Source organism: Streptomyces sp. NBC_00483, assembly GCF_036013745.1.
GTDB lineage: Bacteria > Actinomycetota > Actinomycetes > Streptomycetales > Streptomycetaceae > Streptomyces.
Window position 1 is genome coordinate 5,856,020 of sequence record NZ_CP107880.1, and the last position, 227,193, is coordinate 6,083,212.

208 protein-coding genes, 2 pseudogenes and 1 riboswitch (2 of these 211 only partly in view) are annotated in these 227,193 nt (G+C 70.6%); of the genes and pseudogenes, 120 read left to right on the forward strand and 90 right to left on the reverse strand.

All coding sequences use genetic code 11. From position 1 onward, the window contains the following. From OHA73_RS26380 to sucD, 6 genes are all read left to right on the forward strand, one after another. Positions 1-1,587 carry the 3' portion of a DUF5682 family protein gene (locus OHA73_RS26380; RefSeq protein WP_327656287.1) on the forward strand. Its footprint begins 744 nt before the window's first position, so 1,587 of the gene's 2,331 nt are visible here — the last part of the coding sequence; its start codon lies beyond the left edge, outside the window; it ends in the stop codon at positions 1,585-1,587. Next, positions 1,584-2,804, forward strand: a complete 1,221-nt coding sequence (locus OHA73_RS26385) for a VWA domain-containing protein (protein ID WP_327656288.1) — start codon at positions 1,584-1,586, stop codon at positions 2,802-2,804. Before OHA73_RS26380 ends, OHA73_RS26385 begins: the two co-directional genes overlap by 4 nt. A gap of 74 nt (positions 2,805-2,878) precedes the next feature. Next, the gene (locus OHA73_RS26390) at positions 2,879-4,138 is read left to right on the forward strand and encodes a hypothetical protein (RefSeq protein ID WP_266713244.1); all 1,260 of its coding nucleotides are present in this window, start codon (positions 2,879-2,881) and stop codon (positions 4,136-4,138) included. A gap of 88 nt (positions 4,139-4,226) precedes the next feature. Beyond that, entirely contained in the window at positions 4,227-5,426 is a 1,200-nt protein-coding gene (locus OHA73_RS26395; RefSeq protein ID WP_327656289.1) for a hypothetical protein, read from the forward strand. 420 nt (positions 5,427-5,846) lie between these two features. Beyond that, positions 5,847-7,025, forward strand: coding sequence for an ADP-forming succinate--CoA ligase subunit beta (sucC, locus tag OHA73_RS26400; protein ID WP_266713248.1), 1,179 nt, complete (start codon positions 5,847-5,849; stop codon positions 7,023-7,025). 20 nt (positions 7,026-7,045) lie between these two features. Beyond that, on the forward strand, positions 7,046-7,927 hold the full coding sequence (gene sucD / locus OHA73_RS26405; RefSeq protein WP_266713250.1) for a succinate--CoA ligase subunit alpha: 882 nt from the start codon (positions 7,046-7,048) through the stop codon (positions 7,925-7,927). Positions 7,928-8,014: 87 nt separating this feature from the next. On the opposite strand, the gene OHA73_RS26410 is transcribed toward sucD, so the two are convergent. Continuing rightward, positions 8,015-9,199, reverse strand: coding sequence for a helix-turn-helix domain-containing protein (locus OHA73_RS26410; RefSeq protein ID WP_327656290.1), 1,185 nt, complete (start codon positions 9,197-9,199; stop codon positions 8,015-8,017). Positions 9,200-9,321: 122 nt separating this feature from the next. Here OHA73_RS26410 and OHA73_RS26415 point away from each other — a divergent pair, with 122 nt between their 5' ends. Continuing rightward, positions 9,322-10,716 (forward strand): cell division protein PerM, encoded by a 1,395-nt coding sequence (locus tag OHA73_RS26415; protein WP_327658527.1) that lies wholly within the window; start codon positions 9,322-9,324, stop codon positions 10,714-10,716. Positions 10,717-10,786: 70 nt separating this feature from the next. Here the strand turns inward: OHA73_RS26415 and OHA73_RS26420 are convergent, their stop codons facing one another. Then, positions 10,787-11,593 carry a hypothetical protein gene (locus OHA73_RS26420; RefSeq protein WP_327656291.1) on the reverse strand — a complete coding sequence of 269 codons (807 nt, stop codon included), beginning with the start codon at positions 11,591-11,593 and terminating at the stop codon, positions 10,787-10,789. Between the two features lie 307 nt (positions 11,594-11,900). Between OHA73_RS26420 and purN the strand changes: the two genes are divergently transcribed. Both purN and purH read left to right on the forward strand, forming a co-directional pair. Further along, on the forward strand, positions 11,901-12,521 hold the full coding sequence (gene purN, locus OHA73_RS26425; RefSeq protein WP_266713258.1) for a phosphoribosylglycinamide formyltransferase: 621 nt from the start codon (positions 11,901-11,903) through the stop codon (positions 12,519-12,521). Then, positions 12,518-14,101 carry a bifunctional phosphoribosylaminoimidazolecarboxamide formyltransferase/IMP cyclohydrolase gene (gene purH, locus OHA73_RS26430; RefSeq protein WP_327656292.1) on the forward strand — a complete coding sequence of 528 codons (1,584 nt, stop codon included), beginning with the start codon at positions 12,518-12,520 and terminating at the stop codon, positions 14,099-14,101. Before purN ends, purH begins: the two co-directional genes overlap by 4 nt. A 242-nt stretch (positions 14,102-14,343) precedes the next feature. Here purH and OHA73_RS26435 read toward each other — a convergent pair whose 3' ends face one another. Beyond that, complete coding sequence (locus OHA73_RS26435; protein ID WP_327656293.1) at positions 14,344-15,051, reverse strand: RDD family protein; 708 nt, start codon at positions 15,049-15,051, stop codon at positions 14,344-14,346. Positions 15,052-15,282: 231 nt separating this feature from the next. On the opposite strand from OHA73_RS26435, the gene OHA73_RS26440 reads away from it, so the two are divergent. The 12 genes from OHA73_RS26440 (at position 15,283) to OHA73_RS26495 (ending at position 29,904) form a co-directional block, all read left to right on the forward strand. After that, entirely contained in the window at positions 15,283-16,146 is an 864-nt protein-coding gene (locus OHA73_RS26440; RefSeq protein ID WP_327656294.1) for a bifunctional methylenetetrahydrofolate dehydrogenase/methenyltetrahydrofolate cyclohydrolase, read from the forward strand. A 19-nt stretch (positions 16,147-16,165) separates the two neighbouring features. Then, on the forward strand, positions 16,166-16,606 hold the full coding sequence (locus OHA73_RS26445) for a DUF3017 domain-containing protein (RefSeq protein WP_267072812.1): 441 nt from the start codon (positions 16,166-16,168) through the stop codon (positions 16,604-16,606). 287 nt (positions 16,607-16,893) lie between these two features. Further along, a complete protein-coding gene (locus OHA73_RS26450; RefSeq protein WP_327656295.1) occupies positions 16,894-17,913 on the forward strand; it encodes a helix-turn-helix domain-containing protein in 1,020 nt (339 codons plus the stop codon). 300 nt (positions 17,914-18,213) lie between these two features. After that, positions 18,214-19,206: a malate dehydrogenase gene (locus OHA73_RS26455; protein WP_267069475.1), complete on the forward strand. Its 993-nt coding sequence runs from the start codon at positions 18,214-18,216 to the stop codon at positions 19,204-19,206. 246 nt (positions 19,207-19,452) lie between these two features. Then, positions 19,453-21,210, forward strand: a complete 1,758-nt coding sequence (locus OHA73_RS26460; protein WP_266713270.1) for a hypothetical protein — start codon at positions 19,453-19,455, stop codon at positions 21,208-21,210. Further along, complete coding sequence (locus OHA73_RS26465; protein ID WP_266713272.1) at positions 21,197-21,559, forward strand: hypothetical protein; 363 nt, start codon at positions 21,197-21,199, stop codon at positions 21,557-21,559. Before OHA73_RS26460 ends, OHA73_RS26465 begins: the two co-directional genes overlap by 14 nt. Continuing rightward, positions 21,556-22,383 (forward strand): hypothetical protein, encoded by an 828-nt coding sequence (locus OHA73_RS26470; RefSeq protein ID WP_327656296.1) that lies wholly within the window; start codon positions 21,556-21,558, stop codon positions 22,381-22,383. The genes OHA73_RS26465 and OHA73_RS26470 overlap by 4 nt, the downstream gene beginning before the upstream one ends. Before the next feature lie 201 nt (positions 22,384-22,584). After that, the gene (locus OHA73_RS26475; protein WP_327656297.1) at positions 22,585-24,087 is read left to right on the forward strand and encodes an aldehyde dehydrogenase family protein; all 1,503 of its coding nucleotides are present in this window, start codon (positions 22,585-22,587) and stop codon (positions 24,085-24,087) included. 76 nt (positions 24,088-24,163) lie between these two features. Further along, positions 24,164-25,705: a GMC family oxidoreductase gene (locus OHA73_RS26480; RefSeq protein ID WP_327656298.1), complete on the forward strand. Its 1,542-nt coding sequence runs from the start codon at positions 24,164-24,166 to the stop codon at positions 25,703-25,705. A gap of 11 nt (positions 25,706-25,716) precedes the next feature. Further along, positions 25,717-26,967, forward strand: a complete 1,251-nt coding sequence (locus OHA73_RS26485; RefSeq protein ID WP_327656299.1) for a quaternary amine ABC transporter ATP-binding protein — start codon at positions 25,717-25,719, stop codon at positions 26,965-26,967. After that, on the forward strand, positions 26,964-28,934 hold the full coding sequence (locus OHA73_RS26490) for an ABC transporter permease (protein WP_443063226.1): 1,971 nt from the start codon (positions 26,964-26,966) through the stop codon (positions 28,932-28,934). The genes OHA73_RS26485 and OHA73_RS26490 overlap by 4 nt, the downstream gene beginning before the upstream one ends. A 1-nt stretch (position 28,935) precedes the next feature. Beyond that, positions 28,936-29,904, forward strand: a complete 969-nt coding sequence (locus tag OHA73_RS26495; protein ID WP_327656301.1) for an ABC transporter substrate-binding protein — start codon at positions 28,936-28,938, stop codon at positions 29,902-29,904. A 139-nt stretch (positions 29,905-30,043) separates the two neighbouring features. On the opposite strand, the gene OHA73_RS26500 is transcribed toward OHA73_RS26495, so the two are convergent. The 3 genes from OHA73_RS26500 to OHA73_RS26510 are packed head-to-tail and all read right to left on the reverse strand — an operon-like array spanning position 30,044 to position 31,721. Beyond that, the gene (locus OHA73_RS26500; protein WP_327656302.1) at positions 30,044-30,772 is read right to left on the reverse strand and encodes an isocitrate lyase/PEP mutase family protein; all 729 of its coding nucleotides are present in this window, start codon (positions 30,770-30,772) and stop codon (positions 30,044-30,046) included. Beyond that, positions 30,766-31,215: a carboxymuconolactone decarboxylase family protein gene (locus tag OHA73_RS26505; protein ID WP_266713288.1), complete on the reverse strand. Its 450-nt coding sequence runs from the start codon at positions 31,213-31,215 to the stop codon at positions 30,766-30,768. The genes OHA73_RS26500 and OHA73_RS26505 overlap by 7 nt, the downstream gene beginning before the upstream one ends. Then, positions 31,212-31,721, reverse strand: a complete 510-nt coding sequence (locus OHA73_RS26510) for a carboxymuconolactone decarboxylase family protein (protein WP_327656303.1) — start codon at positions 31,719-31,721, stop codon at positions 31,212-31,214. The genes OHA73_RS26505 and OHA73_RS26510 overlap by 4 nt, the downstream gene beginning before the upstream one ends. A 46-nt stretch (positions 31,722-31,767) precedes the next feature. Between OHA73_RS26510 and pdxR the strand changes: the two genes are divergently transcribed. From pdxR to OHA73_RS26525, 3 genes are read left to right on the forward strand one after another with little or no spacing between them, the layout of a single operon-like run. Further along, the gene (gene pdxR / locus OHA73_RS26515; RefSeq protein ID WP_327656304.1) at positions 31,768-33,186 is read left to right on the forward strand and encodes a MocR-like pyridoxine biosynthesis transcription factor PdxR; all 1,419 of its coding nucleotides are present in this window, start codon (positions 31,768-31,770) and stop codon (positions 33,184-33,186) included. A 48-nt stretch (positions 33,187-33,234) separates the two neighbouring features. Then, a complete protein-coding gene (locus tag OHA73_RS26520; protein ID WP_327656305.1) occupies positions 33,235-33,606 on the forward strand; it encodes a hypothetical protein in 372 nt (123 codons plus the stop codon). 22 nt (positions 33,607-33,628) lie between these two features. Next, the gene (locus OHA73_RS26525; protein ID WP_327656306.1) at positions 33,629-34,822 is read left to right on the forward strand and encodes a glutathionylspermidine synthase family protein; all 1,194 of its coding nucleotides are present in this window, start codon (positions 33,629-33,631) and stop codon (positions 34,820-34,822) included. A 16-nt stretch (positions 34,823-34,838) separates the two neighbouring features. Here the strand turns inward: OHA73_RS26525 and rocD are convergent, their stop codons facing one another. Then, complete coding sequence (rocD, locus tag OHA73_RS26530) at positions 34,839-36,065, reverse strand: ornithine--oxo-acid transaminase (RefSeq protein WP_443063227.1); 1,227 nt, start codon at positions 36,063-36,065, stop codon at positions 34,839-34,841. A 128-nt stretch (positions 36,066-36,193) separates the two neighbouring features. Continuing rightward, positions 36,194-36,280: riboswitch (ZMP/ZTP riboswitch) on the forward strand. Positions 36,281-36,324: 44 nt separating this feature from the next. Between rocD and OHA73_RS26535 the strand changes: the two genes are divergently transcribed. Continuing rightward, complete coding sequence (locus OHA73_RS26535; RefSeq protein ID WP_266713298.1) at positions 36,325-37,773, forward strand: glycine hydroxymethyltransferase; 1,449 nt, start codon at positions 36,325-36,327, stop codon at positions 37,771-37,773. Between the two features lie 1,129 nt (positions 37,774-38,902). Here the strand turns inward: OHA73_RS26535 and OHA73_RS26540 are convergent. After that, entirely contained in the window at positions 38,903-39,607 is a 705-nt protein-coding gene (locus OHA73_RS26540) for a hypothetical protein (RefSeq protein ID WP_327656308.1), read from the reverse strand. A gap of 147 nt (positions 39,608-39,754) precedes the next feature. Between OHA73_RS26540 and trpS the strand changes: the two genes are divergently transcribed. Further along, on the forward strand, positions 39,755-40,771 hold the full coding sequence (gene trpS, locus OHA73_RS26545) for a tryptophan--tRNA ligase (RefSeq protein WP_266713302.1): 1,017 nt from the start codon (positions 39,755-39,757) through the stop codon (positions 40,769-40,771). Between the two features lie 69 nt (positions 40,772-40,840). After that, positions 40,841-41,425 (forward strand): 2'-5' RNA ligase family protein, encoded by a 585-nt coding sequence (locus OHA73_RS26550; protein ID WP_267069464.1) that lies wholly within the window; start codon positions 40,841-40,843, stop codon positions 41,423-41,425. Here OHA73_RS26550 and OHA73_RS26555 read toward each other — a convergent pair. Next, positions 41,422-42,177 (reverse strand): decaprenylphospho-beta-D-erythro-pentofuranosid-2-ulose 2-reductase, encoded by a 756-nt coding sequence (locus OHA73_RS26555; RefSeq protein WP_327656309.1) that lies wholly within the window; start codon positions 42,175-42,177, stop codon positions 41,422-41,424. The genes OHA73_RS26550 and OHA73_RS26555 overlap by 4 nt on opposite strands. Positions 42,178-42,214: 37 nt before the next feature. Further along, positions 42,215-43,615, reverse strand: a complete 1,401-nt coding sequence (locus OHA73_RS26560) for an FAD-binding oxidoreductase (protein WP_327656310.1) — start codon at positions 43,613-43,615, stop codon at positions 42,215-42,217. Between the two features lie 101 nt (positions 43,616-43,716). Between OHA73_RS26560 and OHA73_RS26565 the strand changes: the two genes are divergently transcribed. Next, positions 43,717-44,649, forward strand: a complete 933-nt coding sequence (locus OHA73_RS26565; protein WP_266713310.1) for a YihY/virulence factor BrkB family protein — start codon at positions 43,717-43,719, stop codon at positions 44,647-44,649. Here the strand turns inward: OHA73_RS26565 and OHA73_RS26570 are convergent. Beyond that, the gene (locus tag OHA73_RS26570) at positions 44,636-45,871 is read right to left on the reverse strand and encodes a D-alanyl-D-alanine carboxypeptidase family protein (RefSeq protein WP_327656311.1); all 1,236 of its coding nucleotides are present in this window, start codon (positions 45,869-45,871) and stop codon (positions 44,636-44,638) included. The genes OHA73_RS26565 and OHA73_RS26570 overlap by 14 nt on opposite strands. Before the next feature lie 109 nt (positions 45,872-45,980). On the opposite strand from OHA73_RS26570, the gene OHA73_RS26575 reads away from it, so the two are divergent. Together OHA73_RS26575 and OHA73_RS26580 are read left to right on the forward strand one after the other, a co-directional pair. Then, on the forward strand, positions 45,981-46,223 hold the full coding sequence (locus tag OHA73_RS26575) for an SCO4848 family membrane protein (protein WP_266713314.1): 243 nt from the start codon (positions 45,981-45,983) through the stop codon (positions 46,221-46,223). Between the two features lie 12 nt (positions 46,224-46,235). Further along, positions 46,236-47,486, forward strand: a complete 1,251-nt coding sequence (locus OHA73_RS26580) for a metallophosphoesterase (RefSeq protein WP_327656312.1) — start codon at positions 46,236-46,238, stop codon at positions 47,484-47,486. Positions 47,487-47,505: 19 nt separating this feature from the next. Here OHA73_RS26580 and OHA73_RS26585 read toward each other — a convergent pair whose 3' ends face one another. The 10 genes from OHA73_RS26585 to OHA73_RS26630 all read right to left on the reverse strand — a co-directional run bounded on the left by OHA73_RS26585 (position 47,506) and on the right by OHA73_RS26630 (position 55,260). After that, positions 47,506-48,681 (reverse strand): D-alanyl-D-alanine carboxypeptidase family protein, encoded by a 1,176-nt coding sequence (locus OHA73_RS26585; protein ID WP_327656313.1) that lies wholly within the window; start codon positions 48,679-48,681, stop codon positions 47,506-47,508. Positions 48,682-48,737: 56 nt separating this feature from the next. Next, positions 48,738-49,388, reverse strand: a complete 651-nt coding sequence (locus OHA73_RS26590; protein WP_266718803.1) for a TetR family transcriptional regulator — start codon at positions 49,386-49,388, stop codon at positions 48,738-48,740. Positions 49,389-49,471: 83 nt separating this feature from the next. After that, complete coding sequence (locus tag OHA73_RS26595) at positions 49,472-50,011, reverse strand: thiol-disulfide oxidoreductase DCC family protein (protein WP_266713320.1); 540 nt, start codon at positions 50,009-50,011, stop codon at positions 49,472-49,474. Then, on the reverse strand, positions 50,008-50,415 hold the full coding sequence (locus tag OHA73_RS26600; RefSeq protein ID WP_266713322.1) for a hypothetical protein: 408 nt from the start codon (positions 50,413-50,415) through the stop codon (positions 50,008-50,010). The genes OHA73_RS26595 and OHA73_RS26600 overlap by 4 nt, the downstream gene beginning before the upstream one ends. 133 nt (positions 50,416-50,548) lie before the next feature. Then, positions 50,549-50,950: a VOC family protein gene (locus tag OHA73_RS26605; protein WP_267069459.1), complete on the reverse strand. Its 402-nt coding sequence runs from the start codon at positions 50,948-50,950 to the stop codon at positions 50,549-50,551. A gap of 103 nt (positions 50,951-51,053) precedes the next feature. Continuing rightward, the gene (locus tag OHA73_RS26610) at positions 51,054-51,830 is read right to left on the reverse strand and encodes a succinate dehydrogenase iron-sulfur subunit (protein WP_266713326.1); all 777 of its coding nucleotides are present in this window, start codon (positions 51,828-51,830) and stop codon (positions 51,054-51,056) included. After that, a complete protein-coding gene (sdhA, locus tag OHA73_RS26615; RefSeq protein WP_266713328.1) occupies positions 51,830-53,584 on the reverse strand; it encodes a succinate dehydrogenase flavoprotein subunit in 1,755 nt (584 codons plus the stop codon). Before sdhA ends, OHA73_RS26610 begins: the two co-directional genes overlap by 1 nt. A 19-nt stretch (positions 53,585-53,603) precedes the next feature. Then, positions 53,604-54,089, reverse strand: coding sequence for a succinate dehydrogenase hydrophobic membrane anchor subunit (locus tag OHA73_RS26620; protein WP_266713330.1), 486 nt, complete (start codon positions 54,087-54,089; stop codon positions 53,604-53,606). An 8-nt stretch (positions 54,090-54,097) separates the two neighbouring features. Next, positions 54,098-54,478 (reverse strand): succinate dehydrogenase, cytochrome b556 subunit, encoded by a 381-nt coding sequence (gene sdhC / locus OHA73_RS26625; protein WP_266713332.1) that lies wholly within the window; start codon positions 54,476-54,478, stop codon positions 54,098-54,100. A gap of 149 nt (positions 54,479-54,627) precedes the next feature. Further along, entirely contained in the window at positions 54,628-55,260 is a 633-nt protein-coding gene (locus OHA73_RS26630; protein ID WP_327658528.1) for a 2-oxo-4-hydroxy-4-carboxy-5-ureidoimidazoline decarboxylase, read from the reverse strand. 185 nt (positions 55,261-55,445) lie between these two features. On the opposite strand from OHA73_RS26630, the gene OHA73_RS26635 reads away from it, so the two are divergent. The 4 genes from OHA73_RS26635 to OHA73_RS26650 all read left to right on the forward strand — a co-directional run bounded on the left by OHA73_RS26635 (position 55,446) and on the right by OHA73_RS26650 (position 59,890). Beyond that, positions 55,446-56,960 (forward strand): beta-N-acetylhexosaminidase, encoded by a 1,515-nt coding sequence (locus OHA73_RS26635; RefSeq protein WP_443063228.1) that lies wholly within the window; start codon positions 55,446-55,448, stop codon positions 56,958-56,960. A gap of 102 nt (positions 56,961-57,062) precedes the next feature. Then, positions 57,063-57,572 (forward strand): hypothetical protein, encoded by a 510-nt coding sequence (locus OHA73_RS26640; RefSeq protein WP_266713334.1) that lies wholly within the window; start codon positions 57,063-57,065, stop codon positions 57,570-57,572. Between the two features lie 82 nt (positions 57,573-57,654). Next, positions 57,655-58,221, forward strand: coding sequence for a hypothetical protein (locus OHA73_RS26645; RefSeq protein WP_266713336.1), 567 nt, complete (start codon positions 57,655-57,657; stop codon positions 58,219-58,221). A gap of 148 nt (positions 58,222-58,369) precedes the next feature. Further along, positions 58,370-59,890, forward strand: coding sequence for an MFS transporter (locus OHA73_RS26650; RefSeq protein WP_266713338.1), 1,521 nt, complete (start codon positions 58,370-58,372; stop codon positions 59,888-59,890). Positions 59,891-59,926: 36 nt separating this feature from the next. Here the strand turns inward: OHA73_RS26650 and OHA73_RS26655 are convergent, their stop codons facing one another. Further along, entirely contained in the window at positions 59,927-62,389 is a 2,463-nt protein-coding gene (locus tag OHA73_RS26655) for an N-acetylmuramoyl-L-alanine amidase (RefSeq protein ID WP_327656314.1), read from the reverse strand. Between the two features lie 380 nt (positions 62,390-62,769). On the opposite strand from OHA73_RS26655, the pseudogene OHA73_RS26660 reads away from it, so the two are divergent. The 4 genes and pseudogenes from OHA73_RS26660 (at position 62,770) to OHA73_RS26675 (ending at position 65,707) form a co-directional block, all read left to right on the forward strand. Beyond that, positions 62,770-63,404, forward strand: a pseudogene (locus OHA73_RS26660) (RNA polymerase sigma factor). Further along, on the forward strand, positions 63,401-63,685 hold the full coding sequence (locus OHA73_RS26665) for a hypothetical protein (protein WP_266713344.1): 285 nt from the start codon (positions 63,401-63,403) through the stop codon (positions 63,683-63,685). The pseudogene OHA73_RS26660 and the gene OHA73_RS26665 overlap by 4 nt, the downstream one beginning before the upstream one ends. A 283-nt stretch (positions 63,686-63,968) precedes the next feature. Continuing rightward, a complete protein-coding gene (locus tag OHA73_RS26670; protein ID WP_266718809.1) occupies positions 63,969-64,646 on the forward strand; it encodes an RNA polymerase sigma factor in 678 nt (225 codons plus the stop codon). Then, entirely contained in the window at positions 64,646-65,707 is a 1,062-nt protein-coding gene (locus OHA73_RS26675; protein WP_327656315.1) for a hypothetical protein, read from the forward strand. The genes OHA73_RS26670 and OHA73_RS26675 overlap by 1 nt, the downstream gene beginning before the upstream one ends. Positions 65,708-65,937: 230 nt before the next feature. On the opposite strand, the gene OHA73_RS26680 is transcribed toward OHA73_RS26675, so the two are convergent. Beyond that, positions 65,938-66,840 carry a L,D-transpeptidase family protein gene (locus OHA73_RS26680; protein ID WP_327656316.1) on the reverse strand — a complete coding sequence of 301 codons (903 nt, stop codon included), beginning with the start codon at positions 66,838-66,840 and terminating at the stop codon, positions 65,938-65,940. Between the two features lie 269 nt (positions 66,841-67,109). Here OHA73_RS26680 and OHA73_RS26685 point away from each other — a divergent pair, with 269 nt between their 5' ends. Together OHA73_RS26685 and leuE are read left to right on the forward strand one after the other, a co-directional pair. Continuing rightward, positions 67,110-68,690, forward strand: coding sequence for an acyl-CoA mutase large subunit family protein (locus OHA73_RS26685; protein ID WP_327656317.1), 1,581 nt, complete (start codon positions 67,110-67,112; stop codon positions 68,688-68,690). Positions 68,691-68,900: 210 nt separating this feature from the next. After that, the gene (leuE, locus tag OHA73_RS26690; protein WP_266713352.1) at positions 68,901-69,557 is read left to right on the forward strand and encodes a leucine efflux protein LeuE; all 657 of its coding nucleotides are present in this window, start codon (positions 68,901-68,903) and stop codon (positions 69,555-69,557) included. 31 nt (positions 69,558-69,588) lie between these two features. On the opposite strand, the gene OHA73_RS26695 is transcribed toward leuE, so the two are convergent. Beyond that, the gene (locus OHA73_RS26695) at positions 69,589-71,091 is read right to left on the reverse strand and encodes an FAD-dependent monooxygenase (protein ID WP_327656318.1); all 1,503 of its coding nucleotides are present in this window, start codon (positions 71,089-71,091) and stop codon (positions 69,589-69,591) included. A gap of 103 nt (positions 71,092-71,194) precedes the next feature. Between OHA73_RS26695 and OHA73_RS26700 the strand changes: the two genes are divergently transcribed. After that, positions 71,195-71,911 (forward strand): TetR/AcrR family transcriptional regulator C-terminal domain-containing protein, encoded by a 717-nt coding sequence (locus tag OHA73_RS26700; RefSeq protein ID WP_327658530.1) that lies wholly within the window; start codon positions 71,195-71,197, stop codon positions 71,909-71,911. A gap of 18 nt (positions 71,912-71,929) precedes the next feature. Here OHA73_RS26700 and OHA73_RS26705 read toward each other — a convergent pair whose 3' ends face one another. The 3 genes from OHA73_RS26705 to OHA73_RS26715 are packed head-to-tail and all read right to left on the reverse strand — an operon-like array spanning position 71,930 to position 75,440. Beyond that, a complete protein-coding gene (locus OHA73_RS26705; RefSeq protein WP_327656319.1) occupies positions 71,930-73,132 on the reverse strand; it encodes an acyltransferase family protein in 1,203 nt (400 codons plus the stop codon). Then, on the reverse strand, positions 73,129-74,466 hold the full coding sequence (locus OHA73_RS26710; protein ID WP_327656320.1) for a polysialyltransferase family glycosyltransferase: 1,338 nt from the start codon (positions 74,464-74,466) through the stop codon (positions 73,129-73,131). Before OHA73_RS26710 ends, OHA73_RS26705 begins: the two co-directional genes overlap by 4 nt. Then, positions 74,463-75,440: a glycosyltransferase family 2 protein gene (locus tag OHA73_RS26715; protein ID WP_327656321.1), complete on the reverse strand. Its 978-nt coding sequence runs from the start codon at positions 75,438-75,440 to the stop codon at positions 74,463-74,465. Before OHA73_RS26715 ends, OHA73_RS26710 begins: the two co-directional genes overlap by 4 nt. A 198-nt stretch (positions 75,441-75,638) precedes the next feature. On the opposite strand from OHA73_RS26715, the gene OHA73_RS26720 reads away from it, so the two are divergent. The 14 genes from OHA73_RS26720 (at position 75,639) to OHA73_RS26785 (ending at position 92,269) form a co-directional block, all read left to right on the forward strand. Further along, positions 75,639-76,964, forward strand: coding sequence for a DUF6716 putative glycosyltransferase (locus tag OHA73_RS26720; protein WP_327656322.1), 1,326 nt, complete (start codon positions 75,639-75,641; stop codon positions 76,962-76,964). A 56-nt stretch (positions 76,965-77,020) separates the two neighbouring features. After that, positions 77,021-78,337 (forward strand): N-acylneuraminate cytidylyltransferase, encoded by a 1,317-nt coding sequence (locus tag OHA73_RS26725; RefSeq protein WP_327656323.1) that lies wholly within the window; start codon positions 77,021-77,023, stop codon positions 78,335-78,337. A 14-nt stretch (positions 78,338-78,351) separates the two neighbouring features. Then, positions 78,352-79,311, forward strand: coding sequence for an N-acetylneuraminate synthase family protein (locus OHA73_RS26730; protein WP_266713366.1), 960 nt, complete (start codon positions 78,352-78,354; stop codon positions 79,309-79,311). 80 nt (positions 79,312-79,391) lie between these two features. Continuing rightward, positions 79,392-80,417, forward strand: a complete 1,026-nt coding sequence (locus OHA73_RS26735; RefSeq protein WP_327656324.1) for a hypothetical protein — start codon at positions 79,392-79,394, stop codon at positions 80,415-80,417. A 252-nt stretch (positions 80,418-80,669) separates the two neighbouring features. After that, on the forward strand, positions 80,670-81,854 hold the full coding sequence (locus OHA73_RS26740) for a Cmx/CmrA family chloramphenicol efflux MFS transporter (RefSeq protein WP_327656325.1): 1,185 nt from the start codon (positions 80,670-80,672) through the stop codon (positions 81,852-81,854). A gap of 162 nt (positions 81,855-82,016) precedes the next feature. Beyond that, positions 82,017-83,279, forward strand: a complete 1,263-nt coding sequence (locus OHA73_RS26745) for an amidohydrolase (RefSeq protein WP_327656326.1) — start codon at positions 82,017-82,019, stop codon at positions 83,277-83,279. Positions 83,280-83,837: 558 nt separating this feature from the next. Further along, positions 83,838-84,899 (forward strand): BMP family lipoprotein, encoded by a 1,062-nt coding sequence (locus OHA73_RS26750; protein ID WP_266713374.1) that lies wholly within the window; start codon positions 83,838-83,840, stop codon positions 84,897-84,899. A 241-nt stretch (positions 84,900-85,140) separates the two neighbouring features. Continuing rightward, positions 85,141-86,196: a BMP family lipoprotein gene (locus tag OHA73_RS26755; protein ID WP_327656327.1), complete on the forward strand. Its 1,056-nt coding sequence runs from the start codon at positions 85,141-85,143 to the stop codon at positions 86,194-86,196. Between the two features lie 151 nt (positions 86,197-86,347). After that, positions 86,348-87,931: an ABC transporter ATP-binding protein gene (locus tag OHA73_RS26760; protein WP_266718813.1), complete on the forward strand. Its 1,584-nt coding sequence runs from the start codon at positions 86,348-86,350 to the stop codon at positions 87,929-87,931. Positions 87,932-87,936: 5 nt separating this feature from the next. Continuing rightward, positions 87,937-89,064: an ABC transporter permease gene (locus OHA73_RS26765; RefSeq protein WP_267072807.1), complete on the forward strand. Its 1,128-nt coding sequence runs from the start codon at positions 87,937-87,939 to the stop codon at positions 89,062-89,064. Then, a complete protein-coding gene (locus tag OHA73_RS26770) occupies positions 89,061-90,326 on the forward strand; it encodes an ABC transporter permease (RefSeq protein WP_266713378.1) in 1,266 nt (421 codons plus the stop codon). The genes OHA73_RS26765 and OHA73_RS26770 overlap by 4 nt, the downstream gene beginning before the upstream one ends. Then, on the forward strand, positions 90,323-90,709 hold the full coding sequence (locus OHA73_RS26775) for a cytidine deaminase (RefSeq protein WP_266713380.1): 387 nt from the start codon (positions 90,323-90,325) through the stop codon (positions 90,707-90,709). The genes OHA73_RS26770 and OHA73_RS26775 overlap by 4 nt, the downstream gene beginning before the upstream one ends. Before the next feature lie 133 nt (positions 90,710-90,842). Further along, a complete protein-coding gene (locus OHA73_RS26780; RefSeq protein WP_327656328.1) occupies positions 90,843-91,394 on the forward strand; it encodes a carboxymuconolactone decarboxylase family protein in 552 nt (183 codons plus the stop codon). Then, complete coding sequence (locus tag OHA73_RS26785; RefSeq protein WP_327656329.1) at positions 91,394-92,269, forward strand: RNA polymerase sigma-70 factor; 876 nt, start codon at positions 91,394-91,396, stop codon at positions 92,267-92,269. Before OHA73_RS26780 ends, OHA73_RS26785 begins: the two co-directional genes overlap by 1 nt. Before the next feature lie 200 nt (positions 92,270-92,469). Here the strand turns inward: OHA73_RS26785 and OHA73_RS26790 are convergent, their stop codons facing one another. Beyond that, positions 92,470-93,165, reverse strand: a complete 696-nt coding sequence (locus tag OHA73_RS26790; protein ID WP_327656330.1) for a DNA alkylation repair protein — start codon at positions 93,163-93,165, stop codon at positions 92,470-92,472. A gap of 155 nt (positions 93,166-93,320) precedes the next feature. Here OHA73_RS26790 and OHA73_RS26795 point away from each other — a divergent pair, with 155 nt between their 5' ends. Further along, positions 93,321-94,598, forward strand: a complete 1,278-nt coding sequence (locus OHA73_RS26795; RefSeq protein WP_327656331.1) for a thymidine phosphorylase — start codon at positions 93,321-93,323, stop codon at positions 94,596-94,598. Between the two features lie 73 nt (positions 94,599-94,671). Here OHA73_RS26795 and OHA73_RS26800 read toward each other — a convergent pair whose 3' ends face one another. Beyond that, a complete protein-coding gene (locus OHA73_RS26800) occupies positions 94,672-95,604 on the reverse strand; it encodes an AEC family transporter (protein ID WP_266713390.1) in 933 nt (310 codons plus the stop codon). Positions 95,605-95,701: 97 nt separating this feature from the next. On the opposite strand from OHA73_RS26800, the gene OHA73_RS26805 reads away from it, so the two are divergent. Continuing rightward, complete coding sequence (locus OHA73_RS26805; protein ID WP_327656332.1) at positions 95,702-96,145, forward strand: STAS domain-containing protein; 444 nt, start codon at positions 95,702-95,704, stop codon at positions 96,143-96,145. Here the strand turns inward: OHA73_RS26805 and OHA73_RS26810 are convergent. Continuing rightward, positions 96,056-97,033 (reverse strand): sigma-70 family RNA polymerase sigma factor, encoded by a 978-nt coding sequence (locus OHA73_RS26810; protein ID WP_266713394.1) that lies wholly within the window; start codon positions 97,031-97,033, stop codon positions 96,056-96,058. The two genes, OHA73_RS26805 and OHA73_RS26810, sit on opposite strands and share 90 nt — an antisense overlap. A 186-nt stretch (positions 97,034-97,219) precedes the next feature. Continuing rightward, the gene (locus OHA73_RS26815; RefSeq protein WP_327656333.1) at positions 97,220-98,536 is read right to left on the reverse strand and encodes an MFS transporter; all 1,317 of its coding nucleotides are present in this window, start codon (positions 98,534-98,536) and stop codon (positions 97,220-97,222) included. A 63-nt stretch (positions 98,537-98,599) separates the two neighbouring features. Between OHA73_RS26815 and OHA73_RS26820 the strand changes: the two genes are divergently transcribed. Continuing rightward, complete coding sequence (locus OHA73_RS26820) at positions 98,600-99,577, forward strand: LysR family transcriptional regulator (RefSeq protein WP_266713398.1); 978 nt, start codon at positions 98,600-98,602, stop codon at positions 99,575-99,577. A gap of 74 nt (positions 99,578-99,651) precedes the next feature. Here OHA73_RS26820 and OHA73_RS26825 read toward each other — a convergent pair whose 3' ends face one another. Further along, positions 99,652-100,404, reverse strand: coding sequence for an alpha/beta hydrolase (locus tag OHA73_RS26825; RefSeq protein WP_266713400.1), 753 nt, complete (start codon positions 100,402-100,404; stop codon positions 99,652-99,654). 150 nt (positions 100,405-100,554) lie between these two features. Between OHA73_RS26825 and OHA73_RS26830 the strand changes: the two genes are divergently transcribed. Together OHA73_RS26830 and OHA73_RS26835 are read left to right on the forward strand one after the other, a co-directional pair. Continuing rightward, the gene (locus OHA73_RS26830; protein WP_266713402.1) at positions 100,555-101,721 is read left to right on the forward strand and encodes an adenosine deaminase; all 1,167 of its coding nucleotides are present in this window, start codon (positions 100,555-100,557) and stop codon (positions 101,719-101,721) included. A 147-nt stretch (positions 101,722-101,868) separates the two neighbouring features. Then, entirely contained in the window at positions 101,869-102,195 is a 327-nt protein-coding gene (locus OHA73_RS26835) for an ATP-binding protein (protein ID WP_266713404.1), read from the forward strand. Positions 102,196-102,273: 78 nt separating this feature from the next. Here the strand turns inward: OHA73_RS26835 and OHA73_RS26840 are convergent, their stop codons facing one another. The 5 genes from OHA73_RS26840 to afsQ1 all read right to left on the reverse strand — a co-directional run bounded on the left by OHA73_RS26840 (position 102,274) and on the right by afsQ1 (position 106,021). After that, on the reverse strand, positions 102,274-102,474 hold the full coding sequence (locus OHA73_RS26840) for a PspC domain-containing protein (RefSeq protein WP_266713406.1): 201 nt from the start codon (positions 102,472-102,474) through the stop codon (positions 102,274-102,276). 87 nt (positions 102,475-102,561) lie between these two features. Then, a complete protein-coding gene (locus OHA73_RS26845; RefSeq protein ID WP_267069434.1) occupies positions 102,562-103,104 on the reverse strand; it encodes a VanZ family protein in 543 nt (180 codons plus the stop codon). 54 nt (positions 103,105-103,158) lie between these two features. After that, positions 103,159-103,761 carry a hypothetical protein gene (locus OHA73_RS26850; RefSeq protein ID WP_266713410.1) on the reverse strand — a complete coding sequence of 201 codons (603 nt, stop codon included), beginning with the start codon at positions 103,759-103,761 and terminating at the stop codon, positions 103,159-103,161. Further along, on the reverse strand, positions 103,758-105,347 hold the full coding sequence (locus OHA73_RS26855) for a sensor histidine kinase (RefSeq protein WP_266713412.1): 1,590 nt from the start codon (positions 105,345-105,347) through the stop codon (positions 103,758-103,760). Before OHA73_RS26855 ends, OHA73_RS26850 begins: the two co-directional genes overlap by 4 nt. Further along, entirely contained in the window at positions 105,344-106,021 is a 678-nt protein-coding gene (afsQ1, locus tag OHA73_RS26860; RefSeq protein ID WP_013001223.1) for a two-component system response regulator AfsQ1, read from the reverse strand. The genes OHA73_RS26855 and afsQ1 overlap by 4 nt, the downstream gene beginning before the upstream one ends. A 264-nt stretch (positions 106,022-106,285) precedes the next feature. On the opposite strand from afsQ1, the gene OHA73_RS26865 reads away from it, so the two are divergent. Further along, positions 106,286-107,050, forward strand: coding sequence for a SigE family RNA polymerase sigma factor (locus OHA73_RS26865; protein ID WP_266713416.1), 765 nt, complete (start codon positions 106,286-106,288; stop codon positions 107,048-107,050). 189 nt (positions 107,051-107,239) lie between these two features. On the opposite strand, the gene OHA73_RS26870 is transcribed toward OHA73_RS26865, so the two are convergent. After that, entirely contained in the window at positions 107,240-107,872 is a 633-nt protein-coding gene (locus OHA73_RS26870) for an ATP-binding protein (RefSeq protein ID WP_266713418.1), read from the reverse strand. 125 nt (positions 107,873-107,997) lie between these two features. Here OHA73_RS26870 and OHA73_RS26875 point away from each other — a divergent pair, with 125 nt between their 5' ends. Further along, a complete protein-coding gene (locus OHA73_RS26875; protein ID WP_266713420.1) occupies positions 107,998-108,414 on the forward strand; it encodes a hypothetical protein in 417 nt (138 codons plus the stop codon). A gap of 129 nt (positions 108,415-108,543) precedes the next feature. Here the strand turns inward: OHA73_RS26875 and OHA73_RS26880 are convergent, their stop codons facing one another. Genes OHA73_RS26880 through deoC form a run of 3 tightly spaced genes read right to left on the reverse strand, consistent with a single transcriptional unit; the run spans position 108,544 to position 111,829 of the window. Next, a complete protein-coding gene (locus OHA73_RS26880) occupies positions 108,544-109,440 on the reverse strand; it encodes an aldehyde dehydrogenase family protein (protein ID WP_327656334.1) in 897 nt (298 codons plus the stop codon). Further along, positions 109,433-110,869: an aldehyde dehydrogenase family protein gene (locus OHA73_RS26885; protein ID WP_266713424.1), complete on the reverse strand. Its 1,437-nt coding sequence runs from the start codon at positions 110,867-110,869 to the stop codon at positions 109,433-109,435. Before OHA73_RS26885 ends, OHA73_RS26880 begins: the two co-directional genes overlap by 8 nt. Before the next feature lie 6 nt (positions 110,870-110,875). Further along, positions 110,876-111,829 (reverse strand): deoxyribose-phosphate aldolase, encoded by a 954-nt coding sequence (gene deoC / locus OHA73_RS26890; protein WP_267069430.1) that lies wholly within the window; start codon positions 111,827-111,829, stop codon positions 110,876-110,878. Positions 111,830-112,039: 210 nt separating this feature from the next. Here deoC and OHA73_RS26895 point away from each other — a divergent pair, with 210 nt between their 5' ends. Next, on the forward strand, positions 112,040-112,660 hold the full coding sequence (locus OHA73_RS26895; protein ID WP_327656335.1) for a PH domain-containing protein: 621 nt from the start codon (positions 112,040-112,042) through the stop codon (positions 112,658-112,660). Positions 112,661-112,784: 124 nt separating this feature from the next. Here OHA73_RS26895 and OHA73_RS26900 read toward each other — a convergent pair whose 3' ends face one another. The 3 genes from OHA73_RS26900 to OHA73_RS26910 all read right to left on the reverse strand — a co-directional run bounded on the left by OHA73_RS26900 (position 112,785) and on the right by OHA73_RS26910 (position 115,891). After that, entirely contained in the window at positions 112,785-114,431 is a 1,647-nt protein-coding gene (locus OHA73_RS26900) for a phospho-sugar mutase (RefSeq protein ID WP_327656336.1), read from the reverse strand. Between the two features lie 59 nt (positions 114,432-114,490). Next, a complete protein-coding gene (locus OHA73_RS26905; protein ID WP_266713432.1) occupies positions 114,491-115,315 on the reverse strand; it encodes a purine-nucleoside phosphorylase in 825 nt (274 codons plus the stop codon). 138 nt (positions 115,316-115,453) lie between these two features. Further along, positions 115,454-115,891 carry a gamma-glutamylcyclotransferase gene (locus OHA73_RS26910; protein WP_266713434.1) on the reverse strand — a complete coding sequence of 146 codons (438 nt, stop codon included), beginning with the start codon at positions 115,889-115,891 and terminating at the stop codon, positions 115,454-115,456. A 185-nt stretch (positions 115,892-116,076) separates the two neighbouring features. On the opposite strand from OHA73_RS26910, the gene OHA73_RS26915 reads away from it, so the two are divergent. Both OHA73_RS26915 and OHA73_RS26920 read left to right on the forward strand, forming a co-directional pair. Beyond that, complete coding sequence (locus tag OHA73_RS26915) at positions 116,077-117,525, forward strand: NAD(P)H-quinone dehydrogenase (RefSeq protein WP_327656337.1); 1,449 nt, start codon at positions 116,077-116,079, stop codon at positions 117,523-117,525. Positions 117,526-117,699: 174 nt separating this feature from the next. Then, positions 117,700-118,659 carry a DeoR/GlpR family DNA-binding transcription regulator gene (locus OHA73_RS26920; RefSeq protein ID WP_266713438.1) on the forward strand — a complete coding sequence of 320 codons (960 nt, stop codon included), beginning with the start codon at positions 117,700-117,702 and terminating at the stop codon, positions 118,657-118,659. Positions 118,660-118,838: 179 nt separating this feature from the next. On the opposite strand, the gene OHA73_RS26925 is transcribed toward OHA73_RS26920, so the two are convergent. Then, on the reverse strand, positions 118,839-119,417 hold the full coding sequence (locus tag OHA73_RS26925) for a TetR/AcrR family transcriptional regulator (RefSeq protein WP_327671427.1): 579 nt from the start codon (positions 119,415-119,417) through the stop codon (positions 118,839-118,841). A gap of 140 nt (positions 119,418-119,557) precedes the next feature. On the opposite strand from OHA73_RS26925, the gene OHA73_RS26930 reads away from it, so the two are divergent. Together OHA73_RS26930 and OHA73_RS26935 are read left to right on the forward strand one after the other, a co-directional pair. Next, on the forward strand, positions 119,558-120,562 hold the full coding sequence (locus OHA73_RS26930; RefSeq protein WP_327656338.1) for a helix-turn-helix transcriptional regulator: 1,005 nt from the start codon (positions 119,558-119,560) through the stop codon (positions 120,560-120,562). A 100-nt stretch (positions 120,563-120,662) separates the two neighbouring features. Further along, positions 120,663-121,376, forward strand: a complete 714-nt coding sequence (locus OHA73_RS26935) for a hypothetical protein (RefSeq protein WP_266713442.1) — start codon at positions 120,663-120,665, stop codon at positions 121,374-121,376. 126 nt (positions 121,377-121,502) lie between these two features. Here the strand turns inward: OHA73_RS26935 and OHA73_RS26940 are convergent, their stop codons facing one another. After that, entirely contained in the window at positions 121,503-123,275 is a 1,773-nt protein-coding gene (locus OHA73_RS26940; protein ID WP_267069425.1) for an acetyl/propionyl/methylcrotonyl-CoA carboxylase subunit alpha, read from the reverse strand. Positions 123,276-123,709: 434 nt separating this feature from the next. Here OHA73_RS26940 and OHA73_RS26945 point away from each other — a divergent pair, with 434 nt between their 5' ends. Next, positions 123,710-124,189 carry a hypothetical protein gene (locus tag OHA73_RS26945; protein WP_327656339.1) on the forward strand — a complete coding sequence of 160 codons (480 nt, stop codon included), beginning with the start codon at positions 123,710-123,712 and terminating at the stop codon, positions 124,187-124,189. Here the strand turns inward: OHA73_RS26945 and OHA73_RS26950 are convergent. The 4 genes from OHA73_RS26950 to OHA73_RS26965 form a co-directional block, all read right to left on the reverse strand. After that, complete coding sequence (locus OHA73_RS26950) at positions 124,161-124,772, reverse strand: nucleoside triphosphate pyrophosphatase (protein WP_266713448.1); 612 nt, start codon at positions 124,770-124,772, stop codon at positions 124,161-124,163. The genes OHA73_RS26945 and OHA73_RS26950 overlap by 29 nt on opposite strands. A 48-nt stretch (positions 124,773-124,820) precedes the next feature. Continuing rightward, positions 124,821-124,949: a morphogenic membrane protein MmpB gene (gene mmpB, locus OHA73_RS26955; RefSeq protein WP_266713450.1), complete on the reverse strand. Its 129-nt coding sequence runs from the start codon at positions 124,947-124,949 to the stop codon at positions 124,821-124,823. Positions 124,950-125,025: 76 nt separating this feature from the next. After that, positions 125,026-125,232 carry an acyl-CoA carboxylase subunit epsilon gene (locus OHA73_RS26960; RefSeq protein ID WP_327656340.1) on the reverse strand — a complete coding sequence of 69 codons (207 nt, stop codon included), beginning with the start codon at positions 125,230-125,232 and terminating at the stop codon, positions 125,026-125,028. Between the two features lie 10 nt (positions 125,233-125,242). Further along, positions 125,243-126,847, reverse strand: coding sequence for an acyl-CoA carboxylase subunit beta (locus tag OHA73_RS26965; protein ID WP_266713454.1), 1,605 nt, complete (start codon positions 126,845-126,847; stop codon positions 125,243-125,245). A 158-nt stretch (positions 126,848-127,005) separates the two neighbouring features. Between OHA73_RS26965 and OHA73_RS26970 the strand changes: the two genes are divergently transcribed. From OHA73_RS26970 to OHA73_RS26985, 4 genes are all read left to right on the forward strand, one after another. Continuing rightward, the gene (locus OHA73_RS26970; RefSeq protein WP_267069423.1) at positions 127,006-127,878 is read left to right on the forward strand and encodes a biotin--[acetyl-CoA-carboxylase] ligase; all 873 of its coding nucleotides are present in this window, start codon (positions 127,006-127,008) and stop codon (positions 127,876-127,878) included. A 128-nt stretch (positions 127,879-128,006) separates the two neighbouring features. Continuing rightward, a complete protein-coding gene (locus OHA73_RS26975; protein WP_266713459.1) occupies positions 128,007-129,143 on the forward strand; it encodes an adenylate/guanylate cyclase domain-containing protein in 1,137 nt (378 codons plus the stop codon). A 41-nt stretch (positions 129,144-129,184) separates the two neighbouring features. Beyond that, on the forward strand, positions 129,185-129,988 hold the full coding sequence (locus OHA73_RS26980; protein WP_327656341.1) for an enoyl-CoA hydratase/isomerase family protein: 804 nt from the start codon (positions 129,185-129,187) through the stop codon (positions 129,986-129,988). A 119-nt stretch (positions 129,989-130,107) separates the two neighbouring features. Beyond that, positions 130,108-131,280 carry a GGDEF domain-containing protein gene (locus tag OHA73_RS26985; protein ID WP_267069421.1) on the forward strand — a complete coding sequence of 391 codons (1,173 nt, stop codon included), beginning with the start codon at positions 130,108-130,110 and terminating at the stop codon, positions 131,278-131,280. A 42-nt stretch (positions 131,281-131,322) separates the two neighbouring features. Here OHA73_RS26985 and OHA73_RS26990 read toward each other — a convergent pair whose 3' ends face one another. Beyond that, a complete protein-coding gene (locus OHA73_RS26990; RefSeq protein ID WP_266713465.1) occupies positions 131,323-131,655 on the reverse strand; it encodes a hypothetical protein in 333 nt (110 codons plus the stop codon). Positions 131,656-131,715: 60 nt separating this feature from the next. On the opposite strand from OHA73_RS26990, the gene OHA73_RS26995 reads away from it, so the two are divergent. The 7 genes from OHA73_RS26995 to OHA73_RS27025 all read left to right on the forward strand — a co-directional run bounded on the left by OHA73_RS26995 (position 131,716) and on the right by OHA73_RS27025 (position 140,506). Beyond that, positions 131,716-132,054, forward strand: a complete 339-nt coding sequence (locus OHA73_RS26995; RefSeq protein WP_327656342.1) for a hypothetical protein — start codon at positions 131,716-131,718, stop codon at positions 132,052-132,054. Between the two features lie 232 nt (positions 132,055-132,286). Next, positions 132,287-133,546, forward strand: coding sequence for a L,D-transpeptidase (locus tag OHA73_RS27000; RefSeq protein WP_327656343.1), 1,260 nt, complete (start codon positions 132,287-132,289; stop codon positions 133,544-133,546). 176 nt (positions 133,547-133,722) lie between these two features. Continuing rightward, positions 133,723-135,225: an ABC transporter permease gene (locus OHA73_RS27005; protein WP_327656344.1), complete on the forward strand. Its 1,503-nt coding sequence runs from the start codon at positions 133,723-133,725 to the stop codon at positions 135,223-135,225. 46 nt (positions 135,226-135,271) lie between these two features. Next, positions 135,272-135,958 (forward strand): ABC transporter ATP-binding protein, encoded by a 687-nt coding sequence (locus OHA73_RS27010; RefSeq protein WP_266713473.1) that lies wholly within the window; start codon positions 135,272-135,274, stop codon positions 135,956-135,958. Between the two features lie 303 nt (positions 135,959-136,261). Beyond that, on the forward strand, positions 136,262-138,367 hold the full coding sequence (locus OHA73_RS27015) for a bifunctional polysaccharide deacetylase/glycosyltransferase family 2 protein (RefSeq protein WP_327656345.1): 2,106 nt from the start codon (positions 136,262-136,264) through the stop codon (positions 138,365-138,367). Beyond that, a complete protein-coding gene (locus OHA73_RS27020; RefSeq protein WP_327656346.1) occupies positions 138,364-139,647 on the forward strand; it encodes an LCP family protein in 1,284 nt (427 codons plus the stop codon). The genes OHA73_RS27015 and OHA73_RS27020 overlap by 4 nt, the downstream gene beginning before the upstream one ends. Positions 139,648-139,726: 79 nt before the next feature. After that, the gene (locus tag OHA73_RS27025; RefSeq protein WP_327656347.1) at positions 139,727-140,506 is read left to right on the forward strand and encodes a group II truncated hemoglobin; all 780 of its coding nucleotides are present in this window, start codon (positions 139,727-139,729) and stop codon (positions 140,504-140,506) included. Between the two features lie 113 nt (positions 140,507-140,619). Here OHA73_RS27025 and OHA73_RS27030 read toward each other — a convergent pair whose 3' ends face one another. Together OHA73_RS27030 and OHA73_RS27035 are read right to left on the reverse strand one after the other, a co-directional pair. After that, a complete protein-coding gene (locus OHA73_RS27030; RefSeq protein ID WP_266713481.1) occupies positions 140,620-141,237 on the reverse strand; it encodes a TetR/AcrR family transcriptional regulator in 618 nt (205 codons plus the stop codon). Positions 141,238-141,335: 98 nt separating this feature from the next. Next, complete coding sequence (locus OHA73_RS27035) at positions 141,336-142,250, reverse strand: MmyB family transcriptional regulator (RefSeq protein WP_266713483.1); 915 nt, start codon at positions 142,248-142,250, stop codon at positions 141,336-141,338. A 128-nt stretch (positions 142,251-142,378) separates the two neighbouring features. Here OHA73_RS27035 and OHA73_RS27040 point away from each other — a divergent pair, with 128 nt between their 5' ends. Further along, positions 142,379-143,422 (forward strand): NAD(P)-dependent alcohol dehydrogenase, encoded by a 1,044-nt coding sequence (locus tag OHA73_RS27040; protein WP_267069416.1) that lies wholly within the window; start codon positions 142,379-142,381, stop codon positions 143,420-143,422. A gap of 135 nt (positions 143,423-143,557) precedes the next feature. Further along, complete coding sequence (locus tag OHA73_RS27045; RefSeq protein WP_267069415.1) at positions 143,558-143,899, forward strand: DUF1330 domain-containing protein; 342 nt, start codon at positions 143,558-143,560, stop codon at positions 143,897-143,899. Between the two features lie 45 nt (positions 143,900-143,944). Here OHA73_RS27045 and OHA73_RS27050 read toward each other — a convergent pair whose 3' ends face one another. After that, positions 143,945-146,818: a family 43 glycosylhydrolase gene (locus tag OHA73_RS27050; protein WP_327656348.1), complete on the reverse strand. Its 2,874-nt coding sequence runs from the start codon at positions 146,816-146,818 to the stop codon at positions 143,945-143,947. Positions 146,819-147,077: 259 nt separating this feature from the next. Beyond that, positions 147,078-148,175, reverse strand: coding sequence for a hypothetical protein (locus tag OHA73_RS27055; protein ID WP_267069413.1), 1,098 nt, complete (start codon positions 148,173-148,175; stop codon positions 147,078-147,080). Positions 148,176-148,282: 107 nt separating this feature from the next. Here OHA73_RS27055 and OHA73_RS27060 point away from each other — a divergent pair, with 107 nt between their 5' ends. After that, on the forward strand, positions 148,283-149,455 hold the full coding sequence (locus tag OHA73_RS27060) for a cystathionine gamma-synthase (RefSeq protein ID WP_327656349.1): 1,173 nt from the start codon (positions 148,283-148,285) through the stop codon (positions 149,453-149,455). Between the two features lie 18 nt (positions 149,456-149,473). Here OHA73_RS27060 and OHA73_RS27065 read toward each other — a convergent pair whose 3' ends face one another. The 3 genes from OHA73_RS27065 to OHA73_RS27075 form a co-directional block, all read right to left on the reverse strand. Continuing rightward, a complete protein-coding gene (locus OHA73_RS27065) occupies positions 149,474-149,728 on the reverse strand; it encodes a hypothetical protein (protein WP_266713495.1) in 255 nt (84 codons plus the stop codon). Further along, positions 149,725-150,204 (reverse strand): sigma factor-like helix-turn-helix DNA-binding protein, encoded by a 480-nt coding sequence (locus OHA73_RS27070; protein ID WP_266713497.1) that lies wholly within the window; start codon positions 150,202-150,204, stop codon positions 149,725-149,727. Before OHA73_RS27070 ends, OHA73_RS27065 begins: the two co-directional genes overlap by 4 nt. Before the next feature lie 79 nt (positions 150,205-150,283). Continuing rightward, positions 150,284-150,769, reverse strand: coding sequence for a MarR family winged helix-turn-helix transcriptional regulator (locus OHA73_RS27075; protein WP_266718819.1), 486 nt, complete (start codon positions 150,767-150,769; stop codon positions 150,284-150,286). Between the two features lie 175 nt (positions 150,770-150,944). Here OHA73_RS27075 and ilvA point away from each other — a divergent pair, with 175 nt between their 5' ends. The 3 genes from ilvA to OHA73_RS27090 all read left to right on the forward strand — a co-directional run bounded on the left by ilvA (position 150,945) and on the right by OHA73_RS27090 (position 154,161). Continuing rightward, positions 150,945-152,186: a threonine ammonia-lyase gene (gene ilvA, locus OHA73_RS27080; protein WP_327656350.1), complete on the forward strand. Its 1,242-nt coding sequence runs from the start codon at positions 150,945-150,947 to the stop codon at positions 152,184-152,186. Positions 152,187-152,359: 173 nt separating this feature from the next. Next, positions 152,360-153,358, forward strand: a complete 999-nt coding sequence (locus OHA73_RS27085) for an ATP-binding cassette domain-containing protein (protein WP_327656351.1) — start codon at positions 152,360-152,362, stop codon at positions 153,356-153,358. Further along, entirely contained in the window at positions 153,355-154,161 is an 807-nt protein-coding gene (locus tag OHA73_RS27090; protein WP_267069410.1) for an ABC transporter permease, read from the forward strand. The genes OHA73_RS27085 and OHA73_RS27090 overlap by 4 nt, the downstream gene beginning before the upstream one ends. 79 nt (positions 154,162-154,240) lie before the next feature. On the opposite strand, the gene greA is transcribed toward OHA73_RS27090, so the two are convergent. Together greA and OHA73_RS27100 are read right to left on the reverse strand one after the other, a co-directional pair. Beyond that, positions 154,241-154,738, reverse strand: a complete 498-nt coding sequence (gene greA, locus OHA73_RS27095) for a transcription elongation factor GreA (protein ID WP_266713505.1) — start codon at positions 154,736-154,738, stop codon at positions 154,241-154,243. A gap of 179 nt (positions 154,739-154,917) precedes the next feature. After that, positions 154,918-155,322 carry a DUF4307 domain-containing protein gene (locus OHA73_RS27100; protein ID WP_327656352.1) on the reverse strand — a complete coding sequence of 135 codons (405 nt, stop codon included), beginning with the start codon at positions 155,320-155,322 and terminating at the stop codon, positions 154,918-154,920. A 133-nt stretch (positions 155,323-155,455) separates the two neighbouring features. Between OHA73_RS27100 and mca the strand changes: the two genes are divergently transcribed. Both mca and OHA73_RS27110 read left to right on the forward strand, forming a co-directional pair. Beyond that, on the forward strand, positions 155,456-156,337 hold the full coding sequence (mca, locus tag OHA73_RS27105) for a mycothiol conjugate amidase Mca (RefSeq protein WP_327656353.1): 882 nt from the start codon (positions 155,456-155,458) through the stop codon (positions 156,335-156,337). Beyond that, positions 156,330-156,572 (forward strand): hypothetical protein, encoded by a 243-nt coding sequence (locus tag OHA73_RS27110; RefSeq protein ID WP_266713511.1) that lies wholly within the window; start codon positions 156,330-156,332, stop codon positions 156,570-156,572. The genes mca and OHA73_RS27110 overlap by 8 nt, the downstream gene beginning before the upstream one ends. 123 nt (positions 156,573-156,695) lie before the next feature. On the opposite strand, the gene OHA73_RS27115 is transcribed toward OHA73_RS27110, so the two are convergent. After that, complete coding sequence (locus tag OHA73_RS27115; RefSeq protein ID WP_327656354.1) at positions 156,696-159,908, reverse strand: tetratricopeptide repeat protein; 3,213 nt, start codon at positions 159,906-159,908, stop codon at positions 156,696-156,698. A 118-nt stretch (positions 159,909-160,026) separates the two neighbouring features. Between OHA73_RS27115 and OHA73_RS27120 the strand changes: the two genes are divergently transcribed. Then, on the forward strand, positions 160,027-162,057 hold the full coding sequence (locus OHA73_RS27120) for a thioredoxin domain-containing protein (RefSeq protein ID WP_327656355.1): 2,031 nt from the start codon (positions 160,027-160,029) through the stop codon (positions 162,055-162,057). Positions 162,058-162,067: 10 nt separating this feature from the next. On the opposite strand, the gene OHA73_RS27125 is transcribed toward OHA73_RS27120, so the two are convergent. The 3 genes from OHA73_RS27125 to trhA all read right to left on the reverse strand — a co-directional run bounded on the left by OHA73_RS27125 (position 162,068) and on the right by trhA (position 165,040). Further along, positions 162,068-162,679, reverse strand: coding sequence for a TetR/AcrR family transcriptional regulator (locus OHA73_RS27125; RefSeq protein WP_266713517.1), 612 nt, complete (start codon positions 162,677-162,679; stop codon positions 162,068-162,070). An 11-nt stretch (positions 162,680-162,690) separates the two neighbouring features. Further along, positions 162,691-164,244 (reverse strand): DHA2 family efflux MFS transporter permease subunit, encoded by a 1,554-nt coding sequence (locus OHA73_RS27130; RefSeq protein WP_327656356.1) that lies wholly within the window; start codon positions 164,242-164,244, stop codon positions 162,691-162,693. A gap of 112 nt (positions 164,245-164,356) precedes the next feature. Continuing rightward, positions 164,357-165,040 (reverse strand): PAQR family membrane homeostasis protein TrhA, encoded by a 684-nt coding sequence (trhA, locus tag OHA73_RS27135; RefSeq protein WP_266713521.1) that lies wholly within the window; start codon positions 165,038-165,040, stop codon positions 164,357-164,359. 230 nt (positions 165,041-165,270) lie between these two features. On the opposite strand from trhA, the gene OHA73_RS27140 reads away from it, so the two are divergent. Next, positions 165,271-167,109, forward strand: a complete 1,839-nt coding sequence (locus tag OHA73_RS27140) for a phosphoenolpyruvate carboxykinase (GTP) (RefSeq protein WP_327656357.1) — start codon at positions 165,271-165,273, stop codon at positions 167,107-167,109. Positions 167,110-167,181: 72 nt separating this feature from the next. Here OHA73_RS27140 and OHA73_RS27145 read toward each other — a convergent pair whose 3' ends face one another. Together OHA73_RS27145 and OHA73_RS27150 are read right to left on the reverse strand one after the other, a co-directional pair. Beyond that, positions 167,182-167,592, reverse strand: a complete 411-nt coding sequence (locus OHA73_RS27145; RefSeq protein ID WP_266713525.1) for an SCO4983 family protein — start codon at positions 167,590-167,592, stop codon at positions 167,182-167,184. 86 nt (positions 167,593-167,678) lie between these two features. Continuing rightward, positions 167,679-168,890, reverse strand: coding sequence for a pyridoxal phosphate-dependent aminotransferase (locus OHA73_RS27150; protein WP_266713527.1), 1,212 nt, complete (start codon positions 168,888-168,890; stop codon positions 167,679-167,681). A 246-nt stretch (positions 168,891-169,136) separates the two neighbouring features. Here OHA73_RS27150 and OHA73_RS27155 point away from each other — a divergent pair, with 246 nt between their 5' ends. Continuing rightward, positions 169,137-169,763 carry an alpha-ketoglutarate-dependent dioxygenase AlkB gene (locus tag OHA73_RS27155; RefSeq protein ID WP_443063131.1) on the forward strand — a complete coding sequence of 209 codons (627 nt, stop codon included), beginning with the start codon at positions 169,137-169,139 and terminating at the stop codon, positions 169,761-169,763. Here the strand turns inward: OHA73_RS27155 and OHA73_RS27160 are convergent, their stop codons facing one another. Beyond that, entirely contained in the window at positions 169,764-171,362 is a 1,599-nt protein-coding gene (locus tag OHA73_RS27160) for an N-acyl-D-amino-acid deacylase family protein (RefSeq protein ID WP_327656359.1), read from the reverse strand. Positions 171,363-171,571: 209 nt separating this feature from the next. Then, positions 171,572-172,843: an amino acid deaminase gene (locus OHA73_RS27165; protein ID WP_327658531.1), complete on the reverse strand. Its 1,272-nt coding sequence runs from the start codon at positions 172,841-172,843 to the stop codon at positions 171,572-171,574. 172 nt (positions 172,844-173,015) lie between these two features. Between OHA73_RS27165 and OHA73_RS27170 the strand changes: the two genes are divergently transcribed. The 6 genes and pseudogenes from OHA73_RS27170 (at position 173,016) to OHA73_RS27195 (ending at position 179,137) form a co-directional block, all read left to right on the forward strand. Further along, positions 173,016-174,074 (forward strand): sugar kinase, encoded by a 1,059-nt coding sequence (locus OHA73_RS27170; RefSeq protein ID WP_327656360.1) that lies wholly within the window; start codon positions 173,016-173,018, stop codon positions 174,072-174,074. Further along, positions 174,071-174,820 carry an IclR family transcriptional regulator gene (locus tag OHA73_RS27175; protein ID WP_266713535.1) on the forward strand — a complete coding sequence of 250 codons (750 nt, stop codon included), beginning with the start codon at positions 174,071-174,073 and terminating at the stop codon, positions 174,818-174,820. Before OHA73_RS27170 ends, OHA73_RS27175 begins: the two co-directional genes overlap by 4 nt. A 54-nt stretch (positions 174,821-174,874) precedes the next feature. Beyond that, the gene (locus OHA73_RS27180) at positions 174,875-175,285 is read left to right on the forward strand and encodes a RidA family protein (protein WP_266713537.1); all 411 of its coding nucleotides are present in this window, start codon (positions 174,875-174,877) and stop codon (positions 175,283-175,285) included. Positions 175,286-175,436: 151 nt separating this feature from the next. Continuing rightward, positions 175,437-176,918, forward strand: a complete 1,482-nt coding sequence (locus OHA73_RS27185; RefSeq protein ID WP_266713539.1) for a GntP family permease — start codon at positions 175,437-175,439, stop codon at positions 176,916-176,918. Positions 176,919-176,994: 76 nt separating this feature from the next. Continuing rightward, the gene (locus OHA73_RS27190; protein WP_327656361.1) at positions 176,995-177,552 is read left to right on the forward strand and encodes a hypothetical protein; all 558 of its coding nucleotides are present in this window, start codon (positions 176,995-176,997) and stop codon (positions 177,550-177,552) included. A gap of 62 nt (positions 177,553-177,614) precedes the next feature. After that, positions 177,615-179,137, forward strand: a pseudogene (locus OHA73_RS27195) (Nramp family divalent metal transporter). Here OHA73_RS27195 and OHA73_RS27200 read toward each other — a convergent pair. Then, positions 179,019-180,038, reverse strand: a complete 1,020-nt coding sequence (locus OHA73_RS27200) for a chitinase (protein ID WP_327656362.1) — start codon at positions 180,036-180,038, stop codon at positions 179,019-179,021. The pseudogene OHA73_RS27195 and the gene OHA73_RS27200 sit on opposite strands and share 119 nt — an antisense overlap. A 281-nt stretch (positions 180,039-180,319) precedes the next feature. Between OHA73_RS27200 and OHA73_RS27205 the strand changes: the two genes are divergently transcribed. From OHA73_RS27205 to OHA73_RS27255, 11 genes are all read left to right on the forward strand, one after another. Continuing rightward, on the forward strand, positions 180,320-181,261 hold the full coding sequence (locus OHA73_RS27205; protein WP_266713547.1) for a hypothetical protein: 942 nt from the start codon (positions 180,320-180,322) through the stop codon (positions 181,259-181,261). Positions 181,262-181,287: 26 nt separating this feature from the next. Further along, positions 181,288-182,007 (forward strand): Flp pilus assembly protein CpaB, encoded by a 720-nt coding sequence (cpaB, locus tag OHA73_RS27210; protein WP_327656363.1) that lies wholly within the window; start codon positions 181,288-181,290, stop codon positions 182,005-182,007. A 109-nt stretch (positions 182,008-182,116) separates the two neighbouring features. Then, entirely contained in the window at positions 182,117-183,703 is a 1,587-nt protein-coding gene (locus OHA73_RS27215; protein WP_327656364.1) for an AAA family ATPase, read from the forward strand. Positions 183,704-183,828: 125 nt separating this feature from the next. Then, positions 183,829-184,158, forward strand: coding sequence for a TadE/TadG family type IV pilus assembly protein (locus OHA73_RS27220; protein WP_327656365.1), 330 nt, complete (start codon positions 183,829-183,831; stop codon positions 184,156-184,158). A gap of 12 nt (positions 184,159-184,170) precedes the next feature. Beyond that, a complete protein-coding gene (locus OHA73_RS27225; RefSeq protein ID WP_327656366.1) occupies positions 184,171-185,550 on the forward strand; it encodes a CpaF family protein in 1,380 nt (459 codons plus the stop codon). Continuing rightward, the gene (locus tag OHA73_RS27230) at positions 185,547-186,503 is read left to right on the forward strand and encodes a type II secretion system F family protein (protein ID WP_266713557.1); all 957 of its coding nucleotides are present in this window, start codon (positions 185,547-185,549) and stop codon (positions 186,501-186,503) included. Before OHA73_RS27225 ends, OHA73_RS27230 begins: the two co-directional genes overlap by 4 nt. A gap of 7 nt (positions 186,504-186,510) precedes the next feature. Beyond that, on the forward strand, positions 186,511-187,413 hold the full coding sequence (locus tag OHA73_RS27235; RefSeq protein ID WP_327656367.1) for a DUF5936 domain-containing protein: 903 nt from the start codon (positions 186,511-186,513) through the stop codon (positions 187,411-187,413). A gap of 177 nt (positions 187,414-187,590) precedes the next feature. After that, complete coding sequence (locus tag OHA73_RS27240) at positions 187,591-187,800, forward strand: hypothetical protein (RefSeq protein ID WP_404073168.1); 210 nt, start codon at positions 187,591-187,593, stop codon at positions 187,798-187,800. Positions 187,801-187,835: 35 nt separating this feature from the next. Beyond that, complete coding sequence (locus OHA73_RS27245) at positions 187,836-188,408, forward strand: pilus assembly protein TadG-related protein (protein WP_327656368.1); 573 nt, start codon at positions 187,836-187,838, stop codon at positions 188,406-188,408. 21 nt (positions 188,409-188,429) lie between these two features. Beyond that, positions 188,430-189,017: a hypothetical protein gene (locus OHA73_RS27250; RefSeq protein WP_327656369.1), complete on the forward strand. Its 588-nt coding sequence runs from the start codon at positions 188,430-188,432 to the stop codon at positions 189,015-189,017. 2 nt (positions 189,018-189,019) lie between these two features. Beyond that, on the forward strand, positions 189,020-189,646 hold the full coding sequence (locus OHA73_RS27255) for an OmpA family protein (protein WP_327656370.1): 627 nt from the start codon (positions 189,020-189,022) through the stop codon (positions 189,644-189,646). Positions 189,647-189,811: 165 nt separating this feature from the next. On the opposite strand, the gene OHA73_RS27260 is transcribed toward OHA73_RS27255, so the two are convergent. Further along, complete coding sequence (locus tag OHA73_RS27260; protein WP_267069392.1) at positions 189,812-191,122, reverse strand: cytochrome P450; 1,311 nt, start codon at positions 191,120-191,122, stop codon at positions 189,812-189,814. Between the two features lie 206 nt (positions 191,123-191,328). On the opposite strand from OHA73_RS27260, the gene OHA73_RS27265 reads away from it, so the two are divergent. Beyond that, positions 191,329-192,120 carry a methyltransferase domain-containing protein gene (locus OHA73_RS27265; RefSeq protein WP_327656371.1) on the forward strand — a complete coding sequence of 264 codons (792 nt, stop codon included), beginning with the start codon at positions 191,329-191,331 and terminating at the stop codon, positions 192,118-192,120. A gap of 64 nt (positions 192,121-192,184) precedes the next feature. Next, positions 192,185-192,877 (forward strand): DUF6882 domain-containing protein, encoded by a 693-nt coding sequence (locus OHA73_RS27270; RefSeq protein ID WP_267069390.1) that lies wholly within the window; start codon positions 192,185-192,187, stop codon positions 192,875-192,877. 53 nt (positions 192,878-192,930) lie between these two features. On the opposite strand, the gene OHA73_RS27275 is transcribed toward OHA73_RS27270, so the two are convergent. After that, complete coding sequence (locus OHA73_RS27275) at positions 192,931-193,281, reverse strand: ArsR/SmtB family transcription factor (RefSeq protein ID WP_327656372.1); 351 nt, start codon at positions 193,279-193,281, stop codon at positions 192,931-192,933. An 80-nt stretch (positions 193,282-193,361) separates the two neighbouring features. On the opposite strand from OHA73_RS27275, the gene OHA73_RS27280 reads away from it, so the two are divergent. Further along, entirely contained in the window at positions 193,362-195,350 is a 1,989-nt protein-coding gene (locus tag OHA73_RS27280; RefSeq protein ID WP_327656373.1) for a heavy metal translocating P-type ATPase, read from the forward strand. Between the two features lie 472 nt (positions 195,351-195,822). On the opposite strand, the gene mgrA is transcribed toward OHA73_RS27280, so the two are convergent. Then, positions 195,823-196,860: an L-glyceraldehyde 3-phosphate reductase gene (mgrA, locus tag OHA73_RS27285; protein WP_266713577.1), complete on the reverse strand. Its 1,038-nt coding sequence runs from the start codon at positions 196,858-196,860 to the stop codon at positions 195,823-195,825. Between the two features lie 108 nt (positions 196,861-196,968). On the opposite strand from mgrA, the gene OHA73_RS27290 reads away from it, so the two are divergent. The 4 genes from OHA73_RS27290 to OHA73_RS27305 all read left to right on the forward strand — a co-directional run bounded on the left by OHA73_RS27290 (position 196,969) and on the right by OHA73_RS27305 (position 201,995). After that, positions 196,969-197,742, forward strand: a complete 774-nt coding sequence (locus tag OHA73_RS27290; protein WP_266713579.1) for an isoprenyl transferase — start codon at positions 196,969-196,971, stop codon at positions 197,740-197,742. A 302-nt stretch (positions 197,743-198,044) separates the two neighbouring features. After that, positions 198,045-199,370 carry a PhoH family protein gene (locus OHA73_RS27295; protein ID WP_266713581.1) on the forward strand — a complete coding sequence of 442 codons (1,326 nt, stop codon included), beginning with the start codon at positions 198,045-198,047 and terminating at the stop codon, positions 199,368-199,370. Positions 199,371-199,769: 399 nt separating this feature from the next. Further along, positions 199,770-200,510 (forward strand): lytic transglycosylase domain-containing protein, encoded by a 741-nt coding sequence (locus OHA73_RS27300; RefSeq protein WP_266713583.1) that lies wholly within the window; start codon positions 199,770-199,772, stop codon positions 200,508-200,510. A 108-nt stretch (positions 200,511-200,618) separates the two neighbouring features. Beyond that, complete coding sequence (locus tag OHA73_RS27305) at positions 200,619-201,995, forward strand: AI-2E family transporter (RefSeq protein ID WP_266713585.1); 1,377 nt, start codon at positions 200,619-200,621, stop codon at positions 201,993-201,995. Positions 201,996-202,103: 108 nt separating this feature from the next. Here OHA73_RS27305 and OHA73_RS27310 read toward each other — a convergent pair whose 3' ends face one another. Both OHA73_RS27310 and OHA73_RS27315 read right to left on the reverse strand, forming a co-directional pair. Continuing rightward, positions 202,104-202,634, reverse strand: a complete 531-nt coding sequence (locus OHA73_RS27310; RefSeq protein WP_266713587.1) for an alkyl hydroperoxide reductase — start codon at positions 202,632-202,634, stop codon at positions 202,104-202,106. A gap of 2 nt (positions 202,635-202,636) precedes the next feature. Beyond that, positions 202,637-203,191, reverse strand: a complete 555-nt coding sequence (locus OHA73_RS27315) for a peroxiredoxin (RefSeq protein WP_327656374.1) — start codon at positions 203,189-203,191, stop codon at positions 202,637-202,639. A 132-nt stretch (positions 203,192-203,323) separates the two neighbouring features. On the opposite strand from OHA73_RS27315, the gene OHA73_RS27320 reads away from it, so the two are divergent. Then, positions 203,324-204,289 carry a LysR substrate-binding domain-containing protein gene (locus tag OHA73_RS27320; protein ID WP_443063132.1) on the forward strand — a complete coding sequence of 322 codons (966 nt, stop codon included), beginning with the start codon at positions 203,324-203,326 and terminating at the stop codon, positions 204,287-204,289. 3 nt (positions 204,290-204,292) lie between these two features. On the opposite strand, the gene OHA73_RS27325 is transcribed toward OHA73_RS27320, so the two are convergent. The 5 genes from OHA73_RS27325 to OHA73_RS27345 all read right to left on the reverse strand — a co-directional run bounded on the left by OHA73_RS27325 (position 204,293) and on the right by OHA73_RS27345 (position 209,226). Then, positions 204,293-206,689 carry an FtsX-like permease family protein gene (locus tag OHA73_RS27325; RefSeq protein WP_327656375.1) on the reverse strand — a complete coding sequence of 799 codons (2,397 nt, stop codon included), beginning with the start codon at positions 206,687-206,689 and terminating at the stop codon, positions 204,293-204,295. Then, positions 206,686-207,384, reverse strand: a complete 699-nt coding sequence (locus tag OHA73_RS27330) for an ABC transporter ATP-binding protein (protein WP_266713593.1) — start codon at positions 207,382-207,384, stop codon at positions 206,686-206,688. Before OHA73_RS27330 ends, OHA73_RS27325 begins: the two co-directional genes overlap by 4 nt. Continuing rightward, positions 207,381-207,908 (reverse strand): PadR family transcriptional regulator, encoded by a 528-nt coding sequence (locus OHA73_RS27335; RefSeq protein ID WP_266713595.1) that lies wholly within the window; start codon positions 207,906-207,908, stop codon positions 207,381-207,383. The genes OHA73_RS27330 and OHA73_RS27335 overlap by 4 nt, the downstream gene beginning before the upstream one ends. 152 nt (positions 207,909-208,060) lie before the next feature. Then, entirely contained in the window at positions 208,061-208,294 is a 234-nt protein-coding gene (locus OHA73_RS27340; protein ID WP_266713596.1) for a hypothetical protein, read from the reverse strand. Further along, positions 208,291-209,226, reverse strand: coding sequence for an SPFH domain-containing protein (locus OHA73_RS27345; RefSeq protein WP_327656376.1), 936 nt, complete (start codon positions 209,224-209,226; stop codon positions 208,291-208,293). Before OHA73_RS27345 ends, OHA73_RS27340 begins: the two co-directional genes overlap by 4 nt. A 287-nt stretch (positions 209,227-209,513) precedes the next feature. Here OHA73_RS27345 and OHA73_RS27350 point away from each other — a divergent pair, with 287 nt between their 5' ends. Beyond that, positions 209,514-211,754: a transglycosylase domain-containing protein gene (locus OHA73_RS27350; protein WP_327656377.1), complete on the forward strand. Its 2,241-nt coding sequence runs from the start codon at positions 209,514-209,516 to the stop codon at positions 211,752-211,754. 4 nt (positions 211,755-211,758) lie between these two features. Here OHA73_RS27350 and OHA73_RS27355 read toward each other — a convergent pair whose 3' ends face one another. After that, positions 211,759-213,039, reverse strand: coding sequence for an amidohydrolase (locus OHA73_RS27355; protein WP_327656378.1), 1,281 nt, complete (start codon positions 213,037-213,039; stop codon positions 211,759-211,761). Beyond that, the gene (locus OHA73_RS27360) at positions 213,036-214,307 is read right to left on the reverse strand and encodes an MFS transporter (RefSeq protein ID WP_267069382.1); all 1,272 of its coding nucleotides are present in this window, start codon (positions 214,305-214,307) and stop codon (positions 213,036-213,038) included. The genes OHA73_RS27355 and OHA73_RS27360 overlap by 4 nt, the downstream gene beginning before the upstream one ends. A gap of 89 nt (positions 214,308-214,396) precedes the next feature. On the opposite strand from OHA73_RS27360, the gene OHA73_RS27365 reads away from it, so the two are divergent. Further along, positions 214,397-215,434, forward strand: a complete 1,038-nt coding sequence (locus OHA73_RS27365) for an Lrp/AsnC family transcriptional regulator (protein ID WP_266713601.1) — start codon at positions 214,397-214,399, stop codon at positions 215,432-215,434. Positions 215,435-215,438: 4 nt separating this feature from the next. On the opposite strand, the gene OHA73_RS27370 is transcribed toward OHA73_RS27365, so the two are convergent. The 5 genes from OHA73_RS27370 to OHA73_RS27390 all read right to left on the reverse strand — a co-directional run bounded on the left by OHA73_RS27370 (position 215,439) and on the right by OHA73_RS27390 (position 222,249). After that, positions 215,439-215,900: a hemerythrin domain-containing protein gene (locus OHA73_RS27370; protein WP_327656379.1), complete on the reverse strand. Its 462-nt coding sequence runs from the start codon at positions 215,898-215,900 to the stop codon at positions 215,439-215,441. Between the two features lie 10 nt (positions 215,901-215,910). Next, on the reverse strand, positions 215,911-217,911 hold the full coding sequence (locus OHA73_RS27375; protein ID WP_266713603.1) for an ATP-binding SpoIIE family protein phosphatase: 2,001 nt from the start codon (positions 217,909-217,911) through the stop codon (positions 215,911-215,913). Between the two features lie 418 nt (positions 217,912-218,329). Then, complete coding sequence (gene fomD, locus OHA73_RS27380; protein WP_266713604.1) at positions 218,330-219,007, reverse strand: cytidylyl-2-hydroxypropylphosphonate hydrolase; 678 nt, start codon at positions 219,005-219,007, stop codon at positions 218,330-218,332. A 73-nt stretch (positions 219,008-219,080) separates the two neighbouring features. After that, entirely contained in the window at positions 219,081-220,478 is a 1,398-nt protein-coding gene (locus OHA73_RS27385; RefSeq protein ID WP_327658534.1) for a class II fumarate hydratase, read from the reverse strand. A 94-nt stretch (positions 220,479-220,572) separates the two neighbouring features. Then, positions 220,573-222,249 (reverse strand): fumarate hydratase, encoded by a 1,677-nt coding sequence (locus OHA73_RS27390; protein WP_266713605.1) that lies wholly within the window; start codon positions 222,247-222,249, stop codon positions 220,573-220,575. Between the two features lie 166 nt (positions 222,250-222,415). On the opposite strand from OHA73_RS27390, the gene OHA73_RS27395 reads away from it, so the two are divergent. Beyond that, a complete protein-coding gene (locus tag OHA73_RS27395) occupies positions 222,416-223,102 on the forward strand; it encodes a DUF1707 SHOCT-like domain-containing protein (RefSeq protein ID WP_327656380.1) in 687 nt (228 codons plus the stop codon). Between the two features lie 159 nt (positions 223,103-223,261). Continuing rightward, the gene (locus OHA73_RS27400) at positions 223,262-223,627 is read left to right on the forward strand and encodes a WhiB family transcriptional regulator (RefSeq protein WP_266713609.1); all 366 of its coding nucleotides are present in this window, start codon (positions 223,262-223,264) and stop codon (positions 223,625-223,627) included. 150 nt (positions 223,628-223,777) lie between these two features. On the opposite strand, the gene glpX is transcribed toward OHA73_RS27400, so the two are convergent. Next, a complete protein-coding gene (glpX, locus tag OHA73_RS27405; RefSeq protein WP_266713611.1) occupies positions 223,778-224,812 on the reverse strand; it encodes a class II fructose-bisphosphatase in 1,035 nt (344 codons plus the stop codon). Positions 224,813-225,016: 204 nt separating this feature from the next. On the opposite strand from glpX, the gene OHA73_RS27410 reads away from it, so the two are divergent. Beyond that, positions 225,017-225,559, forward strand: coding sequence for a DUF4245 domain-containing protein (locus OHA73_RS27410; protein WP_267072801.1), 543 nt, complete (start codon positions 225,017-225,019; stop codon positions 225,557-225,559). An 85-nt stretch (positions 225,560-225,644) separates the two neighbouring features. Here OHA73_RS27410 and OHA73_RS27415 read toward each other — a convergent pair whose 3' ends face one another. The 3 genes from OHA73_RS27415 to xseA form a co-directional block, all read right to left on the reverse strand. Then, complete coding sequence (locus OHA73_RS27415; protein WP_267069379.1) at positions 225,645-226,235, reverse strand: malonic semialdehyde reductase; 591 nt, start codon at positions 226,233-226,235, stop codon at positions 225,645-225,647. A 166-nt stretch (positions 226,236-226,401) separates the two neighbouring features. Then, complete coding sequence (locus tag OHA73_RS27420) at positions 226,402-226,659, reverse strand: exodeoxyribonuclease VII small subunit (protein WP_327656381.1); 258 nt, start codon at positions 226,657-226,659, stop codon at positions 226,402-226,404. A 14-nt stretch (positions 226,660-226,673) separates the two neighbouring features. After that, a protein-coding gene (gene xseA, locus OHA73_RS27425; protein WP_327656382.1) for an exodeoxyribonuclease VII large subunit crosses the window boundary here: on the reverse strand, positions 226,674-227,193 show its 3' end. 692 nt of this gene lie beyond the right edge of the window; 520 of the gene's 1,212 nt are visible here — the last part of the coding sequence; its start codon lies off the right edge, out of view; the stop codon is at positions 226,674-226,676.

The following is a 227,193-nucleotide window of genomic DNA, read 5'->3' on the forward strand; positions in this document are numbered from 1 at the left end:
CGGCGCCTGGCCCGCGTCAGCGGATACGGGGCGGGGATCGACTCGCCCGGCTGGTACGGGCACCTGTTCAGCGCGCCCGACCGGCCCGTGGAGCGCTGGCTGACGAAGGTCGCCGGGCTGCTGCGCGATGAGGACCGCATCGTGTCCTCCGCCCATGTCATCGAGGCCGTACGACTCGCGGAGACCCTCGCCGTGATGCGCGGGCGGCCGCTCGCGGGGCTCACGGAGACCACCGACGCGGTGCGGGCCGTGCTGTGTGAGGGCTCGGACGTACCGCTGGCGCTCATCCACGACAAGCTGGTGGTCGGCGACGTGCTGGGGGAGGTGCCCGAGGCGGCGCCCGCGGTGCCGTTGCAGCGCGATCTCACGCGGCAGCAGCGTTCCCTGCGGCTCAAACCGGCCGCCGCGGAGAAGGAGTTGGACCTCGATCTACGGGGTGACACCGACGCCGCGCGCAGCCGCCTGCTGCACCGGCTGCGGCTCCTGGGCGTGGCCTGGGGAGAGCCGGCGAGATCGGCTCGCGGCTCCACCGGCACCTTCCGCGAGTCGTGGCGGCTGCGCTGGGAGCCGGAGCTGTCCGTGCGGGTCGCGGAGGCCGGGGTGTGGGGGACGACCGTGCTCGCCGCCGCGACCGTCAAGGCGGAGACGGACGCGATCGCCGCGCGGGCGCTCTCCGACGTCACGGCGCTCGCCGAGGTCTGCCTGCTCGCGGGGCTCGCGGACGCGCTGCCGACGGTGATGCGGATCCTCGCCGACCGCGCCGCCCTCGACGCGGACGTCGGTCACCTCGCCGGCGCCCTGCCCGCCCTGGTCCGCGCCCTGCGCTACGGCGACGTGCGCGGCACCGACACCGAAGCCCTCGCCGACGTGGCGGCGGGCCTCGCCGAGCGGGTCTTCGTCGGCCTGCCCCCGGCGTGCGCGGGGCTCGACACGGAGGCGGCCGAGGAGATGCGCGGTCATGTCGACGCGGTGCACTCGGCCGTCGCGCTCCTGGAGGACAGCGGCGTGCGCGAGCGCTGGCGGACCGTGCTGCGCGTGCTCGCGGAGCGGGACGGCGTGGCCGGGGTGATCCAGGGGCGGTGCGCGCGGGTTCTGCTCGACGAGGGCGTGCTCGACGAGGAGGACGCGGCCCGGCTGATGAGCCTCGCCCTCTCGCCCGGCACCGCGCCGGCCGACGCGGCGGCGTGGATCGAGGGCTTCGTCGGCGGCGGTTCGGGCGGCGGGCTGCTCCTGGTGCACGACGAGCGGCTCCTGGCCCTGGTCGACGCGTGGCTGACGCGGGTGTCGGACGACGCGTTCACCGACGTACTGCCGTTGCTGCGGCGGACGTTCTCTGCGTACGAGCCGGGTGTGCGGCGGACTTTGGGCGAGCTGGTCCGGCGCGGGCCCTCCGAGGGCGGTCAGTCCCCGGTCACCGGTGGACCGCGCGGCTTCGGAGAGGAACTGGACGCGGAGCGGGCGGACGCGGTGCTGCCGGTGCTGCGCCTCCTACTCGGTGCGGGTGCGGGTGCGGGTGCGGGTACCGGTGGCGGCGGCAGTGGCGGAAACGACGAGGGCGACAACGGCCCTGAGGGGGCGGTGGCATGACCGGCACCGGGAGCAGTACCGAGTCCAGCACCGAGCGGAACACGGACGAGCGCTTGCGCCGGTGGCGCCTCGTGCTCGGCGGGGCGGACGCGGACGGCACAGGTTGCGGGCTCGAGGGGCAGGACGCCGCGATGGACGGCGCCCTCGCCGCGCTGTACGGCTCGGGCGGCGGCAAGCAACAGGGCGGGGGCAGCCGGAGCGCGGGGCTCGGGGCGTCCGCTCCTGCCGTGGCCCGCTGGCTCGGCGACATCCGGACCTACTTCCCGTCCTCCGTCGTCCAGGTCATGCAGCGGGACGCCATCGACCGGCTCGGGCTTTCCACGATGCTGCTCGAACCGGAGATGCTGGAGGCCGTCGACGCGGACGTGCACCTCGTCGGCACGCTGCTCTCGCTCAACAAGGCGATGCCGGAGACGACGAAGGAGACGGCCCGCGCCGTCGTGCGCAAGGTCGTCGAGGACCTCGAGAAGAAGCTCGCGACGCGCACCCGCGCCACCCTCACCGGCGCCCTCGACCGCAGCGCCCGCATCCAGCGGCCGCGCCACCACGACATCGACTGGAACCGCACGATCGCGGCCAACCTCAAGCACTACCTGCCCGAGTACCGCACGATCGTGCCCGAGCGGCTGATCGGATACGGGCGTGCGGCGCAGTCCGTGAAGAAGGAGGTCGTCCTCTGCATCGACCAGTCGGGCTCGATGGCGGCATCCGTCGTCTACGCCTCCGTGTTCGGCGCGGTGCTCGCCTCCATGCGCTCGATAACGACCCGGCTCGTCGTCTTCGACACGGCCGTCGTGGACCTGACGGACCAGCTCGACGACCCGGTCGACGTCCTGTTCGGCACCCAGCTCGGCGGCGGCACGGACATCAACCGGGCGCTCGCGTACTGCCAGTCGCAGATCACCCGCCCCGCCGAGACCGTCGTCGTCCTCATCTCCGACCTCTACGAAGGAGGCATCCGCAACGAGATGTTGAAGCGGGTCGCCGCGATGAAGGCGTCCGGCGTGCAGTTCGTGACGCTGCTCGCGCTCTCCGACGAGGGTGCGCCCGCCTACGACCGGGAACACGCGGCGGCGCTCGCGGGATTGGGCGCGCCGGCCTTCGCCTGCACCCCGGACCTGTTCCCCGACGTCATGGCAGCGGCCATCGAGAAGCGGCCCTTGCCGATACCGGACGCGGCATCGGAAAAGGGTGCACCCGCCGCGAACCGGATATGAGTACCCATCGGTAACAGGGGGCTTGCGCCGCATCCCTCGCCCCGTGCGAGGATTCGGCCACCGTGACTTCCCCTATGGCACTTCCCGCCCCCGTCGCTCGCCTGGTGCGTGCGACGGCAGGACGGCGTGCGCTGCAACTGGCGCTGCTGTTCGGTGGGTTGTTCGCCCTCGGGATCGTGTGCGGTGGCCGGGCGCAGGCGGACGGGGTGTCCGACGCCGGTTCGCTCGGTTCGGGTCACGTGGCGGTGCGGGAGCATGTCGCCGATTCCGTGGGGAAGTTGCGCGACGCGGGTTCCCGCGAGGCCCCGGCTCCCTCCGAGGCATCCAAGGTCGCCGAGTCCGCCAAGGCCACCGAGTCCGCCAAGGACACCGGGGCGTCCACGCACGCCAAGCCGACCGCGCCCACGCAGGGTCGGGAGGCGGCGCCCGCTACCGACCCCGCACCTGCACCTGCACCCGCGCCGGTTCGGCCCGCCGAGTCGACCCCGAACCCGGTCGACGCGCAGCACGCACCCGGCACCGACGCACCCAACGTCGAGGCACCCGGCGCCAAGCACGCGTCCGGCGTGCAGCACGTGTCAGACGTAAAGCGCCTGGCCCGCCCGCTGCACGACAAGCCCGCCGCTCCCGGCGACCCCGCCACCCGCACCACCACACCCACTCGCACCCTCACCCGAACCCCCACCGCACCCGTGCAGGCGTACCTCACCGAGCCGCTGCGTCAGCACATCGAGGCGCTCGGGGGTGACCGGGCGCGGCTGCGTTCGGCCGTCGACGCGCTGCGGTATCTGACGGCGCCGGTCGGTGCCACCGTGCGCCAGGTGACGGGGCCCGTCGAGGAGCTGGCGACGCGCGCCGTCGCGGAGCTCGTCGGCGCGGTGCCGGAGCAGCTGACGCACGGCCGGCTCGGCGGGATCATCCGCATCGTGGATCCCGCAGACGCCCGGCCCGCGCCGCCCGTCGCGACCGCGCCGCAGCAGTCGGACGCCCCGGCGGTGCACGGCGACCGGCCCGCCACGGCCGAGAGCCGGTCCCACGCAGCGGTGAGCGGCCCGCAGGCGCCCGACGTCGCGCAGTTCGGCGACGTACAGAAGGCGGATGCGGGCACGCAGGCCGCGGCGCGTCCCGCGGCGCCCGTCGTGCCGCAGCGTCCCGACGGTGCGCCGTCGGCCGGCGCGAGCGCGGGCGACGGTGGTTCGACGCGCCACGGTGATCTGCACGCGGCGACGTTCGGCGGCCGTGCGCCCGTTCTGCTCGCGTCCGGCGCCACGGCGTCCGCGGGCACCGCGCCGGTGGTCGACCGGCTGCGCGACATTCCCGAATTCCCCGGCTAGGGCAGTCCCTCCCCGCCCGTGACCTGCCGCGCGGGGGCGGAACAGGTCTGCCCAGTCGTGAAGTGAATTCGAAGGAACTGACGTACCCATGAACAAGAACATCCGCCGCTCCATCGTGATAGCCGCCGGCGTCTCCGGCGCCTGGGCCCTCGGCTCCGCCGTGGCCAGCGCCGACGAGCTGCCCGCGCACTCGCTGTCCGTGCCGGACGTCGCCGGCGACACCGTCTCCGACGTGCAGAACACGACGTCGCAGGTGACGGACAAGGTCGCGGACACGGTCGACCACACCCAGGCGACCAACAAGGCCAAGACCGCCACCCAGCACGCCAAGGCCCAGGTCCAGTCGACCGCCCAGAAGGCGAAGTCCCAGGTCCAGGCCCCGCAGGTCAAGGCCCCCACCACCGACGTCGCCGGCGTCAAGGACAAGGTCGCCGGTCACGTCACCGCCGCCCAGGGCCACGTCGCCGACACCCAGAAGCACGTGGCCGACGCCCAGGAGGGTGTCGACTACCTGTTCGGCCCGCTCGACGCCTTCGCCCCGCAGCTCCAGCAGGAGCTGACGCAGGCGGCGTCCCAGGCCCCCGCCTACGTCCAGGACAACGCCCGGAGCACCGTCCAGGGCACCGCCCAGAACGTCCGCACGAACACCGGCCCGGCCGTCGGCGAGACCGCCGACGCCGTGCTTCCGCCGGTCGCCGCCACCGCCGTGCACGGCGTGCTGCCGGTCGTCGGCCAGGCCCTCGGCGACGTGACCACCCTGGCGGGCGGCGCGGTCGGCGACGTGACGCCGTTCGCGCAGACCGTCGTCGGCGACAACGTCGCGCCCTTCGCGACCGGTGTCACCGGCCAGGTCCAGCCGCTGGCGCAGGGCGTGGCCGGCGACAACGTGGCGCCCTTCGCGCAGAGCGTCGTCGGCAACGACGTCACCCCGTTCGCGGGCGGCGTCGTGGACTCCGTGCAGCCGCTCGTGCAGACGGTCGTCGACCACGTGCAGCCGGTCGTCGGCGGCGTCGGCACCAGCGCGCACGGCCTGGCGCAGGGCGTCACCGGCGACGTCCAGCCGCTCGCGCAGGGCCTGGTGGGCGACAACGTGGCCCCGTTCGTCCAGACCGTGGTCGGCGACAACGTCGCTCCGCTGGCCGGTGGCGTGACCCACGAGGTCGCCCCGTTCGCGCAGGACCTGACCGGCACCGTCACCGCCGACGCCCAGCCGCTCGCCGGCAACGCCGTCAGCGGCGTGCAGGGCGTCACCGGTTCCGTCGCGCCCAGCTACCTGCCCGGCGTCTGACCGACGCGACGGTGCCCGGTCGGCCGAAATCCATCGGCCGGACCGGGTCGCTTTCCGGGCATGAAGGCGGGTGGTCCGCGTGGGGACGTGACCACCCGCTGACCTGCGGCCTCACCGAGCGCACCCCCGCTCGGTGAGGCCGCTTTCATTCCCCGGGCGCCTCGGCAGTAGCGTAGATAGCACCACAAAAGGGGCGCTCTGTGATGGGTATCACCGCTCAGGTGTGATCTGCGATTTAGAAGCCGTCCCTGAGCGGCGATAACCTGCGAGACGGACATGCCGCGTACTCGGTCACCGTGTACGCCTCCCTAGTGACAGCAGCGACAGCACTCGTCACGTGTGACAGCGGAGTCACGTTGCCCCTCGCGGCACGCCCACGCAGATAACGAACCGCGAGATCACTGATAGGGACGGACGCGCGTGGACCTGTTCGAGTACCAGGCGAGGGACCTCTTCGCCAAGCACGGTGTACCGGTGCTGGCCGGTGAAGTCATCGACACGCCTGAGGCGGCCCGCGAGGCGACCGAGCGTCTTGGCGGCAAGTCCGTCGTCAAGGCGCAGGTGAAGGTCGGCGGCCGCGGCAAGGCCGGCGGCGTGAAGCTGGCTGCCACCCCCGACGAGGCCGTGCAGCACGCGACCAACATCCTCGGCATGGACATCAAGGGCCACACGGTCCACAAGGTGATGATGGCCGAGACGGCTCCGGAGATCGTGGAGGAGTACTACGTCTCCTTCCTCCTGGACCGCACCAACCGCACCTTCCTCTCCATCGCCTCCGTCGAGGGCGGCATGGAGATCGAGGAGGTGGCGGCCAACCGCCCGGAGGCCGTCGCCAAGACGCCGATCGACGCCAATGAGGGTGTGACCCCCGAGGTCGCCCGCAAGATCGTCACGGACGCCAAGTTCCCGGCCGAGGTCGCCGACCAGGTCGCCGAGATCCTCCAGACGCTGTGGAAGACCTTCATCGACGAGGACGCGCTCCTCGTCGAGGTCAACCCGCTCGCGAAGGTCGCCTCCGGCAAGGTCATCGCCCTCGACGGCAAGGTGTCCCTGGACGAGAACGCCGGCTTCCGGCACCCCGACCACGAGGCCCTTCAGGACAAGGACGCGGCCGACCCGCTCGAGGCCGCTGCCAAGGAGAAGGACCTCAACTACGTCAAGCTTGACGGCGAGGTCGGCATCATCGGTAACGGTGCCGGTCTGGTCATGTCGACGCTGGACGTCGTCGCGTACGCCGGTGAGAACCACGGCGGCGTGAAGCCGGCCAACTTCCTCGACATCGGTGGCGGCGCCTCCGCCCAGGTGATGGCGAACGGCCTGGAGATCATCCTCGGCGACTCCGACGTCAAGTCGGTCTTCGTCAACGTCTTCGGCGGCATCACCGCCTGCGACGAGGTCGCCAACGGCATCGTCCAGGCGCTCGCGCTCCTCGAGGAGAAGGGCGAGAAGGTCGAGAAGCCCCTCGTCGTCCGCCTCGACGGCAACAACGCCGAGCTGGGTCGCAAGATCCTCTCCGACGCCAACCACCCGCTGGTGCAGCGCGTGGACACCATGGACGGCGCGGCCGACAAGGCCGCCGAGCTCGCGGCCGCGAAGTAAGGACGAGGGACTAAACAGCCATGGCTATCTTCCTCAACAAGGACAGCAAGGTCATCGTCCAGGGCATGACCGGTGCCACGGGCATGAAGCACACCAAGCTCATGCTGGCCGACGGCACGAACATCGTCGGTGGCGTCAACCCGCGCAAGGCGGGCACGTCCGTCGACATCGACGGCAATGACATCCCGGTCTTCGGCTCCGTCGCCGAGGCGATCGAGAAGACGGGCGCCAACGTGTCCGTGCTCTTCGTCCCGCCGGCCTTCTCCAAGGCCGCCGTGGTCGAGGCGATCGACGCCGAGATCCCGCTCGCCGTGGTCATCACCGAGGGCATCGCCGTCCACGACTCCGCCGCGTTCTACGCGTACGCGAAGTCGAAGGGCGACAAGACCCGCATCATCGGCCCGAACTGCCCCGGCCTCATCACGCCGGGCCAGTCGAACGCCGGCATCATCCCGGGCGACATCACGAAGCCGGGCCGCATCGGCCTGGTCTCGAAGTCCGGCACGCTGACGTACCAGATGATGTACGAGCTCCGTGACATCGGCTTCTCGTCCGCCGTCGGCATCGGTGGCGACCCGGTCATCGGCACGACGCACATCGACGCGCTCGCCGCGTTCGAGGCCGACCCCGAGACCGACCTGATCGTCATGATCGGTGAGATCGGCGGCGACGCCGAGGAGCGCGCGGCCGACTACATCAAGGCCAACGTGACGAAGCCGGTCGTCGGCTACGTCGCGGGCTTCACGGCGCCCGAGGGCAAGACCATGGGCCACGCCGGCGCCATCGTCTCCGGCTCCTCCGGCACCGCGCAGGCGAAGAAGGAGGCCCTCGAGGCCGCCGGCGTCAAGGTCGGCAAGACGCCGACCGAGACGGCGAAGCTGGCGCGCGAGATCCTCAGCTAAGAGGTTCTCTGCCAGGAGCTTCTCCTACGCAGCTCAGTGGGCCCGCACCGGTGACGGTGCGGGCCCACTGGCGTTGCGCCGTGCGCGCTATTCGGTGCTCGGCTCGAGCCGCTCGGGCCCTCCGCCCAGCTTCTCCCGCAGCTCCTTGCGCAGCTCCAGGTCCGCCTGCGTCAGCGGTTCGGGACCGGTCAGCGGCGGTACGCCGGCGATCGGCGAGCCCGGCGCCGGTACCGGCTCGTAGTGCGTGGGCGCCATCCGCACGGTCAGCGCCGTCGCGCCGATGATGAAGACCGTGAACGCGACGGCCGCCCGCGTCAGGAGCCGGGTGCGCCGCTCGCCGCCGCTGCGCACCACCGTGGACACGGGCGCGTCCAGCTTCTCCGAGCCCGCCAGCTCCGAGAGCCGCAGGTGCAGCTGCTCGGGGACCGCGAGGTCGGGCAGCCGCTGGGCGACCGCCTCACGGGCGTGCAGGATGCGGTTCGCGGCGGCCGGCGTGCTGGCCTCCGTCTCCGCCGCGGTCTCCGGCAGATCCAGGCCCACCCCGTCGTACAGCAGCAGCGTGCGCCGGTAGACGGGCGGCAGGTCGAGGAGCGCGCCGAGCAGCTCGCGGTCCTCCGGGGTGGCGGGCGGCGCCTCCGGCTGGCGCTTTCCGGGGCGCAGGCCGTGCCACGGCGACATCGCGTACTCGTACGCCGCCGCGCGCACCCAGCCCGCCGGGTCCGGGTCGACCGCCACCTCGGGCCAGTTCTGCCAGGCCTGCTGGAAGGCGCGCTCGACGGCCTCGCGGGCGAGGATCCTGCGGCCGGTGAGCAGATAGGTCTGCCGGACGAGGAACGGTGCGGCGTGCGTGTAGAGGGCGTCGAAGGCCTCGGCGGCGGTACGCGCGCGGGATGCCGCGGCGCCGGGCTCCGGCGCGGGCTCGTGCTCCGCCACGGCCGTGGCGGTGGCGGTGGCCCCGGCCGTCGGCGGCGCGGGTTCTTGTTCTTGTATCGCGGCGGCCTTCGAGCCCGGCCTCGCTGTCGTCGGTGCCGCAGCCGTCGGTGCCGCTGTCGTCGGGGACGGCTCCTCCGCGGCGGTCAGCTCCGCCAGGAGGCGTGCGTACGCCTCCCGCTTCTGACCCTTTGGAGTGGTGCGGCCGGCCTCCCAGCGACGGACGGTTTCGCGCGTCACGCCGACCCGCTCGGCGACCTGGTCCCGGGACAGCGAGCCGGCCTCGCGGAGCAAACGGCGCTCCTTGGGCGGCGGCAGTGGGGTGGCAGCGCCCTGCGTCATCGTGAACTCCACACACCCTTTCGTGCGAAAAAGAACATAAACGTATCTTGTGCGACACATCCGGGCTTCGCCTGTTGCGCGAGGTAAAGGCGTGTCGTTGGGAGCATGGCCCCGTGACCCAAATGACCGGCCTTGGACTGTCGTTGCCCCTGCTCCTGACCCGGCTGCGGGAACGGGCCCCGGGCCCCGTCGGGGGTGCGCTGCGCGGGGCCCTCGCCGCGGGGCTCGGGCTCGGGTCGTGCGCCGTGCTCGTGATGGTGCTGTGGATCAGCTCGCCGTTCCCCGACAGCGGGCCCAGCGGCGCGCTGCACACCGCCGCCGCCCTGTGGCTCCTCGCGCACGGCGCCGAAGTGATCAGAACGGACACCCTCTCCGGGGTGCCCGCCCCGCTGGGAGTCAGCCCACTGCTGCTGCTCGCGGTGCCGGCGTGGCTGCTGCACCGGGCGGCACGGGACGCGGCGGAGGAGTCCGAGTCCGTGGCGGGCGTCTGGGCCGGTGTGGCGATCGGCTATCTGTCGGTGGCGGCCGCGGCGACGTACTACTGCGCGGGCGGTGAGCTGCGCCCCTCGTGGGTGAGCTGCGTGGCGCATCTGGTCGTGCTCGCGGTGGCCGCGTCGGGATTCGGGGTGTGGACGGCGCACGGGCGGCCGTACGGCCCGCTGCCGGGACCGCTGGCGGGGCTGCTCCCGGAGGGGTTCGTACGGGAGGTGGTGCCGGTCGCCGTGCGGGCGGCGCTGGCCGGGGTGCTCGCGCTGGTCGCGGGCGGGGCGCTGCTGGTGGCCGGAATGCTCGTGTGGCACGGGGAGGCGGTCCGGGAGTCGTTCCTGCAGCTCACGGGGGCCTGGTCGGGGCGGCTCGCGGTGCTGCTGCTCTGCGCGGGGCTCGTGCCGAACGCCGCGATCTGGGGGTCGGCGTACGCGCTCGGTCCCGGGGTCGTCCTCGGGGTCGGGCACACCGTGGGGCCGCTGGGGAGTTCCGGGGCCGCGATGCTGCCCGCGTTCCCGCTGCTCGTGGCGGTGCCGAAGGCCGGGGACGGGTCGCCGCTCACGTGGGCCGTGGGGGCGGTTCCCGTGGTGGCGGGAGTGGTCGTGGCGGGGTTCGTCGTGGCGGCGGGAGCGGGGTGGACGTGGCGGCGGACCGCGGGCGGCGTGGCCGTGGCCGGGGCGCTGTGCGGGGTGGTGATGGGGTGCTTGGCGGGGGCCGCCGGTGGGACCCTCGGCCGGTCGGCACTCGCGGAGTTCGGACCGGTGGGGTGGGTGACCGGGGCGGTGGCCGCGGGGTGGGTGTGCGCGGTGGGGGTGCCGGTGGGGTCGGTGGTGTGGTGGTGGCGGGAGCGGGGGAACCGGGTCCCCGAGGCCGACGCCGAGCCTGAGCAGTCGCCGCAGGTGTCGCAGGCGCAGGCGCCGGAGAAGGTGACGGTGCCGGAGTCGGAGACGGAGCGGGCGAAGGACGACTCCTTCGCCCTCTACGACTTCTTCGACGAGGACCCGCGCCCCTCAAGCCCCGCCGGCGACTGACACTTCAAGCCCGCTTTTCGAACGAGAGCCCGCGGGGTCCGGGGCGGAGCCCCGAGACCGCAACCCCGGTTCAGCGCTCGCCGAGCAACGGCCGCAGTTCCTTCGGCAGAAGGTCCTCGCAGGACTTCTTCGCCGCGTTGGTCAACGCATCCGTACGGCACTCGTAGTAGTCGCTGTAGACCATCTTCGCCGTGAACAACGACGCCACCATCGCGAGCGCGAGCGCCCCCGTGACCAGGCCACTGATCGCCGCCGTCGTCTGCGGACGCGTGGTCTCGGAGCCCGCGGGGCGGGGCGTCGCGGGGGCCGGGGTGTCCGGGTCCGCCGGGCGGGGCGACTTCATGCGCAGCGCGCTGACGCCCCAGTACAGGGCGAGCACGCCGAGCAGCAGGGCCACGTACGGCCAGCTGAACAGGGCGAAGAAGAAGCCCCACATGCCGGAGAGCAGCGCGTAGCGCGCGCGGCGCTGGACCGGGTCCGTCGGGTCCCAGCGCATGCCGCCGGGGCCGGGGCCCTGCCCGCCGTTCTGCCCCTCGGGGCCGCCGTTCCCGCCGTTGCCCGGACGGTCGCCGAAGCGGCCGCCCTGGGCGCGGCCCGGCTGACGGTCGCTCCACTGGCCACCCCAGGGCGCGTTCCCCCCGTCCTGTCCGGAACCGGAACCGGAACCGGAACCCGAGTCGGGGTCCGAGCCCTCCGGGTGGCGCGGCTGCCACGGCCGGTCGGGCGCGTCATCGGCCGGCGGCGCGAACGGATTGCTGTCCCGGGTGTCGTCCGATTCCTTGGACGACTCCTTGGGCGGCGACGGCGGCGTGGGTCGGCCTTCGCGCGGCAGGACGGCGCCGTTGGGCAGCGTGAGGCGAAGGCTTCGGTCCGGCATCAGATGTGCGTCTTCCCCTAGGTCGTCGGTCACGGGGCCGCTGGAGCGGCTTGGCGTGGCGTTCTTCACGTCAACGTCCGATGGCCGCTCAGCGTTCCGTTCCGCCGACGCTACCTGTAGCCCCGGCCCCCGTCCCGTGGGGGCCGTCGGCCGTGCCGGTATCGTTGCTGCCGGTCGGCCGCTTCGTAGGGTTCCCCGATCGGGGAAGGCGAAGCGTTCATGCGAACGCACAAAGATGCGGTCGCATGAACACGAGCACAAGCACGAGCCGACCGCGCAACGTAGCTCCCCTAGAAAGGGCCCCGTCGTGGCCAAGGCCAAGCGCCTCGTCGTGCTGGTCTCCGGATCAGGAACGAATCTGCAGGCACTCCTCGACGCGATCGCGGCGCAGGGGACCGATGCGTACGGCGCCGAGATCGTGGCCGTCGGCGCCGACCGTGAGGGCATCGCGGGCCTGGAGCGCGCCGAGCGCGCGGGCCTGCCCACGTTCGTGTGCCGCGTGAAGGACCACGCCACCCGCGAGGAGTGGGACCGCGCGCTGGCCGAGGCCACCGCCGCGTACGAGCCGGACCTGGTGGTCTCCGCGGGGTTCATGAAGATCGTGGGCAAGGAGTTCCTGGCCCACTTCGGCGGGCGGTTCGTGAACACGCACCCGGCCCTGCTGCCCAGTTTTCCCGGTGCGCACGGTGTGCGGGACGCGCTCGCGTACGGCGCCAAGGTCACCGGATGCACCGTTCACTTCGTCGACGACGGCGTCGACACCGGCCCGATCATCGCCCAGGGCGTGGTCGAGATCCGGAACGAGGACGACGAAAGCGCTCTGCACGAGCGCATCAAGGAAGTCGAGCGCACGCTGCTCGTCGATGTCGTGGGGCGGCTCGCCCGTAACGGCTTCAGCATTGAGGGACGAAAGGTAGTCACCCCGTGACCGCGGAAAACAGCGCCGGAACCGCCGGAAGCAACAAGCGACCCATCCGCCGGGCGCTCGTCAGCGTCTATGACAAGACCGGTCTGGAAGAGCTCGCGCGCGGGCTCCACGAGGCGGGTGTCGAGCTGGTCTCCACCGGCTCCACCGCCGGGAAGATCGCCGGCGCCGGGGTGCCGGTCACCAAGGTCGAGGAGCTCACCGGGTTCCCCGAGTGTCTCGACGGCCGCGTGAAGACCCTGCACCCGAAGGTGCACGCCGGCATCCTGGCCGACCTGCGCCTGGAGGACCACCAGAAGCAGCTCGCCGACCTCGGCGTGAAGCCCTTCGACCTGGTGATCGTGAACCTGTACCCGTTCCGGGAGACCGTCGCCTCCGGCGCGACCCCCGACGAGTGCGTCGAGCAGATCGACATCGGCGGCCCCTCGATGGTCCGCGCCGCCGCCAAGAACCACCCGTCGGTCGCGATCGTCACGAGCCCCGAGCGGTACGCGGGTGTCCTCGCGGCCGTCAAGGACGGCGGCTTCGACCTCGCCACCCGTAAGCGCCTGGCCGCCGAGGCGTTCCAGCACACGGCGTCGTACGACGTGGCTGTCGCCTCCTGGTTCGCCGACGACTACGCGGCTGCCGACGACTCCGGGTTCCCGGACTTCATCGGCGCGACGTACGAGCGCAAGAACGTCCTGCGCTACGGCGAGAACCCGCACCAGGGCGCGGCCCTCTACGTCAACGGCACGCGCGGTCTGGCGGAGGCCGAGCAGCTGCACGGCAAGGAGATGTCGTACAACAACTTCACGGACACGGACGCCGCGCGCCGTGCCGCGTACGACCACGAGGACCCCTGCGTCGCGATCATCAAGCACGCCAACCCGTGCGGTATCGCGGTCTCCTCGAACGTCGCCGAGGCGCACCGCAAGGCCCACGCCTGTGACCCGGTCTCGGCCTACGGTGGTGTGATCGCGGTCAACCGCCCGGTCACCAAGGAGATGGCGGAGCAGGTCGCCGACATCTTCACCGAGGTCATCGTCGCGCCCGACTACGAGGACGGCGCCCTCGAAGCCCTCACCAAGAAGAAGAACATCCGCGTGCTGCGCGCCCCGAACGGCCCGTCCGCGAAGGTCGAGACGAAGCAGATCGACGGCGGCGCGCTCCTCCAGGTGACGGACCGCCTCCAGGCCGACGGCGACAACCCGGCGACCTGGACGCTCGCGACCGGCGACGCCCTGTCCCAGGGCGAGTTGGACGAGCTGGCGTTCGCCTGGAAGGCCTGCCGCGCGGTCAAGTCCAACGCGATCCTGCTCGCCAAGGACGGCGCCTCCGTCGGCGTCGGCATGGGCCAGGTCAACCGCGTGGACTCCGCGAAGCTCGCCGTGGAGCGGGCCGGCGAGGAGCGGGCGCGCGGCGCGTACGCCGCCTCCGACGCGTTCTTCCCGTTCCCGGACGGCCTGGAGATCCTGACGGCCGCGGGCGTCAAGGCCGTGGTCCAGCCCGGCGGTTCGGTCCGCGACGAGCTGGTCGTCGAGGCCGCGAAGAAGGCGGGCGTGACGATGTACTTCACCGGCACGCGCCACTTCTTCCACTGAGCACCGGTTGCAGCTGAGGCGGGGCCCCGTACGACATGCGTACGGGGCCCCGCCTCATTGGCCGTGTGCTAGGGCCTGTCGTTTGGATCAGGCCGGGCTCGCGGGGTCCGGCACGCACGCTCGCGGCGTTGTCGTCGGTCGCCGACGCTCCGCGTCGACTCCCTCCTCCGCCTTTCGATCGCACGCACCGGACCCCGCTCCCTGATCCGGCCTGACCCAAACGACAGGCCCTAGGTGCCGCGTCAGCCCTTCACGTTCACGACGACGACGCCCGCGACCTTGTCGTGCCAGCCCTGGTTGCGCTTGTTGCCGTCCCAGAACGGGGACAGGTAGACGAGCAGCGCGCCGATGCCGCAGAACAGCCCGCCGACCATCGGGATCACCCAGCGCAGGAAGCCCGCGCCGACGCCCGGCTTCGCGCCGGTCTCCAGCTTCAGGACGCGGATGCCGACCGCCAGCTTGCCCAGCGTGCCGCCGACGAGGCCGATCATCAGGGCCTCGTAGAGCATGACGAGCACCATGAACACGGCCACGATCGGCAGGATCTCGGAGTACCAGTCCGTGATCGCGTCGTTCACACAGGTGCTGTCCGTCGAGGAGCAGGCCTTGACGGAGTCCATCAGGTCGCCGATCTTCGACCCGAGGACGATCGAGTAGATCACCATGAAGATGAGGCCGTCGATCAGGCGCGCGCCGAAGCGGCGGCCCATCGACGCGAGCGGCGGCACGCCGGCCGGGCCCCCGGGCTGCTGCGGGTAGCCGCCGTAGGGCTGACCGGGCTGCTGGCCGGGCTGCTGCGGGTAACCGCCGTAGGGCTGGCCGGGCGGCTGCTGCTGCTGCGGATAGCCGTAATTCTGCGACGGGACGTTCTGCGGGGCCTGCTGGCCGTACGGATTGTTCTGCTGCGGCTGCTGCTGTCCGTAGGGGTTGTTCGAGTCGCCGTAACTCATGGCGGGCTTCCTCCGGTGATGGCAATTGGGGACGACGCGGACCTGCGGAGGAATGGAACTGTGCTGCACGGTGACGCGGCCGCCTGAGCGGATCTCTTCCCCCTGCCGCTGCCCGCGGCACACTGCGGGGATCATGCTCGTAAACCGGACACCCTCCTGTCCAGTGGGCCCCACAGGCTGTTGTCCAAGTGCAACTTGGGTGAATCACCGCCGCCCTGAAAGAATGGCGGCATGACCGCCCAGATTCTCGATGGCAAGGCCACCGCAGCCGCGATCAAGTCCGATCTGACCGCCCGCGTGGCGGCGCTGAAGGAGAAGGGGGTCATGCCGGGACTCGGCACGATCCTCGTAGGGGAGGACCCCGGAAGTCAGAAGTACGTGGCAGGAAAGCACCGTGACTGCGCGCAGGTCGGCATCGCGTCGATCCAGCGCGAGCTGCCCGCGACGGCCACGCAGGAGGAGATCGAGGCCGTCGTCCGCGAGCTCAACGAGGACCCGGCCTGCACCGGCTACATCGTCCAGCTGCCGCTGCCCAAGGGCATCGACGAGAACCGCGTCCTCGAGCTGATGGACCCGGACAAGGACGCCGACGGCCTGCACCCCATGAACCTCGGCCGCCTCGTCCTCAACGAGCCGGCGCCGCTGCCCTGCACCCCGTACGGCATCATCACGCTGCTCCGGAAGCACGGCGTGGAGATCAAGGGCGCCGAGGTCGTCGTCGTCGGCCGTGGTGTCACCATCGGCCGGCCGATGCCCCTGCTGCTCACCCGCAAGTCCGAGAACGCCACGGTGACGCAGTGCCACACCGGCACCCGCGACCTGTCCGTGCACCTCAAGCGGGCCGACATCGTCGTGGCCGCCGCGGGCGTGCCGCACCTGATCAAGCCCGAGGACATCAAGCCGGGCGCGGCCGTGCTCGACGTCGGCGTCTCGCGCGACGAGAACGGCAAGATCGTCGGCGATGTGCACCCCGGCGTCACCGAGGTCGCCGGCTGGATCTCGCCGAACCCGGGCGGTGTCGGCCCGATGACCCGTGCCCAGCTCCTCGTGAACGTGGTCGAGGCCGCCGAACGGGACGCGAACGGTGTCGGCTGAGGCGGCCGGGAGCGCGGCGATGGGCGCCGTCGAGGGCGCCTCGTCCGAAGGCGCCTCCCAGGACTCGAAGAAGACCGGCAGCCGGCGCTTCCCGCTCTTCACGCGCGACACCGCGCGCCCGGAGGGCGGCGGCCGGGCCGCGGGCGGGGACGCGCCCGCGCCCGCCCGCCAGTGGCCGCTGATCGCCGTTCTCTCGGTGACCGCGATCGGGCTGCTGCTGACCGCCTTCGGACTCTTCCGCGTCGGCACGATCCTGGTGGGCGTCGCGCTGATCGGCGGGGCCGTGCTGCGCTGGCTGCTGCCGGACGTCGGGATGCTGGCCGTGCGCTCGCGCTTCACCGACATGATCACGTGCGCGGGCCTCGGCATCGTCATCGTGCTGCTGGCGATGATGGCGCAGCCCGGCCCCTGGCTGACGATTCCGTTTCTTCAGGACACCCTGCATTTCACGGTGCGATGAGCCGTCGGCGAGCCGTCCATGAGCCGTCGGTGAGCCACTGACAACCCCAAGTGACAGGCGGGGCCTCCATCTTGGAGGCCCCGCCTCCTTTTGTGGTGATCTCCGGCACGTTCTTTGGGATTTCCGCACGCAAGGGCCGGTGCACGCTGTCGAATGACCCCATACGCCCCCGGACCGGGAACTGACATCCTGGTTTCCCGCATCCCAATGGGTAGCCAGTGGGGGCCGAAGCGCGACGCGCGGCGCGGGGGATCAGGGCTCGCGGGGGGAATAGGGGGAAGGGCGATATGCCTCGTTGGAAGGCGCTTCCGGATGAACTCGACCCACAGGTCAGGGAGTTCGCCGGACAGCTGCGCCGACTTGTGGACCGCAGCGGCCTGGGGATCGCCGCGCTCGCGGACCGGACCGGGTACAGCAGGACCTCGTGGGAGCGGTACCTGAACGGGCGGCTGCTCGCACCCAAGGGCGCCATCGTCGCGCTCGCCGAGGTGACCGGCACCAATCCCGTTCATCTGACGACGATGTGGGAGCTCGCGGAGCGCGCGTGGAGCCGCTCCGAGATGCGCCACGACATGACCATGGAGGCCATCCGGATATCCCAGGCGCGGGCCGCGCTGGGCGAGTTCGGGGGGCCCGGGCAGGCCACGCAGACCAAACCGGCCAAGCCCGCCAAGCAGACGAAACCGGCCAAGCCGGCCGGGGCGCAGCGCCCGACCGTGCCACCGCAGGCGACGGCGCCGAGCGTGGACCAGTTCGGTCCCGCTCCCGTGCTGCCGCCAGAGGAACCGCCGCGGGGTGCGGTGCAGGGCGGCGGCGGTGGGGGCGGCCGGCGCCGGCTGCTGATGTTCGGGGCCGGGGCCCTGGGCGCCGCCCTGATCATCGCCATCGGCTTCTTCGTGCTCAACGGGAGCGGGGGCGACGCCGAGGCCACGAAGTCGCCCTCGCCGAGCGCGAGCGCGACCCAGCTGCCCGAGGGCGTCAAGTGCGTGGGCGCGGGCTGCGGCGGCAAGGACCCGGAGGCCATGAACTGCGGCGGCGACCTCGCGCTGAACTCCACCGAGGCCGTGATCGGCACCGTCACCGTCCAGGTCCGCTACAGCAAGACCTGCAAGGCGGCGTGGGGCCGGATCCAGGGCGCGGCGCCCGGGGACGTCGTGCAGCTGCAGAAGGGTGCCACGCCCTCGAAGAAGGGCACGGTCAGCGCCGCGGACACGGACGCGTACACGCCGATGCTGGCGGTGGACGCGGCCTCCGACGTCAAGGCGTGCGCGACGCTCGCGAGCGGGCAGAAGGGCTGCACCAAGTAGCTCCGCACAGCCGCACCAAGTAGCTCCGCAGAGACGGGGCATGGGTGCGTCACTTCGGGGAAGGCGCATCACTACCCCCACGGGATGGCGCAGTAGCACCCCCACGGCGGCCGTCCGAGCCTTTCTCTCCCGGGCCCGGCGGCCGCCCTCGTGTGTTCGGACCAAGGTGCGGGTGTGCGCGCTGTGGGGCGATCCACATGGACCTGTGGTTCCCGTACGGGCGGGGCGCGATAGCCTGACGAACGGATCTCTTGATACCAAGAGATCGATCAAATGACCTGCTGTCCTACGGAGAACGCCATGACCCGCACTCCCGTGAACGTCACCGTCACCGGCGCCGCCGGCCAGATCGGCTACGCACTGCTCTTCCGCATCGCCTCCGGCCAGCTGCTCGGCGCGGACGTGCCGGTCAAGCTGCGTCTCCTGGAGATCACCCCGGCGCTCAAGGCCGCCGAGGGCACTGCCATGGAGCTCGACGACTGCGCCTTCCCGCTGCTTCAGGGCATCGAGATCACCGACGACCCGAACGTCGCCTTCGACGGCACGAACGTCGGCCTCCTCGTCGGCGCCCGCCCCCGCACCAAGGGCATGGAGCGCGGTGACCTCCTCGAGGCCAACGGCGGCATCTTCAAGCCGCAGGGCAAGGCCATCAACGACAACGCCGCGGACGACGTCAAGATCCTCGTCGTCGGCAACCCGGCGAACACCAATGCGCTGATCGCCCAGGCCGCCGCCCCGGACGTACCGGCCGAGCGCTTCACCGCGATGACCCGCCTCGACCACAACCGCGCGCTGACCCAGCTCGCGAAGAAGTCGGGCGCCACGGTCGCCGACATCCAGCGCCTGACGATCTGGGGCAACCACTCGGCCACCCAGTACCCGGACATCTTCCAGGCCACGGTCGCCGGCAAGCCCGCCATCGAGGCCATCGGCAACGACGAGAAGTGGCTGGCCGAGGACTTCATCCCGACCGTCGCCAAGCGCGGTGCCGCGATCATCGAGGCCCGTGGCGCGTCCTCCGCCGCCTCCGCCGCCAACGCCGCGATCGACCACGTCCACACGTGGGTCAACGGCACGGCCGAGGGCAACTGGACCTCCATGGGCATCCCGTCGGACGGCTCGTACGGCGTGCCGGAGGGCATCATCTCGTCCTTCCCCGTCACCACGAAGGACGGCAAGTACGAGATCGTCCAGGGCCTGGAGATCAACGAGTTCTCGCGTACGCGCATCGACGCGTCCGTGCAGGAGCTGGTGGACGAGCGCGAGGCCGTGCGCGGCCTGGGCCTCATCTGATCCAGCGATCCAGCGATCCAGTGATCCACTGATCCGCGCCTGACGCTCATGTGACCCGCGCGGTCGCGGCGGTTGCCCCTCGGACTTCCCGTCCGAGGGGCAACCGCTTTTCTGTGGTCCCACCACACACCATGCGGAGTATCCAGTTCTGCATGTCACCGCTACGTCCTATGCTTCTCCCTCATCAACTGCCGCACCAACAAGGGCAGTTCGAACAGTCATCATCGATGGCATCGGGGGAGTGGTGTGAGCACCGCCTATGTACCGCAGCAGTCGTCATCCGGAGCCGACGTCGGGGCGGTGGGGCCACCCCCGTCGGCGAAACCGCCGCACGCCAGCGAGGCCACCCGGCTGCTCTGCGCCGGCGCCTACCTCGACCAGGGCTACCGGGACCGGGTCATCGAACAGCTGCATCTGCACGAGCAGCGCATCGCGGCCCCCTCGCTCGGCTTCGACGCGGCCCGCGTCCTCGCGCACGCGTTACGCGCCCGGCGCATCGAAGTGGCCTGGTCCGGGGCCGTGCTCGGCCTGTGGGTCGTGGGCCTGCCGCTGACCGGCTACTGGATCCTCGCCTTCCTGCTGCCGTCCGCGCTGCTCGCGCTCGGCGTCTGGATCCGCGGGTCCCAGGAGCGGCCGCCGATCTACCGCCGGGTGGCCGCCTGGTGGGTGCGCTGGTGGGGCCGGGGCCTGCTGATCGCGCTGCTGCTCTCCACCGTGACCATGGTCACCAGCGACGAGAACGACTACGAGAGCTTCTCCTACGAGGTCCGTTCGGGCCTGCGCGACGTCCTGCCCGACGTCCTGAGCTGGATGATTCCCGAGGGCTCTGCCTCCGGTGACGCCCTGCACGGCTGGCTCACGATGCTGCTGCTCGTCCTGATCGCCGCGTGCGTGGGCGCCCAGCGCAGCCAGTTCGCACGCGCGCTCGGGGCCGAACTGTCCGAGGCGCGGTTCGGGGACGCGAGCGCCGACCCGGCGGAGAGCGCCGAGGGCGCCCGCTTCCAGCGGGTGAAGCGGCGGATCAGGGTCGAGCAGCACGCACCGCTGATCATGTACCACGCTGTCCGCCCGTTCTGCGGGGCCGGCGAACCGGTCGACACCTGGACCCTCGCCGTCGAACTGCGGCCCGACCGGATGAAGAAGCAGCAGCCGCTCAACAACCGGAAGATCCTGGAGGAGGTCCGGCCGCTGCTCGAACAGCTGCGGCTGCCCGCCGAGTTCGCGGGCACCACCGTGCGCGACCGGCTGCGCTGGCTGGAGATCGACGAGTGCGTCTTCCTGCCCGCCGAGGGCCTCGCGCACCGGGAGGACGCCCCGTACCGGCCGGAGGCCTTCGAGGAGCATCGGGCCCGGTCCGTCGAGGAGGGCGCGGAGAAGCGCCGGCACTTCCTGCGGATCCGGGTCGGCGGCTGGGAGGAGGAGCTGGTCGTCACCGTCTTCGTACGCGTCCACACCCAGGGCCGGATGCTGATGCTGGAGATCGCGCCGCACGTCCTCGCCCCGGTGCTCGAGCCGTTCCAGAACGCGGACCGCACCGCCCACCAGTTCCGCCACAACAACCCGCTCGGCAAGGCCGCCTGGGCCTTCGCGCGGGTGGCGGGCTCGCCCGTGCGCTCCCTCGTCACCGTCGGTCGCTGGGCCGGCTACGGCTGGCGGGTGCTCACCGGCGGGTACGGGAGCGCGCTGCCGGACGGCCCCGCCGTGTCGGTGCGTGAGCTCGGTTCGGAGGGCCCCGGCTCGCTGTTCCAGCAGATGGACGTCGAGCGCTACCTCAAGTCGATCCAGGACCGCATCGCCAACGGGGTGCTCCACGCGCTCGCCGAATCCGGTTACCAGACCGGCGAGTTCGTCCAGAAGATCGTGAACATCAGCAGTGGCGGCGTGAACATCGACCGGGTCGAGGACTCCACCTTCGCCGTCGGTTCGCACGCCAGCGCGACGTCGGGAACGGCCGACAACACCGCGCCGAACGAGAAGGGATCCGACGACCATGGCAGCGAATGACGAGCCCTCGGTCAGCATCGGTGACGTCCACGGCAGCACCTTCGCCATCGGCAGCCACGCCCGTGCGGAGAGCCACACCGGCAGCGCCCCGCAGTCCGACGAGACGATGCGGGAACTGCTCGCGGCGGTACGTGAACTGCGCGCCGACCTGACCCGGCTGCGCGACGACGAGCAGCTGCGCACCCTCGACGCCGAACTCGCCGAGACAGAGGGCGAGATCACCCGTACCGGCCGTGCCCCGGCGACCCGCATCGAGCGGCTGCGTGCGCTGCTCGGCGACTCGCAGGCGGTCGTCTCGCTGCTCGCGTCGGCCGGCACGGTGGCCGCCATGCTGGGGAACATGAGATGAGCGGACGCCACTGGAACGAGGAGACCCAGCGCTGGGAGGAGGCGGGCTCGGGCCCCGGGTCCGTGTCGTCGCCGCCCCCGCCGCGGCCGGAGTTCGCCCCGCCGTCGCCCTGGCCGGGACCCGAGGCGCAGGAGCCGCCCCCGCCCTCGTCGCCGCCCGGCCGGACCCGGCGCTTCGCCGTCGTGGTGCTGGGCGCGGCCGTGCTCGGCGCCGCCGTCGCGACGACGGTGGTGCTGCTCGGCCGTGGGGACGACCCGGGGCCGGATCCGAAGCCGACGGGGGCGTCCGCGGCGCCCACGAGCTCGGGTCCGGAGCCCACTCCCACGCCGACGCCTACTCCCTCGTCGACCGACGAGCTCCCCGCCGGCTACCGGGAGGTGTCGGACGACGCGGGCTTCACGCTCGCGGTTCCCGAGGGCTGGGACCGCAGCGAGAGCAAGCAGGGCGTGTTCTACACGTCCCCCGACGAGTCCTCGCTCATCCAGATCTTCACCATCACGGAGCCGGACACCACACCGCTCGAATCGCTCCGGGTCGCGGCCGACAGCCTCTCGACGAGTCTTTCGAAGGACGGGTACGAGCAGTCCTCACTGGAGGCGACGTCGGCGCCCGAGGGGGCCTCCGACGTGGTCACCGACGACGCGGCCGAGCTCGTCTACTCGTACGACAGCGAGAAGCTGGGCGCGCGCAGAAAGGTGGTCGACTTCTCGTTCACCGCGCAGGACGGCACCCAGTACGCGGTGCTCGTCGCGGGCCCGGAGTCCGAGTGGCCCGGGCAGCGGGACCGGCTCGCCACCGCGCTGTCGCGGTTCGCGCAGGGGTGAGAGGACGCGGGCGGCCGGCCCTGCTTTCACGCAGCGTCGCCGCCCGCACTCGCGCCGTGTCGTGACACAGCGCACTTTCGTCGACGTACGGGCATGCTTCCCATGCGTCGGGGCAGGGGCTTCCGACGTCACCGGAGAGAGCGCCGAAAGGGCGTTTGCGGTGCTCGGGGGACATTCCCGGAACGGAAGGCGAAGCAGGTCGTGTCAGTGCAGAACACCATTCATGTCGACGGAGAGTGGCGCGGGGCCGCAGCAGGGGCCACGCGCGAGATCCTCGACCCTGCGGATGCCAAGCCGTTCGCCGTGATCGCCGAGGGCGGCGCCGAGGACGCGGACGCCGCGATCGCCGCCGCCCGCAAGGCCTTCGACGAGGGCCCCTGGCCGGAGACGCCCGTCGCCGAGCGCGCCGCGCTGCTGCGTCGCGTCGCCGACCTCCTCGTCCGGGACCGGGAGAAGATCGGCCTCCTGGAGAGCCGGGACGCGGGCAAGACCGTCGAGGAGGGCCGCGTCGACGTCGACTGCGTCGCCGACGCCTTCCGCTACTTCGCCGATCTCGTCATCGGTGAGGGCGCGGGCCGCGTCGTCGACGCCGGCTCCGACGACATCCACAGCGTCGTCGTGCACGAGCCCGTCGGCGTCTGCTCCATGATCACGCCCTGGAACTACCCGCTCCTCCAGGCGAGTTGGAAGATCGCCCCGGCGCTCGCCGCGGGCAACACCTTCGTCATCAAGCCGAGCGAGATCACGCCGCTGACGACGGTCGTGCTCGTCGAGCTGCTGGTCGAGGCCGGGCTGCCGCAGGGCGTCGCCAACATCGTGACCGGCCCCGGCGCCTCCGTCGGCGCCCGCTTCGCCGACCACCCCGACGTCGACCTCGTCTCCTTCACCGGCGGTCTGGTCAGCGGCACCAAGGTGGCCCAGGCCGCCGCGGCCGGCGTCAAGAAGGTCGCCCTCGAACTCGGCGGCAAGAACCCGAACGTCGTCTTCGCCGACGCGTGCGAGAGCGACGAGGACTTCGACACCGCCGTCGACCAGGCGCTCAACGCCGCCTTCATCCACAGCGGCCAGGTCTGCTCCGCCGGTGCCCGCCTCATCATCGAGGAGTCCGTGCGCGAGCGCTTCGTCGCCGAACTCACCCGCCGCGCCGAGAAGATCCGCCTCGGCCGCGGCACCGAGGACGGCGTCGAGTGCGGCCCGCTCGTCAGCGAGCCCCAGCGCGCCAAGACCGAGGACTACGTTGCCTCCGCGCTCGCCGAGGGCGCCGTGCTGCGCTGCGGCGGCAAGCGCCCCGAGGCCTCCGAGGTGCGGCCCGCCACCGGCTACTTCTACGAGCCGACCGTCCTCGACCAGTGCCACCGCGAGATGCGCGTCGTCCGCGAGGAGACCTTCGGTCCGATCCTCACCGTCGAGACGTTCCGCACCGAGGACGAGGCCGTCACGCTCGCCAACGACACCGAGTACGGCCTCGCGGGCGGCGTGTGGACCACCGACGCGGGCCGTGCCCGCCGCATGGCGCGCCGCATGCGCCACGGCACCATCTGGATCAACGACTTCCACCCCTACCTGCCGCAGGCCGAGTGGGGCGGCTTCGGAAAGAGCGGCGTCGGCCGCGAACTGGGCCCCGCCGGGCTCGCCGAGTACCGCGAGAGCAAGCACGTCTACCAGAACCTGGCGCCGAAGCCGGTCCGCTGGTTCGCGGGCTGATCCACCCCGTCCGGTCCCCGTCCCCCCGTACGTCCCCCATTACGCGAAGCACCTTGCAACGCCTTGGAGTTGAGCAATGTCTGAAGACACCTACGACTACGTCATCGTCGGTGGCGGCACCGCGGGATCGGTGATCGCCTCCCGGCTCACCGAGAACCCGGACGTCGCCGTCGCCGTCATCGAGGGTGGCCCCAGCGACATCGACCGCGACGACGTGCTGACGCTGCGCCGCTGGCTCGGCCTGCTCGGCGGCGACCTGGACTACGGCTACACCACCACCGAGCAGCCGCGCGGCAACTCGCACATCCTGCACAGCCGCGCCAAGGTGCTGGGCGGCTGCTCGTCGCACAACACGCTCATCTCGTTCAAGCCGCTGCCCGGCGACTGGGACGAGTGGGCGGCCGCGGGCGCCGAGGGCTGGGACCACAAGACGATGGACCCGTACTTCTCCAAGCTGCGCAACAACGTCGTGCCGGTCGACGCCAAGGACCGGAACGCGATCGCGAGCGACTTCGTCGAGGCCGCGCAGGCCGCGACGGGCGTGCCGCGCGTCGAGGGCTTCAACAAGGGCCCGTTCAAGGACGGCGTCGGCTTCTTCGACCTGGCGTACCACCCCGAGAACAACAAGCGCTCCAGCGCGTCGGTGGCGTACCTGCACCCGCACATGGAGGCCGGCGACCGCCCCAACTTGACGCTTCTGCTTGAGACTTGGGCGTACAAGCTGGAGTTCGACGAGGGCGCTGAAGGGCTCACCGCGCGCGGCGTGCGCGTGCGCGGCAAGGACGGCGTGGAGAAGCTCATATCCGCGCGCACCGAGGTGCTCGTGTGCGCCGGCGCCGTCGACACGCCGCGCCTGCTGATGCACTCCGGCATCGGCCCGAAGGCCGACCTGGAGGCCCTCGGCATCCCGGTCCTGCACGATCTGCCGGGCGTGGGCGAGAACCTGCTCGACCACCCGGAGTCGGTCATCGTCTGGGAGACGAACGGGCCGATCCCCGAGAACAGCGCCATGGACTCCGACGCGGGCCTGTTCATCCAGCGCGACCCGGAGGCATCGGGGCCCGACCTGATGTTCCACTTCTATCAAATCCCGTTCACGGACAACCCGGAGCGCCTCGGCTACGAGCAGCCGGAGCACGGGGTGTCCATGACGCCGAACATCCCCAAGCCGAAGAGCCGCGGCCGTGTCTACCTGACCAGCGCGGACCCCGAGGTCAAGCCCGCCCTCGACTTCCGTTACTTCACGGACGAGGACGACTACGACGGCAAGACCCTCGTCGACGGCATCAAGATCGCCCGCGAGATCGCCAAGACCGAGCCGCTGGCCGGCTGGCTCAAGCGCGAGGTCTGCCCCGGTCCTGACATCACGGACGACGAGGCGCTCAGCGAGTACGCGCGCAAGGTCGCGCACACCGTCTACCACCCCGCGGGAACTTGCCGCATCGGTGCTGCGGACGACGAACTCGCCGTGGTAGACCCCCAGTTGAAGGTCCGCGGGCTGAATTCCATCCGTATCGCCGACGCGTCCGTCTTCCCGACGATGCCCGCGGTGAACCCGATGATCGGGGTGCTCATGGTCGGGGAGAAGTGCGCCGAACTGCTGGGTGGTGATGCGTGATGAGCGCGACGATGTCTTCTGCGTCCTCCGCGGACGCCGGTGAGCGGACCGATTCCGGGTCCGAGTCCGTGTTCGCCGTACGTAACCTGTGGAAGGTCTTCGGACCGAAGGCCGAACGTGTGCCGGAACAGGCCGAGTTGGCGGACCTGAGCGCCGCCGAACTGCGGGCGAAGACCGGCTGCACGGCCGCCGTTCGCGATGTGTCGTTCGACGTGAAGAGGGGCGAGGTCTTCGTTGTCATGGGCCTGTCGGGCTCCGGCAAGTCGACCCTCGTACGCTGCCTGACCAGGCTCATCGAGCCGACGTCCGGGAAGCTGGAGATCGACGGCGAGGACGTCCTGGCCATGGACAAGTCCCGCCTGCGCGAACTGCGCCGGCACCGCGCGGCCATGGTGTTCCAGCACTTCGGCCTGCTGCCGCACCGCACGGTCCTCGACAACGTCGCGTACGGCCTGGAGATCCAGGGCGTGGGCCGCGCCGAGCGCCGCGCGAAGGCGATGGAGGTCGTCGCGAAGGTCGGCCTCGACGGCCTGGAGCAGCGCCGCCCCGGTCAGCTCTCCGGTGGCCAGCAGCAGCGGGTGGGGTTGGCGCGCGCGCTGGCCGTGGATCCGGAAGTGCTGTTGTTCGACGAGCCGTTCAGTGCGCTCGACCCGCTGATCCGGCGCGACATGCAGGAGGAGGTCGTGCGCCTGCACCGCGAGGAGGGGCGCACGATGGTCTTCATCACCCACGACCTCCAGGAGGCGCTGCGCCTCGGTGACCGCATCGCGCTGATGCGCGACGGCAAGGTCGTCCAGCTCGGCACGCCCGAGGAGATCGTGGGCGCGCCCGCGGACGACTACGTCCGTGAGTTCGTCCGGGACGTGCCGCGCGAGCAGGTCATGACCGTACGCAGGGCCATGCGGCCCGCCGATGCGGACGAGGCGGACCGGGGGCCTTCGATCTCGGCGGACGCCACGGTTTCGGAGGCGATCGAGGCGGTTGCTTCCAGCGGGTTCGCGGTGCGGGTGGTGGAGGACGGGGAGTGTGTCGGCGTCGTCGACCACGAGCGGTTGCTCGGAGTGGTTGCGGGTGTGAGCTCTGACGCGGGAGCCGTTCCCGGGCCGCGGGGCGCTGCCCCGGACCCCGCGCCTCAATCGCCGGCGGGGCTTGAAAAGGCTCAATCGGCGGCGGGGCCTGAAGAGGCTGCTCAATCGCCGGCGGGGCTCGAAAAGCCTGCTCAATCGCCGCAGGGGCTTGATTCGGATGAGGGGACCGACTGATGGCTGCTGCCGTAACGGCCGCCTCGGCCACAAGTACCGCTGAGCGGCCCCGCCCCCTCTGGCGCAACCGCGCCCTGGGCAAGATCGTGCTGCTCGCCGTCGTCGCCGCGGTTCTCGTCCCGCTGGCCCACGCCAAGTGGTCCAGCGGCACCTGGCCGCACGACCTCACCGTCGACCTCACCGAACCCCTCGGCAAGGCCACGGACTGGATCATCGACAACCGGGACAGCCACCCGCTGTTCCTGTACTTCTTCGGCTACATCAGCAACGCCGTCGTCCTCTCCGTGCGCGCCGTCTACCTGGTGCTGCTCGCGGCCGGCTGGGCCGGCGTCACCGCGGCGGTCGGGCTGATCACCTGGCGCGTCGCCGGCTGGCGCAGCGCCGCGTTCGCCACGATCGCCTTCCTGGCGTGCGGCATCCTCGGTATGTGGGTGCCCACCATGCAGACGCTCGCGCTCATGGTGATCGCCGTGCTCATCTCGGTGATCGTCGGCGCCCTGCTCGGCCTCGCCGCGGGCCTGAGCGACACCATGTACCGGGGCCTGCGCCCGGTCCTCGACACCATGCAGGCGCTGCCCGCGTACGCGTACCTCCTCCCGGTCGTCCTCGTCTTCGGCATGGGCGTCCCGGCCGCCGTGCTCGCCACGGTCGTCTACGCCGCCCCGCCGATGGCCCGCCTCACCGCGCTCGGCCTGCGCTCCGTGGACGGCGGCGTGATGGAGGCCGTCACCTCGCTCGGCGCCACGGCCCGCCAGCGGTTGCTGAGCGCGCGCCTGCCGCTGGCCCGCAAGGAACTCCTCCTCGGCCTCAACCAGACGATCATGATGGCGCTCTCCATGGCCGTCATCGCCTCCGTGATCGGCGCGGGCGGCCTCGGCGACCGCGTCTACCAGGCGCTCGCCTCCGTCGACGTCGGCGCCGCGCTCGCGGCCGGCATCCCGATCGTGCTGCTCGCCGTCGTCCTCGACCGGGTCACGGCCGCGGCGGGGGAGCGGATGGGCTCGCACGACTCGGCCCCGGCCCCGTGGAAGTGGGGCGTGGTCGCGCTCGGCACCGTGGTGGTCGCGCTGGCGACCCGTTTCATGGACCGCCTCGACTGGCCCGACTCGTGGGTCGTCACCATCGCGACGCCCGTCAACGACGCCGTCGACTGGATGACGGACCACCTCTACACCGGCGTCCCGTACATCGGCGGCACCGCCGACTGGGCCGCGCACTTCACCACGGGGATCCTCAACCCGGTGCGCGACGGCCTCACCTGGCTGCCCTGGTGGTCGGTGCTGCTGATCGTCGCCGCGCTCGCCTGGCTGATCGGCACCTGGCGCACCGCGCTCACCGCGGTCCTCGCGATGGCCGCGATCGGCGCCCTCGGCGTATGGAAGCCGTCGCTCGACACGCTCTCGCAGGTCATCGCGGCGGTACTGGTCACGCTGGTCCTCGGCGTCGCGATCGGCATCGGCGCGGCCCGCAGCGAGCGCATCGAACGACTGCTCCGCCCGGTCCTGGACGTCTTCCAGACGATGCCGCAGTTCGTGTACCTGATCCCGGTCGTCGCCCTCTTCGGCGTCGGCCGCGCCCCGGCCGTCGCCGCGGCCGTCGTCTACGCGCTCCCCGCCGTCGTACGCATCACGACACAAGGCCTGCGTCAGGTGGACCCGGCCGCGATGGAGGCGTCCCGCTCGATGGGCGCGACCACGTGGCAGCAGCTGCGCCAGGTCCAACTCCCGCTCGCCCGCCCGGCGTTGCTGCTCGCCGTCAACCAGGGCGTGGTCCTGGTCCTCGCCGTCGTCATCATCGGCGGCCTGGTCGGCGGTGGCGCACTCGGCTACGACGTGGTCTTCGGCCTCGCGCAAGGTGATCTGGCCACCGGCCTGGTCGCGGGCGCGGCGATCGTCTGCCTCGGCCTGATGCTGGACCGGGTGACGCAGCCGACGGGCCGCCGTACCGGCGCAGGAAAGGACGCGTGACATGCGACGAACGCGCAAGACATTCACAGCAGTCGCGGGAGCGACCCTCCTCCTCACGGCCACCGGGTGCGGCGCGGCCGACATGACCAAGCAGGCGTCCCCGTACGCCAACGCCCAGGGCGCGAAGACGGTGACCCTCTCGGTCCAGTCCTGGGTCGGCGCACAGGCGAACGTGGCGGTCGCCCAGTACCTGCTGGAGCACGAACTCGGCTACCGCGTCGACACCGTGCAGGTCGACGAGGTCCCCGCGTGGGACGCCCTCAGCCAGGGCCGCGTCGACGCGATCCTGGAGGACTGGGGCCACCCCGACCAGGTGCAGCGCTACGTCAAGGACAAGAAGACGATCGTGAACGGTGGCGGCCTCGGCGTCACAGGACACATCGGCTGGTTCGTCCCGACGTACTTCGCGAAGCAGCACCCCGACGTCACCAACTGGAAGAACCTCGACAAGTACGCCGACCAGTTGAAGACGGCGGAGAGCGGCGGCAAGGGCCAACTCCTCGACGGCTCCCCCTCGTACGTCACGAACGACAAGGCGCTGGTGAAGAACCTGAACCTGGACTACCAGGTCGTGTTCGCGGGCTCCGAGGCCGCCCAAATCACACAGATGAAGCAGTTCGCCAAGCAGAAGAAGCCGTTCCTGTCGTACTGGTACACGCCCCAGTGGCTGACGAAGCAGGTGCCGATGACGGAGGTGAAGCTGCCCAAGTACAAGGAGGGCTGCGACGCCGACCCGAAGAAGATCACCTGCGCCTACCCGACGACGCCGCTCCAGAAGTACCTCAACACGGGCTTCGCCAAGAACGGCGGCGAGGCGGCGCAGCTTCTGAAGAACTTCAAGTGGACGACGGACGACCAGAACGAGGTCTCCCTCCTGATCGCCGACAAGAAGCTCACCCCGGAAGCCGCAGCCAAGAAGTGGGTCGACACCCACCGCTCGACGTGGAAGAAGTGGCTCCCGAAGAAGTAACCAGCCGGGACTGTGACGGCTCACTACGACGAAGTCGGAGACAGCCGTCACAGTCCACGTCTGCAGTCCACGTCTGCAGTCCACGTCTGCAGTCCACGCCTGCAGTCCACGTCTGCAGTCCACGTCTGCGGGAGCGGACCTACCGCAACCCCTCCGCGATCTCCCGCACCGCCCCCATCGCCCTCCGCTGCAAGCCCGGGCCGAACGTGATCCGGGTGGCCCCCAGTTCGCCCCACTCGCGCGGGGACGGGCCGTCGGGCGGGGCGCCGACGTTGATCGGGCCCTCGATGCCGGAGCGCAGGGCCGGAACAGCCTCCGCCGGTGCGCCGATCGGGTAGACGCAGTCCGCGCCCGCGGCGATGTACAGGCGGGCGCGTTCCACCGCCTCGGCGATCGGGTCCGCGGCGCCGCGGATGAACGTGTCGATGCGGGCGTTCAGGACGACGCGGTCGGACGCCGCCGAGCGGAATTCGGCCAGCCAATCCGCTTGCGCGTGCGGGTCGTTGAGTGTGCCGTCCGGGCGCGAGTCCTCCAGGTTGCAGCCCACGGCTCCCGTTTCCAGGAGGCGTTCCACCAGTTCCTTCGGGGCGATCCCGTAGCCGGCCTCGATGTCCGCCGACACCGGCACCGACACCGCGCGCACGATCCTGCGGACCGCCGCGAACATCTCGTCCGCCGGGGTCTGCCCGTCCTCGTAGCCGAGCGACGCGGCGACTCCGGCGGACGGTGTCGCGAGGGCGGGGAAGCCGGTCTCCTCGAAGACGCGGGCGCTCGCCGCGTCCCACGGGCCGGGGAGGACGAGCGGGTCGCCGGGGGAGCGGTCGTGGTGCAGGGCGCGGAACGTATCGGCGGCGCTCGGACTCACCATGCGGGGCCTCCAGGCTCGATGCGCCGGCTCACCATCAGCCGGTTCCAGTTGTTGATGACCACGATCGAGGCGATCAAGTGGGCGAGTTCCTGTTCCGAGAAGTGCTTTGCCGCCGCCTCGTACGCCTCGTCCGGGACGTAGCCGTCCGTCAGGAGCGTCATCGCGTCCGTGAGTGCGAGGGCAGCCCTTTCCCGGTCGTCGAAGACCGCGCCCGCCTCGCGCCATGCGTTCAGGAGCGCGATGCGGTGTGCGGTCTCGCCGTTCGTGCGCACCGCGATGTCCACGTGCATGTCCAGGCAGAACGCGCACTCGTTGAGCTGTGAGGCCCTGATCGCCACCAGTTCCGCGAGGACCGGGTCGCCGAGGCCCTTCTTGGCGGCGGCGCTCAGCGCCTGCATCGCCGTCCGGACCCCGGCGTCCAACTGTCGCGTACGAGCGGTCACTTGAAGTCCCCAGGCGTGTAGTGGCCCGGCGACTGGCGGGTCGAGACGCCGAAGCGGTTCCAGGCGTTGATGACCGTGATCGCGGCGATCAGCTGGGCCAGCTCCTGCTCGTCGTAGACCTTCGCCGCCTTCTCGTAGACCTCGTCCGGCACGAAACCGTCGGTGAGGACCGTGATCGCCTCGGTCAGTTCGAGGGCCGCGATCTCCTTCTCCGTGTAGAAGTGCTGCGACTCCTCCCACGCGCTGAGCTGGATGATCCGCTCCACGCTCTCGCCCGCCGCCAGGGCGTCCTTGGTGTGCATGTCGAGGCAGAGGGCGCAGCGGTTGATCTGCGAGGCGCGGATCTTTACGAGTTCGGCGATCTTCGGGTCCACGCCCGCGCGGGCGGCCGCGTCCAGCTTGATCATCGCCTTGAAGACCTCGGGGGCCTGGCGGGACCAGTCGAGGCGAGGGGTGTGCTCGTGCATGTACGGGGCGTTTTCGGTGCTGTTCTCGTTGTTCGTCATGCTTCGAGCCTACGAAGGGAGTAGCCCAGGAGTATGGTCCATTTACGTGGAAGAATCTTGGGCCAATTCGGTCTCCGGGCGGGCGCTCGGCATCGATCTGCATCTCGACCCCCACCCCTCCGGGGGCGTACGTCGCGGGCTGACCGACGCGCTCCGTGAAGCCGTACGCGGCGGGCGGCTCGCCCCCGGTGTCAGGCTGCCCGCCTCCCGGACCCTCGCCGCCGACCTCGGCCTCGCCCGCAACACGGTCGCCGACGCCTACGCCGACCTCGTCGCCGAGGGCTGGCTCACCGCCCGGCAGGGCTCCGGCACCCGGGTGGCCGAGCGGCCGGGGCGGGCGCCGACGCCGGTACCCGTCACGAACCGCGTCCCCTTCGGCGGGTACCGCTACGACCTCATGCCCGGCCGCCCCGACCTCGCCTCCTTCCCCCGCGCCGAATGGCTGAAGGCCGCCCGCCGCGCCCTGAACGCCGCCCCGAACGATGCCCTCGGCTACGGCGACCCGCGCGGCCGCCCCGAACTGCGTCGCGCCCTCGCCGAATATCTGGCCCGCTCCCGCGGCGTCCAGGCCTCGCCGGAGCGGATCGTCGTCTGCGCCGGGTTCGTGCAGGGCATGATCCTGCTCGGCGAGGTGCTGCACCGGCGCGGCGTGCGCGACGTCGCCGTCGAGTCGTACGGGCTCGATCTGCATTGGGGCTATCTGACCCGGCCGGGACTGCGGACCCGGCCGCTTCCCTTCGACCAAGAGGGCGCGGATGTGAGGGAGTTGGGTGGGGAGGGGGCTGCTCTGCTTACTCCCGCCCACCAGTTTCCTCTCGGCGTCGCCCTGCACGCGCGACGTCGTGCCGCCGTCGTCGACTGGGCGCGGCGCACCGGCGGGCTGATCCTGGAGGACGACTACGACGGCGAGTTCCGCTACGACCGGCAGCCCGTCGGCGCCCTCCAGGGCCTCGACCCGGACCGCGTCGTCTACCTCGGCACCGCCAGCAAGTCCCTCGCCCCCGGACTGCGGCTCGGCTGGATGGTGCTGCCCGCGTCCCTCATCGACGAGGTCGTCGAGGCCAAGGGGTACACCGACTGGTCCTGCGGCGTCCTCGACCAGCTCACCCTCGCCGAGTTCCTGGAATCCGGCGCGTACGACCGTCATGTGCGCGCCGCCCGGCTCCGCTACCGGCGCCGCCGCGACCAGCTCGTCGCCGCCCTCGCCGAGCGCGCCCCGGCCGTGCGCGCCACCGGCATCGCGGCCGGACTGCACGCCGTGCTCCAACTCCCGCCCGGCACCGAGCGATCCGTCGTACAGGCCGCCGCCTGGCAGCGCCTCGGCATCTCGGGCCTGGCCGAATTCCGGCACGAGGACGCGCCCGCGCCGGACGACCCCATGGACGCCCTGGTCGTCGGCTACGGAACCCCGCCCGATCACGCATGGCCGGGCGCGTTGGATACCCTGTGCCGGGTCCTGCCCTAGGGCGGGCACAGAGAACGGAAAAGTACGGCGAATCACGGGGGAAACGTCATGAACGACAGCAAGGACAGCAGGGACGCCGCGAACAAGGCGGCCACCCAGCGGCGGCTGCGCTCCGGCACCGTCGCGCTCGGCAGCGTGGGCCTGCTGGCCGCCGCGCTCACCGCCTGCTCCTCGGACTCCGACGTCGACAAGCGCTGCATCGACCGCAACAGCTACAACGCGTCCAAGGGCTACAAGGTCGTCTCCGACAAGTACTGCAAGTCCTCGTCCACCAAGTCCTCGGTGAACGGCAGTTGGTACTACGGCGGCAAGAAGAAGGGCAGCCGCGTCGGCAGCGGCTCCTTCACCAAGTCCTCGGGCGGCGGCGTCACCCGCGGCGGCTTCGGCAGCGGCGGCAAGGGCGGAAGCTCCGGCGGCTGAACCGGGACGGCCCGAGAAACCCATGAAGCGACACACCATCACCCCACGCCCCGGCTGGCAGCAGACCGTCGAGGAACAGGGGCTCATCTACCCGCTCACCCGCTACCCCGACGACTCGCTGCGCCCGTACTGGGACGAGAGCGCCTACTACGAGTTCTCCCTCCCCGAGGTCGAGGCGCTCGAAGAGGTCGTCGAGGAGCTGCACCGCATGTGCCTCGCCGCGGCCGAACACATCGTCCGCACCGACCGCTTCGCCGACCTCGGGATCACCGACCCGGGCGTCGCCGCGGCGGTCGCCGAGGCCTGGGAGCGGCGCGCCGAACTCCCCTCCGTCTACGGCCGGTTCGACCTCCGGTACGACGGCACAGGGCCCGCGAAGCTCCTCGAGTACAACGCCGACACCCCCACCTCCCTGGTCGAGGCCGCGAGCCCCCAGTGGTTCTGGATGGAGGAGCGGTTCCCCGGCGCCGACCAGTGGAACTCGCTCCACGAGCGGCTCGTCGACGCCTGGAAGAAGCAGGCCGCCCTGCTCCCGCCGGGCAGCCCGCTCTACTTCGCGCACTCCTCGGCCGACGAACTCGGCGAGGACCTGATGACCGTCGGATATCTGAAGGAGACCGCCGAACAGGCGGGCCTGGAGACCGACTGGATCTCCATGGAGGAGATCGGCTGGGACAGCCTCTCCGAGCGCTTCGTCGACAACCAACTCCGGTTCATCCGCAGCTGCTTCAAGCTGTACCCGTGGGAGTGGCTGACCTCCGACGAATTCGCCCCGCACGTCCTCGCCGGCCTCGACAACGGTGGCGGCACGGGTACGACGATGTGGATCGAGCCCGCCTGGAAGATGCTGCTCAGCAACAAGGCGCTCCTCGCGGTGCTTTGGGAGCTGTACCCCGGCCACCCGAACCTGCTGCCCGCCTACCTCGACGGCCCGCGCGAGCTGGCGACCGATCCGACCGGCCCCGGCTATGTGTCGAAGCCGCTGCTCGGGCGCGAGGGTGCGGGCGTCACGATCCACGAACCCGGGTCCGTCCCGCCCGCCCCCGAAGAGCCCTGCTGCTACCAGGAGTTGAGCGAGCTGCCCGACTTCGACGGCAACCGCGTCGTCCTCGGCGCGTGGGTCGTCGAGGACGAGGCGGCCGGCCTCGGCATCCGGGAATCGGCGGGGCTTGTCACGGACGAGTACGCCCGCTTCCTGCCCCACGTCATCCTGTGAGCCTCGGTAAAAGGGCCTACGCGCCCAGCACCGCCCGCAGCTGATCGAGGCCCCAGTCCAGATCGTCCTTGCTGATCACCAGCGGCGGGGCGATCCGGATGGTGGACCCGTGGGTGTCCTTCACCAGGACCCCGCGGTCCATCAGCTTCTCCGAGATCTCCCGGCCCGTCCCGTACGACGGATCGATGTCGACGCCCGCCCACAGGCCGCGCCCGCGCACCTCGGTGACCTTCCCCGTCCCCGCCAACAGGCCCAGCTCGGCGTGCAGATGCTCGCCCAGCTCCGCCGCCCGCTCCTGGAACTCCCCGGTGCGCAGCATCGCGATCACCTCGAGGGCCACCGCGCAGGCGAGGGGATTCCCGCCGAACGTCGACCCGTGCTCGCCCGGCCGGAACACCCCGAGCACGGCCTTGCTCGACACCACCGCCGACACCGGCACGACCCCGCCGCCGAGCGCCTTGCCCAGCACGTACATGTCCGGCACCACGCCCTCGTGCTCGCACGCGAAGGTACGTCCCGTGCGGCCGAGCCCCGACTGGATCTCGTCGGCGATGAACAGCACGTTCCGCTCGCGCGTCAGCTCCCGTACGCCCGCGAGATAGCCCGGCGGCGGGACGAGCACGCCCGCCTCGCCCTGGATCGGCTCAAGGAGCACCGCCACCGTCTCGTCCGTGACCGCGGCGCGCAGCGCGTCCAGATCCCCGTACGGGACGATGTCGAAGCCCGGCGTGTACGGACCGAAGTCGGCGCGTGCCTCCTCGTCGGTGGAGAAGCTGACGATGGTCGTCGTACGGCCGTGGAAGTTGTCGCTCGCGACCACGATCCTGGCCCGCCCGTCCGGCACGCCCTTGACCCGGTAACCCCACTTCCGGGCGGTCTTCACGGCGGTCTCGACGGCCTCCGCGCCCGTGTTCATCGGCAGCACCATCTCCATGCCGCACAGCTCGGCGAGCTCCGTGCAGAACGCCGCGAACCGGTCGTGGTGGAAGGCCCGTGACGTCAGCGTCACCCGCTCCAGCTGCTCCTTCGCGGCATCGATGAGGCGACGGTTGCCGTGCCCGAAATTGAGCGCCGAGTAGCCGGCGAGCATGTCGAGGTAGCGGCGCCCCTCGACGTCCGTCATCCACGCACCCTCGGCGGTGGCGACGACCACCGGGAGCGGGTGGTAGTTGTGCGCGCCGTGGTCTTCCGAGGAGGTGATGAAGTCCTGCGTGGTGTGTCCTGCGGTGGTCGGTGGAGTCACAGAAGTCACGGGATCTCCGTTCGTCGCGGCTCGTGGCGCTGGGTGTGGGACGGGCTTGTGGCCCCTTCCTATCGTCGCTCGCGATGTGGACGTGGAAACCTCGCCGGTCGGTACGCCCGGTACTGTGAGGGCAGGGCCGTGACTGGCGCGCTGGGATGGGATCGACCATCGGGGAGCGGCCCGAGCCGTGTGTGCCGTGCGCCTGGGCCGACCACCCGTGAACCGACCGCGTATCGACCGTGTCCGGAGGCTGCCCCCTATGACCGATGCCCGCTTGACCCCCGAATCCACCGCGTACCGTGCCGCCCTTGATGTCGTACGGGGCGTGGAGCCGCGCGTCGCCGACGCCATCGCGCAGGAGCTGACCGACCAGCGCGAGATGCTCAAGCTGATCGCGTCCGAGAACTACGCGTCCCCGGCGACGCTGCTGACCATGGGCAACTGGTTCAGCGACAAGTACGCCGAGGGCACCATCGGCCGCCGCTTCTACGCCGGCTGCCGCAACGTCGACACCGTCGAGTCGATCGCCGCGGAGCACGCCCGCGAGCTGTTCGGTGCCCGGCACGCGTACGTGCAGCCGCACTCCGGCATCGACGCCAACCTCGTCGCCTTCTGGGCCGTGCTCGCCGACCGCGTCGAGGTGCCGTTCCTCGCGAAGACCGGCGTCCGCCAGATCAACGACCTCACCGAGGCGGACTGGGCCGAGCTGCGCCAGGCCTTCGGCAACCAGCGGATGCTCGGCATGTCGCTGGACGCGGGCGGCCACCTCACGCACGGCTTCAGGCCGAATATCAGCGGAAAAATGTTCGATCAGCGGTCCTACGGCACCGACCCCGCCACCGGGCTCATCGACTACGAGGCGCTGCGCGCGCAGGCCCGCGAGTTCAAGCCGATGATCATCGTCGCCGGTTACTCCGCGTACCCGCGCCTCGTGAACTTCCGGATCATGCGGGAGATCGCCGACGAGGTCGGGGCGACGCTCATGGTCGACATGGCGCACTTCGCGGGGCTCGTCGCGGGCAAGGTGCTCACCGGCGACTTCGACCCGGTGCCGCACGCGCAGATCGTCACCACGACCACCCACAAGTCCCTGCGTGGGCCGCGCGGCGGCATGGTGCTGTGCGACGACTCGCTGAAGGACCAGGTCGACCGGGGCTGCCCGATGGTGCTCGGCGGGCCGCTGCCGCACGTCATGGCCGCGAAGGCGGTCGCCCTTGCCGAGGCGCGGCAGCCCGCGTTCCAGGACTACGCGCAGCGCATCGTGGACAACGCGCGGGCGCTGGCGGAGGGCCTGACGCGGCGCGGCGCGACGCTCGTCACCGGCGGCACGGACAACCACCTCAACCTCATCGACGTGGCGTCCTCCTACGGCCTCACGGGGCGCCAGGCCGAGTCGGCGCTGCTCGACTCCGGCATCGTCACCAACCGCAACGCGATTCCGGCGGACCCGAACGGGGCGTGGTACACGTCCGGCATCCGTATCGGTACGCCGGCGTTGACCACGCGGGGGCTCGGCGCGGGCGAGATGGATGAGATCGCGGCGCTCATGGACCGTGTTCTGGCTGCCGCCGAGCCGGGGACCACGAAGTCCGGGGCGGTGTCGAAGGCGAGTCACGTGCTGGAGCCGAAGGTTGCGGACGAGGTTGCCCAGCGGGCGACGGATCTGTTGGCCGGGTTCCCGCTGTACGGCCAGATCGACCTGGGCTGAGCCCCTCCGTGGCGTGGGGCGGGCACCCGTCCTACGCCACGGGGCTCCGCCCCGGCCCCCGCGCCTCAAGCGCCGGCGGGGCTGAAAGATCGGGACTGTGCCCCGGCCCCCGCGGGCTCTCGTTCGAAAGGCGGGGCTGATTTCGCCGAACCGGCGTTACGGCCTCGGGGCTCTGCCCCGGACCCCGCTGCTCAATCGCCGCAGGGGCTTGATTTGCCCCGCCCATCTCCCACCACCCGCCCCCTCCGGGGGCGTCGGCCCGACGGGGCACCGCCAGCCGCCTTGGGCAATCCGCAGACAGCCACGGCTCCCCACCCATTGCGGCCGACACCGCCCCCGCCTTGGGCGAACCCCGCCGGCCACAGCTCCCCACCCATTGCGGCCGACGCCGCCCAGCCTTGGGCAACGCCCACCACGGCTCCCCGCCCGCCGCGGTCGGCCGCCCCCGCCTTGGGCAATCTGCCGCCTGGGGCGGCAGGGTGGGCAAGGCGGCACCCCGGTGCCGCGCACCCCTCACGACAGGCGCCGACCACGTCGCCGCCCCGGGCCCCGGCTCCGCGCGACAGGCGCCGTCTCCGCCCGGGATGCCGGAGCCCCCGGAGGGGGCGGGTGGTGGGAGGTGAGCGGGCAGCGTCGCAGCCCGGCACCAGCCCCGGTGGCCGTGGGTGGTGAGTGGGTAGTGGTGCAGCCCGGCACCGTTCCTGGCGGTCGTGGGTGGTGAGTGGGCAGTGGTGCAGCCTGGCACCGGCCCGTCGGTGGTGAGTGGGTAGTGGTGCAGCCCGGCACCGTTCCTGGCGGTCGTGGGTGGTGAGTGGGCAGTGGTGCAGCCTGGCACCGGCCCGTCGGTGGTGAGTGGGTAGTGGTGCAGCCCGGCACCGTTCCTGGCGGTCGTGGGTGGTGAGTGGGCAGTGGTGCAGCCCGGCACTGTTCCTGGCGGTCGTGGGTGGTGAGTGGGCAGTGGTGCAGCCCGGCACTGTTCCTGGCGGTCGTGGGAGGTGAGTGGGCAGTGGTGCAGCCTGGCACCGGCCCGTGGGTGGTGAGTGGGCCGTGGTGCGGCCCGGCGCCGTTCCCGGCGGCCGTGGAAGGTGTGCGGGCAGTGGCGCAGCCCGGCACCGTCCCCCGCGGCGCCTTACAGGTCGACCAGTTGTTGGCGCGGCTCTCGGGGTTCCCGGGGGTCGCGTGGGTCACGAGGGCGTATGCGTATTCGCCAGATCAGCGCCGCCGCGGCGAGGCCCACCGCCACGCCCGCCAGCCCCCACCACCACGGGTTCCGGGTGGGCTGCTCCTCCGGGGGATCGGTCGTGGGGAAGACCCCGGCCCGCGTCAGCTGGTCGACGAGGGTCGGGGACGCGTGGTGCCAGCGGAGGTCGTCGTCGTTCACGTCGACCATCGGGTCCGTGCGGATCCACGGCGTGCCGTCCTTCGCGAAGATCAGCTGGTCCTGGCGCTCGATGACCGTGTCGGTGCCGGGCGCGCTGTGGGTCTCGGGCCAGCCCGCCACCCCGGTCAGACCCCATATGACCGTGGCCGCCACGGGCGGGAAGTGCCCCTCCTGCCAGGCGTCCGGCACCCGCTCCGTCACCGCGTCGAACCCCGTGGTCAGGCGCTCAAGACGGGCGAAGTTCCGGTCCTCGTTGTGCAGGGCCACCGAAGGGCCCGCCCCGGCGCCGGGCGCGATCACCACCGCCAGATCCGGCACGTCCATCCCGGTGCCTGGCTGCGTCGGCCGGGCGTGCGCGACGGACGCCCCCGCCGACAGCGCCGCCACCAGCAGCGCCACCACCACGAGCAGCACCCGGGCCCACCGGAGCCCACCCCCTCGTACGTACTGCATCGCCACCCCCGTCGACGCGCCCCCACGTGACTCCCGCCACATCGACAAGCTACCGGCGCCCACTGACAACGACCAGGCCGCCCACCGCCCGGTAAAGGACCTTTGGCCGCTGCGGAGCTGTGTGGCGCACCTGAGACAATGAGGCACATGGCCTCTGATGTTCGCCCTCGTGTGCTCTCCGGGATCCAGCCCACCGCCGGCTCGTTCCACCTCGGCAACTACCTCGGTGCGGTGCGCCAGTGGGTGGCGCTGCAGGAGTCCCACGACGCCTTCTACATGGTCGTGGACCTGCATGCGATCACCGTTCCGCAGGACCCGAAGGAGCTGCGGGCCAACACCCGGCTCGCCGCCGCGCAGCTGCTCGCCGCGGGGCTCGACCCGGAGCGCTGCACGCTGTTCGTGCAGAGCCACGTCCCGGAGCACGCGCAGCTGGCCTGGGTCATGAACTGCATCACGGGCTTCGGTGAGGCCTCCCGCATGACGCAGTTCAAGGACAAGTCCGCGAAGCAGGGTGCGGATCGTGCCTCCGTCGGACTGTTCACGTATCCGGTTCTTCAGGTCGCGGACATCCTGCTCTACCAGGCGAACCAGGTTCCGGTCGGTGAGGACCAGCGCCAGCACATCGAGCTGACCCGCGACCTCGCCACGCGCTTCAACGGCCGCTTCGGCGACACGTTCACGCTCCCGGCGCCGTACATCCTCAAGGAGACGGCGAAGATCTACGACCTTCAGGACCCGTCGATCAAGATGAGCAAGTCGGCGTCGACGCCGAAGGGCCTCATCAACCTGCTCGACGAGCCGAAGGCGACCGCCAAGAAGGTCAAGAGCGCCGTCACCGACACCGACACCGTGATCCGCTACGACGCGGAGAACAAGCCGGGCGTCAGCAACCTGCTCACCATCTACTCCACCCTCACCGGTGCCGGTATCCCGGAACTGGAGGAGAAGTACGAGGGCAAGATGTACGGTGCGCTGAAGACGGACCTGGCCGAGGTCATGGTGGACTTCGTGACACCGTTCCGGACCCGCACCCAGGAATATCTGGACGACCCGGAGACGCTTGACTCGATCCTGGCCAAGGGCGCGGAGAAGGCGCGGGCGGTAGCCGCCGAGACCCTCTCCCAGGCCTACGACAAGGTCGGCTTCCTGCCCGCCAAGCACTGAGGCCTTCAGAAAACTGAAAGCTTCGCAGCGCGACGACACCCGCCCGCCACACGACGACAGGAGTATGACGTGGGGACCGTAACGATCGGTGTCTCGATCGCGGTCCCGGAGCCGCACGGCAGCCTGCTCCAGGAGCGGCGCACGGGCTTCGGCGACGCCGCGGCGCACGGCATTCCCACGCACATCACCCTGCTCCCGCCGACCGAGGTGGAGGGCGGCGACCTCACGGCGATCGAGGCGCATCTGGAGGAAGTGGCGTCCGGCGGGCGGCCGTTCGCGATGCGGCTTTCCGGCACGGGTACGTTCCGGCCGCTGTCGCCCGTCGTGTTCGTACAGGTCGTCGAGGGCGCCGAGGCCTGCACCTGGCTGCAGAAGCAGGTGCGGGACGCCTCGGGCCCGGTCTCCCGCGAGCTGCAGTTCCCGTACCACCCGCACGTGACCGTGGCGCACGGTATCGACGAGGAGTCGATGGACCGTGCGTTCGCGGAGCTCGCCGAGTACGAGGCGGCCTGGGCGTGCACCGGGTTCGCGCTCTACGAGCAGGGCGCCGACGGAGTGTGGCGCAAGCTGCGGGACTTCGCCTTCGGCACGTCGGCGCTGCCCGCGCAGACCTCGGGCCGCACGACACGCGGACCCCGGCTGCCCGCCCGCTAGACCGGCAGTCGCCGGAACACCGGCCGCGGCACATGCCGCAGCGCCGACATCACCACGCGCAGCGTCCCCGGCACCCACACCGTCTCCGACCTGCGCCGAAGACCCGTCTCGATGGCCTGTGCCACCGCTCCGGGCGTCGTGGCCATCGGCGCCTCGACGAGCCCTGCCGTCATCTTCGACCGTACGAATCCGGGCCGGACGATCATGACGTGCACGCCCGTGCCGTGCAGCGCGTCCCCGAGCCCTTGCGTGAACGCGTCGAGGCCCGCCTTGCTGGAGCCGTAGATGAAGTTGGCGCGGCGGGCCCGCTCGCCCGCCACCGAGGACAGGACGACGAGCGAGCCGTGGCCCTGGGACTGCAGTGCCCGCGCGCAGACGAGGCTCGCGGAGACGGCGCCCGTGTAGTTGGTCTGGGCGACGCGGACCGCCGACATCGGGTCGTCCTCGTCGCGGGCCTGGTCGCCGAGGATGCCGAACGCGAGCAGCACCATGTCGATGTCGCCCTCGGCGAAGACCTTGCCGAGCGTCTCCTCGTGCGCGGTGGGGTCCAGCGCGTCGAAGGGGACCGTACGGGTGTCGGCGCCCAGGGCGCGCAGCCCGGCGGCGGCCTCGTCGAGTGCGGGGGAGGGGCGGCCCGCCAGCCACACGGTGCGGGTGCGCCTGGCGACGAGGCGGCGGGCGGTGGCCAGCGCGATCTCGGAGGTGCCGCCGAGGACGAGCAGGGACTGGGGGGTGCCGAAGGCGTCTTTCAACGGGGGCTCCTGGAGGGGGTGTCGGGCGGGCGGCTGGTCACAGGTTCAGGCGTCGTGACAGGTCCGAGCGGAACACCCCCTGCGGGTCCCAACGCGCCCGCAGCGAGCGGAAGTCGTCGAGGCGCGGGTACATGGCGGTGAGCAGCTCGGGCCGCAGCCGGGAGTCCTTGGCGAGGTGGACGCGCCCACCCGCGGCGGCCACCTCCTCGTCCAACTCGTCGAGGAACGCACCCAGTTCGGGCAGGTTCGCCGGGATGTCGAGCGCGAGGGTCCAGCCGGGCATCGGGAACGACAGCCAGCCCGGGTCCCCTTCGCCGAAGCGCTTGAGGGTGGCGAGGAGGGACGGGCAGCGGCGCTCGGAGACGCGGTGCACGATGCGGCGCAGCGCCTCTTCCTGGCCGTGTCCGACGACGAACTGGTACTGCACGAAGCCGCCGCGCCCGTAGACGCGGTTCCAGTGCGGGACGCCGTCGAGCGGGTGGAAGAACGTGGAGAGCTTCTGCAGTTCGCCGGTGCGGACCCTGGGCGCCGTGCGGTACCGGAGCTCGTTGAACAGGCCGACGCTCGTGCTGCCGAGCAGTCCCTCGGGGAGGAAGTCCGGGGCCGCGGGGAGGCGGGCGGGGCGGAACTCCAGCGGGGTCCTGCGGGCGCGTGCGGGCAGCGCGTCGAGCGGCGCGTGCTCGGCGCGCGTGAGCACTCCGCGGCCGGTCGCGGCGCCGCGCGCGAGCAGGTCGACCCAGGCGACGGAGTAGGGGTGACGGTGCTCCGTGGCGGTGAGCCGGGCCATCAAGTCGTCGAAGTCAGTGGCTCGTTCGGTGTCGACCGACATCAACGAGGTCGCGACGGGCTGTAGTTGGATCGTCGCCGTGAGGATGATCCCGGTCAGGCCCATGCCGCCGGCCGTCGCGTCGAACAGCTCGCTGCCGCGCTCCACGACGCGTACCCCGCCGTCGGCGGTGAGGAGTTCGAGCATGGGGACGTGGCGGGCGAAGGAGCCGGAGACGTGGTGGTTCCTGCCGTGGATGTCGGCGCCGATCGCCCCGCCGACCGTGACATAGCGGGTGCCGGGGGTGACCGGCACGAACCAGCCGAGGGGGAGCAGCACCTCCATCAGGCGGTGCAGCGAGACGCCCGCGTCGCACAGCACGGTGCCGCCGGCGGCGTCGATGGCGTGGATCCGGTCGAGACCCGTCATGTCGAGGACGGCCCCGCCCGCGTTCTGCGCCGCGTCCCCGTACGCCCGGCCGAGCCCTCGCGCGATGCCGCCGCGGCGTCCCGTGGCGGCGCAGTCCCGGACCGCGAGGACCGCGTCCTCGTAGGAGCGGGGGCGGATCACGCGGGCCGAGGTGGGGGCGGTGCGGCCCCAGCCGCTGACCGGTACGGAGTGCGGGACGGAGGGGAGAGTGGGTACGGGATCGGTAGCGGGGTCGGCAACCATGACGGTGACCGTATCGCCCGAAGGTGCGAAGTTTGTCGTAAACCTTGCGTCTGCTCACCGGAACGGGTGATCGAAGTGGGGATGGGGGGCAGGCTGGGATCATGGATTGGCTGAAGAAACTCCCTGTCGTCGGGCCGCTGTTCGCCCGGCTGATGCGGACGCACGCCTGGCACGCCTACGAGCGGCTCGACGAGGTCCGCTGGTCCCAGCTCGCCGCGGCGATGACGTTCATCAGCTTCCTCGCGCTGTTTCCGCTGCTCACGGTGGCCGCGGCGGTGGCCGCCGGCACCATGGGCCCGGACCAGCAGAAGAAGCTGGAGCAGACGCTCAGCGACCAGGTTCCGGGTATCTCCGACCAGTTGGACATCGGGGCGCTGGTCGACAACGCGGGCACGATCGGGCTCATCGCCGGAGCGCTGCTGCTGTTCACGGGTGTCGGCTGGGTCGGCTCGATGCGGCAGTGCCTGCGGGACGTGTGGGAGCTGCCCGACCCCGACGAGAACCCGATCATGCGCAAGCTCAAGGACGCCGGGATCCTCGTCGGGCTCGGCCTCGCGGGCATCGTGTCGATCGCGGCGTCCGCGCTCGCGGCCACGGCCGTCGACTGGACGGCCGACCAGATCGGCATCGACAAGGCGGGCTGGGGCGGGATACTGCTCCAGGCCGCCGCCTTCGCGATCGCGGTCCTCGCGGACTTCCTGATCCTGCTCTACGTCCTGGCCCTGCTGCCCGGAGTGCAGCCGGGCCGCCGCGATCTGATCACCGCGGCGCTGATCGGGGCGGCGGGCTTCGAGCTGCTGAAGCTGGTGCTCAGCGGCTATATGAAGGACGTGGCGGCGAAGAGCATGTACGGCGCGTTCGGTACGCCCGTGGCCCTGCTGCTGTGGATCAACTTCACCGCGAAACTGCTGCTGTTCTGCGCGGCGTGGACCGCGACGGGCCGCGTCGGCCTGCGCAAGACGGAAGAAGCGGAGGCCGAGGCGGAGGCGGCGGACGAGGCTGCGGACGAGGCGGAGGAGATCAGCCCTTCGTGATCTTCAGCGGCCACTTCTTCCGCACCACGAACACCGCGCCCGCGAGCACCACGAGCACGCCGCCCACGATCGCGAGCGCGATCCCGACGCCGCTGGAGCCGCCGGTGACCGCCGCGTGCGCGGCCGACTTGGCGCCCTCTTCACCAGAGCTCGGGGACGCGGCGCCCGCGGGCGTCTCGCTCTTCGACCCGACGAGATGGCCGACGGGGGAGACCTTGCCGTCGGCCTGGAACCCCCAGTCGAAGAGCCGCGCGGTCTCCTTGTAGACGGCGTCGCTCTCCTTCGCCTTCGGGTTCATGACGGTGACGAGCAGCACCCGGTCGCCGCGCTCGGCGACCCCGGTGAACGTGGCCCCCGCGTTCGTCGTGTTGCCGTTCTTCACGCCCGCGATGCCCTTGTACGCGGGCAGGCCCAGGGAGCCGGTGAGCAGCCGGTTGGTGTTCTGGATCCCGAACTGCTTGGTGGTCTTCCCCTTCTTCTGCTTCATGGGGAACTCGGCGGTGGGCGTGGCGGCGTACTCCCGGAAGTCCTTCTTGTGCAGCCCGGAACGGGCGAAGAGCGTCAGGTCGTACGCGGAGGAGTGCTGCCCCGGCATGTCGTAGCCGTCGGGGCTGACGACGTGGGTGTCGCCCGCCTGCAGCTCGTCGGCGTGCGCCTGCATGTCCTTGACGGTCTGCGCGACGCCCTGGTTCATGGCGGAGAGCACATGCACCGCGTCGTTGCCGGAGCGCAGGAAGACGCCCAGCCACAGATCGTGCACCGAGTACGTGAAGCCCTCCTTGATGCCGACGAGGCTGGACCCCGCGCCCATCCCCGCCAGGTCGGACGGCACCACCTTGTGCGTCGTCGTCTTCGGGAACTTCGGCAGCACGGTGTCCGCGAACAGCATCTTCAGCGTGGAGGCGGGCGGCAGCTGCCAGTGCGGGTTGTGCGAGGCGAGCACCTCGCCCGACTCGGCGTCGGCGACGAGCCAGGACTTCGCCGTCAGCTCCTTCGGCAGGACGGGCGCGCCCTTCTGAAGGTTGACCTGCGTCCCCGGTTTCCCCAACTGGGCGCCGCCCACTTGGGACATCGACGCGGGCGGCTTGGCCTCGGTCTTGTCCTTGTCCTTGTCCGCGGCGGCCGCGGGCAGCGCACCGGCGAACGTCAGGGCGGAGGCGGCGAACAGCACCGCGGCCTTCTTCAAGTGCGACGTCGGTCGCGCGGCGTGGGAGTCGGGCACGCTGGTGAAGGTACCTGTACCTGCCCCGTAAGTCTCCACCGCTGCGACCTGTGTTCGCCCCGACCCACCCCGGCGGCGGTGCGCTCGGCCGCGCGGCGATACTGAGGGTATGAAGCTCAGCCGCCCCGTGTCCTGGTTCCTGCTCGCCTTCGGGGTGTGGAGCTGGTTCATCTGGATCACTTTCGTCAAAAACCTCGTCAAGGACGGCAGCGGCCTCGCCTTCGACGACGCCGGGGATCCGACCGCGTACTTCTGGGTGCATCTGACGCTCGCCGTCGTCTCCTTCGTATTGGGGACGGTTGTCGGGGGCATCGGGTTGCGTTCGGTGCGCACACTGCGTCGGACCTCATAGGCGTCCGGGCAGATGATCGTCGTCTTCGTACTCATCGCCGCCGCCGTCCTCGCGGCGTTCGCGGCCCTGCACTACTACGCGTGGCGCCGCCTCGTACGCGAGACGACCGCCAAGGGCGGGTGGCCCAGACGGATCGGCACCCTGGTGTTCGTGGCCGGGCCCGTGCTGATGTTCGCGGCGCTGGCGGCGGAGCGGGCCGGGGCGCCGTTCCTGCTGCAACAGGTGCTGGCCTGGCCCGGGTTCCTGTGGATGGCGTTCGCGCTGTATCTGCTGCTCGCGCTGCTGGTGGGGGAGGTCGTGCGGCCTCTGTTGCGGCGGCTCATCGACCGCAGGAGGCCGACCGCCACCGTCGCCGCGGAGGGGGCCCCGGTGCGCGTTCCGGTGCCGGAGCTGCGGGAGCTGGAGCCGGTCCCGGGGCTCGCGCCCGCTGCGCCCGCGCCCACCCGCCGGCTCGTCCTCGCCCGGACCGTCGGCGCCGCCGCGACCGTGGCCGCCGCGGGAGTCGTGGCCGGTGGCGCGTACGGGGTGCTGCGCGGGCCCACGGTCAAGCGGGTCACCGTGCCGCTGGCCAAACTGCCGCGCGCGGCCCACGGGTTCAGGATCGCCGTGGTCAGCGACATCCATCTCGGGCCCGTGCTCGGGCGGGGCTTCGCCGAGCGGGTCGTCGAGACGATCAACGCCACGCAGCCCGATCTCATCGCCGTCGTCGGTGACCTGGTCGACGGGAGCGTGGAGGACCTCGCGCCCGCCGTCGCGCCGCTCGCCCGGCTGAGCGCGCGGCACGGGACGTACTTCGTCACCGGCAACCACGAGTACTTCTCCGGCGCCGACCCGTGGGTGGACCATGTGCGCGAGCTCGGGCTCCGGCCGCTGGAGAACGCGCGCGTCGACATCGGGGCCTTCGACCTCGCGGGCGTCAACGACATCGCAGGCGAGAACTACGGCGAAGGACCCGACTACGCGAAGGCGCTCGGCGACCGCGACACCTCCCGCGCCTCCGTCCTCCTCGCCCACCAGCCCGTGATGATCCACGAGGCGGTGAAGCACAGCGTCGACCTGCAGCTCTCCGGGCACACCCACGGCGGCCAGCTGTGGCCGGGCAACTTCGTCGCGGCGGCCAGCAATCCGACGCTCGCGGGCCTCGACCGGTACGGCGACACCCAGCTGTACGTCAGTCGGGGCGCGGGCGCGTGGGGGCCGCCGGTGCGGGTGGGCGCGCCGTCCGACATCACCGTCGTCCAGCTGGCGTCCAAGCAGGCCTGAGCCGCCGTCCTGCGCCGCTCTACGCCTTCCTGCGCCGTCCCGTCGGCTTCCCGCGGCGGCGCAGGGCCAGCAGGCCGCCGCCGGCGAGGGCCGCGAGGGCCATGGAGCCGCCGAGCGCCCAGTCGTCCCCGTGCGAGCCGGTGGACGTGCTCGCGGCGGGTCCCGCGCCCGCCACGTGGGGCGCGCGCGTCGACGTCGACTTCTTCGGCTGCTCGCTGAGCGGGGTGACCAACTCGCCGACGGGGCGCACCTTGTTCGCGGCCGCGAAGCCCCAGTCGAGCAGCGCGGCCGTCTCCTCGTACACGGCCTCGTAGCCGGACTTCGGGTGCATCACGGTGACCAGGAGGGTGCGGCCGCCGCGGGTGGCGGCGCCGGTGAAGGTGTTGCCCGCGTGCGAGGTGTAGCCGTTCTTGACGCCGATGAGGCCCTCGTACGGGGCGACGCCCTGACCGGTGAGGAGGCGGTCGGTGTTCTGGATCTGGAAGGTCTTCTTCCCGCCCGCCGGGAAGTCGGCGACCTTGGTGGCGCAGTAGCCGCGGAAGTCGTCGTTCTTCAGCCCGGCGCGGGCGAACAGCGTCAGGTCGTACGCGGACGAGAGCTGCCCCTTGTGGTCGAAGCCGTCGGGGCTGACGACGTGGGTGTCGTTCGCCTGGAGGTCCTTCGCGCGGGCCTGCATCTGGGCGACGGTCTTCGCGACGCCCCCGTTCATGTTCGCGAGCACATGCACCGCGTCGTTGCCGGAGCGAAGGAACACGCCCTGCCACAACTGGTGCACGCTGTACGTCGTCCCGGCCTGGACGCCGACGAGGCTGGAGCCGAACGGTATGTCCGCGAGGTCCTCGGCCGTCACCTTGTGCTTCAGCGCGCTGTCGAACTTCGGCAGCACCGTGTCCGCGAACAGCATCTTCAGCGTGGAGGCGGGCGGCAGCCGGCGGTGCCCGTTGTACGAGGCGAGCACCTCGCCGCTGTCGTTGTCGGCGATCAGCCAGGCCTTCGCGGCGAGCTTCGGCAGCTTGGGCGCGCCGGCCCCGCGTCGCACCTGCACGCCCGACGCGGCGAGCCGCGAACCGCCGATCGCGGAGGCGGCCGAGGCGGTCTGTGCGGGCAGCGCGAGGGCGGCTGCGGCACCGGCCCCGAGGCCGAGGGCGGTGCGGCGGCTGAAGTGCGGAGAGGACGCTGAGGTGGTGCCGGACATCCCGTGAAGGTACAGGCCAAAGCGCAGGTAAAGACCAGCGGGTCCGCCCGCGGGGCTCAGTCCTTCGTGCGCTTCGGCTTCGGCAGCGAGCGCGTCATGCCCGGAAGGAAGTCGATGAACAGCTCGTGCACCTCGAGGACGAGCGGCCGCAGCACCCGGAACCGGGCGAGCGCCACGCCCCGCGTCGTGAGCCGGGCGCCGCGCTCGGCGAGCCGACGGCTGCGCTCGTGCCCCTCGGACCTGTCGAACACCCAGTACAGGACGAGCCCCATCTGGGACAGCCACATCAACTCCGGGAGGATCTCGGCCAGTTCGTCGGGCACCTTGGCCTTCGACCCGGCGAGCACCTCCCGGTGGAGTGCGATCGCGGCTTCCCGGGCGGTCTTGGATTCGGCGGAGAACGGGCTGAGCGGGGAGTCCGGGTCGGCCGCGTTCTTGAAGAACTGGGCCGCGAACTCGTGGTACGGCTCGGCGATCTCCAGCCAGGCCCGCAGCACGCCCGCGAGCCGCGCCTGGAGGTCGGTCTCCGTGTCGAGCACGGACCGGACCGCCGCCTGGTGTTCGGCGGTGATCCGGTCGTAGAACCCCTGGATCAGGTGTTCCTTGCCCCCGAAGTAGTAGTACGCGTTGCCGACCGAGACCCCGGCCTCTTGGGCGATGGCCCGCATGGTGGTCTTGTCGTAGCCCCGCTCCCGGAACAGCCGCATCGCGGTCTCCAGGATGAGCGCCCGTGTCTGCTCGCTCTTCGCGCCTTTGCCGTCGGCCTTCTCTGCTGCCACGGTCCTTGAGCCTAATCGCCCGGGCGGCAGGCGCTGTCACAGGCGGGCGGCTCGTCCTGGTAGCCGTACGCCTCGTAGTACCAGCCGTCCTTCGGGTCGTACGTCCACCCGTCGGCCCGCCGGTAGGGGACGCCCCAGGCCTGGTCCTCCCAGCGTGCCGCCCGGTACTTGGCGGCGGTGAGGACGACCCGCTTGGCGATCTTCATCCCGGCGGGCGTGGCCAGCCGGTGGGCCGTGGCCCGGTGGTCGCGCAGCGCCCACATGCAGACGATCCACGCGGCGGAGTCCCGGTACAGCTGCCCGCCGTCCCCGATCACGGTGATGTCGGTGAGGGTCGCGGCGTGGTCGAGCTCCGGGTAGCGCCGCCGGGCCTCCTGCGAGCCCGCGGGCACGAACTCCAGCGGCACCAGCTGCCGCTGCTTGGCCAGCCAGTTGTGCGCGAACGTGCACAGCGGGCACTCGGTGTCGTAGAGGACCGTGAGCCGGCGGACCGGGGCCACCCCCGTGACACCCCGGTCCACCGGCTTCCCGGCCGTCGCCACCGCTGTCACGCCCCGGCCACCGGAGCGGTCCAGCCCTGCGGCGGGACGGGCGGCTGCTGCTCGTTCTCCATGATGCCGCGCCGCCGGATCTTGTTGAGGACGTAGACGTTGCCCAGGTGCATCACGCCGAGCACGAGCAGGACGACGCCCAGCTTGGTGGACAGTGCCTCGAACACCTCGCGGGTGCTGCCGAGCTGCTCGTCGCCGCTCAGGTACAGGGCGACGAAGCCGAGGTTGACCAGATAGAAGCCGACCACCAGCAGGTGGTTGACGGCGTCGGCGAGCTTCTCGTTCCCGTGCAGCACGTCGGCCAGGAAGACCCGGCCGTTGCGGCTCAGGGTGCGGGCCACCCAGATGGTCAGACCGATGCTGACGACGAGGTAGACGACGTATGCGACGACTGTGAGGTCCATGCCCCACCCTCCTTGAACGCGTTCAAAAACGCTGACAGTCATGAAGGTAGACCTGTTTTTGAACATGTTCAAGCGGGAGTCGTCGTACGTGACGGGGGTCTCAGGTGAAGTTCTCCGATGGTGGGCGGAAGGCTCAGTTCCGCGCCAGCTCCGGCCTCTTGAGGTAGTCCGTGAAGCCGACGACGTTGCCCCACGGGTCGGCGAACTCCACGACGTAGCCGGTGGATGTGGAGAAGGGTGGGTCGAGCAGTTCGATGTCCGCGGCGCGCAGCGCGTCGGCCGTGGCCCGCGCGTCCGGCACCTCCAGCCACAGCCGCGCGGCGGGCCAGGCGGGCGGCCGGTGGCCGAACCCGTCCTCGACCCGCAGCAGCACGCCGGGCGTCTCCTTGCCGGCCGCGAGCAGCGCGATCCCGGCCTCGTCGATACGGAACTTCACGGGGAAGCCCACGCGCTCGTAGAAGGCGACGGCCTCGGCCAGATCGCCGACGGGGAACAGGGCGTTGTCGAACCCGAGGATTTCCAGCTCTTGTGACATAGCGGAAGATTAGCCATCAAACGGGCAGAAACGGCGAAGGCCCCGCTCCCGGAACGAATCCGGGAGCGGGGCCTTCAGAGCCCTGCGGCGAAAGCCGGGAAGGTCAGAAGCGGCGCGTGATCAGCGCCCGCTTCACTTCCTGGATCGCCTTGGTGACCTCGATGCCACGCGGGCAGGCGTCCGTGCAGTTGAAGGTCGTGCGGCAACGCCACACACCGTCACGGTCGTTGAGGATCTCCAGGCGCTGCTCCCCGGCCTCGTCACGCGAGTCGAAGATGAAGCGGTGGGCGTTCACGATGGCGGCAGGACCGAAGTACTGGCCGTCGTTCCAGAACACCGGGCAGGACGACGTGCACGCGGCGCACAGGATGCACTTGGTGGTGTCGTCGAAGCGGGCCCGGTCCTCGTCGGACTGGTAGCGCTCACGCGTCGGCTCGTTGCCCTTGGTGACGAGGAACGGCATGACGTCGCGGTACGCCTGGAAGAACGGGTCCATGTCCACCACGAGGTCCTTGAGGACCGTGAGGCCCTTGATGGCCTCGACCGTGATGGGCTTCTCCGGGTTGATGTCCTTGAGAAGCGTCTTGCAGGCCAGACGGTTCTTGCCGTTGATCCGCATCGCGTCGGACCCGCAGATGCCGTGCGCGCAGGAGCGACGGAACGTCAGCGTGCCGTCCTGCTCCCACTTGACCTTGTGCAGCGCGTCGAGAACCCGCTCCTTGGGGTCCATCTCCAGCTGGAAGTCCTGCCAGGTCGACTCGTCGGAGACCTCAGAGTTGAACCGGCGCACGCGCAGCGTGATCGTGATGTTCGGGGTGTCGGCGAAGCCGGGCTCGGGCGCGCCTGCCGCTTCCGCCTTGTCCATGGTGGGGGTAGCCATCAGTACTTACGCTCCATCGGCTGGTAGCGGGTCTGGACGACCGGCTTGTAGTCGAGACGGATGGACTCGGAGCCGTCGTCGCCGACCTCGCGGTACGCCATGGTGTGGCGCATGAAGTTGACGTCGTCCCGGGTGGGGAAGTCCTCGCGGTAGTGACCGCCGCGGGACTCCTTGCGCGCCAGGGCGGAAGTCGCCATGACCTCGGCCAGGTCGAGCAGGTTGCCCAGCTCGATGGCCTCCAGGAGGTCCGTGTTGAACCGCTTGCCCTTGTCCTGGACGGACACGTTCTTGTAGCGGGCGCGCAGCTCGGCGATCTTCTCGACGGCCGTCTTGATCGTCTGCTCGGTGCGGAACACCATCACGTTGGCGTCCATGCACTCCTGCAGCTCGTTGCGGATCACCGCGACGCTCTCGGTGCCCTGCGAGTCACGCAGCCGCTCGACGAGCTCCTCGACCAGCGTGGCCGGGTCCTCCGGCAGCTCGACGAACTCGGTCTTGTGCGCGTACTCGGCGGCCGCGATGCCCGCACGACGTCCGAAGACGTTGATGTCGAGCAGCGAGTTGGTGCCGAGACGGTTGGCGCCGTGCACGGAGACACAGGCGACCTCACCGGCGGCGTACAGGCCGGGGACGACGGTGGTGTTGTCCGCGAGGACCTCACCCTCGACGTTCGTCGGGATGCCGCCCATGGCGTAGTGCGCGGTCGGCTGGATCGGGATCGGGTCCGTGTAGGGCTCGATGCCGAGGTACGTACGCGCGAACTCGGTGATGTCCGGGAGCTTGGCGTCGAGCTGCTCCGGCGGGAGGTGCGTGAGGTCGAGGTAGACGTGGTCGCCCTCGGGGCCGCAGCCGCGGCCCTCACGGATCTCCGTGTAGATGGAGCGGGACACGACGTCACGGGACGCGAGGTCCTTCATGACGGGCGCGTACTTCTCCATGAAGCGCTCGCCGTCCTTGTTACGGAGGATGCCGCCCTCACCACGGGCGCCTTCCGTAAGGAGGATGCCCATGCGCCAGATGCCGGTCGGGTGGAACTGGAAGAACTCCATGTCCTCCAGCGGGATCCCGCGCCGGTAGCAGGCGGCCTGGCCGTCGCCGGTCAGGGTGTGCGCGTTGGACGTCACCTTGAAGAACTTGCCGGTGCCGCCGGACGCGTAGATGACCGACTTCGCCTGGAAGATGTGGATCTCGCCGGTGGCCAGCTCGTAGGCGACCACACCGGCGGACTTCTTGACGCCGTCTTCCTCGACGATCAGCTGGTCCAGGACGTAGAACTCGTTGAAGAACTCCACGCCCTCCTTCACGCAGTTCTGGTACAGCGTCTGAAGGATCATGTGACCCGTGCGGTCCGCGGCGTAGCAGGACCGGCGGACCGGCGCCTCGCCGTGGTTACGGGAGTGACCGCCGAAGCGGCGCTGGTCGATCGTGCCGTTCGGGGTGCGGTTGAACGGCAGGCCCATCTTCTCGAGGTCGAGGACCGAGTCGATGGCTTCCTTCGCCAGGATCTCGGCGGCGTCCTGGTCGACCAGGTAGTCGCCGCCCTTGATCGTGTCGAAGGTGTGCCACTCCCAGTTGTCCTCCTCCACGTTGGCGAGCGCGGCGGCCATGCCGCCCTGCGCCGCGCCCGTGTGGGAACGCGTGGGGTAGAGCTTGGTCAGCACGGCGGTGCGGCTGCGCTTCGTCGACTCGATGGCCGCGCGCATGCCGGCGCCGCCGGCGCCGACGATGACGGTGTCGTACTTGTGAATCTTCACTGGTTCGCTCGCCTCGGCTTTAACGGATGTTCGGGTCGAAGGTGAAGATCACCAGCGTGCCCAGCAGGACGGTGAAGACCGTCGCGGCGTACAGCAGGCCCTTCAGCCACATACGGGTCTGGGGGCGCTCGGCGTAGTCGTTGATGACGGTACGCAGGCCGTTGGCGCCGTGCAGCATCGCGAGCCACAGCATCAGCAGGTCCCAGCCCTGCCAGAACGGGGACGCCCAGCGGCCCGCCACGAAGGCGAAGCCGATCTTGGAGACGCCGCCGTCGAGGACGAGCTGGATCAGCAGGTGGCCGAGGACCAGGACGACGAGGACGACACCCGAGAGGCGCATGAACAGCCATGCGGCCATCTCGAAGTTGCCGCGCGTCGAACGCGGGGTCTTCGAGGTGCGCTTGCGCGGGGCCTCGATGTACGGAGCCGGGTTGTCGACGTCGTAGAGCGAAACGCCCTCGACGGGGCCGACGCCGGACGTCGCGGGGGTGGTGTCAGCAGACATGTCTGGCCTCAGCTCCCGAAGAGTGCGCGGACGGCGTGGCCGAGTACGGGGTAGAGAGCCCCGACCATCAGGACGATCCAGATGCCCATGACGGTCCAGAGCATCTGCTTCTGGTAGCGCGGCCCCTTCGACCAGAAGTCGACAGCGATCACACGCAGGCCGTTGAGCGCGTGGAAGAGGATTGCGGCGACGAGGCCGTATTCCAGCAGCGCGACGATCGGCGTCTTATAGGTACCAACGACATCGTCGTACGCCTCGGGTGAGACGCGGACGAGAGCGGTGTCCAGGACGTGCACGAACAGGAAGAAGAAAATGAGGACACCGGTGACTCGATGAGCCACCCACGACCACATGCCTTCCCGGCCGCGGTACAGCGTTCCAGCCGGCACGGAAGAACCCTCCGGGAGCGGGGACTAGAGCCGCGCCGGCTTCAGTGTCGGGCGGGCCCAGCCGGGTACGGTCCACCGGCCGCTCGTCATCGTATCGACGAGTTGTCGGGACACTCGCACGGGGGGCTTATGTGTGATCAAACAGGCAATCAAACAGGCACGTACGGGCTATTGATGCCAGTTTCCCGGCCGGTTTCCCTGCGGGTCATTCGGGCGAGGCGGCCCCGGGCGAGTCGGCGCAGCTCCTCGGCGGCCAGTTCGCGCTCGTGCACCGGGTCGTTGCCGAGCCGGGTGCGCAGGCCCGCGAGCAGGTGATCGAGGGCCTCACCGGGCGCGATGTCGTCCAGGCAGATCACGAAGGGGTGGCCGAAGCGGGTCTGGTACGCGCTGTGGGCCGCGACCAGCGCGGTGATCGCCGCCGCGTACGCGGCGGCCTGCGGCAGCGCGAGGTCCTCGCCGGTCAGGGCCTCGGCGATGTCCACGGGTGTGAGGTCGTACGCCGCCTCGTCGGACGCGGCGAGCAGCGCTTCCAGGTCCGGATACGGGCGGTGTGCGGCGATGCGGCGGGCCCATGAGCGGCTGCGGCAGCACGTGCGCAGGGCCTGCTCGGCGTCGTCCTGCGGCAGCGCGTTGAAGTCTGCGAGGCCCCCGTGTGCCGTGACCTGAGCCGGTATGGGCAGACGGCCGGGGGAGTGAAGGGGGCGCAGCGCGGCCTCCGGCGGAGCGGGAGTTGTGGATGTGCTGTAACGGTAGTGATTCCTGGCCGTGAGTGTCCGACGGATGCGCGAATTTCACTCGGACGGGAGGGTTTGCGGAGCTTGGGTGGACGCAATGCGCCTGTTTGTGCCCGCGCCCCTGGAGGTCCGCCGTTAACGTCGGCGGCGTACGTGTCGGCTTGACGGGGTTCAGCGAGGTGTTCGTGAAGAAGGAGCGGCAGGCTCTGGTGGCCGTTGCCACCGGGGTCGTTCTGGTCACGGCCGTGGGGTGCTCGGACGGTGGCGGGTCTCCGTCCGACGGGAAGTCGGCGACCTCCGCGGCGCCCTCGCCCACCCGCTCGTATCCGCTGTCGAAGCCCGCGCACACGATCCCCGAGGTGCGCGACTTCACGCCGGCGCACGGGCCGGGTTGGAAGCCGGGCGGCGGCAGGGTCGTCGTGAAGGACGGCGAACTGGCGGACGAGGGGCGGCTCCTCGCGGAGGAACTGGGCCTGAAGTACGCCGGGGGCGGGGACGCCGGGTCCGGTGACGTCGAGCTGGCGCTCGGCGGGAAGAGCGGGGCGAACCCGGAGTCGTACCGGATGACGGTGCGCGGCGGGACCGTGCGGATCACCGGGCCGAGCGACACCGGCGTGTACTACGGGACGCGCACGCTCAAGCAGGAGGTGCACGGCGGTGCGAAGGCGCCGGAGGGCGTCACCGCCGACGAGCCCGCCAAGGCGCAGCGCGGGTTCAACCTCGACATCGCCCGCAAGCACTTCACGGCCGACTGGATCAAGGACCGGATCCGGGACATCGGGGACCTCAAGTACAACCAGCTGGGCCTGCACTTCTCCGACGACCAGTCCTTCCGCATCGAGTCCGACTCGCATCCGGAGGTCGTCTCCAAGGACCACCTCAGCAAGGCGCAGGTGCGGGACATCCTGCGGCTCGCCGCCCAGCGGCACATCACGGTCGTGCCGGAAATCGACTCGCCGGGGCACCTGGGCGCGGTCATCGCCGCGCACCCCGACCTCCAGCTGCGCGACGCGAGCGGGGTGGCGGCGCGCGGCGCCGTCGACATCTCCAAGCCGGGCTCCGCGAAGATCGTCGACGATCTGCTGAAGGAGTACGCGAAGCTGTTCAAGGGCGCGTACTGGCATCTGGGCGCCGACGAGTACCGGGCGCTGATGAGCGAGAACCCCGAGACCTCCTACCCGCAGCTCGCCGCCGCGGCGCGCAAGAAGTACGGGGCGAACGCCAAGGTCCAGGACCTCGCGCAGGGCTGGCTCAACGACCGGGCGAAGACCATGGCCCCGTACGACCGGAAGCTGAAGGCCTGGAACGACGGGTTCTACAAGGGCGGGGTCGTCGACGCCGACAAGGGCATCGAGGTCGCGTACTGGACCGGCAAGGAGATCGGGGCGCGCGAGCCGGTCGAGTATCTGGACGAGGGCCGGAAGCTGACGAACTACAACGACGAGTACCTGTACTACGTCCTCGGCCAGCCCAACACCTTCGTCTATCCGACCGGTGAGCGGATCTACAAGAGCTGGACGCCGCGCGTCGTGCGCAAGACGAGTCCGGTGCCCGCGAAGTACGACGACCAGATCCTGGGCGGCTCCTTCGCCGTGTGGTGCGACATCTCGGGGGCGCAGACCCCGGCGCAGGTCGCGAAGGGCGTCCGGATGCCGCTGCGGGCGACCGTGCAGAAGCTGTGGGACCCGCGGAAGCCGGAGCTGAGCTGGCCGAAGTTCGTCGCCCTGGCCGACAAGCTGGACGGCTGACGGTCCTGATCCGCCGTTCTGGTGGCGAAGTCCCGTGCGCCTGTGGTCTATTCGGCCGCAGGTACGACGTTTGTGGCGTACACCGGGACGGGGGGAACGGACATGGGTTACTGGGGCTATTACGTGGTCGCCAGAAGCGGTCAGCCGCTGGACAAGTGCGAGGCCCTGGGCGGGGTGCGCGAGGAGCTGACGCTCCTGGAGGAGCGGGCCGACGGCTGGCAGGTGTGGGAGTGCCCCGGCGGCGGCGAGCAGGCGCGGGACGTGGGCAGCATGAACGCGCTGGCGGCGGAGACCGGGGCGCCCGCCCTGTTCGCGTACGTCATGGACTCCGCCTGCGCGGTCATAGAGGCGGCCGGTCCGGAGAGCGGCGCGTGGACGGCGTGCCTGGGGCGCGCCGCGATGACCGGGTACATCGGCGGGGACGAACGCGCCCTGGAGGACTACTTCCTGACGCCGGGCGACGCCGCCGAGCGGGCCGTCGGCTGGGCCGGCGAGTGCGGCCGCGAGGTGCCGCTGGAGCCGATCGACGAGGTGCTGCGGGCGGCCGCCCAGCCCTCGGCCGAGGAGCTGTTCTTCCGCTTCCTCGACCGGCTCGGCGTCCAAGGACTGTGACGTTCCGTGCTGTGCGGACGCAGTGGGATACGTAGGCGTCAAGGGGAATTGCTGGGTCCGCGTCCGGAGGAGCGTTACGTCCATGAGCCTGGTGGAACTGATCGCGCAGGCCGATGAACGAGGCCTTGCCACGAGTGGGCTCGGCTGCCTCGACCGGTGTGTACCGCTGCTCGGCGTCGGCGGGCCCGGCGACCCCGAGGAGGACGTGCTGCGCCCGCTGTGGGCGAGCCTCGCGGAGGACGGCGCGGACTGGGGAGCGCGGCTCGTGACGGCGCGCGACGAGCTGAGCGGCGCGGCGGGCAAGGGCGAGGCCGCGGAGCTGGTGCGGCGGATGCTCGGGGCCGCGCCGGAGCGGGCGGTGGCCGTGGCGTGGCGGGAGTGGGCGGACGCCTGCTCGGTGGCCGCGCTCCAGGTGCACCGGATGCTCGATGTGACGGAGGACCGGGCGGCCGGCGTGAGCGCGCGCCGCGAGGGCCGCACCGAAGGGATGTCGCCGCTGGTCGCGGCCGAACTGCGCCGCCAGACCCAGATCCTGGAACTGCTCGCGGGCGGCGGCGCGGGCGGCCTGCGGCAGGCCCTGGTCGTCTCGACGGAGGGTCGCAGGGTGCTGCGGGCGGCCGTCTCGCGGCGCGCGCGGGGACGCGGCTGACGCCCTAAGGCCTGTCTTCGGACTCCCGTCCGCGCCGCTCTCGCGGACATGACGCACGCGCCGGTGTAAAACGGGCGTGCGGGCGGAGGATGAGAGGCGATGCGCGGAACCGGGCCCGCGCGGCCGTCTATGGAGGAGGCCGAGCCCCATGGCCGACACCCGCCCCACAGCACCGCCCCAGGACCAGTCGCCGCCCGACCCGCGCCGCTGGTGGGCCCTCGTCGTCATCGCGGTCGCCCAGCTGATGGTCGTCCTCGACATGACCATCGTGAACATCGCGCTGCCCTCGGCCCAGGCCGACCTGGACATGTCCGACAGCAGTCGGCAGTGGGTCATCACCGCGTACACGCTCGCCTTCGGCGGACTGCTGCTGCTCGGCGGGCGGATCACGGACCTGATCGGCCGCAAACTCGCCTTCTGCATCGGCCTGTTGGGGTTCGCCGCCGCGTCCGCGTTCGGCGGCGCGGCGACAGGGTCGGGGATGCTGTTCGGGGCGCGGGCGCTGCAGGGCGTGTTCGCGGCGCTGCTCGCACCCGCCGCGCTCTCGCTGCTCGCCACGACCTTCACCGAACCGCGGGAGCGTAGCCGGGCGTTCGGCGTGTTCGGGGCGATCGTCGGGGCGGGTGCGGCCATCGGGCTGCTCGCCGGCGGGTTCCTGACCGAGTACCTCGACTGGCGCTGGTGCCTGTACGTCAACGTGCCCATCGCGCTCGCGGCGTTCGCCGGGGCCCTCGTACTGCTGCGTGGCGGGCGGGTGATGGCCGATCCGCACCTGGACGTGCCGGGCGCGGTGCTCGGGTGCGCCGGGATGCTGGCCATCGTCTACGGGTTCTCGGAGGCCGCGTCTCGTTCCTGGGGCGACCCGTTGGTGCTCGCCCTGCTCATCGGGGGAGCGGCCCTGCTCGTGGTCTTCGGGTTCTGGCAGCGCCGGGCGCGGGTCCCGCTCCTGCCGATCGCCGTGATCCGCGACCGGCAGCGCGTCGGGGCGTTCTGCACGATCCTGTTCGTGACCATCGGGATGTTCGGCGTCTTCCTCTTCCTGACGTACTACATGCAGCGCGTGCTCGGATACTCGCCGGTGCGGACGGGCGTCGCCTATCTGCCCATCACGGCGGGGATGATCGTCGGTTCGACGCAGATCGCCGCGCGGCTGCTGCACCGGGTGCCGCCGCGCACGCTGATGGTCCCGGGGCTCGTCGTCGCGGCGGGCGGCCTCGCGATCATCGCGCAGGTGGGGACGGAGCCCGCGTACGCCTCGCACCTGCTGCCGGGCATGCTGATGCTCGGCCTCGGCATGGGCACGGCCATGATGACGTCGGTGTCGCTCGCGACCGGCAGCGTCGCCCCGCAGGACGCGGGCGCGGCCTCCGCGACCTTCAACACCGCGCAGCAGGTGGGCGGTTCGATCGGAACGGCCCTGCTCAACACGATCGCGGCGAGCGTCACCGCCCGGTACATCGCCGAGCACGCGACTCCCGGCGCCGACCGCCGCGAGCTCGCCTCGCGCGCCGCCGTGCACGGGTTCAACGTGGCGACCTGGTGGGCGGTGGGCTCGGTGCTGCTCGCGGCGGTCATCGCGGCGGTCGTGGTGAACGCGCCGCGGGCGGCCGGGATGGGAGACGTGGCGCCGGTGACCGATGACGTAAAGGAGAAGGCCGTGGGGGACTGAACGGCCCCCACGGCCCTCATCGATACAACTCGCTTGCTACGGCGCCAGGTTGGTGCCGATGCGTGCCGTCGCCGAGGTGCCGAGCGTGGTCCTCGTGAAGGTCTTGGTCGAGGACAGGCCCAGACCGCTGGAGTTGCTCGGTACGTACGTCAGGTTGCCCTCGCCCGTGTTCTCGCCCGCCGTGCCGAGCACCAGGTCGGTGCGGCCGTAGCCGGAGAGGTCGGTGAGGGCGACGGCCGAGCCGAGGTTGTCGTTCGACTCGGTGGAGCCGGGGACGCCGGCGGTGTCCTGCGTGACGGTGAGCGCGCCGGTGCCGGTGATCCCGGTCGAAGTGCCCTTCAGCAGGATCGAGTTGCCGGCGTTGGAGCGGTTCGAGGTGCGGGTGATGTCCTCGTTCGGGGCGCCCGCGAGCACGTCCGCGTAGCCGTCGATGTTGTAGTCGCCCACCGCGATCGAGGCGCCCATCGCGTCGCCGGACTCGGCGGCGCCGGGGACGCCCGAGGTGTCCTGGTTGACGCTCTTGGCGCCCGTGGCGGTCAGGCCCGTACCCGCCAGGCCCTTGACGAAGGTGACCTGGCCGCCCGCGGCCGCGCCGGACTCGGCGGTGTAGGGCTGGCCGATGGCGATGTCGTCGATGCCGTCGCCGTTGATGTCACCGGCGCCGATGGAGCGGCCGCCCTTGACGGTCAGCGTCGCGGCCTTGCGCAGGCCGCCCGAACCGCCCTTGTACCAGACGACCTTGCCGAGGCTGCTGCCGTCGCGGTAGTTGAGCGCGACGTCCGCGTAGCCGTCCTGGTTGAAGTCACCGGACGCGGCATCCTCGTAGGACAGGTTGTCCTCGGTGGTGGTGATCGTGGAGTCGGTGTCCCAGCCGTCGCCGTAGCGGGCGCTCCAGGTGCCGCCGGTGCCGGTGGAGGCGGCGAACACGTCGGCCTTGCCGTCCGCGTTGAAGTCGCCGACGGCCACCGCCGAGCCGAACCTGGCGTTCGTCAGCTCGTAGCTGCCGTCGATGTTGACGCCGGTGCCGGTGGTGAAGTCCGGGCCGTTCAGGATCGTGTACGCGCCGCGGTTGGAGTGACCGCCCGTGTCGTCCTCGCCGGGCTGGCCGACGACGATGTCCGTGTAGCCGTCGCCGTTGATGTCGCCGGTGGCGGTGGAGGCGCCGAACTCGTCGCCGCTCTCGCCCGCGCCGGGGACGTCGCCACTCGACTGCGAGATCAGCTTCTTGCCGGTCGTCGTGGGTCCGGAGACGCTGCCGGGCACGAGGGCGATCTGGCCGCCGCTCGATCCCTTGGGCAGGCCGGCGACGATGTCGTCGGTGGCGTCACCGACGACGTTCTGGCTCGCCAGGGCGTGCGAGACGCCGGGGGTGGCGGCGAGCGTCGCGATGCGGCCCAGCTTCGGGTACAGGTTCGCGCCGGGGCACAAGGTGGTGTTGGTGTCCTTGTGGCCGAAGACGCGCGGCAGCGTGATGGTGGAGTCGAGGGGGACCTTGTTGCCGTCGGTGCCGAGGTCACCGTTGGACGTCAGGGTCACCTTGTCGGTCGCCTTGATGCCGTACTGGCCGAACTTCCAGGCGACGACGCGGGCGATGGAGTCGAGCGCGGCCTTGGTGGGCTTCGTCTTCTCGAAGTTGCCGATGTACGAGATGCCGACGGTGTCGGTGTTGAAGCCGTAGTCGTGGGCGCCGTGCACCGGCAGGTCCATGCCGCCGGTGCGGCCCTCGAAGATCTGGCCGCAGCGGTCGACCACGAAGTTGTAGCCGAGGTCGTAATAGCCCTTGGCGACGTGGTCCTGCTGGATCTCGCGCAGCCGCTGGGCGCTCTGCGCGCAGGGAATCTGGTTGTCCGAGTCGACGCCGGTGTGGTGCACGACGGCGGCCTTGATCTCCGTGTCGTACGTGGGAGTTCCGTCGTGCGGGAGGCCGGGGCCCCACACCGACTGGGGGATGATCGTCGGCTTCACGACGGTCGAGGGGCGGGCCTCGGGCGGCGCCTCGTCGGCGGTGAACGCGGCGGTCTGGGGGGCGCCCTTGCGGGTTCCCGTGCCCGGGTCGATCAGCTTGACGTCCATCCCGGACGGCAGGCCGGACGCCTTGCCGTCGGCGTCGACGACCCGCACCTCGACGCCGTTCGAGGCGGCGCTCGTGGACACGGACGTGGTGCCGCCGCGGATGTCGGTGCCCTTGCGCTCGGCGCCGTCGGCGTCGTTCGTCTCCTCGGGCAGGGTGGTCCATGCCCCCCACGCGCCCGACTCGGCGTTCCGCGCCCGGAACTGGGCCGTTCCGTCGAGCTCGTCCTTCGTGTCCTTCCACGTCACCGACACGGCGTTGAACGGCTTCGTCGACTTCTGCGGAACGACCTTCCGGTCCGCCTTCGTCTCCAGGCTCAACGTGTGCACGGCCGCGGCCCGGTACGCGGCGGCCGGGGCCGCCTCCGTGCCGGGATCGGCCATCGCGTACGACACGACTCCGGCGCCGCCGACCACGACCGCCCCCATCGTGATCCACGCTCTCCGCTTGAGACTCAGCGGCCTGTACGCGTGCGATCTGCGCGCGCCGGCCGCGTCTTCTCGCGAATGTCGCGGGCTCAATTGCCCCACCCCTTGATGAAGTTCACATGGACCCCGCGTGACACGCGGGTAGACGCTCTATCCAGCGAACGACAGTCGAAAAGCGTCACGGGTTGTGCGGGTGTGGCGCAGGTCACTGTGTGGGGTTCGGTAGGGGAGCGGTTCGGGGCGTCGGGGCGTCGGGGCGTCGGGCCGTGGGGCCGTCGGGTCGCCTGTGACGTTTCTGTGGAGGGTGGCGCTGATCCCGTCAAGGGGTGGTGGGCGCGGGTGCGTCCGCCTTCTGTGGAGACGTGCGAAGAGGGAAGCGCTTGGGCCAGGGAGGGGAACCCCGTCGTGCGCAGGCGCACGACGGGGAGCTGGGCGCGGCCGTCGCGCGGGCCCAGGAGGGGGACGAGGCCGCCTTCGCCGTCGCCTACCGGCTCGTACAGCCGGGGCTGCTCGGGTATCTGCGCGGGCTCGTGGGCGACGAGGCGGAGGACGTCGCCTCCGACGCGTGGCTGGAGATAGCCCGGGATCTGGGGCGGTTCCGTGGGGACGGGGCCGGGTTCCGGGGGTGGACCGCGACCATCGCGCGGCACCGTGCTCTCGATCTGATGCGGCGGCAGAAGGTGCGGCCGAGGCAGTCCGTCCTGGAGCAGGACGTGCTGGAACTGCCCGGTGGGCACGACACCGCGGAGCAAGCCCTTGAGGCCCTCTCCACGGAGAGTGCGCTCGCGCTGCTCGATCTGCTGCCGCGCGATCAGCGTGAGGCCGTGCTGCTGCGAGTCGTCGTCGGGCTCGACGCGCCCGCCGCCGCCCGCGTCCTCGGCAAGCGGCCCGGAGCCGTGCGCACGGCGGCGTACCGGGGGCTGAAGCGGCTCGCCCGGCAGTTCGGAGACGGCGGGGCGGGAGGGCGTCCGGTGTGACGGATCACGGGGCGCGCACGCTGGGGGAGGCGAGATGACTGCGAATTCCTCACCGCCGGTCGAACCCGGCGGCGAACCCGACGGTGCGGGCCGCGCCGCCGACCGGTCCTCGGTCGGCGCGCTGCTCGGCGACGCCGTGCGGGGCGGTGACCCGGGTGTGGACGGCGAGCGGCGGGCGCTCGCCGCGTACCGCGAGGCCCGCGACGCGGGGGCGCTCGGCGCGGCGCCCCGCAGGCGCGACGACTGGCGCCCGGGCCTGCGGTGGGCGGGGTGGCCGGTGCGGGCCGCGGCCAACTCCCCGCGGGGGAGGGGCAGGTAGGACCGCACGGCGAACGGGACCGGAAATGCGGGACGGCCGAGGTCGCCACCCCCCACAGGAGAGACCCCGGCCGCCGCGCGTTACGGGTCGCGAGCGGCCCGTACTTATCTCAGCGCCGCCGATGCGTTTTCTGTCACACCGCCCTGAGACCCCGTTGGTTGCAAGTTGTACGAACATGGACGCGAGGACGTTTCAGGCCGTAGCGTTCTGGTTCGCGCCGGGCGCGCGCGCCCGTATCCACGGCGCACACGGCTTCACGGCCAGAGCAGGGCAGGGGCAGGGAGTGCTGGGGGACGACGCGGAGCTGACCGCCGCGGTGCTTGCGGCGCGGGACGGGAGCGAGGCCGCGTTCCGGACCGTGTACCGCACCGTGCACCCACGGCTGCTCGGATACATACGCACGCTCGTCGGCGACCCGGACGCGGAGGACGTCGCGTCGGAGGCCTGGCTCCAGATAGCCCGCGACCTCGACCGCTTCGAGGGCGATGCCGACCGGTTCCGCGGCTGGGCCGCCCGGATCGCCCGCAACCGCGCGCTCGATCACATACGCATGCGGGGACGCCGGCCCGCCATCGGTGGCGACGAGTCCGAGCTCACCGGCAGACCCGCCCTCTCCGACACCGCCGACGAGGCCATGGAGTCCCTGGCCACCGGCGACACCATGGCGCTCATCTCCAAGCTTCCGCAGGACCAGGCCGAGGCCGTCGTGCTGCGCGTCGTCGTCGGACTCGACGCGAAGAGCGCCGCACAGACCCTCGGCAAGCGGCCCGGCGCGGTCCGCACCGCCGCGCACCGGGGCCTGAAGCGGCTCGCCGAACTGCTCGGCGCCGCCGAACCCACCGCGGCCGGGAACTCCGCCGATTCCCTCGAAGCGGTACCGACTCCACGGCGCGACCGCACCCGTACGGCGACGTCCGCAGGTGTGACGCATTCGCGTTCGCGGACGCAGAAGGACATGTGATGGCCGACGAGCACGACAAGTGGCTTAACCGCGACGCGGCGGACCGCCTGCTGCGCGGAGAGGCCCCGGCCGTATCCGGAGACGACGCCCTGCGGGCCGACCGACTGACCGCCGCGCTGTATGCGCTGGCCGAGGTGCCGGCCGGACCCGAAGGTGAACTCCCGGGCGAGGACGCCGCGTTGAAGGCGTTCCGTGAGACGCGTGCCGTCGCGGCTGTGAACGGCGCCGTGAACAGCCCCGCACGCGCGGGCCGCGCCCGGCGGTCCGCCCGGTCCACCCGGTCCGCCCCGAAGGCGTCCGGGCAGCGTTCGTTCTGGGGTCGCCCCGCGCGGTTCGGAGCCGTCGCCGCGTTCGCCGTGTGCATGGTCGGCGGAGTCGCGGTCGCCGCCGGGACGGGGGTGCTGCCCTCGCCGTTCCGCGAGTCGGACGATCCGGCGCCGGCCTCGTCCGTGTCCGCCGCCGCGAGCCCCGATCGGCCGCTCGCCTCGTCCTCCGCGGGGGTCACCGAGGACGGCCACGCGGTGCCGAGCCCGACGAAGCCGCCCGGCACCTCCGGCAGTGGGTCCGCCTCCGGCTCCCCGTCCCACCGCCACGGCGCGGGCGAGCCGCGCGAGGGGCGCCCGCCCCAGGGTCGGGGCCCCGGGCCGAACGGGACCGGCCCCGAAGGGGCGAGGGCCCAGGCGCGCAAGCTCGTCGACACCTGTCGCAAGTACCGGGGCGGGGAGTCCGGCTCCGTGGACGTGCGGCGCCTGGAGGCGTCCGCGAAGGCCCTCGGACAGGACACGCGTAGCCTCGACCGCTTCTGCGACCGCGTCCTGGCCCGCGCCGGAGCCCCCACCGCGCCGGCCGACAGGACCGCCTCGCAGCACACGGACAACAAGAGCGACTCGGGAAGCCAGAGCGCCTCGGACGACGGCAACGGTCGGCCGGGCGGCAAGGGTGGCGGCGAGCGCGGCGGCGACAACGAGGACGAGGACGGCGACCCGGACGGCGGCGCGAGCCCGAGTCCCAGCGTGAGCTCCAGCCCGAGCCCCAGTGGCAGCGCGATCCCGACTCCGTGACCTGCGGAAACGTAACGGGTCAAAAAGGTTGCGCTCCAGGTGTGACGTTTCTGGACGCCCCGGCGCAGTAATGAGTGAGCCGACTGGTCATCGGCCGCGCACGAGCCCGGGTTCCCCCCGTACCTGGTGCTCAGTGCCACTGGCGCGGGTGGGACACGTTCCCCCGGTCCCACCCGCGCCACTCAACATGTCACCTGCGGAACACATCACCTGCGGATGTCTGCGGGGCCTCACCAGTAGACGACGACCTTGTCGCCGTTCCTCACCTGCGCGAACAGCTGCGCGATCTTCTTCTCGTCCTTGACGTTCACGCAGCCGTGCGAGGCCCCCGCGTATCCGTGCGCCGCGAAGTCCTCCGAGTAGTGGACCGCCTGGCCGCCGCTGAAGAACATCGCGTACGGCATGGGGGAGTCGTAGAGCGTCGACACGTGGTGCCGGGACTTGAAGTACACGGGGAAGACGCCCTCGCGGGTCGGCGTGTACTCGGATCCGAACCGCACCTCCGTCGTCATCAGGCGCTTGCCGTCCACCATCCACGCCAGCGTGCGATCGGTCTTGCTGATGCACACCACCCGCCCCTTCATGCAGCGCGGGTCCGGCTCCGCGGGAGTCTGGCCGCCGAACTGGTACAGCTCCCACTTGCCCGGCTCGTGCGTCATCTTCAGCAGGCGCTGCCAGGTCACGGTGTCCGTCTCACCCGTGCGCGGCAGCCCGCGCTTGCCCTGGAATCCCTTGACCGCGTCGGTCGTCGTGTCGTCGTACGTGCCCGTGGGCCCGTTGAAGAGCCAGTCCACCTGACGCAGCCGCGCCTGCAGCTCCCGTACGTCCTTGGAGCTGTCACCGGGGGAGAAGAGGACCTTGGCGGCGGCCGGCGCGGGCTTTGCGGACCCGGTGGGCTTGGCGTCGTCGGAGGGCGGCCGGGACGCGTCGTCCGTGGGCAGCCGGGACGAATCGTCGGTGGGCAGCCGGGTCGAGTCGTCGGTGGGCAGCCGGGTCGAGTCGGGGGCGGACGGCTGGGACGTCAGTGGCGGTGCGGCGCGCCCGCCGCCCCCCACCGCCTGGGCCTTGCACCCGCCGACCAGGGCGAGCACCCCGGTGACCGCGATCGATGAACGTAGGACAGCTGTCCGCATGACGTCCCCCCGCCTGCCGCGCCGTTCACTCTTGTCACGACGGATGCTGCCCGCGCCGGAACGGCTCCGAACTCAGGGTGACGCCCGATGTGATGACGCGGGGCAAACACGGGAAAGTCTGTGAGCAAGGTCCCAGCGCGGGGCTCTCCACTGCCCGCACGCCCGCCGCTACAGTCCGTCGCGAGAGTTGTTCACTACTGGTAAGTAATCAGCGCAAGTAATCAGCACCAATCGGCAAGCATCTGCAGGTCATCGCTGGAGGCACAACCATGGCGCGCGAATCCGAGTCCGGACTGCCCATCGAGCCGGTCTACGGTCCGTCGGCCCTGGAGGGCTGGGACCCGGATCGGAAGCTGGGCGAACCGGGCGCGTACCCCTTCACGCGCGGTGTGTACCCGTCGATGTACACGGGCCGCCCGTGGACGATGCGCCAGTACGCCGGGTTCGGCACGGCCACCGAGTCCAACGCCCGCTACAAGCAGCTCATCGCGAACGGCACGATGGGCCTCTCCGTCGCCTTCGACCTGCCGACCCAGATGGGCCACGACAGCGACGCCCCGATCGCCTCAGGCGAGGTCGGCAAGGTGGGTGTCGCGATCGACTCCATCGACGACATGCGCGTCCTGTTCGGCGGCATCCCGCTGGAGAAGGTCTCCACGTCGATGACGATCAACGCCCCGGCCGCGCTGCTGCTCCTGATGTACCAACTCGTGGGCGAGGAGCAGGGGGTGCCGGCCGACAAGCTCACCGGCACCATCCAGAACGACGTGCTCAAGGAGTACATCGCCCGCGGCACCTACATCTTCCCGCCGAAGCCCTCGCTGCGGCTCATCGCCGACATCTTCAAGTACTGCAAGGCCGAGATCCCGAAGTGGAACACCATCTCGATCTCCGGCTATCACATGGCCGAGGCGGGTGCCTCTCCCGCGCAGGAGATCGCCTTCACGCTCGCCGACGGCATCGAGTACGTCCGCACGGCCGTCGCCGCCGGCATGGACGTCGACGACTTCGCCCCGCGCCTGTCGTTCTTCTTCGTCGCCCGTACGACGATCCTGGAGGAGGTCGCCAAGTTCCGCGCGGCGCGCAGGATTTGGGCGAAGGTGATGAAGGAGGAGTTCGGCGCCAAGAACCCCAAGTCGCTGATGCTCCGCTTCCACACGCAGACGGCCGGTGTGCAGCTCACCGCCCAGCAGCCCGAGGTGAACCTGGTGCGCGTCGCGGTCCAGGGGCTCGGCGCGGTCCTCGGCGGCACGCAGTCGCTGCACACGAACTCCTTCGACGAGGCGATCGCGCTCCCCACCGACAAGTCCGCGCGCCTGGCCCTGCGTACGCAGCAGGTCCTCGCGTACGAGACGGACGTGACGGCGACGGTCGACCCGTTCGCCGGCTCGTACGTCGTCGAGAGCATGACGGACGACGTGGAGGCCGCCGCCCTCGAACTCATGGACAAGGTCGAGGAGATGGGCGGCGCGGTCAACGCGATCGAGCGCGGCTTCCAGAAGAGCGAGATCGAGCGCTCCGCCTACAGCATCGCCCAGGAGACCGACTCCGGTGAGCGCGTCGTGGTCGGCGTCAACCGCTACCAGCTCGACGAGGAGGAGCCCTACGAGCCGCTCCGCGTCGACCCCGCCATCGAGGCGCAGCAGGCGGAGCGGCTCGCGAAGCTGCGGGCCGAGCGGGATCAGGGGGCGGTCGATGCGGCGCTCGCCGCGCTGAAGAAGGCGGCCGAGGGTGAGGACAACGTCCTCTACCCGATGAAGGACGCGCTGCGCGCCCGCGCGACGGTCGGCGAGGTGTGTGACGCACTCCGCGGGATCTGGGGCGCGTACGTCCCGTCGGACGTGTTCTGACGGTTCCCGGAGTCTCGGCTGGGCCGGGGCGTTTCCGCGCCGCGGGGTTCGTGCGGCGGCACCGGGGCCGGGCTCACGGGGCTCTGCCCCGGACCCCGCGCCTCAATCTCCCCCAGCTAACGCTGGGAGGTGCCCCCTGCGGGGCTTGATCGGTGTCCGGTATCCGGAATTCGGGAGCGGCCCCGCGGACGGCCGTGCGACACTCCCGGCATGCTGGGTGTCATCGATCTTCCGACCTATCTCGCGGGCCTCGCCCTCATCATTCTTCTGCCGGGGCCGAACTCGCTGTACGTGCTCTCCGTCGGCGCCCGCCGCGGCATACGCACCGGCTACAAGGCGGCCGCCGGTGTGTGGTGCGGGGACACCGTCCTGATGACACTCTCCGCCGCCGGAGTCGCCTCCCTGCTCCAGGCCAACTCCGTGATCTTCGGGATCGTGAAGTACGCCGGCGCCGGCTATCTGACCTGGCTCGCGATCGGCATGATGCGCGCCGCGTGGAGCATGTGGCGCACCCGCAAGGAGCGGCTCGCGGCCGAGAGCGGCGCCGCCGAGGAGACGCCCGCGCAGGAGCGGCCCTTCCGTCGCGCCTTCGTGATCAGCCTGCTCAACCCCAAGGCGATCCTGTTCTTCATCGCCTTCTTCGTCCAGTTCGTCGACCCGTCCTACGCGTACCCCGCCCTCTCCTTCGTGGTCCTCGGCGCCTTCGCGCAGGCGGCCAGCGTGCTCTACCTGTCGGCGCTGATCTTCAGCGGCATGAAGCTGTCCGCCGCCTTCCGTCGCCGCAGGCGCCTCTCCGCGGGCGCGACCTCGGCGGCCGGGGTGCTGTTCCTCGGCTTCGCGGTGAAGCTGTCGCTGGCCAGCGTGTAGTGCCGATACGGTGACCGGCCGGTCGCTCCGGTCACCTCACCCCGGACTCCGCCAGGTACTGGTCCAGCCCTTCCGTCGTCTCCCCGGCCCATGCCACGTAGCCGTCCGGGCGGATCAGGAACACGCCCCTGCCGTACGCCTCGTATGCCGGGATGCGGGTTGTGTGTATGAAGTCGCTCAAGTCGCTCAAGTTGCTCTTCAGCGGCGGGAGTTCCGCGTCCGTGGCCACCGTCAGGAGCGTCCAGTGCGGGCCCCGGAAAGCGTCGAAGAGCCGCACCCCGCCGCGCCGGCCGTCCGGTGCCCGGTCGCCCGCTCGCAGCGCGTCGTCCGCGAGCCCCGGGCGGGTCTCCCGGGTCAGCGTCGACTCCCGGTAGCCGATGCCCAGTTGCTGCACCTCGTCACCGCGCTGCGTGCGCCTGTCCGCGGCGCCCGCCCGGTGGATGCGCGTGCTGATGCCGAGGATGCCCTCCGCCACCGGTATCCGCTCCTCCTCGTACGTGTCCAGAAGCCGGGCCGGGGCTCCGAACAGCACCGCCGCCAGCTTCCAGCCCAGGTTGTACGCGTCCTGCACGCTCGTGTTCAGGCCCTGGCCGCCGGCCGGGGAGTGGACGTGCGCCGCGTCGCCCGCGAGGAAGACCCGGCCCACCCGGAAGCGGTCCGCGAGTGCCGCCCGTGCCCGGAAGTCGGAGGCCCAGAGCACCTCGGCGATGTGCTCCTCGGAGAGTGCCGTGCGCGTCGCGAGGAGCTTGGTCACCGCTTCCGGTGAGGTGTCGGGGACCGCCGACTCGTCCGCGTACTGCGCCGCCAGTTGGTAGACGCGGCCCTTGTCCTCGGCCATCGGCAGCGGGCAGAACGCCACCCCGCCCTCCGGCGCCTTCGGCCACACGTGCCAGTGCGTGTCCGGGATCGGGGCGTCGTCCGTGACCCGCACGTCCGCCACCAGCATCGGCTTCGGGTCGACCGTCTCGCCGGTCATGCCGACACCCAGCAGCCCCCGGACCGTGGAGCGGCCGCCGTCCGCCGCCACCGCGTACCGCGCACGCACCGCCGAGCCGTCCCCGAACGTCGCCGTCACCCCGTCCGCGTCCTGCGTCAGGCCGGTCAGCGCGGCACCGAAGCGGACGCCGCCGCCCAGCTCCCGCAGCCGCGCGTACAGAATCGCCTGCGTGCGGGCCTGCGGTATCAGCCACGCGTTGGCGAACGGCACCCCCTCCGTCTGCTCGGAGCGCTGCATCATGTCCCACTCGTCGCCCGGCTCGGCGCCCTCCCAGATCCGCATCCGCGGATACTCCGAGCCCGCCGCGTGGATCTCCCCGAGGACCCCGAGGTCGTACAGCACCTCCTGCGTACGCGGCTGGAGGCCCTTGCCTCGCGAGCCGGGGAACAGCCCGTCCGACCGCTCGACCAGCAGCGCCCGCGTCCCGCGCCGCGCCAGATCCGTCGCCAGCGCCAACCCTGTCGGGCCCGCACCCACGATCAGGACGTCCGTCGTCTCCGTGGCTGTCTCCGTGCTCGTCACCGTGTCCTTCGACATCGCCGCCACCCTCTCCTTAACACCGTTAAACCGGCCCGACTCCGAGCATGGGCTTAACGGCGTTAAACTGTCAAGCGTGGCTGAGCAGAAGAACCCGAAAGACGTGAAGAAGGCCAAGGCGGACAAGCCGAAGGCCGACAGGCCGAAGCTCGACAAGGCGCACGTCGCCGACACCGCCCTCGACCTGCTGAACGACGTGGGGCTCGAAGGGCTGACGCTGCGTGCCATCGCCAAGGAGCTGAACGTGCAGGCGCCCGCCCTGTACTGGCACTTCAAGAACAAGCAGGCGCTGCTCGACGAGATGGCGACCGTCATGTTCCGGCGCATGACGCAGGCCGGGGCGCAGACCGGTGCCGAGGCCGGCGCGCAGCCCGGCGCAGAGGTCCGGTACGAGCCCTCCGGCAGCTGGCAGGAGTGGCTCATCGAGGGCAACCGGCAGTTGCGCGCGACCCTTCTGCGCTACCGCGACGGCGCGAAGGTCTTCAGCGGATCACGGTTCACCGGCACCGACCACGGCCCCGAGCTGGAGGCGAACCTGCGCCTCCTCACCGGTGCCGGGTTCACCCCCGACCAGGCGGCCTGGGCCGGCACCACCGCGTACATGTACACGCTCGGCTTCGTCACGGAGGAGCAGGGCATGCGGGCGTCGTCCGGCGAGGGGCCCGCGGTCGTCGACGTGGAGGAGCGGGCGCGGAAGCTGGCCGACTACCCGCTCGCCGCCGCCGCGGGCGGTCAGCTCTTCGCGGCGTACGACGAGCGGTTCGAGGAGGGGCTGCGGCTGATCGTCGCGGGGATCGAGGCGCGCTACGGAGTGCGCTGAGCCATCCCCGGGTTCGCGCTACGGAGTGCGCTGAGCCGTCCCCACCCCGGTCCCCACCCCGGTCCCCACCCCGGTCCCCGCCCCCGGCCGCCGGTTGAGCGACCTGCGCAGCAGCGGCGTCGCCCACTCCTCGACGTACCGGTTCAGCAGCCAGGCGAGCGTCAGCATCAGCGCGATCGTCCCCGCGAAGGTGACCGACGCGGGCAGGCCCACGCGTCGGTGCAGGGCCGCGATCGCCACCCAGCCCAGGTGCTCGTGGACCAGGTAGAAGGGGTACGTGAGGGCGCCGGCGACCGTCAGCCAGCGCCAGTTCGCCCAGCGCGTCCAGCCGACGGCGATCGCCGCCACCGCCGCGAAGCCGAGCGTGACCACCACGACGATCCCGAACGACGAGCGGTACGAGAAGAAGTCCGGGTTCGGCGCGTGCCACGTCCGGTCGACCGCGAAGTGCTGACCGATCAGCCAGCTCACCGCGACGATGCCCCACGCCGTGACGTCGCGCCGGTCGCGGTGGACCAGGTACAGGCCGATGCCGCCGATGAAGAACGGCGCGTACTCCGGCATCAGGACGAGATTCGCCAGCGCCGCATCCGGGCCGGAGCCCTCCGCGAGTACCGCCGCCAGCGTCCACACCGCGCAGAACAGCACCACCCGGTGCCGGGTCGCCCCCGGCAGTACGACGCAGAGCGCGAACAGGGCGTAGAAGCGCAGCTCCGCCCAGAGCGTCCAGCACACGCCCAACACCCGGTCCACGCCCAGGGGTTGTTGCAGCATCGTCAGGTTCACGAGCGCGTCGCTGGGCGACACCGCCTCGTAGACCACGACCGGCAGCGCGAAGATGGCCGTCACCAGGACGATCGCCACCCAGTACGAGGGGAGGAGGCGGGCGGCGCGCGAGGCGAAGAAGGAGCGCAGGGGTCTGCCCCAGCCGCTCATGCAGATCACGAAGCCGCTGATCACGAAGAAGATCTGCACACCCAGGCAGCCGTACGCGAACCAGCCGTGCAGGGAAGGGAATTGGCTGCTGGGTGACGTTCCCCAGGCCTGGGAGATCTCGCCGTCCCTGCCTCCGTAGTGGTACGCCGCCACCATCAGCGCGGCGATCAGCCGCAGCCCGTCCAGGGCGTACAGGCGGGACGCGGGGCGCGTGAGCACGGCCTTCGCCTGCGGCTCCGTCTGGGGCGCGGGGAGCGGGGGCAGCGTCGTGCCGGGAGCCGTCATCCGAGGGTCGCCCGCTTCAGGGAGCGGGCGCGCTTCGCGACCCTGCGCACCGTCGCGTTGCGCGGGATGAAGGCGAACTGGGCCGGGAGCGCGCCCGGCAGGGCGAGCGAGGTCAGTCGGCGTCGCTTGAAGTAGCGCCAGGTGCGGTCGTCGAGGCGCGTGGCGAGATAGCGCTCGGCGGGGCGGCGCAGATCCGGGTAGATCTTGGCCTGCATGGCGTAACCGACCGCACGCAGAAGCTCGTCCAACTCGCCAACCGGCAGCGGCTGTTCCTGCGCCTCCACCGCCGTGCGGTCGGACAGGTCGGGCAGCAGCGCGTCGACGATGGTGACCGGCACCCGGTTGCTGTTCTGGTACGGCGTGAGGCGGTCCAGGAGCGTCGACGTGCCGATGCGCGCCACCGGGATGCCGTACAGGGCGCTCGCGGTGAGCAGTGCCGTGGAGAAGCAGCCGACGACGAGGACCGGGCGCATCCGCTGGTAGAGGACCTCGGCGAGGACGGGCGTCTCCAGAACGGTCAGTTCGACGCCGAGGCGTTCCGCCTCCTTCTCCAGCGTGCGCGAGAAGCGGGCCGGCGCGGTGGGGTGCGGCTTGAACACCACGTGCTTGTGGCCGAGTTGGGCGGCGCCGCGCATCATCCGGACGTGCAGGTCCTCCTCCTCGTCGGCCGTGAGGATGCCCAGGGCGGAGAGGTACTGGCCGAGCAGGAGCGCCGGTTCGCCGGGGAGGCGGGGCAGTTCGCCGGTCGCGTCGCACAGCTCGGCGAGGACCTTGAGGAAGACCTCGGTCGGTACGACCTCGGGCTCGACGCCGAACTCCGTGAGCAGCAGCGGCTTCAGGCCCGGCACCAGGTCCAGATGGAGCAGGCGGCGCACGCGCGTGCCGATCAGCGGGTCGATCTTGTTGCGGGTCGGTCCGTAGCTCATCAGACCGTCCGCGTACACGTCGACCGGGGCGCCCGCGAAGATCTGCGCGACCGCCATCGCGGGGCTGACCTGGATGGACTCCACGGCCAGCTCGACGTTGTCGTCGCCGAGGTCCCAAAGGAGCCGCAAGTAGCGTTCCCACAGCGGGATGTCGTCGGTGCGCGGCGACCAACTGCCGGGGTGGTAGGGGGAGATCGCCTCGTTCCACGACAGGACGCCGTCGAAGCGGCCCCGCAGCTGCTCGAAGCCGGGCATCTCGTCGACGGCGGGGGTGGTCTCGGGCGTCGCCGCGTTGTTGGCGATCAGCAGCAGCGTGCGGTCCGCCGGGGCGAACAGGTCGGCGTCGAGGGCCGCGGCGAGCGTCGCGGCGCCGTACAGGGTCGAGGCCAGCAGGATGCGGGTCGTCATGCCGTGACCTCCGCGCTGACCGGGCGGCGGCGGAGCCGGCGCAGGCGGGTGGCCCGCTGGGTGTCCATCGAGTCGAGCGCGTCGTCGAGCACCCGCTGCGGCATGCGCTTGAGCGCGGCCGCGCTGAGCGACTTCAATGTGCGGGCCACGGGAGGTTCGAACCTTTCGATGGATCCCAAGTGGTGGGAAATGATGGCGCAGTACGTACGCACGGCCTTCGGGAGAAGCAGCTCGGCATCCCGGTCCTGGGCTGTTTCCCGGACGACCTGGTCGAATGCCCGGATGAAATCGAGCTGCCGTACGTCACCGATCTGAGTGAGCGACGACGAGACGCCACGGCGATAGAAAACGCCCAAAGTGGAGACCGCCGCAAAGGATTTCGCCTCGCGGTGCAGCCGCCAGATCCACGGCCGGTCCTCCGCCGTGCGCAGCCCGTCCGTGAAGTGCAGCAGCCCCTCGTCGGCGAGCCGCCGGTGGTACATGCCGGCCCACGCGTACGCGTAGTCGACGCCGGTCGAGCGGTCGGCGGGCAGGATCGCCGCGCGCGGGTCCATGACGACGTCGCGCAGACCGTGCGGGAAGCGGTGCACCGAGCGGGCCCGCGCCGTGCACTGGACGTGATCCGTGCGCACGAAGTCGCAGCCGAGGCCCTCCATGGCGGCCAGCAGCTGCGCGTAGTACCCGGGCGCGAGCCAGTCGTCGCCGTCCAGGAAGGCGAGATATTCGCCGCGGGCCCTGTCGAGTCCTGTGTTGCGGGCGGTCGCGAGTCCTCCGTTCCGTTCGTGTCGCACGACGACCGCGCCGGGCAGCTCGCGCTCGGCGCGCGCGAGAATGTCCGGTGTCTCGTCCTTGGAGCAGTCGTCGACGAGAATGAATTCGAAGTCGTCGCGTGCGTTCGCTCGCAGACTTCTGAGGGTGTCGGGCGCGTATTGCTGCACGTTGTAGAACGGCACGATGACGGAGAGCTTGACCACGACGGTGACGTTAGGGCGCGGCCCGGCATTCGTCTTGACCGGTGGCTTGATGTCAGGTGAACGAAGCGTGGCGGGACCGTGAACCGGCCCTGGCGGGGGCCATTTCCGGGGCTGATTCGCCATTCGTCGGTGTGCTGTTAACCCTTTGTTGCATTCTGGTTGGGCCGCGGCTAGGAATTGCTTCCTAGGTTTTCCATCGTGCCAGTAAGGAACCGAAAGCAGCTCAGGGTCGCCGTGCTCGCGGACTCCGACACCCGGTGGAAATGGGGGTCGCTCACCGCCTCCCGCATCGCCCCCGACAGTGTCGCCCTCGACGGCTATCTGCTGCGCGGCCGGGCCACCCCGACCCCGCGCCAGCTCCGCGAGATCGGCGTCCGCGCCGACAGCCTGCGCGAGGTCACGGCCGTCGAATTCCTGCGCGAGATGGGGTCGGCAGCATCCGGCGACCGCGAGTCCCGCGGATACGACGTCGTGCTGCTCGCCCTCGTCGGCGGGGGAGTCCAGGCCGTCCTGCACGGCCTCGCCCACGCCTGGCGGGGAGCGGCGCGCCGCCCCGTCGTCGTCACCGGCTATGTCGGCGTCGTCTACGAGAAGCTCGCCGACGGCCTCCTCCTGCGGCACGGCGCCGACGTGGTGCTCGCCAACTCGGGCTACGACGCGGACCGGTTCCGCGCCGTGTACGAGGGAGTGGGCGCGGACGCCTCCGCGGTGACCGAGTGCGCGCTGCCGTTCCTCGGCGGCGAGCCGTACACCGGCGGCGCCGCCCCGTACACGGTGACCTTCGCGGCGCAGCCGTCCGTGCCGGACACCGCGGCCGACCGCGACTATCTGCTGGGCCGCCTCGTCCGGCACGCCGAGTCGCACCCCGACCGCGAGGTGCTGCTCAAGCTGCGCAGCAAGCCCGGCGAACACACCACGCACATCGAGGAGATCCCCTACCAGAAGCTCGCGCAGCGCCGCGAGCTGCCGGCCAACTTCCGGCTCGTGTACGGGAACATGGGCGAGGTCCTCGACCGTACGGACCTGCTCGTCACGGTCAGCTCCACCGCCGCCCTCGAATCGCTGCACCGGCGCATCCCGACCGCGCTGCTCACCGACCTGGGCGTGCGCGAGGCCCTCGGCAACCACCACTTCACGGGCTCGAACTGCCTCGTGTCCTGGGACCAGTTGGACGCGGGAGTGCGGCCCGAACCGGACCCCGGCTGGCTCGCCCGGCAGGGCGTCGCGGCCGACGGCACGTACGAAAGCGCCTTCGACGGCGCGCGGGCCCGGGTCGCCGAACTGCTCGACGCCGACCGGCCCGCTCTCACTCCGTACTACAGCCGCACCACCGCCCCCGGCTATCTGCCGCGCATCCTCGCCCGCCACCACCTCGCACCCGACGGCAGCCCGCTGCCCGGCGCGCCCGCCGCCGACCGGGCGCCGGGCCCTGTGCGACAGGTCGTGCGCCGGGCCGCCCGTGGCGCCTACCGGCACGGGGTGCAGCGCGTCGCCCCCGTGATCCGGCGGATGGGGGAGCTGTGACCCCGCATCAGGACCCGCCTCTGAGGAACGACCAACTCCCTGAAGGAGAAGCGCACATGACCGACCTTGAGACGGTCCAGGCCGCCCCGGAGGCGGGCCTCGCCGCCCCCGTACGACGCGTCCTCGCCGTGATCCCCGCCCGCGGCGGCTCCAAGGGCGTACCGGCGAAGAACCTGGCCCCGGTCGGCGGCACCCCCCTGGTGGCCCGCGCCGTGCGCGAGTGCCTCGCCACCCGGCAGGTAACCGACGTCGTGGTCTCCACCGACGACGCCGCCATCGCCGCCGCCGCGCGGGACGCGGGCGCCGAGGTCGTGACCCGGCCCACCGCCATCGCCGGCGACAAGTCCAGCTCCGAGGCCGCCGTACTGCACGCCATGGACGCGCACGAGGCGCTGCACGGCGCGGCCGTCGACGTGGTGCTGCTCGTCCAGTGCACCAGCCCCTTCCTCGTACGGGAGGACATCGACGCGGTGGTCGGCGCGATCCTCGACAAGGGCGCCGACAGCGCCCTGACCGTCGCGGCGTTCCACGGCTTCGTATGGCGGGACGAGGCGGATGAACCGCAGTCGACCTCCGTACACAGCAAGGCCGTTGAGGGCGGCGTCGCCGTCCTCGCCGACCGGAAGACCGCGACCGGCGGCGGCTACGGCGTCAACCACGACAAGTCGCAGCGCCAGATGCGCCAGGACCGGCCCCAGGACCTCCTGGAGACCGGCGCCGTCTACGGCATGGAGACCAGCGGGTTCCGCCGCCACGCGCACCGCTTCTTCGGCCGCACCGAACTGGTGCGCACCGACCCCGCGCGCGTGCTGGAGATCGACGACCCGCACGACCTCGCGCGCGCCCGCGCGCTGGCCCCCCTCTTCGACCAGCAGTCCGTCCTCCCCTCCAGGGAAGACGTCGACGCGGTCGTCCTCGACTTCGACGGCACCCAGACCGACGACAAGGTGCTGATCGACTCCGAAGGACGGGAGTTCGTCACCGTGCACCGCGGTGACGGCCTCGGCATCGCGGCCCTCCGCAGGAGCGGCCTCGAACTGCTGATCCTGTCCACGGAGGTGAACCCGGTCGTCGCCGCCCGGGCCAGGAAGCTCAAGATCCCGGTCCTGCACGGCATCGACCGCAAGGACCTCGCACTCAAGCAGTGGTGCGAGGAGCAGGGCATCGCGCCCGAGCGCGTGCTCTACGTCGGCAACGACGTCAACGACCTCCCGTGCTTCGCCCTCGCGGGCTGGCCCGTGGCGGTCGCCAGTGCCCATGACGTCGTGCGCGGCGCCGCACGCGCCGTCACCACCGTCCCCGGAGGCGAAGGCGCGATCCGAGAGATCGCCAGCTGGATCCTCGGCCCTTCTCTCGATTCCCTCAACAAGTAAGGAACGCCAGAACCATGTCCAACGCGCGTCTTTCCCACGCATCCGACTCCCGTATCCGCAGCTTCGGTTCGCGCGAGGCCGGCCCCGGCCGCCCCGTCTACATCACCGGCGAGATCGGCATCAACCACAACGGTGACCTGGAGAACGCGTTCCGGCTGATCGACGCCGCCGCCGAAGCCGGCTGCGACGCCGTCAAGTTCCAGAAGCGCACCCCCGAGATCTGCACGCCGCGCGACCAGTGGGACATCGAGCGGGACACCCCCTGGGGCCGGATGACGTACATCGACTACCGGCACCGCGTCGAGTTCGGCGAGGACGAGTACCGGGCCATCGACGAGTACTGCAAGAAGCGCGGCATCGACTGGTTCGCCTCCCCGTGGGACACCGAGGCCGTCGCCTTCCTTGAGAAGTTCGACGTCCCCGCCCACAAGGTGGCCTCCGCCTCCCTCACGGACGACGAGCTGCTCCGCGCCCTGCGCGCGACGGGCCGCACGGTGATCCTCTCCACCGGCATGTCGACGCCGAAGCAGATCCGCCACGCGGTCGAGGTCCTCGGCTCGGACAACATCCTCATGTGCCACGCCACGTCGACGTACCCGGCGCAGGCCGAGGAGCTCAACCTCCGCGTCATCAACACCCTCCAGGCCGAGTACCCGAACGTCCCGATCGGCTACTCCGGCCACGAGACCGGCCTCCAGACGACGCTCGCCGCCGTCGCCCTCGGCGCCGCCTTCGTCGAGCGCCACATCACCCTCGACCGCGCCATGTGGGGCTCCGACCAGGCCGCCTCCGTGGAGCCGGGGGGCCTCACGCGCCTCGTGCGCGACATCCGCACCATCGAGGAGTCCCTCGGTGACGGCGTCAAGAAGGTCTACGAGTCCGAGCTCGGCCCGATGAAGAAGCTGCGCCGCGTGCCGGGCGTCGTCGCCGACGCGGAGATCGCCGTCGCCGCCGGCGAGCCGGTGGGCGTCTGACGGTCAACGGATCGACTCGTGGGCGGCCCGGCGCGGCGGTGACCGCGCCCGGCCGCCCCGGCGCCCTCGGGAGGGCCCGCATGTCCGGCAGTACGTTGTGCTTCGTCGAGAGCCCGGTACAGCTCCTCAACGTCCTGGAGTGGGCACACCACCAAGAGGTCACCGGGACCGTCGTGGTGCTCTCGCCCACCGACCCGATGACCCGCGGCCAGCTGCGCCGCATGGCCGAACTCGCCCGCACCGAAGGACACACGGTGCGCTGGGAGGAGGCCCGCGGCGGCGCGGCCGCACCCTTCCAGACGATCGGCGGGCTCGCCCCGTCGCTGCGCAGGGCCGACCGGATAGTCCTCGGCGACCCGTTCTCCCGCTACGTACAGCTGCTGCTCACGATCACTCGTGCCCGCGAGCTCGTCGTCGTCGACGACGGCACCGCCACCATGGAGTTCGTCGCCCAACTGGTGCGCGGTGAACGGCTCGTACGCTGGCACCGGCGCGGCGGCAGGGTGGGACCGCGCGACCTCGTCTTCGGTCCCGTCGCGGCCGCCGCACGCCGCAGGCTCACCGGGCACGCGCGCCGCGACTCCGTGTCCGTGTTCACGTCGATGCCGGTGGCCGAGGTCCCCGACGGCGTCACGGTGACCTCCAACGACTACGCCTGGACCCGCGCCCGCTTCGGCCCGCCCCGGATCACGCGCGGCGCCGACATGGTCGGGACCTCCCTGGTGGAGACGGGAGTCGTCGACCTGGAGCAGTACCTCGGCGCGGTCCGCGAACTGGCCCGCGCGCACGGCGCCACCCGCTACTTCGCCCACCGCCGCGAGAGCGCCGACAAGCTGCACCGCCTCGCCGCCGAGACCGGCCTGGAGATCGTCCGCCCGGACCTCCCCCTGGAGCTGATCGCCCGGCGCGGCCCCATCGGCCGGACGATCCTCAGCTTCCCCTCGACCGTCGTGCACACCCTGCCGATCGCCCTCGCGGGTACGGGGGTGAAGGTGGCGGTGTGCGAGATCGACCCGGCGTGGCTGCGGCAGGGCGTCTCCGATCACGCGCAGGGGTTCCTGGCGGGGATCGCGGGGTCGGCGCGGGGTGTGGTGCGGGCGGTCTAGCTCCGGGCGGTGTGGCTCCGGGTCGTGTGAAACCCGGTGGCCTCCGTACCGCCACAGGTCGTACGCTCGCTCCCGTGACCAGCCCCGAGTCCGACAGACTCCGGCCACCGGCAGCCGTCCGGTGGCCTTCTTCCGCGCATCGTTGAGGCCCGTCCTTCCTGGACCAGGCCTCCGCCGCCGCATGCCGTAGCCACCGCACGCGCTGCCGGAACCGCGACCACACCCCCCCTCTCCACGGTCCCGGAGTCCGTCGTGCCTTTCGCTCTCCACCTGCTCGCCCTCGCCGTCTTCGCGCAGGGAACATCCGAGTTCATGCTCTCGGGGCTCGGCCCCGACATCGCCCATGACCTGGGCGTCTCCATCCCCGCCGCCGGTGCGCTCACCTCCGCCTTCGCGATCGGCATGATCGTCGGGGCGCCGCTCACGGCCGTCCTCGCCGTGCGGTGGCCACGCCGCCCGGCCCTCTTCGGCTTCCTCCTGGTCTTCGCCCTTGTACATGTCGTCGGCGCGCTGACCAGCAGCTTCTCCGTACTGCTCGGCACGCGTGTCGTCGCGGCGCTCGCCAACGCAGGGTTCCTCGCGGTCGCCCTCGCCACGGCGGTGAGCATGGTCGCGCCCGATGCCAAGGGCCGCGCCACGTCGATCCTGCTCGGCGGCACCACCCTGGCCTGCGTCGCGGGCGTGCCCGGCGGGGCGCTGCTCGGCCAGCTCCTCGGCTGGCGGGCCGCGTTCTGGGCCGTCGCGCTGATCTGCGTACCCGCGATGATCGCCGTGCTGCGGTCGGTGCCGGCGGAGTCGGGGCCGGGTGCGCGCGGCGACGTACGGGCGGAGGCGCGGGCGCTGCGCGGTCCGCGGCTGCTCACGGTGCTGCTGCTCGGCGCGCTGGTCAACGCCGCCACGTTCTGTACGTTCACGTACCTGGCGCCCGTCGCCACGGAGGTCACCGGGATCGGTGCGGCCCGGGTCCCGGCGCTGCTCGCGCTCTTCGGCCTCGGCTCGTTCGCCGGGGTCAGCGCGGCGGGCCGGCTCTCGGACACGTATCCGACGCGGGTCCTGGTGCTCGGCGGGGCGGCGCTCCTGCTCGGCTGGGTCGTGTTCGCGTTCGCTGCGGGCAACGTCGCGGCGACCCTCGTCCTCGCCTTCGTCCAGGGCGCCCTGTCCTTCGCGGTCGGCTCCACCCTCATCGCCCAGGCCCTCTACGCGGCGTCCGGCGCGCCCACCCTCGCGGGCGGCCTCGCGACGGCCGCGCTCAACGTCGGCGCGGCGCTCGGGCCGTGGGCCGGCGGGCTCGCGATCGGGGGCGGGCTCGGGTACCGGGGCGTGCCGGGGGTGAGCGCGTTGCTCGTGGCGCTTGCGTTCGTTGTGACGTGTGTCGCACGAGTGGTACGCAGGAGGGTCGGTGGCGGGGCCACCGATGAGGCCGTCGTCGGGGGCTGAGGCGCAGGCTGGGGTGCAGGTCGAGGCGCAGGTCGAAAAGAGACGTCATACCCTCCCTGTGCGATCCACATGCGCATCGCGACCATATTTCTTACCCCAATCCGGCTGAACTTTTGTTGATCGCGGGTTAGTTGGCACCTGCATCGCCCTACCCTTCAGAGGGTGAACCAGTTGAAGTCCCGTGAGTCAGAGGCCGACAAGCCCGGGGAATCCGTGCCGGGCACCGCACTTCCGGGTGCGCTGCCCGAGGCGCTCCGCGCCGAACTCGTCGCGTTCCGGCGAGACATGCACATGCACCCCGAGCTGGGCAATCAGGAGTTCCGCACCACCGCGGCGCTCAAGACCCGCCTCGAGAAGGCCGGTCTCGCGCCGCGCCTGCTCGGCATGGGGACCGGGCTCATCTGTGACATCGGCACCGAGACCGGTGAGTGGGGTGCGGCGGACGGGCCGCGCGGGATGCTCGCGCTGCGTGCGGACATCGACGCGCTGCCGATCCCGGACACCAAGACGGACTGCGTGTACCGGTCGACGGTGCCGGACCGGGCGCACGCCTGCGGTCACGATGTGCACACGACGGTCGTGCTCGGGGCGGGGCTCGTCCTCGCGGACCTGCACCGCAAGGGCCAACTTCCGCACGCCGTAAGGCTGCTGTTCCAGCCCGCCGAAGAGGTGCTTCCCGGTGGTGCGCCGGACGCGATCGAGTGCGGGGTCCTTGACGGCGTACGCAGCATCATCGGCGTGCACTGCGACCCGAAGGTCGACGCGGGCCGGATCGGCATCAGGCCCGGCCCCATCACCTCGGCCTGCGACCGCCTGGAGGTCACCCTCGACGGCCCCGGCGGCCACACGGCGCGTCCGCACCTGACCACGGACCTGGTCACCGCCGCGGCCAAGGTCGCCACGGAGGTGCCGGCGCTGGTCGCTCGCCGCGTCGACGCGCGCTCGGGCCTTGCCGTCACGTGGGGGCGGCTTGAGACGGGTCACGCGTGCAACGTGATCCCGCAGCACGCCGAGCTGTCCGGCACGGTGCGCTGCCTGGACCTGGACGCGTGGCGCGCGGCGCCGGACCTCGTCCACGGGGCGATCCAGGAAATCGCGGACCTGTACCGCGCGAAGCCGGTCGTCAACTACATCCGCGGAGTCCCCCCGGTGGTCAACGATCCGGTGGTCACGGACCTGTTGCGCGACGCGATGACGTCCCGACGCGGGCCCGACTCCGTCGAGGACACCCAACAGAGCCTCGGCGGCGAGGACTTCTCCTGGTACCTGGAGCACGTCCCCGGCGCGATGGCCCGCCTGGGCGTGAAGCCCCCGGGCGACTGGGGCTCCCGCGACCTCCACCAGGGCGACTTCGACGTGGACGAGGCGTCGATCGAGGTCGGCGTGGAACTCTTCACGGCGGCGGCGCTGCTCGACTCCGCGTGAGGTGTGGTGCGGCCTGCACCGGGGTTCTGGTCCTGTGCCGCGGTCGGCGCCCTCGTCAGGTGCAGCCTGCACCGGGGGCCGCCTTGCCCACCCTGCCGCCCCAGGCGGCAGATTGCCCAAGTCGGGTGCGGTCGACCGCAATGGGTGGGGAGTGGTGGTGGGCGTTACCCAATGCGGCGCCGGCACCCCGCCGGGCCATTGCCTGCGGGTGAGCACTTTCAGCCCCTGCGGCGTTTGAGCAGCGGGGTCCGGGGCGGAGCCCCGATCTTGTGAAGCCGCGCGGGGATTGCAGGTAGTGGGCCGATCTCCCAAGACCCGCCGACGTTTGAGGCGCGGGGTCCAGGGCGGCACGCCCCGATCTCTCAAGCCCCGCCGGCGTTTGAGGCGCGGGGTCCGGGGCGGAGCCCCGTGGGCGGGGGACGGTTAACCAGTACGTAACGGGCCACCGGCACAAATGCATAACGGCGCCGCCCAACCGATTACCCCGCCACGCTACGCGCGTTACGCTCCGCCGAACTCAGCGCCCTGCACGGCGTGTTGACGAAGGAGCACCTCACCATGCGTCCATCTCGTACGTCCCGGCTCACCCACATCTCCGTCGCCGTCATCGGTCTCGCTCTCGCCGCCACCGCCTGCGGCGGCACCAGCGCGGACAAGGCGGGCGACGACGCCAAGGACAAGAACCTCGGGCTCGCCATCTCCTACGACGTCGGCGGCCGCGGCGACCAGTCCTTCAACGACGCCGCGTACTCGGGCATGGTCAAGGCCGACAAGGAGTTCGGATACAAGAGCGACGACCAGGAGCCCAGCGACGGCGAGAGCGATGCCGACAAGATCGCGCGGCTCAGCTCGCTCGCCAAGAAGGGCTACAACCCGGTCGTCGGCGTCGGCTTCGCGTACGCCCCCGCCGTGAAGGCCGCCGCCGCGAAGTACCCGAAGACCACCTTCGGCATCATCGACGACTCCACGATCCAGGCGAAGAACGTCGCCGACCTGGTCTTCAGCGAGGAGCAGGGCTCGTACCTCGCCGGTGTCGCCGCCGCCAAGGCCACCAAGAGCGACATCGTCGGATACGTCGGCGGCGTCGACGTACCGCTCATCCACAAGTTCGAGGCCGGCTTCGTCCAGGGCGTGAAGGACACGAACCCGAAGGTCAAGGTGCTCACGCAGTACCTCACGGAGACCGCCCAGGAAGGCGGCTTCTCCAGCCCCGACAAGGGCAAGACGGCCGCCGCCGCCCAGCTGGAGAAGGGCGCCGACGTCATCTACCACGCGGCCGGCCTGTCCGGTCAGGGCGTGATCGAGGCCGCCGCCGCGAAGAAGAAGTTCGCGATCGGCGTCGACTCCGACCAGTACGAGCAGAAGCCGCTGGCCAAGTACAAGGACTACATCCTGACGTCCGCCACGAAGGACGTCGGCCGCGCCGTCTACGAACTCGCCAAGTCCGTGCACGACAAGAAGCCGCTGTCCGGTGTGACCCGGTTCGACCTCAAGGCGGGTGGCGTCGGCATCACCGACACCAACCCGGAGTACAAGGAGGTCCCGGGCCTGGCCGACGCGGTGGAGAAGGCCAAGCAGGACATCATCGACGGCAAGGTGAAGGTCGCGACCAAGCCGTAGCCCGCACCGCAACGCACCACCCGCACCGCAGCGCCACGCACCCCAACGCACCACCCCGCACACACCCGCCGCGCCCCGGCTTCCACGACGAAGCCGGGGCGCGGTTGCAGTACGGACCGATAACGGTCTCCATGAGGGTCTTCAACGCGCGTTCTACGCGCGTTAATCTGCGGCGAAGCCAGCGCCGTCCGGTCCGTCGTCGGTGCTCGTACGTACCTCTGTACCTCTAGGAGCTCATTCCATGCGCCGGGTTTCCCGCATCGCGCTCGCAGGCACTGCGACCGTCGCCCTCGCCACCTCGCTCACCGCCTGCGGCGGCACGTCCAGCGAGGCCGCCAAGGACAAGAACGGTGGCAAGGCCACGGGCATCGCCATCTCCTACGACGTCGGTGGCCGCGGCGACCAGTCGTTCAACGACGCCGCGTACGCGGGCATGGTCAAGGCCAAGAAGGAGTTCGGCTACAAGGGCGAGGACCAGGAGCCGACCGACGGCGAGACCGACGCGGACAAGACCGCGCGCCTGGTCTCCCTCGCCAAGGCGGGCTACAACCCCGTCGTCGGCATCGGTTACGCCTACGCCCCCGCCGTGAAGGCCGCCGCCGCGAAGTACCCGAAGACCACCTTCGGCATCGTCGACGACGCCACGGTCCAGGCGAAGAACGTCGCCGACCTCGTCTTCAGCGAGCAGGAGGCCTCCTACCTCGCCGGTGTCGCCGCCGCCAAGGCCACCAAGACCGACACCGTCGGCTTCGTGGGTGGCGTCGACGTACCGCTCATCCACAAGTTCGAGGCCGGCTTCACGCAGGGCGTGAAGGACACGAACCCGAAGGTCAAGGTCGTCAAGCAGTACTTGACCGAGACCGCCGACGAGGGCGGCTTCTCCAGCCCCGACAAGGGCAAGACCGCCGCGTCCGCGCAGATCGAGAAGGGCGCCGACGTGGTCTACCACGCGGCGGGCCTGTCCGGGCAGGGCGTCATCCAGGCCGCCGCCGCCAAGAAGGTCTGGGCGATCGGCGTCGACTCCGACCAGTACGCGCAGAAGGCCCTGGCCAAGTACAAGGCCAGCATTCTGACTTCGGCGACGAAGAACGTGTCGGAGGCCGTGTACAACCTGGCCAAGTCGGTCCAGGATGGCAAGCCCGAGACGGGTGTCGTCACCGGTGACCTGAAGTCGGGGGAGGTCGGCCTCGCGGGCTCGAACCCGAAGTTCTCCGGCGACGAGGAGATCCAGAAGGCGCTGAAGACCGCGAAGTCGGGGATCACCAGCGGCAAGATCAAGGTTCAGAGCAAGCCGTAATCGCGGCGACATGAGTGCGGAACGGGGTGCGGGGAGCCTGTGCTCACGGGAGGGTCCGTGAGCACCCGGGCTCCCACCGCGCCCCGTTCGCAGACGTAGGGGCTCCAGCGCAGGGAACGGCGCCCGGCCCCCTTCTCCAGGAGAGTGCGCCATCAACGCGTCCCAGAGCCCGCCGGCCGTCGAACTGGCCGGCATCACCAAACGCTTCCCCGGCGTCGTCGCCAACCACGACATCCATCTCACCGTGAACAAGGGCACCGTGCACGCCCTCGTGGGTGAGAACGGTGCGGGCAAGTCGACGCTGATGAAGATCCTCTACGGCATGCAGAAGCCGGACGAGGGCACCATTGCCATCGACGGCACCGCTGTCACGTACTCCTCGCCCGCCGACGCCATCGCACGCGGCATCGGCATGGTGCACCAGCACTTCATGCTCGCCGACAACCTCACGGTCCTCGAGAACGTGGTGCTCGGCAGCGAGAAGCTGTACGGGATCGGGGCACGGGCCCGCCGTAAGATCCTTGAGATATCCGAGCGTTACGGCCTGGGCGTACGCCCCGACGTCCTCCTGGAAGACCTCGGTGTCGCCGACCGGCAGCGCGTCGAGATCCTCAAGGTCCTCTACCGGGGCGCCACCACGCTGATCCTCGACGAGCCGACCGCCGTGCTCGTGCCGCAGGAGGTCGACGCGCTCTTCGACAACCTGCGCGAGCTCAAGGCCGAGGGCCTCTCCGTCATCTTCATCTCGCACAAGCTCGGCGAAGTCCTCTCCGTGGCCGACGAGATCACCGTCATCCGGCGCGGCACGACGGTCGGCACCGCCGTCCCCGCCGAGACCACGTCGAAGCAGCTCGCCGAGCTGATGGTCGGCTCCGAACTGCCCACACCGGAGACCGCCGAGTCGACCGTCACCGACCGCGCCGTCATCGAGGTCAGCGGACTGCGCCTCGACGCGGAGGGCGGCCGGCCGCTCCTCGACGACATCTCGTTCACGATCCACGCGGGCGAGGTCCTCGGCCTCGCGGGCGTCGAGGGCAACGGCCAGACCGAGCTGATCGACGCGCTCATCGGCCTCAAGCACGCGGACTCGGGGACCATCGCGCTGGCCGGTACGGAGATCACCTCCTGGGTCACCCGCAAGCGCCGCGAGCAGGGCATCGGCTACATCCCCGAGGACCGCCACCGGCACGGACTGCTCCTGGAGTCCTCGCTCTGGGAGAACCGGATCCTCGGCCACGTCACCGAGAAGCCCAACGCGCGCGGCATCCTCATCGACATCAAGGCCGCGCAGGCCGACACCCGCCGCATCGTCGAGGAGTACGACGTCCGCACCCCCGGCATCGACGTCACGGCGGCGTCCCTGTCCGGCGGCAACCAGCAAAAGCTCATCGTGGGCCGGGAGATGAGCCACAAGCCGCGCTTCCTCATCGCCGCCCACCCCACGCGCGGCGTCGACGTCGGCGCGCAGGCCCAGATCTGGGACCAGATCCGCGAGGCCCGCCGCGAGGGCCTCGCCGTCCTGCTGATCTCCGCCGACCTGGACGAGCTGATCGGCCTGTCCGACACCCTGCGCGTGATGTACCGGGGCCGGCTCGTCGCCGACGCCGACCCGGCCACGATCACGCCCGAGGAGCTGGGTTCGGCCATGACGGGCGCGGCCTCGGGACACCTGGAACACGTAGAAGAAGAAGGCGCCGAGATTCCGGCGGCCCGGCAGCCGGAGGACGAGTCCTGATGGCCATGAAGAACAAGTTCGACAAGGAGCGGCTGCTCCTCGGCGTCGCGGGCCCGGTCATCGCCCTGGTCACCGCCGTCGTCCTCACCTCGGTGGTGCTGCTCGCCTCGGGCAAGTCCCCGATCGAGCCGTACAGCATCATGTTCGAGCAGGCGACGTTCTCGGACGTGCAGGTCCTGATCATCAACCAGGCCGGCATGTACTACCTCGCCGCGCTCGCGGTCGCCATCGGCTTCCGCATGAACCTCTTCAACATCGGTGTGGACGGCCAGTACCGCCTCGCCGCGGTTGTCGCGGCGATCGTCGGCGCGAAGGTGGCGCTGCCGGGCTTCGCGCAGGTCCCGCTGCTGATCCTCGTCGCGATGCTCACCGGCGCCATGTGGGCGGGCATCGCGGGCCTGTTGAAGGTGACGCGCGGCGTCAGCGAGGTCGTCGCGACGATCATGCTGAACTCCATCGCGTCCAGCGTCATCGGCTATCTCTACCTGCCCAGCGTCTTCGGCGTGCAGGTCGGCAACAACAAGACGACCGGCGTGATGCACGAGTCCGGCTGGTTCCCCGGCATCAACATGGGGGACGCGGGCGAGGTCTACGGCTTCGTGGTCATCGCCGCGCTGCTCGGTGTCGCGTACTGGTTCGTCCTGAACCGCACCCGCTTCGGCTTCGACCTGCGCGCGACGGGCGCATCGGAGTCGGCGGCGGCCGCCTCCGGCGTCGACGCCAAGCGCATGGTCCTGACGGCGATGCTCGTGTCCGGCGCGCTGGCCGGCCTCGCGGGCCTGCCCCTGCTCCTCGGCGACACCCACACGTACTCGCTGACCTTCCCGACGACGATCGGCTTCCAGGGCATCACGATCGCCCTGCTGGGTCGTAACTCGCCGGTGGGGATCGCGTTCGCGGCCTTGTTGATCTCCTGGCTGGAGAAGGCCTCGCAGGAACTCGACCTGCAGGGCTACGACAAGGAGATCGCGGTGATCATGCAGGGCATCATCACGATCGCCGTGGTGGTCTCCTACGAGGCCGTACGCGTCTGGGGCCAGCGGCGCCAGCAGCGCAGGGTCGGCATCGAACTCGCCGTGGCCGCGGCCCCGGGCAACAACAACGACACGGAGAAGGAGGTGGCTGCCCGATGAGCACGGTCCTCGTCGACAAGAAGGCCGCGTCGCAGCCCGCACCGGGCGGCCGCCGCAAGCTCTCACTGCCGGTCCTGATGATCGGGGTGGCGGGTGTCCTGATCCTGACCTCCCTGGTCCGCCTGATCACGGGCGCCGACGGCATCACCAACGTCAGCCAGATGGCCACGGCCCTCCAACTCGCCGTCCCCATCGGCCTCGCGGGCCTCGGCGGCCTGTGGTCCGAGCGCGCTGGCGTGGTCAACATCGGCCTCGAAGGCATGCTGATCCTGGGCACCTGGTTCGGTGCCTGGGCGGGCTACCAGTGGGGCCCGTGGGTCGGCGTGTGCGTCGGCATCATCGGCGGCGCGCTCGGCGGCCTGCTGCACGCGGCCGTCACGGTCACCTTCAACGTCAACCACATCGTGTCCGGTGTAGCCATCAACATCCTCGCGCTCGGCGTGACGCGCTACCTCTCCAACTTCACGTTCGAGGGCGTCGAGGGCGGCACGACCAAGCAGTCCCCGCCGGTCGACTCGCTCGGCACGTTCAGCGTCCCAGGGCTGTCCGACTGGCTGACGACCTTGAACGAGAAGCACTGGTTCCTGATCTCGGACATCGCGGGCCTGCTCGGCGGCCTGGTCACGGACCTGTCGCCGCTGACGATCATCGCGGTCGCCCTGATCCCGTTCACGTGGTGGGCGCTGTGGCGCACGTCGTTCGGCCTGCGCCTGCGCTCCTGCGGCGAGAACCCGGTCGCGGCCGAGTCCCTCGGCGTCAACGTGATCAAGTACAAGTACCTGGCGGTCATCATCTCGGGCGGCCTCGCGGGCCTCGGCGGCGCGTTCTTGTCGATCGTCGCGAACCCCTTCTACTTGGAGGGCCAGACGGCCGGTAAGGGTTACATCGGCCTCGCCGCGATGATCTTCGGAAACTGGATGCCGGGCGGACTCGCCCTCGGCGCGGGCCTGTTCGGCTACACGGACAGCCTCCGGCTGCGCGGCGGCACGGAGAACGTGCACGCGCTGCTGCTGCTCGTGGCGATGCTCCTGGTCATCGCCGCGATCTGGACGCTGGTCAAGAAGAGGTACGTCGCCGGTGTCATCTGCGCCGTGGCGGCCGCCGGTGCGGCAACCTGGTACGCGACCACCGACGATGTCCCGCAGCAGCTCGTGACCGCTGTCCCGTACATCGCCACGCTGCTGGTCCTCTCCTTCTCGGCCCAGCGGCTGCGGATGCCGAGGGCGAACGGCCAGCCGTACCGGAAGGGCCAGGGCGCGTGAGTGCTGACTGGGAGGACCTGAGACAGGCGGCGCGCGAGGCGATGTCCCGGGCCTACGCCCCGTACTCCGGCTTCCCGGTCGGCGCGGCCGCCCTCGTCGACGACGGCCGCACCGTCACCGGCTGCAACGTCGAGAACGCGTCGTACGGCCTCGGCCTGTGCGCGGAGTGCGGCCTGGTCTCGCACCTCGTGGCCACAGGAGGCGGCCGCCTCACTCACTTCACGTGCGTGGACGGCAAGGGCGAACTGCTGATGCCGTGCGGCCGCTGCCGCCAGCTGCTGTACGAGTTCGGGGGCCGGGAGCTGCTGATGGAGACGGGGGCGGGGGTGCGGACGCTGGGGGAGATGCTGCCGGAGGCGTTCGGTCCCGAGCACCTGAGCTGACGGATCCGGCGAACGGGCCTGCGCGGACGTCGATCTGGACGTGGATCTGGATGTCACACGCGCGGGCCCGTCGGTGTCTTCATGTCGAACGGCCGGGAAGACCCGGCCGGAGACGCTTCGAAGGATGGACACCATGGCACTCCGTATCGCAAAGGCGGAACTCCCCGACGAGCTCAAGCAGGGCATGATCGACCAGCTCGGCGCGGTGATGGAGCCCGCCGAAGTGCTCTGGCACAACCCGAAGGTGGCCCAGGACGGTCTCGGTCTCGGCCGCCAGGTCGCCCAGTGGGACGCGGCCGACGAGAGCCTCAAGTCGTTCGCGCACATGGCGGTCGCGGCGCAGGTCGGCTGCAGCTGGTGCCTCGACGTGGGCTACTTCCAGGCGCAGAACGAGAACCTGGACCTGAAGAAGGCGAGCCAGGTCCCGCGCTGGCGCGAGTCCGACGCCTTCACGCCGCTGGAGCGGGACGTGATGGAGTTCGCGGAGGCCATGACGAACACGCCGCCGACCGTCACCGACGAGCTGTACGCGGGCCTGCTCGACCGGGTCGGCCCGGCGGCGATGGTCGAACTCACCACGTACATCGCCTTCGTGAACTTCTCGACGCGCGGCAACACGGCGCACGGCATCAGCTCGCAGGGCTTCTCGGAGGCCTGCGAAATCCCCCTGGAGACCCGCGCATAATGGCCGATTCGTCGACGGACCCCTTCGTCACCCACCGCAGCCTGCTCTTCACGGTCGCCTACGAGATGCTCGGCTCGGCGGCCGACGCGGAGGACGTGCTGCAGGAGTCCTGGCTGCGGTGGGCCGAAGCGGACCGGACCGAGGTGCGCGACCCGCGCGCGTACCTCGTCCGGATCGTCACCCGCCAGTCCCTCAACCGCCTGCGGACCCTGTCACGCCGCCGCGAGGACTACGTCGGCCAATGGCTCCCGGAACCCCTCCTGACCAGCCCCGACGTCGCGGACGACGTCGAACTCGCGGAGAGCGTGTCCATTGCCCTCCTCACGGTCCTGGAGACCCTCGGCCCGACGGAACGGGCGGTCTTCGTCCTCCGCGAGGTCTTCGACGTCCCGTACGGGGAGATCGCCGAGGCCGTCGGCAAATCCCCGGCCACCGTGCGCCAGATCGCACGCCGGGCCCGCGACCACGTGGCGGCGCGCCAGCCACGCATAAAGGTGGCGCGCACGGAGCAACAGGCCGTGGTGGAACGCTTCTTGGCGGCCCTGCGCACGGGAAACCTGCAAGGCCTGATGGAGGTCATGGCCCCGGACGTGGTGATGATCGCCGACGGCGGCGGTCGCGTGGCCGCGGCGCTCGCTCCGCTGATCGGCGTCGACGTGGTGGCCAAGCTCCTGGCATCGGCCCAGGCCAAGGTGACGGAACTGACGGCGACCCCGGCCTGGTTCAACGCCGCCCCCTCGGCCCGCATCGAATTCGACGGAGTCCCGGCGGCGGTGAGCGTCGTGGTGAAGGACGCCCGGATCACGCACATCTACGTGGTCCGCAACCCGGCCAAGCTGACGAGAATCGACGAGGAGGCGAACTTGTCCCGGTAGCCACCATCAAGCCTCGGCGCTGGGTGGGCATTTTCAGCCCCTGCGGCGATTGAGCAGCGGGGTCCGGGGCGGAGCCCCGTGTCCGTAACGCCGGTGCGGCAAAATCAGCCCCGGCGCCGGATGAGCACTTCAAGCCCCGCCGGCGATTGAGGCGCGGGGTCCGGGGCAGAGCCCCGCGACCGGAGGAACGGCCCACCGCATCAGGACTCCCGTCCCCGCCTCCGCACCATCTCCGCAATCCACACCGGCGCATACGGCGACGTACACCCCGCCGACGTCGGATAGTCCTTGAGTACACCGAGCCGCTCACCGATCGCAACCGCCCGCGCCCGGTACTCGGGATGCACGATCCCGATCTGCGCAAGACACGTGTTCATCGCCCACTGAAGCCGATCCGGCGCACCCCGCATCTCCGCCTCGACGACATCGAGCAACCCCGCCAGATCAAGCCCCTCCGGCTTCTTCACCACACGGTCCGCCGTAAGCGCCCACCCCGCACCCGCGACCACGGGGTCCTTGTCGCCGAGCCAGACCACCCGCAGCGCCTCGGCATGCGGACTCTTCTTCACCACGTAATTGACCAGCCAGTCCTGCACCTTCGGCGCACGCGCGTCCCGCATCATCGCGTCCAGCTCGCCCTCCTCGAACGCCTTCGGCCGGCAGACGAGGAGCGCGAGAAGCCGCGCCGCCGTGTCGCCCGTCGCCCAGAGACCGACCGCGAGCTCCTGCTGGGTCTTGAGGCGCTTGGCGATCGCCCGCAGCTTGCTCAGATTCACGCCGTGGTCGTCACCGTGCCGCTCGTTGACGGCCCGCACCTTCGGGTCCTCGAGCCCCGCCAACTCGTCGAGAAGCTCGCGCACTGTCTTCGCGGTCGTCGCCGACCCGGTCTCGGGCACCACGGTCTCCTGTCCGTCACGGGTGGGGTTCCACGGTACGGGGACCGACGCCGGCCGGGCACTTCACGAGAGACGTCTATGCGCGTAGAGTCGCCGCCGTGCCGTGGAGCGTGACGGGGCCCGTCACGCTGTGCTGAACCGTTGGAGGATTTGCCATGGACGTCATCTCCGTCATCCGTACGAAGCGAGACCGCGGGCGGCTCTCGGACGCGCAGATCGACTGGGTCGTCGACGCGTACACCCGGGGCGACGTCGCCGATGAGCAGATGTCGGCCCTCGCCATGGCGATCTTCCTGAACGGGATGGACCGCGCGGAGATCGCCCGGTGGACCGCCGCGATGATCAACTCCGGGGAGCGGATGGACTTCTCGGTGCTGCCGAGGCCCGCCGCCGACAAGCACTCCACGGGCGGCGTCGGCGACAAGATCACGCTGCCGCTCGCCCCCCTCGTCGCGGCCTGCGGCGCGGCCGTGCCGCAGCTGTCGGGGCGCGGCCTCGGCCACACCGGCGGCACGCTCGACAAGCTGGAGGCGATCCCCGGCTGGCGCGCGGACATCACCAACGACGAGATGATGCGCACCCTGGAAGACGTCGGCGCGGTCGTCTGCGCGCCGGGCAGCGGCCTCGCCCCCGCGGACAAGAAGCTCTACGCACTCCGCGACGTCACGGCCACCGTCGAGTGCATCCCGCTCATCGCGTCCTCGATCATGTCGAAGAAGATCGCGGAGGGCACGGGCTCCCTGGTCCTGGACGTGAAGGTGGGCTCCGGGGCCTTTATGAAGGAGATCGACGCAGCCCGCGAACTCGCCCGCACCATGGTCGGGTTGGGCACGGACCACGGACTGCCGACCGTCGCGCTCGTCACCGACATGAACACCCCGCTCGGCCTGACCGCGGGCAACGCGCTCGAAGTCCGGGAATCCGTCGAGGTGTTGGCGGGCGGCGGCCCCGACGACGTCGTCGAGCTGACCCTCGCCCTCGCCCGCGAGATGCTCGACGCGGCGGGCCTGAAGGACGCCGACCCGGCAAAGGCGCTCGCCGACGGCCGCGCGATGGACGCGTGGCGGCGGATGATCGCGGCGCAGGGCGGCGACCCGGACGCGGCACTGCCGACGGCCCGCGAGACGCACGTGGTGACGGCGGGGGAGTCCGGCGTGCTCACCCGCCTCGACGCGATGGGCGTGGGCCTCGCCGCCTGGCGCCTCGGCGCGGGCCGCTCCCGCAAGGAGGACCCGGTGCAGGCGGCGGCAGGCGTGGAACTGCACGCCAAGCCCGGCGACGCGGTCTTCGCCGGCCAGATCCTCATGACCCTGCACACGGACACCCCCGAACGCCTCCCGTACGCGGTGGAGGCCCTGGAGGGCGCCTACGACATCGCGCCCGCCGGTACGGAGTTCACGGCACGGCCGATCGTCCTGGAACGGATCGGCTGACAGCGTCTCTTGGGGTGGCCGGTCCCGACGCGGGACCGGACCTGACGTAGGACCGGCCCCGACGCCGCACCGGTCACCCCAGCAACGCCGCCACGACCACCAGCGCCGGCACCGACACCATCGTCGACAACAGGATCGACTCCCGCGCCAAGCGCTCACCCACCCGGTAACGGCTCGAGTACGTGAAGATGTTCTGCGCCGCCGGAAGCGCCGACGTCACCACGACGTCGAGGAGCCGCGCCCCGTGCAGGCCGAACACGAAGGACGCCAGCGCCCACGCCACCACCGGCTGGCCCACCGCCTTCAGCGCCGTCGACAGCAGCACCGGCACCCGGTCCGCGCTCCGGCCGCCCGGCCAGGAACTCCCGCACAGTGATATGCCGAACGCGATCAGGATCCCCGGCACCGACATGTTCGCGATGAGTTCCAGCGGGTCGAAGATCGGGGAGGGGACCGTGATCCCCGTGGCCGACACCAGCACGCCCGAGAGCGAACCGATCGCGACCGGGTTCCGGAACGGCGTGAGCAGCCGCTGGCCCCACGTCAGCCGCGCCGTACCGGACGACGCCTCCGACAGGTCGAGCACCGTCAGCGCGATCGGCGTCACGACGAGCTGCTGGAAGAGGAGGACCGGGGCGACGAGCGAGGCGTCACCGAGGACGTACACCGCGATCGGGATGCCCAGGTTCCCGGAGTTCACCAACGACGAGCACAGCGCGCCGATCGTGGTGCGGCCCGTCCCCCAGCCGCGCAGGACGCCCACCGTGATGAAGATCCCGGCCGCCGCCGCCGTGGAGAGCGCCGTGACCAGCAGGCTCGGCGACAGGATCACCGCCAGGTCGGCCTTGGCCAGCATGGTGAACAGGAGCGCGGGCGACGCCACATGGAACGCCAGCTTGTTGAGGACCTCCCGGCCATTGGCACCCAGATAGCCGCGCCGTCCGATGACGTAGCCGACCGCGATGACGATCGCGATGACCGCGAAACCGTTGAGTACCCCCTGCACACGTCAAGACTCCGTCGGATACGGATCGCCGGTCAACGTTGATCCACTATCCGAATCAACGTGATCCAGCCCACGTGCCCTTCTGTGCACAGGACCGATGAATTCCGCACCGCCGCGCGGTCATTCGTACGTGGCTGCTTCCTCGCTCTTTCCCGAGTCCTCGCCCGTCGTGGTGCTCGCCGGGCCGATCCGCTCCGGTGACGCACCCCGGCTGTGCGAGCGCCTCCACGCCGCCCGTGCCGGAGCGCCGGGTGACGCGCCGACCGTGGTCTGCGACGTCTCCGGCGTGACCACCGCCGACCTCACGACCCTCGACGCGCTCGCCCGGATGCAGCTCGCCGCCCGCCGCGCCGGGTCACGGATGCTGCTCCGCGACCCGCCACCGGGCCTCGCCGTGCTCCTCGAACTCGCCGGAATGGCCGAGGTGCTGGGAGCGCAGGCCGGCGACGGGTCAGGCGTCGAGATGGTCCGGGACGCCGAACAACGGGAACCAGCGCTGCGTGTCCAGGAAGCAGTGGTACCCCGAGATCCGCCCCGCTGAGAACTCGATGACCTGGATCGCCCAGGGCGCGAAGCCCCCCTTGTCCGGATCCGGCTTGTAGTGGGCGAACGCCGGCGTCCCGTTCGACACCACCGGCAGCAGGCGCGAACCCGCGCAGGACGCGCCGATCGTGGTCATGAAGCCCGTGATGTCCTCGGGGCCGCGCAGCCACAGGTCGAACGGCGGCATCGTCATGATGGCGTCCTCGGCGAGCAGCGCGGTGAGCGCCTTCATGTCGTAGCCCTCGAACGCCGCGATGTAGCGCTCCAGGAGCTTCTGCTGCTCCTCGTCGAGCGGATCGGACGTCGCGGAGTCCGCCGGCGGGGCGTCCGCCAGCGTCGCCCGCGCCCGCTGCAGCGCGCTGTTCACCGACGCCACCGACGTGTCGAGCAGGGTCGCGACCTCCTGCGCCTTCCACGCCAGGACCTCGCGCAGGATCAGCACCGCCCGCTGCTTCGGCGGCAGCTGCTGCAACGCGGCGACGAACGCGAGCCGCACCGACTCCCGCGCCACGGCCGCCTCCGCCGGATCGTGCACCGTCGGCAGCACGCGGGCGTCCGGAATGGGCTCGAGCCACACATTGTCGGGGCGGGGATTGAGCGCGACCTGGGCGAGCGGCGCCGCCGCCGTCAGGTCCATCGGGCGCGCCCGCTTGTTCCCCGCGTTCAGCGAGTCCAGGCACACGTTCGTCGCGATGCGGTAGAGCCAGGAGCGCAGGCTCGAGCGGCCCTCGAACTTGTCGAAGCTGCGCCAGGCCCGCACCATCGTGTCCTGCACGGCGTCCTCGGCCTCGAACGCCGAGCCCAGCATCCGATAGCAGTACCCGGTCAGCTCGACCCGGTGTTTCTCCAGGTCTTCGAGCCCGGCCTGTGTCGCGGTGTCACTCATGTCCAACGCCCCCATCGCCGCTGTGAGTTCCAGCACGACGAAAGCTACCGCAGCCCACTGACAACGGCCCCCCGACCGGGAAAAAGCCCAGGTCAAGAGGCCGATATCGGAACGCCGGAGGCAGTTGTTCAGGTCGCCGCGCGTGTGCGGGCAGCCACGGCAGGTGTCAGTGCGCCACGGCAGGTGTCAGTGCGCCGCGATCGCGCCGCCGCCCGTCCGCTGCCGCGCGGACCGGGCCGCGTACGTGCCCCACACCGTGATCGCCACGACCCCGAGCACCGCGAGGAACCCGAGGCCCACGGTCCCCGACCAGCCCGCCGCGTGGAAGGCGACGGCGCCGACGGCCGAGCCGACGCTGGACCCGACGTAGTACATGGTCTGGTAGAGCGCGGAGGCCTGCGCCCGGCCGTGCGTCGCGGTGTGGCTGACGGACGACGAGGCCGTCGCGTGGCCAGCGAAGAAGCCCGCCGTGATCAGCACGAGCCCGAGCAGCACGAGGACGATGTTCGGCACGAGGGCCAGCAGCAGCCCCGCCATCGTCGTGCCCGCCGCCAGGTACAGCGTGCCGCGCCGGCCGAGCCGCGTGACGAGCCGCCCCGCCGCGGCCGAGGAGGCGGTCCCCACCAGATAGACGATGAAGATGGACCCGACCACACCCTGCGGAAGGGAGAAAGGAGCCGCCGACAGCCGGTAGCCGATCACCGTGTAGACCCCGCCGAACACCATCATGAACAGCGCGCCGATCAGGTACAGGCGGCGCAGCAGCGGGTTCGCGAGGTGGTTGCCGACCGTGGCGGCAAGGGCGCGCGGGCGCAGTGAGCCCGGCGTGAAGTGGCGCGGCGCCGGCAGCAGCATCCGGAACGCGACGGCGCACGCCACCGCGATCACACCGATCACCCCGACGGCCACCCGCCAGCCCCAGGCCTGCGCGATCCAGCCGCCGATGATCCGGCCGCTCATGCCACCGATGGAGTTGCCTGCGACGAACAGTCCGATGGCCGCGACCAGCGCCTTCGGCCGTACCTCCTCCGCGAGATACGCCATCGCGGACGCGGGCAGCCCCGCGAGGGCTGCGCCCTGCAGCGCGCGCAACGTGATCAGCGCGCCGAGCGAGGGCGCGAAGGGGACCAGGAGCCCCACCGCGACCGCCACCGTCAGCGAGGCGGTCATCACCGTGCGCCGCCCGAACCGCTCGGACAGCGCGCTCAGCGGCAGCACGCACACCGCGAGCGCGAAGGTCGACGCGGACACCGTCCAGGCCGCCGCGCTCGCGCTCGCGCCGTAGCCGTCGGAGATGAGGGGCAGCAGGGCCTGTGTCGAGTAGAGGAGCGCGAAGGTGGCGACTCCGGCGAGGAACAGGGCGAAGCTCATCCGGCGGTAGCCGGGGCCGCCGGGCGTCAACCGGGTGTCGGTGTTCGCGGCGTCGTCGTCAAGAGGAGCGGGGGCGGCAGAGGTGGCGACCGCGTCGGTGGAGACGGCCGCCGGGCTACTGGCAGGTGACATGCCCTGAACGTAGGCTCACCTGCGTTCATGCGTCCAATGCATGAAGAGGCCATAATCGTTCCCATGCAGCATGAGCAGAGGTCGGGGCCGCGCTTGTCCGGGATGAGTGACACGGAAGACATCGTGACGCTCCTCGCCCCGCGCCTCGCCCACTTCGCCGGGGCCGCCCGCACCGAGCACGTCACGCGCGCGGCGCAGGAGATGAACGTGCCGCAGTCCACACTCTCCCGTGCCCTGGTCCGCCTCGAACGGGACCTGGGCGTCGAACTGTTCGCCCGCCACGGCCGCACGGTGTCGCTCACGCCCGCAGGACGTACGTTCCTCGGCTCGGTGGAGCGCGCGCTCGGCGAGATCGAGAAGGCGGTCGAGTCGGTGCGCGCCGACGCCGACCCGGAGTCCGGCAAGGTCGCCTTCGGCTTCCTGCACACCATGGGTACGGAGACCGTGCCCGGCCTGATCCGCGCCTTCCGCGCCGAGCATCCCCGCATCCGCTTCAGCCTCGTGCAGAACTACGGAGAAGCGATGCTGGAGCGGCTGCGCGCGGGCGAGCTCGACCTGTGCCTCACCTCGCCCGTCCCGGACGCGCCGGGCCTGGTCGCGCGCCGCCTCGACGAGCAGCGCCTGCGCCTCGTCGTCCCGGACCACCACCGCCTCGCCTCCCGCAAGCGCATCCGCCTTCAGGAGGCCGCGGAGGAAACCTTCGTCACCCTCGAACCGGGCTACGGGCTGCGCCGCATCTGCGACGACCTGTGCGCCGAGGCCGGGTTCACGCCGCGGATCGCGTTCGAGGGCGAGGAGGCGGAGACGCTGCGCGGCTTCGTCGCGGCGGGGCTCGGGGTCGCGCTCCTGCCGCCACCGACCGTGCCGCGCCCGGGAGTTGTGGAGCTGGCGGTCACCGGGCAGCGGGCCGTACGGGAGATCGGCGTCGCGTGGCTGGACGGCCACCCGGACACCCCTCCCGTAGCGGCCTTCAAGCGATTCCTGCTGTCCCGTAGGGGCAAGCTCCTCCCGGAGCACACATCAAGCCCTGCCGACGACTGAGCATTTCCAGCCCCGCCGGCGATTGAGGCGCGGGGTCCGGGGCAGAGCCCCGCAACCCCGGCCCGGGCCCACACTCAGAGCGTTCGCCCGAACCCCGCCGCCAACGGCATCCGCAACCCCAACGGCGGCGGCGCCGCGAACGCGTCCTGGAGCGGACGCGAGAACGGCGTCCCGAACAGCGTGCCCAGCACGAAGTCGACCGCCAGGGAGGCGACTTCGAAGCGGTGCTGCGCCAGGTTGTGCCCGTCCGAGTGCACCTCGAACCGGCACACGTCGCGGTTCGCCTTCTTCGCGCGGCCCGCGAGCCGGAAGGACAACTCCGGGTCCGTGCGCCGGTCGTCGGTGCCGTGCACGATGAGGACCCGGCGGCCCGCGAGCTGCTTGACCGGTTCGAGCGGCGCCGCCACATCGTCCTCCGGCAGCCAAGGGGCAAGCGCCAGCACGGAGTTGACGGCCTCGTGGCCGCCCGCGTGCAGTGCCGCGCGGCCGCCCATGTCGAGGCCTGCGAGGCAGATCGGTACGTCCCCGTAGCGGCGCACGACCTCGTCGGCGGCCCACCGGGCGTCGCGCGCGAGTTCGGCCTGCGTCTCGTTCCAGCCGCGGCACCGGTACTGCACGACATGCGTGACGAGTCCCGCGTCCCGCCCCGCGCGCGTGAGGCGGCGGGCGAGCGGGCGCAGCGCCGCCCGGTCCATCGTCGAGGGTCTGCGGGTCGACGTCTCCTCGCCCGCGGGGAGCAGCAGCACCACACCGCCCACCGCTCCCGGCACCGGCCCGGCCGCCCTGGCAAGCCGCGCCTCGCGGCCCTGCGTCGCTCGCTGCTGCATGACAGCACAGTGTCAGAAGCCCGCCGCCCGACGCCGCTCGACGGGTCACTGTTGCGTATCGACGGATCATGCCGGCGTTCTTGGTGACCGATCGCAACGAACGGACAACGAACCGCAGCGATCTACGCGCGTAGGAGTTAGAGTGCGGAAATGACGAGCCCGATCACCGCGAACCCCAACAGCCCCCGGGTGCCGACCGCCGAGCAGATCCGTCGCGCGCCCAAGGTGCTCCTGCACGACCACCTCGACGGCGGCCTGAGGCCCGGCACGATCGTCGACCTGGCGCGCGAGCAGGGGTACGAGAACCTGCCGGAGGCCGACCCCGACAAGCTCGGCGTCTGGTTCCGTGAAGCGGCCGACTCCGGTTCCCTGGAGCGGTACTTGGAGACGTTCAGCCACACCTGTGCCGTCATGCAGACGCGCGAGGCGCTGTTCCGGGTCGCCGCCGAGTGCGCCGAGGACCTCGCCGAGGACGGCGTCGTCTACGCCGAGATCCGCTACGCCCCCGAGCAGCACCTGGAACAGGGGCTCACCCTCGAAGAGGTCGTCGAGGCGGTCAACGAGGGCTTCAGGGAGGGCGAGCGGCGCGCGAAGGAGAACGGCCACCGCATCCGCGTGGGCGCGCTCCTCACCGCGATGCGGCACGCGGCCCGCGCGCTGGAGATCGCCGAACTGGCCAACCGCTACCGCGACTTGGGTGTCGTCGGCTTCGACATCGCGGGCGCGGAGGCCGGCTTCCCGCCCACCCGCCACCTCGACGCCTTCGAGTACCTCAAGCGGGAGAACAACCACTTCACGATCCACGCGGGCGAGGCCTTCGGGCTGCCGTCCATCTGGCAGGCCCTCCAGTGGTGCGGTGCGGACCGGCTCGGGCACGGTGTGCGCATCATCGACGACATCAAGGTGGAGGACGACGGCAGCGTACAGCTGGGCCGCCTCGCCTCGTACGTGCGCGACAAGCGGATCCCGCTGGAGCTGTGCCCCTCGTCGAACCTGCAGACCGGTGCCGCGAGTTCCTACGGGGAGCACCCCATCGGGCTGCTGCGAAAGCTGCACTTCAGGGCGACGGTCAACACGGACAACCGGCTCATGTCCGGTACGTCGATGAGTCGCGAGTTCGAGCACCTGGTCGACGCATTCGACTACACGCTCGACGACATGCAGTGGTTTTCCGTCAATGCGATGAAGTCAGCATTCATTCCTTTCGATGAACGACTGGCGATGATCAATGACGTGATCAAGCCCGGATATGCCGAGTTGAAATCCGAATGGCTGTTCCGTCAGACCGCTTCCACCAGCGGTTCTGTCGTCGAGTAGGGCCTTTTCGGGGGACGTTGGCGCGGTCGGGAACAGTTGTTCGCGGCCGCGTTTCCCGGCGGTTCGCTGTTTGCGGGCGCAGCGAAGGAATGTTTACGGTCGTGGACCGCTCATTCCCCCGTCATCGTCAAGAGGACGCATTTCACAATGAAGCATTCTGCTGCCAAGACCCTCGGTGTCGCCGCTCTCGGAGCCGCTTTCGCCGCCGCCGGTGCCGGTGCCGCGAACGCTGCCCCGGCCGTCCCCGACGCGGCCGACACCGTCGGATCCGTGACCTCCGCCCTCCCGCTGCAGGACGTGGCGTCGACGCTGCCCGCCGGCGCCGAGTCCCTGGCCGCCGGTCAGGGTGCGGTGGCCAACGGCCTGAGCACGGCCACGCCCGTCGTGGACCAGGCCGCGAAGGGCGCCCTGCCGGTCGACGGCGACCCGGTCTCCGGCCTGCTCGGCGGCCTGCCGGTCGGTGGCCTCAGCTGACCCGACCCACCGCACGAGCCGAAGGGGCGCACCCGCGATCACGCGGGCGCGCCCCTTCGGCGTGGGTGCGAACGGACGTCACCAGGCCTGGCGGACCTTGTTCTCACTCGGGAACATGATCCACAGCGCGATGTAGAGCAGGAACTGCGGGCCCGGCAGCAGGCACGAGACCAGGAAGATCACGCGCATCGTGGCCGCGGAGGTGCCGAAGCGCCGTGCCAGCGCTGCGCACACTCCGCCGATCATCCGTCCGTTGGTGGGGCGGGCAAGGGCGGTCATGGTTGGGCTCCTTCGCGAACCGTATGTCTTCGATGTGTGGTGCTTACGTCTTCGAATGTACGGCGACGGAGGGGCTTAAACGTCAGCTCACGGGGCTATGCCGACCCTGGAAATCGTCGGGGTCGGACCCTGAGCCGGCTCCTGCGGGGGGAGGGGATCGAGCTCGACCCTGCGGCGGAGCCGGGAGCGCAGGGTGGGCACGACGAGGAGATAGGTGAGCGCGACGCCCACCGTGTTCAGGAGCAGCGAGTCGATGTCCACGACCTGGCCCGGCACACCGGTCTGCAGCAGTTCGATGCCGAGCGAGATCAGTGCGGCCATCGCGACCGTGCGCACAAGCGAACCCCACAGCGAAACGTAAAGCCGGCCGCCCGCGACGGGCAGGAGCACGCCGAGCGGGGCGAGCAGCACCAGGCCCTCGCCGAGCCGCACTGCCGCCTCACGCCAGCCGAGCGCGAGGTCGGAGCGGATGCCGGCCAAGGGGTGCAGGTTCGCCGCGCTGACCCAGGGCACGTCCAGGGGGCGCAGCGTGAACCAGGCAACGAATAGGAGATGCGCGGCGAGTAGGGCGATCCCTGCCGCACGGAAACGGACGGCGGCCCTTTGGCCGCCCGAGCGATGGCGCTGCACGCACCCCTAGACGCCGGGCGCGGGAGGATCGGTTCCGCCGAGGTCGGGCCTTCGTCAGTTCAGAGTTCTCGTCGGGGCCGGGATCAGGCCCGGGCGGGCCTTCAGCGCCTCCGAGCAGGTGTATTCGCGGGGCGCGGCGTCGTCCGGGCCGCCGAGGACCACGTGCTCGTCGTCCTCCGCCGTGACCTCGCTGTTCGCGAACGTGCAGATGACCTGGGCCAGGGCGTAGGGGGACAGATCGGCCGGCGGCGCGTTCAGGCGCAGCGCGTCCGCGGGGTCGCCCTCGCGCGGGCCCGAGACCTTGAGGACGGAGCGTACGTCCGTCGTGTAGCCGGCCGTCTTCTCCTCGCTGGAGGGAGTCGCCGCCAGCTGCGCCAGGAGCTCCCGGGCCACCATGACACGGTCGGACGACTGGCCGCGCTCCAGCGTGATGGTCCGGTCGACCGTGACCAGCTGCGACGTACAGACCAGATAGACCTGCACCGGGAACTCGCCGCCCGCCTGCGCCTCCACCTTGTCCGAGCCCGACAGGGAGCAGCCCACGCGCGTGGGCGCGGCGCCGAAGTCGGTCGGCACCTCCGTGGGACGGATCCCGCACCCGGTGAGCAGGAGCGAGGCGAGGCCGACGAGGACCCATGGGCGTACCCGGCGCGTCACGTCGCGGCACCGCCTTCCCGCGCTTCCCTGGCGTCCTCCTCCGAGGCGGACGCCAGGGACTCCGCGTCCCGCGGCAGGTGCAGCGTGAACACGGCTCCCCCTTCGGGGGAGTTGGCGGCACTGATCCGGCCGCCGTGGATACGCGCGTTCTCCATGGCGATGGAGAGGCCGAGGCCGCTGCCCTCCGAGCGGGGCCGCGAGGCGCTCGCCTTGAAGAAGCGGTCGAAGACGTGCGGCAGGACGTCATCGGGGATGCCCGGACCGTGGTCGCGTACGGAGATGACGACCTCCGAGCCCTCGCCGTGGCGTCCGTGCGACTCCACCCGCACCGAGACGCGCACGGGGGACCCGCCGTGCTTGAGCGCGTTGCCGATCAGGTTCGCGAGGATCACGTCGAGGCGGCGCGGGTCGAGGCGGGCCGAGATGCCGCGCTCGGCGTCGAGTTCGACGGCGTCCAGCCAGGCGCGGGCGTCGATGCAGGCGGTGATCTGGTCGGCGAGTTCCACGTCGTCGAGGACGAGCTTGGCGCTGCCCGCGTCGAAGCGGGTGACCTCCATCAGGTTCTCGACCAGGTCGTTCAGGCGCCGGGTCTCGCTGACCACGAGACGCACGGCCGGTTCGATCATGGGGTCGACCGAGCCGGTCTCGGCGTCGAGCTCCTCCTCCAGGACCTCCGTCACCGCGGTGATCGCGGTCAGCGGCGTGCGCAGCTCGTGCGACATGTCGGCGACGAAGCGGCGCGAGGACTCGTCGCGGGAGCTCATGTCCGCGACCTTCTTCTCCAGGTTCTCCGCCGTCTTGTTGAACGTACGGGAGAGCTCCGCGAGTTCGTCCGTGCCGGAGACGCGCAGCCGGGTGTCGAGCTTGCCCTCGCCGAGCCGGCGCGCGGCGACCCCCAGGCGGTGCACGGGCTTCAGCACCGTCGTCGCGGCCGCCTGCGCGAGCAGTGCGGAGCCGACGAGGGCGAGCGCGGTGGCGATGCCGAGGGACCAGGCGAGCGAACCCATGTCCTTCGCCTCAGGCTCCAGGGACTTGAGCATGTAGCCCGTCGGCCCGTCGTCCACGGTGGCGCCGCCGACCAGGTACGGGGTGTCGTCCTGCGTGATCCGCTGCCAGTACAGGTGGTACGCGTGCTTGTCGCCGCCGTCGATCGGCTGCTTCTTGGTGACCGCGTCCCGCAGCGACTTCGGCACGTCGGCCACGGTGAAGGCGTCCAGGTCGGAATTGCCCACGACCCGGCGGCCGTCCTCGTCCTTCGCCATGAGCATCACGCTGAAGTGCTGGCTGCTGCCCGCCATCAGGTTCGCCGCGTGCTGCAACTCGCCCTGCGTGGGCTGCTTGGGCAGCGCCGCCGCCCGGTTCTGCATCTCCTGCTTGAAGTCGCTGAGAGCGGAGTCCTGCGTGCGCGTGAGCACGGCCTCACGATTGAGCCAGTACGCGATCCCCGACGCGGACACCGCGGCCGTCAGCGCCACGAGCGCGAACACGACGACCAGGCGCAGCCGCAGGCTGGTGAAGCGCAGGCCGGCGAGGAGAGTCTTCTTGGCCGCCGCAGCGCCCCGGAGCTTGTCGTGCGGTTTCGTCACTGAGGCGTGTCCAGCCGGTAGCCCACCCCGCGCACCGTACGGATCAGGGTCGGCGACGACGGCACGTCCTCGACCTTCGCGCGCAGCCGCTGCACACACGCGTCGACGAGCCGCGAGTCACCGAGGTAGTCGTGCTCCCACACCAGGCGCAGCAACTGCTGCCGGGACAGCGCCTGTCCGGGCCGCCGGCTCAGCTCGAGCAGCAAGCGCAGCTCGGTGGGCGTCAGTTGCAGGTCCTCGCCGTTCTTCGTCACCGTCATCGCGGCACGGTCGATCACCAACGAGCCGAACGTCGCGGCATCGTTGGCCTCCCGCTCGCCGCGCCGCAGCACCGCGCGGATCCGCGCGTCGAGCACGCGCCCCTGTACCGGCTTCACGACATAGTCGTCGGCACCGGACTCCAGGCCCACCACGACGTCGATGTCGTCGCTGCGCGCGGTCAGCAGGATGATCGGCAGTTGGTCGGTGCGCCGGATGCGCCGGCACACCTCGAAACCGTCGATGCCGGGCAGCATCACATCGAGGACGATCAGATCGGGCCGCTGCTCGCGCAGCAGCTTCAGACCGTCCTCTCCGGTGGCAGCGGTGGCGACCCGGTGGCCCTGGCGCGTAAGTGACAGCTCCAGGGCCGTACGGATGGCGTCGTCGTCCTCGATCAGCAACAGGGAAGGCACAAGCGCCATTCTGGCCCATCAGGGGCCTTCAGTTCGACCGAGTGTGCCCTTCAGGTGCGGGGAAGAGGCCCGGGAGAGCCCCGGCGGAGTCCCGTCGGGGCCGGTTCCTCCACGCCTGCTCCCTATTACGGGAGCCGCTGTGACAGGCCTGTGACAGTCGACGGACACCGTCATGAAGTCGACCCGGCAAGCTTTTGGTCATCGCGAAGAACGATCGCGACGACGACGCAGAAGTATTCGGTACTCCACGACGGGGGGCGCGAGATGAACACGCTGCACAGCACCACCTCAAGCGCGGTTGTCACGCGTCTGCACGACATGGGCCGAGTGGTTTCCGAGCGTCACGAGAAGTCCGGTGCCGTGAGCGGGCGGGGGTGCGCTCGCGGCGCCGGGCGTCAGCACACCGGGATCATGACGGTGGTTGACACGCGGGAAACAGTGACCGAGGGGGGTCACGGGGGAGCCGCGTACAGGGAGGACTCGGGGGAGCAGCGCAGGACGTCCTTGTCGGAGGCCGAGTTCACGGCCTACGTCCAGGATCGCCGCGCCTCCCTGTACGCAACCGCCTACCACCTGACCGGTGACCGTTTCGAGGCCGAGGACCTGCTGCAGAGCGCACTGTTCTCGACGTACCGGGCCTGGGACCGCATCAGCGACAAGGCGGCGGTCGGGGGCTACCTCCGCCGCACCATGACGAACCTGCACATCAGCGCGTGGCGCCGCCGCAAGCTGAACGAGTACCCGACCGAGGAGCTGCCGGAGACGGCCGGCGACACGGACGCGATGCGCGGCACCGAGCTGCGCGCGGTCCTGTGGCAGGCGCTGGCCCGGCTGCCCGAACTCCAGCGCACCATGCTGGTCCTTCGTTACTACGAGGGCCGCACGGACCCGGAGATCGCGGACATCCTCGACATCAGCGTGGGCACGGTGAAGTCCAGCATCTGGCGCTCGCTGCGGCGACTGCGCGAGGACGAGGTGCTGAGCTTCGGCCGTGACCAGGAGGAGTCCTTCGGCGAGCTCGTCGCCTGAAGGCCGGGGGAACGGGGCCCTGTTCGGGGGAGCGGGGTTCCGGTACGGGGGAGCAGTAGGGGGGAGTGGGCGGGACCGGAAGGCCGGGGGGTCTTTCCGGTCCCGTTCCGTGTGTCCGGCCCGCCGTGGTTGCGGACTCGGGGCTCTGCCCCGGACCCCGCTGCTCAAGCGCCGCAGGGGCTTGATTGGCTACGCGGCGCGCGCCTTCACGCAACGCCCCGCGGCGGCCGCCGCCACGCGGCCCAACGCCTCCTCCTTGCCACAGGCGTGCGCGCCGAGCGCCACCTGCCGAGCCACGATGGACCGCTCCGTCCGCATCAGGCGCCAGCCACGCCGCAGCAGGAACGGCACCGACTTGCGCCCCTCCTTGAGGTCACGCAGCAGCCGGCGACGGAACGTCGTCGACGGACGCCCGCGCAGGCACAGCGCATCGGCGAGCACCCCCACCTCCCGGCAGCGCTCCACGATGTCCGCCGCGAAGATGCCCTCGGCGATGAACAGCGGCGTGCGCTCGATGTCCAGCGTCTCCTCGCCCACACGCGAGCTGGAGGAGATGTCGTAGACGGGAACGCTCGTCCGACCCTTCGCACAGAGCGCCACGATCGCGGCGACCGCGACCTCGGCGTCCCAGGAGAGCGGCGAGTCCCAGTCGATGTCCGAAGTGCCCGGCACCAGCGGCAGCGTGGGGTCCCCGGCCTCCTTGTAGAAGTCGTCGAGGCACAGGACGGGCAGCCCGGAGCGGGCCGCGAAGGAGGACTTGCCGGAGCCCGAGGGGCCGGAGAGCAGGACGACCCGTGTCGGTATCGGAGGATGCGAACTCACGAGACACCAGTGTGAGGCATGACGACCGCGCCGCCTCCCCGCGTGGTGCCGTTGTGGCACGCACCACGCCAACTACCCTGTGTATCTACATGATTACACAGGCGAAAGGTTTCGGGCGGAACACCATGGCACGACACGCAGAACAGACATCCTCGTCCTCCGTGCGGCGCACCCTGATGCGCGTAGGACTCACCGTGACCGCGGCCGGTGCGGTCGTCGCGGGCGGCGGCGTCGCCTCGGCGAGCGCGGCGCCGATCCCGCTGCCGCAGTCGGCGACCGGCGACTCCAACGTCGACGCGGCGGCCGACGGCGTCTCGACGGCGCTCAACTCGGCCACGGCGAACGGGCTCGGCACGCTGAAGAAGCTGCCGCTGGACCCGCTGGCCGGGACGGGAGTCGACCCGCTGGACAACTCGGTCGGCACGCAGGTCGCGGACTTCGTGCCGGTCAGCACGGCGGCAGTCACCGGGCCGGTGGCTTCCGGTGCGTCGCTGGAGGAGCTGCCCGTGGTGGGTCCCGTGACGGGTGTGCTGCCAGGCTGAGTCCTACGTCGCGGGGCTCTGCCCCGGACCCCGCGGGCTCTCGTCCAAAAGCGGGGCTTGATGTGCCGGACCGGCTTGAAAGGCCCGGCTCCTCGTGGAGTGGAGGAGCCGGGCCTTTCGCGTTGGTGCTCAGTACGCGGAGCCGGACGCGCCCAGCGAACCCGTCGGGTGCCAGACCGTCTTGGTTTCCAGGAAGTGCGTCAGGCGGTCCGTGCCCGGGTCCGCCGTGAAGTCCTCCACAGGCTGTGGACGACGCACGCGCTTCAGATTGTCGGCGGCCGCGATCTCGAGCTGCTTCGCCAACTCGGGGTCGGCGCCCGTCAGATCGATCCCGTTCACGTCCTGGTGCGCGGCGAGCGAAGGCGCGATCTCCGACGCCTTGCCGGACAGGATGTTCACGACGCCGCCCGGCACGTCCGAGGTCGCGAGCACCTCGCCGAGGGAGAGCGCCGGCAGCGGGGACTTCTCGCTCGTGATCACGACGACCGTGCTGCCGGTCGCGATGACCGGGGCGATCACCGAGATCAGGCCGAGGAAGGACGAGTCCTGGGGTGCCAGGGCCGCCACGACGCCGGTCGGTTCGGGCGTGGAGAGGTTGAAGAACGGGCCCGCGACGGGGTTCGCCCCGCCGACGACCTGGCCGATCTTGTCGGTCCAGCCCGCGTACCAGACCCAGCGGTCGATCGCGGCGTCCACGACGGCCCCGGCCTTCGACTTGCCGATGCCCTCTGCCTCGGAGACCTCGCGCACGAACTGCTCGCGGCGGCCCTCCAGCATCTCGGCGACGCGGTACAGGACCTGACCGCGGTTGTACGCCGTCGCGCCCTGCCAGCCGCCGAACGCCTTGCGGGCGGCGACCACGGCGTCACGGGCGTCCTTGCGGGAGGAGAGCGGCGCGTTGGCCAGCCACTCGCCGCTCTTGCCATCGGTCACTTCGTACACCCGGCCGCTCTCGGAACGCGGGAACTTCCCGCCGACGTACAGCTTGTAGGTCTTGAAGACGCTCAGACGGTTGGGCTCAGACATCGAGGTAGGCCTCCAGACCGTGACGGCCACCCTCGCGGCCGAAGCCCGACTCCTTGTAGCCGCCGAAGGGCGAGGTCGGGTCGAACTTGTTGAACGTGTTGGCCCAGACGACCCCGGCGCGGAGCTTGTTCGCGACCGCGAGGATGCGCGAGCCCTTCTCCGTCCAGATGCCGGCCGAGAGCCCGTACTGCGAGTTGTTGGCCTTGGCGACGGCCTCGTCCGGCGTGCGGAAGCTGAGCACGGACAGGACCGGGCCGAAGATCTCGTCGCGGGCGATGGTGTGCGCCTGCGTGACGTTCGTGAAGAGCGTCGGCGCGAACCAGTAGCCGGAGGACGGGAGTTCACAGGGCGCCGACCAGCGCTCGGCGCCCTCGGCCTCGCCCTGCTCGGTGAGCGCGGTGATCCGGGCCAGCTGCTCCGCGGAGTTGATGGCGCCGATGTCCGTGTTCTTGTCGAGCGGGTCGCCGAGGCGGAGGGTCGACAGGCGGCGCTTCAGCGAGTCGAGCAGTTCGTCCTGGATCGACTCCTGGACGAGGAGGCGGCTGCCTGCGCAGCAGACCTGGCCCTGGTTGAAGAAGATGCCCGTGACGATGCCCTCGACGGCCTGGTCGATGGGGGCGTCGTCGAAGACGATGTTCGCGCCCTTGCCGCCGAGTTCGAGCGTCACCTTCTTGTCCGTACCGGCGACGGTGCGGGCGATCTCCTTGCCGACGGCCGTGGAGCCGGTGAAGGCCACCTTGTTCACGTCGGGGTGGGCGACGAGCGCCGCGCCCGAATCGCCGTACCCGGGAAGGATGTTGACGACGCCCTTCGGTAGGCCCGCCTGGCGGCAGATGTCCGCGAAGAAGAGGGCGGAGAGCGGGGTCGTCTCGGCGGGCTTCAGGACGACCGTGTTGCCGGTCGCGAGCGCCGGGGCGATCTTCCACGCGAGCATCAGGAGCGGGAAGTTCCAGGGGATGACCTGGCCCGCGACGCCGAGCGCCTTCGGGTTCGGCCCGAATCCCGCGTGGTCGAGCTTGTCCGCCCAGCCCGCGTAGTAGAAGAAGTGCGCGGCGACCAGGGGGAGGTCCGCGTCGCGCGTCTCCTTGATCGGCTTGCCGTTGTCGAGCGTCTCGAGGACGGCCAGCTCGCGGCTGCGCTCCTGGATGATGCGCGCGATACGGAAGAGGTACTTGCCCCGCTCGGCGCCGGGCAGCGCCGACCACTTCTCGAAGGCCTTGCGGGCCGCCTTCACGGCGCGCTCGACGTCGGCCTCACCGGCCTGCGCGACCTCGGAGAGAACCTCCTCGGTGGCGGGGGAGACGGTCTTGAAGACCTTGCCGTCGGCGGCGTCGGTGAACTCGCCGTCGATGAACAGGCCGTAGGAGGGTGCGATGTCGACGACCGAGCGGGACTCGGGCGCCGGAGCGTACTCAAATGCAGATGCCATGGGTGATCAGTCCACCGTCACGTAGTCGGGACCGGAGTAGCGTCCTGTGGCCAGCTTCTGACGCTGCATCAGCAGGTCGTTCAGGAGGCTGGAGGCGCCGAAGCGGAACCAGTGGTTGTCGAGCCAGTCCTCGCCCGCGGTCTCGTTCACGATGACCAGGAACTTGATGGCGTCCTTGGAGGTGCGGATGCCGCCCGCGGGCTTCACGCCGACCTGTACCCCGGTGGTGGCGCGGAAGTCGCGTACGGCTTCGAGCATGAGGAGGGTGTTGGCGGGGGTGGCGTTGACGCCGACCTTGCCCGTCGACGTCTTGATGAAGTCGGCCCCGGCCAGCATGCCGATCCAGCTCGCGCGCCGGATGTTGTCGTACGTCGAGAGCTCGCCGGTCTCGAAGATGACCTTCAGGCGGGCGGCGCCGGAGGCCTCCTTGACCGCGCGGATCTCCTCGTAGACCTTCATGTAGTTGCCCGCGAGGAAGGCGCCGCGATCGATGACCATGTCGATCTCGTCCGCCCCGGCCGCCACGGCCTCGCGTACGTCCCCGAGCTTCACGTCGAGGGCGGCGCGGCCCGCCGGGAAGGCGGTGGCCACGGAGGCGACCTTGACGTCCGTACCGGCGACGGCGGCCTTCGCGGTGGCCACCATGTCGGGGTAGACGCAGACCGCCGCGGTGCGGGGAGTCGTGCGGTCGGTGGGGTCCGGGTTGACCGCCTTCGCGCCGAGGGCCCGGACCTTGCCCGGGGTGTCGGAGCCTTCGAGGGTCGTCAGGTCGATCATCGAGATGGCCAGGTCGATGGCGTACGCCTTCGCCGTGGTCTTGATGGAACGGGTCCCGAGCGAAGCGGCGCGCGCCTCCAGGCCGACCGCGTCGACGCCGGGCAACCCGTGCAGGAAGCGGCGCAGCGTGCTGTCGGACGCGGTGGCGTCGCTGAGAGCGGGTGCGGGTGCAGAACTGGGCATGGTCACGAGGGGAGCATATCTACGCGCGTAGCGGCTGTACAGGTCGGGGTTTACGGTTCCGGGTGCCGTGGTTGCGGACTCGGGGCTCCGCCCCGGACCCCGCGCCTCAATCGCCGGCGGGGCTTGATTTTGCCCAGCCCCTTGATTCGCGGGCCGCTTGCTTGCCCAGCTGATGGATGCGGCTATTGACGGGTCGGGCACAATCGAGCCATGACGAGCAGCCAGACCACGCCCCCGCAGGCACGTGACCGGATCTATCGGTCTCCCGCCGGTATCGCCGGTGGTGTCGTGCTGATCCTGATCGGGGCCTGGATGGGCGGCGACGCCGTGGCGTACGGGGACGGGCGGACGCCGTGGACGGTGCTGGCCGGGCTGCTGTTCGTGGTGCCGCTCGTCGTGGCGTTCACCATCAGGCCGGCCGTCTTCGGTAACGAGGAGCGGCTGCGCCTGCGCAACCCGTTCCGTGACGTCTCGCTGCCGTGGTCCGCGGTCTCGGGCTTCAAGTCCGGGTACTCGAACGAGGTCGTCGACGAGGCGGGCACCAAGTACCAGCTCTGGTCCATCCCGGTGTCGCTGCGCGGCCGGCGCAAGGTGCAGCGCCAGCAGATGCGCGCCGCCAAGGGGGGCCGCACGGCCACCGGAGCCAGCGGCCTGCCGGTGACCGAGCAGCGCTCGACCGGCGACCAGGCCATGGACGAACTGCGCGAACTCCACGAGGCGCATGCCGAGGCCGAGACGACGCAGGGCGCCACCAAGGTCCGCTGGGCGTACGAGATCATCGCTCCCGCACTCGTGGGCGCGGTACTCCTCGTCGTACTCCTCGCCATTTGAGCCCCGCCGGCGTTTGAGGCGCGGGGTCCGGGGCGGAGCCCCGATCTTTTAAGCCCCGCCTTTGGGCGAGAGCCCGCGGGGTCCGGGGCGGAGCCCCGCGGCCGCAACCCCGGCCTACGCCGAGCTAGATACCCGCCGCCCCCGCAAGGTCCCGCTTGATCGCCGCGAGGCGTTCCGTCGCGGTGACCCGGGCCGCGGGCAACGCGTCCCGACCCCCGACCGCCACCACGACCTCCAAATAACACTTCAGCTTCGGCTCGGTCCCCGACGGCCGCACCACGACCCGCGCCCCGTCGAGCGTGTACCGCAACCCGTCCGTGGGCGGCAGCCCTCCCGACCCTTCGGCGAGATCGTCCGCGCGGGTCACCGCGAGCCCCGCCAGCTCCACCGGCGGAGTCTCCCGGAGCCGGCGCATCGCGTCCGCGATGACCGACAGGTCCTCCACCCGGACGCTCAACTGGTCCGTGGCGTGCAGCCCGTGCGCGAGAGCCAGGTCGTCGAGCGCGTCCAGGAGCGTACGGCCCTGGGACTTCAGCTCGCTCGCCAGCTCGGTGACGAGCAGCGCGGCCGTGATGCCGTCCTTGTCGCGCACGCCCTCGGGGTCGACGCAGTAGCCGAGCGCCTCCTCGTAGCCGTAGCGCAGGCCCTCGACGCGGGCGATCCACTTGAAGCCGGTCAGCGTCTCCTCGTACGGGAGTCCCGCCGCCTCGGCGATCCGGCCGAGCAGCGAGGACGACACGATCGACTCGGCGAGGACACCGGTCACGCCCCGCTTCACGAGGTGCGCCGCCAGCAGTGCGCCGACCTCGTCGCCGCGCAGCATCCGCCACTCACCGCCGTCGGGCACGGCCACCGCGCAGCGGTCCGCGTCCGGGTCGTTGGCGATGATCAGGTCCGGGGTCTCACCCTGCGCGCGGGCCGTCGCGAAGGACAGGTCCATCGCCCCCGGCTCCTCCGGGTTCGGGAACGCGACCGTGGGGAAGTCCGGGTCGGGCTCGGCCTGTTCGGGCACGAGGACCGGCTCGGGGAAGCCCGCGCGGGCGAAGGCGGCGAGGAGCGTGTCCTTGCCGACGCCGTGCATCGCCGTGTAGACGGTGCGGGCCGAGCGGGCGGAGCCCGGAGCCAGGACCGCGTCCGTGCGTGCCAGGTAGGCGTTCAGGACGTCGTCGCCCAGCGTCTCCCAACCGCTCTCCGCACGCGGCACGTCGTCCAGCGACGCCACCGCGTCGATCTCCGCCGCGATCTCCGCGTCCGCCGGCGGCACGATCTGCGAGCCGTCGCCGAGGTACACCTTGTAGCCGTTGTCGCGCGGCGGGTTGTGCGAGGCCGTGACCTCGACGCCCGCGACCGCGCCCAGGTGCCGTATGGCGAAGGCGAGCACGGGGGTGGGCAGCGGGCGGGGGAGGACCGCGGCGCGCAGCCCGGCCCCCACCATCACCGCCGCCGTGTCGCGCGCGAAGTCCGCCGACTTGTGCCGCGCGTCGTAGCCGATGACGACCGGACCGTCCGTCTGGCCCTTCGCCTTCAGATACGCCGCCAGGCCCGCGGCCGCGCGGATGACCACCGCGCGGTTCATCCGCATCGGGCCCGCGCCCAGCTCGCCGCGCAGCCCGGCCGTGCCGAACTGCAGCCTTCCGGAGAAGCGCTCGCCGATCGACTCCAGATCCCCGGCCTCGATGAGCTTGGCCAGCTCCTCGCGGGTCTCCGGGTCCGGGTCCTCCGCCAGCCAGGTCTTCGCCCGGTCGAGCAGTTCGCTGCCAGATACGGTCACGGTTCGCATTCCTTCGGACGTACGGATACGACGACGGTCCCGGCGGGGACCGGACGGGATCAGATCTTCGCGAGGACCTTGGTCAGCAGGTCGCCCATGGCGGAGGCCGAGTCGCGGCCCGCCTGGAGGACCTCTTCGTGGTTGAGCGGCTCGCCGGAGAGGCCCGCCGCCAGGTTCGTCACCAGGGAGATGCCGAGCACCTCCGCGCCCGCCTCACGGGCCGCGATGGCCTCCAGGGTGGTGGACATGCCGACCAGGTCGGCGCCGAGGATGCCGGCCATCCGGACCTCGGCGGGGGTCTCGTAGTGCGGGCCCGTGAACTGGGCGTACACGCCCTCTTCCAGGCTCGGGTCGATCTCCTTGCACAGCGCGCGGAGCCGCGGCGAGTACAGGTCGGTGAGGTCGACGAAGTTGGCGCCGACGATCGGTGAGGCCGCGGTCAGGTTGATGTGGTCGGAGATGAGCACCGGCTGGCCGGGGCGCATGCCCTGGCGCAGACCGCCACAGCCGTTGGTGAGCACGATGGTCTTGCAGCCCGCTGCGGCGGCCGTGCGCACGCCGTGCGCGACGGCGGCGACGCCGCGGCCCTCGTAGAAGTGCGTACGGCCCAGGTAGACCAGGGCGCGCTTCTCGCCGACCTGGTACGAGCGGACCGTGCCGCCGTGCCCTGCCACAGCGGCGCCGGTGAATCCGGGCAGTTCGGTGAAGGGGAACTCGGCGGCGGGCTCGCCCAGCGCCTCGGAGGCGGGCGCCCAGCCGGAGCCCATCACGAGGGCGACGTCGTGGGTCTCGGCGCCCGTCAGCTCGCGCAGCCGCGCGGCGGCGGCGTCGGCGGCGGCGTACGGGTCGGCCAGGACGTGGTCCGGAGTAAGAGAAGCGTTCACGCCGACGAGGGTAGCCTGTCGCTGCCTACGCGCGTAGATGTCGGAGGTCACGTCCTGAGGATCGTTGCTTTGTCGTTTCCGACGAACGGGGGAGCGGGAAGCGCTTCAGCACGCTCTCGATACGCCCTCAGCACGCCTTCAGCAGGGCCGCTTGCGCAGCTCCATCGCGTAGTCGTGCGGCGCGCCCGCGGACTCGGCCGCGTCGGCGATCTCGCCCAGGTACCGCGCCGAGGGGAGGCCGCCCTCGTAACCGTTCAGTACGTAGAGCCACGTCGGCTCCTCGCCCTCCAGGGTGTCCACGCGGACCCGCATCCGCCGGTAGATGTCGAGGCCGACGCCCTCCCAGCGGTCCATCGACTCCTCGTCCATCGGGGCGATGTCGTACAGCGCGACGAAGACCTGTGAACGCGGCGCCTCGACGATGGTGGCGAGTGCGCCCTCCCAGCCCATGTGCTCGCCCCCGAACGTGAGCCGCCAGCCGTTCAGCCAGCCCGTCGCGCGCAGCGGCGAGTGCGGGGCGCGGCGCGTCATGAGCCGCGGGTCGAGATTGCCGGCGTACGCGGCGTAGAGCGACATGGGACCGAGACTACGTCAGACGGACCACATGTCTCGTGAGTAACCGAAGCACCCCTCTTAAGTGGGGAGGAGCGCGGCTTATGTGGGGAGGAGTGCGGCTCCCAGGAGGGGATATGCGCAGTCCGGGCCCGCGCGGTGCCCGGACGGGGGCCCCGGCTCGGTGCGGCCTTGAAGCGTGCGGGACAATGGGGCATGTGACTCGGATCGTGATCATCGGTGGCGGACCTGGCGGATACGAGGCGGCTTTGGTGGCCGCGTCCCTCGGCGCGGAGGTGACCGTCGTCGATTGCGACGGCCTCGGCGGGGCGTCGGTGCTGACCGACTGCGTACCGTCGAAGACCTTGATCGCCACGGCCGAGGTGATGACCACCTTCGACTCCTCTTATGAAGAGCTCGGCATCATCGTCGAGGACGACACCCCCGACCCGGACAGCCCGGCCCGCGTCGTCGGCGTGGACCTCGGCAAGGTCAACCGCCGTGTGAAGCGCCTCGCGCTCGCCCAGTCCCACGACATCACCGCTTCCGTCACCCGCGCGGGCGCGCGCGTGCTGCGCGGCAAGGGCCGCCTGGACGGCCAGCAGGCGCTCGACGGCTCCCGCAAGGTGATCGTCACCGCGGCCGACGGCAACGAGGAGACCCTCGTCGCCGACGCCGTGCTCCTGTGCACCGGCGGCCACCCGCGCGAGCTGGCCGACGCGCAGCCCGACGGCGAGCGGATCCTCAACTGGACGCAGGTGTACGACCTGGACGAGCTCCCCGAGGAGCTCATCGTGGTCGGTTCCGGTGTCACCGGTGCCGAGTTCGCGGGCGCCTACAAGGCGCTCGGCTCCAAGGTCACCCTCGTCTCCTCCCGCGACCGCGTGCTGCCCGGCGAGGACCCGGACGCCGCCGCCGTCCTGGAGGACGTGTTCCGGCGCCGCGGCATGAACGTCATGGCCCGCTCCCGCGCCGCCTCCGCCAAGCGCGTCGGCGACCGCGTCGAGGTCACGCTCTCCGACGGCCGGGTCATCTCCGGTACGCACTGCCTGATGGCGGTCGGCGCCGTCCCCAACAGCGAGGGCCTCGGCCTGGAGGAAGCGGGCGTCAAGGTCAAGGAGTCGGGCCACATCTGGACCGACAAGGTCAGCCGCACCACCGCTCCCGGCGTGTACGCGGCCGGTGACGTGACCGGGGTCTTCGCCCTCGCGTCCGTCGCCGCGATGCAGGGCCGCATCGCGATGTACCACTTCCTGGGCGACGCGGTCACGCCGCTGAACCTCAAGACGGTCTCGTCCAACGTCTTCACCGACCCGGAGATCGCGACCGTCGGCTACACGCAGGCCGATGTCGACTCGGGCAAGATCGACGCCCGCGCCGTCAAGCTGCCGCTGCTGCGCAACCCCCGCGCGAAGATGCAGGGCATCAGGGACGGCTTCGTCAAGATCTTCTGTCGTCCGGGTACGGGGATCGTGGTCGGCGGAGTGGTCGTCGCGCCGCGCGCTTCGGAACTGATCCACCCCATCTCGATCGCGGTCGACAACAATCTGACGGTCGAGCAGATCGCGAACACGTTCACCGTGTACCCCTCGCTGTCGGGATCGATCGCCGAAGTGGCGCGGCAGTTGCACACGCGGAAGATCGCCGAAGAGGGCTGATTTTCGCCAACGGGCCGCAGGTCACGGTGAGTTGCGGCCCATGCAGGGGGCATAGGCGGGCTGGATAGGCGCCCCGCCGCACCTATACCACTCCGGTGGTTCCTGTGCGAACAGAATCGGTAAATCGGCGCAAACTGCTGAAACCAGACGGTCGTTGGGGTTACTGTCAGTTTCGTGTTCGCTGCAGAACGTCGTCAATTGATCCTCGAAATGGTGCGAGCCAACGGAGCGGTTTCGCTCCGTGAGCTCGCCCGCGTCGTCCAGACCTCTGAAGTGACCGTACGGCGGGACGTGCGCGCACTGGAGGCAGAAGGACTCCTCGACCGCCGGCACGGCGGTGCGGTATTGCCGGGCGGATTCACGCGGGAATCCGGCTTTCCGCAGAAATCACATCTCGCGACCGCAGAGAAGACGGCCATCGCCGATCTCGCCGCGGGTCTCGTCGAAGAGGGCGAGGCCATCGTGGTGGGCGCGGGGACGACCACGCAGGAGCTGGCCCGCCGGCTCGCGCGTGTGCCGGGCCTGACCGTGGTCACCAACTCCCTCCTGGTGGCGCAGGCACTCGCCCACGCCAACCGTGTGGAGGTCGTCATGACCGGTGGCACGCTGCGGGGTTCCAACTATGCGCTGGTGGGCAGCGGTGCGGAGCAGTCCCTTCAGGGGCTGAGAGTGTCGCGCGCCTTCCTCTCCGGCAGTGGTCTGACCGCCGAGCGCGGGCTCTCCACGTCCAACATGCTGTCGGCGTCCGTGGACCGGGCGCTCGTGCAGGCCGCGTCCGAGGTCGTCGTGCTCGCGGATCACTCCAAGCTCGGTACGGACACCATGTTCCAGACCGTGCCGACCGATGTGATCACGCGTCTCGTGACGGACGAGCCGCCGGCGCACGACGACCGGGCCGCCACGGAGCTTCAGGCGTTGGCCGATCAGGGGGTGCAGGTCGCGGTCGCGGGGGCCGGGGCGGAGGACCCTTCCGGGGGCGGTGATTCCGCCCCGGCGCGTCAGTCGCGCCGGGATGTGCCGCTGCCGGGCCAGCGGCGTGGTCAGCTTCCGGGCGGTAACCATCCGTTGCGCTCGGCCCCGTTGGACACTCCGCCGGAGCGGACGGCCAGAGTGGCCGATCTCCGCCGCCGCTAATTCATTTCGCCCGTCCGGCGTTTCGGCCACGGGGCTCCGCCCCGGACCCCGCTGCTCAAACGCCGCAGGGGCTGTATTTGGCGGAGTCGGTCAGCCGGTGCAGGTATATGGAGCCCCTGCGGCGATTGAGCAGCGGGGGTCCGGGGGCAGAGCCCCCGAGAGCGCAACTCCGTTGCCGGTCAACTGGTGATCCCGCGGAGAGTCAATCGCAGCAGGCGATCCGCCAATCCCGGGTCCGACGGAGTCTCCTCCGCCGCGAGGGCGATCGCGTTCGTGAGCTGCAGGAGGTCACCCATGGAGACGTCCTGCCGCACCGCCCCCGCCCGCTGCGCCCGCGAGAGCAACGCCTGCCCCGCCTCCCGCATCGGATCGCTGCACCGGGCCAGTGCCGAACTCGCGTCCTGCGAGGCCGACATGAGGGCGCGGGAAAGACCCCGGTACTCGCTCGCGTGCGTGATGATCTCGCGCAGCCAGGTCACGAGCGCCGTACAGGGCTGCGGAGCGTCGAGAAGCGCCCGGGAGCGGGCGAGCAGATCGTTCACCGCCTCCTCGAAGACGGCGCTCATCAGCGCGTGCCGGTTGGGGAAGTGCCGGTACAGCGTGCCGATGCCGACTCCGGCCGCGCGGGCCACCTCCTCGAGGGACGCCCCCGTGCCGTGCTCGGCGAACGCGATCCGGGCCTGCGCGAGCAGCCGCTCGTAATTGCGGCGCGCGTCCGCGCGCATGCGGCGCGAGCGGTCGTGCTCGGCTGTCGTCATCGGGCCTCCCTGGGCGTGCGCGGGCCTGGTGCGCAGGACTTCAAGGATGCCCGATGCCGGGACCGCGGCGGTGCGGAGGGATCGCTTCCGCAGTAGCGTCGACGCAGAGGGCGCATGCGCAGGGCGCCCCGGAGCGCGGCATGAGCATCAGTGACGCGGGCCGGCGAGACGTACGGCAGCTCGTCCGGGAACTCGAAGAGGCCGTGGACGTGGACGAGTTGCGCTCCCACGCGGTCCGCGGGCTCGCCCGGCTCATCCCGGCCGACGCCGCCCAGTGGTACCACTTCGCCGCCCACGACGGCGCCGTGCGCGCACTCGCGCTGCCCGCGGAGTCCTTCCACGCCGACCCCGCCGTCATCTACGACCATCCCATGGACCACCCGCTGACCGGGCCCATGCTGCTCTCCGGGACGAGCGGCGCCTGGCGGGTGAGCGACGTCGCCGCCGATCGCGACTGGCGCCGCACCCACTGCTACAACCTCGATTTCCGCCCCTTCGGGATGCACCGCCACCTCGTCGCCAGCGCCCGGGACGAGGCGGGTGTCGCGGGCTACGCGCTGCTGCGCGGCGGCACCGACTTCACCGAGGAACAGCGGGATCTGCTCGACTACGCCCAGCCCCACCTCGCGGCCGCCGAACGCCTGTTGGCCGAGCGGCAGCGGATGTACGCGCTCCTCTCCGCCGCGCTCGCGTCCACCGGGCGGCCGGGGCAGGGCGTCGCCGCCGTGGCCGGGAACGGGGCGGTGCGGCCGCTCGACGCCGTCGCGGCGGAGCTGCTGCCGCGCCTGGACGGCGACCCGCGGATCGGCCTCGGAGCCCCGCCCGGCGCCTGCCGTGCCTTCCGGGCGCGCGATATCGACGTACGGGCGGTGGCGTGCGCCGTGCCCGACGTGCCGCGGCTCCTGCTGCTGCGGGACCTCGCGCCGGGCCGCGCCGCCGCCCGCGCGCTCGGCCTGACCGAACGCGAGCACCGCACCCTGGAGCACATCGACGCCGGCCGCACCCCCGCCGAGGCGGCGCGTGCGATGGGGATCTCGCTGACGACCGTACGGGGATATGTGGCCGCCCTGCACCGCAAGTTGGACGCCGGGCACACGGCGGCGCTGTTGCGAAGGGGACGCGAGGCGGGGCTGCTGGGGGAGTGAGGCCTGTGGGCGCCCGTCAGAATTGACGGCTGGTCCGGCCGGGGGCCGCCCGCTTCACTGGTGGAATCCAGTGGCATCCACGGGCATCAGGGGGAACGCCATGACCGCCACACCGTCACCAGCGCACATACCCGCCGCCGCACCAGGAGCCGCCGCCGAACGGATCCGGCCGCTGCGGGCCGTCACGGCCGCGGTCCTCGTCCTCGGGCCGCTGCTCTTCATCGTCGCCTCGCTCCTGTCCCCGTACGACATGACGGAGGACAAGACGAGGAACATCGTCGCCGACATCGCCGCGAACGAAGGTCAGGAGAAGGCCGCCGCCTGGGCGTGGCTGGCCCTGGGGATCGCGATGGCCGCCGCGGCCATCCTGGTCTCCGTGTACGTCATGGCGCGCTCGCCGAAGCTGGGGCTCGCCGGGTTGCTGCTGTTCGGGGGCGGCGCGACGGCCGCCAACCTGGCGCCCTCGTACGACTTCGTGACCCTCGCCGGCCTCGACAAGGGGGTCGACCAGGTCACGATCGTGAAGGTCCTCGACGGCGGCGACAGCCTGGCCATGCCTGCGGTCGCCGGGATCTGGTTCATCGCCGGCATCGTCTTCGGAGGCATCGTCCTCGGCATCGGCCTGCTGCGCAGCCACGCGGTGCCCGCGTGGGCGGCGTGGGTGCTGATGGCCGCGATGCCGCTGAACGTGCTGGGCTGGGTCACGGGCGTCGCGGCGTTCGCGTACGCGGGGTTCGCGCTGCTGACCGTCGCCTTCGCGGTGGTGGCCATGGACATCGCGCACCACGGCACCGGCTGGGTGCGCGGCGTCTGACCAAAGGCCGAAAGCCGAAAGCCGAAAGCCGAACGCCGAAAGCCGAACACTGAACACTGAACGCCGAAGCGCCCGTTGAACCGGTCACCGGTTCAACGGGCGCTTCGACGTTCACGCGTCGGTGCGTCAGTCCTTGATCTCGCAGATCGGGGCGCCCGAGGTGAGGGACGCGCCGATCTCGGCGGACAGGCCCTTGACGGTGCCCGACTTGTGGGCGTTCAGGGGCTGTTCCATCTTCATGGCCTCGAGGACGACGACGAGGTCGCCCTCCTTGACCTCCTGGCCCTCCTCGACCGCGATCTTGACGATCGTGCCCTGCATCGGGGAGGCGAGGGTGTCGCCGGAGGCCGCCGGGCCGGACTTCTTGGCGGCGCGCCGCTTGGGCTTGGCGCCGGCGTTGAGGCCGGTGCGGGCCAGGGACATGCCCATGCCGGCCGGGAGGGAGACCTCCAGGCGCTTGCCGCCGACCTCGACGACGATGTTCTCGCGGCCCGCCTCGTCCTCTTCCTCGCCGGGTGCCGGGGTGGCGAACGGCGGGATGTCGTTGACGAACTCGGTCTCGATCCAGCGGGTGAAGATCGTGAACGGGTCCTCGCTGCCGGTCAGTTCGGGGGCGAACGCCGGGTCGGTGACGACCTTGCGGTGGAAGGGGATGGCGGTGGCCATGCCCTCGACCTCGAATTCGGCGAGCGCGCGCGAGGCCCGCTGCAGGGCCTCCTTGCGGGTGCGGCCCGTGACGATCAGCTTGGCGAGCAGGGAGTCCCAGGCCGGGCCGATGACCGAGCCGGACTCGACGCCCGCGTCCAGGCGGACACCCGGTCCTGCCGGGCCGTCGAACTTGGTGACGGTGCCGGGGGCGGGCAGGAAGCCGCGGCCCGGGTCCTCGCCGTTGATGCGGAACTCGAAGGAGTGGCCGCGCAGTTCGGGGTCGCCGTAGCCGAGCTCCTCGCCGTCGGCGATGCGGAACATCTCGCGCACCAGGTCGATGCCGGCGACCTCTTCGGTGACCGGGTGCTCGACCTGGAGACGGGTGTTGACCTCGAGGAAGGAGATCGTGCCGTCCGCGCCGACGAGGAACTCGACGGTGCCCGCGCCGACGTAGCCGGCCTCCTTGAGGATCGCCTTCGAGGACGAGTACAGCTGCTCCAGCTGCGCCTCGCTCAGGAACGGCGCCGGGGCCTCCTCGACGAGCTTCTGGTGGCGGCGCTGGAGCGAGCAGTCACGGGTCGAGACGACGACCACGTTGCCGTGCTGGTCGGCCAGGCACTGGGTCTCCACGTGGCGCGGCTTGTCCAGGTAGCGCTCCACGAAGCACTCACCGCGACCGAAGGCGGCGACCGCCTCGCGCACCGCGGAGTCGTACAGCTCCGGCACCTCTTCGAGGGTGCGGGCGACCTTCAGGCCGCGACCGCCGCCACCGAAGGCGGCCTTGATCGCGATCGGCAGGCCGTGCTCCTCGGCGAACGCGACGACCTCGTCGGAGCCCGCGACCGGGTCCGGGGTACCGGCGACCAGCGGGGCGCCCGCGCGCTGCGCGATGTGCCGCGCGGCGACCTTGTCGCCGAGGTCGCGGATCGCGTGCGGGGGCGGGCCGATCCAGATCAGCCCGGCGTCGAGGACGGCCTGGGCGAACTCGGCGTTCTCCGACAGGAATCCGTAGCCGGGGTGGATGGCGTCCGCGCCGGAGTCCTTCGCCGCCTGCAGCACCTTGGCGATGTCCAGGTAGCTGGTGGCCGGGGTGTCCCCGCCAAGGGCGAAGGCCTCGTCGGCCGCACGGACGTGCAGAGCGTCCCGGTCCGGCTCGGCGTAGACGGCAACGCTCGCGATCCCCGTGTCCCGGCACGCCCGGGCCACGCGGACAGCGATTTCGCCACGGTTGGCGATGAGCACCTTGCGCACGATGGCTCCCTCCTTGCTGTGTCTTCCCGGGGGCATCCCCCGGACCCCCGGCCGTTGTCGCCCGAGCCGGGGCGGTCGGCGGGTCACCGTGAAGCTTGACTCACTGAAACAAGCTGAGTTTAGGGACTGCCGACACGGACCCACGAGCCGTCCCCGGGCGTGAGCTTGCCCACACGGAGTGTCACCCGGGGTTCACGGGTCCGTGAAATCCCTTGTCGCGCCTGGATACGCGCGATCCTTCACCGCAACCCTAGCCCGCCTCTGTGGCCAAGGTCTCTGTGAGACCGTGCTGCGGCCCGCGGGCATTCTTTGTGGAGTCCCTACGAATGGCCCAATGATTCTTTGCCTTCTGCAGAACCCTTGTACCGGGGTTTACCCGTTAGTAGCGTTCGGGATGTCTTGGCCGTACTAGCGGTAACAGTCAGCGGAAGTGGGTGGGACCGGTGGCACGCAGGCCGGTGGCGTGGGTGGCGGCGATCGTGTTGTTCGCGGAGGCGCTCGGGATTGTCTTTCTGAACTGGTTCCTCGGCCTGGTGGTCGACAACCAGGACATGTCCCTGGCGGGTCTCGATCCGCAGGCGATGTCGGTGGGCGCGTGGATCGCGGGAGGCCTGTTCGGGCTCTATCTGGTGCTGTGCGGGATCGTGCTCGTGCGCACCGCGATCGTCGACCGGGCGCCGGGCACGGTCGGGCGGATCCTGCTGATCAGCGTGGCCGTCGTGCACGGCCTGCTCGGCGCGTTCTCGATCAGCCTGGTGGGCTGGTCCAGCTTCGTGTTCATGATGATCGTGCTCGCCCTGCTCGTGCTGACGCTGGTGGCGTACGACCGGCACGAGCAGGGGGAGCGGCGCGCGGAGGGGGACACCCCCGCGCAGAACGGCCCCGCTACTCCGCCGGCGCCCACAACTCCGTGATGCCGATGCCCAGTTCGGCGAGGAGTCGGCGGAGCAGGGGCAGCGAGAGTCCGATCACGTTGCCGTGGTCGCCGTCGATGCCGTCGATGAACGGGGCCGAGCGGCCGTCCAGGGTGAACGCGCCCGCCACGTAGAGGGGTTCGCCCGTCGCCACGTACGCGGCGATCTCCTCGTCGCTCGGCTCGCCGAACCGGACGACGGTGGAGGCGGTGCCGGAGCTGTACCGGCCGCTCGCCGTGTCGTAGACGCAGTGGCCGGTCTGCAGCGTGCCCACGCGGCCGCGCATCGACTTCCAGCGGGCCGTGGCCTCCTCGGCGTCGGCCGGCTTGCCGAGCGCCTCGCCGTCGAGGTCGAGCACGGAGTCGCAGCCGATGACGACGGCGCCGCCCGCCTCGGGCCGCGCCGCGACCACGGAGGCCTTGGCCTCGGCGAGGGCGAGGGCGAGTTCGGCGGGCGTCGGGGCCGTCACGGCGTCCTCGTCGACCCCGCTGACGATCACCTCGGGGGCGAACCCGGCCTGCCGCAGCAGGCCGAGGCGGGCGGGGGACTGGGAGGCCAGGATCAGTCGGCGTGGAGCAGTCATGCGACTCAGGTTATCCAGGGTGACGCGGTGCGTTCCCGGCCGGCGGCGCTAACCGGTCCCCAGCATCAGGAACATGACGACCATGGCGAGCGCCAGCAGGAAACCCGCGCGCCGCAGCATCGCCTGCGTTTCGCGGAGCTCCTCTGGGGGCTCGTCATCGGGGTCGGACCACAGCACATACAGCATGGTGCTGCTCGCGCGTGCGGGGCGCCTGAGTACGCGTACTCAGGCGCCCCGCTACGAAAGGACTAATTCACGCGGGCCAGTAGGTACGGGACCAGCTCGACGCCCCCGGCGCCGGCAACCGGTGCCGGGCGATGCGGGACGGGTCGGACCACGCGTCCCGGCCCGCCGTCGCGGCCGGGGCGTCCGGGACCGCCGCGGCGCGCGCCTGGACCACCGCCAGTGCGGCGGCCAGCTCCTCGGGGGTCGGATTGCCCCGTACGACCTTGATCATCATGATCCGGCTCCTAGAGGGGGATGTTGCCGTGCTTCTTCGGGGGCAGTGATTCCCGCTTCGTACGCAGCTGACGCAGGCCGCGCACGAGGTGGGCGCGGGTGTCGGAGGGCATGACCACCGCGTCGATGTAGCCGCGCTCGGCCGCCGTGTACGGGTTGAGGAGGGTGTCCTCGTAGTCCTGGATGAGCTGCGCGCGGGTCTCCTCGACGTTCCCGGCGGCCTCGGCCGCGGCGATCGTCTTGCGGTGCAGGATGTTCACCGCGCCCTGCGCGCCCATGACGGCGATCTGCGCGGTGGGCCAGGCCAGGTTGAGGTCGGCGCCCAGGTGCTTGGAGCCCATGACGTCGTAGGCGCCGCCGAAGGCCTTGCGCGTGATGATCGTGATGAGCGGGACGGTGGCCTCGGCGTACGCGTAGATCAGCTTGGCGCCGCGCCGGATGATGCCCTCGTGCTCCTGCTCGACGCCCGGCAGGAAGCCCGGGACGTCGACGAAGGTCAGGACGGGGACGTTGAAGGCGTCACACGTCCTGACGAACCGCGCGGCCTTCTCGCTCGCGTGGATGTCGAGGCAGCCGGCGAACTGCATCGGCTGGTTGGCGACGATGCCGACCGGGCTGCCCTCGACGCGGCCGAAGCCGGTGATGATGTTCGGCGCGAACAGCGCCTGGGTCTCGAAGAAGTCGGCGTCGTCCAGGACGTGTTCGATCACCGTGCGCATGTCGTACGGCTGGTTCGCGCTGTCCGGGATGAGGGTGTCGAGCTCGCGGTCCTCGTCGGTGAGCTCGAGGTCCGCCTCCTCCGGGAAGGAGGGCGGCTCGCTCAGGTTGTTCGACGGCAGGTAGGACAGCAGCGACTTGACGTACTCGATCGCGTCCTTCTCGTCGCCCGCCATGTGATGCGCGACACCGGAGCGCGAGTTGTGGGCGCGGGCACCGCCCAGCTCCTCGAAGCCGACGTCCTCACCGGTGACCGTCTTGATGACGTCCGGCCCGGTGATGAACATGTGCGAGGTCTGGTCGACCATGACCGTGAAGTCGGTGATCGCGGGCGAGTACACGGCGCCACCGGCACAGGGGCCCACGACCAGGCTGATCTGCGGGATGACACCCGAGGCGTGCGTGTTGCGGCGGAAGATCTCGCCGTACATGCCGAGGGCCATGACGCCCTCCTGGATGCGGGCGCCGCCGGAGTCGTTGATGCCGATGACCGGGCAGCCGGTCTTCAGCGCGAAGTCCATCACCTTCATGATCTTCTGGCCGTAGACCTCGCCGAGGGCCCCGCCGAAGACCGTGAAGTCCTGCGAGAACACGGCGACGGGGCGGCCGTCCACGGTGCCGTATCCGGTCACCACGCCGTCGCCGTACGGCTTGTTGGCATCGAGGCCGAAGTCCGTCGACCGGTGCCGGGCGAACTCGTCCAGCTCCACGAAGGAGTCCTCGTCGAGCAGCAGCTCGATCCGCTCGCGGGCGGTCAACTTGCCCTTGGCGTGCTGCTTTTCGACCGCGCGGGCGGAACCCGCATGGGTCGCCTCATCGATCCGGCGCCGCAGATCCTCGATCTTGCCTGCGGTCGTGTGGATGTCGGTCTGCGCTGTCGGCTGTTCCAACTCGGACATCGGGATGCGGCTCCCTGCCTGCTTCGACGCTGCTCACGGGGACGGTTCGGGGGCGGTTCGGGGACGGTTCAAAAAGGGGAGTGGGGCTACTGATCCGTAGCGTAGTGGCCTGAATACCGTTCAGCAGTGCGGTCTTTGCCACACCTAGGCTGGGTTGCATGACGCCGCGAGATGGTTCAGACGTACCCGCCAACCCCTGGTCCGACCTGGACAGGCCGCCCCTGGCCGAGGCCGGCCTCCGCCGGTCCCTGGTACGGGAAGGGGGACTGTGGTCGTCCGTGGAGGTGGTGCCCCGCACGGGGTCGACCAACACGGATCTGGTGCGGCGGGCCTCGACGGGACCCGTCGCCGAGGGCACCGTGCTCGTCGCCGAGGAGCAGAGTGCGGCGCGCGGGCGGCTCGATCGGAGCTGGTCGGCGCCGCCGCGCTCGGGCCTCTTCTTCTCCGTGCTGCTCAAGCCGGGCGAGCACGAGGTGCCGGTGGCGCGCTGGGGCTGGCTGCCGCTGCTCACCGGGGTCGCGGTGGCCACGGCGCTCTCCTCGGCAGCCGGCATCGACACCGCCCTGAAGTGGCCGAACGACGTGCTCCTCACGGTCGACGGCGAGGAGCGCAAGGCCGGCGGCATCCTCCTGGAGCGGGCCGGGGCGGACGGCGTCGTGATCGGCGTCGGCCTGAACGTGTCGCTGCGCGCCGACGAGTTGCCCGTCCCGACGGCGGGTTCGCTGGCGCTGGCCGGGGCGAAGGTGGTGGACCGGGAGCCGGTGCTGCGGGCCGTGCTGCGTTCTTTGGAGCGGTGGTACGTGGAGTGGTGTGCGGCCGAGGGGGACCCCGGGCTTTCCCGTTTGCAGGAGTCGTACGCGGCGGGCTGTGCCACGCTCGGCCGCCAGGTGCGGGCGATTCTTCCGGGGGACCGGGAGCTGGTGGGGGAGGCGGTCGCGGTGGACGGCGACGGGCGGCTTGTCATCGCGCCGGCGGACGGCCCCCGCGAGGCGGTCGGCGCGGGCGACATCGTGCATCTGCGGCCTGCGTAGGTACGGACCGCCGGGCGGCTCAGGACCCACGCCACCCGGAAGCGAACGGAGTGACGTGGGGCACAGGGGCTGCCGTAGAGTTGAGCCCGGTCGATACCTGACCGCGGCAGATCGGAAGGGCAGCAGGCGTGACCGTCGACGACTCGGGCTCCGGCACGGGCTCTCCCACCGACCCCGAGAAGCCGGAAGGTGCGGAACCGGAAGAGGCAGAAGCAGAGGCCGAGGATCCCCTCGCTCTGCGGCTCGAAGGGCTCATCCTCGGGGCCGAGCGCAGATACACCCCGTTCCAGGCGGCGCGCAGTGCGGGCGTCTCCATGGAGCTGGCCTCCCGGTTCTGGCGGGCCATGGGGTTCGCCGACATCGGGCAGGCCAAGGCGCTGACCGAGGCGGACGTGCTGGCGCTGCGGCGCCTCGCAGGACTCGTGGAGGCCGGGCTGCTCAGCGAGGCCATGGCCGTACAGGTCGCCCGGTCCACCGGACAGACCACGGCGCGGCTCGCCGAATGGCAGATCGACTCGTTCCTTGAGGGCCTCACCGAGCCTCCGGAACCCGGCATGACCCGCACCGAGGTCACGTACCCGCTGATGGAGCTGCTCCTGCCGGAGCTGGAGGAGTTCCTCGTCTACGTGTGGCGGCGCCAGCTCGCCGCGGCGACCGGCCGCGTCGTGCAGGCCGGTGACGACGAGGAGATGGTCGACCGGCGGCTCGCCGTCGGCTTCGCCGATCTGGTCGGGTTCACGCGGCTGACGCGACGTATGGAGGAAGAGGAGCTCGGCGAGCTCGTCGAGGCCTTCGAGACCACCGCCGCGGACCTCGTCGCGGCGCACGGCGGCCGGCTCGTCAAGACCCTCGGCGACGAGGTCCTGTACGCGGCCGACGACGCGGGCATCGCGAGCGAGATCGCGCTGCGCCTGATCGAGACGATGAGCAACGACGAGACGATGCCGGAGCTGCGCGTCGGCATCGCGTTCGGCACGGTCACCACGCGGATGGGCGATGTCTTCGGCTCGACCGTGAACCTCGCGAGCCGCCTCACGTCGATAGCGCCACGGGACAACGTGCTGGTGGACGGCGCCTTCGCCCAGGAACTGATCAGGATCGGGGAGACGCCCACCTCCGAGGCGGAGGCCGCCGCCGAGGCGCAGAAGGCGAAGGAGGACGGCGAGGAGCCGCCCACCTACCGGTTCGCGTTGCAGCCCATGTGGCAGCGGCCCGTGCGAGGCCTCGGCGTCGTGGAGCCCTGGACGCTGACCAGGCGCACCTGACAACCTTGGCGGTTAACTGGCGTTAACCGAAGGGGCGTGTCATGGGTGACGAGCGGCGGTTCGGGGAGTTCGTGGCGGTGCGGCGCCATGAGGGCGGGACGGTCGCCGAGCTGGTGCTCGACCGGCCGAAGGCCATGAACGCCGTGTCGAGCGACATGGCCCGCTCGATCACCGGCGCCTGCGAGGCGCTCGCGGGCGACCGGGACGTCCGGGTCGTCGTCCTCACCTCCAGCTCCGAGCGCGCCTTCTGCGTCGGCGCAGACCTCAAGGAGCGGAACTCGTTCTCCGATGCGGACATGCTGCGCCAGCGGCCCGTGTCCCGCGCCGCGTACACGGGCGTCCTTGAGCTGCCGATGCCGGCGATCGCGGCCGTGCACGGCTTCGCGCTCGGCGGCGGCTTCGAGCTGGCGCTCGCCTGCGACCTGATCGTCGCCGACGGGACGGCCGTCGTGGGGCTGCCCGAGGTGTCCGTCGGCGTGATCCCCGGCGGTGGCGGTACGCAGCTCCTTCCGCGCCGCGTCGGCGCCGCGCGGGCCGCCGAGCTGATCTTCACGGCGCGCCGGGTGCGGGCGGCGGAGGCTGCCGAGCTCGGGCTCGTGGACCAGGTCGTGGATGCGGGCGCGGATCGCGAGGAGGCGCTCGCGCTTGCCGCGCGGATCGCCGCCAACTCGCCGGTCGGCCTGCGCGCGTCGAAGAAGGCGCTGCGCCTCGGGCACGGCCTCGACATGCGGGCGGGGCTTGAGGTGGAGGACGCGGCGTGGCGGTCCGTGGCGTTCTCCGGGGACCGGGCCGAGGGGGTGGCGGCGTTCAACGAGAAGCGCAGTCCGCAGTGGCCCGGCGAGTGACGGGGGCCGGTCGCGGCGCCGAGTCGCGTCGTCACGTTCAGTAACTTGCCTCTGGCCGGAAGCCCCGGATCGGCGCACCGAATTCACCGAAATGTCGGAAAACTCCTTACTCTGGAGTGATGGGTGATGACGTCCGGCTACGCGCCGTAGTGACGCTCGCGCAGGGCATGGCCGCTGCGCGCAGCCCGCGCGACTCCTGGCGCGCGGCCGCGCTCGGCGCCTGCCGGGCGCTGTCCGGGAGCTTCGCCGCACTCTCCATGTGGGAGCGCGAGCGCGGCCGCCTACGGGTGCTCGTCAACGTGGGGGAGCTGGCCGAGGGCGAGGAGGAGTTCCCCGACGGCGAGGGCTACCCGGTGCACCAGTTCCCCGAGATCACCGAGTTCCTGCACGAACGGTGGGCCAAGGGCGGCGAGCCCGACGCCTGGGTCGAGACGGCCGAGGGCCCCGTGGCCCGGGCCGGCTACTGCCACCAGCGGGTCGCCGCGCTGCGCCGCCGGGGCCGCGGCTGCTGCGTCGTCGCGCCGATCGTGCTGCACGGGCGGGCGTGGGGCGAGCTGTATGTGGCGCGACCGACCGGGGCCGAGGTGTTCGACCGCTTCGACGCCGACTTCGCCACGGTCCTCGCGGCGGTCGTCGCGGCCGGCATCGCGCAGACCGAACGCCTGGAGGAGGCGCGCCGGCTCGCCTTCACCGACGCCCTGACCGGCCTCGCCAACCGGCGCGCGGTCGACATACGCCTCGACGAGGCCGTGGAGCGGCACCGGGCCGACGGCTCCGTGGTCAGCCTCGTCGTCTGCGACCTCAACGGCCTGAAGCGGGTCAACGACACCTACGGGCATGCGGCGGGCGACCGGCTCCTCGAACGGTTCGGCTCGGTGCTCTCGCTGTGCGGGGCGATGCTGCCGGGAGCGCTCGCGGCGCGGCTCGGCGGCGACGAGTTCTCGCTGGTCGCCGTGGGGCCCTCGGCCGACGAGGTGGTCCGGGTGGGCGACGAGATCTGCTTCCGGGCCGCCGAGTTGGACCACGGCGACGGCGTCGCGTGCGGCGTCGCGTCGACCGGGGACCCGATCGGCGAGGTGCACAACGCGCGCCGCCTCTTCCGCCTTGCGGACGCCGCCCAGTACAAGGCGAAGGCCCTGCGCGCGGCGAAGCCCGTGGTGGCCGGCCGCGACGGCGGCCTCGACGACCCGGTCGTCCGCCTCGCGGACTCCCCGCCACCGGCCGCGGGCGAGGGGGAACGGCGCCGGATCAGGGGCCTGGAACCCGGCACCGACCGCCGACACCCGAACTGACGCGCGCCCCGGGCCAGTTACCCCCTGGGACTCCTACGTCTCCTACGCCTCGTACGCCCTGCCCCTGCGCACCGAGTACGCCACGAAGCCGACGCCCAGGCCGAGGAAGGCCGAACCGCCGATCACGTACGGCGTCGTGTCCACCTGCCCTGTGTCGGCCAGGCGGAGTTGACGGTCGGACTGCTCGGTGACCACCGTGGCGGTCCGCTGCTGGTCGGGATGGGTGATGTGCTCGGGGTTCGCCGTCGCTGTGGGAACGAACCAGAGCGCGCCGAGGAGCGCCGCGGCGGCAGTGGCGGTGAACAGTGATCGACGTGCGGCAGACACGGAAGCGATCCCCCTTGTGGCGCTGGCGAATTGGCCGTGTGCCCTCATGTTAGTGATAGGCGCGGGTCACAGGAAAGTCACGAGGCGAATGGGTCGTACGCTCCGGCCATGAGTACTGATGACACGTCACGTTTTGTTCGGCTCAAGGTGGAATTGGTCCTGGAGGTCGCCGACGCGGAGGCGCTGACCGGGGCCGCGTTGCAGCGCGTCGCGGAGGACGAGGAGACCGGGCCCGAGGGGCGGGCCCAGGCGGTGAGCGCCGTGGAGGAGGACGAGGCGGAGGCGGTCGCGTACCTCGTGGACCCGTTCGATCTGGTCGCCGATGTTCCGGGGGCCGAGCTGGTGCAGGCCTCCTGGTCCAGCGAGCAGGTCGATTACGACCCCGACTCGCCGGATTGGGACCTCGGCGAGGATGATGAGGAGGGGGACGCGGAAGACGGCGTGTAGCGGTCCTTGAAACGGGAACCCTGGGCGGCAACCACTGCCCGGGGTTTTGTCGTCCCTGGTGAGGGGCCCGACGTGGCCTTGCCCACACCGGCGGTTCTTCGGGAACGGGACGAACCGGTCAAGGCGTTCACTGGGTACGAGGGGACTGTTGTGTCCTCTTGGGCCCGCTGTCGACCGGGCTCGGGGCGGTCGACAGCAGGGGAATTCGGCGAAGTCGGGAAATTCGGCGACTATGGAGAAGCGTGTGATAACGGACGGTAAGCGGCGCAAGGGTCTGATGGCCGCGTCCGCTCTGCTCGGCGGTGTGCTCGTGCTGACGGCCTGTGGTGGCGGCGACGGCGGCGGCTCCGGCGGCAAGAAGGAATCGCAGGCGCAGGCCGACGAGGCCGCGGCGAAGAAGACCTCCGAGGCCGACATCAAGATCGCGCCGAAGGACGGCTCCGACAACGCGAGCATCAACAGTGCCGCGAAGGTCACCGTGAGCAAGGGCAAGCTCACCGACGTCACCATGACCACGGCCGACGGTACGAAGATCGACGGTCAGATCGCCGCGGACAAGAAGAGCTGGAAGCCCACGAACCAGCTCGAGCGCGCGACGACGTACAAGATCGCCGCCGAGGCGAAGGACTCCGACGGCCGCGCGGCCCACGAGAACTCGCAGTTCACGACGGTGTCCCCGGCCAACAGCTTCATCGGGAACTTCACGCCGGAGGACGGCTCGACCGTCGGTGTCGGCATGCCCGTGTCGATCAACTTCGACAAGGCGATCAGCAACAAGGCCGATGTGCAGGACGGCATCAAGGTGACGTCCAGCAGTGGGCAGGAGGTCGTCGGGCACTGGTTCAACGACACCCGGCTCGACTTCCGCCCCGAGGACTACTGGAAGGGCGGCTCCACGGTCACCCTGAAGCTGGACCTGGACGGGGTCGAGGGTGCGGACGGCGTGACCGGCGTGCAGCAGAAGACGGTCTCGTTCAAGGTCGGCCGCAACCAGGTGTCCACGGTCGACGCGAAGACCAAGATGATGACGGTCACGCAGGACGGGAAGACCGTCAAGACCATCCCGATCTCCGCGGGCTCCCCCGAGAACAAGACGTACGAGGGCCAGATGGTGATCTCCGAGAAGTTCAAGGAGACCCGGATGGACGGTGCGACGGTCGGCTTCAAGGACGGCGACGGCAAGGGCGAGTACGACATCAAGGACGTGCCGCACGCGATGCGTCTGTCGAGCTCCGGCACGTTCATCCACGGCAACTACTGGGGCGCCAAGTCGATCTTCGGTGGCGCGAACACCAGCCACGGCTGCGTCGGTCTGCAGGACGCCAAGGGCGCCAATGACAACAGCACGCCGGGCGCCTGGTTCTACAACAACTCGATGGTCGGCGACGTCGTCGTCGTGAAGAACACCGGCGACAAGACGGTCCAGCCGGACAACGGGCTCAACGGCTGGAACATGGACTGGTCGCAGTGGAAGGCCGGTTCCGCCGAGTAACGGACCGGTCATACCCCGGCGGGGGTCTCATGCCGTTCTCATGACGGCCTCACGCAACCCTTACAACACCGCCATACCGTTTCGCCGCAGCGGGAGCCGGAGCGTCATCGAACGCTCCGGCTTCCGCTGATTCCTGTCAGCGCCCGTATTTGTGGGCCGTCATCGGCGAGGCTTCGATGTTCTTCACCTATCTCCGGCGTGAGCTGCGCCGCCGCAGAAAAGCGGCGCTCGTCGTCGCCTCCGGGCTCGCGCTCGGGATCGCGCTCGTCATCGTGGTCAACTCGGTGTCCTCCGGGATGACCCAGGCGCAGGGGAAGGTCCTGCAGTCGCTCTACGGCCTGGGCACGGACATGACCGTCACCAAGGCCGCGAGCGCGCCGAAGGCGGGCGACGACACGGGCCGCCCGAAGTTCAACTTCGACGCCAAGGACAGCGACTCCGGGAAGAAGGAGCAGTCCAGCGACCGGGTGATGGTGCAAGGATTCCAGACCCTCGCCGACTCCACGGTCTCGAAGGTCGCCGACCAGAAGGGCGTCGCCGACACGGTCGGCGGGCTGAGCCTTCAGGTGATGAAGGTCAGCGGGCAGTTCACGCGCGGCCAGTTCAAGCAGGACCAGAGCAACGGCGGCGGCACGCAGGGCGGCGGCCCCGGCGGCGGTGAGGGCGGCCAGCCGCAGGGCCGCGTCCAGGGCGGCGGCGCCAACTTCGACGTCAACTCCTTCTCCGTCTACGGCACCGACGTCACCCAGCAGAAGCTCGGCCCGCTGACCTCCTCGAAGGTCACCAAGGGGCGCAGCTTCAAGACCTCCGAGTCGAACGCGAAGGTCGCCGTCGTCGACTCCTCGTACGCCAAGGAGAAGAAGCTCGCCGTCGGCGACAAGGTCACGGTCAAGGGCGCCAAGTACCAGGTCATCGGCGTCGCGACCGCCGACAGCGGGGACGCCGCCGCCAATGTCTACGTGCCGCTGAAGCAGGCCCAGACGCTCGCGGACGCCAAGTCCAAGGTGACGACGGTCTACGTCAAGGCGACCGACTCGCAGCAGATCGACGCCGTGAAGACGGCCATCCAGAAGAACATCGACGGCACCACCGTCACCACGTCCGCCGATCTCGCCGACACCGTCTCGGGCTCCCTGTCGACCGCCTCGAACCTCGCCTCGAACGTCGGCAAGTGGCTGTCGATCGCGGTGCTCGTCGCCGCCTTCCTGGTGGCGGGGCTGCTCACGTCCTCGGCCGTGTCCCGGCGGGTCCGGGAGTTCGGCACGCTCAAGGCGCTCGGCTGGACGTCGGGCCGGGTGACCCGGCAGGTCGTCGGTGAGGCGGTCGTCAACGGGCTGATCGGCGGCGTCCTCGGCATCGCCGTCGGGCTCGCGGGCGCGTACGCGGTGACCGCGATCAGCCCCACTCTGTCCGCGCAGCTCGGCGGCGCGGGTGGCGGTGGCGGCATGGGCGGCGGCGCCGGTGGCGCGGGCTTCGGAGGCGGTGGCGGCGGAATGATGCGCCAGGCGGCAGGGGGAGGGGCGAAGACCCTCGACATCGCGCTCAGCGCGCCCGTCTCCGCGACCACCATCGCCCTCGCGGTCGGCCTCGCCGTCGCGGGCGGCCTCATCGCCGGCGGCTTCGGTGGCTGGCGGGCCTCGCGGCTGCGCCCCGCGGACGCGCTGCGCCGCGTCGAGTAACACCACCGGTAACGCCAATCACCTTACGTAGTACAGGAGTTGCACCATGTATCAGCTCACCGGCGTGACCAAGCAGTACCGGCGCGGCAAGGACACCGTCGACGCGCTGGCGGGCGTCGATCTGGCCATCGGCGACGGCGACCGGCTCGTCATCCAGGGCCCCACGGGCGGCGGCAAGTCGACCCTGCTCCAGATGCTCGGCGGGCTCGACCGGCCCACGGCGGGCAGCGTCGTGCTCGACGGGGTCGACCTGGCGACGCTGCCGGAGGCCCGGCTCACCAAGGTCCGCGCCGAGTCCATCGGCTTCGTCTTCCAGTCCTTCAACCTCGTCCCGACGCTCAACGCGCTGGAGAACTGCGAGACGGCCCTGGTGCCGCTGGGTCTGAAGAGCGCCGAGCGGCGGGAGCGGGCCGCGGAGGCGCTGCGGTCCGTGGGGCTCGGGGAGCGGCTGCGGCATCTGCCTGCGGAGCTGTCCGGCGGCCAGCAGCAGCGTGTCGCCATCGCGCGGGCCCTGGTGAAGAACCCGAAGGTGCTGCTCGCCGACGAGCCCACGGGCAACCTCGACGAGTCGATGCGCGACGAGATCATGGACGTACTGGAGGAACGCTGGAAGGAGCACGGCCTGACGTTCGTGATGGTCACCCACGACTCGGCGATCGCACGGAAGGCGCCCCGCCTCGCGACGATCAGCAAGGGGCGGATCACGGTCACGGAGAACGCCTCGGCGGCCTGACCCGGACCGGCGTGATCCGGACCGGTGTGCCCGGACCGGCCCGACCCGGACGCCTCACAGGTGTCGTCGAAGTGAACACGTTTTGGGCAAAGGGTTGTGCTCGAATCGGAAGGTGTGCCGTTTGTCACGTGCCACACCAGTCCCAGATGTTTCCCAATGCCCCAATTCCCGGAAGGCCGCATCAATACACTCGCCTCCCATGTGTGAGTGGAACGTGGAGAACGGGCACCGAATGTGGTCGCTTCGTCGGGGCCAGGACCGGGACCGGGGTCGGCCGGGCGGCGACGCCGGCGCCGTCGCCTGATGGGGGCACGGCACAAACAAGCAAGGGACCCGCGGGCGCACTGGCTGCTGCTCGCCCTCACCCTGCCGGTGCTCTTCGGCGCCCTCCTCTTCCAGGGCTGGACCCAGAACGAGGTGGACGGCGCCAGGACGAAGCCTGCCTGCACGCAGCCCGTGCCCGCGTCGGCCTCCGGCGCGGGCCCGGTGCTGTCCATCGACGGCGGCCGGGTGTACAGCGCCTCGATGCGGCCCGGCACCGTCGCGCTCACCTATGACGGCGGCCCCTACCCGAAGGCGACGCCGAAGCTGCTCGCGCTGCTCAAGAAGCATCACGCGCACGCCACGTTCTTCCTCAACGGCGCCAAGGCCGCTCAGTATCCGAAGCTGGTCGAGCGGATCAGGGCCGACGGGCACGACATCGGCTCCAACACCTACACGGGCGCCGACATGGGCAGCTCGTCCAAGGTGCGCAGCAAGCTCGAACTGGGGCTGACCCAGAGCGCGTTCGCGGGCAGTGGCGGCTTCCACACCACACTCCTGCGGATGCCGATGACCACCACCGTCGCCACGATGTGCGGCGGCGAGTGGCCCGCCGCGCAGGCGGCGTCCGCCGACGGCTACACGCTGGTCGCGGCCGACCACTCCGGGCAGCGGGTCAGGGACGGCCTGGTGCGCCAGCTCAGCCAGACCTCGCTCGGCTACCGCGAGACGGCGAAGCTGCTGGCGAATCCGCAGGCCAGGAACTTCGCCACCATCACGGAGGGCGCGCAGACCAACCAGCGGGCGACGGAGGAGGTGGCTGCGCCCGTGCGCTGGCTCGGGCAGGGCCTGATCTGGTTCCAGACCCTCGGCCGCAGCTTCGTCTCGGCCATCTCGTGGGTGCTCCTCGCGGCCGCGGGCCTCGGTGTGCTGCGCCTGCTCGTGCTCGTGCTGTTCGCCCGCGCGCACGTCAGACGCCTTGAGCGGTTCCGTCCCGGCTCGCCCTGGCTGCGCGAGATCCGCGATCCGGTGACCGTGCTCGTACCCGCGTACAACGAGGAGGCGGGCATCGGCGCGACGCTGCGTTCGCTGCTCGCCTCGACCCACCAGCCGATGCAGATCATCGTCATCGACGACGGGTCGAGCGACCGCACGGTGCAGATCGCGAGCGAGTACGCGGCCCGTGACGCGCGCGTGCAGGTGCTGTGCCAGCCCAACTCGGGCAAGGCCGCGGCCCTCAACCACGGCCTGAAGTACACCCGTTGCCCGTACGTCGTGATGATCGACTCGGACACCGTCTTCGAGGCCGACGCGATCCAGCGCCTGGTCCAGCCGCTGGCCCACCCGGCCGTCGGCGCGGTCAGCGGCAACACCAAGGTCGGCAACCGCAAGCGCCTCCTCGGCCGTTGGCAGCACCTGGAGTACGTCTTCGGGTTCAACCTGGACCGCCGGATGTTCGAGGTCCTGGAGTGCATGACGACCGTGCCCGGCGCGATCGGCGCCTTCCGGCTCGACGCGCTGATGGGCGTCGGCGGCCTGAGCGAGGACACCCTCGCCGAGGACACCGACCTCACGATGGCGCTGTGGCGGGCCGGCTGGCGGGTCGTGTACGAGGAGACGGCCATCGCCTGGACCGAAGTACCCACATCCCTGCGGCAGTTGTGGCGCCAGCGCTACCGCTGGTGCTACGGCACCCTGCAGGCGATGTGGAAGCACCGGGGCGCGGTCCTGGAGGTCGGGCCCGCGGGCCGCTTCGGGCGGCGCGGCCTTTCCTACCTGTTCCTCTTCCAGGTCGTGCTGCCGCTCCTCGCCCCGATGATCGACGTCTTCATGTTCTACAGCGCCGTGTTCGCCGGTGACACGACCACGTCCGTGGTGGCCTGGGTGGGCTTTCTCGCCCTCCAGATGGTCGTCGCGGCGTACGCTCTGAAGCTCGACGGAGAGCGCAGGCGCACGCTCTGGTCATTGCCCTTCCAGCTGTTCGTGTACCGGCAGTTGATGTACCTCGTGGTCATCCAGTCCGTGGTGGCCTTCGTGGGCGGCAGCCGGTTGAAGTGGCAGCGCATGCACCGTTCCGGAACGGCCGCCGCGGCGGCCCAGCACATCGTCAGGACGGCCGAAGAGCCGGACCTGCCGGTCGCGAGGTGACGACCCTGAACCCCAGTGCACACACCCCGACGCCCTACCCGTACGGCGAGTACGAGGCGGAGCAGCACCCGTACGACGGGCAGCAGCATCCGTACGAGGTGGAGCAGAACCCGTACGAGGTGGATCAGTACGGGCACGGGTACGAGTACGCCCCCGAGCCCCACTCGTACGAGGTCGAGCACCACCCGTTCGACCCGGTGCCGGCCAACAGGCCCGGCGGGCGGGCCGACGGCGGGTACAAGCGCAGCGAGCGCGAGCCCAAGCGCAAGCGGCGGCGCACCAAGTTCGGGCTCGTGGTGCGCGGGCTGTGCCTGCTCGTGCTGCTGGTGCTGCTCGCGGGCGCGGGGACGTACGTATGGGCGGGCACCCGGCTCGACGGGGAGGTCGACCTCGCGTCGCTGCCGAGCAGGGCCGCGCCGGGCAAGGGCACGAACTACCTGATCGTGGGCTCCGACAGCCGCGAGGGCCTCAGCGAGAAGCAGACCAAGAACCTGCACACCGGTTCGTCGCTCGGTTCCGAGGGCCGCCGCACCGACTCGATGATGGTGCTGCACACCGGCGCCCACGGCACCACCCTCACCAGCCTGCCGCGGGACTCCTGGGTCACCATCCCGCCGTACGTGGACCCGAAGACCGGCATCCACCACAAGCCGGCGAAGAACAAGCTCAACGCGGCGTTCTCGCTCGGCGGCCCCGAACTCCTGGTCCGCGCGGTCGAGTCGAACACCGGGCTGCGGATCAACCACTACACGGAGATCGGCTTCGCCGGGTTCGTCGGCATCGTCGACGCGGTCGGCGGCGTGCCGATGTGCGTCGACCGGCACATCGTCGACGACAAGTCGGGGCTCGACCTGGCCAAGGGCTGCCACAACCTGACCGGGCGCGAGGCGCTCGGCTTCGTGCGCCAGCGCCACCAGGAGAAGGAGGGCGACCTCGGCCGCTCCCGCAACCAGCAGAAGTTCCTCTCCGCGCTGGCCAAGAAGGCGTCGTCGCCCGGGGTGCTGATGAACCCGTCGACCATGTACGGCACCGCGGGCGCGGGCCTGGACACACTCATCGTGGACAAGTCGACCGGGGTTCCGGAGCTGACCCGACTGTTCAAGGCGATGAAGGGGGTGTCCTCGGGCCAGGGCAGGCAACTGGGCGTACCTGTGCGCACGTTGGGCTTCGCCACGTCCAAGGGCAGCGCCATCCTCTGGGACAGGCAGAAGGCGAACCGGTTGTTCACGGAGCTCAGGGAGGACCGCCCGGTGACCGGATCAAGCCCCGCCGGCGATTGAGGCGCGGGGTCCGGGGCAGAGCCCCGAAACCGCAACCCCGGCCCTGGCTACAGCGGAGCGCCGGTGCTTGGCTGGGGGCATGACGACTCGATCCCGGCGCACCATCGAGTACATCCGCTATCGCATCCCCGAGGACCGCTCCGCCGAGTTCATGGCGGCGTACACCCGCGCGTCACAACAGCTGGCGGCCTCGGAGCACTGCGTCTCGTACGAACTCACCCGCTGCGAAGAGGACTTCGAGCACTTCATCCTGCGCATCGTGTGGACGTCGACCGAGGACCACCTGAAGGGCTTCCGCACCTCCGAGCTCTTCCCGGTGTTCCTCACCGAGATCCGCCCCTACGTCGGGTACATCGACGAGATGCGCCACTACACGCCGACCACGGTGCGCGGAACGGGCTCGTCGGACCCCACGCTCTTCGAATGGGCGGGCGGCGCCGAGGCGTTCGGCCGTCTGACGTCCGTGTTCTACGAGAAGGTGGTGAAGGACGACCTCCTCGGCCCGCTCTTCGCCGACCTCCCTGCGGAGCACGCGGACCATGTCGCCCTGTGGCTCGGCGAGGTCTTCGGCGGCCCTTCGGCCTACTCCGAACAGCACGGCGGCCACAGCCACATGGTCGCGATGCACATCGGCAAGGGCGTCACCGAGCCGCAGCGCCGCCGCTGGGTCAACCTCATGCAGGACGCGGCCGACGAGGCGGCCCTGCCGACGGACGCGGAATTCCGCTCCGCGTTCCTCGCCTACATCGAGTGGGGCACACGCCTCGCCGCCCACTTCTCGGGCCCGGAGGCCGAGCGCCCGGAGGAACAGCCGGTACCCCACTGGACGTGGGGCGCGGCGCCTCCGTACCTGCCCTGAGAGGCGCTACGCCGGGGACATGACCTCGTACAGGTTCCGGGCGTCGTCGGCGAAGAAGCGGGCGGCCGTGGTGTTGTCGACGGCCGGGACGATCGTGTGGTTGAGGCTGACGGTCATGAGGGGCTCCCGGGTGCGGCCAGCGAACCGTGCAGCAGTACGTCGACGAGTTCGGCCGGTGTCGGGTTCAAGTCCGCTTCAGGGGAGCGGAGTTGGGTGAAGAGCATGCCGAGGAAGAGCGTGGCGAGCTTGTCCGGGGGCAGCCGCAGGGCGTCCCGGTCGGGCTCGATCAGCTCGCTCAGCGCCTCCCGCATCGCCTGCGCGGACGCCTGCCGGCCGTCCTGGGTGGGCCGCTCGCCCTCGGGTCGGCCGCGCCGCCGCCCCGACGCGTAGAGCCCGCCGACGACGGCGCCCATCCGGTCCAGATGGGCCCGCATCGCCTCGGCGGCCTCGGCGAGCCGGGCGGTGAGCGGCTGCTCCAGATCGATCGAGGCCAGCTCGCGCCGCACGTGCTCGGGGCTGACCGCCTCGGCGACGCAGGCGTCGAGCACCTCGTCCTTGTCCTGGAACACCCGGAAGATCGTGGCCTCCCCGATCCCCGCGGCGCGAGCGATCTGCCCCGTGGTGACGGCCCCGCCGTACTCGGCGACAAGCGGCAACGCGGCCGCGACGATCATGCTGCGCCGCTGCTCCGGACTCATGCCGGGAGCGCGCTTCCTGGTGGTGGCTGGCATACGCCGAAGGTACGGAGTGAGCGCTCACTCCGTCAAGCGGTTGGAGCCCTTCCCTTGTGGCGAGGGCCCGCAGGGTCCGGGGCAGAGCCCCGCGACGTCTACAGCTTCGCCCGCAACGAGTCGTCCACACCCCAACTCGCAAGCAGCCGCAGCGCTTCCGCCGATGCCGTACCCGCCTCCGCGTGGTACACGGACAAGAACTGCCCGTCATCGTCCGGCAAGTGCAACGTCTCGTACGCGAGCGTCAGTTCACCCACCAGAGGGTGCCGCATCCGCTTCACGCCGTGGCCCTTCTCCTTCACGTCGTGCGTGGCCCACAGCCGCCTGAACTCCTCGCTCTTGACGGAGAGTTCACCGACGAGCGCCGACAGCTCCGGGTCCTCGGGATTGCGCCCCGCGTACAGCCGCAGAAAGCTGACCATGTCGGTCGCCTTGGAGTCCCAGTCGACGAACAGCTCCCGGTAGTCCGGGTTCAGGAACGTGAGCCGCGCCCAGTTCCGCTCGGCGCGCGGCATGCGCCCCCAGTCGCCGAAGAGCGCCGCCGCCATCCGGTTCCAGGCGAGGATGTCCGAGCGCGCCCCGCCGATGTAGGCGGGCACGCCGTCCAGCGAGTCGAGCAGGTGGCGCAGCGCCGGCCGCACCTGCTGCTGCCGCTTCGGCGCCGGCGACCTGCGGCGCTGCCGCGTCGGGCTCGCCAGGTGGACGAGGTGCGCGTGCTCGGTGTCGCTGAGCCGCAGGGCGCGCGCGATCGCGTCGAGCACCTCCGCCGACACATTGCGCCCGTTGCCCTGCTCCAGGCGTGTGTAGTAGGCGACCGAGACCCCGGCGAGCTGCGCCAGCTCCTCGCGCCGCAGGCCCGGCACCCGCCGGTGCCGCCCCATCGAGGCGAGCCCCACGTCCTCGGGCTTGAGCCGGGCCCTCCGGGTGCGCAGGAACTCGCTCAGCTCGGCGCGCCGGTCCAGATGGTCCGGGCGGTCCGCCGCCGGTTCCCTGGCCGCATCGTTCTCGTCCATGCTGTCCAGTATTCCCGGTCGTACGACCGGGAGCCTGACCCCACCAGTAGTAGGACCACTGGACGTACGCAAAGCGGTGACCTGCGCATACTTTGCCGATCGGGCGCGGTGGGCGCACGCTTGGAGCCATGACCACGACTGTTGCCGCATACGCCGTTCCCAGCGCCAAGGCCCCGCTGGAGCGCACCACCATCGAACGCCGCACTGTCGGCGAGCACGACGTACTGATCGACATCAAGTTCGCCGGAATCTGTCACTCCGACATCCACCAGGCCCGTGAGGGCTGGGGCGAGGCCATCTTCCCGATGGTGCCGGGGCACGAGATCGCCGGTGTCGTGGAGGCCGTCGGCGCGGGCGTCACCAAGTACAAGGTCGGCGACCGGGTCGGCGTCGGCTGCATGGTCGACTCCTGTGGCGAGTGCGAGCCCTGCAAGTCCGGGTTCGAGCAGCACTGCGTCAAGGGCAACGTCCAGACGTACAACGCCGTCGGCAAGGACGGCGAGCCCACCTACGGCGGCTACTCGCAGAAGGTCGTCGTCACCGAGGGTTTCGTCGTCGGCATCCCCGAGGGCCTCGCCCTCGACGTGGCCGCGCCGCTGCTCTGCGCCGGCATCACCACGTACTCCCCGCTGAAGCACTGGGGCGCGGGCCCCGGCAAGAAGGTCGCGGTCGTCGGTCTCGGCGGCCTCGGCCACATGGGAGTCAAGATCGCGCACGCGCTCGGCGCGGAGGTCACCGTCCTGTCGCAGTCGCTGCGCAAGAAGGACGACGGCCTGAAGCTGGGTGCCGACCACTACTACGCGACGAGCGACCCGAAGACCTTCGAGGAGCTCGCGGGCACCTTCGACGTCATCCTCTCCACGGTCTCCGCGCAGGTGGACTTCGGCGCCTACCTGGGCCTGCTCAAGACGGGCGGCGCCCTGGTGAACGTCGGCGCCCCCGAGGAGCCGATCTCCCTCAACCTGTTCTCCCTCATCGGCGGCAACAAGGTGCTCGCCGGCTCCATGATCGGCGGCATCGCCGAGACCCAGGAGATGCTCGACTTCTGCGCCGAGCACGGCCTCGGCGCCGAGATCGAGCTGATCGAGGCGAGCCAGGTCAACGAGGCGTACGAGCGGGTCCTCGGCTCGGACGTGCGCTACCGCTTCGTGATCGACGCGGCGACCATCTGAGCGCCTCCCGCACATCACATCGGTCATGACGTCATGGCCTTCATGACCTGAGAGGTCATGGCCGCCCTCCCCGGGCCCCGGCAGGATCGTCCTCGTACCCACCAGATCCTGCCGGACCCGAGGGAGGGCTCTTTCATGACCGCCTACGCGATCGCCGTACTCGGCACCACGCCCGGAGCGCCGCACCCCGACGTCCTCACGTACATCGAGCGCGTCCAGTCCACGTTCACCCCGTACGGCGGCCGCTTCCTGGTCCACGGCAAGAAGGGGGAGTGGATGGAGGGGGAGCCGCCCGGCGGCATCGTGATGATCGAGTTCCCCGACCTGGAGGCGGCCCACGCCTGGTACGCGTCCCCCGCCTACCAGGAGATCCTCCCGCTGCGCACCGACCACCTGCCCGGCAGCCTGGTGCTCCTGGACGGAGTGCCGCCGGGGTACGACGCGGCGCGTACGGCCGCGGCCATGCGCGAGGCGTAGGCCCAAGGACCCAACGGCCCGGTCGCGAACGGCGTCACGCTCGCCCTACGGGACGCGCCGCGGCCGTACCCCGTCGAGCGTCGGCGCGACCGGTCGCATCAGCCCGTCCGCCCCGAACGTGACGCGGTCGATGGTGGTCTCGCGGTGGGTGCCGTCGCCGCCGGGCATCCCGAACCGGTGGTAGGCGATGTACCACTCGTCGGTGCCGGGCACGCGGAGCAGCGAATTGTGCCCGGTGCCGAGGATCCCCTGGGCCGGATCCTTCTCCAGCACCACGCCGCGGTTGGTGAACGGCCCGTACGGCGAGTCGGACGTGGCGTACCCGACGCGGTAGTTCTCGCTGCGGGTGTCGTCGATCGAGTACGTGAGGTGGTACAGGCCGCCTCGCCGCACCATGAACAACCCTTCCCGGAAGTCCTCAAGTCCCTTGATCTGTCGTGCTTTTGACGGGACGTACGACGTCATGTCGTTCTCGTCCAGCGGTACCACCCACGCCGAACCGTTGCCCCAGTACAGATACGTCTGCCCGTCGTCGTCCGTGAAGGCGGCGGGGTCGATGGCCTGTCCGTCGCCGTCCGGGTTGGCGGCGATCAGAACCTTCCCGCTGTCGGTGAAAGGACCCGTGGGCGAGTCGGCCGTGGCGACCCCGATCTTCGCCTCGGCGCAGTAGTAGAAGTAGAACCGCCCGTCCTTCTCGGCGATGGTCGGCGCCCAGGCGCGGGACTCGGCCCAGCTCACGTCCTTGCCGAGGTCGAGGATGACCCCGCGATCGACCCAGTGGACGAGGTCCTTCGACGACCAGACGCTGAAGGTCGTACCGCTCCAGCCGTCGAACCCGTCGTTGGTCGTGTAGAGGTAGTAAGTCCCCCCGAACGCGACGATGTTGGGATCGGCGTGGAAGCCGGGCAGTACCGGCGTCCGCATCTCCACGGCCGACACCTTCCATTTGCGCCGCTCGCCGGCCGCCGAGGTGACGGTGTACGTGACGGGCCGCCGCAGGTCCACCCGCTTGCCGCTCGCCGGGCTGATCCGGGCGCCGGGCGCGAGAGTGAACTCGGGTCGCAGGGCGCGCAGTTGCGTGCCCGGCTCGACCGGCAGCACGACGGTCGACCCGTCGCCCTCGATGACGGCGGGCACCTTCAGCTCCTTCGCCTCCACGCCCCGGATGCGGGTGGCGTTGGCGGGCAGCGCGGCGATCTCGTCGGCGGACAGGGCCCGGTTGTAGAGCCGTACGTCCCGCAGCCGCCCCTTCAGGGTGTGGTCGGAGGCGTACTGGGACCGGCCCAGATAGTTGGCCGTGGTGCGCCCGCCGCCGATGTCCGAGGGCATGAGGGTGACGGCGCTGTTCCGGGCGGCGACCGCACCGTCGAGATACAGCAGCGCGGTGTCGCCGTCGACGGTGTACGTGACCTGGGCCCAACGCCCGCGCGCCAGCCCGGTGTCGGACGCGGCGGCCTGCTCCTTGCTCCAGTTCCCGTCGGACAGGGCGGCCCGGAAGCCGCTGTCGGCACTGCCGCCCGTGGCGAAGAGATAGCCGTCGCCGGAACCGGTGGAGGAGGCGGTGTTCCCGAACCCGTACAGGAAGTACGGCGTCGCCTGGTCGCTGTCGACCCACACCTCGGCGGCGACGGTCACCGAGTCCACGCCGGCCAGCATGTTGTCGGGCAGCTTCACGTGTCCGCTCGCGCCGCCGAGCACGAGGGCGCCGTCGTCCCAGTCGGCGTCCCCTGCCGCGGTGCCGTGATAGCCGTGCCCGGAAGTGTCCTTCGCGTCGCTGCCGAGCGGCCAGTGGGCGACGAGCCCGTCGGCGTCGGCGCGCACGGGAGCGACGCCCCACTTGGCGTCGACCCGGTCGAACTCCGCACGCGTCAGCGGGAGTACGGTCCCGTGTCGCGGGGCCGCGGGCAGCCGGTAGTCGGCGGATTTCGTCCACTCACCACCCGCCAGATCGGTGGACTCGAAGGGCATGTAGCCGGTGCCGGTGTAGTCGTCGATGAACAGGTACCACTTCTCTTCACTGTTGGACTTGAAGACGAGCGGCCCCTCGCCCTGCGCCATGGAGCCCATGCCGATGCCCTCGGCGACGGTCTCCCAGTCCGTGGAGAGCAGGTCCTCGGACTTCTCCTCCAGGATGAACTTCCCGTACGGCGACTGCGACGCCGACCGCTCGTCCTTCGTGAACCGGTAGTACGTCCCGTCGTGCGCGATGACGGTGGAGTCGATGACCGAATACCCCGGGTCGTTCCACACCTTGGCCTCGGTGAAGGTCACGAAGTCCGTGGTCGTGGCGTACAGCATGCGGTTGTACGTGTCGCCGGTGTGCTCCGGGTCGTCCTCGCCGTACAGCTTCGACGCCCAGAAGACGACGTACGCGCCGAGCTCCTCGCTCCAATACGCCTCGGGCGCCCAGGTGTTGCCCGCGGTCTCCGGCGAGACCCGCACCGACCGCGGCTCGCCCCACTGCACCAGGTCCGCCGACTCCCACACGATGATCGACCGACTGCCGTGCCGCTGCACGTAGTCCCAGCCGGCCCCGCCATGGATCTTCAGGTCGGTGGCGATGAGAAAGAACTTGTCCCCTTCGGGCGACCGGATGACGAAGGGGTCGCGCACACCCTTGTCGCCGAGGTCGGAGGTGAGAACGGGCTCGCCTCCATTCAACTCCCGCCAGTGGAGCGGGTCGTCGCCCCGGCTGAGTGCGAGATGGATCTGCTCACCGTCCGCGCTGCCCTCGCCGGTGAAGTACACGAAGAGATAGCCCTCGTATCCGCCGGCGTCGGCGCTCCCGGCGCGAGCGCGAGCACTGGCGGGGCTCGGGGAGGCGAGAGTGGAAGCCCCCAGAGTGAGCGCTCCGGCGACGAGGAGGTTCCGTCGGGACAGGACGGCGGCGGGCGGACGGGACGTTCCGTTACGGGGCATGCGTACCAGTCCTCGGGGTGCGGGGGAGTCCGTGGTGGCGGGGGATGGCAGGGGTGTCGGCGTTGGCCAGTGAAGAAGTACGCGGTCGCCCGGTCAAGATCCTGGATGCACATTGGTCCGAGAAATCGAAGCTCGATCGAGATCCCGAACGTAAAATGCCGCGAACTGCCCTACAGTGCCCACCCTTTGAGGTGTCAGGGCCGAGCCCCACGTCGAGCCACCGGCACATCCGGTGAACGGTCCCCTCCGCGACGGCGGGTCAGTGCCGCAGCGTCGCCGGGCTTCCGCCGTTCGCCTCGTAACCGGCGACGGCGAGCGCCCGGTACACGGCGTACGAGGCCGCCGGGTCGTACTCGGCGGTCCACGGGATCGCGCCCACGTGGCCGTCGACGTGCACGAGTTGCCGCATCGCCTCGGACCAGCGCTCGCTGCGCACCAGGAAGAACACCAGCAGGTGCCGTACGTGCGCGAGCATCGGGTCGTCGGGGCGCGCGGCGTGCACCGCGAACAGCGCCCCGTGCAGCGCCTTCGTGACGACCTCGCTCTCGTAGAACCCGCGCACCAGGTTCACCTCGGGCACGTGCTCGTACAGCGCGAACAGCGGCAGCGCCGCGAGCAGCGAACCGCGCGGCGCACGCGCGGCGGCGGCCTCGGCGAACGAGAAGGCCTGCTCGCGCGAGCCGTGCCACTTCTCCGTCCAGTACCGGAGGCCGGCCAGATGCGCGCCCATGTGGCCCGGCGCGGTGTCGAGGATCTTCAGCCACAGCTGCTCGAACTCGGCCTGCGAATAGCCGAGTCCGCGCGCGACGGCGAGGTGCGTGATGTGCGGGACGGGGTCGCCGGGAGCCAGCATCGCCGCCTGGTCACAGGCATTGCGCGCCTCTTCGAGGACGATCCGCTGCTCGTCGGGAGTGCCGCCGCCGCGCCACGCCTGCTGCACGAGGAACTCGGCGAAGACCTGCGCCCCGCCCGCGTCCTTCGGCGCCTGCGACCGCCACGCGTGCAGCCATCCGGCACCGAGCCGCGGCGTCTGCTGGGCCTCGAGGGCGGCGGCACCGGCGATCGCCTGTACCCGCTCCCACCGGGTCTCGGTCTCCTTACCGGTCCCGGCGAGGAGCTGGGAGGCAGCGGTGAAGTCCTGATTGCGCTGCACGACCGACATCACGTCGAGCAGATCCTGGTCGGGCCCCGGCAGCCGGACGTCCAGGTCCTCCTGAAGCATGAACCCGTAGTCCGCCGGGTCCGCGGCGTCCGGGGACCCCGGAGCGACCTGCCGAATCCCGCCGCGGCGCCGCAGCAACTGCGACACCACGAGCCCGATCATGACCGCGGCCATCAGCCCCCAGAGAATTCCCATATCAACAACGCTAACGTGCCGGTCCGACACGGGGTTCCCGGCCACAGTGGCGACAAAAGGGCGCTGCGCCCCACCTCCGCGCGCGCGAGCGCCTACGCTCGGCCCCCATGAGCGACACGCACAGCCACAGCGGCAGCACCCCGCGCGGCTTCGAGACCACCGCCATCCACGCCGGCAACACGGCCGACCCCGTGACCGGCGCCGTCGTCCCGCCGATCTACCAGGTCTCCACGTACAAGCAGGACGGCGTGGGCGGCCTGCGCGGCGGTTACGAGTACAGCCGCAGCGCCAACCCGACCCGTACCGCCCTTGAGGAGAACCTCGCCGCTCTGGAGGGCGGCCGACGCGGCCTCGCCTTCGCCTCCGGGCTCGCCGCCGAGGACTGCCTGCTGCGGACGCTGCTCAGCCCCGGCGACCACGTGGTCATCCCGAACGACGCGTACGGCGGCACGTTCCGGCTGTTCGCGAAGGTCGTGATGCGGTGGGGCGTCGAGTTCTCGGTGGCGGACACCAGCGACGTCGAGTCGGTGCGCGCCGCGATCACCCCGCTGACCAAGGCCGTGTGGGTGGAGACGCCCTCCAACCCGCTCCTCGGCATCACCGACATCGCGGCCGTCGCCCAGGTCGCCCGCGAGGCCGGGGCCAGGCTCGTCGTCGACAACACCTTCGCCAGCCCCTACCTCCAGCAGCCGCTGGCGCTCGGCGCCGACGTCGTCGTGCACTCGATGACCAAGTACATGGGCGGCCACTCCGACGTCGTCGGCGGCGCCCTCGTCGTCAATGACCAGGCGCTCGCCGACGACCTCGCATACCACCAGAACGCGATGGGCGCGGTGGCGGGCCCGTTCGACGCCTGGCTGGTGCTGCGCGGCATCAAGACGCTGCCCGTCCGCATGGACCGGCACAGCGAGAACGCGACCCGCGTCGCCGAGATGCTCTCCCGCCACCCGCGGGTCACGAAGGTGCTCTACCCGGGTTTGCCCGAGCACCCCGGGCACGAGATCGCGGCGAAGCAGATGAAGGCGTTCGGCGGCATGGTGTCGTTCCAGGTCGAGGGCGGCGAGGAAGCGGCCGTCGAGGTCTGCAACAGGGCGAAGCTCTTCACGCTGGGCGAGTCCCTGGGCGGCGTCGAGTCCCTCGTCGAGCACCCCGGCCGGATGACGCACGCCTCCGTCGCGGGCTCCGCCCTGGAGGTCCCCGCCGATCTCGTACGCCTCTCCGTGGGCATCGAGTCCGTCGACGATCTGCTCGCCGACCTCCAGCAGGCGCTCGACAAGTAGTACTCCCCGTAAAGGAGTTCACCAGCCGGTCAGTTGTGGAGTCGTCTTCGAGGGCGGCTCCACCCACGGCCGCTCGACCGTCGCCCACACGACGAACGTCACGACGGCGACGACCAGCACGAACCACATCAGCCGCGACGCCGCCCGGCGCCGCTTGCGCGCGCGGCCGCCCTTGCGCATCGCGTCCGCGCACAGTTCCGTCGGCACCACGGGCGCGGGCCCGCCGTCGAGCACCGCGCGCACGGCCGCCTCATTGCGCTCCTGGAGACTCATACCGGGGCCGCCCCTCGCAGTTCGGCGGGCGCGGGGCCGCGCGGCGGGTGCAGGACGAGGGCCATCGCCCGCGCGTGCACGGTGCGGACGCGCTCCGCGGGCAGCCCGAGCAACGACGCGGTCTGCTCCTCGCCGACCCCTTCGAAGAGCCGCAGCACGAGGACGAGCCGCTCCTGGGGGCTGAGCAGGCCCAACGCGCCACCACGCGCGCGGTGCTGCCGCCATGAGCCGCGGGCGAACCGGACGGCCAGCTCCTTGCGCGCGCAGTCGTAGGGATCCTCACCCCGAAGCCGGTCCCAGGAGGCGTACGTTCGGCCGAGGACGGTCGTGAGCAGCTTGCGCGCGCGAGGGTTGGCGTCCGGCGGCTCCGTCGTCAGGAGCGTCGCGGCACGCAACAGCCGCCCGGCCGCGCCCGCGACGAACGCCTCGAACTCACGGGCCCGGCGGGCGTCACGCAACGCCTGCCGTTCTCGCACCCTTCATATGAGGCCGACCGCGGCTCCCTGGTCAAGAGGCGGGAGCCGCTCATGCCGTACCCGTGCTGCCAGGGAACCGTCAGGAGTCGGCGGGCGGCGTCGGCTGGCCGTGGCGCGCGGAGAGCGCCGAATTGAAGCGCGCGAGGAGCGCGCAGAACTGCTCGCGCTCCTGCGGCTCCCACTCCTGCGTCAACTGCGCCATCAATTCCTGCCTGGATGTGCGTACCTCGTCGAGCCGTGCCGCACCGCGCGGCGACAGCTGCAACACCACCGCACGTCCGTCCTCCGGGTGAGAGGTGCGCTTGACGAGACCCGTGTCGACGAGCGGGGCGACCTGGCGGGTCACCGTCGAGGAGTCGATCCCCATGCTCGACGCGAGCGCCTTGACGCCCATCGGGCCTTCCTTGTCGAGGCGGTTGAGCAGCAGATAGGCCGCTCGGTCCATCGAATTGCGCACCTGCCCGACCCCGCCGAGCCGGGTCTGTTCGGCGCGACGGGCGAAGACCGCCACCTCGTGCTGGAGCGTTTCGAGGAGGCCGGGGTCACCAGCGGTCGTCATGTCCATCGTTTCCTGTGGTGTGGGCATGGCCGGGGGCTCACTTCATGCGTGGGTGGTGGATTGCACTGGATTGGCCCACAGGGTACGCGGCGAAAGCGCTGGCCGTACCGGCCGTGCGCAATCCGGTCTCGCAGCGTGAGCATCCCGAGAGACGCCCGCCGTGAGCTGCAAGACTTTCGTCATGAGCAACAGCGCGTCTGACTACTTGCCCGCCCCGACGCCCGCGGTCACCCTCGACGATGTCCGTGGCGCCCAGAAGATGCTTTCCGGGGTGGCACGGCTGACGTCGATGGCGCACAGCCACCACCTCTCCCAGCTGGCCGGGACGCCGGTCCACCTCAAGTGCGAGAACCTCCAGCGCACCGGATCCTTCAAGCTGCGCGGCGCCTACGTGCGGATCGCGGGCCTGCTGCCCGAGGAGCGGGCAGCCGGGGTCGTGGCCGCGAGCGCGGGCAACCACGCGCAGGGCGTGGCCCTCGCCTCCTCGCTCCTCGGCGTGCGCTCCACGGTGTTCATGCCGGTCGGCGCGCCCCTGCCGAAGGTCGCCGCGACCCGCGAGTACGGGGCCGAGGTGCGCCTGCACGGCCAGGTGGTCGACGAGACCCTCGCGGCGGCCCAGGAGTACGCGGAGCAGACAGGGGCGGTGTTCATCCACCCCTTCGACCACCCGGACGTCGTCGCGGGCCAGGGCACGCTCGGCCTGGAGATCCTGGAGCAGTGCCCGGAGGTGCGGACGATCCTGGTCGGCGTCGGCGGCGGCGGACTCGCGGCCGGCATCGCGGTCGCGGTGAAGGCGCTGCGGCCCGACGTGAAGGTGATCGGCGTGCAGGCGGCGGGCGCGGCCGCGTACCCGCCCTCGCTGGCCGCCGGGCACCCGGTCGCGATCCAGTCCCCGTCGACGATGGCCGACGGGATCAAGGTGGGGCGGCCCGGCGACGTCCCGTTCGGGCTTGTCTCCGGCCTGGTCGACGACGTCCGTACGGTCTCGGAGGACGCGCTCTCCAGCGCGCTGCTGCTCTGCCTGGAGCGCGCCAAGCTGGTCGTCGAGCCGGCGGGCGCGAGCCCCGTGGCGGCGCTCCTCAGCGAACCCGGCGCCTTCGAGGGCCCGGTCGTCGCGCTGCTGTCCGGCGGCAACATCGACCCGCTCCTGATGCAGCGCGTCCTCACCCACGGCCTTGCCGCCGCGGGCCGCTACCTGTCGCTGCGGCTGCGTCTCACCGACCGCCCCGGCGCCCTGGCCACGCTCCTCCAGGTGTTGTCAGTGGCCGACGCTAACGTCACCGATGTGAGCCACGTACGGACCGATCCGCGGCTCGGGCTCACGGAGGCGGAGGTGGAGCTGCACCTGGAGACCAAGGGTCCCGCGCACTGCACCGAGGTCGGCACGGCGCTGCGGGAGGCGGGCTACACCGTCATCGAGTAATTCCGTGGCGGTACGCGATACATCGCGATAGTGTGTGGCGCGCTTCACCCGTTCGCCGGGCACGTACGGCCCGGCAAATTTACACTTTCTCCACGTAAGGCTGCGTAAGTCACGTAACGCCGCGTACGCGGGCACAGCACGCATCAGGTAACACCCACACACTGGGGGAACCAATGCCAGGCGCCATCTACGCCGAAGGTCTGGTGAAGACCTTCGGCGATGTAAGGGCTCTGGACGGCGTCGATCTGGACGTACCGGAGGGCACCGTCCTCGGCCTGCTGGGGCCGAACGGGGCGGGGAAGACGACGGCGGTGCGCTGCCTGACGACCCTGCTCACGCCGGACAGTGGCAAGGCGGTCGTCGCGGGCATCGACGTACTGAAGAACCCGAACGAAGTGCGGCGCTCCATCGGCCTGTCCGGCCAGTTCGCCGCGGTCGACGAATATCTGACGGGGCGCGAGAACCTGCAGATGGTCGGGCAGCTCTACCAGCTGTCCAAGAAGGACGCCAAGAAGCGGTCCGTCGAACTCCTCGAGCGCTTCCACCTCGTGGACGCCGCCGACCGCCCCTCCAAGACGTACTCGGGTGGCATGCGCCGCAGGCTCGACCTCGCGGCCGCCCTCGTCGTCTCCCCGCCGGTGATGTTCATGGACGAGCCGACGACCGGCCTCGACCCGTACAACCGGCAGCAGCTGTGGGAGGTGATCCAGGAACTGGTCGCCGGCGGTACGACGCTGCTGCTCACGACCCAGTACCTGGAAGAGGCCGACCACCTGGCGCACGACATCTGCGTCGTGGACCACGGCCGCGTCATCGCCCGCGGCACCGCCGACCAGCTCAAGGCGCAGACCGGCGGCGAGCGCGTCGAGGTCGTGGTGCACGAGCGGGAGCACATCACTGCGGCCCGGGAGATCCTGGCCGGCTTCGGCAAGGGCGAGGCCGCCGTCGACGAGCACACCCGCAAGCTGACCGTCCCGGTCACCGGCGGCGCGAAGCTCCTCGCCGAGGTCATCCGCGACCTGGACGCGCGCGGCATCGAGATCGACGACATCGGCCTGCGCCGCCCGACCCTGGACGACGTGTTCATCTCGCTGACCGGCCATGTCGCCGAGGAGGCGGACGCGGCCGATGCGGCCGATGCGACCGAGGAGACGAAGGGGGCGAAGCAATGAGCGCCTGGAACGACTCCCTGGTCATAGGCAAGCGCAACCTGATCCGGATGACCCGGATCCCCGAGATGATCCTGTTCGGGATCATCCAGCCGGTGATGTTCGTGGTCCTGTTCACGTACGTCTTCGGCGGCTCGATCGCCATCCCGGGCGCCGGAGTCAGTGCCGACGCCTACAAGGAATTCCTGATGGCCGGCATCTTCGCCCAGACCGTCACCTTCGCCACGGCGGGCGCCGGCGCGGGCATCGCGGACGACATGCACAAGGGCCTCATCGACCGGTTCCGCTCGCTGCCCATGGCGCGCGGCGCCGTGCTCACCGGCCGCACCCTCGCCGACCTGGTGCAGACGGCGGTGACGCTGGCCGTGCTCGCGGTGGTGGCGCTGCTCGTCGGCTGGCGCACGCACGAGAACCTCGGCAAGGTCCTGGCCGGGTTCGGCCTGCTCCTGCTGCTCGGGTACGCGTTCACGTGGATCGGCGCGCTGATCGGCCTGTCGGTGCGCACCCCGGAGGCGGCGACCTCCGGCGGCCTGATCTGGCTCTTCCCGCTGACGTTCATCTCGAACGCGTTCGTGCCGGTCAACGGCATGCCGAAGTTCCTTCAGTACATCGCGGAATGGAACCCCTTCAGCGCCACGGTGGCGGCGGCCCGCGAGCTGTTCGGCAACACGATCGAAGGCGTACCGAAGTCGGTGACCGGTGCCTGGCCCATGGAGCACCCGGTCTGGGCCTCCCTGATCTGGTCGGTCCTGATCATCCTGGCCTTCCGCACCCTCGCGGTGCGCAAGTACCGCAAGGCGGCCTGACACATGAAGGCGGCCTGACACATGAGTGGGGCCCCGCGGCGTGCGTGCCGCGGGGCCCCACTCATGTGTCTGCAGTGCGTCAGCCGCTGAAGGGCTCCGCCTTGAGGATCCTGACCGAGGCCTTCTTGCCGTTCGGCAGCTCGTAGTCCACGTCCTCGCCCACCTTGTGGCCGTTGACCCCCGTGCCGAGCGGGGACTGCGGCGAGTACGTCTCGAAGTCGCTGCTCGCGTACTCGCGCGAGGCGAGCAGGAACTCCAGGGTGTCGTCCTCGTCGCCATCGAAGGCGATCGTGACAACCATGCCGGGCGCGACGACGCCGGTCGCCGCCGGGGCCTCGCCGACCTTGGCCCTCTCCAGCAGCTGGGTCAGCTGGCGGATGCGGAGCTCCTGCTTGCCCTGCTCCTCCTTGGCCGCGTGGTACCCGCCGTTCTCCCGCAGGTCGCCCTCCTCGCGCGCAGCGGCGATCTTCTGAGTGATCTCCTCGCGCGCGGGACCAGACAGGTACGCCAGCTCGTCCTTGAGCTTGGTGTACGCCTCCTGCGTCAGCCAGGTGACGTCTTCGCTGGTCTGGGTCACAGGTCGCTCCTCGTAGGTACTGGGTATACAAAGCATCGCCCTACTCAGAAGGATGTTCCCTACTGAGTGGGCGAAACCACGAGCCTAACAATTCAGGCGTGAAAGGGGGAGGACAAAAGGCATCAGCGTTGCGTCGGCGCAGGTCAGCGCCCGCCGTTTCGCCGACCTCGTATCGACAATCAGTCGGCGTGACAGCCCAGGAGCTCGGCGGTCGTGCCGTCGCCCGTCGTCTTCAGAGTGACGACCTTGTCGATCCGCTCGGTCTTCTGGTCGAAGCGGAAGTCGGCGCGTCCCACCTCGGCGCCGGCGGCGTCCTGCGAGCGGATCGTGCAGTAGCCGGTGGCGTCGGTGTCCTTGCGGATCTCCAGGTGCGCCTGGACGTTGTTCTTGTTCGTGTCGAAGGCGATGACCTCGCCGCTGAACTTGCTTCCGCCGACGACGTAGTACCAGCCGAACCAGATCATCAGCGCCGCGAACAGGGCGCCGAGAATGATTCCGGTGATCTTCAGCTTGCGGTCGGCACGGGCGTCGGCGGAGCGCGAGGATCCGTATCGGCCCTCGGGCAGCTGCTGCACGGCGCTCATCCGCCAGTTCCTCTCGCATCGCCCGGCATGTTCCCGGGCACCGGAATTTTCCGCCCCCCGGTTCCGTCACTATAGAAGTCGCCCATTGCACTCCAAGCACCCGGGCGTCCCATAACTGACCGAGGATCTTGTCTTGACTGAGCAGCTGCGACTGATGGCCGTTCACGCCCACCCCGACGACGAGTCGTCGAAGGGCGCGGCCACCATGGCCAAGTACGTGTCCGAGGGGGTGGACGTACACGTAGTGACCTGCACGGGCGGCGAGCGCGGCTCCATCCTCAACCCGAAGCTCCAGGGCGACAAGTACGTCGAGAAGAACATCCGGGAGGTGCGCCGCAAGGAGATGGACGAGGCGCGCGAGATCCTCGGCGTCAAGCAGGACTGGCTGGGCTTCGTCGACTCGGGGCTGCCCGAGGGCGACCCGCTGCCGCCGCTGCCGGAGGGCTGCTTCGCCCTGGAGGACGTCGACCACGCGGCCGGCGCCCTGGTCAAGCAGATCCGCACCTTCCGTCCGCAGGTCATCACGACCTACGACGAGAACGGCGGCTACCCGCACCCCGACCACATCATGACCCACAAGATCACGATGGTGGCCTTCGACGGTGCGGCCGACGCCGAGAAGTACCCCGAGGACGAGTTCGGCCCCGTCTACCAGCCGAAGAAGCTCTACTACAACCAGGGCTTCAACCGGCCGCGCACCGAGGCGCTGCACAACGCGCTGCTCGACCGCGGCATGGAGTCCCCGTACGGGGACTGGCTCAAGCGCTGGGACGAGTTCGCGCGGGTCGAGCGCACGCTTACCACGCACATTCCGTGCGCCGACTTCTTCGGGATCCGCGACAAGGCGCTGATCGCGCACGCCACGCAGATCGACCCCGACGGCGGCTGGTTCCGCGTGCCGATGGACATCCAGCAGGAGGTCTGGCCGACGGAGGAGTACGAGCTCGCGAAGTCGCTCGTCGATACCTCCCTCCCCGAGGACGACCTCTTCGCGGGCATCCGACACAATGCCTGATGTGAACGCGAATCTGGCATTGACCCATCTCGTCCCCCTTGCCGCTAAGGAGGTCGACGAGAACAAGGTGACTCCGGGCGTGCTCGGCTTCATCGTCTTCGCCGTGATGGCCGTCGCGGTCTGGGGCCTGATGAAGTCGATGAACAAGCACATGGGCAAGGTCGACTTCAAGGAGAAGTCGGACGAGCCCGCCGGTGCGACGAGCGGCAAGGACGCCGGGCAGAAGTCCGCCTGAACCTGCCGTCGGCCCCGCGCACGAGAGCGCGCGGGGCCGTTGCGCTGTCCGTCGCGCGCCCCCGTCTGTCATGTCCCCGTCTGCCATGTCCGGGACGGGGAGCCGTGCGGGGGCGCGCCCGGCCTACGACCGCTGTGCCTCCTTGGCGACGCCCATCACGTCCCGCGAGTGCCGGTTCGGGACCATGCCGAGGCGCCAGGCCTGCCAGCCGTCGTCCAGGTCCAGGCCCCGCTCGAGCATCAACTGGTACGCCTCCACGTAGTCGTCGAGCTTTCCGTCGCGGGCCGGATGCGTGGCCCGGGTGAGCTGGGACAGCTCCTCCTGGGCGACCGCCGTGCCGATCTCCGAACCGCCGGGGGAGGCGTACGGCAGGAGAGTGCAGCGCAGGAACGTCGCCCAGTCCTCGCCCCTGCGGTCCTCGTACCCGGCGAAGATGGCCCCCGCCTCCTCGCACAGCTCCATCGCCTGCGCGAGCCGCGCGTTGCCCGCGTCGACCACCGCGAGCTCCAGGCACGTCCACGCCTCGCCGTGCGGCACGCCGATGCGCTGGAAGTCGGCGCGGGCGTCGACCAGGAGCTGCCGTGCGAAGCCGGAGTTGCGCAGCGAGCCCGTCTGCGCGGCCCGTTCGTCGCGGGTGACGCGCGCCGAGTGGTGGCGGGCGCAGGCCAGGCCGTAGACGTCGCGCATCCGGGAGAACATCGTGCGCGAGCGTTCGAGTTCCCGCACCGCCTTGTCGAGGTCGCCGGTCTCCTCCAGGGCCTGGCCCAGGTAGTAGTACGTCCACGCCTCGCCGCGCGCGTCCTCGTTCTCACGGTGCCGGGAGGCCGCCTGACGCAGGCCGTCGACCGCCGCGGAGGCCTCGCCGTCCATGAGCCGGGCGCGGGCCAGCTCGGTCAGCGCCCAGGCCTGGCCGCGGCCGTCGCGGGTCTGCCCGTACAGATCGAGCGCCTCCCGCAGCTCCTCCTCCGCACGCGGCACGTTGCCCATCCGCAGGCAGAGCTGGCCGAGCTGGAAGTGCGCCCACGCCTCGCCGTGCAGCGACTCGTTCTCGCGGTGCAGGGCGAACGCGTCGGTGAGCAGGGCGAGCGACGTGCGTACGTTCGCGCGGTCGCGCTCGACCGCCGCGAGCGCGTGCAGCGTCCAGCCGCGGTCGCCCTTCGTCTCCGGCGTCGTCTGAAGGTCGAGCGCCTCCTGCAACCGCCCGGCCGCCTCGGTGAGTTGGCCCTGGTGGTGCAGGGTGATGCCGAGGGAGCACAGCGCGCGGCCCTCGCCCGCCCTGTGGTGCGCCTCGCGGTAGAGGTCGACCACCGAGGACAGCGTCGTCCGCGCCTTGTCGAGCTCGCCGAGCTGGCGGGCCGCGATACCCGTGCGCCACTGGACCGAGCGCATGAGCAGGCCCTGGTCGATGGATTGCGCCAGCTCCTGGATCTCGCCGAGCCGGTAGAGGTCGCCGCGCAGCAGGCAGTAGTCGCACAGAGCGCCGAGCAGGCCGAGCACAGCGTCCTGGTTGACGCCCTCCGCGTGCCGCAGCGCCGCCGTGATGAAGCTCGACTCGTCGTCGAGCCAGCGCAGCGCCGCGTCCAGGGACGTGAAGCCGTGCGGCCCGGTCTGGCCCGCGCGCGTCGACATGTTGCCGTCGACCAGGCGGATCACCGAGTCGGCCAGATCCGCGTAGTTCTGGATCAGGCGCTCCTGCGCGGCCGTGCGCTCCGCGGGCTCCTCCTCGTCGGCGAGGCGGGCCTGGGCGAAGGCGCGGACGAGGTCGTGCAGGCGGTAGCGGCTGCCGCGCACGTGGTCGACGAGCCCGGCGTTCGCGAGCGCCGACAGATGCCGCGTCGCCTCCGCGCTGGTGGTGGCGAGCAGCGCGGCAGCGGCGGCCGCGCCGAGCGAGGCGCGCCCGGCGAGCGCGAGCCGCCGCAGCAGCCGCCTGCCCTGCTCGGACTGGTCGGTGTAGCGCAGCCACAGCACCCGCTCGACCGGGTCCACGGGCCCGTACGCGCCCAGGTCGGCGGCGAGCTGACGCGTCGTACGCGGCCCGATCGCGGAGCCCGCGACGCGCAGCGCCAGCGGCAGGCCGCCGCACAACTCCCGTACGGCATCGGAGGATTCGGCATCATAGGGGCCGCTCGGATCCTCCGCGGCCTCCCGCAGCAGCTCCTCCGCGCCCGCCGCGTCGAGCGCCTGCACCGGCAGGTGGTGCACCCAGGCGGGCGTGTCGTTGCCGAGTTCGAGCGGCTCACGCGCGGTGACGATCACGAGGCTGTCGGACCGCTCGGGAACGAGCGTACGCACCTGCTCCGCGCCCGCCGCGTCGTCGAGCACGATCGTCACCGGCAGCCCGGTCAGATGCTGGTGATACAGCTCGCTGAGCCGCTTGACCTGCTGTTCCTGCGAGGACCGCTCACGGAAGAGCAGCTGCTCGCGCGGTGCTCCGAGCCGGTTCAGGAGGTGCAGCAGGGCGTCCCGCGTGGGCAGCGGCGGCGCGTCCGGGCGGTCGCCGCGCAGATCCACCACGCACGCCCCGCGGAACTGGTCCCGCAGGTCGTGCGCCGCGCGCACCGCGAGCGTCGTACGCCCCGAACCCGGGTCCCCGTGCAGCACGACGACGGTCGGCCGGGTCTCGGTGCTGGCCCGCGCCGCGTGCACCCACTGCGCGATCTGCGACATGGCGACCCGCCGGCCGGCGAACGGCCCCTCGGGCTCAGGCAGTTGACCGAAGGACTGCTCAAGCACGCTCCGCCGCCGCGCGGCCGCGCTCTTGTCGGTGCGGCGCAGTTGAGGCGTCGGCTTGTTCGAGCCGCCCGCCCCCGTCGACGCCGCGAGCACCCGCTGCTGATCGAGGAACGGCCTGATGCCCCGCACTTCCAGCGCGGTCAGCCACTGCAGCCGCAGCTGCTCCGGCCCGCCCGGTTGATTGCGCGCCCCGGCGCTGCGGCTCGCCGCCGGCACGTGCGAAGCGGTCACCTTCGCGACGGTCGCGGCGGACCCCAGTACGGCGACGGCGACACCGGCGCCCACGGCCGTCCCGGTCCCCACCCCGAGCACCAGATCCGCCACGCACGCGGTGACGGCACCAACCCCCGCCACCATCAGCGGAGTTGACCCGCCCTCCTTGGCGAACCGCTGCCCGAACGTCATCCGCCCCGCGTCGGCCTCGTCGAGCGCCCGGGTGAACGCGTCGTACTCGTCCGCCGCGCTGCGCTCCATCGCGTCGAGCGCACCCTTCGCCCTCGACAGCAGCACGGCGCCGTCCGCACGCCCGCCCGAGCGCCTGACCTCTTCCTCGACGGCCCGGGCCAACAGCCGTTCGGCTTCCGCCCGATGGCTGTCCCGCATCTTCGGTCCCCCTCCGGTGGCGACAGTACGGGTCAAGTGTGCTGCGTATGGGGTGTCGGCGCGAGGGTCCCGGCGATCAGAGACGCGACGCGGATCACCATGAGCGAGGATGGGAGGCATGCCGAACCGACTGGCCCATGAGACGTCCCCCTACCTCCTCCAGCACGCCGACAACCCGGTGGACTGGTGGCCCTGGTCGGCCGAGGCCTTCGCGGAGGCGCAGCGGCGCGGGGTGCCGGTGCTGCTCAGCGTCGGGTATTCGAGCTGCCACTGGTGCCATGTAATGGCTCACGAGTCGTTCGAGGACGGGGCCACCGCCGCCGTCCTGAACGAGAACTTCGTCAACATCAAGGTCGACCGCGAAGAGCGCCCCGACGTCGACGCCGTCTACATGGAGGCCGTGCAGGCCGCCACCGGGCAGGGCGGCTGGCCCATGACCGTGTTTCTCACGCCGGACGCCGAGCCGTTCTACTTCGGCACGTACTTCCCGCCCGAGCCGCGCCACGGCATGCCCTCGTTCACCCAGGTCCTGCACGGCGTGCGGGACGCGTGGACCGAGCGGCACGGCGAGGTCACCGAGGTCGCCGGAAAGATCACCGCCGATCTGGCGGCACGGGAAATGCCGTACGGGAACACGGAGTTGCCGGGCGAGAACGAGCTGGCGCAGGCGCTGCTCGGGCTCACGCGCGAGTACGACGCGACGTACGGCGGCTTCGGCGGCGCGCCCAAGTTCCCGCCGTCCATGGTGATCGAGTTCCTGCTGCGCCACCACGCGCGCACCGGCGCGGAGGGCGCGCTGCAGATGGCCGTGGACACCTGCGAGCGGATGGCGCGCGGCGGGATCTACGACCAGCTCGGCGGCGGGTTCGCGCGGTACTCCGTGGACCGGGAGTTCACGGTGCCGCACTTCGAGAAGATGTTGTACGACAACGCGTTGCTGTGTCGGGCGTACGCGCATCTGTGGCGCTCGACGGGCAGTGAACTGGCCAAGCGCGTCGCCCTGGAGACCGCCGACTTCATGGTGCGTGAGCTGCGGACGAACGAGGGCGGGTTCGCGTCCGCGCTCGACGCCGACAGTGAGGACCCGGCGAGCGGGAAGCACATCGAGGGCGCGTACTACGTGTGGACGCCTCAGCAGCTCACCGAGGTGCTCGGCGAGGCCGACGCGGAGGTCGCCGCCCGCCGCTTCGGCGTCACGGACGAGGGCACCTTCGAGGAGGGGGCCTCCGTGCTCCAGCTCCCGCAGGAGGACGGGGTGTTCGACGCCGGGCAGATCGAGCGGATCCGGGAGCGGCTCCGCGAGGCCCGGTCCAGGCGGCCCGCCCCCGGCCGGGACGACAAGGTCGTCGCCGCGTGGAACGGGCTCGCGATCGCCGCGCTCGCCGAGACCGGCGCGTACTTCGGCCGGCAGGATCTGGTGGACGCCGCCGTGTGCGCCGGTGATCTGCTCGTACGCCTGCACATGGACCCGCTGGCCCGGCTCGCCCGGACCAGCAAGGACGGGCACGTCGGCGGCAACGCGGGCGTTCTTGAGGACTACGCCGACGTCGCCGAGGGCTTCCTCGCGCTCGCGTCCGTGACCGGCGAGGGTGTGTGGCTGGAGTTCGCCGGGTTCCTGCTCGACCACGTCCTCGACCGGTTCACCGACCCGGAGAGCGGCGCGCTGTACGACACGGCCGTCGACGCGGAGAAGCTCATCCGCCGGCCCCAGGACCCGACCGACAACGCCGTGCCCTCGGGCTGGACCGCCGCGGCCGGCGCCCTCCTCTCGTACGCCGCACACACCGGCTCCGAGCCGCACCGCACCGCCGCCGAGCGGGCCCTCGGCGTCGTCAAGGCGCTCGCCCCGCGGGCGCCGCGGTTCATCGGGAACGGGCTCGCGGTCGCGGAGGCGCTGCTCGACGGGCCGCGCGAGATCGCGGTCGTGGGGGAGGTCGGCGGGCGGCTGCACCACGCGGCGCTCACCGGAACCGCTCCCGGCGCCGTCGTCGCCGCGGGTCCCGAAGGGAGCGACGAGCTTCCGCTGCTCGCCGACCGGCCGCTCGTCGACGGGGGCGAGGCGGCGTATGTGTGCCGTCACTTCGTGTGTGACGCGCCGGTGACGGAGGTCGAGCAGTTGCAGCGGATGCTGGGGGAGTCGCAGGCGTAGCCGATATCCCTCAGAGCCCGTGCTGCACCGTGTCGAGGGCGCGCAGCACGAGCTCGCGCAGGTCGTCCTCGTGGTCGTGCTCGGCCCAGTACATCGTGGCCTGCATCAGGGCGCCGACCAGGGCCATGGCGTAGACGCGGACCTCGAGGTCGGCGGCGTCCCGGCCGGTGCGCCCGGCGATGACCCGGCACATCAGCTGCCCGGTGACGGACATCGACTCCATCATCCGGGAGCGCACCGCGGGCGTCTCGACCTGGAGCCGCATCCGCAGCCGGATGATCTCCGGCCGTTCGTCCGCGAACGCGAGTTCCAGGCTGTGGTCGACGACGTGCCGCACGGACTCGGCGATCGACTCGTCCATGGGCCGCTTGAGCAGCTCCCGCTCCAGGATCGGGTCGAACTCGTCCGTGAGGACGATGTCCTCCTTGGTCGGGAAGTAGCGGAAGACCGTGGACGGCGACACCTCGGCGGCCTCGGCGATCTGCTCGACCGTCGTCGCGTCGTACCCCTGCTCCTCGATCAGGCGGTACGTCGCCTCACGGATCGCCGTCCTGGTCTTGATCTTCTTGCGCTCGCGGAGCCCGACCTTGGGCTCCGCGGGCTGCTGTGCTGACGCGGCCATGTCGCTCATTCTCAGGCATCGGCGCCGACCGGGGCGACCTCCGGGTCGGCGGCGGGGCCGGTCTTCTCGGGGCCGGGCATCAGCACCGCCGTCAGCAGCGCGGCGGCGAGGGCGACGATGCCGATGACGACCAGCGCCAGGTTCATGCCGTGGACGAACGCGCCGTCCGCCGAGGCGGCGAGCGCCCGGTCGCCGAGCTTCCCGGCGACCACGTGCGCGCCGATCACCGAGTCGCGCGCCACGTCCGCCGCCGCGTCGGGCAGCCCCGCCGTGGCGAGCCGGCCCGCGTAGGCGCCGGAGACGAGGGCGCCGAGCAGGGCCACGCCGAGCGCGGATCCTGTCTGCCGGACCGTGGACAGGAGGCCCGAGCCGCGGCCCGCCTGGTCCTTGGCGAGCGCGCCCATGGCGCCGCCCATCGCGGGGATCATGGCGAAGGCGATGCCGATCCCGGCGATCGACAGCCACAGCGCCGTGAAGCCGTACCCGGAGTCGACGGTGGTGCGCGCCCCGAGGAACGCGGCGAAGGCGAGGACCACCAGGGCCACGCAGATCACCGCCCGCGCCCCGAACTTCGCGACCAGGGGCTGCGCGAGCCTCGCCGCGACGAGCATTCCGCCCATCATCGGCACGATGCGCAGTCCGGTGCCGAGCGAGTCGATGCCGAGCACCGCCTGGAGGTACTGCGGCAGCAGGAACAGCATCCCGGCCATGATGAACATGCCGAGCGTCGCCGCCAGGGTGTTGGTGAGGAAGCCCCGGTGGGACAGGAGCGAGAGGTCGAGCATGGGCCGCGCGCTGCGTCGCTCGCGCAGCACCAGCGCGCCGATCAGGACGACGGACGCGAGGAATCCGCCGAGCACGACGGGGCTCGACCAGCCCTTCTCGGGGCCCTCGATGATCGCGTAGATGAGAGTGCCGAGGCCGAGCGCGGTGAGCACGGTGGAGACGAGGTCGACCTTGGGGGCGGCCGGGTCCCGGCTCTCGGGGAGCAGGAACAGGCAGGCGGTGATGCCGATCGCGACCATCGGCACGTTCAGCACGAACACCGAGCCCCACCAGAAGTGGTCGAGCAGCCAGCCGCCGATGATCGGGCCGAGCGGCATCCCGAGCGCGGAGGCCGCCGAGATGGCCCCGATCGCCTTCGTCTGCTCGTCCCGCGCGAACAGCGAGGGGATGACCGACATGGCGAGCGGCATCACGAAGGCGCCGCCGACGCCCATCAGCGCGCGGGCCGCGATCACCCAGCCCACGTCGCCGGCGAGCGCGCCCACGACGGACGCGGCGAGGAAGACGCCGAGGCCGCCGATCAGCATCCGGCGCCGCCCGAACCGGTCGCCGAGCAGTCCCGCCGGGAGCATCAAGGCGGCGAACACCACGATGTACGCGTCGGCCATCCACTGCTGCTGGCCCGTGGTGGCGCCGAGTTCTCCGGCAATCGTCGGGAGCGCGACGTTGAGGATCGTCATGTCGAAACCGAGCACGAGCATGCTCGCGACCAGGGCCCCGAGGGCCCACCAGCGCCGGGGATCCGGGCGCGGCTCCACCTGCTGAGTGACAGTAACCATGAAATGAGAGAAACTGTCACTTCATAGTGTCTGTCAATAAAGAGCCGCCCTCGGAAACGCAAAATGGCCGCGGCTGGTGAGCCGCGGCCATGAAGAAGGGGAGGGGTGGGGGTCAGCCGTGCTGGTACGCCACCAGTGAGATGCCGACGTAGTGCACGATGAACGCCGCGAGCGTCAGCGAGTGGAAGACCTCGTGGAAGCCGAACCAGCGCGGGGACGGGTTCGGGCGCTTGATGCCGTAGATGACGCCGCCCGCGCTGTAGAGCAGCCCGCCGACGATCACCAGGACGAGCACCGCGATGCCGCCCGTGCGCATGAAGTCCGGCAGGAAGAAGACCGCGGCCCAGCCCATCGCGATGTAGCACGGCGTGTACAGCCAGCGCGGGGCGCCGACCCAGAACACGCGGAAGGCGATGCCGGCCGCGGCTGCCACCCAGATGCCCCACAGCAGCGCGTCGCCCTTGGCGCCCGGCAGCAGCAGCATCGTCAGCGGCGTGTACGTACCGGCGATGATCAGGAAGATGTTCGCGTGGTCGAGCCTGCGCAGCACCCCGTCCGCGCGCGGCCCCCAGTTCCCCCGGTGGTAGAGCGCGCTCACCCCGAACAGCAGGCAGGCGCTCAGTACGAAGATGGCGCACGCGATCCGGCCGCGCGTGGAGTCCGCGAGTGCCGTGAGGAAGATGCCCGAGATCAGCACGGCGGGGAACATGCCCGCGTGCAGCCAGCCGCGCAGTCTCGGCTTCAGCACGGAGGGCTGGGCGGCGGGGACTTCGGGCTCGTCGGTGGCGACACTCATCCCCGCATGGTACCTACGCGACCGTAGGTAACGGACCCGTTGAGTGGTGATGCTCACTTCGCTCACCTGTGAGGCCCCCTGGACATATGGGCGTTTCGGCCGGATGATCAAATGAGTGCGGTCGGCACCGGATGAGCGCCCACTGAGCTCCAGTGGATTGGGAGGCGCAGCGTCCGGGTCGCAGCCCCCACGGGGCAATCAACCTCAGAACCCCTCATTTAGGAGCGATCGTGGCGCGCGACATCGCGGCTCCCTCCCTGGACACCCTCCCGACGAACCACCAGGAACTGATCTCGTGGGTCAACGAGATCGCCGAACTGACGCAGCCGGACAGTGTGGTCTGGTGTGACGGCTCCGAGGCCGAGTACGAGCGCCTCGCCGAGGAGCTCGTCGCGAAGGGGACGTTCAAGAAGCTCGACCCCATCAAGCGCCCCAACTCGTACTACGCCGCCTCCGACCCGTCCGATGTCGCGCGCGTCGAGGACCGTACGTTCATCTGCTCCGAGAAGGAGGAGGACGCGGGCCCCACGAACCACTGGAAGGCCCCCGCGGAGATGCGGGAGATCTTCCGGGGCAACGAGGGGAACGGGGGGATCTTCCGTGGCTCGATGCGCGGACGGACCATGTACGTCGTCCCGTTCTGCATGGGGCCGCTCGGTTCGCCGCTCTCCGCGATCGGCGTCGAGATCACCGATTCGGCCTACGTGGCCGTCTCCATGCGCACGATGACCCGGATGGGCCAGCCGGTCCTCGAAGAGTTGGGCGAGGACGGCTTCTTCGTGAAGGCCGTGCACACGCTGGGCGCCCCGCTGGGTCCCGACGAGGCGGACGTGCCGTGGCCGTGCAACTCCACGAAGTACATCTCGCACTTCCCCGAGGACCGCGAGATCTGGTCGTACGGCTCCGGCTACGGGGGCAACGCCCTGCTCGGCAAGAAGTGCTACGCCCTGCGCATCGCGTCCGTCATGGCGCGCGACGAGGGCTGGCTCGCCGAGCACATGCTGATCCTCAAACTGACGCCCCCGCAGGGTGAGTCGAAGTACGTCGCCGCCGCCTTCCCGAGCGCGTGCGGCAAGACCAACCTCGCGATGCTGGAGCCCACGATCTCCGGCTGGACCGTCGAGACGATCGGTGACGACATCGCCTGGATGCGGTTCGGCGAGGACGGCCGGCTCTACGCGATCAACCCCGAGGCCGGCTTCTTCGGCGTCGCGCCCGGCACCGGCGAGCACACCAACGCCAACGCCATGAAGACCCTCTGGGGCAACTCGGTCTTCACGAACGTCGCGCTGACGGATGACAACGACGTGTGGTGGGAGGGCATGACGGAGGAGACTCCGGCGCACCTCACGGACTGGAAGGGCAACAGCTGGACGCCCGAGTCCGGCGTCCCGGCCGCGCACCCGAACGCGCGCTTCACCACCCCCGCCTCCCAGTGCCCGATCATCGCGCCCGAGTGGGAGGACCCGAAGGGCGTGCCGATCTCGGCGATCCTCTTCGGTGGCCGCCGCGCCTCGGCCGTGCCGCTGGTCACCGAGTCCTTCGACTGGAACCACGGCGTCTTCCTCGGTGCGAACGTGGCCTCCGAGAAGACCGCCGCCGCCGAGGGCAAGGTCGGCGAGCTGCGCCGCGACCCCTTCGCCATGCTGCCGTTCTGCGGCTACAACATGGGCGACTACATGGCGCACTGGGTGAAGGTCGGCGCCGACAAGGATGCCGCCAAGCTGCCGAAGATCTACTACGTCAACTGGTTCCGGAAGAACGCGGACGGCAAGTTCGTGTGGCCCGGTTTCGGTGAGAACGCGCGCGTCCTGAAGTGGATCGTGGGCCGCCTCGACGGCCGCGCCGAGGGCGTCGAGACGCCGATCGGCATCCTGCCGACCAAGGAGTCCCTGGACACGAAGGGCCTCGGCCTGGCCGACGCCGACCTGGACTTCCTGCTGACGGTGGACAAGGAAGCGTGGCGCGACGAGGCGTCGCTCGTGCCCGGGCACCTCAACACGTTCGGCGACCACACGCCGACGGAGCTGTGGGACGAGTACCGCAAGCTGGTGGACCGGCTCGGCTAGGGCTGAATGAACGAAAGAAGGGGCGCGGCCTTCAGGCCGCGCCCCTTCTTCGTCTTCTTCGTTCTCCGTAGGTCACACAGCGACGAGGTCCCCCGCGGTCGCGTGCGCCTCCATGCGCTGCGCGGCCAGGATCGCGGCCGCCGTGTCCGCGCGGGACGCCGCGACCACCAGGGCGCGGCCCGCGAGGGCGTGCGCCCGCTGGTGCAGCGCGGCGACGTGCGGCTCGTGCACCGCGGTCGCCACGGCCGAGCGGAGCGGCGCGTGGCCGCCGCGGAGGCGGGCGACCTGTGCGGTCAGCGCCTCGGCCGCCTCGTCCAGGTCGGCCGCCGGGCCCAGTGCGCGCAGCTCGTCGGTGATGGCGAGCAGCGCGCTCAGGTGGCCGGCGAGCTGGATGTCCAGCTCCTCCTCGCGGGAGCGGTGCGGGAATTCGCCGCTGTCGACCCCGGTCGAGTGGACCGACTTGGTGCGGATCGGCTCGTACATGGGAGGCCTCCAGGGCATGCGTGTCAGCTTGACCTCCATCGTACCTTAGATTCTGTCTAAAGTAGAACCTGTCCAAAGTAGGAGTGTCACGGCTGGCTGTAGCCGTCCAGGAAGTTCCCGATCCGGGTCACAGCCTCCGTCAGCTGCCGGGTGTCGGGCAGCGTGACGACGCGGAAGTGGTCGGGCTCCGGCCAGTTGAAGCCGGTGCCGTGCACCACCATGATCTTCTCGGCCCGCAGCAGGTCGAGCACCATCTGCCGGTCGTCCTTGACCTTGAAGACCTTGGGGTCGAGGCGCGGGAAGAGGTACAGGGCGCCCTTCGGCTTTACGCAGGTCACGCCCGGGATCTGCGTGAGCAGCTCGTACGCGACGTCCCGCTGCTCCTTCAGCCGCCCGCCGGGCAGCACCAGATCGTTGACCGTCTGGCGTCCGCTGAGTGCCGCGACGACGCCGTGCTGGCCCGGCATGTTCGCGCACAGGCGCATGTTCGCCAGGATCGTCAGGCCCTCGATGTACGACTCCGCGTGCGCGCGCGGTCCCGAGATCGCCATCCAGCCGACGCGGTAGCCGGCCACGCGGTACGCCTTCGACATGCCGTTGAAGGTGAGCGTCATCAGGTCCGGCGCGATCGCGGCGGTCGGGGTGTGCGTGGCGTCGTCGTAGAGGATCTTGTCGTAGATCTCGTCGGAGCAGACGAGGAGGTTGTGGCGGCGGGCGATGTCGGTGATGCCGCGCAGCATCTCGTCGCTGTAGACGGCGCCGGTGGGGTTGTTGGGGTTGATGATGACGATCGCCTTGGTGCGGTCGGTCACCTTGCGCTCGATGTCGGCGAGGTCCGGCATCCAGTCCGCCTGCTCGTCGCAGCGGTAGTGCACGGCGGTGCCGCCGGAGAGCGAGACGGCGGCGGTCCACAGCGGATAGTCGGGGGCGGGGACGAGCACCTCGTCGCCGTCGTCGAGCAGTCCCTGCATCGCCATCACGATCAGCTCGGAGACGCCGTTGCCGATGAAGACGTGCTCGACGTCGGTCTCCACGCCGAGGGTCTGGTAGTGCATCATCACGGCGCGGCGGGCGGCGAGCAGGCCCTTGGCGTCGCCGTAGCCGTGCGCGTCCCCGAGGTTGCGGAGCATGTCCTCGAGGATCTCCGGCGGGCACTCGAAGCCGAACGCCGCAGGGTTGCCGGTGTTGAGCTTCAGGATGCGGTGCCCTGCCGCCTCCAGCCGCATCGCTTCCTCGAGAACCGGGCCCCGGATCTCGTAGCAGACGTTGGAGAGCTTGGTCGACTGGATGAGCTGCATCCCCAAACTTTACGGCCGTGTTTCGCGATGCCGCGCACCGTTTGTCGGCCGGTGGGGCGCCGCGGGCGGCACCGCTTTCGGATGCGGTGGCACGCGGTGCCGGATACCTCCGGAACGGCGGGTTCCGGGGTGGGTGCGGCTTTGATGCGGCGGGTCGGCGGGGTGGGTGAGATGGGCCACGTGCCGGGGCGGCCGGCGGGCGTGTTAATCGAGCGAATGTTCTAATCCTGCGCTACCTTGGTCGGCATGCTTCAGGGATCGCTCTTCGATCAGGCCGAGGGCGCCGACGACATCTCGCTCGGCGGGCTCGACGGGATGCGCCGCACCGTGCTCGGGGACGGGGCGTGGATCGACGTACTGCCGGGGTGGTTGCGCGGGGCCGACGAGGTGTACGAGCGGCTCGCCCGGGACGTGCCCTGGAAGGCCGAGCGGCGGCAGATGTACGAGCGGATGGTCGACGTGCCGCGGCTGCTGAAGTTCTACGGGGCGGGGGAGCGGCTCCCGGACCCCGTGCTCGACGAGGCGCGCGACGCGTTGTCCGCTTACTACGCCGAGGAGTTGGGGGAGCCGTTCACCACGGCGGGACTCTGCTATTACCGCGACGGTCGGGACAGCGTCGCCTGGCACGGGGACCGGATCGGGCGTGGGGCCCGCGAGGACACGATGGTCGCCATCGTGTCGGTCGGGACGCCGCGGGATCTGGTGCTACGGCCGGTCGGCGGCGGGCCCGTCGTGCGCCGCCCGCTCGGGCACGGCGATCTCATCGTCATGGGCGGCTCGTGCCAGCGGACCTGGGAGCACGCGATCCCCAAGTCCGCCCGCGCGGCCGGCGGCCGGATCAGTGTTCAGTTCCGGCCGCACGGGGTGCGTTGATCAGAGGGTCCGGCGCACGGAGCGGCCCGCGAGGACGTCCGTGCGCTTGCCCTCCTCGATCACGAACTGCCCGTCGACGAGGACGTGCGGGATACCGACCGGCAGCGTGCGCGGCGCATCGAAGGTGGAGCCCGCCGCGACCGTCTCCGGGTCGAACAGGACCAGGTCGGCGCGGTAGCCCTCGCGGACCAGGCCGCGGTCCGGCAGACGCAGGCGGGCGGCCGGGCGCGAGGTGAGGTGTGCGACCGTCTCCTCCAGGGACATGACGCCGAGGTCGCGGGCGTAGTGGCCCAGGTAGTGCGGGAACGTGCCGTACGCGCGCGGGTGCGGCTTGTAGCCCTGGAGGATGCCGTCGCTGCCGCCCGTGTGCACGGAGTGCTGCATGATCGCCCGGACGTTGTCCTCGTGACCGACGTGCTGGAGGATCGACGAGCCGAGGTTGTCGTTGATCAGCAGGCGGCGGGCGGTGACCCACGGGGCCTCGCCGCGCTCGGCGGCGGCCTGCGCGACGGTCTTGCCGACGCACGAGGCCAGGCCCGGGTCGGAGACGCCCGAGATCTCGATCTTGTCCCACTCGATCGGCACGCCGTGGCAGCCGTCCGCGCCGATCACCTCGACGTGGTGCCGGATGCGCTCGGCCGTCTCGTCGTCCTTGAGGCGGGCGAGGGTCGCGTCGGGGCCGCCCTCGTTGGCCCAACTCGGCAGCATCGCCACGAGAGTTGTGGCGCCCGGGGTGTACGGGTACGTGTCCAGGCTGATGTCGGCGCCGTCCGCGATGGCCTCGTCGAGAAGGGCCAGGAGGTCGACTCCCTTGCCCTTGTTCACGCCGAAGTTCATGGTGGCGTGCGCGAGGTGCAGGGAGCAGCCCGCGGTGCGGGTCAGCTCCACCATCTCCTGGTACGCGTCGAGCGCGCCGGCGCCGTAACTGCGGTGGTGCGGGCAGTAGTAGCCGTCGTACGAGGCCACCACCCGGCACAGTTCGGTGAGTTCGGCGTCCTTCGCGTACATGCCGGGGGTGTAGGTCAGTCCGGAGGACATTCCTACGGCGCCCTGCTCCATGCCCTCGGCGACGAGCCGCTTCATGTGGTCGAGTTCGGCCGGGGTCGCGTCCCTGTCGTCCCAGCCGACCGCGTACATGCGGACCGTGCCCTGCGGGATGAGGTACGCGGCGTTCACCGCGATGCCCTGGCGGTCGATGCGGTCCAGGTACTCGCCGACCGTGCGCCAGTCGAAGTCGATGTCCGAGCCGTCGCCGTTCCAGCCGGTGATCGCCTGGCGGACCTGGGCGAGGGTGCGGTCGTCGACGGGGGCGTAGGACAGGCCGTCCTGGCCGAGGACTTCGAGGGTGACGCCCTGGGCGGCCTTCGCGCTGTGGTCCGGGTCGCGGAGCACGGCGAGGTCGCTGTGGGCGTGCATGTCGATGAAGCCGGGGGAGAGGGCGAGGCCGTCGGCCTCGACCGTGCGGGTGGCGGTGGGGCGGGGGCCTGCCCCCTCCGGGGTGATCTCGGAGATCCGGCCGTCGTTGACGGTCACGTCGGCTCGGTACGAGGCGCTGCCGCTGCCGTCGATGACGCGGGCGTCGCGGATGACCAGGTCCATGGGGGGTGCCTCTCTGGGGCGGGTGGTGCGGTGCGGGGTGGTCGGTGCGGGTGGGTGGGCGCCTGCGGCGGGCGGAATTCCCCTCCCCGCCCCTTCCCGAAACCGGGGCTCCGCCCCGGACCCCGTTTGTCCTCAAACGCCGGACGGGCTGGAAATACGGGGTGGAGCCCCGAGGCGTGGGCGGCGGCCGGGTGGGCCGTATCGGCTGCCTAGAAGTACGTGCGGATGTAGTCGACGACCGTGCCGTCGGACTCCACCAGGGGAATCAGCTGCCACTTGTCGAACGACGTGCACGGGTGCGAGAGGCCCATGCCGAGCCAGTCGCCCACCTCCACGTCCGCCCCCGGCTCCGTACGCACCCAGCCGTGCTGGTCGGAGAGGCCCGTCACCGCGACGCCCGCGGCCTCACGCACCTCGCCCGTCCGCGCGTCCCGGACGACCTGCGCCTCGGGCAGGTCGATGTCGTACGCGGCGTCCCGCTTGCCGGCGTTGGTGAACGCCTGGCCGTCGTTGGGGCGGGAGACGAACTGCGCCCACAGCCGGAACGCCGGCTCCAGCGCACCCTCCTCCGGGACCCGGTTGAACGGGGTCAGGTGCCGGTAGTGGCCGTCGTCGTGCGAGACGTACGCGCCGGAGCGGAGCAACTTGAGGACGGGGACGGTCAGTTCGGGGATTTCCGCGAAGACGTCCGCCACCGCGTCGAACCATGCCGAGCCGCCCGCGCTCACCACGATCTCGTCGAGGCCCGCGAAGCGCTCCGCCTTGTCGAACTCCGCCGCGAGCGCGACGAGTCGGCGCAGCCAGGCGCGCACCCGCTCGCCGTCGGCGTCCGGCACCTCGCCCTCGTAGCCCGCGACTCCGACCAGGCGAAGGGCCGAAGCGTCGGCCACCGCGTCCGCGATCGCCGCGCAGTCCGCCTCGGTGCGGGCTCCGGTGCGCGCGCCGTCGCCCGCGCCCAGCTCCACGACCACGTCGACCGGTCGGCCCGCTCCGGCCTCCGCCAGCGCCGCCTGCATCAGTTCCACGCCGCGCACGGAGTCGACGTAGCAGATGAAGCGGAAGGACGGGTTCGCGTCCAGCTCCTTCGAGAGCCAGCGCAGCGCTGCCGCGTCGACCAGCTCGTTCGCCAGGAAGATGCGGTCGATGCCGAACTCCCGCGCCACACGCACCTGGTGGGGCACGGCGAGGGTGATGCCCCACGCGCCGTGCTCGAGCTGCCGGTGGAAGAGCTGCGGGGCCATCGACGTCTTGCCGTGCGGGGCGAAGGCGAGGCCGTGGCGGGCGGAGTAGGTCTCCATGAGCGCGAGGTTGTGCTCGAGGCGCTCGGCGGAGAGGGCGAGGACGGGCGTGGTGAAGCCGTCCGTGAAGAGGTTCAGGCGGCGGGCTGCCAGCTCGCCGATCGTCGCGCCGTCGGCCTCGGGAGGCAGTCCCTTGAAGCGGAAGTCCACCCGCTCCGTCGCCAGCTCCTCAAGACGAGCGATACGGCGCTCGACGGCATTGTCGGCGTTCTGGGCGGTCACGGCGCCTCCTCCAGGCAGCCCGTTGCACTATTTGCAACGGTCATTGCGTATGTCGCTTCATGCTGTCTAACATCCGAGCCAACGTCGGGTCAACGAAGCCCGAAGTCCCCTGCCGCGAGGAGTGCGACCCACCGTGACCGCCACCGGACCCGCAGTACCGACCAGCGCCAACGATGTAGTCGCGCTCGGCGAGTCCATGGTCACGTTCCGGCCCACCGTGCCGGGGCGGCTCGCCGACGTGCCCTCGTTCGATCGCGGGATCGGCGGCGCCGAGTCCAACGTGGCGTGCGTGCTCGCCGCCGCCGGGCACCGGGCCGTGTGGGTCAGCCGGGTCGGCGCCGACGGGTTCGGCGACCACCTCGTGGAGGCCATCGGCGCGTACGGCGTCGACACCTCCGCCGTACGCCGCGATCTGCACCGGCCCACCGGCATCTACTTCCGCACCGCGGGCGACCGGGCCACCGCCGCCCACGAGGTCGCCTACTACCGCGCCGGGTCCGCCGCCTCCGCGATGTCCACCGTCAACCTGGACCTCGACGCGCTGCGCTCCGGCCGGATCCTGCACCTGTCCGGGATCACGGCCGCGCTGTCCGCCGGCTGCCTCGACCTGCTGCGCGAGCTGACCGCTCCGCGCGCGGGCCGCCCCCTCGTCTCCTTCGACGTCAACTACCGGCCCGGCCTGTGGTCCGGCTCCGCCGAGGGCCCCGACGTACTCCTGGAGCTCGCGCGCGGCGCCGACATCGTGTTCGTCGGCGACGACGAGGCCGAGGACGCCTGGGGCATCACCGGCGGACCCGACGCGATCCGCGATGCGCTGCCCGAGCCCGCGCTGCTCGTCGTCAAGCGGGGCGCCGACGGCGCGATCGCGTACGACGCCGACGGACGCCACGAGGAACCCTCCCCGCGCGTCGACGTCGTCGCCGCCGTCGGCGCGGGCGATGCCTTCGCCGCCGGATTCCTCTCCGCCACGCTGCGCGAACTGCCCGTCGCCGAACGCCTTCGGCACGGCCACCTCTGGGCCGCCGTCGCCCTCACCGAGCCCGGCGACCTCGCCGCGCCCCCGAGCCGCGCCCGGGCGGACCGCCTGGTCGGCCTCGACGCCGCGCAGTGGGGGACACTGCACCTCGGCCCCGGTTGGGCAGCAGCCGACGCAGCCGACAGCGGGGCCGCCGAGGAGGTACGTACGCCATGAGCCAGACCGTCGACCGCGCGCTCAGCATCCTGCCGCTGCTCGCCGAGGGACCCGCCGACCTGGGCCAGGTCGCCGACCGCCTCGACGTGCACAAGTCCACGGCCATGCGCCTGCTGCGCACCCTCCACGAGCACGGCCTGGTCTACCGCCAGTCCGACCAGCGCTACCGGCTCGGCGCCCGCCTCTTCGCGCTCGCCCAGGAAGCCGTCGAGAACCTCGACGTCCGCGAGATCGCCCACCCCCACCTCGTCGAACTCAACGAGAAGGTCGGGCACACCATCCACCTCGCCGTGTACGCGGAGAACGAGGTCCTCTACATCGACAAGGTCGAGAGCCGCTACCCGGTGCGCATGTACTCGCGCGTCGGCAAGCCGGTCGCCATCACCGTGGCCGCCGTCGCCAAGCTGCTGCTCGCCGACCTGTCCGAGTCCGAGCGCCGCGCCGTCGCGGAGAAGCTCGACTACCCCATGTACACGTCCCGTTCCACCCCCAACTCCGCGGCTTTCCTGCGGGAGTTGGAGAAGGTGCGCGAACAGGGCTGGGCCACCGACCTCGGTGGCCACGAGGAGTCCATCAACTGCGTCGGCGCCCCCATCCGCGGCGCGGACGGCCGGGTCGTCGCCGCCATGTCGGTCTCCGCGCCGAATGTCGTCGTCACCGCCGAGGAACTCCTCACGCTGCTCCCGCTGGTGCGCCGCACGGCGGAAGCCATCAGCCGGGACTACTCCGGGACCCCTCCGAAGTAAGCCCCCAAGTAACACACCCCCCAAGTAACACCCCTCAAAGAAGGACCAGTTCACATGTCTGAGAAGACCGCGCTCACGCCCGCCACCCACACGACCCCGCCGGCGAAGTTCTCGCACGGCGTCAAGAAGGGCAACATCCTTCAGGTCGCCGGCCAGGTCGGCTTCCTGCCGGCCGAGGAGGGCAAGGCCCCGACCCCCGCGGGCCCGACCCTCAAGGAGCAGACCCTCCAGACGTTCGCCAACGTCAAGGCGATCCTCGAAGAGGGCGGCGCGAGCTGGGACGACGTCATGATGATGCGCGTCTACCTGACGGACGTCGACCACTTCGCCGAGATGAACGCCATCTACAACGAGTACTTCGAGGAGCAGGGCCTCAAGGCCCCGGCCTCCGCCCGTACGACCGTCTACGTCGGTCTGCCCAAGGGCCTGCTCATCGAGATCGACGCGCTCGCCGTCCTGAGCTGAGCCCCCTGAGCCGGGCCTGCCGGGCTCGCGCTCCCGCTCGTTCGCACGTCGTCACGGAGCGGCGCCCCTGTGGGTGCGCCGCTCCGCGATCCCCCCTGTCTGGAAACACTGAAAACGCCCCGCGCCCCCCCATGTACTTACGAGGTCAACGATGTCCCCGTACGCCCCCCTCGCGTCCGCCGCCGCGGACCAGCCCGAGCACACCGGTGGTCTGCTCCTCCTGATACCCGGCACGGCCGGCCTGCTGACCGTTGCCGTCCTCGGCATCGTGCTGCTGCTCTTCCTGATCATCAAGGCCAGGCTGCAGCCCTTCGTGGCCCTCCTGACGGTGTCCATCGCCGTCGGCCTCGCGGCCGGCCTCTCCGTCACCGAACTCTTCGGCACCGTCCAGAAGTCCGACGTCACGTCCGTCATCGAGGACGGCATGGGCGGCACCCTCGGACATATCGCGATCATCATCGGCCTGGGCACCATGCTCGGCGCGATCCTCGAAGTCTCGGGCGGCGCCGAAGTGCTGGCGTCCCGCCTGATCCACCTCTTCGGTGAGAAGCGCGCCCCCGTCGCGATGGGCCTCACCGGCCTCATCTTCGGCATCCCGGTCTTCTTCGACGTCGGCATCTTCGTGCTCGCGCCGATCGTCTACGCGGCCGCCAAGCGCGGCGGCAAGTCGATCCTGCTGTACTGCCTGCCGCTGCTCGCAGGCCTGTCGATGACCCACGCGTTCCTGCCCCCGCACCCGGGGCCCGTCGCCGCTGCCGGCCTGCTCCACGTCGACCTCGGCTGGGTCATCCTCATGGGCATCGTCTGCGGCATCCCGGCCGTGCTCGCCGCGTGGGCCTGGGCCGCCTGGATCGGCAAGAAGATCTTCGTGCCGGTGCCGCAGGACATGGTCGAGGCCGCCGACGAGGCGAAGGCCGCGCTCGCCGATGAGCAGCGCAAGGACGGCATCACGCCCCGCGAGGACCCGGTTCCGCTCGGCATCGTCTTCACGATCATCGCCATCCCGCTGGTGCTGATCCTCGCCGCCACCTTCTCCTCGATCGCCATGGACCCGTCCACGGCCCGCTCGGTCATCGAGTTCTTCGGCAGCCCGTTCGTGGCGCTCACCCTCGCGCTGTTCGCCGCGTACTACCTGCTCGGCCTGCGCCGCGGCTGGTCCCGCAAGTCCCTGGAGACGGTGTCCACCGCGTCCCTGAAGCCGGTCGCCAACATCCTGCTCGTCGTCGGCGCCGGCGGCGTCTTCGGCGCGGTCCTTCAGGCCAGCGGCATCGCGCAGGCGCTGTCCGACACGTTCAGCAGCATCGGTCTGCCGATCATGGTCCTGGCGTACCTGATCTCGCTGGTGCTGCGCGTCGCGCAGGGTTCGGCGACGGTCGCCATCGTCACCACGGCCGGCATCGTGGGCCCGCTGCTCCAGGCCGGCGACTACTCGCAGCCGTACACGGCCCTCGTCATCATGGCGATCTCGGCGGGCTCCATCTTCGCCTCGCACGTCAACGACGGCGGCTTCTGGATGGTCTCCAAGTACTTCGGGATCTCCGAGCGGGACACCCTGCGCTCGTGGACGGTCCTGGAGTCGGTCCTCTCGATCGCCGGGTTCGTGGTGGCCCTGTTGATCAGCTTCTTCGTCTAGCGTTTCCGTCGTGCAGCTGTGCCGCACCCACCCCTGGGGGAGGTGCGGCACAGGCTTGTCCGCCATACTTCCGCCCGTGGAGCAGCGTATGGAGAACGAGAAGGTCACGCCCGTCACCGGTGCCGGCTTCGACCCGGCGCACATCCCTGGCCTGACGGCTCCCGCACGGCAGCCGGACGACGAGGTCACGGATGCCGATCAGACGCCGGAGGAGGTGACGACGACGCAGCCCGAAGCGCGGCCCGAGGAGCCCGAAGAGCCGGAAGCGGAAGCGGAAACGGAGACGGAAGCGGAAGCCGACGACTCCGCGGAGCCCGACGACACGGCGGATGCCGAAGAGGACGCCGCGGAGCCCGACGCCGACGCCCCCGTCATGGACGCCAAGGACCGCCGCGGCTCCATCACCGTCGACGCGACCGGCGTCCGTTTCACGCTCGACGACCAGGAGGCCGACTTCACCTGGTCCGAGATCAGCGCGGTCGAGTACGGCACCGTCCGCAAGCGCCTCACGGTGACCGTCCACATGGCCAACAGCCGCTGGTTCCCGAACGACGTCGAGGCCCCCGACAAGACCCGTCTGGCCGAGTGGACGGACCAGCTGGACAAGGCCCTGGACACGTACTTCGAGGACTAGTCGGGCAGTTGGTGGTGACGCCCCTCTTGCCAGAGCGGTGACTTTGCGCACCCTTGGTGTTCATGGCCGACACCACGGGCACCCCAGGAACCGGCGTCACCACCTCCTCCGACTCGCACCCCCGAAAGTCCAGCTGGAAATACATCGGCCCCGGCATCGTCGTCGCCGCGACGGGCGTCGGGGCGGGCGACCTCGTCGCCACCCTCATCGCGGGCAGCAACTTCGGCTACACCCTGCTCTGGGCCGCGGTCCTCGGCTGCGTCGTCAAGATCAGCCTCGCGGAGGCGGCGGGCCGCTGGCACCTGGCGACGGGCCGCACCCTCTTCGACGGCTGGTCGAGCCTCGGCAAGTGGACCACGTACTTCTTCGTGATCTACGTGGTGATCTGGGGCTTCGTGTACGGCGCGGCCGCGATGTCGTCGAGCGGGCTGCCCCTTCAGGCGCTGTTCCCCGACGTGTTCCCCGCCGACTGGTCGATCAAGCCGTGGGCGATCCTCTCCGGCGTGGTCGGCCTGGTCTTCGTCTGGCTGAACAAGTACAGCGTCTTCGAGAAGGTCATGACGGTGCTCGTCGGCGTCATGTTCGTCGTCACCGTCTATCTGGCGATCCGCGTCACCCCGCATCTCGGCGACGCCTTCGCGGGCCTGCTCCCGGTGCTGCCCGACGAGAAGGACTCGATCCTCAACACACTCGGTCTGATCGGCGGCGTCGGCGGCACCATCACCCTTGCCGCGTACGGCTATTGGGTCAACGCGAAGGGCTGGACGAACAGCTCCTGGATGAAGGTGATGCGCCTCGACAACCGGGTCGCGTACATCACCACCGGCATCTTCGTCGTGGCGATGCTGTTCGTCGGCGCGGAGCTTCTGCACGCGTCCCACACGGCGATCGCCGAGGGCGACAAGGGCCTGGTGGACCTCTCCAAGATCCTTGAGGCCCAGTACGGTGTGGCGACGGCGAAGATGTTCCTCATCGGCTTCTTCGCGACGTCCTTCACCTCGCTGATCGGCGTCTGGCACGGCGTGAGCCTGATGTTCGCCGACTTCGTCGAGCGCTACCGGCTCTCCCGCGTCGTCACCGGCGAGGAAGTGGCGAGCGGCGACCGCGAGAAGGGCTGGCCGTTCCGCGGCTTCCTGCTGTGGATGACGTTCCCGCCGATCATCCTGCTCTTCCAGGGCCAGCCGTTCCGCCTGGTCATCATCTACGGAGTCCTCGGCGCGGCCTTCATGCCGTTCCTGGCGCTGACCCTGGTCTGGCTGCTGAACTCCTCGCGCACGCCCGCCAGTTGGCGCAACGGCTGGCTGAGCAACAGCATGCTGACCATCGCGGGCCTGCTGTTCGTCGTCCTGTGCGCGAAGCAGATCTGGGACCAGCCGTGGTCGGAGTTCTTCTGATCCGTACGGGGCCCGTACGGGCCCGGGTGCGGGCAGCGCCGCCGGGGGAGCGGTGGCGCTGCCCGTCCGGGGTCACATGGCGTCGACGTGCGGACCCACGGTCGAGGACCACGCGTTGCCGGAGGTCGCGTCCCAGTTGGTGGACCAGGTCATCGCGCCGCGCAGGCCCGGGTAGGTCTTCGAGGGCTTGAACGAACCGCAGTTGGTGCCCTTGGTAAGGCAGTCGAGGGCGTCGTTCACGACCGAAGGGGCCACGTAGCCGCTGCCCGCCGCGCTCGACGAGGCCGGTGTGCCGATGCCGACCTGCGAGGGGTCGAGCCCGCCCTCGAGCTGGATGCAGGCGAGCGCCGTCAGGAAGTCCACCGAACCCTGGCTGTACACCTTGCCGTCGCAGCCCAGCATCGAACCGCTGTTGTAGTACTGCATGTTGACGACGGTGAGGATGTCCTTGACCGCGAGCGCCGTCTTGAAGTACTCGGCCGAGGTCGACTGCATGTCGATGGTCTGCGGCGCCATGGTGAGCACGAACCCGCTGCCCGCCTTGGCGGCCAGCGACTTCAACGCCTGTGACATGTAGGTGGAGTTGAGCCCGTTCTCCAGGTCGATGTCGACCCCGTCGAACCCGTACTCCTGCATGAGCGCGTACACGGAGTCGGCGAAGTTGGTCGCGGAGGCCGCGTCGCTGACCTGGATGGTGCCCTTCTCGCCGCCGATCGAGATGACCACGGACTTCCCGGCCGCCTGCTTGGCCTTGATGTCGGCCTTGAAGGCGTCGTCCGTGTAGCCGCCGAGGCCCGCCGAGTCGAGCGTGAAGTCGACGGCGCCGGGCGTCGTGGTGGCGTCGGCGAAGGCGACGGCAACGATGTCGTACGCGTCCGGGACGTCGGCGAGTTTCTGCACGGTCGCGCCGTTGTTGAAGTTCTGCCAGTAGCCGGTGACGGCGTGCGCCGGAACGGCGGCCGTGGAGCTTTCGGTCGTACTGGCCGCATTTGCCGTACTTGTCGTGGCGAGACCGCCCACGGCGAGCGCCGCCGCCGTGAACGCGCCAAGAAGTACGCCGAGCCGGGACCGTCTGCGATAGGAATGCGCCATTTCTTCCTCCAGGTGGGGGGAGGTCTCCCGGCACCGAAGTGGGGGAGAAGTGAGGGGAGTTGAGGAAGCAGCTGCTGGCCGTACAAACTGGTCCAGACCATTGGACTTGTCAAGGGTTGTCACCGGCGCTTCTTCGCCAACCCGCCCCCGACTCACCCCCATCGCCCCGTGAACAGTGCGAAGTGGGGTGTTGCGGGGCGGCTGCGTGGATATGGTGCTCAGGCAGCGGCACCGCGAGGTGCTGCTGGAGGGACGCAGAGCGACGACCGGGGGGTTCACGCGTGCCGACCGCCATAGCCGTGACCGACCCCGACCTGGTCCTCGCCTCGCCGGACCGGCACACACCGACCGCCACCGTGCTGCCCGTGGGCGAACCGCAGCAGAAGTATCCGCTCGACCGCGCCCTGACCGACGTCCACACACTGATCGAACAGCACGGGTACGTGATCGTGCTCTGCCCGGAATCGGCGCCGGACGCGACCGTGCACCGGCTGCATTCGATCCGTTCCGTGCTGGAAACCGACCGGATCGCGATCCTGCGCCCCGCGCTCCCGCCGCTCGGGCTCGCCGTACTGGCGCTGCAATTGCGCCAGTTGTCGATCTGCGACTTCAGCCCGGGCGTGCTCGCGTCGTCGGCGCGCCTGCTCGCGCATTACGTCTACGCGGGCGCGGTCGTCGGATCGGTGGCGAAACTGGACCGGGTCCCGGTCTCCCTGAAGGCGCACGCGAAGTCCTGGTCCCCGAACGCCCAGTTCGCGGTGGTCGCCTCGCCGCAACCCCAACTCCTGCGCCTCACGGGCTCGGAGACACCGACGGGCCCCGCTTTCGGGACCCGCATGGTCTACGCCGTCGGCCAGAGCACGCCGGACTGGCTCACCGGCGTCCTCGCGCCCGCCTGGCGGGTGCAGGGGGTGACGCGCACGCGGCTGCCGGCCGAGTCACCGCGATGGTGGGCGACAGGCAAGCAGGCCAGCCCCGGCCGCATCGTCGAATTCGCGGCGGCGATCCCCGACATCTCGGTCCTCTACCAACTCGTCTCCTCGGTCCGCCGCGAACAGTGCCACTGGTGCGGCCTCGAACTCATCGGTGACCGCTGCGGGTTCTGCTCCGCGCCGCTGGCGGGCGAGGCGCCACCCGAGGGCACGGGCGCGCCGACGCGCTCGGCACTCACGCCTGCGGCGGGCTCGACCCGAACAGCACTCCCACGTCCGACCCACTCCTGACCCCTACCAACGAGGTTGTTCGGTCCATGAATTCACGTCAGCGCCGCGGCGTCATACTCCTGGTCGTCTCGGCCCTGTGCGCCATCGGCGCGTTCGCCGGTGTGCTCGCCGTGATCCGTGACGTGAACTCGAAGGTGGCGCCGGAGGTGGACGCGTACGAGCTGAAACAGGACGTGTCCCCGTACAAGCAGCTCACGGCGGACCAGTTCGAAAAGGTGGAAATGCCGAAGCGGTGGCTGTCGGACACGGCCGTCACCGACCTCGGCGACATCCGCGGCAAGATCGCCGTCACGCAGCTCAAGAAGGGCTCCCTGCTCCAGTCCGACATGATCGTCGACCGCCCGAAGCTGGAGGCGGGACAGCAGGAGATCGCCATCATGATCGACGCGGAGACCGGCGTCGCCGGGAAGATCAACCCCGGCTCGAAGGTCAACATCTACGCCACCTTCAAGGCCGAGAACGACAAGCAGCGCGACCAGTCCAAGGTCATCGTGGAGAACGCCGGGGTGATCGACGTGGGCAAGCTGACCCCGATCGACCAGCAGGGCGCCGCGGACAGCGAGAACTCCACCCGCAGACAGGGCGAGGCCGTCCCGATCACCTTCGCCCTCGGCCCCGCGGACGCCCAACGGGTCGCCTACGCCGAGTCCTTCGCGACCCACGTACGCCTGGCCCTGGTGGCCCCCGGCGACACCGAGAAAATCACCCCGGAGGACCGCTCGTACACCTTGGAGGGCGACAAGTGACTTCACTTCACGCCCGGGCATTTCAAGCCCCTGCGGCGATTGAGCAGCGGGGCCCGGGGCAGAGCCCCGAGACGTCAACCACGGCGCCGCGGAACGGAGGTTCCCGCCGATGACCACCCGTATCCTCCCGGCGGTAGCTGACCCGGAAACCGCCAGAGGCCTCGTCACACTCCTCTCCCAGCTCCCCGACGCCGAACCCGCCCCACCCGTCCCCGACGCCACCGCCCTGCTCGACACCCTCGCCGGCCTCGCCGCCGAGTCCCTGGACGAGCTCCCCGAAGTCGTCCTGGTCCACGACCGCATCGGCCCCGTCCCCGCCCTCGACCTCATCCGCGACCTGGTGCTCCGCTTCCCGGCGGTGGGCGTCGTCCTGCTCACCGCCGACGCCGGCCCCGCCCTCCTCACCGCGGCGATGGACAGCGGAGCGCGCGGCATCGTCGCGTTCCCCCTCGGCTACGACGCCCTCGCGGAACGCGTCCACGCGGCGGCCTCCTGGTCGGCGGGCATGCGCCGCCACCTGGCGGGCGGCACGGGAACCGAACTCGTCCCGGCGGGCGGCGGCGGCCGGGTCATCGCGGTGGCAGGCGCGAAGGGCGGCGTAGGAACCACGGTCACCGCGGTCCAACTCGCCCTCGCAGCAAGGGCATCGGGCCGCACGGCCGCCCTCCTGGACCTGGACCTCCAGTCCGGCGACGTGGCCTCCTACCTCGACGTCCAGTTCCGCCGCTCCGTCGCCGACCTCGCCGCGATCCGCGACATCACGCCCCGCGTCCTCCAGGACGCCGCCTTCGCCCACGAGTCCGGCGTCGACCTGCTCCTGGCCCCCGCCGACGGCGAACGCGGCGAGGACGTCACGGACCGCGTGGCCCGCCAGGTGATCCACGCCCTGCGCGCCCGCTACGACGTGGTGGTCATCGACTGCGGTACGCAAATGTCCTCGGCGAACACCACGGCCATAGAACTCGCCGACCAGACGGCCCTCCTGGTCACCCCGGACGTCGTGGCGGTACGCGCGGCGAAGCGCATGGTCCGCCTCTGGGACCGCCTCCAGATCCGCAAGGCGGAGGAGACCCTCACGGTCGTCAACCGGCACGCCCGCTCGGCGGAGATCCAGCCGACGCTGGTGGAACGGGTGACCGGCACAAAGACGGCCCGCACCTCCATCCCGGCCGCGTACAAGGAACTCCAGGCGGCGGTCGACGCGGGCCGCATGCAGGACCTCGACAACCGCTCGTCGGTCAAGCAGGCGATGTGGGCGCTGGCGGCGGAACTCGACCTCGTGGCCACGCCCACACCTCCGACGTCGGGCCGCCGGGCCCGCCGCCGCGGCGACAAGGGCGCGGTGACCCTCGAATTCGCGGCGATGTTCCCACTGATCCTGGTCGTCCTCGCCCTGATGTGGCAGTGCGTCCTGTACGGCTACACGTACTCCCTGGCGGGCAACGCGGCGGACGAGGCGGCGCGGGCGGCGACATCGGCGTATGCCTCCGGCGCCGACGGGCAGGGGGCATGCGAAGCGGCGGGCCGTAAGAACCTTCCGGGGGCCTGGCAAGGTGCTGCAATCAGCTGTCCGAACAGCGGCGGCGTGGTCACGAAGGCCACGGTCGAAGTCGACGTCCCCCTCTTCTTCCCGGGAGTGAACCCGGGCTGGTCGGTGAAGGGCGAGGCGGGAGCGGCGACGGAGGCGGTCCGATGACGCCGCGCACAAGGCCGGTGCGGCCAATTCAAGCCCCTGCGGCGATTGAGCAGCGGGGTCCGGGGCAGAGCCCCGAGTCCGCAACCCCGCCGCGGCGAAACCCGTCCGGCGACCGCGGAGTCTCGATGCTGGAGTTCGCCGGCTTCCTCCCCTTCCTCCTCGTCATCGGCATGGCCGCAATCCAACTCGGCCTCGTCGGCTACGCCGCAAACCAGGCCGGATCCGCCGCCCGCGCAGCGGCCCGGTCCGAATCCCTCGCGCCCGGCACCGCCCAGGCGGCCGCCGACGCCGCGGCGAGCGCCTGGCTGAACCCCGAGGCGGCAGGGGGTGGCGGGGACGCCGTGACGTACACGGTCACCGTCCACGTACCACCGGTCATCCCGCTGTTCGGCGACGGCTGGTACCTCCACCGCACCGCAACCATGCCGAACGACCGCACAGACGCAGGAGGTTGAGGTGGCGAGGAGATGAGCCTACGTTCCCGGGTGGTCGCCACCCGTGACCCGGCCGGAGGCCCCGGCACCGTCACCCCCGCCGACCGCGACGAGGGCCTGGTGGCCGTCTACCGCACCAAGCTCCTGGAGGAGATCGACCTCGCGGAGATGTCGTCGCTCCAGGCCGCCGAACGCCGGCTCCGCCTGGAGCGCGTACTCGGCCACATCATCAGCCGCGAGGGCCCGGTCCTCTCCTCGACGGAGCGCACCCAGCTGATCCGCCGCGTCGTGGACGAGGCCCTCGGCCTCGGCATCCTCGAACCCCTCCTCGCGGACGCCTCGATCACCGAAATCATGGTGAACGGCCCGGACTCGATCTTCGTGGAACGAGCGGGCCGGGTGGAGCAACTCCCGCTCCGCTTCGCCTCGTCCGAGCAGCTCATGCAGACGATCGAACGCATCGTCTCCACGGTGAACCGCCGCGTCGACGAGTCCAACCCGATGGTCGACGCCCGCCTCCCCACCGGCGAACGCGTCAACGTGATCATCCCGCCGCTCTCGCTCACCGGCGCCACGCTCACCATCCGCCGCTTCCCGCGCGCGTACAGCATGGGCGAACTCCTGGAACTCGGCTCGCTCGACGAGCACATGCTGATGTTCCTCGCGGCCTGCGTCCGCGCCCGCTTCAACATCATCGTGAGCGGCGGCACGGGCTCCGGGAAAACGACCCTCCTGAACGCCCTCTCGGCGCTCATCCCGTCCCACGAACGCATCATCACGATCGAGGACTCGGCGGAACTCCAGCTCCAGCAGGAGCACGTGATCCGCCTGGAGTCCCGGCCCGCGAACGTGGAGGGCAAGGGCCAGATCACCATCCGCGACCTGGTCCGCAACAGCCTGCGCATGCGCCCCGACCGCATCATCGTCGGCGAGGTCCGCGGCGGCGAGACGCTCGACATGCTCCAGGCGATGTCGACCGGCCACGACGGCTCGCTCGCCACGGTCCACGCGAACACGGCGGAGGACGCCCTCACCCGGCTCCAGACCCTCGGCTCCATGTCGGAGGTCGACGTCCCCTTCGAGGCGCTGCGCGACCAGATCAACTCGGCGGTGGACGTCCTCATCCAGCTCACGCGCGCCGCCGACGGCTCCCGCCGTATCACCGAGATCGCGCTGCTGATCTCGCACGGCCGCGAACAGTTCCGGATCGCGTCCGCGACCCGCTTCGTCGCGCAGCCCTACGTCTCCGGGGCCACGGACGACGAGATCCGCCGGGTCCGCGGCTACTACGAGCACCTCCCGCTGCCCCGCCTCCTCGCCGACCGGCTCTACGTGGCGGGGGAGGCGGTGCCACCCGCGTTCGGCGTCGTGGAGTCGGTGGACGAACGCAACACGAGGGAGGCGACGGGATGACAACTGCTGTTCTACTGGCCCTGGTTGCCACGGTCTTCGCCTGCGTCGTCGCGATCGCGGGCGTCCACGCGCTGGCCTCGGGGCGGGCCCGGAGCCAGGATCTGGTCGACCGCCTGGACGCGTACCCGGCGGGCGGTGACCCGGCCGCCGGCGGCGTGGGCGGCCGGGCCCGCCGCTTCACCACCATCGACCGCCGCCTGCGCCGCACGCGCCTGGGCCGCTCGGTGCACCTGCGCCTGTCGGCGACGGGCCTGGACGTGACGGCGGGCGAGTTCTCGGTCTACGTAGCCGTGGTCGCGGTGGGCCTGTGGCTGCTGGCGGCGTCGACACTGGCGCCGTTCTTCGGCCCGATCGCGGCACTGGTGACCATCTACAGCGCGCTCATCTTCCTCAACTGGCAACGCCAGAAGCGCATCGAGGCCTTCATCAACCAACTCCCGGACGTGGCGCGGCTCCTGGCGAACGCGACGGCCGCGGGCCTGGCGCTGCGCACGTCGCTCGCGATGGCGGCGGACGAACTCGAAGCGCCCGCGGGCGAAGAACTCTCACGCGTGGCCGACCAGTTGGCACTCGGCCGCTCGGTGGACGATGCCCTGGACGAACTCGCAACCCGCCTCCCCTCCCGCGAACTGGTCGTCCTCGTCACCACGCTGGTCCTCTCCAACAAGGCGGGCGGCACGGTGGTCTCCTCCCTCCGCAATCTCACAAAAACGCTGGAGGACAGGAAGGAGACCCGCCGCGAGATCCGCACGATGCTCTCCGAGGTCAACGCGACGGCCTTCACGGTCCCGCTCCTCGGCCTCGGCTCCCTCCTCCTGATCAACTCCTCGAACGACGGGGCGTTGGCGCGCGTGACGGACTCGGGAATGGGCCGGGCCCTGATCCTCATCTCACTCGCCCTCTACGGCATCGGCTTCTTCGTGATCCGCCGCCTCGGCCGAATCGAGGTGTGAGGAGACGATGTCGACAACGATGATGGGCGTACTCCTCGCGGTCCTCGCGGGGGCGGCGACCCTGGGCATCTTCTTCGGTATCCGCATGTACCGCGCGGATGCCAAGGTCCCCAGCGACCTGGCCCTGGCCCTGGAGGTGGGCGCCAGTCGGGTCTCCACCACCGGCTCCGCGGTCGACCGCATCGGCATGCGGTTCGCGCCGCTGGTGCTGCGCCTCATGGGCCCGCGCCGCGTCGACGCCAAGCGCCGGAAGATCGACATGGCGGGCAACCCGGGCGGCCTGACGATCGACCGCTACGCGGCACGCAGGGCGGTGTACGGGATGTTCGGCCTGATCATGGGCCTGGTCTTCCTCTCCGCCGACAGCCCTCTCTTCGGGCTCCTGACCCTCGCCTTCGGCGCGCTGGCGGCGGACGCGCTGATCTGGCAGGCGGTCCGCGACCGCAAGGAAGTCATCGACCGCACGCTCCCCGACTTCCTGGACGTCCTCGCGGTGGTGGTCTCGGCGGGCCTCGGCTTCCGCCAGGCGCTTGACCGGGTCTCGGAGAAGTACGAGGGCCCATGGGCCGACGAACTCCGCATCACGCTCCGCCAGATGGACATGGGCGTCCCGCGCCGCCAGGCCTTCGACGAACTCCGCCGCCGCAACGCCTCCGAACAGGTCGCCCAGTTCGTCTCGGCGCTGCAACAGGGCGAGGAACTCGGCTCCCCGATCGCGGACACCCTCATCCAACTCGCCACGGACATGCGCCGCACAGACGCCCAGAACTCCCGCCGCCGGGCGGCAAAGACGATTCCGAAGGCGACGATGGTGACGTTGGTGTTCATGCTGCCGGCGACGATGATCCTTATCGCCACGGGGATGTTCCTGGGGTCGGGCACGAACTTCGGCTCGATACTGGGCCGTTGAGAGGCATGGGGCGGAGGGCGGCGATGGCGAACAGGGCAACGCGTCGACAACTTCCGGTCAAGCGGGTCCCCTTACTTGGCGAATACGGGTGCAGAGGGTTGCGCTTCACGTACGTTGCGTGTGTTGATTTGGTTGCCTTGGCGAAAGTGCCGGAAGTGGTGAAAGGGGGCTCCCGTGATCAGGGACAAGCTGCTCGGGGTGTGGGTGACGTGGACCAATGCGCTGGGGGAGCGGGCTCGGCGGGATTCAGGGGCCGGGTTTGTGGAGTATGCGGGGCTGATGATTCTGATCGCGGGAATCTTTTTGGCGATCGACACACTGGGGCTGGACAGCAAGATCTCCCAGGCCATCGGCAACGCGGTGAACCGCGTCGTCGGAGGGGGCTGAGCGCCCGCCTGCCAAGCGGTGACCGTGGATCCACATTGCCGATCTATATCTGGCTGACCGCGATTCTGCTGGTCGCTGCATTGGCCTTTTTCGCCTTTGCCCAAGCGGCTTCGGCGCGGAACGGTGCACAGTCCGCTGCCGACGCTGCCGCGTTGGCAGCAGCGCAGTCTGCCCGTGACGAGCTGATGCTGGGACTGGGTGACGCGCTCGAAGGCGGTGACAACTGGTTGGACTGGCTGGAGGGCATGGACCCAAAGGACGACGGTGCGCCGGGGGCCGCGGCGGGTCGTCTGGCGGCAGCCAACGATGCCGATGTCACCGACGGCCCGGCTTTCACCAAGGTCAACGGTGACCCGGGCTATCGGGTTGGTGTGGAGACCCGCCACACGGTGGGCGACACGATCATCCCCGGCACAGAGACCAAGCGGGCCAAGGCGCATGCCACAGCGGTGATACAGCCACGCTGCGACGTCCCTGTGGATGCGGACTTCAAAGAGTCCCTGCAACTCACCTGCGACGGTAAGGCGTTGGACTTTGACCCGGAGGACTTCGACCTGGACGACCTGCCGGACGCGTCCGACCTGTTCGCCGTCCGCCTTGCCGACTGACGAGAGAGGGAAGCCGCAGCGATGAACCTTCGGCGAACGACGACCACCCGCCGGGCACTGGCTGCGGCGACGATCGCGGCCGGTCTGGTCCTGTCCGTGACTGGTTGTGGAGGCGACGGCGACAAGGGTGAGGGGGACGCAGCGAAGTCCTCGGCACCGGCACAGCAGGGCGGCGACGACAAGGCGGAGTCCTCGGCGCCTTCGACGGACAAGCCGTTGGCCGAGGTGAAGAGCAACGGCATGACGCTCACGGTCACTTCGGCAACGCGTGATCAAGGCGGGTTCCTCAACATCACCGGCACCGTCACCAACGGGACTTCCGGGATTTGGGTCGGCGCCGACTGGAAGAGCGATGAGACCGAGCTGCAGGGGAGCGTCGGGTCGATGGCCGGGGCCAGCGTCGTCGACCAGGAAGGCAAGAAGAAGTACCTGATCCTGAGGGATACCCAGGGACGGTGCCTGTGCACGAAGTTCCAGGGCGGGATCGACCAGGGCAAGACCCGCGACTGGTTCGCCCAGTTCCCGTCGCCGCCGGAGGGCACGAAGTCGGTCCAATTCCAGGTCCCCACCATGCCCCCGGCCCAACTCAACCTCACCGAGGGCGAGTAACCATGCCCCGACGTCACCGAACCGCCACCGTCCTCATCGCCGCAACGGCCCTCCTGCTCACCACCGGCACCGTGGTGGCCCACGCCGACGACGAGCCCACCGGGGCCCCGCCCGGCAGCACCAGCAGCTCTCCGCCTCCCTCGGTGGACGCCAACAACCCCGGGCTCAAGCTCGCCGACGGGGCCACCCTCGCCCCCGCCAAGGTCCTGGACATCAAGTCCGTCGTGGAGGACCTCTCCGGCGAGGAGCGCCGTACGGACACCAATGAGGACGTGACGTTCGCCCTCCAGGCCGAGGTCCTCTTCCCCAAGGACAGCTCCAAGCTGAACCCCGACGGGAACTCCCGGATCCAGGCGATCGCCGACGAGATCAAGAACCAGAAGGCAAGCTCCGTACGCGTCTTCGGGTTCACCGACAACCTCGGCTCGTACGCCCACGGCCTCAAGCTCTCCAAGAACCGCGCGGAAGCCGTCCACGACGCTCTGACCGCGGCGCTCGGCGCGCAGGGCTCGGACATCACGTTCCAGGTCAGGGGTTACAGCGAGGACTACCCGATCGCGGACAACGACTCGGAGCAGGGCCGGAAGAAGAACCGCAGGGTCGAGGTCTCCCTCCCGAAGTCGAGCTGACGCGGACAGGCCCACGGGAGTACGGGAGTACGGGAGTACGGAAGTACGGAAGTACGGGGAACACGCGAACACGCGAACACGCGAACACGGGACTGTGACGGAGAACTACGAAGCGGCCGTAGTTTGCGGTCACAGCCCCACGCACCGGTGGCAGGGACCGCCGGATCAGTCCACGTACACCGGCAGCCGCTCCACCCCGTACACGATCGACAGCTTCCGGAACTCCAGCTCCGACGGCTCCACCGCGAGCCGCAACTCCGGGAAGCGCCGCACCAGTTGGGGGAAGGCCGCGCGCAGTTCCATCTTGCCGAGTTCCGCGCCGATGCAGCGGTGGATGCCGTAGCCGAACGCCAGGTGCGAGGAGGAGGGCGGGCGCGCGGGGAGGAAGGCGTCCATGTCGTCGTCGGCCCCGCCGAGCCGGGGATCGCGGTCCGCCGCGCTCAGCGAGACGATGACTATGTCGCCGGCGGCGAGCGGCACCCCGCCGATCTCGGTGTCCTCGCGCGCGAAGCGCGGGAAGGCGGTCTGGACGACCGTGAGGTGGCGCAGGAGCTCGTCGACGAAGGGGGCCGCGACCGTCGCCGGGTCCTCCGCGTCGCGCAGCGCCGTGAAGTGCTCGCGGTCCTTGAGCATGATCATGGTGCCGAGGGCGATCATGCTCGCCGTCGTCTCCAGGCCACCGGTCAGGACGCCGTCCGCGAGGCCCGTGAGCTCCTCGTCGGTGATGTTGTCGCCGTGCTCGCGCACCAGCATGCCGAGCAGGCCCTCGCCCGGGTTGCGGCGCTGCTCCGCGACGACGCCGCGGAGGTAGTCGAGCGACTGGGAGACCGCGCCGAAGGAGGCTCCCGCGCCGCCCAGCACGTCGAAGCGGGCGACCGAGAACTGCTGGAACGCGTCGCGCTCCTCGTACGGGACGCCGAGCAGCTCGCAGATGACGAGCGCGGGGACCGGCATCGCGAAATGCTCGACGAAGTCGGCCGTGCCGTCGGGCGACTCCCGGGCCGCCTTCTCCAGATGCGCCAGCTGCTCCTCGATGATCGAGTGGATGCGCGGCGTGAGCCGTGAGAGGCGGCGCATCGTGAACTCGGGCGTCAACAGGCGGCGCAGCCGCGTGTGGTCCGGCGGGTCACAGAAGCCGAGGCCGCCGGGGTGCTGCTCGGCCTCGGCACCGCCCACCCCCACCAGGTTGCGGAAGTCGTTGCTGAACGCCTTCGCGTTGCCGAGGACCTCCTTCGCCTCGTCGTAGCCGGACACCAGCCACACCGTCATGCCGGGAATCGGCAGTTTGCTGACGGGTTCGCGGTCGCGCAGCGCACCGATCTCAGGGACCGGGTCGACGCCCTCGCGGCGCAGCGGCAGCAGCGCGGCGTCGGGGAGTTTCGACAGCACGGACAGGTCGAGGCTTCCCCCCTTTCTGCGCAGCCGGGAGAAGTAGAGGCGGGTCAGCCAGGTCGCTATCGCGGAACGTACGGACATGTGCTCGCATTTCTGCGGTGAGGCGGTAGGACGGACGGGCCTGATGGAGGTGTGGGGCTGGAGAATGCCGGTGGGGAACGCCAAGGGTACGTGCGATCCCCCTGTTCTACGGAAGAGGGCCAACCCCCACCCCCACCCGGGGGCTACCCCCAGTACCGGCGAAATCGAGATGAATCCGACCGGGTGTGACTGCGATCATGCGCAGCATGACCACTTCCGACAACCTTCGTCCCACTCATGCGGACCGCCCCTACGAAGAGCTCGTCGCCGAGGCCGTCGCCGCTCCCACCGAGGGCTGGGACTTTTCCTGGTTCGACGGACGGGCCACCGAGGAGCGGCCCTCCTGGGGGTATGCCCGCCTCATGGGGGAGCGGCTCGCCGGTGCGGAATCCGCCCTCGATCTGCACACCGGTGGGGGTGAGGTGCTGAACCTGGCCCCGAAGCTGCCGTCCCTGATGGCGGCGACCGAGGGCTGGCCCCCGAACGTCGAGAAGGCCACCCGCCTCCTGGGCCCCCGGGGCGTGGTCGTCGTCGCCTCGCCCGACGACGCCCCGCTGCCCTTCGCCGACGCGGCCTTCGAGCTGGTCACCGCCCGCCATCCGGTGAAGGCCCACTTCACGGAGATCGCCCGCGTGCTGCGCCCCGGCGGCACGTACTTCGCCCAACACGTGGGCCCCAGCAGCGTGTTCGAGCTGGTCGAGTACTTCCTTGGGCCGCAGCCGGCCGAGGTGCGCGAGGGGCGTGACCCGTACGCGGAGCAGCGCGAGGCGGAGGCGGCCGGACTGGACATCGTCGACCTGCGCGCCGAGCGGTTGCGCATCGAGTTTCATGACATCGGGGCCGTTGTCCACTTTCTGCGCAAGGTCGTATGGATGGTCCCTGGCTTCACAGTTGACGCCTACGATTCCCAACTCCGGGCGCTGCACGAGCAGATCAAGCGGGAAGGGTCGTTCGTGGCCCACAGCAGCCGCCATCTCATCGAGGCACGCAAGCCGTAACTGGCGCCTCTGGCCACCTCCGTAACTCTGGCCTCTACAGCCGTCTCGCGTAAGGTCCCGCCCCATGAGCCACACGCAATTCAGCCAAGCTTTCCTGTACGAGACCGAGCGGCACGCGGCGTGGGGTGGCGCTCAGCTCGAAGCTCTCATGGGGTTCCTGCCCGAAGGGGCGTCGTGGACGGCCGACCTGCCGACATGCCGCTACCGGCAGGGCCACGTGGACATACGGGTCGGCGTTCTCGGCACGTATGACGCCGCCCAGAGGTCGTGGATGTGGGGCTGGGCCAACCCCGAACTGCGCGGCACGCCCGTCGCGGCGCTCTCCGAACAGGTGGGGCGATTCGGCCAGAGCCGGGGGATAGCCGAGTTCACGACCCAGGTGCTCGACCTGTCCGGCTTCCCCGACCCCCGCCGGGCCGCCGAGACCCTCGCCTTCGCGGGGATGGGCGTGACGGGCGCTCCCGGCTACATAGGCGTGCCCGCGAACCCGGAGACCCAGGTCTACTTCCTGCCCGAGGACCCGCAGGTGCCGCGTGCCCCTCTCGACCCGGTCACGCTGCCGCGCACGCTCGTCCAGGCCGAGGGCCTGCTCGGGGTCGACGCCAGGCGCCTGGTCGCGGGCTTCTTCGACCACCACGGGGTGGCGTACCGGGACAACGGCGGGCAGATCGCCGCGGAGCTGCCCGGTTCCGTCCCGGCCGAGATCGGCTTCGACGAGGCGGGCCGCATCGCCGGCATCCGCCTCGCCTTGCACTGAAGGCGGCGCGACCGCAGAAAACCGCGACCGCAGGAAACCGCGACCGCAGAAAACTACGCCTCGTCGCGCAGTCCGATGCGCAGGTGCTCCACATGGAAAAGCGCCTGGTCGAGAAGCTGCGCGACGTGGTCGTCATACAGCGCGTAGACGATCGAGCGCCCCTTGCGCTCACCGCTGACCAGGCCCAGATTGCGCAGCAGCCGCAGCTGGTGCGAGCACGCGGACTGTTCAAGGCCTGCCGCCTCCGCCAGGTCGCCGACCGCACACGGCCCCTCCTGAAGGCGGGCCAGGATGCGCAGGCGGGACGGAGTCGCGAGGGCCTGGAGCGTCGCCGCGACATCGGCCGCGCCCACGACGTCGAGCCGCTCGCGCGTGCTGCTCTTGTGATCGATTCCATGGCCCATGGGCTCATCGTATCCAGGTGACGACCGCCTGCCATGGCACACATGAAGAGGTCTTCATGTATTCCTGTATCGTGAGCCCCATGCCTGCACCCGTGTCCGCCTCCGCACCGGCCGAGGTCGCCGCGACCGCCCCCGCCGCGCCACGCGCCACCCACGGCTCCCGCACCCCGCTGCTCGCCCTCCCCGAGGCGCGCTGGGCGGCGACCGCGACCGCCGCCTTCCTCCTCGCCCTCCCGCTTCAACTCCTGGGCGCCACGGCCTGGTTGTGGGGCCCGCTGTACGCCGTCGCGTACGTGGCCGGGGGCTGGGAGCCCGGACTCGAAGGCCTCAGGGCGCTGCGCGAGAAGACCCTCGACGTCGACCTGCTCATGGTTGTGGCCGCACTCGGCGCCGCCGCGATCGGACAGGTCATGGACGGCGCCCTGCTCGTCGTGATCTTCGCGACCTCCGGCGCCCTGGAGGCCCTCGCCACCGCCCGCACCGAGGACAGCGTGCGCGGACTGCTCGACCTGGCCCCCGCGACCGCCACCCGCCTCACCGTCGACGGGACGGAGGAGACCGTCCCCACCTCCGAACTCGCCATCGACGACGTCCTGTTGATCCGTCCCGGCGAACGCGTCGGTGCGGACGCCCGCGTCGTCGACGGCGCGAGCGACGCCGACCAGGCCACCATCACCGGCGAACCCCTGCCCGTCCCCAAGACCGTCGGCGACGAGGTGTTCGCCGGCACCCTCAACGGCACCGGCGCGCTGCGCGTCCGCGTCGCCCGCGACCCCTCCGACACGGTCATCGCCCGCATCGTCGCCCTGGTCGAGGAGGCCACCCGCACCAAGGCGCCGACCCAGCTGTTCATCGAGCGCATCGAGCAGCGCTACGCGCTCGGCATGGTCGCCGCGACCCTCGCGGTCTTCCTGGTCCCGCTCGCCTTCGGCGACGCGCTCACCGACGCCCTCCTCCGGGCCATGACCTTCATGATCGTGGCCTCGCCGTGCGCCGTGGTGCTCGCGACGATGCCGCCCTTGCTTTCGGCGATCGCGAACGCGGGCCGCCACGGCGTGCTCATCAAGTCGGCGGTGGTGATGGAACGCATCGGCCGCACCGACACGGTCGCCTTCGACAAGACGGGAACACTGACGGAGGGTGCCCCCCAGGTGACGGAACTCCACCCCGAACCCCCGTACACGGAGGCCGAGTTGCTGACCCTGGCGGCATCGGTGGAGCAACACAGCGAACACCCGCTGGCCCGCGCGATCGTAACGGCGGCAAGAGATCGATCCCTGCCCCTCCACCCCGTAGAGGCATTCGAATCGACTCCCGGAAAGGGCGTTTCCGGCAAGGTCTTCAGGGGCGCGGGGAACTGCGCACCGATCCCCGCCTCCGTCGAACCCGCGAACACGCCCCTCCAAATCGCCGCGGGCTCCCCGACGCACATGGGGTTGCAGCCCACCACCACCCCGGGCACCGAGGTCGCCGTCCAGGTAAACGGAACCCTGGCCGGCCGCCTCACCCTGACCGACACACTCCGCCCCACCGCGCCGCAGGCGATCCGCACACTGGCCGCCCGCACGGGCACCGCCCCGATCCTCCTCACCGGCGACCACGCCCACGCCGCGGCGGCCGTGGCCCACCAGGTCGGCATCGCCCCCGGCGACGTACGCGCAGGCCTCCTGCCCGACGACAAGGCGCACGCCGTACGTGAACTGGCGGACGCCGGCCGCACCGTCCTCCTGGTAGGCGACGGAGTCAACGACGCACCCGCGCTCGCCGCCGCGCACACCGGCGTGGCCATGGGCCGCGGCGGCTCCGACCTGGCCCTCGAAACCGCGGACGCCGTCCTCGTACGGGACGAGCTGGGCGCCCTGGAGCGCACGGTGGCGCTGTCCAGGCGCGCGCGCCGCCTGGTCGTCCAGAACCTCGTCATCGCGGGTGTGTTCATCGCCGGGCTCGTGATCTGGGACCTGGCGGGGCATCTGCCGCTGCCGCTCGGCGTCGCGGGGCACGAGGGCTCCACCGTCCTGGTCGGTCTCAACGGCCTGCGCCTGCTGCGCGAGCGCGCCTGGACGCGCTGAGCGAGTGATCCGGATCGTTATCGATACGCGATCCAATGCGGCCTAAGAATCACGTAAGTTCAGACCAACGGCAATTCGCGCGAGCAAAGCTGCGCGTCGGTACCGCGCAGTGGAGGGGGCTGCGCGGTGCTCCGGCCGCAATCACGCCATTCACCCGTGGCGGAGCCCGAAGGGCCGCCCCCGCGTCAACCACGCGTGTGACACGGGAGAGGGACGCCACGCCGGGGGCGGAGGATCCCCCGAATCGGGGCCGCGAACCCCGTCCAACCTGCTGCGGGGCGGCTTGAAAGCCCCCTCCTGGAGTCGCCGTACGACTTCGGAGCGTAGTTGTGGCACGCCGATGCGAGCGTCCGCACTTACGAAGGGTTATGGTGGAAACCCCCCCTCGGGCCGGTCCGTATCCCCCCCCACGGACCGGCCCGTTTTTTGTCCCGGACTTCCCCGGGTCAACCCCCACTCCCGTTACGGGAGTTCAGCGCCGGCCGTTCCAGATGTTCGTGCCCGCCGTGGTGACGGCGAACGAGTCGATTTCGGTCAGCTCCTCGTCGGTCAGCTTCGGACCTTCGAGCGCGGCCAGGTTCTCCTCCAGCTGCTTGACGCTGGAGGCGCCGATCAGAGCCGACGTCATCCGCTCGTCCCGCAGCACCCAGCTCAGCGCCATCTGCGCGAGGGACTGGCCGCGACGCTGCGCGATGTCGTTCAGCCCGTTCAGCCGGCGGACGACGTCCTCGCTCAGCAGGTCCGGGTCGAGCGACTTGCCCTGCGTCGCCCGCGAACCCTCCGGGATCTCCTTCAGGTACTTGCCGGTCAGCAGCCCCTGCGCGAGCGGCGCGAAGGAGATGCAGCCCATCCCGGCCGCCTCCAGCGTGTCCAGCAGATTGTCGTCCTCGGTCCACCGGTTGAGCATCGAGTACGAGGGCTGGTGGATGATCGCCGGGACGCCCATCTCCCGCAGCAGGCGCGCCGCTTCGGCCGTCTGCTCGCTGGTGTACGAGGACACACCCACGTACAGCGCCTTGCCCTGCTGGACGGCGGAGGCGAGCGCGCCCATCGTCTCCTCGAGCGGCGTGTCCGGGTCGAAGCGGTGCGAGTAGAAGATGTCCACGTAGTCGACGCCCATCCGCTTCAGGGACGCGTCGAGCGACGACATCAGGTACTTGCGGCTGCCCCACTCCCCGTACGGGCCCGGGTGCATGCGGTAGCCCGCCTTGGTCGAGAGGACAAGCTCGTCCCGGTACGGGGCGAAGTCCTGCGCGAAGATCTTGCCGAAGTTCAGCTCGGCGCTGCCGGGCGGCGGCCCGTAGTTGTTCGCGAGGTCGAAGTGTGTGACGCCCAGGTCGAAGGCACGGCGCAGGATCGAACGCTGGCTTGCAAGTGTGCGGTCGTCACCGAAGTTGTGCCACAGTCCGAGGGAGACGGCGGGGAGCTTCAGGCCGCTGCGGCCCGTGCGCCGGTACTCCATGGAACCGTACCGGCCTGCCGAGGCGACGTAAGGAGAGGTGTCGTTCATGGCTACGAAGCTACGTCAGGTCCCTGACACCCCACAGCCGACACCTAGCTACGCCCGAGTAGGCTTCCGCCTTCGGGGACTCCCATCAGCACGGAGGGCAAAGAGACCGTGAACCTGCGCGAGAGGCTGCGCGGCCTACTGGTCAGGCTGTACGCACGCCGGGTGGAAGGCCACCTTGACCACGATCAGGCGCCCAAGCACATCGGCGTCATCATGGACGGCAACCGTCGCTGGGCCAAGGCCGCCGGATCCACCACCGCCCAGGGCCACCAGGCGGGCGCGGCGAAGATCGAGGAGTTCCTCGGCTGGTGCAGCGAGACGGACGTCGAGGTCGTCACGCTCTGGCTGCTCTCGACGGACAACTTCGACCGTCCCCAGGAAGAGCTGGTCCCGCTCCTCGGCATCATCGAGGGCGTCGTGCGCACGCTCGCGGAGGACGGCCGCTGGCGCGTGCAGCACGTGGGCAACACCGACATCCTCCCGTCGGGCATGCAGGCCGTGCTCAAGGAGGCCGAGGAGTCCACGGCGGAGCGCGACGGAATAGTGGTCAACGTCGCGATCGGCTACGGCGGCCGCCAGGAGATCGCCGACGCCGTCCGCTCGATGCTGCTCGACGCCTCGGACAAGGGGCAGTCGCTCGAGGACGTCGCCGACACCGTCACCGTCGACGCCATCGGCAAGCACCTGTACACCAAGGAGCAGCCCGACCCGGATCTGGTCATCCGCACCAGCGGCGAGCAGCGGCTGTCCGGTTTCATGCTCTGGCAGACGGCCCACTCCGAGTACTACTTCTGTGAAGTCTTCTGGCCGGCCTTCCGCAAGGTCGACTTCCTGCGCGCGATGCGCGACTACGCCCTGCGCCACCGGCGTTTCGGGGGCTGACTCCCGGTCACCGGGAGACGTACGTCATCAGGAGTTAACGAACGCGCCGTCATGTGCTTTTGCATGGCGGCGCTTGTTCGAGGGAATAAGCCTTCCAAGTCGGTGTCCGAGCCAAGGACACCGCATCTCAGCGGACGGCACGGGGCCGTCCGCCCGGGAGGCCCTTTGCACCAGGACGACCGTACGCAGCTGAGTACGGATGACGACTTGGAGGGCCGGTTCTCGGCCCGCGCACGCGGCCCACGAACCGGTCCCGAAAACTCCGTCGCTCCCCGACCTCATCCGAGGGGGTACGTCCTTCCGTGGTGACCAGTAACAAGCGCCTTCGCAAGCCCGACCGGCGCACTTATGTTCTCGACACCAGCGTCCTGCTGGCCGATCCGAACTCCATGACCCGTTTCGACGAACACGAAGTGGTCCTTCCTGTCGTCGTGGTCACGGAGTTGGAGGCCAAACGGCATCATCCGGAGCTGGGTTACTTCGCCAGGCAGGCACTGCGCCTGCTCGACGACTACCGGATCCGCCACGGACGCCTGGATGCGCCGATCCCTACCGGCGAACTGGGCGGCACCCTGCGCGTCGAGCTCAACCACTCCGATCCCAGCGTGCTGCCCTCGGGCTATCGACTGGGTGACAACGACAGCCGCATCCTCGCGGTCGCCCGCAATCTGCAGGCCGAGGGATACGACGTCACCGTCGTGTCGAAGGACCTGCCGCTGCGGATCAAGGCGTCCTCCGTGGGGCTCCTCGCCGAGGAGTACCGCGCCGAACTCGCCATCACGGACTCCGGCTGGACCGGCATGTCCGAACTGACGCTGCCCGCCGAGCAGGTCGACCTCCTCTTCGAAGAGGACACCCTCTACGTTCCCGAGGCGGCCGACCTTCCCGTACATACGGGTCTGACGATCCAGTCCGAGCGTGGAAAGGCGCTCGGCCGCGTCACACCCGAGGGCAACGTCCGCCTGGTGCGCGGCGATCGGGAGGCCTTCGGCCTCAAGGGGCGCAGCGCCGAGCAGCGGATCGCCCTCGATCTGCTGCTCGATCCGGACGTCGGGATCATCTCGATGGGCGGCCGGGCCGGCACCGGCAAGTCCGCGCTCGCGCTGTGCGCGGGCCTGGAGGCCGTCCTGGAGCGGCGCCAGCACCAGAAGGTGATGGTCTTCCGGCCGCTGTACGCGGTCGGCGGTCAGGAGCTCGGCTATCTGCCGGGCAGCGAGGCCGAGAAGATGGGGCCATGGGCACAGGCGGTCTTCGACACGCTGTCCGCCGTCACGTCGCGCGAGGTGATCGAAGAGGTCACCGCCCGGGGGATGCTGGAGGTCCTGCCGCTCACCCACATCAGGGGCCGCTCGCTGCACGACGCGTTCGTGATCGTGGACGAGGCGCAGTCCCTGGAGCGGAACGTCCTTCTGACGGTCCTTTCACGCATTGGGGCGAACTCGCGTGTCGTCCTCACCCATGACGTCGCGCAGCGCGACAACCTCCGTGTCGGCCGGTACGACGGGGTGGTCGCGGTCGTCGAGAAGCTGAAGGGACATCCGCTCTTCGCGCACGTCACGCTCACCCGATCGGAAAGGTCGCAGATCGCGGCCCTGGTGACCGAAATGCTGGAGGACGGTCAGATCTAGCCCGTACAGGGCCTGTTCATCCCTTTTGGCGCCGTTCGGCAAGGCCCGAGAGCCTAGCCGGGCGGCGCCGCGGCGTGTGCTCGTTTCCGAAAACCCCGAGGGGCAAACGGGGTGTGAGCTTTCACACGCGGTGGGGAATTGCCTTGCCATGCTCCGATGCGGCAGAGTCTCGGTCCTGTCAGGCCCCGCATACGACACTTGCGTGCCCCCAGCGGTACGAAACCACAGCAGCACCCGCTGCACCTGAACTACATAGAGGCCGTCGTATGCCGCCCGAGCACCATGCGGCGCTCCCGTCACGGGAGTTGTCCACCGGGCCCGTGTCTCCCGTGACCCCGCAGTTGGGAGACCAGTGCCAGGGGCACGATTGCGTCCGCGACGGTCACGGTCAAGCGGGCGATGCTGGAAGGAAACCGTGTGAGCCGGATTTCGGTCCGGGGATTCGCAGTGGTCTCGGCCACCGCGGTCACCACAGTCGGCGCCGTCGTGGGTGTTGCCTCGGGCAGCACCGGTCAGCCCACCCAAGGGGCTGAAGCGGCGGCGAGCGACTCGACCCTCCTCGCTGACATCCCTGCCGGTCAGCAGGCGCAGGTGCAGACCTCGTCGCTGAAGCAGCAGGCGCAGACCCAGGCCATCGCGGCCGACACGGCTGCGCAGAAGACCGCCGAGGAGTCCGCCCGGAAGCAGGCAGCCGAGGACGCGGTCGCCAAGCAGCAGGCCGCACAGGACGCCAAGGAAGCCAAGGAGAAGGCCGAGAAGGAGGCCAAGGAGCGGGAGGCAGCCAAGAAGGCGGCCGCCAGCCGCTCGGCCACCCGCGACGCCTCCGACTTCAACACCCAGGCTTCGTACAGCACCGCCCAGGTCCAGTCGATGGCACGTCAGATGGTGCCGTCCGGTCAGTTCCAGTGCTTCAGCAACATCGTGGACCACGAGTCCAGCTGGAACTACAAGGCCACCAACGCCTCGTCCGGTGCCTACGGTCTCTTCCAGGCGCTGCCCGGCACCAAGATGTCGTCGGCCGGCGCGGACTGGCAGACGAACCCGGCCACGCAGATAAAGTGGGGTCTCGGTTACATGAACGACCGCTATGGCAGCCCCTGCGAGGCCTGGTCGTTCTGGCAGGCCAACAACTGGTACTGAGCAACCAGTAGTTCGCAACCTCGCGAAGCCCCTCACCGTCCTCACGGTGAGGGGCTTCGGCGTTGTCACGCGGTACGGTCGGGGCCACAGGCTCAACGAGGACGGATGATGTCGCGAGTTCCAGGGTGGCTCGGCCGGGTAGGCGCGGGAATCAGCAAAGTGGGCGAGCGCCTCGACGAGCGCCGCGCAGAGGCCGAGCGGGCCGAGGAGGACGAGCTGCCGCCACGGCCGACGCGGGCACCGGCGGCGGCTCCCGAGCCGGAGCCCGGTGCGCCGGGCCCGGCCGAAGCACAGCCGGCGCACGACACGGACCACGTGCCCGCGCCGCCCGCGTACGCGCCGGCGGTCTCCCCGCGGCCCGAGCCGGCCGTCGCCGTGCCGTGGGGCCTTCGGGTCGCGGCAGAGGCCGGCTGGCGGCTCCTGGTGCTCGCCGGGACGCTCTGGGTCCTGATGAAGGTCATCAGCTCGGTGCAGCTGGTGGTGTTCGCGTTCATCGCGGCGCTGCTCATCACCGCGCTGCTTCAGCCGACGGTGGCGCGCCTGATGCGCAGGGGAGTGCCCCGGGGCCTCGCGACGGCCCTGACGGCCATCCTCGGCTTCGTCATCATGGGGCTCGTCGGCTGGTTCGTGGTCTGGCAGGTCCAGGAGAACATCGACCAGCTGTCCGAGCAGGTCCAGGACGGCATCGACGATCTGCGCAGGTGGCTGCTGAACAGCCCCTTCCACGTGACCGACGGTCAGATCAACGACATCGCCAAGTCGCTGCGCGACGCGGTCGGCGCGAACACGGACGAGATCACGTCGGCGGGCCTGGAGGGCGTCACCGTCATCGTCGAGGCGCTGACGGGCGTACTCCTGACGATCTTCTCGACGCTGTTCCTGCTCTACGACGGCAGGCGCATCTGGGAGTGGACCCTGGGGCTCGTCCCCGCGCAGGCCCGTCCCGGTATCGCGGGCGCGGGTCCGAGGGCCTGGCGCACGCTCACGGCGTACGTCCGCGGGACGGTGATAGTGGCACTGATCGACGCCATCTTCATCGGCCTCGGGATCTTCTTCCTCGGCGTCCCGATGGCCGTGCCCCTGGCGGTCTTCATCTTCCTGTTCGCGTTCATCCCGCTGGTGGGCGCCGTCGTCTCCGGCGCGCTCGCCGTGGTCGTCGCGCTGGTGACGCAGGGCGTGTTCACCGCGGTGATGACGCTGGGCGTGGTGCTCGCGGTGCAGCAGATCGAGGGCCACATCCTGCAGCCCTTCATCCTGGGCCGAGCGGTCCGGGTGCACCCCCTGGCCGTCGTCCTGGCGGTCGCCGCGGGCGGCATGGTCTCCGGCATCGGCGGCGCGGTGGTGGCGGTGCCACTGGTGGCGGTCACGAACACGGTGGTCGTCTACCTACGGGCGTGGTCCCGCGAGGCCTCCCTCAAATACTCCCCGGAACCCCACGGCGCGACCGCGGTGAGCGCGACCCCGAAATCCAGTCCGGACGAGTAGCGCCCAATTCCAGCCCCGCCGGCGTTTGAGGCGCGGGGTCCGGGGCGGAGCCCCGAGACGTAAGAAACGGGGGCCGGATCAATCCGGCCCCCGTTTCTGGCAAACGAGCTACGCCAGCGCCGCTTCCGCGTCGAGCGTGACGCCGACCGCCTGGATCACGGAGGCGATCTTGAAGGCCTCCTGCACGACCTCACGGTCGACACCCGCCTTGCGCAGCACCTGCTCGTGCGAGTCGAGGCACATCCCACACCCGTTGATCGCCGAGACCGCGAAGGACCACAGCTCGAAGTCGACCTTGTCGACCCCCGGGTTGCCGATGACGTTCATCCGCAGACCCGCGCGCATCGTCCCGTACTCGTTGTCCGAGAGCAGGTGACGCGTGCGGTAGAAGACGTTGTTCATCGCCATGATGGCCGCCGCCGACTTCGCCGCGGTGTACGCCTCGGGCGACAGGTTCGCCTTCGCCTCGGGCTCCAGCTCACGCAGCACGCGCGGGGAACGGGACGCGATGGCGGTCGCGAGGACCGTGCCCCACAGCTGCTGGGCCGGCAGGTCCGAGTTGCCGATGACCGAGCCCAGGTTGAGCTTCAGGTCCTTGGCGTAGTCCGGAACGGCGGACTTCAGTTCATCGAGGGCCATGCTCACTCACCGGCCAGCAGCGCGACCGGGTCGAGGGTGTCCTCGCCCGAGGTCCAGTTGCACGGGCACAGCTCGTCCGTCTGGAGAGCGTCGAGGACCCGGAGGACCTCCTTGGGGTTACGGCCGACGGAGCCGGCGGTCACCATCGTGAACTGGATCTCGTTGTTCTGGTCGACGATGAAGACGGCGCGCTGCGCGAAGCCGTCCTCGCCCTCGATGCCGAGGTCACGCATGAGCTCGTGCTTCGAGTCGGCCAGCATCGGGAAGGGCAGGTCCGTCAGGTCCGGGTGGTCCTTGCGCCAGGCGTGGTGCACGAACTCGGAGTCACCGGAGAAGCCGAGGATCTGGGCGTCACGGTCGGCGAACTCCTCGTTCAGCTTGCCGAACGCGGCGATCTCGGTGGGGCACACGAAGGTGAAGTCCTTGGGCCACGCGAAGACGATCTTCCACTTGCCCTCGTAGGTCTTGTGGTTGATCTGCTCGAACTCAGAGCCCTTCTCCAGCGAGACACAGGCAGTCAGGTCGAACTCGGGGAACTTGTCACCGACAGTGAGCACACGAACTCCTTGCAGTAGGAGACATCCCTTTTGGGGCTGTTTCCATGGGTTGGACTGCTCAAGATCGTGGCACAGGGTGCATTGATTACGGAAATAGCTAGACTCGGTCATGTTGATCGGAGGTGGCTATCAGTGGCCGTACGGAACGGAAAGCCCGTGGGGGCGCGGCGCCGGCAGCCCAGCCTGGCGCAGCTCAGGGCATTCGCCGCGGTCGCGGAGCATCTGCACTTCCGGGACGCCGCGGCCGCGATAGGGATGAGTCAGCCCGCTCTGTCCGGTGCCGTGTCGGCCCTGGAGGAGGTGCTCGGGGTGACCCTCCTCGAGCGTACGACGAGAAAGGTGCTGCTCTCGCCGGCCGGGGAGCGGATCGCCGTGCGGGCCAAGGCGGTGCTCGACGAGGTCGGCGCGCTCGTCGAGGAGGCCGAGGCGGTGCGGGCACCGTTCACAGGGGTGCTGCGGCTCGGGGTGATTCCCACGGTGGCGCCGTATCTGCTGCCGACGGTGCTGCGGCTCGTCCACGACACGTATCCGGACCTGGACCTCCAGGTGCACGAGGAGCAGACGTCGTCGCTCATCGAGGGCCTGGGGGCGGGGCGGCTCGATCTGCTGCTGCTCGCCGTGCCGCTCGGGGTGCCGGGGGTGACCGAACTTCCGCTGTTCGACGAGGACTTCGTGCTCGTCACGCCGCTCGACCACTGGCTCGGCGGGCGGGAGGGGATCCCGCGTGAGGCGCTGCGGGAGCTGAACCTGCTGCTCCTGGACGAGGGGCACTGCCTGCGCGACCAGGCCCTGGACATCTGCCGGGAGGCGGGCCGCGACGACGCTCCCGTCGCCACGACCGCCGCCGGGCTCGCCACGCTGGTCCAGCTCGTCGCGGGCGGCCTCGGGGTGACGCTGCTGCCGCGCACCGCCGTGTCCGTGGAGACCAGCCGGAGCAGCCAGCTGCTCACCGGGTACTTCGCGGAGCCCGCCCCCGCGCGCCGCGTGGCCTTCGCCATGCGGACGGGGGCGGCGCGCTCCGCGGAGTACGAGGAGCTGGCCTCGGCCCTGCGAACTGCCTTGCGGGGCATGCCGGTTCGCGTCCTCGGCGACCGCTGAGCGTCACTCCGTCCGCAGTCCCTCCGCCCGCATCATGCGGTACAGCGGAGGCAGGGACAGGAGGGTCACCGCGGCGATGACGGCGGCCGCCACCCCGCTCAGCGGGAGGAACAGCAGCCAGTCGGTCACCGGCTTGCCGAGGAGGCGCAGCATCAGCCAGCCGAGCGTCAGCCCGCCCGTGACCGCCACGGCCATGCCGAGGACCACCGGGATCGCCGTCTGCCAGAGCACGGACCAGGCGAGCGTCGAGCGCTTCGTGCCGTAGGCGACGAGCACCGACAACAGCCGCTTGCGCTCGCGGAGTTGCTCGATCTGCGAGACCAGCATCGACGCCGCGATGATCACCATGGTGAGCGCCGCGGCCGTGAAGAGGGCCGTGCGGATGCTCGCGTACTCCTTGTCGCGGCTCAACACCTCGTACGTCCACACCTGCATGCCCGGGTCGACCGCGAACGCGGTGTTGCGGACCTGGTCCGCCGCGTCCGGCACGTTCTCGTCGATCTGGATCTGCGCGTTGGTCGACGCGGTGTGCAGGGTCGCCGGGTCGAGGGCGCCGGGGGTGGCGAGGATGCCGCCGTAGTACTCGCCCGCCGGGTCCTTGCGGGAGTCGACGGTGCGCACGTCCTCGGGCAGCGACCAGTGCACCGGCTTCAGATCGGTGCGGCCCGCGTCCTCGGGGTTGTCCACGACGAGCCGCCCGCCGGGCACGGCCACCTTCTCCAACTGCTCGTCGCTGTACGAGTCGTGGGAGCGGGTGACGCGGAAGACGTCGCCGTCCGAGCACGAGGGCAGGTGGGCCAGCTCGCGCAGCGAGGGGCAGGAGCCGACGGACAGGGAGGTGGACGGGGCGTAGCCGTCCGCGCCGGGCTTGGCGCCCACCCGCTCGGCCGAGGTGATGACCGTGCCGATGACCTTCTTGACGCCCTTGGTGGTCCGGAACTCCTGGACCATCCGGTCGGCCAGCGTGCCGCTCGGGAAGTCGGTGTTCGCGCCGATCTGGGCGCGCTGCGGGTCCTGGCCGGTCGAGCTGTTGAAGCTGTCGTTGATGCCGACGGTGAACATCTGGAGGGCGATGCCGCCGGCCACCGCGATGGTGATGCCGGAGATCGCGCGGGTGGCGGCGCTGCTGTTCAACTGGAGCCTGCGGGTAGCCAGTTGCCAGGGGACGGAGCCGCCGCGCAGCCGGCTCACGACGGCCTCCACCAGCCAGGGCAGCACGAGCACCAGGCCGACGAGGGTCAGCAGGACACCGCCCGCGATCACCACCATGGACAGCTGGGACGCGCCCGCGTCGAAGCTGGACAGGAACAGGACCAGGAGGCCGGCGAAGGGGACGGGCAGCCGCCACCACAGCCTGCGGCTGCGCACGCGCCCGCCCCGTACGACACCGAGCGGCTCGATCGAGACGGACCGCAGGGCGAACACCGTGACGGCGATCGCGGACAGCGGCACCGCCAGCAGCACCAGCACGGCGAGGACCGGCACCGGGGTGAAGTCGTCGGGGAACGCGGACAGGCGCCACACCTCGACGTGGGCGAACACCTGCCTCCCCGCGAAGAAGGCGAGCAGGCCGAACGCGAGGCCGACGAGCGTGCCGAACAGCGCCTCACCGGCAGCCACCCACCGCGTCATCCGCGCGTCCGCGCCGACGAGTCGCAGCGCGGCGAGCCTGCGGTCGCGTCGCTCGCCACCGAACCGTACGGCGGTCGCGATGAAGATGGCGATGGGCGCGAGCAGCACCACACAGCCCAGCAGGATCAGCAGCACCAGGGCCGGATCGAGCGGGTTGTCGTCGCCCGCCTGCCCGAAGTCGTCGACTCGGGTGGCGCCGCGGTCGGTGCTGAGGCCGTCGCTGCCCGCGTACATGTACAGCTCGAAGGGGTCGCTCAGGCCGGCCTCGTGGATGGTGCCGACGTCGCGGAAGTCGTAGCGCTTCTTGAGGAGTTCGCCCTCGGGGGAGTCGAGGAGGTCGCGCAGCGCGGGCGAGACCAGCATCTCGCCGGGACCCGGGAGTTTGTCGACGCCGGGCGGCAGGACCGGGTTCTTGCCGTCGGCGTCCACCATGTAGCCGCCGACGGAGAGGTCCCGGTACGAGGAGGAGGTGTCGAGCGTGAGCAGCGTGCTGTCGGACGGCTTCACGCTCTCCTCGCCGAAGCCGATCGAGCGGGCGGCGGAGCGGGCGTCGCGCGCGCTCGTGAAGTTCGGCACGGACGCGGCGCCAAGGAGAACGGCGACGCCGAGGCCGACGCCGAGCGCGGTGAGCAGCGTACGGATCCAGCCCTCGCGGCCGCCGGAGAAGCCGAAGCGGACACCGAGCGCGAGGTCGCGCAGGCGGCCCGCGAGGCCGGGGTCCGTGGGTGCGGGCGGGGCCTGGGCGGGACGGTCGTCGAGGAGGGTCATCGGGCGAACTCCATGTCCCGGGCCTTGCCGTCCCGTACGACGATCTCGCGGTCGGAGTAGGCGGCGACCCGCGTCTCGTGGGTGACCAGGACGACGGCGGCGCCGGTGGTGCGGGCGGCGTCCGTGAGCAGCTCCATGACGCGCTCGCCGTTGAGCGAGTCCAGGGCGCCGGTGGGCTCGTCGGCGAACAGCACGCGCGGCCCCGTGACCAGGGAACGGGCGACGGCGACGCGCTGGCCCTGGCCGCCGGAGACCTCTCCCGGGCGCTTGCCCGCGAGGTCGTCGACCTCCAGGCGCTGGAGCCATTCGACGGCCCGGCGCTCGGCCTCCTTGCGCTTCACGCCGTTCAGCCGCAGCGGGAGCGCGACGTTCTCGACGCACGTCAACTCCGGGACCAGCTGCCCGAACTGGAAAACGAAGCCGAACTCGCCGCGGCGCAGCGCGCTGCGCTCCGCGTCGGACATGGCGGTCAGCTCGCGGCCGTTGTACGTGATGGTGCCGGAGTCCGGCGTGACGATGCCGGCGAGGCAGTGCAGCAGCGTCGACTTGCCGGAGCCGGAGGGGCCCATGACGGCGACGACCTCGCCCGGGTGGACGGAGAAGGAGGCGTCGTCGAGGGCCGGGGTCGGCCCGTACGTCTTGTGCAGGCCGGTGGCGGCCAGCAGGGAACCGGCGGGAGTGGTGGGGGAACTCATGAAGGACGTACCTCCGCGGCGAGCTTGTCGAGGCGCGCGGCGGTCAGTTCCAGCCAGCGCAGGTCGGCTTCCAGGTGGAACAGGGCGTGGTCGCAGATGAGTTGATCGGCGAGGTCGCCCTTGCGCTTGCGGTCCGTGAGGATGCGCATCAGGCGCAGGTGCTCGGCGCGCTGCGCGTCGAGGAGTTCGGTCGCGTCGCGCCGGGTCAGCAGGGCGAGGACGACCTTGGTGTAGAGGGTCGACTGGAGGTAGGGCTCCGGCTTCTCCGGCGTCGCGAGCCACTGCCGTACGTCGGTGACGCCGGCGTCGGTGATCGCGTACCGCTTGCGCTCGGGGCCGCCGCCGGCCTCGATCCCGTCGACCTCGACGAGGCCGTTCTTCAGGAGGCGGGACATGGTCGAGTAGACCTGCCCGTAGTGCAGCGGCTTGTCGTGCCCGAAGGTCTCGTCGAAGGTGCGCTTGAGGTCGTAACCGTGGCGGGGCCCTGATTCGAGCAGCCCGAGGAGGGTGTGGCCGATGGACATGCGAGGGACTATACACACCATGTATACGCGGTGTGTATAGCCGGACATGAGGACGCCGCAGGGGCTTGATGATTCAAGCCCCTGCGGCGATTGAGCAGATCCAGCCCCGCCGGCGTTTGAGGCGCGGGGTCCGGGGCGGAGCCCCGTGTCGTTCAGTCGGTCTCGTCGCCGGCCGAGGGACGACCTCGCCTCGGTATCGGCTTCGCCGAACCCGGCAGGCGCCCCGCCTCTGCGAGCGCCTTGCGCAACAGGAACTCGATCTGCGCGTTGGCCGAGCGCAGGTCCTCGCCCGCCCAACGCGCGAGCGCGTCGTACACCGCGGGGTCGAGCCGCAGCAGGACCTGTTTGCGTGCCGGGCGGCGCTCGCGGTCAGGGGGCGGCGTCACTGGTAGAGCGTTCCGGTGTTCAGGACGGGCTGCGCCGCGCGGTCACCGCAGAGGACGACCAGCAGGTTGGAGACCATGGTCGCCTTGCGCTCCTCGTCCAGCTCCACGAAGTCCTGCTCGGCGATCCGGGCGAGCGCGGCCTCGACCATGCCGACCGCTCCGTCGACGATCTGGCGGCGGGCCGCCACGACCGCGCCCGCCTGCTGGCGCTGGAGCATCGCGGACGCGATCTCGGGGGCGTACGCGAGGTGCGTGAAGCGGGACTCGATGATCTGGACGCCGGCCGCCTCCACGCGCGCGTGGAGCTCGAGGGCGAGCTTCTCCGTGATCTCCTCGGCGTTGCCGCGCAGCGACAGGCCCGCCTCGTCGTGCGCGTCGTAGGGGTACTCGATGGCGATGTGCCGGACGGCCGCCTCGGTCTGCGTCGAGACGAACTCCAGGAAGTCGTCGACCTCGAAGCTCGCCTGGGCCGTGTCCTCGACCTTCCAGACGACGACCGCGGCGAGCTCGATCGGGTTGCCGTACGCGTCGTTGACCTTCAGGACCGCCGTCTCGTGGTTGCGCACGCGGGTCGAGATCTTCGCGCGCGAGGTGAGCGGGTTGACCCACCGCAGGCCGTCCGTGCGGATCGTGCCCCGGTAGCGGCCGAAGAGCTGGACGACGCGGGCCTCGCCCGGCGCCACCATGTTCAGGCCCGCCATGGCGAAGACCGAGCCGATCGCGACCACGACGCCGACCGCGATGAGTGCGCCCCTGGTGCCTCCCGAGTCGGTGGAGCCGGCGAGCGCGATCAGGCCTCCGCCGACGATCAGGCCGACGAGGCCGAGCAGCAGGGCGAGCCCGCCGCCGATGCTGTGGGCCGTGAACTCGCGTACGTGCGCCTTCGGCATCTGTACGTCGGGAGTGTTCGGTGTGGCGTCCGTCTCGGACATGTCCGTCCCCGTATCTCTGAGCTGGTCGTTCGTGGCAGCACTGCCGCGAACGCGGTCTAGCAAAGTGATATCACTTTATCGCGTTCGGCAACCATCCGCACCTCTCGCTCGTCGGTTCCCATGGGGCAGGTGCTGATTGTCACGTCCGATATGGCCGAATCAACGAAGATTCGACATAAGTGACGGGTTAGGTTCTTGAGCCGATTCAGCACCATCGTGAGAACTGGGTTCGTACCCGTACGCGAGGGCGTACACGGACAAGGACAAGAAGCGGAGCGACTGAGGTCATGGGCCGAGCGGATGCGAGGAAGGCGCGCAAGCGCGCGGCGCGGCCGTCGGGCATACGCCGCTTCTTCACCTGGAAGAAGCTCCTGGGTACGTTCTTCGGACTCGTCCTGCTGTGCATGGGCGCGTTCATCGTGCTGTACCTGGTGATCGACGTACCCGAGGGCAACCCCGACGCCCAGGTGCAGAGCAACGTCTACAAGTACAGCGACGGCGCCACGATGGCCCGCACCGGTGAGGTCAACCGCGAGATCGTGGACCTGGCCGAGGTGCCCGAGGGCGTCCAGCACACCTTCGTCGCCGCCGAGAACAAGACGTTCTACACGGACAAGGGCGTCGACATGAAGGGCACCGCCCGCGGCATGCTCAACACCGTCATGGGCAAGGGCAAGCAGGGCGGCTCGACGATCACCCAGCAGTACGTGAAGAACTACTACCTGACGCAGGAACAGACCGTCTCCCGCAAGCTCAAGGAACTGGTCATCTCGCTGAAGGTGGACCAGAAGCAGTCCAAGGACGACATCCTCGCCGGGTACATCAACACCAGCTACTACGGCCGCGGCGCCTGGGGCATCCAGGCCGCCGCCCAGGCCTACTACGGCAAGGACGCCTCGAAGCTGAGCGTGGAGCAGGGCGCGTACCTCGCCGCGCTGCTCCAGGCCCCGAACCAGTACGACTGGGCGATCGCTTCCGACACCGGAAAGCAACTGGCCAAGGCGCGCTGGAACTACGTGCTCGACAACATGGTCGACATGCACTGGCTGAGCGCGAGCGAGCGGCAGGGCATGACGTTCGACAAGCCGATCCAGCCGAAGGCCGCCTCCGGACTCCAGGGCCAGGAGGGCTACCTCTACGAGGCCGCCAAGGACGAGGTGATGAAGGAACTGAACCTCACCGACGCGCAGTTCAACGCCGGCGGCTACACGATCACGCTCAACGTCGACCGCAAGAAGCAGAAGCAGCTCGAGAAGTCGGTCAAGGCGCAGCTCAACGACAAGCTCGACCGCAAGGACAAGAAGGCCGACGCGCGCGTGCAGGCCGGCGCCGTCTCCGTCGACCCGAAGACCGGCAAGGTCCTCGCGCTGTACGGCGGTGAAGGGCTCAGCGAGCACTACGTCAACAACGCGACCCGCACCGACTACCAGCCCGCCTCCACCTTCAAGCCGCTGATCCTCGCGGCCGCCCTGGAGAACGAGGCGACGACGCAGTCCGGCCAGAACATCACCGCGGACACGATCTACGACGGCACCAGCAAGCGCCCGGTCGTCGACAACGGCGAGAAGGTCGGCTTCGCCCCGCCGAACGAGGACAAGAAGAGCTACGGCCCGGTCACCGTCCAGACCGCCATGAACAAGTCCATCAACTCCGTCTTCGCCCAGCTCGGCGTCGACGTCGGCATGGACCAGGTGATGGCCACGGCGAAGAAGCTCGGCATGGACTCGGGCGACCTCAAGCCGTTCCCCGCGCAGACCCTCGGCACCATGGGCGCGAGCCCGATGGAGATGGCCGGCGTCTACGCGACCCTCGACAACCACGGCAAGAAGGTCACCCCGCGGATCGTGAAGTCGGTGTCCAAGCAGGGCGAGCCGGTCCCGCTGGAAGACGCTGTCGGCGAGCAGGTCATCAGCCGCGGCGCCGCCGACTCGGTCACCTCGGTCCTCACCGGCGTGGTCGACGACGGCACGGCGAAGACCTCCGTGCGCGACAACCCGGTCCGCGAGGGCCAGCAGGTCGCCGGCAAGACCGGTACCTCCGACGACAACAAGTCGGCCTGGTTCACCGGGTACACGCCGGACCTGGTCACCTCGGTGGGCCTGTTCGGCGAGGGCGCGCTGAAGTCGTCCGAGGCCGGCGCGCACGTGTCCATGGAGGGCGCGGGCGGCCTGCCGCGTGTCGACGGCGGCAGCTTCCCCGCCCAGATCTGGGCGCAGTACACCTTCAACTCGTCCAGTGCGAACGGGAAGTTCGACCTGGACACCGACATGGGCAAGGCCGTCCAGCCCACGACGACCGCCCCGGCCACCCCCACCGAGGAGCCCTCGACCGACCCGACGCCGAGCAAGTCGGAGACGACCACCCCGACGCCGACCCAGACGACGCCGAGCGGGACGCCGACGAGCGAGACGCCGACGACGGATCCGACGGAGACGCTCCCGGTCCCGACCGACACCCCGACCGAGAGCTGGCCGGAGGACCCGATCGAGCCGGAGAACGGCGGCGGGAACGGGAACGGCAGAGACTGACCGGCTACTCGGGGGAGCCGAGCCAGGTGCGGGCCGCCGCAAGGAAGGCCCGCACCCCCAGCTCGATCGTGGGGTCCTGGAGCGGCGCGTACTGCGGCGAGTGGTTCACCGGGATCTCCGCGGGCAGGCCGCGCGAGGCGAGCGTGCCCGCGTCGTGCCCCGCGAAGGCGGCCGGGTCGGCCCCGCCGAAGTGCCAGAACACCGAGGGCACACCGAGCTCCTTGCCGAACAGGCCGAAGTCCTCGCTGCCGTTGATCGGCTGCGGAAGCACAAGGACGCCCTGCTCGCCGAGCGCCCCGCGCAGCCCATCGATCGTCGTGGCGGTGGCGTCGTCCGTGTTCTCGGTGACGGGGAAGGAGCCGAGCGAGGTGAACTCCGGCTCCTTGGGGGAGCCCGAGGCCTCCGCCTCCGCCCGGACGATCCTGCGCACCGCGGCGAGCACCCGCTCGCGCACCACCGGGTCGACCGAGCGGATGTTGAGCTTCAGCTCGGCCTCGTCCGCGATGATGTTCTCCTTCGTGCCGGCGTGGATCGAGCCCACCGTCACGACGGCCGTCTGCGAGGCCCCGACCTCCCGCGAGACCACGGTCTGAAGCCGCATCACGACGGCCGCCGCGAGGACCACCGGGTCGACGGTCGACTCGGGCGTCGACCCGTGCCCGCCCCGCCCGAAGAGGCGTACGCGGTAGCTGTCGGAGGCCGCCATCACGGCTCCGGGCCGGGTCACCGCGACACCCGTCGGGAACGGCCCGACGTGCTGCCCGAGGCACACGTCCGGCTTCGGGAAGCGCTCCGCGAACCCGTCGCCCAGCATGTCCCGGGCCCCGCGGCCGACCTCCTCCGCGGGCTGGAACACGGCGACGACGGTGCCGCGCCACGTGTCCCGCTCCGCCGCGAGGAGCGCCGTCACGCCGAGCAGACACGTGACGTGCATGTCGTGGCCGCAGGCGTGCATGACCGGTACGTCGTTGCCGTCGCGGTCGGTGCCGCGCGCCACGGACGCGTAGGGCAGGCCCGTCGCCTCCAGGACGGGCAGCCCGTCCATGTCGGCGCGCAGCAGCACGGTCGGGCCCTCACCGCTGCGGAGGACCCCGACGACGCCGGTGCCGCCGACGCCCTCGGTCACCTCCCAGCCGCCCTGTTCGCGCAGCCGGGCGGCGACGATCCCGGCGGTGCGGGTCTCCTGGAGGGAGAGTTCGGGGTGGGCGTGCAGGTCCCGGTAGAGCTCGCGCAGGGACGGCAGGAGGCTGTCGAGGGTGGTGGCCGTGGCGGGTGTGGCGGTCATCGGGGCTCTCCTTGTACGGGTACGGGGGTGGGCTCGGACTCGTCGGGCAGCCGCAGCGCCCGGCGGAAGGTGAGCGTGGTCTGCGGGGTGACGCAGGCGAGGATCGCGGCGAGCACGGCGCCGACGACGAGGAAGCCGAACGCGGCGCCGAATCCGGCCGAGTCCGCGAGCAGCCCCATCGCGGTCGGCGCGACGACGCCACCGGCCTGCCCGCCGAATGTGATCAACCCGGCGGCCGCGCCGGTCAGTTCGGGCGGCAGGCTGCGCAGCGGCACCGCGAAGATCGGCATGTAGCCCAGCGAGGCGGACGCGATCGCCACCGTCATCCAGCCGATGAACGCGACGGTGCCGGAAGACGTCGCCATGAGGATCAGGGCGACCGAGGAGACCGCCATGGCGGGCACCACGATCTTGCGCTGATTGCCTTCGAAGCGGTCCGCGAGCCGGCCGCCGACGATCACGGCGACGGTCGCGGCGCCCGCGGGCAGGATCGACAGGGCGCCCGCCGAGGTGAGCGCGAGCCCGCGCTCCTGGTTGAGGTACGAGGGCACCCAGGTGTTGAGGCCCCACACGATGATGTCGTAGCCGAAGAACATCCCGGCGAACGCCCACATGGTTCCCGAGCGAATCACGGTGCGGGCGGAGCCGGTAGGCCGTGCGTCGGCCTCCGTCCGCTCCCGCTCGGGCAGCCACAGGCTGACGGCCGCGTACACGAAGACGCCGACGCCGGCGACGGTGAAGAACGCCGAGCGCCAGCCGAAGTGGGCGATGAGCGGCGCCGCGATCAGCGGGGCGACGACCGCGGCGACGGCGTTCGACGACTGCACGATGCCGTTGGCGCTCATCCGCTGGCCGGGCGTCGTCCGCTCGCTCACCGCCTTCATCGAGGCGCCGGGGAAGACACCTTCGGCGATACCGAACAGGAAGCGCACCACCAGAAGGATCGCGAACGAGCCTGCGAGTCCGGTGAGCGCCGTGAACGCGGACCAGATGAGCAGCGCCCAGCAGGTGACGCGCTTGGCGCCGAACCGGTCGGCGAGCATGCCGCCCGGGATCTGGCAGACGGCGTACGCCACGAAGAACACGGAGACCGCGAGGCCCTGCTGGGTACGGTTGAGGTCGAATTCGTGGCCGATCGAGGGCAGCGCGAGATTGATGACCAGACGGTCGATGTAGTCGATCAGCCAGGCGGCGAAGAGCAGCGTGACCGTGATCTTGGCGCCCTTGTCGAGACGCTCACGTGCGGGGCCTTGCGAGGGTGGGACCACAGGCACTCCTTCTAGAGTGGGCGTGCTGGTGTGGGGGACGGCTCGGAAGTGGGGACAGAATCCGGCCGCCGTGCGGGAAGGGGCCTCAAATGCTGGAAAACGGCAACGCGCACGGTCTCGTGCCGGAATCCGCCGCCTTCGAGGAGGCCGATCTCGCCCTGATCGACGCCCTGCAGACCGATCCGCGCGCCCCGTGGAGCCGGGTGGGACCGGCCGTCGGCATCGACGCGACGACCGCGGCCCGCCGCTGGGCGCGCCTGGAGCGGGCGGGCCTGGCGTGGGTGACGGCGTACGCGGGGCCGACGACGGCCACCGTCGCCTACGTGGAAGTGACGTGCACACCGGGCGAGTTGGAGGAGCTGAGCGCCCGCCTCGTCCGGCTTCCGTGGGTGTTCAGCGCGGAGCACGTGGTCGGCGACTACGACCTGCTGCTCTCCGTCGCGGCGCCCGACCTGCCCGCGCTCGGGCGCCGGGTCAGCGACGACCTGGGCCGCCTGCCGGGTGTGCGTGGCACGCGGACCCGGCTGAGCATGCGGCTCTACCAGGAGGGCAGCGGCTGGAAGGTGCGCGCCCTCGACCCGGCGGGGCGGGCGCGGCTCACCACGGCGGGACCCGGGCCGGGCGCGCCGTCCCGCCCGTTCCGGCCCCGCGACGAGGTCGACCTGGCGCTCCTTCGCGAGCTGGGCGCGAACGGGCGTGCAGGGTATGCCGAGTTGGCGTCGGCCGTCGGCGTCGGCGAGTCGACCGTGAGACGCAGGCTCGCGCGCGAACTGCGCGACCGGGAGATCCTGCTGCGCTGCGATCTGGCCCAGCAGCTGGCGGGCTGGCCGGCCCTCGCCACGTATCGGGCGACCGTCCCGCACGGCACGCTCGACCGCACGGGTTCGGCGCTCGCCCGCCTCCCGCAGATGCGCCTGTGCACGTCGGTCACGGGGTCCTGCAACCTGCTCTTCCAGGTCTGGCTCCGCGACCTCGACGGCATGGCCACCCTGGAGGCCGCCCTGGACGACCGGTTCCCCGCCCTGCGCGTCGAGGACCGCACGGTGACGCTGCGCACGGTGAAGCGGATGGGGCGGGTGCTCGACGACCGGGGGCGGGCCACGGGGTATGTGCCGGTGGGGTTCTGATTGTTCAGGCGTTCTGCTGGGGGTGCGCCGCGCGCCACGCCGCCATCGACGCGTCCCACCCGTCCCCGGACAGCGCCGTCAGCGACGCAGGGAAGAGGCCGTCCTCCTCCTTGGCGATGTGCCGGTGCAGCTCGTCCGTCTCGTCCTTGAGGCGCTGTACGTCGGCGGGGTCCGTGAGGTCGAGGGTGGGCAGCAGCGCGCCGAGCTCGCGGTGCTCGGCGACCAGGGCGTCGATGTAGTCGGCGTACTCCGGGTCGTCACGCATCACCGCGAACAGGCCGTCCTCCTCGCCCTTCCAATGCGAGGCGAGCTCCTGCGCCATCGTGTCGACGAGCGTCCGCGCGGCCGCCACGTCGCCGCGCTCCAGCGCCCGCAGCGCGTCACCGGCGGCGTCGGTGACGCGCTCGTGCTCGGCGATGAACTCCTTGATCAGCGGGATCTCACGGCATCCGCAGTAGTGGCACATGGCCACATATTTACGGCACCGGAAGCTCGAACCAGACGACCTTGCCGGTGGACAGGCGCGTCGCGCCCCACCGCCGGGCGAGCCGGTTCACCAGGTAGAGCCCGCGGCCGCCCTCGTCCGTCGCCCGCGCCTGCCGAAGCCGCGGCAACTGCGGTACGTCGTCGCCCACTTCGCAGCGCAGCACGTCGGTCCGCAGCAGGCGCAGGGTCACCGGACGCGTGGCGTACCGCACCGCGTTCGTCACGACCTCGCTCACCAGGAGTTCGACCGAGTCCGTGAGGTCCTCGAGGCCCCAGCGGTCCAGGGCGCTGCGCGCCAGCCTGCGGGCCCGGCCCGGCGCAGCGTCCTCCGGCTCCAGCGTCCAGTACGCGACGTCGCTCGGCGCGATCCCGTCGAAGCGGGCGGCGAGCAGCGCGATGTCGTCGTCCCGGTCGCCCGGGCCGAGCATGTCGAGGACCTCGTCGCACAGTGCCTCAAGGGGCGGCGGATGGTCGGGGCCGGTCAACTGCGCGGTCGCGGCGAGCCGTTCGCGCAGCTGCTCTATCCCGGTCCACACGTCCCGCAGCCGGGACTCGACGAGCCCGTCCGTGTAGAGGAGCAGCGTCGCGCCCGCCGGGGCGTCCAGCTCGACCGCCTCGAAGTCGACCCCGCCGACGCCGATCGGTGCGCCCGGCGGCACCCGCAGCACCTCGGAGCGCCCGCCGAGGTGCAGCAGGACGGGCGGCGGATGCCCGGCGTTGGCGATGGTGATGCGGTGCGCGACCGGGTCGTACACGGCGTACATGCAGGTCGCCATGCGGTCCGTGCCGAGCCGCTGGGCCTGTTCGTCGAGGTGGTGCAGGACCTCCTGCGGGGGCAGGTCGAGTCCGGCGAGGGTCTGCGCGGTGGTGCGCAGCTGGCCCATGATGGCGGCCGACGTCATCGAGTGGCCCATGACGTCGCCGACGACCAGGGCAACTCGGCTGCCGGGCAAGGGGATCGCGTCGTACCAGTCGCCGCCGACCCGCGCCGTCTCCGCCGCCGGCAGATAGCGCGATGCCAGCCGCACGCCCGTCGGGTTCGGCAGCGTCTCCGGCAGCATCGTGCGCTGCAACTCGTCCGCGATGTACGCCTCGCGGCCGTACAGCACCGCCTTGTCGATGCCGAGCGCGCTGTGCGTCGCCAACTGCCCCGCCACCAGCAGGTCGTCGGCGTCGAACGCGTGCCGGTCGGGGCGGCGCAGGAACACCGCGGCCCCGATCACCCGGCGGCGACCGCGCAGCGGTGCGAGGATCGCGCGCTGGCCGCCCGGCAACGCCCGGTCCGAGCCGAGGAGTTCGGGCAGTGCGGCGAGCGCGGCGGGCGAGTCGGCGAACACCGGGCGTACGCCGCGCAGCACCTCGGCGAGCGCGCCACCGACGCGGACCTCGCACAACTCGGCACTGCCCGCCGTCAGTTCGATCTGCGGGGTGATCGGGACCGTGATTCCCGCGCCCTCGGAGTCCGAGTCGGCGGTGGTGTCGTTGGAGTCCGGGATCCGGTCGGTGCGGCGCAGGCGCAGCACCATGGGCCCGGTCGGCCGCTCGTCGCCCACCGGCAGCGGCTCGCGCAGATACACCAGGATCGCGTCGGAGAACGTGGGCACCGTCGCCCGGCACAGGCCCATCACGATCTCGTCGAGGTCCAGGCCGCGGGCGATCCGCCGGGTCGCGGCGCCGACGAAGCGCAGCCGGTCGCCGTCGCGCCGCATCGCCGTCGGCTGTCCGCTGGGGCGCGGCTGCCCGGTGCGGCGGTCGGCACCCTCCGGAGGCCCGGGCCGCACGGGCTCGGGGGAGGGCGCCACGGGCTGCGCGTGCTCGGCGTCCGGGGTGGAACCGGAAGCTCGCCGTGGCTGCTCCGGCAGGCCTCCGGAGCCCGGGGCGGAGGCCTCGCCGGAGGTCTCTGGGGTGTGCCGAAGGGCCCCGCGGGGGTCGGCGGGGCGGGCCGCCGTTCCGTGGTGGCGGCCTTCGTGGGAGGTGGGATACTCCGTCACGCGTGTCGATTCCGTCCGTCCGGGGCTGCGCGCCGCGTCACTGGCCAGTGCGCCGGCAGTTGGGGAACAGCTGGGGCCAGGGCCTGTCGGGGGTGGCGCCGCTGCCGGTGACCTGCGGCGTGTCCCGTAGGGGACCGGATACCCGGAACCCGCGCTCCGGGAACGGAATCCCTGCGGCCGGGCACGCCGGGGACCTGCGGACAGCTCTGCTCGCGGTCCCGGCAGCCGTCGTGTCCCGGCCCGCCCACTGCGTCGTCTCGCCCACGTTCACGGTCCAGCCGCCCCTCGATGACCTCGTTGACATCGTGTCAGACCAGTTGTGCGTGCCAAGAGTTGTCCCTGGAATCCGCACATCCGGACCGGTGCTCTCTTGCGGAGGACGATCCTACGTTTACCCCATGGGGGCGCATCAAGGGTCTCATGAGGACACGTGCGCGGGCGTACGGTCCCAGTCGGCCGGCAGGGCGGGAACCGGCCACGCCGGGTCCGGGCGCCAGTGCTGCCAGCCGTCCGGGAACGGCCGCCGCCAGTTCTCGATCGCCTCGACCGCCAGGCGCCCCGCGGACCGCACCTCGGACGCCTGTGCGGGGCTCATCAGGCCCACGGCCTGCGCCTGCGCGAACTCGTCCTCGTCGTGCCAGCGCCAGCTGCCGTCCGGGTACACCGACAGGTCGAGGAAGTGGTCCTCCGAGTCGACGCCCCCGGCCCAACGGGCGCGCGGCGCCTCCAGGTTCACGTACCAATTGCGGAACCTCCAGCCCGGCTCCCAGAACAGCCACACCGACCAGGGGTCGCCGGGCCGCGCCAGCTTCAGCACGCCCGTGCCGGACCAGCGGTCGCGCTGAAGGGTGCGGGGCTTGGTGTAGCGGGTGGCGAGCGGCTCGCGGTGAACGGGCGTGCCGTCGGCGATCACCGGCTTCACGCACTCGGTGCCGGGCGCCATCCACACGGCGAGCAGCTCGTCGGTGTCCTGGACGACCGTGACCGGACGGCAGATGTGGAAGCCGTCGCCCCCGTTGGCGCGGTAGCGCCACAGGATCGGCTCACCGGGCGCCCAGCGCCCTCCACTCTCGGTCATCCGGTAGTCGTCTGTCATGCACAGATATTAGGTGCCAACGGCATACGACGCTGCGGTGCGTATCACGAATACGCCAACCGACCACGGGCTGTTACGGCCGCGTCATCCGCAGGACATCGAGTGCCTCGTCGAGTTGTTCGACGGTGAGGTCACCCCGCTCCACATAGCCGCCGTCGAGGACGACTTCACGGATGGTGCGCCGCTCGGCGAGCGACGTCTTGGCGACCTTGGCAGCCTCCTCGTAGCCGATGTACTTGTTGAGCGGCGTGACGACGGACGGGGAGGACTCGGCGTACTCGCGGGCGCGCTCGCGGTTGGCGGTGATGCCGTCGACGGTGCGGTCGGCGAGCAGCCGGGACACGTTGGCGAGCAGCCGGATGGACTCCAGCACGTTCTTGGCGATCACCGGGAGCATCACGTTCAGCTCGAAGTTGCCCGCGGCGCCGGCCGCGGCGACCGTCGCGTCGTTGCCGGTGACCTGGGCCGCGACCATCAGCGTCGCCTCGGGAATGACCGGATTCACCTTGCCCGGCATGATCGACGAACCGGGTTGCAGATCCGGGAGGTTGATCTCCGCGAGTCCCGTACGCGGTCCGGACGCGGCCCACCGCAGATCGTTGGCGATCTTCGTCAGGCCGACGGCGATCGTCCGCAGCTGGCCGCTCGTCTCCACGATCCCGTCGCGCGCGCCCTGCGCCTCGAAGTGGTCGCGGGCCTCCGTCAGCGGCAGCCCCGTCGCGCGCGCGACCTCGGCGATGACGGCGGCCGAGAACCCGGGCGGGGTGTTGATGCCCGTGCCGACCGCGGTGCCGCCCAGGGGGAGTTCGGCGAGGCGGGGGAGCGAGGCGGTCAGCCGCTCGACGCCGTAACGGACCTGCGCCGCGTAGCCGCCGAACTCCTGGCCGAGAGTCACCGGCGTCGCGTCCATCAGATGCGTACGCCCCGACTTCACGACATCGGCGAACTCGGCGGACTTGCGCTCCAGGGACGCGGCCAGGTGCTCGAGGGCCGGGATCAGGTCGTGGGTGACGGCGGCGGTGGCGGCGATGTGGATGGAGGAGGGGAAGACATCGTTGGACGACTGCGAGGCGTTCACGTGGTCGTTCGGGTGCACGTCGCGGCCCAGGCGCTCGGTGGCGAGCGTGGCAAGCACCTCGTTGGTGTTCATGTTCGACGACGTACCGGAGCCGGTCTGGAACACGTCGATCGGGAACTCGTCGTCCCAGCGGCCCTCGGCCACCTCTGCGGCGGCCGCGGCGACGGCCTCGGCGATGTCCTTGTCGACCACCCCGAGCTCCGCGTTCACCGTGGCCGCCGCGCCCTTGATGCGGGCGAGGGCCTCGATGTGGGCGCGCTCGATGCGCTGCCCGGAGATGGGGAAGTTCTCCACGGCGCGCTGCGTCTGGGCCCGCCACTTCGCGGCGGCGGGCACGCGGACCTCGCCCATGGAGTCGTGCTCGATGCGGTACTCGCCGTCGGTCTCGCTCATCCCGGATACGTCGCTCATACCAGGTACAGCGAATACGACGGCGGGGTTGTTCCGGAACGCCGGAACAACCCCACCATCGTGTGATGCCTACTGGTTACGAGAGGCCGGGGCCGCGCACCGGGATGTGCGTGAAGGTCGGCTCGGGCGCCGGGTTCTGGAAGAAGTCGTTGCCCTTGTCGTCCACGACGATGAACGCCGGGAAGTCCTCGACCTCGATCTTCCAGACGGCCTCCATGCCGAGCTCCTCGTACTCGACGACCTCGACCTTCTTGATGCAGTCCTGCGCGAGACGCGCGGCCGGGCCGCCGATGGAGCCGAGGTAGAAGCCGCCGTGCGCGTCGCACGCGTCGGTGACCTGCTTGGAGCGGTTGCCCTTGGCGAGCATGACCTTGGAGCCGCCCGCGGCCTGGAACTGCTCCACGTAGGAGTCCATGCGGCCGGCCGTGGTCGGGCCGAAGGAACCGGACGCGTAGCCCTCGGGGGTCTTCGCCGGGCCCGCGTAGTACACGGGGTGGTCCTTCAGGTACTGCGGCATCTCCTCGCCGGCGTCCAGGCGCTCCTTGATCTTGGCGTGCGCGATGTCGCGGGCGACGACGAGCGGGCCTGTCAGGGAGAGGCGGGTCTTCACCGGGTGCTTGGCCAGCTCGGCGAGGATCGCGTCCATCGGCTGGTTGAGGTCGATCTTCACGACGTCGCTCGACTCGTCCTCGGAGAGGTGCTCGTCGGTCGTCTCCGGCAGGAAGCGCGCCGGGTCCGTCTCCAGCTGCTCCAGGAAGACGCCCTCGGCGGTGATCTTCGCGACGGCCTGGCGGTCGGCGGAGCAGGACACCGCGATGGCGACCGGGCAGGACGCGCCGTGCCGCGGCAGGCGCACCACGCGCACGTCGTGGCAGAAGTACTTGCCGCCGAACTGCGCGCCGATGCCGATCTTCTGCGTCAGCTCGAAGACCTTGTCCTCGAGCTCCTTGTCGCGGAAGCCGTGCCCGAGCTCGGAGCCCTCGGCCGGGATCTCGTCCAGGTAGTGCGCGGAGGCGTACTTGGCGGTCTTCAGGGCGTACTCGGCGGAGGTGCCGCCGACGACGATCGCGAGGTGGTACGGCGGGCAGGCGGCCGTGCCCAGGGAGCGGATCTTCTCCTCCAGGAACTTCATCATGGAGGACTCGTTCAGTACGGCCTTCGTCTCCTGGTACAGGAACGACTTGTTGGCGGAGCCGCCGCCCTTGGCCATGAAGAGGAACTTGTAGGCGCCGCCGTCCGTCGCGTAGAGCTCGATCTGCGCGGGGAGGTTGGAGCCGGTGTTCTTCTCCTCCCACATGTTCAGCGGGGCCATCTGCGAGTAGCGCAGGTTCAGGTTCTGGTAGGCGTCGTAGATGCCCTTGCTGAGGGACTTCTCGTCCTCACCTTCGGTGAGGACGTTCTGCCCGCGCTTGCCCATGACGATGGCGGTGCCGGTGTCCTGGCACATGGGGAGCACGCCCGCGGCCGCGATGTTCGCGTTCTTCAGCAGGTCGAGCGCGACGAACTTGTCGTTGCCGGACGCCTCGGGGTCGTCGATGATGCGGCGCAGCTGCGCGAGGTGCGTCGGGCGCAGGTAGTGTTGGATGTCGTGGATGGCCTCTTCGGCGAGCTTGCGCAGCGCCTCCGGCTCGACCTTCAGGAACGTACGGCCGTCCGGCCCCTCAGCGGTGGAGACACCCTCCGAGGTCACCAACCGGTACGTGGTGGGGTCCTCACCTTGGGGAAGCAGATCGGTGTACGCGAACTCAGGCATCTCGCCCATTCCTCACTCGACAGAGACAGCAGCTGGCATCCGTTGGCAGCGCCAACCAGCGTAGAACCTGGTCGGGCGGCCGAGCCTGTGAGGTAAGGCTCAGTTGGCCCCTGGCGGTCCAGGGCGGGGGGTGTCGCGATCTATCGCGTTTCGGTACTCTGCTGTCGTGGACCTTCAAAAGCGCCCTTCGCAGCCCGCGCCCAGTGCTCCCGTGGCGGAGCCCACCGACCTGCGCGCGTCCGACGCCGACCGCGACCGGATCGCGGACATCCTGCGCGAGGCACTCGCGGAGGGCCGGCTCGACGCGGAGGAGCACGCCGAGCGGATCGACGGGGTCTACCGCGCCAAGACGGTCGGTGAACTGGAGCCGCTGGTCCGCGACTTGCCGGGCACCCACGCGCCGCACCGCCCCGCGCCCGACCCGGGTCCCGCCCCGAGCCGGCCGGCGCCCGGCACGGTCCCCGCGGTGGCCGACGAGAACCTGGTGGCGGTCCTCAGCTCCACGACGCGCAAGGGCCGTTGGCGGGTGGGCCGACGCACACACGCGTACGCGATCTTCGGCAACGTGGAGATCGACCTCAGCGAGGCGATCTTCGAGTACCCGCAGGTGTACATCAAGGCGGTCTCCGTGTTCGGCAACGTGGAGATCAGCGTCCCCGAGAACATCTCGCTGCGCGGCAGCGGCGCGGGCGTCCTCGGCAACTTCGAGGTGGACACGCTGGACGCGCGCGAGCCCGAGGCGCCCGTCGTGTACGTGGACGGGGTGGCGGTCCTCGGGAACATCGAGGCGAAGCCGAAGCGCGGCAAGCTCATCCAGAACCTTGAGAAGCACCTGCGCAAGCACCTCGGCTGACGCCGGCGCCCCGGTGGCTGCCGGGCGGTGAACTCCCTTATGTGCTCTGGAACTTCCGTGCTTCGGAACTCAGTGCATAGGAGCCGACACAGCGGGTAGAGCTTGCTGCATCGTCGCCCGCTCGCGAAAGCCGTCGTCAGCCGTCGTCAGGAGTAGACCGTGCTGCACCCGCCGCATCAGTCCCTGCAGGTCACCGCCGTACCGCAGCAGCGCGAGCCAGTCAGGGGCAGGGATCAGGACGCTCCATGGCACACGGAGGCGGTGTGCAGGCGTGACGAGGCGGGGCTCTTCTTCGCCCCTTCCAAGGAACCGACCGCCGCGCGTCTCGCGCGCGAGGAGGCGGCCAAGCGGGTCTGTGCCCGCTGCCCCGTCATGGTCGAGTGCCGGGAGCACGCGTTGCTCCAGCCGGAGCCGTACGGGGTGTGGGGTGGCCTCACCGCGGCCGAGCGCCGAGTGGTCCTGGCGAGGCGGCGCCGCCGCGAGGTCGAACTCAAGAACGCCCCGCGCACGGCGTTGGCCGGCTGAACCATTTCAAGCACCGGCTAAATCAAGCCCCGCCGGCGATTGAGGCGCGGGGTCCGGGGCGGAGCCCCGATCTTTTCAACCCCGCCTCTGGACGAGAGCCCGCGGGGTCCGGGGCAGCGCCCTGCGGCGTCAACCACGGACCCCCGCAACCTACTTCGCCCGGTCGAAGTCAATCGCGCTGTAGGCACGCAGCTTGCTCAGCCGATGCGTGGAGTCGATCTGCCGAATCGTCCCGGACTTCGACCGCATCACGAGCGACGACGTGTGCGCCCGCTCCGAGTCGTACCGCACCCCCCGCAGCAGCTCGCCGTCGGTGATCCCCGTGGCGACGAAGAAGATGTTCTCGCCGGAGACCAGGTCGTCCGTGGACAGCACGCGGTCCAGGTCGTGCCCCGCGTCGACCGCCCGCTGCCGCTCCTCGTCGTCCTTCGGCCACAGCTTGCCCTGGATCACACCGCCCAGGCACTTGATCGCGCAGGCCGAGATGATGCCCTCGGGCGTGCCACCGATGCCGAGCAGCAGGTCGACGCCGCTGCCCTCGCGCACGGCGAGGATCGAACCGGCGACGTCGCCGTCCGAGATCAGCTTGATGCGGGCGCCGGTCTCCCGGACCTCCTTGATGATCCCCTCGTGCCGCGGCCGGTCGAGGATGACCACGGTGATGTCCTCGGGTGCACGCTTCTTCGCCTTGGCGACGCGGCGGATGTTCACCGACACCGGGGCGTTGATGTCCACGTAGTCGGCGGCCTCGGGTCCGGTGACCAGCTTGTCCATGTAGAACACGGCGGACGGGTCGAACATCGTGCCGCGGTCGGCGGCGGCAAGCACCGCGATCGCGTTCGGCATGCCCTTCGCGCAGAGCGTCGTGCCGTCGATCGGGTCGACGGCGATGTCGACCTCGGCGCCGGTCCCGTCGCCGATCCGCTCCCCGTTGAAGAGCATCGGGGCCTCGTCCTTCTCGCCCTCACCGATGACGACCACGCCGTTCATCGAGACGGTGGAGACGAGGGCGCGCATGGCGCGCACGGCCGCGCCGTCCGCGCCGTTCTTGTCGCCGCGGCCCACCCAGCGGCCGGCGGCCATGGCCGCGGCTTCGGTGACCCGGACGAGTTCCAGGGCAAGGTTGCGGTCGGGGGCCTCGGAAGGGACCTCGAGTTCGGACGGAAGCTGGTGATGCTCGGTCATCGAGACGCACCTTTCTGTTCCGGGATTCACCGGATTGTTCGGCTTCACCGGGATACGACGACGGCCGGACGAGGGGTTGGTATGGGAGGACTCTATCGTCAGTCCGACAATCTGAGCAGACCGCCCCACGGATGAGCGGGCATGCGCATGTCGGACTACGTGAATCCGGACCTCCCGGCAGAGATCATCCGGCGACCTGCGACGATGGGGCGCGTGGCAGCAAGAAACGGTAAGAAAACGGTCGGCAGCCTGGTCCTCTCGCTCGGCGTCTGCGTCGTCGCGGCCGGCGTGATCTACCTCTTCGTCCCGCACGACGATTCCGGTGAGCCGCAGGTCAAGCGCGTCGACTACAAGGTCGAGCTGTCGACGGCCCGCCGTGCGGCGCCGTACCCGGTGGCCGCCCCCGCGGGCCTCTCGCACGACTGGAAGCCGACCTCCGTGCGCTACCAGGGCACCTCGAACGACGCGTGGCACCTCGGGTTCCTCGACCCGGAGGGGCAGTACGTCGCCGTCGAGCAGGCGTCCGGAGCGTCGAAGGGGTTCATCGACAAGGTGAGCCAGGGTGCGTCGGCGACCGGCCGCACGCAGCGGATCGGCGGCGAGACCTGGGAGCGCTACAAGGGCGAGAAGTACGACGCCCTGGTGCTGAAGCAGAAGGGCTCCACCACGGTGGTGACCGGCACGGCCGACTTCGGCGGACTGACGAAGATGGCCGAGGCGCTGGAGGCGAAGCGCGAGAAGGTGTGACCGCCCGGTTCACCACATCCACCACGTACGAGGAAGGGCCCCGGCCGAAGCCGGGGCCCTTCCTCGTACGCGTACGCGCGGAACGTCAGACGGTCGTGATGACCTGCTCCTGCTCCAGGCGCGGGGAGCGCGGGAACCAGGCGTCGTCGCCCGGCTTGCCGATGTTGATGACCATCAGCGGGGTGTGGTCGTCGTCCAGGAACTCCTTCTGGACACCGGCGAAGTCGAAGCCGGTCATCGGGCCGGCGGACAGGCCGGCGGCGCGCACGCCGATGATGAAGTAGGCGGCCTGCAGCGTCGCGTTCAGCGTGCCGGCCTGCTCGCGGACGGGGCGCTCGGAGAAGAACATGTCCGCGATGCCCGGGGCGTGCGGGAAGAGCTGCGGCAGCTCCTCGTGGAACTCGTGGTCCGTGGAGAGGATCGCGACCAGCGGGGCGGTGGCGGTCTTCGGCTGGTTGCCCTCGGCCATGTGCTTGACGAGGCGCTCGCGGGCCTCGTCGGAGCGGACCAGGGTGATGCGCAGCGGCGACTGGTTGAAGGCGGTCGGGCCGTACTTGACCAGGTCGTAGATCGCGGCGATCTGCTCGTCGGTCACGGGCTCCGACGAGAACGTGTTCGCGGTGCGGGCCTCGCGGAACAGCAGGTCCTGCGCGGCGGGGTCAAGAACGAGAGACATGGATCAACCTTCTCGGTGCGACGGTCACGGCTGCGGCGATCCGTTCTGTCCGGATCGGCCCACATGGAAGACGGTACGCCGATGAGGTTCAACCTTCAACCAAACGCTTCGTGACCCTCTTCACAAGGGGGTCACGGGTGGGCGGCCGGTCGACCCGAGGGGCGCGTCACTCCTCGTCGGCGTCCTCCGCCTCCCCGGTCGCCTCCTCGCCCTCCTCCGCGAGCGCCGCGTCCAGGCGGGCACGCGCGCCGTCCAGCCAGCGGCGGCACACCTTCGCCAGCTCCTCGCCGCGCTCCCACAGGGCGAGGGACTCCTCAAGGGACGTGCCGCCGGCCTCCAGGCGCCGTACGACATCGATCAGTTCGTCCCGCGCCTGCTCGTAGCCGAGCGCCTCGTCGGCCGGCTGTGCCGTCTTCGTAGCCATCCTGTTGTCCGTCCTCACGCTTCGGTTACTCGTACGGTGAATTCGCCCTCGGCGACGCGGGCCCGCAGCTCCTCGTCCCCCGCCACCTCGTCCGGGCCGCGCACCACATGCCCGTCCGGCTTCTGGAGCACCGCGTAACCCCGCTTCAGGGTGGCCGCGGGGGAGAGCGCGACCACGCGCGCGTGCGTGTGCGTCAGCTCCGACTCGGCGCGGTCGAGGAGGTGGCCGAGGGTGCGGCGGGAGCGCTCGGTCAGCGCCGCGATCTGTTCCTCGCGCTCGTCGACCATGCGGTGCGGGTCCTCTATCGAGGGCCGGGAGAGCGCCGCCGCGAGCCCCCGCTCCTCCCGCTCCAGGAGCGCCTCGACGCTGCGCCTTGCCCGGTCCCGCAGCCAGTTCACCCGCTCGTACTCCTCGCCGACGTCCGGTACGACCTTCTTCGCCGCGTCCGTCGGCGTCGAGGCGCGCAGGTCGGCCACGTAGTCGAGCAGCGGGTTGTCCGGCTCGTGTCCGATCGCGGAGACGACGGGCGTACGG

Excerpts from the sequence above, each read along its gene's own strand:
- OHA73_RS26585 (WP_327656313.1), bottom strand. The coding sequence starts at position 48,681 with ATGTCCGGCACCACCTCAGCGTCCTCTCCGCACTTCAGCCGCCGCACC.
- OHA73_RS27015 (WP_327656345.1), top strand. The coding sequence starts at position 136,262 with ATGGGGGCACGGCACAAACAAGCAAGGGACCCGCGGGCGCACTGGCTG.
- OHA73_RS26580 (WP_327656312.1), top strand. The coding sequence starts at position 46,236 with ATGATCGTCGTCTTCGTACTCATCGCCGCCGCCGTCCTCGCGGCGTTC.
- OHA73_RS27220 (WP_327656365.1), top strand. The coding sequence starts at position 183,829 with ATGCTGGAGTTCGCCGGCTTCCTCCCCTTCCTCCTCGTCATCGGCATG.
- OHA73_RS26815 (WP_327656333.1), bottom strand. The coding sequence starts at position 98,536 with ATGTCACCTGCCAGTAGCCCGGCGGCCGTCTCCACCGACGCGGTCGCC.
- OHA73_RS26520 (WP_327656305.1), top strand. The coding sequence starts at position 33,235 with ATGAACGACAGCAAGGACAGCAGGGACGCCGCGAACAAGGCGGCCACC.
- fomD (WP_266713604.1), bottom strand. The coding sequence starts at position 219,007 with ATGACAGACGACTACCGGATGACCGAGAGTGGAGGGCGCTGGGCGCCC.
- leuE (WP_266713352.1), top strand. The coding sequence starts at position 68,901 with ATGCTGGGTGTCATCGATCTTCCGACCTATCTCGCGGGCCTCGCCCTC.
- OHA73_RS27180 (WP_266713537.1), top strand. The coding sequence starts at position 174,875 with ATGTCTGAGAAGACCGCGCTCACGCCCGCCACCCACACGACCCCGCCG.
- OHA73_RS26685 (WP_327656317.1), top strand. The coding sequence starts at position 67,110 with ATGGCGCGCGAATCCGAGTCCGGACTGCCCATCGAGCCGGTCTACGGT.
- OHA73_RS26540 (WP_327656308.1), bottom strand. The coding sequence starts at position 39,607 with ATGCAGTACGTACGAGGGGGTGGGCTCCGGTGGGCCCGGGTGCTGCTC.
- OHA73_RS27030 (WP_266713481.1), bottom strand. The coding sequence starts at position 141,237 with ATGCCAGCCACCACCAGGAAGCGCGCTCCCGGCATGAGTCCGGAGCAG.
- OHA73_RS26560 (WP_327656310.1), bottom strand. The coding sequence starts at position 43,615 with ATGGTTGCCGACCCCGCTACCGATCCCGTACCCACTCTCCCCTCCGTC.
- OHA73_RS26620 (WP_266713330.1), bottom strand. The coding sequence starts at position 54,089 with ATGTCTGCTGACACCACCCCCGCGACGTCCGGCGTCGGCCCCGTCGAG.
- OHA73_RS27415 (WP_267069379.1), bottom strand. The coding sequence starts at position 226,235 with ATGTCTCTCGTTCTTGACCCCGCCGCGCAGGACCTGCTGTTCCGCGAG.
- OHA73_RS26420 (WP_327656291.1), bottom strand. The coding sequence starts at position 11,593 with ATGCCGGACCGAAGCCTTCGCCTCACGCTGCCCAACGGCGCCGTCCTG.
- OHA73_RS26480 (WP_327656298.1), top strand. The coding sequence starts at position 24,164 with ATGTCTGAAGACACCTACGACTACGTCATCGTCGGTGGCGGCACCGCG.
- OHA73_RS27005 (WP_327656344.1), top strand. The coding sequence starts at position 133,723 with ATGTTCTTCACCTATCTCCGGCGTGAGCTGCGCCGCCGCAGAAAAGCG.
- OHA73_RS26990 (WP_266713465.1), bottom strand. The coding sequence starts at position 131,655 with ATGAGGGCACACGGCCAATTCGCCAGCGCCACAAGGGGGATCGCTTCC.
- OHA73_RS27365 (WP_266713601.1), top strand. The coding sequence starts at position 214,397 with ATGCTGGAAAACGGCAACGCGCACGGTCTCGTGCCGGAATCCGCCGCC.
- cpaB (WP_327656363.1), top strand. The coding sequence starts at position 181,288 with ATGAATTCACGTCAGCGCCGCGGCGTCATACTCCTGGTCGTCTCGGCC.
- OHA73_RS26770 (WP_266713378.1), top strand. The coding sequence starts at position 89,061 with ATGAGCACGGTCCTCGTCGACAAGAAGGCCGCGTCGCAGCCCGCACCG.
- OHA73_RS26640 (WP_266713334.1), top strand. The coding sequence starts at position 57,063 with ATGGGTTACTGGGGCTATTACGTGGTCGCCAGAAGCGGTCAGCCGCTG.
- OHA73_RS27370 (WP_327656379.1), bottom strand. The coding sequence starts at position 215,900 with ATGTGCCACTACTGCGGATGCCGTGAGATCCCGCTGATCAAGGAGTTC.
- OHA73_RS26795 (WP_327656331.1), top strand. The coding sequence starts at position 93,321 with ATGGACGTCATCTCCGTCATCCGTACGAAGCGAGACCGCGGGCGGCTC.
- OHA73_RS26395 (WP_327656289.1), top strand. The coding sequence starts at position 4,227 with ATGAACAAGAACATCCGCCGCTCCATCGTGATAGCCGCCGGCGTCTCC.
- OHA73_RS26535 (WP_266713298.1), top strand. The coding sequence starts at position 36,325 with ATGACCGATGCCCGCTTGACCCCCGAATCCACCGCGTACCGTGCCGCC.
- OHA73_RS26495 (WP_327656301.1), top strand. The coding sequence starts at position 28,936 with ATGCGACGAACGCGCAAGACATTCACAGCAGTCGCGGGAGCGACCCTC.
- OHA73_RS27280 (WP_327656373.1), top strand. The coding sequence starts at position 193,362 with ATGCCTGCACCCGTGTCCGCCTCCGCACCGGCCGAGGTCGCCGCGACC.
- OHA73_RS27150 (WP_266713527.1), bottom strand. The coding sequence starts at position 168,890 with ATGCAGCTCATCCAGTCGACCAAGCTCTCCAACGTCTGCTACGAGATC.
- OHA73_RS26895 (WP_327656335.1), top strand. The coding sequence starts at position 112,040 with ATGACGAGCAGCCAGACCACGCCCCCGCAGGCACGTGACCGGATCTAT.
- OHA73_RS26750 (WP_266713374.1), top strand. The coding sequence starts at position 83,838 with ATGCGTCCATCTCGTACGTCCCGGCTCACCCACATCTCCGTCGCCGTC.
- OHA73_RS26415 (WP_327658527.1), top strand. The coding sequence starts at position 9,322 with ATGACCGGCCTTGGACTGTCGTTGCCCCTGCTCCTGACCCGGCTGCGG.
- OHA73_RS27025 (WP_327656347.1), top strand. The coding sequence starts at position 139,727 with ATGACGACTCGATCCCGGCGCACCATCGAGTACATCCGCTATCGCATC.
- OHA73_RS27225 (WP_327656366.1), top strand. The coding sequence starts at position 184,171 with ATGAGCCTACGTTCCCGGGTGGTCGCCACCCGTGACCCGGCCGGAGGC.
- OHA73_RS27330 (WP_266713593.1), bottom strand. The coding sequence starts at position 207,384 with ATGAGTTCCCCCACCACTCCCGCCGGTTCCCTGCTGGCCGCCACCGGC.
- OHA73_RS26735 (WP_327656324.1), top strand. The coding sequence starts at position 79,392 with ATGTCCGGCAGTACGTTGTGCTTCGTCGAGAGCCCGGTACAGCTCCTC.
- OHA73_RS27385 (WP_327658534.1), bottom strand. The coding sequence starts at position 220,478 with ATGAGCGAGACCGACGGCGAGTACCGCATCGAGCACGACTCCATGGGC.
- OHA73_RS27350 (WP_327656377.1), top strand. The coding sequence starts at position 209,514 with ATGGGCCGAGCGGATGCGAGGAAGGCGCGCAAGCGCGCGGCGCGGCCG.
- OHA73_RS26825 (WP_266713400.1), bottom strand. The coding sequence starts at position 100,404 with ATGCAGCAGCGAGCGACGCAGGGCCGCGAGGCGCGGCTTGCCAGGGCG.
- OHA73_RS27335 (WP_266713595.1), bottom strand. The coding sequence starts at position 207,908 with ATGTCCATCGGCCACACCCTCCTCGGGCTGCTCGAATCAGGGCCCCGC.
- OHA73_RS26840 (WP_266713406.1), bottom strand. The coding sequence starts at position 102,474 with ATGACCGCCCTTGCCCGCCCCACCAACGGACGGATGATCGGCGGAGTG.
- deoC (WP_267069430.1), bottom strand. The coding sequence starts at position 111,829 with ATGCCCAGTTCTGCACCCGCACCCGCTCTCAGCGACGCCACCGCGTCC.
- OHA73_RS26435 (WP_327656293.1), bottom strand. The coding sequence starts at position 15,051 with ATGAGTTACGGCGACTCGAACAACCCCTACGGACAGCAGCAGCCGCAG.
- OHA73_RS26385 (WP_327656288.1), top strand. The coding sequence starts at position 1,584 with ATGACCGGCACCGGGAGCAGTACCGAGTCCAGCACCGAGCGGAACACG.
- OHA73_RS26455 (WP_267069475.1), top strand. The coding sequence starts at position 18,214 with ATGACCCGCACTCCCGTGAACGTCACCGTCACCGGCGCCGCCGGCCAG.
- OHA73_RS26785 (WP_327656329.1), top strand. The coding sequence starts at position 91,394 with ATGGCCGATTCGTCGACGGACCCCTTCGTCACCCACCGCAGCCTGCTC.
- OHA73_RS26510 (WP_327656303.1), bottom strand. The coding sequence starts at position 31,721 with ATGACGAACAACGAGAACAGCACCGAAAACGCCCCGTACATGCACGAG.
- OHA73_RS26645 (WP_266713336.1), top strand. The coding sequence starts at position 57,655 with ATGAGCCTGGTGGAACTGATCGCGCAGGCCGATGAACGAGGCCTTGCC.
- OHA73_RS26925 (WP_327671427.1), bottom strand. The coding sequence starts at position 119,417 with ATGACGACAGCCGAGCACGACCGCTCGCGCCGCATGCGCGCGGACGCG.
- OHA73_RS26915 (WP_327656337.1), top strand. The coding sequence starts at position 116,077 with ATGGGGCATGTGACTCGGATCGTGATCATCGGTGGCGGACCTGGCGGA.
- OHA73_RS27035 (WP_266713483.1), bottom strand. The coding sequence starts at position 142,250 with ATGGACGAGAACGATGCGGCCAGGGAACCGGCGGCGGACCGCCCGGAC.
- OHA73_RS26910 (WP_266713434.1), bottom strand. The coding sequence starts at position 115,891 with ATGTCGCTCTACGCCGCGTACGCCGGCAATCTCGACCCGCGGCTCATG.
- OHA73_RS26610 (WP_266713326.1), bottom strand. The coding sequence starts at position 51,830 with ATGGCTACCCCCACCATGGACAAGGCGGAAGCGGCAGGCGCGCCCGAG.
- OHA73_RS27155 (WP_443063131.1), top strand. The coding sequence starts at position 169,137 with ATGCTTCAGGGATCGCTCTTCGATCAGGCCGAGGGCGCCGACGACATC.
- OHA73_RS26820 (WP_266713398.1), top strand. The coding sequence starts at position 98,600 with ATGCAGCATGAGCAGAGGTCGGGGCCGCGCTTGTCCGGGATGAGTGAC.
- OHA73_RS26705 (WP_327656319.1), bottom strand. The coding sequence starts at position 73,132 with ATGACGGCTCCCGGCACGACGCTGCCCCCGCTCCCCGCGCCCCAGACG.
- OHA73_RS26985 (WP_267069421.1), top strand. The coding sequence starts at position 130,108 with ATGGGTGATGACGTCCGGCTACGCGCCGTAGTGACGCTCGCGCAGGGC.
- OHA73_RS26930 (WP_327656338.1), top strand. The coding sequence starts at position 119,558 with ATGAGCATCAGTGACGCGGGCCGGCGAGACGTACGGCAGCTCGTCCGG.
- OHA73_RS26780 (WP_327656328.1), top strand. The coding sequence starts at position 90,843 with ATGGCACTCCGTATCGCAAAGGCGGAACTCCCCGACGAGCTCAAGCAG.
- OHA73_RS27130 (WP_327656356.1), bottom strand. The coding sequence starts at position 164,244 with ATGGTTACTGTCACTCAGCAGGTGGAGCCGCGCCCGGATCCCCGGCGC.
- OHA73_RS27110 (WP_266713511.1), top strand. The coding sequence starts at position 156,330 with ATGCCTGATGTGAACGCGAATCTGGCATTGACCCATCTCGTCCCCCTT.
- OHA73_RS27200 (WP_327656362.1), bottom strand. The coding sequence starts at position 180,038 with ATGGCGCATTCCTATCGCAGACGGTCCCGGCTCGGCGTACTTCTTGGC.
- OHA73_RS26980 (WP_327656341.1), top strand. The coding sequence starts at position 129,185 with ATGGGTGACGAGCGGCGGTTCGGGGAGTTCGTGGCGGTGCGGCGCCAT.
- OHA73_RS26440 (WP_327656294.1), top strand. The coding sequence starts at position 15,283 with ATGACCGCCCAGATTCTCGATGGCAAGGCCACCGCAGCCGCGATCAAG.
- OHA73_RS26865 (WP_266713416.1), top strand. The coding sequence starts at position 106,286 with ATGAACACGCTGCACAGCACCACCTCAAGCGCGGTTGTCACGCGTCTG.
- OHA73_RS26710 (WP_327656320.1), bottom strand. The coding sequence starts at position 74,466 with ATGACGACCCGCATCCTGCTGGCCTCGACCCTGTACGGCGCCGCGACG.
- OHA73_RS26450 (WP_327656295.1), top strand. The coding sequence starts at position 16,894 with ATGCCTCGTTGGAAGGCGCTTCCGGATGAACTCGACCCACAGGTCAGG.
- OHA73_RS27270 (WP_267069390.1), top strand. The coding sequence starts at position 192,185 with ATGAGCCACACGCAATTCAGCCAAGCTTTCCTGTACGAGACCGAGCGG.
- OHA73_RS26410 (WP_327656290.1), bottom strand. The coding sequence starts at position 9,199 with ATGACGCAGGGCGCTGCCACCCCACTGCCGCCGCCCAAGGAGCGCCGT.
- OHA73_RS26970 (WP_267069423.1), top strand. The coding sequence starts at position 127,006 with ATGACGCCGCGAGATGGTTCAGACGTACCCGCCAACCCCTGGTCCGAC.
- OHA73_RS27185 (WP_266713539.1), top strand. The coding sequence starts at position 175,437 with ATGTCCCCGTACGCCCCCCTCGCGTCCGCCGCCGCGGACCAGCCCGAG.
- mgrA (WP_266713577.1), bottom strand. The coding sequence starts at position 196,860 with ATGAACGACACCTCTCCTTACGTCGCCTCGGCAGGCCGGTACGGTTCC.
- OHA73_RS26935 (WP_266713442.1), top strand. The coding sequence starts at position 120,663 with ATGACCGCCACACCGTCACCAGCGCACATACCCGCCGCCGCACCAGGA.
- OHA73_RS27345 (WP_327656376.1), bottom strand. The coding sequence starts at position 209,226 with ATGTCCGAGACGGACGCCACACCGAACACTCCCGACGTACAGATGCCG.
- OHA73_RS27265 (WP_327656371.1), top strand. The coding sequence starts at position 191,329 with ATGACCACTTCCGACAACCTTCGTCCCACTCATGCGGACCGCCCCTAC.
- OHA73_RS27215 (WP_327656364.1), top strand. The coding sequence starts at position 182,117 with ATGACCACCCGTATCCTCCCGGCGGTAGCTGACCCGGAAACCGCCAGA.
- OHA73_RS26965 (WP_266713454.1), bottom strand. The coding sequence starts at position 126,847 with ATGTCCGAGTTGGAACAGCCGACAGCGCAGACCGACATCCACACGACC.
- OHA73_RS26500 (WP_327656302.1), bottom strand. The coding sequence starts at position 30,772 with ATGGTGAGTCCGAGCGCCGCCGATACGTTCCGCGCCCTGCACCACGAC.
- OHA73_RS26485 (WP_327656299.1), top strand. The coding sequence starts at position 25,717 with ATGTCTTCTGCGTCCTCCGCGGACGCCGGTGAGCGGACCGATTCCGGG.
- OHA73_RS27230 (WP_266713557.1), top strand. The coding sequence starts at position 185,547 with ATGACAACTGCTGTTCTACTGGCCCTGGTTGCCACGGTCTTCGCCTGC.
- OHA73_RS27250 (WP_327656369.1), top strand. The coding sequence starts at position 188,430 with ATGAACCTTCGGCGAACGACGACCACCCGCCGGGCACTGGCTGCGGCG.
- OHA73_RS27115 (WP_327656354.1), bottom strand. The coding sequence starts at position 159,908 with ATGCGGGACAGCCATCGGGCGGAAGCCGAACGGCTGTTGGCCCGGGCC.
- OHA73_RS26950 (WP_266713448.1), bottom strand. The coding sequence starts at position 124,772 with ATGACTGCTCCACGCCGACTGATCCTGGCCTCCCAGTCCCCCGCCCGC.
- OHA73_RS27355 (WP_327656378.1), bottom strand. The coding sequence starts at position 213,039 with ATGACCGCCACACCCGCCACGGCCACCACCCTCGACAGCCTCCTGCCG.
- OHA73_RS27420 (WP_327656381.1), bottom strand. The coding sequence starts at position 226,659 with ATGGCTACGAAGACGGCACAGCCGGCCGACGAGGCGCTCGGCTACGAG.
- OHA73_RS27000 (WP_327656343.1), top strand. The coding sequence starts at position 132,287 with ATGGAGAAGCGTGTGATAACGGACGGTAAGCGGCGCAAGGGTCTGATG.
- OHA73_RS26665 (WP_266713344.1), top strand. The coding sequence starts at position 63,401 with ATGACTGCGAATTCCTCACCGCCGGTCGAACCCGGCGGCGAACCCGAC.
- OHA73_RS27120 (WP_327656355.1), top strand. The coding sequence starts at position 160,027 with ATGCCGAACCGACTGGCCCATGAGACGTCCCCCTACCTCCTCCAGCAC.
- OHA73_RS27055 (WP_267069413.1), bottom strand. The coding sequence starts at position 148,175 with ATGGGAATTCTCTGGGGGCTGATGGCCGCGGTCATGATCGGGCTCGTG.
- OHA73_RS27090 (WP_267069410.1), top strand. The coding sequence starts at position 153,355 with ATGAGCGCCTGGAACGACTCCCTGGTCATAGGCAAGCGCAACCTGATC.
- OHA73_RS26830 (WP_266713402.1), top strand. The coding sequence starts at position 100,555 with ATGACGAGCCCGATCACCGCGAACCCCAACAGCCCCCGGGTGCCGACC.
- OHA73_RS26655 (WP_327656314.1), bottom strand. The coding sequence starts at position 62,389 with ATGGGGGCGGTCGTGGTCGGCGGCGCCGGAGTCGTGTCGTACGCGATG.
- OHA73_RS27310 (WP_266713587.1), bottom strand. The coding sequence starts at position 202,634 with ATGGCCCTCGATGAACTGAAGTCCGCCGTTCCGGACTACGCCAAGGAC.
- OHA73_RS27145 (WP_266713525.1), bottom strand. The coding sequence starts at position 167,592 with ATGTACGAGCCGATCCGCACCAAGTCGGTCCACTCGACCGGGGTCGAC.
- OHA73_RS27010 (WP_266713473.1), top strand. The coding sequence starts at position 135,272 with ATGTATCAGCTCACCGGCGTGACCAAGCAGTACCGGCGCGGCAAGGAC.
- glpX (WP_266713611.1), bottom strand. The coding sequence starts at position 224,812 with ATGACCGAGCATCACCAGCTTCCGTCCGAACTCGAGGTCCCTTCCGAG.
- OHA73_RS26525 (WP_327656306.1), top strand. The coding sequence starts at position 33,629 with ATGAAGCGACACACCATCACCCCACGCCCCGGCTGGCAGCAGACCGTC.
- OHA73_RS27390 (WP_266713605.1), bottom strand. The coding sequence starts at position 222,249 with ATGCCTGAGTTCGCGTACACCGATCTGCTTCCCCAAGGTGAGGACCCC.
- OHA73_RS27060 (WP_327656349.1), top strand. The coding sequence starts at position 148,283 with ATGAGCGACACGCACAGCCACAGCGGCAGCACCCCGCGCGGCTTCGAG.
- OHA73_RS27175 (WP_266713535.1), top strand. The coding sequence starts at position 174,071 with ATGAGCCAGACCGTCGACCGCGCGCTCAGCATCCTGCCGCTGCTCGCC.
- trhA (WP_266713521.1), bottom strand. The coding sequence starts at position 165,040 with ATGAGTGTCGCCACCGACGAGCCCGAAGTCCCCGCCGCCCAGCCCTCC.
- OHA73_RS26725 (WP_327656323.1), top strand. The coding sequence starts at position 77,021 with ATGACCGACCTTGAGACGGTCCAGGCCGCCCCGGAGGCGGGCCTCGCC.
- OHA73_RS27300 (WP_266713583.1), top strand. The coding sequence starts at position 199,770 with ATGCTGGAAGGAAACCGTGTGAGCCGGATTTCGGTCCGGGGATTCGCA.
- OHA73_RS26565 (WP_266713310.1), top strand. The coding sequence starts at position 43,717 with ATGGATTGGCTGAAGAAACTCCCTGTCGTCGGGCCGCTGTTCGCCCGG.
- OHA73_RS27100 (WP_327656352.1), bottom strand. The coding sequence starts at position 155,322 with ATGAGCGCCGTGCAGCAGCTGCCCGAGGGCCGATACGGATCCTCGCGC.
- OHA73_RS27305 (WP_266713585.1), top strand. The coding sequence starts at position 200,619 with ATGTCGCGAGTTCCAGGGTGGCTCGGCCGGGTAGGCGCGGGAATCAGC.
- OHA73_RS26875 (WP_266713420.1), top strand. The coding sequence starts at position 107,998 with ATGGCACGACACGCAGAACAGACATCCTCGTCCTCCGTGCGGCGCACC.
- OHA73_RS26590 (WP_266718803.1), bottom strand. The coding sequence starts at position 49,388 with ATGCGGCTGTTCCGGGAGCGGGGCTACGACAAGACCACCATGCGGGCC.
- OHA73_RS26470 (WP_327656296.1), top strand. The coding sequence starts at position 21,556 with ATGAGCGGACGCCACTGGAACGAGGAGACCCAGCGCTGGGAGGAGGCG.
- OHA73_RS27050 (WP_327656348.1), bottom strand. The coding sequence starts at position 146,818 with ATGCCCCGTAACGGAACGTCCCGTCCGCCCGCCGCCGTCCTGTCCCGA.
- OHA73_RS26730 (WP_266713366.1), top strand. The coding sequence starts at position 78,352 with ATGTCCAACGCGCGTCTTTCCCACGCATCCGACTCCCGTATCCGCAGC.
- OHA73_RS26675 (WP_327656315.1), top strand. The coding sequence starts at position 64,646 with ATGGCCGACGAGCACGACAAGTGGCTTAACCGCGACGCGGCGGACCGC.
- OHA73_RS26765 (WP_267072807.1), top strand. The coding sequence starts at position 87,937 with ATGAAGAACAAGTTCGACAAGGAGCGGCTGCTCCTCGGCGTCGCGGGC.
- OHA73_RS26600 (WP_266713322.1), bottom strand. The coding sequence starts at position 50,415 with ATGGACCTCACAGTCGTCGCATACGTCGTCTACCTCGTCGTCAGCATC.
- ilvA (WP_327656350.1), top strand. The coding sequence starts at position 150,945 with ATGAGCAACAGCGCGTCTGACTACTTGCCCGCCCCGACGCCCGCGGTC.
- OHA73_RS27125 (WP_266713517.1), bottom strand. The coding sequence starts at position 162,679 with ATGGCCGCGTCAGCACAGCAGCCCGCGGAGCCCAAGGTCGGGCTCCGC.
- OHA73_RS27235 (WP_327656367.1), top strand. The coding sequence starts at position 186,511 with ATGTCGACAACGATGATGGGCGTACTCCTCGCGGTCCTCGCGGGGGCG.
- OHA73_RS26575 (WP_266713314.1), top strand. The coding sequence starts at position 45,981 with ATGAAGCTCAGCCGCCCCGTGTCCTGGTTCCTGCTCGCCTTCGGGGTG.
- OHA73_RS26605 (WP_267069459.1), bottom strand. The coding sequence starts at position 50,950 with ATGTCACAAGAGCTGGAAATCCTCGGGTTCGACAACGCCCTGTTCCCC.
- OHA73_RS26960 (WP_327656340.1), bottom strand. The coding sequence starts at position 125,232 with ATGATGATCAAGGTCGTACGGGGCAATCCGACCCCCGAGGAGCTGGCC.
- OHA73_RS26695 (WP_327656318.1), bottom strand. The coding sequence starts at position 71,091 with ATGTCGAAGGACACGGTGACGAGCACGGAGACAGCCACGGAGACGACG.
- OHA73_RS27275 (WP_327656372.1), bottom strand. The coding sequence starts at position 193,281 with ATGGGCCATGGAATCGATCACAAGAGCAGCACGCGCGAGCGGCTCGAC.
- trpS (WP_266713302.1), top strand. The coding sequence starts at position 39,755 with ATGGCCTCTGATGTTCGCCCTCGTGTGCTCTCCGGGATCCAGCCCACC.
- OHA73_RS26755 (WP_327656327.1), top strand. The coding sequence starts at position 85,141 with ATGCGCCGGGTTTCCCGCATCGCGCTCGCAGGCACTGCGACCGTCGCC.
- OHA73_RS27045 (WP_267069415.1), top strand. The coding sequence starts at position 143,558 with ATGACCGCCTACGCGATCGCCGTACTCGGCACCACGCCCGGAGCGCCG.
- OHA73_RS26885 (WP_266713424.1), bottom strand. The coding sequence starts at position 110,869 with ATGGCATCTGCATTTGAGTACGCTCCGGCGCCCGAGTCCCGCTCGGTC.
- OHA73_RS27325 (WP_327656375.1), bottom strand. The coding sequence starts at position 206,689 with ATGACCCTCCTCGACGACCGTCCCGCCCAGGCCCCGCCCGCACCCACG.
- OHA73_RS26680 (WP_327656316.1), bottom strand. The coding sequence starts at position 66,840 with ATGCGGACAGCTGTCCTACGTTCATCGATCGCGGTCACCGGGGTGCTC.
- OHA73_RS27075 (WP_266718819.1), bottom strand. The coding sequence starts at position 150,769 with ATGGACATGACGACCGCTGGTGACCCCGGCCTCCTCGAAACGCTCCAG.
- OHA73_RS27410 (WP_267072801.1), top strand. The coding sequence starts at position 225,017 with ATGGGGCGCGTGGCAGCAAGAAACGGTAAGAAAACGGTCGGCAGCCTG.
- OHA73_RS26390 (WP_266713244.1), top strand. The coding sequence starts at position 2,879 with ATGGCACTTCCCGCCCCCGTCGCTCGCCTGGTGCGTGCGACGGCAGGA.
- sucD (WP_266713250.1), top strand. The coding sequence starts at position 7,046 with ATGGCTATCTTCCTCAACAAGGACAGCAAGGTCATCGTCCAGGGCATG.
- OHA73_RS26650 (WP_266713338.1), top strand. The coding sequence starts at position 58,370 with ATGGCCGACACCCGCCCCACAGCACCGCCCCAGGACCAGTCGCCGCCC.
- OHA73_RS27160 (WP_327656359.1), bottom strand. The coding sequence starts at position 171,362 with ATGGACCTGGTCATCCGCGACGCCCGCGTCATCGACGGCAGCGGCAGC.
- OHA73_RS26880 (WP_327656334.1), bottom strand. The coding sequence starts at position 109,440 with ATGTCTGAGCCCAACCGTCTGAGCGTCTTCAAGACCTACAAGCTGTAC.
- OHA73_RS26445 (WP_267072812.1), top strand. The coding sequence starts at position 16,166 with ATGGGCGCCGTCGAGGGCGCCTCGTCCGAAGGCGCCTCCCAGGACTCG.
- OHA73_RS26465 (WP_266713272.1), top strand. The coding sequence starts at position 21,197 with ATGGCAGCGAATGACGAGCCCTCGGTCAGCATCGGTGACGTCCACGGC.
- OHA73_RS27040 (WP_267069416.1), top strand. The coding sequence starts at position 142,379 with ATGACCACGACTGTTGCCGCATACGCCGTTCCCAGCGCCAAGGCCCCG.
- OHA73_RS26835 (WP_266713404.1), top strand. The coding sequence starts at position 101,869 with ATGAAGCATTCTGCTGCCAAGACCCTCGGTGTCGCCGCTCTCGGAGCC.
- OHA73_RS27260 (WP_267069392.1), bottom strand. The coding sequence starts at position 191,122 with ATGTCCGTACGTTCCGCGATAGCGACCTGGCTGACCCGCCTCTACTTC.
- OHA73_RS26810 (WP_266713394.1), bottom strand. The coding sequence starts at position 97,033 with ATGAGTGACACCGCGACACAGGCCGGGCTCGAAGACCTGGAGAAACAC.
- OHA73_RS27065 (WP_266713495.1), bottom strand. The coding sequence starts at position 149,728 with ATGAGTCTCCAGGAGCGCAATGAGGCGGCCGTGCGCGCGGTGCTCGAC.
- OHA73_RS26805 (WP_327656332.1), top strand. The coding sequence starts at position 95,702 with ATGAATTCCGCACCGCCGCGCGGTCATTCGTACGTGGCTGCTTCCTCG.
- OHA73_RS26995 (WP_327656342.1), top strand. The coding sequence starts at position 131,716 with ATGAGTACTGATGACACGTCACGTTTTGTTCGGCTCAAGGTGGAATTG.
- OHA73_RS27085 (WP_327656351.1), top strand. The coding sequence starts at position 152,360 with ATGCCAGGCGCCATCTACGCCGAAGGTCTGGTGAAGACCTTCGGCGAT.
- OHA73_RS27255 (WP_327656370.1), top strand. The coding sequence starts at position 189,020 with ATGCCCCGACGTCACCGAACCGCCACCGTCCTCATCGCCGCAACGGCC.